A 218,204-nucleotide genomic window follows, 5' to 3' on the forward strand; every position below is an offset into this window, starting at 1 on the left:
CCTCTTTCGGGTCTTCGTTTCTTGGTTCGACAGTTCAGGTTCCCGATGCATGGCATGCCGCATTTCGATGACGGCTTCGCGCTCTTCTGGCGACAGTAGATCGTTGGTCAGCATTGTCGTGTTATACTCCTCGCTTCATCCTTCAAGGTCGGCGGGTTATCCAAACCTGATAATCAAAGTTTGACAGCTGCCCAGGGTGGCAGCATGCTCGTTCGAGATCCGCGCGTCAGACACTGCAGCCTGCTATCCATCACCGATGGATGCTTTCGCAGCTTCGTTGGAAACTCAAGAAGCCGACCGGAAAGCGAACGGGTTGCCCGCAGGCGGAAGAGACCTTGGACTAAGCCATACTCGATTGAGCCTTTCGCGAGGCTCTGCGTCGGAGCGCCTCGTCGAGTGAAGGAGCTGCATCGAGCAATTGCCGGGTGTATTCCTGAGTGGGGTTCTTCAAAACCTGGTTGGGCAAACCCGTTTCGATTATGCGGCCCTTTCGCATCACGGTGACCCTGTCGGCGATTGCGGCTGCCAAATGAAGATCATGCGTGATGAATATATATGCAAGACCGCGCGATGCCCTTAGCTCCAGCATGAGTTTGAGGATCTCGGCGCTGACGGAAACGTCCAGCATGCTTACGGGCTCATCAGCGATCACGAGTTCTGGCTCCATGACCAAGGCGCCAGCAATCACTGCCCTTTGCCTTTGTCCGCCAGAAAGTTCATCAGGATATCTGCGCGCGAAAATCTCGGCGGGCCGTAAACCGGCGGACGCGATTGTACTCAGGACTTTTTCAGAAATACTCCTTTTGCCGCCCCCTAGATCATTGACGATCAGAGGTTCGGCCACATGGTCGAAAATGGTCTGCGACGGATTCAAGGATGAGAACGGATCCTGGAATATCATCTGTACCCGCTTTCGATAGGCGCGCACGGCCGCTTGAGATCGGAGGGTCGTCACATCCTCCCCATTCATGAAGATCTGGCCTTCGGTGGGCGTTTGAAGGCGCGTAGCCACCCGCGCTAAGGTCGACTTTCCAGAACCGGACTCGCCTACGATGGCGTGGATTTCGCCCCGGTGGACGGTGAGATTGATGCCATCCATTGCGCAAATGTCTGGTGGCGGACGTGATCGGATCCAATCCGACAGGCCCCGATGTCGACGAAAGCGCACAGAGACGCTGCGGAATTCAATGAGCGGCACCATTAGTACAAGTCCTCCACCAAGTGGCAGGCCACGCTCGTCCCCTTTGCAAGTCGCAGCTGCGGCTGATCGGTGCGACAGGCATTGTTTGCAAACGAGCACCGGGGAGCGAAGGCGCACCCAACGCGCGGTTCATCGGGCCGTGGCGGGGTGCCCGGTATGGGCTCAATCGACCGAAAATCTTGGTCGGACCGCGGCGCTGCCGCCGTTAGCGCTTTGGTATAGGGATGGCTTGGGCGACCGAGCACTTCCTCGACTGGCCCCATCTCGACAATCCGTCCGGCATACATGATTGCAACCTTGTCACAGGTGTTGGCGATAGCTGCCAGATCGTGACTGATCATGATTGTCGTCAAACCTCGATCTTGCTGTAGACGATTGAGCAATTCGAGAATCTCGCCTTGCACCACGACATCAAGGGCAGTTGTAGGTTCGTCCGCTATTATGATTTCAGGATCACAAGAAAGCGCCATTGCGATCATTGCGCGTTGGCGCATTCCACCCGAGAACTGGTGCGGATAGGAATCTGCTCGTGTCCCGTCGATCCCAACGCTTTCCAACAGGTCACGGCATCGCTCTCGCGCACGAGCTTGACCGATTGACTTATCGCGGCGGATTGCCTCGACGATTTGTTCGCCGATGGTGATAACCGGATTGAAGGCGTTCATGGCTCCTTGAAAAACATAGGCGACGCGCAACCAGCGCACGTTGTCGAACTCTTGCTCGTCCAGGTCCAGAATTTCAGCGCCTCCTAAGCGTACCGAGCCCCCTGTAAGTTCAAGTCCCGGGCTTAGAAGCCGCATTAGACCGAGAGCCGCTGTGGTTTTTCCGCATCCGGATTCGCCAGCTAGGCCAAGCGATTCACCCCGAGAAAGGTTCAAGCTGAAGTCGTCGACGACAGGTGCTGCACCCTGCAAGCTGCGCAATTTTATGGTCAGACCGCTTACCTGCAACAGCGGTGTGCCAACGCTGATCGCCTGGGACATCAGAGAACCCTCTTTCTTCTGGAACCCAGCCACTCCGTTGCCAGATGGCTGAGCGAATAGAGGGATACAATTACAAGAACGATCGCGAGGCCTGGCGTGACCACATACCACCATGCCCCAGCGCCGGCGGCACCTGCTTGCTGGGCGCTGAACAACATCGTGCCCCATGACGGCTGAAATGGATCCCCAAGGCCGATGAAAGAAAGCGCCGTTTCAATCCAGATCGCCGCTACAATCGTGAGGATAGTGTTGGCAACTATGAGGGAGACGAGGTTTGGCAAAATGTGGCGCAAAATAATGCGCGAATGCGAAGCCCCGATAACCCTTGCGCGATCGACAAACGGGCGACTGCGCAGGGACAACGTCTGGCTCCGGACGATACGTGCAGTCCCGGCCCAACTTGTGATTCCAATAACAAAGATCGTCACCAACAATGTGGGGCGCAGTCCCAGAATTGCGCCCTGAGTTCCTCCGAACTCAATTGCCATGGGTGCGAGGACCATTGCGAGAATAAAGGCCGGCATGACCAAAAAAACGTCGGCGGTTCGCATCAACAAATTGTCCATGTATCCACGCGCATAGCCAGAAACTACGCCAACTGCCGTGCCCAGGATCATGCTTAAGAAGCTTGCAAGCAGCCCTACGAGCATCGTTATGCGCGCAGAATGCACGATGAGGTTCAACACATCGCGGCCTACCTCGTCTGTTCCAAACCAATGCTCCGCAGAGGGCGGCGCCATTGGGTATCCAGTTGCCGTCACAATCGTATCCATTGGGCCGACGAGCAAGTCTGGTACCAATGCCGTCAGGGTGATCAGCGTCAAGAACAGACCAGCGAGCGTCTGACCAACACTTATTGAACGCTTTTTATTAAATAGGGTCACTTGGATACCCTCGGATCCAGCCGTGCATAAAGAATATCTGCCACAAGGTTGGCCATCACCATTGAGACCGCAAATATCAGAAACAACGCTTGTAGAACCGGATAGTCACGCGCCTGCATGGCTTCAACGGTGAGCAGTCCAAGGCCAGGCCATGAGAACACGGTTTCCACGGTGATGGCACCTGCCAATATGAAACCGACGTTCAGAGAAACAAGCGTTACGACAGGCAGTCGTGCATTCGGGACGACATGTCTTCGAAGGATCGCCCTGCTTCCGATTCCTTTCGCACGTGCCGTGGTGACGAAGTCTTCCATCGCGACTTCGAGGACCACAGCACGCATGAGCAATACATATTGACCCGCCTGCGCGATCGCGAGCGTAGCCACAGGCAAGACACTGCGGCGCAAGATTTCCAACCATTGCGTTCCTGATCCTGCCGTGACGTTTGCAATGCCGGTAACCGGGAACCATCCCAGCCACGAGGAAAAGACGACAAGCAACACCATCCCTAACCAGAAAGTCGGCATGCCATATGCAGCGAGCGCCAATGAACTTCCAAGCCGATCAAGCAGTGAGCCCGGCCGCCACCCGGCGCGCGCACCGATCCACAAGCCGGCCATGATCGCGAGAACTTGAGCAACGCCGACAAGTAAGAGCGTGGGTAGAATGCGAGGACCGACCACCGACAGGACAGATTCCCCCCGAAACTTGAAACTATATCCGAAATCGCCTCTAAAGACGGAGGAAAGATATTTTAGAAACTGATCTGGAAATAGAGGATCGTCCAGGCCCCACCGAGCTCGCACTTGTGCCAACAATTCAGGAGTTACACCTTTGGCACCGCCAATCAGCATGCGCGCGGGATCACCGGGCATGGCTCGAAAAATAAAGAATCCGAGCGCCGATATCACCAAGATAGTGACACCGGCGCCGGCCAATTTCCGGACGAACAACATCACTCAAGATCCTTATTCGGTGACCTTGAGATCATTGATGGTCGGATTGGGATAGATGCTATTCATCAGCGGCGGCAGCTTGTCATCATGCCAGCCCGATACTCGATCGGTTCGATAAGCATGCAAATTCTTCGGGTAAAAGAGTACGTGATACGGGCCTTGGGTATACAGTTTTCGCGCCATTTTGCCGGCAATTTCGGCACTCCCTTCGATCGAGGCAGCACGTTTGTACTCTTCGTACATCCGATCGTATTCAGGATCAGACCAAAAACTCCAGTTTACGCCCCCAATCTGACCGGTTTCAAAAACACTTAATGGAAAGCTGGGCTTGCCGTCCTCCCAGAACCAGATCAGCATGTCATAGTCGCCGCCTCCCTGGCGCGGATCTGCCACGTTGGCAAGCAATGAGGCTTCACTAACGACGGAGGTGACGACTTCAACGCCGACTTGGCGGAACCACACTGTCAGGAACTGAGCAATGGCGGGGTACGTTGGCTCAACATCAGGAAGATACAGGCGCAGACGTATTGGCTTGCCCTGCTTATCTTCCAATAGACCATCGCCGTCGCTATCGGAGTAGCCGGCTTTTGCGAGCTTCTCTTTGGCCAGCGCCAGGTCAAAAGGCCTGACAACGTCCGAAAGATCCGGGTAAAGCGCACCATAGGCTGGTACCAAAACGCTTGTTGCGGGCGTGCCATAGCCGCGCAGCACCCGATCAACGATCGCCTTCTTGTCGATGGCGTAGCCCAACGCATCGCGAAAGGCCGGGTCAGCCAAAGCCGTTGTCGAACCGGCACCCTTGTCCTTCCAGGTGTTAAATCCGAGATAAACTGACCTGTAACCTTCAAACGGCTGAGCGACGATGTTCGGAGTATGGGCGAGCGTGTCAACCTGATTGATCGGCACATCGGTCATATAGTCGATTTCTCCACCGCTGAGCGCTTGGAGCGCCGCATCGGGATTGGCAAAGTGCAGGAAGCGCAGTTCCTGCAAATGAGGCCCTGGGCCGCGATAGTACGGATTGCGCTCAAGTGTGATTGACTGACCCTGTGCCCATTCCTTCAAAACGAAAGGTCCGCTGCCGATGATCGGCGTCGGGTTCTTGAATTCCGAAACCTTGTCGTAACCCACATCTCCCCATACCTTCTGAGGGACGACATAGATCTGGTTGAATATACTCTGTGTTGGGAATTCCGTCGTGATCTTTACCGTGTCTTCGCTGGTGGCCACGACATCTTTCACAACACCCTTCACTACAGATGTTGTATTGAGGGCGACGTGAGCTTGATCGGCGCCCATCACAAACTTCCAGGAGGAGACCACGTCGTCCACCGTCAACGGTGAGCCGTCGGCCCACTTTAGTCCGGGCTTCAGTTTAACGGTCCAGCTCAAGCCATCATCTGATTGCGTCCAGCTCTCGGCTAGAGCAGAGTTTGTCAACTTGCCATCTACCTTACGGCCAGCCTCCATTTCGTATACGAGAGACAGGACTTCGAACGACACCACAAACTGCATGGTATGCTGATTAAAAACATCTGGCTCCTGTCGAATGCCAACGCGGAGGACGCCTGACGCTGTCTGCGCAGCTTGAGCCCAGGCAAAGGAGGGCAACGTGAGTGCCGTTCCGCCTGCAAGAGCAGCCCTCATGAGAGCGCGACGCGAGAGATCACGACCAAAACGGCTAGATAGATGTTGTTGCTGTGACATGTTGCTGTTCCCTTTGTTGCTTGTTTTTTCAAATCCCGGCCTTTGGTGACCGGGAATGCAAAATACTTTCGCCTTGCTTGGCGCACTTAGTGACCTGTGCGACTTGCAAGGACGCGTGCCTCTCAATGATCGAGTTTATAAAGACTCCTATTATTCTTATAGAGGATCATTCGGGCCGCCTCGGTTGCCTCGTCGAAGGTAAGGCTGCCGCCAATCACGTAGTCAGTGAGAGCCTGCGACAGATACCGCTTTCCCCACCTCCCAGAGATCCAGAACAGTTCTGGAACGTGATAGTTGTCACTGGCGAAGAGGATCTTCGAAATCGGAACTGCCTCGAGGACCTGCTTATAGCGTTCGTACAAACTTTGATGCACGAAGGGCGTCATGATCGAGAGCTCGAAATAGCAGTTAGGGTAAAGGTGGCTCAGCCACGTGGCCTTTCCCACTGAAGGGTATCCGGCGTGAAGCGGGATGATCTTAGGCATCCGCAACATATTGTCTTTGTCGAAACGCACGACCTCTTCGAGGTAGAACGGGTCTTGATTGCGCAGGATGACGTACGGCGCTTCACCATCGCCGGTGTGTATCTGCATCGGCAAGTCGCGCTTCAGACACTCCTCTAACGTAAGCGTGAACGTGTACCTGCAAAGATCTTTCGTGATGTTTGCAGCAGCCTCGCGATCCATCCTTGGTCGCTCGGAATGGGACTTCCTCAAAGCATTCCAGGAACTCGCCGCGAGGGTTCGATCGTAAAGTGGCCTTATCAAACCGATGTCCGGCAAAAGGTATGACTTCATGCCGACGGATTTTTTTCCGAAATTTCCTTCGCCATCCATGATGTCCAGCAATCGGGCGGTATAGCGCGCCTCGAAGTCTTCGAAGGATATGTCCAAGCCGAACAACTCGTCCTGTATCGCCTCGATACGAGCAATGCGGTATGATCGGCATGGCTCAATCGCTTTTTCAAACGCATCTATTTCAGCTTTGCCGGCGCCTTCCATATAGCCGGTGTCATGGATTATATTCTCGAGGTTCACGTCCCGGAAAAGGCTGTTGACGTAGCCCCAATAGTCCTTTTGGCCGAGCGCGTTTCTCGCCTCTATGACCTCTTCAAGCCTGGGCTCACAACCGAAGAATTGCGCCAATTCCTTGGTAAGGAACTTGATGAAAATGCTTTGGGACAAGTTGTATGTCATATCGTCCACCTTGGACTGTATGTCATATTTCTTGTTGAGCGCGTTTTTGACAGCCTCATCGCCGTTCAGCCATTTTTCATAGACGCCGTTTGGGAAGTAAAACGGGAACGGATACCCGGCCAAAGAGATCCGCTCAAGGAACCTTTTCGGGGTGGTCATGGCATCGCGGTCTGTCACCAGATGGCAATGGGTGTCGTCCACTGGCATCGCGTCGACGGCTTCGAATATCTTCTCGAACTCAGGCTGTTGATGTTTCAGGAACAGGGGAAGGTGCTGCAGCTTGCGAGAGGTGTAGGACGATGCGGCATTCGCCTGACCAGAGTGCAATTGTTTGCCATTGCGTGGTTCGTTCATTCAGGCTCTCTTTTAAGCGGCGATTGGAGTTGCGGGATAGTTCTTTCCTGGCCTCATCCCCTCTAGGCGCTCTGGACAACCACAGGCTCCATCCAAATCTTCGGCGGCTTCAGGCTACGCGACACGAGACAGCCGTCGACGGCGAAATCGGTTCAAGCTAAGCGGAAATCCTGCAAAAATCAGGTCATGCTGCAGGATTGCGGCTCAGCAAGCCGGACTGCGCAGATTTGGCCCGTTTGAGTAGCTCACCATTTTGTTCTCGTAGTTGCCATCGCGGAACAGGCTGGTTGACGTAACCCCGACGTAGTCTCGGCCTCGCGTTTTGCTTGAGCAGTAACGGCAGCCATGAATAATCCTCTAATTTCTGAGGAGAATGGCCATTTCAATGTGGGATAAGAAGCGCAAAAGCGTAATGAATTAATCGAGGAACTTTATGAATGGCGCAACGATCTCGAGCTTAGGTTCTATGACAGCTGACTTGCCCGGCCGTCTATGATCGAATCTGGGCGCCTTCCTGACGGAAGTAGTGGCGGATGCTTCGCCTTCGGAAACGCCGCCGTTACCACCGCGGTCACGATCATGGTTTCGGATATCGCTGCCTCCCTATCGGCCGCCGAGCAGCCTGACAGCTACGGGGGAAGTCCATACCGGTGCGCAAGAGCAAGAACCGTGTCGCTCGTAGGTCTCCGGCACTGTCGGGCTTCTCCTCCGGCGCACACTCACGCCGCCGACAGCATCATCGATCGTTCGCATGATCGGCTATTGGGACAGACGGTCTACGACTGGCGGCACGGGCTGGCTCGTTCAGCGCAAACGCGCGCCTTTCGCAGCACCATTTGCCGAGCTTTCTGACGAATTCAGGATCTTGCCGTGCATTTGCAAGCGGCTTTCATGGGGAAGAGAAACCAGCAAGCGTCATGCACTAAATGACTTTTCGAAGAGTTCGCGACAGAAGCACCAGACGGTGCGGAAAATGATGGAGAGCGGTGGACGAGCGCGCGCGAGGGGCTTAGACGACGTTTGCGACCCCAAATCACCGAGAACACTATGAAGCAGCAGCGACCCTTTGTCGTCGAGATCAAACAGAAGCGTGGCCTGGTGAAGCGGCCAGAGTCGATCTGGGCCGGCATTGACTTGGCCGCCATCGCGAACGATGTGGGTAAAGCGGACGCCAAAAGTGCGGTCGCTGCGGCGACGCTGCAGCCGATTCGTGCGAGCGAAGATGTCTCTGTGCCCGTGTTCACCACCACTAATGTAGCGCCCGACGACCAGCATGGGATCGCGCCCAAGACATCGCTTCTTGAGCACTCAGTGACTAAGGACATGCCGGTTACAGATGCATCGCATGCACCGGCTGGAGAGCGGCGGCCGCGCCGCAGGAAGCGGTGGCAGAAAGACTTTCCTTTGCCGCGCGGCGAACGATGGAAGCGGCGCCTGCCAAGGGTGCTGCGCCGGAAAGATGCCCCACGGTGAAACCCAGCCTATGGCGAGCACATCACTGCTGACTCAGCCTCCAGAAACTCTCCGCGAACTTGCTCTAGCGGCGGCCGAAGTGACCTGAGCCACGGAGCTTCGCCAGCAGGATGCTGGCCGTTCCGCAGTAGTCGACCCTCGCTTGTTCACTCAGCGGAGAGGCATTCCACGCAGCCAATTCCGCCACCAAAAGAGCGGTGTCTCCGTTTATCGAAGCGCATCTAAGGTGTCCGTTCTTCTCCATCACGATTATCGCCGTGCCGGTTACGCCATATCCGATCGCAGCCATCCGCTGAACGCAGATGTCGCCGTCGACACGAACATCGAACAGAACCGACCCTGCGGTTTTTTCCGCGGCGTCTGCCACACGATCCCCGAATGGCAGATTGAGGCCCTCGATGTTGCCGAGTGTCTGCTCAAACAAGGCCAATTCAACATGCTCCGCCACCATGGCTGAGAGAGTGCGCGCCTGCTGGCGCTATCGGCAAGACGCCGGCGCTGATTATCCACACACCAGCCCTTCTGGTCCTTTCATAAGGGAGCATAGTGCGTGGCAATCGGATGTCGCCGGTGGGGTGGGAAACACCCGAATGCTGTCCGTTCCGTTATAGCCGGCTCGGCCACTTTGACCTGCTCCAGCCCACTCCATTCGCTGCGCTCCCGTGTCGGGGACAAAGCGTCCAAGTCGCCGTCTCTTTTGGGCAACGTCCTTCGGGACATCAATCAACCAACCAAAGGAGATGACTATGGACTTGAAGAAACAAGCCTAGGAGCACGAGCCAGTCGCCGCCCTACCAATCCGGCCACCGCGCCACCGACATCGAGCTCGACGCTCAGCACTTCAAGACCGCGCGCCAAAGGTTGAAGCTGCTACAGTGATGCGGCGCTATTATTATCCGCCTCGAAACGGGCTTCCGAACTCGCTTTCCCATTGCCTGAGTTTCGCACAGGCCTTCTGAACCGTCCGTTCGTCTTTGACGTATCGCAGGGGGCTCCGATATCGTCTTCTCGTACATTCAAGAACGCAATCGCGTCCGCGGGGGAAAGTCGCGATTCTGCCAGCTTGCGGATCTTGTCCTGATAGGCTGCTTTCCCGGCCGCGGCCTCGGCTTCCCTACGGCGCTGCCTAACGAAGACCGAGAGAGCCTCGCGCGCGCGGGTCAATCCGGACTCGCTGTCTTCCGCCAGCTCCGCGGGCGACATATCGCTCATGTCCGCGCGTTTGGTGTGCAGGAACGCGCTTCGATGCTCGCCGTTCAATTCCGTTTCCGCATCGACGCATAAACGATCACGCCGCGAGTGACGAAGGCGACTTGCTTCCAGCAGCTGCCGTTGGCGCCGTACTTCGGCCTGTTCTTCCATCTTGGCTTTGCGGCGGGAAATCGCATTGCCGATAGGCAGCCCTGCGCTCCCATAAAAAAGAGGACCGCTTCCTTCCAGCATCTGCGCAATGGTTGCGATCTCACCGATGATCTTGGGCGCCTCGACCTTCGAGCGCAGTGCCTTGTCATAGCTCAAACCGGATTCCTGGTGGATCGATTGCAGCCACCGCTCGACCGTTGTGCCGGCGCGTTCGTCTTCGGGAAGTTCGCCAAGTATCCACCCTACCCGCTGTACGGTCTCCTGAATCAAAGCGGTTCTTTGGTTTTCAGCCAGGGTCCTCGCGTTCCATGGTTTTGCGAAGGCCGGGGCAAGAATGACACCGAAGCCTTGCGGGATAAGAACCCCCTCACCCAGCAGATATTTCAAATAATTGTCGACCGCTTTCCACGCCGGGGCAAATCGGGCGTCGATCACGGTGACGTCGTCTGCCACCTCTCCGCACACGCGCAGAAAGGCTTTTTGGATCAGCTGGCGTTTTTCCAGATGGTTGACGATCGGCACGGCTTTGCACTGGGCGTTGCCGAGGCAGCGATCATGAAACACCTCGGCGAGGATGATGGCTTGCCATACCGCCGGCGGTTCGGAAAAACAGGCGAAGCCCGGGACGTCGCGGCCGACAAACTTTGTAACACCGATCGCTTGAAGCTCGACCTCGCGGGGGACGACGAAGTCTCGGTCGACCAATTTCGCTAAGGCCTGTCTGTATTCTGCCACTGTTTGCTCTACCCGGCTTCGCTGCTTTGCCGCCGCGGCAGCCCCGCGCCTGCCCCGTTCTTGCTGCCATTTGAGCTCATCTGCGTCTTGCTTGGCCCGCGCAGCTTCGATGCCAGGGTGATAAAGCCACTGACGCGTTGCGGTTTTCAGCACCGCCTCGTTGAGGGCATCCCTTGGCGAGTCACGCGCAAGTTTGGACAGATCGATTTCGACGGCGGGATTTTGTGTACCCTGAGGCGCTGGATTTTGGCGCTGTCCGCGAAATGGGTGACAGCAACCTCAACGAACAGATCGTAGCCTAGCGCGCGCACGTATAGGTCGGGAATGATCTTCTTGGGGTCTGTGTACTCCATGCGAAGGAATTCTGTTTGCACTTCGCGCGCAGGCTTCATCACCACGCGCTTGTTCTCAAGACCGGGCCGCCCCAGGTAGCACCATCATCGGACTGTTGCAAAACGCTTCCTTCGCCTGCAAATGCAGAACCGTCTCCGGACCGCCGCCACATGCCTCACCGTCATTGTGGGCGAAATGCGCCACCCGGTGATCCTCCTTCAGCCGGGCCACCAGTTGCCCATTGCAGGCCGGGCAGACGCAGCGGCAAGCCAGCCCACGCGCGACCTCACCTATATGGCGAATGTCCCGTCGGGGCGCTTTCCGTAGACGAGTTGCGATCGGTCGCTGCCATAGGATTTCTGCGCTTCGGTGTGATCATCCTCTTTGGCCATTTGTTTAGATCTGCCTCGATTTACCGGCAATCTTACCAGAGTCCCTCCCACCGGCGAACTTCGGCCAAAGGATCGGCCAAATGTTCCCGCCGATTGCAGTTTTGTGCATGGTTATCAGTGCAATAGGAAAGCCGAACATCGGCCATTATGATCATCATCGGCATCATCGATGGTGTCCAAGTTTGGCAGCGGTGATGGTGCCGAGGCCCGCGCAAGTCGGCAGCATGCCGATGATCGGCCAGAAGATCGGCCAAATTTTCTGGCAAATTCAAAATATATATTTATAATTATGTATTTAGCGGAAACCAAGATCGGCCAACTATGGAAGAAAGCGTACAGCGTATCGAACCGGCACGGCTAACCGATGTATCCGAGATTATCTCGGATGCGCTGGCGGAGCTGTCGGCGACGTCGGCCATTTTGGGTCAAAGCCTGCATCCGCGCACCGCAGCCAATCTGGCCGATCTCGTGCGCATCATGAACACCTACTACAGCAACCTGATCGAGGGTCATGATACGCGGCCGCGCGACATCGAGCGGGCGCTGGCTGGAAATTTCGACCAAGACGAGAACCGCCGCAACCTGCAGCTCGAGGCGGCCGCACATGTTCGCCTGCAAGCGGAGATCGATCGTATGGGCGCCGAGGGGCGGTTACCGGAGCCGGCATCGGTAGATTTTCTGCGATGGCTGCATGCGGAATTCTACCGCGATGCAGAAGCGCGCATGCTGACCATCAAGGGCGCCGGCCGTGAATTTGTCATGGCGCCAGGTGAGTGGCGATCGAAGCCCGAACATGACGTCGCCGTCGGTCGGCATGAACCGCCTTCGAGCGACCGCGTCGACGACTTCATGCGGTATTTTGCCATGCGCTATCGCTTCGACAAGCTGGGCAAAGCCGGACGTATTCTGGCCATTCCTGCCGCGCATCACCGTTTCAACTACATTCACCCCTTCCCTGACGGCAACGGCCGGGCCAGCCGCTTGATGAGCCACGCCATGGCGCATGAGGCCGGGATCGCTGCGCACGGGCTGTGGTCGATCTCGCGCGGTCTGGCACGCGGCTTGAAAAGCCGCACGGACTACAAGCGCATGATGGATCATGCGGATATGCCGCGCCAAGGTGACCTCGACGGGCGGGGCAACCTGTCCGAGCGTGCACTCGGCGACTTTACCTCATGGTTCCTGCAGGTGTGCATCGATCAGGTGAGCTTCATGACCGGCCTGTTCGATCTCGACACGCTTGCCAAGCGGCTGCATCGCTATGTCGAGCGCAGCGGCCTAAAGCCTGAAGGCGCCCGCCTGCTGCAAGAAGCGCTCATGCGCGGCGAATTTGACCGCGGCGAAGCATCTCGCATAAGCGGACTGCCCGAGCGCACCGCACGCCGTGTGTTCAACGACGTGATTGCGTTAGGTCTATTGGCGTCCGAAACACCCAAAGGTCCGGTGTCGCTACGGTTCCCGGCTGATTCCTTGGATGCATTGTTTCCAAAGCTGTTTCCAGAAACTTAGGCGACGCCTTGGGTAACATCAGGCCCATCGAATTCGCCATGAAAATGGCGCTGGAAAAACAGGCCGCATGAGGCCAGAAATGAAGCGCCGGACTCTCCATTGAAATGGTGGGAACGAGGGTCTCAGGTCAAGAAGCAGAACTCGCTCCCAGAACGCAGCGATCGAGGCGACAGCTTGACGTGTTGTAGCTGGCCTGGCGTGGCGCGGATCTTATCGTCTGGGTTCCTGGCAGTCTGAAATTGCCGCAGCGCGCAATCAGTTCGGCGAGACGCAGCTCAAACAGATGAGGCCAGTCGATCCCGCCAGCCGACGGAAGCGGCGGTCCAAGGCGCAAGCAGCTCTCCATCCAAGCGAATGGCATCTAATCCTTATCCCTTTCTACAATTTAAAGGAGCCGCCATGCCAGCACTTTACTTTACCGAGACCGAGTATCAGGCCCGCTTTGCCTCTACAAAACTGGAAAATGCAGGCTCGTGGACTTGATACCCTGATCCTCTCTGATCCTGCCAACATCTTCTATTTGACCGGCTTCGACGCGTGGGCCTTTTATGCGCCTTTGTTTCTCGTTGTCGCCACCAACGAGGATCAGCCGATTTGGATCGGACGATTTATGGATGCCGTTTCGGCGCGCGACACGACTTATTTGCGCGACGAAAACATTCGCGCGTATCCCGAATGGGAGAGCACGATGTCCCCTTCGGCAAATTCCGCACGGCGAGATCTGACGACGCGCGCCACGGTGCCGCCTTCCATGACCCATCGATCTTGACCGGCTTGGCGTAGGATTTGGCGTCGTTTAAGCGGCCGCGAACATAGGGATCAAGTAACAGATAGAGGATCTGCAGCACGCCTGCCAAAAATTCCTGTCAGCTGCGATCGCCCATCCGTGCGAGGGTTATCTTCTGTTCATTGATCGTGCGGACCGCATCCATGACTGTCCGCGAAGCGGATGATGAGACGTTTGATTGCCCCTTCAGGACGTGATGCACCGTACCGACGCCGACGCTCGCCGCCGCGGCAATTTCCTTGATGGTTCCCAGTCGTTCGATCCCGATCGCCGGTTCGTATGTCATGTCCAACTCTCCTCGCCACAATGAGAAACGGGCGGCGGCTGCGCAGCCGCGGCTGCGCAGCCTCCTGCATCAGGTCTTGCGGCTCTTCTGGCGATAGACGTCGGCAATCACGGCGGCGATAATGATCAGGCCCTTGATGATCTCCTGATAGAAAGCATCGACGCGCAGGAAGGTGAAGCCCGACATCATCGTGCCGAGGATGATCGTGCCGATCACCGTGCCCGTGATGCGGCCGACGCCGCCGGTCAGCGAGGTGCCGCCGATCACCGCCGCGGCAATCGCGTCAAGTTCGTACATCACACCCATTCCGGCCTGCGCAGTTTGCGCGCGCGATGCGGTGACGATGCCGGCGACGCCCGCGAGCAGACCGGCGACGGCATAGACTTTGATCAGGTGGCGCTCGACGTCGATGCCGGAGACACGTGCGGCCTGCACATTGGCGCCGATGGCGTAGGTGAACTTGCCATAGCGCGTATAGCGCAGCGCCACGTGGAAGATCACGGCGACCACCAGAAAAACCACCACCGGCCAGATGCCCGAGCCGATGAAGGTGAACTGGTCGGTCAGCCCCGACACCGGTTGACCCTTGGTGTACCACTTGCACAAGCCCCGCGCGGACACCATCGTGCCCAGCGTCGCGATGAAGGGCGGGATCTTGGTGTAGGCGATCAGCGCTCCGTTGAACACGCCAGCGAGCAGGCCGACTGCCAGTCCGACCAGGATCGGGATGACAACCGGCAAGTCGGTGAGCGAGGGATAGAGTGCTTTGGTCCAGGCCGACGATTGCGCCAGGCTGGCCGCGATCATAGCAGTCAGGCCAACCATGGAACCCGACGACAGGTCGATGCCGCCGGTGATGATGACTTGGGTGACGCCCACCGCAATGATGCCGATGACCGAGACCTGCAGGATCATGATCTTCAGGCGTTGCGCATTCATCAGGAAGCTCTGGCCGACGAAGATCCAGCCGAGCAGTTCGAACACCAGTGCAATTCCAAGCAAGATGAGAAGGATGTTCGCTTCGACCGGCAGTCGGCGCCTGTTGGCCCCGATCCCAGTGAAAACGGCGGGTCCCGGCAATGTGCTGTTCGTTGACATGTTGTATCCTCCCTAGTTGTGTTTGGGTCCTATTTCGAAGCCAGTTCCATGATCTTGACCTGTGTCGCCTCTGCCCGATCGAGAATCCCCGTGACGTGTCCTTCGTGCATGACCAGGATGCGGTCACTCATGCCGAGCACCTCGGGCATTTCCGACGAGATCATCATCACCGCCACGCCATCGCGCGCGAGTTCCGTGACCAAGCGATGTATTTCGGCCTTGGCCCCAACGTCGATGCCGCGCGTCGGCTCGTCGAGGATGAGAATCCTCGGCTTGGTCAGGAGCCAGCGCCCAATCAGCACCTTCTGCTGGTTGCCGCCGGACAGGTTTTCGATGCGTTGCGCGAGATTTGGCGTTTTGACGCGCAGCGTTTCGCTCATCAGCGTGCAGGCGCTGGTGATGCCCTTTTCGGCCACGAAGCCGCGTGACACGTAGTCTTGCTGCAGCACGGCGATCTGCATGTTCTCGAGGATATCGAGGATGAGCAGGCAACCGGTTTCCTTGCGGTCCTCGGTCAGCAGCGCCATGCGGTGACGAATAGCGACGTTCGGCGACGAGATGGTCACCGGCTTGCCGTGGATCTCTATGGAGCCCGAACTCGCCGGCGTCACACCGAAGATCGCTTCGGCGACGTTGGAGCGGCCCGAACCCACCAGCCCGGCGACGCCCAGGATTTCGCCGGCGCGGATATCGAAGGAGACGTCGGTAAAGACCCCGGAAAGCGTCAGGTTCTTCACCGACAGCACGACCTCGCCGATCGGGACTTCCTCCTTCGGAAACATCTGTGTGATCTCGCRCCCGACCATCATGCGGATGATGTCGTCACGGGTCACATCACTCGAAAGGTGCGTGCCGATGTAGCGGCCGTCGCGGAACACCGAGAACTCGTCGGYGATCTCGAACAGCTCGTTCATCTTGTGGGTGATGTAGATAATGCCTTTGCCTTGCGCTTTCAGGTCGCGGATGATGGTGAACAGGTGGGAGACCTCGCGCTCGGTCAGGGCCGATGTCGGTTCGTCCATAATCAGCACGTCAGATTCGTAGGAGACGGCCTTGGCGATCTCGACCATCTGCCGGTTGGCGACGGTGAGATCGCGCACCTGCACCTGCGGATGGATGTTGATATTGAGCCGCCGGAACAGATCCGCCGTCATCTTGTTCATTGTGGCATGATCGACGAGGCCGAAGCGATTCAGTGGCTCGCGCCTGATCCAGATGTTCTCCGCCACCGTCATGTAGGGCATCAGGTTCAGTTCCTGATGGATCATGGCGATGCCGTTCTCGAGTGCATCCAGCGGCGACTTCAACTGGATAGGCTTGCCGCGCAGATGCAGCTCACCGCGGTCGGGATGATAGATGCCGGCGATGATCTTCATCAGCGTTGACTTGCCCGCGCCGTTCTCGCCCATCAGCGCATGAACCGTTCCGGGCCGCAGCCTGAACGACACGTCGTCCAGTGCAACGACGCCGGGAAATTCCTTGCGGGCGTTCTCGATGGTCAACAGATATTCGGAACCTGCGGCCGAAGCCCTGTCGCGGGCGGCGGCCGGTGTCGATGCACTGCTCATGGCGTGCTTCTCCTCCTTGGGGGTGATTTTCGACTGGGCGCGCGGATGCGCGCCCAGCTAGCGTTGGCCAAGAAAGATCAGTTCTTGCTCTGGAAGGTCGCCAGATTGGCCGGCGTCACCAGCTCGAACGGCACGAAGACCTTCTGGTCGACCTTCTCGCCCTTGGCGAGCTTCAGCGCCGCATCGACCGAACCAACGCCCTGGCCGGCGGCGTTTTGGAACACGGTGACGTCGAGGTCGCCGGCAGCCATTGAGGCGAGCGCATCTCCGGTTGCGTCGACCCCGCCGACCAGCATCGACTTCATGTCGATGCCGGCCGCCTTCATCGCCTGGATGGCGCCGATCGCCATCTCGTCATTGTTGGCGACGACGGCGTCGAACTGGATGCCAGCCGACAGCCAGTTGCTGACAAGGTCGGTGCCCTGGGTGCGCGACCAGTTGGCGGTCTGCTCCTCGACGATCTTCATGAACGAGCATTCCGGCGTCGCGATCACGTCGTGGACGTCCTGCGTGCGCTGGCGGGCCGCCTGGTTCGACAGTTCGCCCATCATCACCACGATTTTGGCTTCGGTCTTGCCGGCTTCCTTGAGCAGGCGGCAGATTTCCTTCGTTTCCAAAGTGCCCGACTCGACCTCGTTCGACGCGACGAACGCTTGCTTCTCCGGCAGTTTGTCGACGTTGACCGGTTGGCGGTTGACATAGACCAGAGGAATACCAGCATCGGCCGCGATCTTCGACATCGCGGTTGTCGCGTCCGTGTCCACCGGATTGACAATGATCGCGCTTACCCCCGAAGCGATGAAGTTCTGGATTTGGCTCTGCTGCTTGGCGACGTCGTTTTGTGCGTCCTCGACCTGTAGCGTCACGCCATTAAGCGTCTTGGCATAATCGATCATGCCGTTGCGCAGAACGGTGAGGAAGTTGTCGTCGAACTGCGCCATCGACACGCCGATGTTCTCGGCCAGTGCCGAGGTTGTCATCAGCGCCGAGATTGCGGCGCCCAGAATCAGTTTCTTCATGTCAGTTCCTCCATTTTAAGGCGTCCGGTGCGCCCGATCCTCCCGGAACTCCCCCGGTTCGGGGGTCGTATCGAAACGGCAAGTGCCTCAGCGCCAAGGCCTCGGTGGCAGTTTTGCCGTTACGAATTCCATGTTCACCCGCGTCCGCGCCTCCAATGTTGGAAGACGATCGTCTTGTGGCCGTTGAGCATGACGCGGGTCTCCAGATGCAGCTTGACCGCACGCGCGAGCACCCTGCTTTCGATGTCGCGGCCGACCGCCACGAAATCTTGCTCGCTCATCGAATGCGTCACGCGTTGGGTCTCCTGGTCGATGCCACAACCTCGGCGTTCAGCCATCCGACCTTGATCTGGGAGAGGATGTGCAGGAGTGCCTGGTCGAACTTCGAAACCATGACGACGATCTACGAGCGTGGCCTTCATGGCGAAGCGCTCGATAGGCGATTTCGGCGCCGCTTCGATATCGTCCTTGACCGCATAGGTCGGTGCCGCGACGGCGATCCGCAAGAAGCGGCTTGTCTGGCGCTCCAGAACTGGTTGCGCTGGGCAATGTTGGTGCCCATCGCCGCAAGTTCGGTGGTGACGCCGGCCACGATGCCGGGGTGGTCGTCGCACGAAAGGCTCAGTACGTGGATCTTGTCCRCCACGGTGTGATCGCTGTGGTGCGCAACGAGCGTTCATGAGACAGGCAGGCCATCGAGGAAGCGGCGCAGTTCGCCCGCGTCGATACCGACGACGTGGCGCTGCTCGGGGTAGATGCCGCTGCGCACGTCGGCGGCGAACTCGGAGAACGCCGCGATGCGCTCGCGCTGCAGGCGGTCTAACTCGGCTGCGAAGTTGCGATAGGCCTTGGCGTGCCTTGGCACGTGGCCGCGATTTTGGCCCAACAGGTCGTCGCCGAAAAGATATTGGCAATCGCAGCCGGTTCCAGCACCCATGGAAACCATGAACAGGGACGTGCGTTCGCTGATGGCGGCCGCGACCTCGGCCGGCACGACCTCGATTTCGGCGCCGAACGCGCCGGCCGCTTCGTATGCCTTGACCGCGTCGAATATTTTGAGAGCGCTTTCGGCCGACTTGCCGACCGCCTTGAAGCCGCCTGTCCAGGTGGCCCGCGACGGGATCAGCCCGACATGGCCGATTACAGGTATGGCTTCGTCAGCGAGCCGCTTCACGGTGGCCAGGCTGGCGCTGCAATAGACGGCGTCGGCGCTCGCCTTGTAGAGCGCGAAAGCCCAGCGCACAAAATCGTCCGCCGTGCCGACTTCGAAGAAATTGACGCCCGGCACCGCAAACAGGCTTGGCGCAACCTCGCGGAAATGGGGAAGAACCATCATCTGCGGCGGCACCGAGACCATGTCGACGCCGGCTTTCTCCGCAGCCTCCAACTCTTCCAGCGTCTCCACGCGGATCATCGTGAACTGGTACTTGCCTTTCATGGCGCGGATATCCGCTACTGTCGGTCTCTTCCTGCTCATCGGCTGCCCCTCCCATTTTGCGTAATCATGCCGCCAGCAACGCCTTCGTTTTCACGAGAGCGAAGTCAGTTCCGAAGGCCCGGCCGCCTGCCTGATGCCAGGCGAATGTCGCGGGCCACGGCGTGGCCGGGGTCGATGCCGTTCGCCGAAGGCAGATGTCAGTCCGGCGCCTGCGCCGCAGGTCTCGATCCAATCGGTCACCTTCGTCAGCGCGGATCTTGTCTGGGTCGACGTTCGGAGGCGGCGGCGGACCGCCGCCTCCGTAGCCTTGGGAGGCTGGTGGTCCGAGGCAACGTTGGTTTCGGGGTGGAACTGTTCGCGATACTGCGGCGCCATCGGCGGCAGATCGCGTTTGATGAAGCAGTCTTCGTTGCGCCACTGGCGCAGGAAGGCCGGTATTATTTCGCGGCAGCCGGTCGGGACCGACGGCGACGGCTGGTCGCGTTTGATCAGACAGTTCAGCTTCGGCAGCGTATGGCACGACCCCATCGGGACCTTGTGATGCTCACCGGCGCGCTGCGCTTCGCGCCCTATCAGAATGCAGTCTCGTTTCGTCGGCCTATAGTCTTCGGCTGCGGCGGCTGCGCTGATCATGACCTTCCTTTTCAAGGCTGGAACCAAGACTGACAAGCTTTCCTGAAAGAGAACTACCAAATTCACTCATTTCCATCAACAGCACTTGCATTTTTTCTATCATCTACTATCATTCCTTGGAAATCCTCAAAAGGAGACTGCCTTGACCAAGCGCCCAACGGTTTCGGATTTGGCCCGGGCATCGGGGGTCAGCGTGGCGACGGTCGACAGGGTTTTGAACAACCGCTTGCCGGTGCGCGAGGAGACAGCGCAGCGGGTCTATGAGGCGGCGACCGCCATCGGCTACCACGCCGCGACCCTGATCAAGCAGCGGATCCGCCAAGATCTCCCGGAATACCGGCTGGGCTTTCTTCTGCAGAAGCCCGAGCAGCATTTCTACCAGGAGTTCGCGCGCGAATTGGAGGCCGCGGCGACCAATGCGCCGCGGTTCCGCGGAATTCCGGTTGTCGATTTCTGGTCGAGCCAGGCTCCCGAGGACATCGTCGTCCATCTGGAGAAACTGGCAGCAAGAACGAATGCCATTGCATTGGTTAGCCCCGATCATCCGACGATCACGGTCGCCGTGGAGAGCTTGAAAGCCCGCGGTATTCCGGTGTTTTCGCTTCTGTCGGATTTCGCTCCAGGCGTTCGCGAAGGCTATGTCGGCCTCAACAACCGCAAGGTAGGACGCACCGCCGCGTGGATGATCGCGCAGTGCGCCAGCCGGCCTGGCAAGGTCGCGGTGTTTGTCGGCAGTCACCGCTTTCACGGCCAAGAGCTACGCGAGATCGGCGTGCGCGCCTATTTCCGGGAGCACGCACCGGAATTCACTGTGCTTGAGACGCTGGTCAATCTCGAAACGGCCGATCTAACCCACCATGCGATGCTCGACCTGCTCGAGAGGCATCCCGATCTCGTCGGATGCTATGTAGCTGGCGGCGGCATGGAAGGCGCTATCACTGCGTTGAGAACGGCCATGCCTGCCCATCCCCCAGTCTTGATCTGCAACGAGATAACGCCGGAGTCACGCGCCGCACTCGCCAACAACATCATCACCATGGTGTTCGCAACGCCACTGGCGCGGCTGAGCAGCGATCTCGTCAATCTCATGGCGCATGCCATCAAGGACGGCGCCGCCAACGCCCCGGGACAGACCTTCCTGCCCTTCGACATCCACGTGCCAGAAAATATCTAGGCGCCTCTGCAATAGAATCTATCATGGATGATAGAAACTCATCACGACGAGTTGACTGTATCCTGCCGCCAGATGATGGGATCGGCAGCCGCGCCGGGGAAATGACCGGCATCAACGGGAGGGAATATCGGATGCCAGTTGCTCGATTGCCGTCGTTCGCACTCAACCATATGGTAGCGCCCTCGCTGCGCTCGGACGCGTTCTTCGCGCTCTGCCGCAAGGTGGGTGTGGCGCAGGCGGAAATCCGCAACGATCTTGCAGGCAACGCCATCATGGACGGCACGCCCGCGGTCGAAATCGGCAGTCAAGCCCGCAATGCGGGAGTGTCCCTGATCAGCATCAACGCGCTGCAGCGCTTCAACGAATGGACGCCGGCCCGCGAGGCCGAGGCGATCGCCCTCGCCGACTATGCGCAGGCCGCAGGCGCGGCAGCGCTGGTCCTCGTTCCGGTCAACGATGGCTCGGGACGGGCGGACGGGGAACGTCAGAAGAACGCAAGGACTGCCCTTCGCGGCCTGAAGCCGATCCTGAGTGACCGCGGCGTGGTTGGCCTGGTCGAGCCGCTGGGCTTCGCCATCTGCTCCCTGCGCTCCAAACGAGAGGCGGCAGACGCCATCGCGGACATCGATGGCGTGGGCGCCTTCGGGCTGGTGCACGACACATTTCATCATTTCCTCGCTGGAGAGCCGGCGCTGTTTGCGGAGATGACCGGCCTCGTCCACATATCGGGTGTCGCCGATAAGGAAGTGGGGATCGACGACATGCGCGACCCGCATCGCGTGCTGGTGGATGAGAAAGACCGACTCGACAATATCGGCCAGATTCGTGCATTGCAAAGCGCGGGCTACGCCGGCCCCCTCTCCTTCGAGCCATTCTCGCCGGCCGTCCATGAACTCGATGACCCCGCACGCGCGCTCGCCAACAGCATCGCTTTCATTCGAGCCCGGCTGTAAGCGATGTGTTGCAACGTTTTGACTACCAGCGCTATGGCGACATTTTCGAAGGATTGGACGTTCAAGGGCCGCCAATTCGACCGGTCGTTGATCCTGCCTTGCGTGCAGCCGCAATCATCCTAAACGGCATCGAAATGGTTCACATGATGCGCAAGCAACAGGTGAGTTTCGCCTTCAATCCGGATCCATCCCCGTCCGGTTCAAAATCGTTGCCGCGTGATGGCCTTGCGTCAGACCTCTCTGCGCTTCCTTGAGCGGTTGCAACAAAACCAGGCAGATTACCGTGTGCTGGTGACGCCCTGCTGCGCGCCTGTAATGTAGCGGGGACACGACATGCTCAAAATGAGCCCGTACCTAGCTTCACCAACTGGTCGGGCGGGAGGCCTGTGAAGATTGCACCCACCCCTATGTTATTTGCTGACCGGGGGATCCAGCCTTGTGTCGAGGGCAAAAGCTTCCTGAACTTAAGCGTGTAGGAAGATGCCGCTACGCTCGCCACGAAGATGATGTTCCAGCTATATGAAGAGACCGCGCTTGGCATAGCTATGATGGGATGTTTCATCAGGAGGTCATCCCCGAATGCCTGCTGACCCGCGCTTGGTATGCCGGGGCGCAGCCAGTTCGGATTGGGCACGCTTGCAGGATCGACGACATGGATAGCCGATGGATCGCTGAGGACAGCGGCTGTTAATGTGTGGGCAACTGTGTCGAGGGCGCGAAAACCCTTATGCACGGCGACCTCAAGGATGGCCGTGGCGGGATCGACCGAGCAGTACACAGCTCATACGCCCTTGCTGTTCCAGCGGTCGCCGACCCGATAGGCACCCTCGCCGCTATTCCATGTCGCGGCATGGACGGCCTGGTCGAGCCGCCACGCAATGAGTTCCGTCCCTCCGAGCGCCATCGGCAGGGGCGTCATGCATAGACGCCGTATGCAAGCCGCTCCAGATAGTCTTCGACCAGTTCCACGCCGGCGGGAGTGCCCAGCAGATCGATCGGACGGCGCTGGTCAAGACCGATCGCCGGGCGCTCCAACCATTGTTCAGCTTCGGCCTGCGTGCCGAGCACATCCGTCGCCTTCGCCAGGATCTCTGCGAATTTCCAAGTCCGTCCGCTCTGCTCCTGGCTAAGAGGCTTGGAGGGAGCGTCTTTGCGGCGCTGCCAGGTTCGTAGGCTCATACCAACGGCCTTTTCGAGCGACGCCGTCTTGTTGATGAAGACCAGTTGTCCGACGAGGTGATTTAGCGCCGAGGCCGGCAGGCCGAGTAGAAGCAGTTCATGCGCATCAAGGGCACTGGTCAATCGACGCGACAAGACCCGATATCCGCCGAGCAGTGCCTCCACCCTCTGGAGATCACTGCCTCCGCTTCCATAGGGGCCTTGTCTGCTGTGGCTGTCATGCGCACCTTCTGTGTCACGTGTCGCCTAAGATACGACGGCTGTCGCATGATTTCCAGCGCGTGTGAATTGATCTTGAAGACCGAGCACCTGCCCCGAAAACAACCGGGGCAGACGAGGCATTGTTCTGCGGAGAGAAAGACGGCGGCCGTCGCTGTCCGATCGAACCGGGTCTTAATGGGCAAAAGCAGGGCCTGACGCCGACGGACAGACGGTGCTCGAGAGGGTTCTGTCGCTGAGAAACGTTTGACCTAGGCTCCAAAAGCGCTGCCCCGCGCCAGGTGGCACACAAGTGATCTCTGGGTCGGCTCCTGCGTGACGCCACAGTGGTTGGACGAACGGGATGTCGCGGCAGTTGCGCGCGCAGTGCATCGCCGCGCTGCGTGTCAGTGGCATGGACCGAAGTATGGCTCGCGCCCGCTGCAACAAGCAGAAGCCATCCAACCACACTCGTGGCGCCCGAGCGTTTCCTCGCGCTAGCTGTCGCATTTGGCATAGATTTGTGAAGTTGCGGAGGGCAAAGACCATGAGGTTATCGATTGCACCGTCCTGGGGAGCGTTGACGAGCGGAGACCTGCAGCTCACTTTCGCCCGGGTTGCCCAGATCGGGTTCCTCATTCTCCGGAAATCAGTCAAAGCCTATGGAAGTCAAATCAACACAGGCCAGGAGATCAGCTGGTAGAAACGGCCAACGCCACGTTGTTGATGCCGACCTGATCGCCGTAGTGATAGCCGTGACCGACGGCGAGCCGCGCGTCTTGACCATCGGGGAGGCCCAAGCCTTGCCGTCCGGTCCCTTTGAACTTGGCCATCGATCCCTCCAGTCCGGTCTGAGGGCGTGGGTAGAGCGCCAGACCGGTCACCCGCTCGGTTATATCGAACAGCTCTATACGTTTGCCGACCGCGACCGAACCGCCGACGAGCGCGTGCAGATTTCGATCAGCTATCTCGGCCTTGCGCGCGAAGAGCAGTCCGACAGGTCGGCGCACGGTTGGCGGAGCTGGTACGACTATTTTCCGTGGGAAGATCACCGTGCCGGCGTACCGGCTATACTGCCTGATACCGTCGTGCCAGGACTTTTGGCTTGGGCTGAAGAGGCAGAAGACCCGAACATCCGCCGCGATCGCGGTCTGCGCGTGGAATTCGCCTTTGGCCTGGATGACCGTGGCTGGAACGAGGAACTCGCCCTGCAGCGATACGAACTGCTCTATGAAGCCGCGTTGGTGGCCGAGGCCACGCGCAGTTGGGACAAAGGCAATCCGCTGTCCATTGCTGGCCGGTCGATGATCGCCGACCATCGCCGCATTCTGGCGACCGGGATCGCCAGATTGCGGACCAAGATCAAGTACCGACCCGTCGTGTTCGAACTGATGCCGCCGGCATTCACGCTGCTGCAGTTGCAGCGCACCGTTGAGGCGCTCGCTGGCCGGCTCGTGCACAAGCAGAATTTCCGGCGTCTCATCGAACAGCAGGATCTGGTCGAGGAAACAGGCGAGACCGTGTCTGAAACACGAGGGCCTCCGGCCAAACGCTTCCGCTTCCGCCAAACGGTTCAGGCGGAACGAACTGTCGCAGGGACGAAATTGCCACTTTCACGCGCTTGACATTCAATATGCTCAAGTTAAGCATATACCTCTATTATACTCAATACGAGCATAATGAAGGTAAGACATGTTCAACGCCTCAACGCGCACGACCGAGCTCTACGACCGAGTGCGGCGAGTCATCCCGGCCATCGAGTGGCCAGCCTTCGCTGGCGATATCGAGGCCATCCTTGATCTGAAGCGGCAGCGAAACGCCGTCATCCTGGCGCACAACTACCAGACACCGGAGATCTTCCACTGTGTCGCCGACATCGTCGGTGACAGCCTGGCGCTGGCCCGCAAGGCAATGACGGCCGACGCGGACGTCATCGTGCTGGCCGGCGTCCACTTCATGGCCGAGACGGCGAAGCTGCTCAACCCGCAGAAGACGATACTCATCCCCGACTTGCGCGCGGGCTGTTCGCTGGCGGATTCGATCACCGCCGCGGACATCCGACTGCTGCGGCAAGGCTACCCAGGCGTGCCGGTCGTCACTTACGTCAACACATCGGCCGAAGTGAAAGCCGAGTCCGACATCTGCTGTACCTCCGGCAACGCCAAGGCCGTCGTCGAGTCCCTAGGTGTTCCCCGGGTGATCATGCTGCCCGACGAATATCTGGCCCAGAACATCGCCGCCCAGACCGAGGTGGAGATCATCGCCTGGAAGGGGCATTGCGAGGTGCATGAGCGTTTTACGCCCGCCGACATCCGCCAGTTGCGCGAGGATCATCCGGGGGTCACGGTGCTGGCGCATCCCGAATGCCCGCCGGAAGTCGTCGCGGAAGCTGATTTCTCCGGTTCGACGGCCGCCATGTCAGATTATGTCGGAAGGCAAAAGCCGCCTCGCGTCGTGCTGATGACCGAGTGCTCGATGAGCGACAACGTCGCGGTCGAGCATCCCGAGGTCGAGTTCATCCGACCCTGCAATCTATGCCCGCACATGAAGCGGATAACGCTCGCCAACATCCGTACGGCGCTCGAGCAGAACCGCCATGTCGTGACCATCGCACCCGAAATCGCCGGTCGCGCGCGGCTGGCCGTCGAGCGGATGCTGGCCGTATGAGCATGGACGTCCACCATCTCGCCGGCCGGCCGGTGATCATCGGCGGCGGCATAGCCGGGCTGATGACCGCGCTGCATCTGGCGCCCGAGCCGGTGCTTCTCCTGTCCAGGACGCCATTGGGTGCTGACGCCTCCAGCACCTGGGCACAGGGCGGCCTCGCCGCAAGCCTCGGCGACGACGACGATCCAGCACTCCACCTTGCCGACACGCTCGCCGCAGGCGATGGCCTTTGCGACAGGGAGATGGCGAGCCGGATCCTCAATGCGGCGCCGGGCGCGATCGAGACATTGGCGGGCTTCGGGGTCCGCTTCGACCGCATGCCGGATGGGACGGTGCGTCTCGGACTGGAGGCCGCGCACAGCCGGCGCCGCATCGTTCATGCCGGCGGCGACGGCAGCGGGCGCGAAATCATGCGTGCCTTGGTCGCGGCCATCCGTTCGACGCCGACAATAGAGGTCGTCGAGGGGTTCGAAGCGCGCCGGCTCGCCGTGGTGGACGGCAAGATCGCCGGTGTTCTGGCGAGCGGTCCGAAAGGCCCAGCGTTCTTCACCACGGGACGGGCCGTCCTCGCCACCGGCGGGATCGGCGGGTTGTTTGTCGACAGCACCAATCCTCTGGGCAGTTGCGGACAGGGCTTGGCGCTCGCGGCCCGCGCGGGGGCTGTCCTTGCCGATATGGAATTCATCCAGTTCCACCCGACCGCGTTCGATGGATCGAACCGCCCCATGACGCTCATCAGCGAGGCGGTTCGCGGCGAAGGCGCTGTGATCGTCGACGAGACGGGCCGACGTTTCCTCGACGGCTTGCAAGGCGCGGAACTCGCACCACGTGACATCGTCGCGCGCGCCGTCTGGAGGCACCTGGCAAACGGCCATGGCGTCTTTCTCGATGTGCGGGAAAAGCCCGGCTCGGCATTCGCGCGCCAGTTCCCGACGATTGCATCGGCCTGCGCCAGGGCCGGCATCGATCCGACGCGTGATCTCATTCCCATTCGCCCTGCCCAGCACTATCACATGGGTGGCGTCGCCGTGGATCGGGACGGGCACACTTCTGTTCCGGGACTTTGGGCTTGCGGCGAAGTCGCCTCGACCGGGTTGCACGGCGCCAACCGGCTCGCCAGCAACTCGCTGACCGAGGCCGTCGCCTGCGCGCGCTGGGCCGCCGAGAGTGTAGCCGGTTCGCCTGACGGCGGCGGAAAGCTAGCCATGGTACCTCACCTACCCGCGCCAGATCCAGGACCTGTGCGCCCTCTCCTGTCGCGTGCCCTCGGCGTCACAAGAGATGGCGAAGGGTTGAAAGAAGCTGCACAGGCCTTGCTGCCGCTGTCGCAGCGGCACGATGCGGCATCCGATCCCGCCGCCGTCGGGCTGATAATCGCGATTGCCGCCTTGCGGCGCCGGGAAAGCCGTGGGGCTCATTTCCGGACGGACTTTCCGCATCATGCGACTGTTGCCCAGCGCTCCGAAATCACGCTCGAAGCCGCCCTTGTGGCAGCGCGAGAACTCGAATCCCTGCTGGAAGATGTCCCATGATGAACCTCTCGCCGCTTCCGGCAATCATGCTCGAACCTCTGGTTCGGGCAGCTCTGCTCGAAGACCTTGGCAGGGCCGGTGACTTGACCACGGATGCCGTCATACCGAAAGACCATCGTGCGACAACCCTGCTGACAGCGCGCCAGGCCGGAACCGTCGCCGGTCTCGATCTGGCAATGCTTGGCTTCAAGTTGATCGATCCGAAAGTCGAAATGACCGTACATCGGCCGGACGGCAGCGACGTCGCGCAAGGCGAGATTATTGCCTCGGTGAGCGGTCCGGCCCGGGCCATTCTTACCGCGGAGCGGACGGCGCTCAATTTTCTCTGTCATCTGAGCGGCATCGCCACGGCGACGGCATCGGTCGTCGCGGCGGTCCGCGGCCACGGCGCAAGGATCGTCTGCACGCGCAAGACGACACCTGGTTTGCGGGCGATCGAAAAATACGCCGTGCGCGCCGGTGGTGGCTCCAACCACCGCTTCGGCCTCGACGATGCCATCCTGATCAAGGACAACCACATCGCCATCGCCGGTGGAATTCGCCCGGCCATCGAGCGGGCCAGAATGAGCGTCGGCCATCTCGTCAAGATCGAAGTCGAGGTCGATACGCTGGCCCAGTTGGAAGTGGTCCTGGCCCTCGCCCCAGACGCCGTGCTGCTCGACAATATGTCGCTCGACGAGCTACGTCAGGCGGTGGCTATGGTTGCCGGCCGGGCGGTCACCGAGGCGTCGGGTAGGATAACCCTGACGACGGCACCGGCCGTGGCTGCGACAGGCGTTGATCTGATTTCCATCGGTTGGTTGACCCATAGCGCACCAATCCTTGATATCGGGCTCGACTGTCGTGAGCCTTGAACGTCGAGCCTGACGCCGCCTGTCTGCGAGATTTTTCCACTCCGGGCGGGCGGAATGCGCAAGCTACGCTTTAAGGATCCGCTCTCGAAAGAATATCCACCACCTTTCTCGTCGGCTGCATGGCTCAAACAGCAGCTATCTATGGGTGATCAAAAATCGCCCATCCCAAATCTGCCCTTTTGGCGGCCGCCCTGGCCTTCAATCGCTGCGTAGAATCTTTGCTTCGAGCGCAGCTGCGACAAAAGCCCGCCGAGCGGCCGGTGGATGGGCCTCACCTCGCAACACCTGCAGACAGGCGTCCATTGCCACCTTGCGCTTCTCGGTCTGACGATGGAGATCCCGCAGCAGGATAGTGGCCGCATCATTGACGTCGACCACAATACGCTCCGCGCCATGACGGCTGACCTGGACAACGACTGGCCTCTCAAATCTGTTCAAGCCCATCATCACTCCCCCTCCAGCGCTGGCGACAGGCCTTTGCCCGCACTGATGTCTGCAGCCGAAATTTCGGCCGGGTCCCGCCCAAACGTGATCGCTGCCCAGGCGATCACGATCTGCGCTGTCTCGCTCATGTTTGCTAGTGTGGGATGTGGCCCGCTATAGAACTCAATGACGCCTCTGGTGGTATCGCATACTTCATGAAAGCCTACGCCTACATTTATCCACTGCCTGTTTTACATTGCAGCAATCCATTGCATAGCGGCGGTTGGATCCTCCAATACCGAGGCTCGCTTCGCAAAGCCGACAAGGGCATTGCAGGCAGCGCTTACCGATGCATGCCCACCATAGGCGTCATGGCATGCCCGAAGGGCGGTTTCATGGGCCTGGTCCCTGCGATCTTCCGGCCACCCATCGAGAAAGTCGATAGCGTCCGCAAGACTGGCAATCTCTTGCACCAGATAGGTCGCTCGCTTCACGAAAATGGGGCTGCTGAAAACCTCAACGTTCATTCGTGCCTCCCCATACACTCAGCCCTCGTTTCGGAAAGCCGTACCCCGTGGAGAGCCACCCGGCCAGCTGCCATGATTCAAGAGAACAAACTCTGTGACAAGCTCGCTGGCGCTGGCATTTGCCGCTTCAGCCCGTCTTGCAAAAAATCCCTTCTTCCCCGCGTCGTCAGAACGCCCGTGTGTAGGTCCACAGCTGTGCAGGCGGAATGTTGCGGACGACGAAATCATAATGAGAGACGATGTAGCGGTCGGGCATTTTGATCACTGGTGACAAGGGCCCATAGGTGATTTGCATCACGGGTCTTCCAGCAGGAATTCGGGCCAGCAAATCCTCGAGCAAGGCCACGCGTTGCTCCATTGGAAAACTCAACAGTGGCACGGCGCTTATAACACAGTCGAACTGTTCGCGGGACCGCTCCGCCAGGAGATCACCCAGCGCAAATGCATCGCCCAAACGAAAATCCACGTCCGGAAAGCGTCGCGTCAGTCGATCATAAAAATCCTTGGAATATTCGACCGAAATCAGCTGCTGCGGCTCGATGCCTCTTTCCAGGATGGCCTTGGTGATGACGCCGGTTCCTGCACCGAGTTCAAGAACTGGCATGCCGGACGCCGGATTAATCACACTTGCCATGCGGCGCGCGGCATGAGCGGACGTTGGCATGAGCGCGCCCACTCTTTTCTTATCCTTTTGCCAGCCCCTGAAGAATTGAATCTCTTCTTCGAATTTCCTGCCGATGCGCTGTTTCAACCGAAAGACCATATCCATTCCCTGCTCAGGCTATTCCTGGGTCGCGTTGACGACGGAACGTTTGTACAAGTTTTGCGACATTTACAAGCCTGAATACGACGGACCCTGCTCGTGGGAAGACTGATTTTTCGCGGCGTTTCATTATCTCATTGTGGGGGTCTGAAGGAGGGGCGGCGGACTGTCGATCCTCTGCGCACAGATTAAGGAGAGCAGCACGCGACCTCGGAAAATCGCCTGGCTTCCTCAACAAGCTCTCGAGGCGCCAAAGACAGCCATGACGGCAATGAACTTGCCGACAACGGAAACCCGTTTCGCAAGCCACTCCTCCAAGCCATTGCTCTCGGGACATGGGTGTTCAGGTTGAGATCGTTCGATGTCCTGCTTTTGAAAAAAGGCTGCCGCCGAACTCTTGTTCGACGACAGCCAAGGTGCCTGGGAGGGCAAGAGAAAGGGTTAGATCCCCTAGCTGGGATATGTGTTGCGTGCGCTATCAGTCACGGATTGCGGCTCCCGTTACCGGGTCGAACCAATGCAGCTTCTCCTTGTCGACAGTCAGAGCCAGGCGCTGATTAGGAGCTGGAGTCAGGGCCGGAGGGATCCGCGCCACAAGGCGGTTCTTGCCCTTGTGCGGGAAGTCTTCGGTGTCTTCCGCATCGTTGACGTTCACCGGTGGGGACGTGATGTCGAAAAAAATGAACGTATCGGCCCCAAGTGCTTCCGCAACCGGGATCTTCTCGTTGAACAACGCCTCATGTTCCGCACAAACCTGGAACATTTCGGGGCGAATTCCAGCAATAACCTGTCGGCCGATACAGCTGGAAAGTGCCGGCCCAGCGGACACAGGAAAGGATATGCTTGTCCCCACTATTGTGGCGATCGGGGAACCGGCTTCTCCCCCGAGCTCGATGCGCACGAAGTTCATGGCCGGGGAGCCGATAAATCCGGCGACAAACAGATTGACTGGTTTGTCGTACAGCATTTGCGGTGTGTCGAGCTGCTGAAGATTGCTTTCCAGGCCATTGCGCACCGGCTTGAGCACCGCAACGCGGTCTCCCATGGTCATGGCCTCGACCTGATCATGCGTTACATAGAGCGTCGTGACACCCAGACGCTGATTGAGTAGCTTGAGCTCACCTCGCATTTGCACGCGAAGCTTCGCATCAAGATTGGACAAAGGCTCATCCATAAGGAAGGCCATCGGATGGCGAACAATAGCACGGCCCATGGCGACACGTTGGCGCTGGCCGCCGGACAAGGCGCCTGGCTTGCGCCCCAGGTGGCGGGTTAGATCGAGCATTTCGGCGGCAACCCGCACAAGCTTGTCGATCTCTTGCTTTGGCATTTTGCGCTGTTGCAAGCCGAAAGCCATGTTTTCATAAACGGTCATATGCGGATACAGCGCATAGTTTTGGAACACCATGGCTATATCCCGATCCTGCGGGTCGTTTTCGGTGACATCGTTGTCACCCATCAGCAGTCGGCCGCTATTCAGCGTTTCGAGGCCCGCCGCCATTCTCAGCAAGGTTGACTTGCCGCAACCCGACGGGCCGACCAAGACCAGGAATTCTCCGTCGGCGATCGCAAAGCTCACATTGGCGACGGCAACGGTCCCGTCCGGGTACGTCTTGCCAACTCCGTCAAAGGTCATAGACGCCATAAAACTACTCCGCAGCATCAGTGGGCGAGGCCAGCCGCCCGCGTGGGACAGCAAGCCCCTGTGTGTTCAGGCTCCGGCGCTGGCGATGTCTACAGCCTTGCCGCTGGCGACAGACTCCTCGATCGCCGCCAAGATCCTGGTGTTTGCCAGACCGTCCTGCGCATCGGCCAGCAATGGAGCACCGCGCACCACGCTGTCGACGAAGCGGGCAATGGATTCGAGAACAAAGCCACCGATGCGGGTCTCGCCGGTCGGGGTTATGCCGATATAGTCGTTGTACTTCAAACCTCCCTCCCCAATGCGACGCAGGCCGCCATTGTGGGTGGGATCGGCCTGGATCTGGCCCTTTTCACCGACAAACTCGATCTTGAAGTCAACCAGGGAAGGATTGTCTCGCGACAGGATCCAGCTGTTTTCCATGGTCACGACCGTCCCCTTGGAGAACTCGAGGATCGATACATGGAAATCCTTCGTGTCTACGCCGCGGCCAGACAGCGTGCCTGAGCGAGCAACCGAATAGACGCGCACGACTTCGTCAGCGAGAATGAAGCGCAAGACATCGACGAGATGGCTGCCCAGGAACCACAGCGCGGAAGACTTCGCAGCCCAGCTCAGCATTTCAAAGGGCACAAACGTGGTGTTGGAAAGACGCGCGTTCCCATGCTTGGCAAGACCGATTTGGCCGTCCTGGATCATGTCGCGGACTTGGGTGAGAATGGGGTTTACACGGTTATGAAAGTCCACCATCAGCTTGCCCGAGGACCTGGCGGCAGCCTCGGCGATTTCCTCTGCTTCCTTCACGGTCGTGGCCAGCGGCTTTTCGCTGAGAACATGCTTGCCGGCCTTGAGTGCTGCGAGCACGATCGGCGCATGGGTAAAATCCGGTGTTGCGACCGATATCGCATCGATATCGTCACTGGAAATCAGCTTCATGTAATCAGTGAACGCCCGAGCCGCCCCGAAAGTGTCCTTCATTTTGAGAGCCCTGCCCTCGTCGAGGTCGCAGACGCCGATCAGTTCGGTTTCCGGCAACACCTTGAAAGTGTGGGCGTGATTGTTGCCCCAAAGGCCCGCGCCGATGACGCCCATGCGCAATTTGCTCATTTCCATTTACTCCATTCAAACAAGGGAAGGTCAGCCTTTCACCGAGCCGAAGGTGAGGCCTCGTACGACGTATCGATCGAAAACCAGGAAGATTATCATCGGCGGGATCATTGCCAGCACGGCAGCGGCGGCGATGTAATTCCATGTCACGCCGCTGGTGGCGAAGTAGCCAAGTGTTCCGATTGGAAGGGTGGCGGTCGAGCGCGAACTCAGGACCAGCGGAAAGGCGGCATTGTTCCATGCAAACACGAATGCAAACATGGACGTCACAATGATCCCGGGGCGAACGATGGGGAGCGTGATGCGCCACATGATCGTGTACCAGCGGGCGCCGTCGACGCGGGCGGCTTCTTCCAATTCCGCCGGTACCTCATCGATGAAGCTTTTCATCAGCCACACAGAAAATGGGATCGTCAGCGTCTGCAGAACCAAAACCATGGAGAAGTAGGAGCCCTGGAGACCGATACGCGTGATCAAGATGAAATACGGAATCAAGAACGCAATCGGCGGGGCCATCAGAAGGCCGAGGTACCACAACATGATGTTCTTCTTGCCGCGCAGCTTGAAACGGGACAGTGCATAGGCGGCCGGAACCGAGAAAGGCAGATTGAGCAACACCGCGCCAATGGCGACGATCAGGCTATTCGCCAGTTGAGGCGCGTTGGTGCCTGGATCGACGAGAATATGCCGGAACGCGTCGAGATTTGGCTCGAAGGATAGTGAAGGCGGCATTGTGAAGGCGGTCTCGGCAGGGCGGATCGCAAGAGCGATGAACCACAAAATCGGCCCGACAAAAATCGCCAGGAAGAGAAGGCCGGCAGCGTAGGTTGCCGCTGTGTAGAAACTGGTTCGGCGACGGGACATCTCACCACTCCTCATGGCGAAAGGCGACGAAGACATAGAGGGCGACAATGATGTTGACGATCAGCACCGTGATCCACGTCATTGCACTGACGAGACCGATGTTGAAATTCACGAGACCCTGCTCGTAGAGCGAATAACCCAGGGTGCGCGTGGACGTGCCCGGTCCGCCGCGTGTCAGCACGAGCACCGTGTCGAAGGTGTTGAATATCTGCATGAAGCGCAGCATGACGATGATAATCGCGGTGCGCTTGATGAGCGGCAGCTTGATCCGAAACAGGATCGTCCAGGGTGACGCGCGATCCAGCCGCGCGGCCTCGATGATCTCGTCGGGGACAGCCAGCAGGCTGGCGTAGAGCACGATGGCAAAGAAGGGTGTCCACTGCCAGATGTCGACGAAAAGAATGGCGGCGAGCGCTGTGGACGGTGACCCGAGTATTCCTTGCGCCGGGACGGGTAGCCACAAAGACTGCAGCACCCAGACCAGCAGGCCCCCACCGGGATCGTAGAGATAGCGGAACAGAAAGCCGACGACGATTGGGGCAATTGTCGTCGGCAGGATCAGCAAGGCACGCACGACGTTCATGCCAGGCAGGGCCTTGAGCAGGATCAACGCGATCGTCAGCCCAAGTCCAAACTCAATTGCCGTTCCCATTGTTGACAAGATCAGCGTGTTGCCAAGCGAAGCGCGGAAATCGAAGGCATTGAAGGCCTGAACATAGTTTTCGAAGCCGACGAAGGCGAGCGGCTGCGGCCCGATCTGCAGGTTCCAGAAGTAAAAGCTCGACCTCAGCGCGAACAGCAAGGGGTAAGCGATCAGCGCAAGCAGCATTACGACCGAAGGCGCAATGAGCAGGTACGGCAGATTTTTGCGGACAAAGCTCTTCCTGCCAAGTCCGAGGGCATGCGGCGAGCGAACGGTCGTAAAGGGCATTGCCAGATCCAGTTCTTTTTCACCCGTTTCGCCGGCGCGAGCACTGTCGCGCCGGCACGAGGAGAACTGTATTACTTCTTGCCAAGCTTGCCGATCAGGGCCTTGGCACCATCCAAGGAGTCGGCGAAGCTTTCCTTTTGATAAGGGATCATGAGATTGCCCTTCAGGATGCTCTCGAACAGGCTGTTGGTCCGCTCAAGGGCAGTCTTTGGATCCTCCGTCCCGGTGAGGAGTTGGTTCAACGTGAGCCCCAGTACGCTTTCAATGGCCGTGTAACCAGGGACGGGCGGGCGCGTGATCTTGCCGTTGCCCTGCTTCATCATTGCGTACTGGACATCGAGGTAGGGATAAACAGCCTTCACCTCATCATCCTGGTAGAGTGAAGCACGGGCGAAGTCGGAGAACTGGTAATTGAGATCAGGCCAAAGAGCCATCTTCTTCTGGGTCGCCTTCGACGTGGCCCACTTGATGAAAGCGAAGCCTGCGTCCTGCCGCTCGGAGCTGGAAGGAATACCGAGGCTGTAACCGCCTACGCTGACAGTCTGAGGCACACCCTCGGCCTTCGGCAGGGCCGCCGTCGCATACTTGTCCATGACATCGGACTTCTTGCCAGTCATGTAGCCGGAGTTCTTGATCAGGTAGAAATATGGGGTCCACCAGTAGAACATGCCGACATCGCCCTTGGCGAAGCGGGTTCCGGCGTCGAACCACACGTAATTGATCGCCTCAGGCGGCGAGAGCTTGTAGAGCTGACGGTAGATATCGACGGATTTGATCCAGGCCTGGTCTGTCAGTTGCGGAGCAAAGTCCCATGGAGCGGCCGGGAATGATTTGAACCAGTTCGCACCGTGGCTCACAGAGAGCTGGGTAAACATGTGGACAATCGGCGAAGGTTGCGAGCCGCAAACCACTGTCGGAAAAACCGGTTGCCCGCCGAAGGACTTGCCTTCCAGCGACTGCAAGGTCTCGACGTACTTCGTCCAGGTCCAGTCTTCCGACGTCTGTGTCGGCGGTGCGGCAAGACCAAACTCGTCGAACATGTCCTTGCGGTACATGACGCCCTGCGCATACGCCGCGATCGGCAAAGTCCCGATCTGGCCGCGCCACATGTTGCACGAATAGAGGACCTCGGGGATGAAGTCCGACAGATCGATGTCGCCATCCTTGGCGATAAAATCGCTTAGTGACACGATCCAACCGTTGTCCAGATACTGCCCAAGCCACATCTGATCGACAACAATGACGTCGGCATCGGAAGTTTTGGCAACAAAGGAGGACACGAGACGCGACTGAAGCGCGTCATAGGAAAGGCTTTCCAATTCGACCTTGATGCCGGTTTCCTTCTCGTATTCGGGAACCATCGCCTTCATTGCAAAGAAGAACGGGTCTTCAACCGACAGGACGCGCACCGAGTTGGCGTCTTGGGCGGCGGCACGCCGGGGCGCAGACAGGGTCCCGACGCCGGCCACGAGAGCCGCGGCGGATACGGTTTTCAGCATGTTGCGGCGCGAAATGTTTGCGATATTAATGGGCATTGGACACTCCTCCAGTTGCTTTTAATCCGATCCGGCCCTGCACATGCTTGTGCCAGGAGCTTGCGGTCGTCCCTCAATCTGCCTTTTCAGCAGTTAGTTTGTACTTCGCACAAACCTATGATACTGTCAAGAAGCCGTCATGATGAAAATTAGCAGGACGCAATTTGGCGTCGAAGTTGGAAAGCGCGCCCCCCAGAGCCCATAGGGTATACTGGTCGGGCACAACGCTACAGCGTACAAAATCCAACGGGCCAAACTGGAGATGTAAGTTGAAATTCGAGAACCAGCCCTCCTACTCGTTAGGCCGCCGCACGCTCTCCACCAAAGACGTTGCGCCTGGCGAGGCTGGCACCAACGTGACCCTTATTTCGCAATTGACTCTCGGTGCCATCAATCGCGGGCGCGTGTTGCAGGCTTTGTACGATAATGGGCCCAAAAGCCGCGTGGACCTGGCGCGTCTCGCGGGGGTGAACCGTACGACGATAACCGGCATCGTTCAGCCGATGATTGAGGAGAAACTCCTGGTAGAAGGGGACGCAGCCCCTTCGGACGTCAAAGGGGGCAAGCCTGCCCGCCCGCTTTTCTTCAATCCTGATGCTCCCATGCTCGGAGCGGTGCTCCTTCTTCCCGGTAAGATCCAGACGTGCCTTGTAACGCTGACCGGGGAAATCAAGGCGCATATGAAAACCGAATTCGATCCGCTTGGCGACAGGGATGCCTTCCTGTCGGTAATGAGGGAAACGCTTTCGTCGACGCTTTCTCAAGCCCCTCAGGCACCGTTTGGGATTGGTGTTGCCTCTGCGGGAATGATCGACAGTGACAATGGCGTTATCCTTGCCGTAAATCTCGCGCCTGTTTTGACGGGACTGCCCCTGGTAGACCTGTTGCAGGAACATTTCTCGCTACCAGTCGTCATTGATCACCACCCCCGGGCCTTGCTTGTCGGCGACCGATGGTTTGGACCTGGGCGCGGACTGCAGACCTTCGCGGCGATCTACACCGGGGAGGTTCTGGGAGGAGCGTTCTATATCGAGGGGAAGGTCTATCGCGGGCTTGCCGGCTCTGGCGGCGAACTTGGCCATTCCGTCGTTCAAATCGATGGCGAGGCCTGCAATTGCGGTAAACGCGGCTGCTGGGAAACGGTGGCTGCCTTGCCTTGGCTACGACGAGAGGCTGGCCGACTGGGGTTGCGGGATCCGGGCAACATTACATGCGCGCGTCTTGTGAAAGAGGCGGACGACGGGTCGAAGGCGGCAGATGCCCTCCTCGACCGCTACACTCGAAATGTGGCTTTCGGAATCGTCAACCTGCAGCAGACGCTATCTCTTAACTCCTATGTCCTTCATGGCGACGTCGCGGGCGGCGGCCAAATGGCTGCAGAGCGCGTCAGGCAACACGTCGAACAACTGGTGATGATGAGACCAAACCAGGAAATTTCCATCACAGTGAACGGTATTGGCGAGGGCCATACGGCACTGCGAGGGGCGGCAGGTTTGGTGCTATCGAGTCACCTGAAGGTGGTCATCTAGAGCAGGTGACAATGATTACCCATAGTCGCGTCAACAGTCATCAAGCTAGAGCAAGGGCGCCTTGGGAGGCTGCTCAAATTCAATTCGCCGCTTTTAAGCATCCTTCTTTCGCTTGATGGTGTCGCTCCGTCAGCCGCGCCAGCACGAACTGGCCATGGCCGACCACATCGGCGTGTCCGATGTCACACGCTCCGAGTCTGGACGATCCCGGCCAGCCGGCGCGGCTGCGGACCCGAACGGGAATAACCTGCTCGCTACGACGACAGCGCCCCTCGGATAGCCCTGACGGCCGCCAGCGCTGTCCGCATCCTCGTCGTGCTGACGAATTCCGGCCAGCTCGACAGGACAACCGCCGCGAAATCCGCCACCGGGTCGATGTAGATCAGTTGTCCGAAGACGCCGAGGGCCATATAGACGCCGCGTGCGGTATCTTCGATCCAGAACTGGTTGTGATATGCCCCGGCGGGTAGAACCTCTTGATAGACGCCGCCGAAGAGTGTCGGGTCAGCACCAAACCGTGTCCCGGCAATCCACTCGGTCGACACGATACGCCGGCCATCGATCTCGCCGCCGCGAAGATGCAGCAGGGCGAAACGAGCATAGTCGCGAAGAGTCGCATTGAACCCGCCGTCACCCAGAGCATAGCCGGCCTTTTGTCGCCATCTACCCGCAGATCGTCCCGGACCGGCGTGGCGTTGAACGAGAGCGCGGCAATGCTCGCTTAAATGGATTTCGCCTGAGCGCCAGTCTTTTAGGCAGGCTTATAGAAATGAGCGAACCTTCAAAAGCGAATGCTGCAATCTATGCATGTGGGCGGATCACTCGGTGGATTTTGAACGGCCTGCCGACTTTAGCCCAAGCGTTGGATAAAGCGCATCAACCGCTACAATGTCGGCATTCAGTTCGCCAATCATCCAGTCCCTTACCTGCGTAACGATTGGGCGTGCGGGTTTGTCGCGCAGGCGGACGAGATGGCACTGGCGGCCCGTAATCATGAGCTGCTCGCGCGCCGGCACCAGAGCCTGCGTCCGAAGCCAGTGGGCAATGACGTTCAGCCAACCGAGCGCCACGCCCTGCCCGAGCAATGCGGCCTGAACGACGATGGCATAGTCGGAAAAAATCATCGAATTGACAGCGTCACCCTCGTTCAGTGGTGAGAATAGACTGGACCAGTTCGGCTGTGCGTCACTCAGATTGATCGTGGTGTCGGGCATCCGCTTCACATCGGTTGCCTCCGAACCATGGCTTTCTCTGTAGGAGGGGCTACAGATGGGGATGAGGATTTCCGGCATGATGAAGACGGCCTCATGTCGCTCGTCCGATCCACTGACGAAGCGCATTCCGAGATCCACATCGTTCACCGGCCCCGCGAGCGCGCCCATGACCAGCTGAAAACGCAGATCGACAGCCGGAAACTCCTTTTTGAAATCTGCCATGCGCGGCATCATCCAGTGGGTGGTGAACCCGGTCGAAACCGACAGCGACACTGTTTGAATGCCGATGCGGCGATCCTCGATCTCGCGTAAGGCATTTTCGATGACTGAAAACCCTCTGGCAATCGCGTCAAACAGCAGCCGTCCAGATTCGGTCAGGCCGACTCCGCCAGGTTGACGCACAAACAACGTCGTCTCGAGATGCTCTTCCAGCCGTGCAACCATACGGCTGACGGCCGCGGGCGTCACGTTCAGCTCCTGCGCTGCCCTGGAAAAATTGCCGCAGCGCGCGGCGGCTTCGAAAGTAAAGAGGCCGTTCATGGACGGCAAGGAGCGTCTCAATTTTTCCATTACATGATGTAACACCATCCCGAACTTTTTTTCAATTGCGAAGGCACATTTTCTTTGGTCTCCTGGCTGTCATGGAAGGCGCAAGACCTTCAAGAAAAATTTGGGGAATGGAATGCGCACTCAGACGGCACGGGGCAGGTGCCTGCATGAAATATATATTCAGACTTCTACTCATCACAGAATGCAGCATGCGCCCCACCAAAGCGCCGCTGATGAATTTTGTAGTGGAATCATATGATTGATGCAACGAAAGCGGATCGCGTAGGTGCCTCCATTCGCGCGGCCAGCAAGAGCTATGGACATTTTCGCGCACTGGACAATGTCAGTCTCGAAGTCGCTCCAGGCGAGTTCGTCTCCATTCTCGGTCCGTCCGGATCGGGGAAGACGACATTTCTGGGTCTTCTTGGCGGCTTCGTCCAACCGACATCCGGGTCGATTTGGCTCGGCACCCGCGATATTACATTCGAGCCTCCGCACAAACGCGATATTGGAATCGTCTTCCAGAACTATGCTCTTTTCCCGCATATGAGCGTCGGGGAAAACATCACCTTTCCGCTGCGCGCACGTCGCCTGCCGAAATCAAACTGGGCCGACAAGCTGCAAGGCGCGCTCGATATGGTCGAACTGGGCGGCTTCGAGAGCAGGCGCGTCCACGAACTGTCCGGCGGGCAGCGCCAACGTGTTGCACTGGCCCGCGCCATCATCTTCGAGCCGCGGCTGATCTTGATGGACGAACCGCTGTCGGCGCTCGACAAGCAATTGCGCGAATCCATGCAGATCGAACTGAAACGGCTGCACCGCAAGCTCGGCGCGACGATCGTCTATGTCACGCACGACCAGCGGGAAGCTCTGACAATGAGCGATCGCGTCGCCATCATGAACAAGGGCCGCTTCGTCCAGATCGACACACCCGAACAACTGCACGACCATCCCGCCGATTCCTTCGTCGCGCGCTTCATCGGGGAGGCAACTCTTTTGCCGGTCACACGCGCCGGCAACGATACAGTAACGCTCGGCGATGCCGTTCTGCGCACATCGCGCAGCGTTCCCCAAGGCAAGGCGCTGTCTCTCGCGGTGCACTCTGAAAAACTTGTGGTCGCCGATGACACCGCGCCGCACGCGTCGAACAGGCTTTCGGGGACGGTGACCGAGACGCTCTATCAGGGCGAGAGTATCCGGGTCTTTCTGAAATTGTCTTCCGGCGGAGATCTGAGCCTCAGGCTTCCCAGCAATCATGCCGGACGGTTGCACCTAAAGAAACCCGGCGAACCGATCACGGTAGCCTTGCACCCCGAAGACACGATCGTCGTCCCGGACGCCCCCTGAACGCCCTGATTTGCCAAAAGGAAACCGCATAATGAAACTCAGCGAATTCAAGGTCATGACCTTCGATGTCGTCGGCACGTTGATCGATTTCGAAACGGGCGTGCTCAATGCCGTTCGCGCGCTCGGCGGCGACAAGGCGAAGGCTGCCTCCGACGATGCGATTTTCGAATCCTACAAGCGCGGCCGCGACAAGTTCTACGGCCGCTCGTCCTTCGCCATGAAAGATGTCTATCTGTCGTTGGCAACGGAAATGGACTTCACCCGAGCGGAGGCAACGGCGGAAGCCTTCCAGCTCGCGGTCCTGCGGTGGCCGGCCTTTTCCGATTCCGTCGAGGCTTTGGCGCGGTTGCGGCGCAATTTCCGCTTGGTGGCGATGACCAATGCCGATCGCACGGCATTTTCGGCCTATTCGGCCACGCTTGGCAGTCCCTTTCACGACAGCGTCACCTGTGACGAAGCCGGATGCGCCAAGCCCAATCCACAGTTTTTCGCCTTCAACAAGGGCCGTCAGTCCGCCTCCGGCTACAAGCAATCGGAAATCCTGCACGTGGCCCAGAGTCAGCATCACGATATCGGCGTCGCTACGGAGCTTGGCTACACGACCTGCTGGATCGAGCGACGTCAGGGCCAGACAGGATTTGGCGGCACACCGGAACCCAAGGTGCTCACCACACCCAATTTCCATTTCTCCTCGCTAAAGCAACTGGCGGACGCTGTGGACGCGGATCTGGCCGCAGGTCACAGGATCGCCAGCGCGGCCTGAGTGATGACCGCGCACCCGCCCTTCCCCGATATCCACTCGCTTTGGCAGGAGACGGCCTGTCCACGGCCTGTTTTCAGCAGACTTCCGGGAGATCGCCACTACGACGTGGCGATTATCGGCGGCGGCTACACGGGCCTTTCAACGGCCCGGTATCTCGCTCGCCGAGGCCTGTCATCGGTGGTTCTCGAGGCGAACCGCATCGGCTGGGGCGCCAGTGGTCGCAACGGTGGCGTGGTTTCTGGAAAATTCCGCATTGCATTTTCGCAGATCGCCGAACGGTTTGGCCTGGAGGCCGCCCGACGGATGCACGATCTCGGTATTGAGGCGATCGAGCATGTCGGCGAACTGGTGGAGGATTATAACATTGCGTCCGCCGATTACCGTTCGACCGGATCGCTGCGATGCGCGCACAATGCGGTTTCGCTCGAAGGATTGAAAAAAGAAGCTGCGTGGCTGCACGAGGTACTCGGTGACCCGGCCTGTTCCATTCTGACGGCCTTGGAGATGGGGACGGAAACCGGATCTCAGGATTTCGTCGGCGGAATGCTCAACACGCACGGCGGCATCATCCATCCGCTTAATTTCGTGTTCGGCATCGCGGCCGGGCTTAAAGCTGCCGGCATCGACATTTTCGAAAACACGCCGATCACACGGCTGAAGCGCGAGGGGATGGGCGTTCTGTTGGAAACGCCTTCCGGTACTGTGACCGCCGCACAGGCGGTGGTTGCGACCAATTCCTATTCCGACCTGACGACAGCTACCGCTGCCGTGCGCACCTCGATCATCCCGTTCCGTTCGGCCATGATCGCCACGGAACCGCTGACAGGAAAACCCGGGGCCAATCTTCTGACCAAGGACCGCAGCTACACCGAGACGCGGCGAATGATGCGTTGGTTCCGCAAGGCCGGAGACCGCTTGCTCTATGGCGGGCGCGGCGCCTTCGGAAAGAAGGATTCGCAAAGCGCTTTTACCGCCCTGCACAAGGCTATGGTTCGTCAGTTCCCAGAGCTTGCCGGTGCGACTGTTACCCATCGCTGGTCCGGTCTGGTCGCGATGACGATGGACAGCATCCCCCATGCCGGCCGGCTTGATGACCGGATCGTCTATGCGGTCGGGTACAACGGCACCGGCGTGGCGCTGGCCTCCAATATGGGAAAACACGTCGCCGCTATCGTGGCCGGCGAAAGCCCGGATCTCGGGCTTCTGACTTCGCAACGGCTGAAAGCCGTTCCTTTCTATCCCATCCGGGAACCCGCTGTCCGGCTTGTCGCCGGGTGGTACCAGTTCCTCGATGCAATCGGGCGCTAAGACCCAGCATTCAAACGTCAAAACAGGGTTTGAAACCCTGCCAACAAGAGGAGAACGGACATGCTACCGAAATTTTCCACGCTCGTGCTTTCCGCTTCAGTCATCGGCTTTTCCGTCGGTTTTGCGTCGGCGGAACAGATCACGTTCGTCTCGCAAGGCGGCGCCTATCAAGAGGCCCAGACCAAGGCCATCCTCGATCCGGTGGCCGCCCTGCTTGGCATCACCATCAACCAGGACAGCGCGCCGGATGCTTGGCCAGTCATCAAGACCCAGACGGCAACGGGCAAGCCGGTCTGGGACGTCGTCGACACACCGACGCAGGATTGCATTCGCGGCGGACAGCAAGACATGATCGAAAAGCTCGATTTTTCCAAGATCCCCAATGCACAGAAGATGCCTGCGCAGTACAAGAGCCCTTATTCCGTGGCCTACGAATTCTATTCAAGCGTGCTCGCCTACAACAAGGATAAGTTTGGCGACAATCCGCCGAAAAGCTGGGCTGATTTCTGGGACGTGAAGAAATTTCCCGGCACGCGGGCGCTGCGCAACCATCCGCTGGCAACGCTCGAGGCGGCCCTGCTCGCGGATGGCGTACCGGCCGACAAGCTCTATCCGCTCGATGTCGATCGAGCCTTCAAGAAGCTCCAGGAGATCAAGCCTTATATCACCGTCTGGTGGACATCGGGCGCGCAGTCGGCGCAGCTTCTGGCCGATCGTGAAGTTGATATGGAAATGGCGTGGAACGGCCGCGTCACCGCAGTCGCCAAGGAGGGCATCCCCGTCAGCTACACGTTCAATCAAGGCTTCCTTCAATATACCTCGCTGTGCATCCTGAAAGGTGCGCCTAATCTCGATACGGCGGTCAAATTCGTCAACGCGGCGATGACGCCGGATATTCAAGCGAACTTCCCGGCCTATATCGACTACGGTCCGGGCAACCCGGAAGCCTACAAGACCGGCAAGATCACACCGGAGCGCGCGGCCGAAATGCCAAGTTCCCCCGAGAATGCCGCCAAACAGGTTCTGGTGTCCGACGAATGGTGGAGCTCGAAGGCTGGCGAAGACGCGCAAAAACGCTGGGCGTCCTTTATCCAGCAGTAAAGCATGTCGCCCGCAAGTGCGCAGCGGCTTCGGGAAAACGACCTGCATCAGAAAGCGCAAAGACGTCTTGGGAGGGTCATTGATGACGATATCGATAGCAAGCCCGTCCGACAGTCACGAGCGCAGCGAGCAGAGGCTGATGCTTCTGCTCCTGGCGCCCGCGCTTCTGGTCGTCGGTGCGCTTCTGATCGTACCGCTCGGCTGGCTGGCCTGGCAGTCGATCTGGCAGGATGGCGGCTTCACCATCGTCAACTACCAGCGGTTTCTAACCGATTCCGTCTACTGGATGACGTTTTTGCAGACCTTCCGCATTGCCTTCGTCGTCACGTTGGCAACCGTTCTGCTCGGCTATCCCGTCGCCTATGTGGCGGCGGGACTGCCACAGCGCTGGAGCATGATCGTTCTGGCGCTCGTCCTTTTGCCCTTCTGGACCAGCGTTCTGGTGCGCGCCTATGCCTGGCTCATCCTTTTGCAGCGCACCGGCATCGTCAATTCCGCGCTGAAAAGCGCCGGATTGATCGACAGCCCGCTGTTGCTGGTCAACAACGAATTCGGCACCGTGCTTGCCACCATCCACATCCTTTTGCCCTTCATGGTGCTGCCTCTCTACGCCACGATGAAGAAGATCCCGCAGGAGCTGGTCATGGCCGGCTCGAGCCTCGGCGGATCTCCATTGCATGTTTTTCTGCGTGTCTTCCTGCCGCTGTCGCTGCCGGGCATGATCGCCGGCATGGTTCTGGTCTTCGTGCTGACGCTGGGCTTCTACATCACGCCAGAATTGCTCGGCGGCGGGCGCACCTACATGGTTTCCATGCTCGTATCGCGCAATATCCAAGTCTACAACGAATGGGGGGCTGCTTCCTCGATCAGCGTCGTGCTGATGATCTGCGTCTTCCTCGTCTTCAAGCTGGCCAGCCTTCTCATTCCCTTCGAACGCATCATCGGAACGAGGTGAGGCATGCGCGCTTCCAGTCTCCTGCTTTACGCCGTGGTCGCTCTTATTTTGGCCTGGCTGGTCATACCGATCGTCATCATTGTGCCGATGTCCTTTTCAAGCGCCCGGTTCCTGACCTTCCCGCCGCCCTCGTGGTCGCTACGCTGGTATGAGGCCTATCTCGACAGCGCCGCGTGGATGCAGGCGACCCGTGTCAGCCTGATCGTCGCGGTTTGTAGCGCCGTGCTGGCCACGATTTTCGGAACGGCTGCCGCCTACGCGCTCAACATGACTTCGTCGAAACTGGTGCGCAGCTTGCAGCTCGTCCTGCTTTTGCCGCTGGTGGTGCCAATCGTCATCATCGCCGTCGGCGTCTTTCTCGTCTATGCGCAAGTTGGGCTGCTGGCGAGCATGACGGGCCTCATTCTCGCCAATACGATGCTCGGACTTCCCTATGTGATCACCTCGGTGCTGGTCGGCCTGCGCAAATTCGACCATACGCAGGAGATGGTCTCGCGCAGCCTGGGTATGAATCGGCTGCGCACCTTCTTCATCGTCACCCTGCCGCAGATCCGGCCCAGCGTCATTTCGGGCCTGCTGTTCGCCTTCATCTCCGCGATGGACGAAACGGTGGTTTCGCTGTTCATCTCGGGCGGTGAATATCAGACCCTGACCAAGCGCATGTTCACGGCGCTGCGCGATGAGATTGACCCAACAATCGCCGCGATCAGCTCGCTCCTGACTGCCGTTTCCTTCATCATGCTGATGCTGGTGGCGATCAATGCGCGCGGCAGCAAACGACGCACGGAGAAAGCCGGATGATCGTCGATCATCTGATCCTGGGGGGCGGCTCGGCCGGCTGCGTCCTTGCCGCACGGCTGTCGGAGGATCCAAACCGCACCGTGACGCTGGTCGAAGCCGGACGCAACATATCCGCCGACGACATTCCGGAGGCGGTGCGCAGCCGCTATCCCGGCCGCGCCTATCTCGACACACGCAACATCTGGTCTTCCCTTACCGCGATGATGGGGTACGCTCGCTCCAACAGCGCGACGCGTCTGTCGCGCCGCTATGAGCAAGCCAGACTTCTCGGCGGCGGCTCGGCCATCAACGCGCTGATGGCCAATCGCGGCGCGCCCTCCGACTATGCCGAATGGGTGTCGCTGGGGGCCACGGGCTGGGGCTGGGAGGAGTGCCTGCCCTATTTCAGGAAGATCGAGGCAGACAGAGATTTTCAAGGGCCGCTGCATGGCATGGATGGCCCGCTGACCATCCGCCGCGTCAGCGATGCAAAGATCTCGCCCTTTGTCGCCCGCGTGATGAAAACGCTGGAGGCACGGGGACATCCAATCAAGCCAGACCAGAACGGCCCTTGGCAGGACGGCGCCTTTCGCGGCGCGATCGCTGTTAGCGATGCGGGCGACCGCCTGCCGACCTCCATCGCCTATCTGACGCCCGAAGTGCGCAAACGGCCGAACCTCAAAATCGTGACCGACAGTGTGGCAACGCGCATCCTCTTCGATGGCGCGCGCGCAATCGGCGCCGAGATATCCGGGCACCACGCTGGGAAGATTATGGCCCGCGAGGTGATTGTGGCGTCCGGAGCCATACATTCTCCGGCACTCCTGCAGCGGTCCGGCGTGGGGCCTGGCAATGAGCTTGCGGCTCTCGGCATTCCGGTTGTCGCATCGAGATCCGGGGTCGGACGAAACTTGATGGAGCACCCCTCGATTGCAGTTGCAGCCTTCCTTCCCTCGCACATGCGGGTGCGCGACAAATGCGAGCATCACGAACAGGCGGTCTGGCGTTTCTCCTCCAACCTTGAGGGAACGCCGTTCGGCGACATGCATGCGGCCATCCTGTCGCGCTCGGGCTGGCATTCCGTCGGGTTGCGCATGGGCAGCCTGTTCTTCTGGGTCAACAAATCCTATTCGCGCGGTGTTGTGCGTCTTTCCAGCGCCGATCCCGATGCGGAGCCGGATGTCGATTTCCGCATGCTCAGCGACGAGCGGGATCTTGAGCGGCTGAAGAGCGCCTTGCGGCTCGGTGCGCAGACTTTGCTTGATCCGACCATGAACGGCGCTCGCGGCACCGTTTTCCCCTCCAGCTACTCGCCGCGCGTCGCGAAAGTCGCCGTTCCAGGTCCCTGGAATGCGCTGCAGCGGGGTGCCCTGTCGGCAATGCTCGACATAGCCGGGCCACTACGCGGAGCTCTTGTGCATTCGGTGATTACGATGGGGACGACCGTGGATGGATTGTTGAAGGACGATGCCGCGCTGACCGAATTCGTCTCCCGGCATGTCGCCGGAACATGGCATCCCTCCGGCACCTGCCGCATGGGGACGCCCGATGATGCGATGGCCGTGACGTCGCCTTTCGGCAAGGTTTACCAAACGGAAGGGTTGCGTGTGTGCGATGCATCGTTGATGCCCTCGATTCCGTGCGCCAACACAAACATTCCAACGATCATGATGGCAGAGCGCATCGCCGACATGATCCGCGCTGCGAACTGAACGGAACCGCCATCGGGCAGAATGGCCGGACACCGGACTCGACAATGGAAAGTGTGCGGAAATCTCAGATCGACGGCGCATGGCTTTGACCCGGTCGGCCAAGCTTCAAATGGTCCGACGGTCAGCGCCATACTCGCGAGCCAGTGCGGGAATTGAAACATCCCAGAAGGAAACGACCATGCCCCTCATCAAGCGCATCGAAACCGACCCACAAGCCCCGCCCCGCGAATCCAAGGCCGCAGCAAACCGTCTGATATCCGGCGACCCGTCATTCAAAACATGGGCGCAGGACGTCTCGCGCGACGAGACCGTTCACACCGGCGTATGGGAGGCCACCCCCGGTGAAACCCATTCGATCAAGGGCACGACCTTCGAATTCTGCCACATCTCCGGCGTCGTCGAACTGACGGAGAAGGACGGCGAAACCGCAACCTATCGCGCCGGCGACAATTTCGTCATGAAGCCTGGCTTCGCCGGCGTCTGGCGCACGGTCGAGACCGTCCGCAAGATTTACGCCACCGTCAGCTGACATGATGCTGCGGGTAGGCCCCGGCATCGGCAAGAATTCGGCCCCCAAGGCGGTAGGCCAAACCGCGAGTCAAAGCGTGCTGATCGCTCCGTAAGGGGAACACATGACAACCTACACTATCGCGCTTGTCCCAGGTGACGGCATCGGCGGCCCGGTCATTGAAGCCGCTTGGCAAATCCTGGAAGCCGCCGCCAAACGTGGGAATTTCGCGCTCGAAGCCAAGAGCTTTCCATGGTCCTGCGCCTTCTACAAAGAAACCGGATTAATGATGCCGTCAGACGGTATCGAGACCCTGCGAGGTCACGATGCTATTCTGCTTGGTGCCGTCGGCTGGCCCGCCGAAGTGCCGGATTCCGTTTCGCTGCACGGTCTGCTTCTGCCGATCCGCAAGGCCTTCGTGCAATATGCCAATATCCGTCCGCACAGGCTGTTGCCGGGCGTCGAAGGACCTTTGAGGGCCGGCGCCTTCGACATCCTGTGCATCCGCGAAAATACCGAGGGGGAATATTCCGGGGCCGGCGGCCGCGTTCATGTTGGCACGATGGACGAGGTTGCGGTGGAGACATCGATCTTCACCCGCGCCGGCGTCGAGCGCATCCTGCGCTTCGGCTTCGAGCAGGCGCGGGCGCGGCGGGGCAAGCTGGCCTCCGTCACCAAGTCCAATGCGCAGAAGTACTCGATGGTGTTCTGGGACGAGATCACGCGAAAGCTGGAGGCGGATTATCCTGATGTCGAAGTGACCAGCTATCACGTCGACGCGCTCGCCGCACGCATGATCACGGCGCCGGAGAGCCTCGATGTGGTTGTGGCCTCCAACCTGTTCGGTGACATCCTGACCGATATCGGCGCCGCGATCCAGGGCGGGCTCGGTTTCGCCGCATCCGCTAACATCAATCCAGAACGTAGCGCACCGTCGATGTTCGAACCGGTACATGGGTCCGCCCCTGACATCGCCCATCTCGGCATCGCCAATCCGATTGCGGCGATCTGGTCCGCCGCCATGATGCTCGATCATCTCGGCGAAGCGGCGGCGGCCGCAGACATCATCAAAGCCGTTGAGACCGCCACCGCGCAAGGCATCGGCACAGTGCCCGGCAGGGACAGGACGGATGCGATTACCGCCGCTGTCCTGGCTGCGCTCGTATAAATTGAAGAGGATCTCGCCATGAAAACCCTGAACGACAAAAGCCTGTTCCGCGAGCAATGCCTCATCGCTGGCGCTTGGCGCAACGCGGCCTCGGGCGCTTCGGTGCCGGTGACGGACCCCGCGACGCAAGGGACGCTAGGCCATGTTCCCGACGTCTGCGGTGCTGAGACCCGTGAGGCGATCGCGGCCGCCGATGCCGCCTTTGCGCCATGGAAAGCCAAGACCCACGCCGAGCGCGGCGCTCTGCTGGAAGCGTGGCACCGCCTGATGCTCGAGCATGAGCAGGATTTGGCCCTGATCCTCTCGCTTGAGCAGGGCAAACCGCTGTCGGAAGCGCTTAGCGAAATCCGCTACGGGGCGTCGTTCGTCAAATGGTTCGCCGAGGAAGCCCGGCGTGTCGGTGGCACGACCATCCCCTCGCCGACAGCGGACCGCAGGATCGTCATACTGAAAGAACCGGTCGGCGTCTGCGCCATCATCACCCCTTGGAACTTCCCGAACGCGATGATCACCCGTAAGGTGGCGCCCGCCCTTGCCGCAGGCTGTACCGTGGTCGTCAAGCCGTCGGAATTCACCCCCTTCTCCGCCCTTGCGCTCGGAGTGCTGGCCGAACGTGCCGGTATTTCACCCGGCGTGATCAACATCGTGACCGGTATGCCGGCCGAGATCGGCACCGAGCTGATGGCGAATGAAACGGTGCGCAAGATCTCCTTTACCGGATCGACCCGCGTCGGGTCGGTTCTGATGCGCGGCGCCGCCGACAGCATCAAGCGGCTGAGCCTTGAGCTTGGCGGCAATGCGCCGTTCATCGTGTTTGACGACGCCGACATCGACCTGGCTATCGAAGGTGCCATCGTCTCCAAGTTCCGCAATGGCGGCCAGACCTGCGTCTGCTCAAACCGGATTCTTGTCCAGTCGGGTGTCTATGACATTTTCGCCGCCAGACTGTCGGCCCGCGTGTCCGCGATGAAGGTCGGCCCCGGCACGGGCGCGCCGGTCGATATCGGCCCGATGATCAACGAGGCCGCTATCGACAAGATCGACCGCCATGTAGCGGACGCGCTTGCCAAGGGCGCGCAGATTCTTTCGAAGCGCCCCGACATGCCCAAGGGCAAGCAATATGCCGTGCCCCTGGTGCTCGGCGGCGCGACGACCGACATGCTGCTTGCCCGCGAGGAAACCTTCGGCCCGGTCGCCCCGTTGTTCCGGTTCGAAACGGAAGCCGAGGCCATCGCCATCGCCAATGCAACGCCCTTCGGGCTTGCTGCCTATTTCTATACCGAAAGCCTGAAGCGCTCCTGGCGCGTTGTCGAAGCGCTGGAGTTCGGTATGGTCGGTCTCAACACCGGCTCTGTTTCTACCGAAGTCGCCCCCTTCGGCGGCGTCAAGCAGTCCGGCCTCGGCCGGGAGGGTGCTCAGTGCGGAATCGAGGAGTATCTGGAAATGAAAACCTTCCACATTGGTGGGCTGAGCTGAACCGCGAAGGATGCATGTCTTCTTGCGTGCGGCCCATCATTGTAACCCTCCGGCCTCCGGTTCCGTCGGCTAGGAAAGCTGGCGACTTCACCGAGCCTGGCGTGAGACGAGCTTGTTGCGGGAGCCGTCATGCGTTTGGTCACATAGCCGCAAAAAGAGCCGCATCGTCTTGAAGCCATTCAGAAGATCCGTGACCGGCGGCTGAGCGTCCCGACTGAAATGACCATCCTGACTGTGCTCCGCACCGCCCGCCACATCCGCTGTCGAGGCAAAGTTGTATTAGACCTATCTACTCGGTCGGGCTCAGCTTCAGGAACGTTATCGAGACGAGCGCCTCAATGAGCGTTGCCAGTCAGCTCGCGACGGCTCACCACCTCGGTGAGCAGCGGTCCGACGAGCGTGCCGGAGCGGGTGGCGCAGGCTTCCATAGTCGCGCCCCGGCAATTGATGCGCTTCATGATCATGACCTCGTCCTGCGCCTGGATCTCCTTGGCGTGACGGCCGTATTCCTGCTCATTGGAGATGAAGAAGGTGGTGTGGCCGCTGTCGCCGAACGCCGTCTGGACAACGAGGTCGGTGCCGATTCCTGCCTTCTTCGCCCAAGCCATCAGCTCTTAATAGGTCTTGGCCGGTCCGAGCGTATTGGGCACGGAGGCGAGCGAGGCGAACTCGTTGTGCGGCTGGCGCGAGGGCACCATCACCTTGGGGTGGCGGCCGTCGAAGCAGTCTATGTAGCTGATGAACTTGAAGTTTCGCACCCACTGGTCAATGCCGAGCAGGTTGAAGTTGGTGGCCGAGATAAAATAGATCGGCCGTTCGTTGCGGTGCATGACCACGCGCAGGTCGGACACGTTGCGAATTGTTTTCATTGTCTCTTCCCCCTCGATTCTATGCCCTCAAGCGGGCCGGGACGTCCAACCGCACCTGGCCACGCGACCAGGGCGAGCGCCAGCGCGGCTGCGGACCAGAACGGGGATAACCTGCTCGCTACGACGACAGCGCCCCTCGGATAGCCCTGACGGCCGCCAGCGCTGTCCGCATCCTCGTCGTGCTGACGAATTCCGGCCAGCTCGACAGGACAACCGTCGCGAAATCCGCCACCGGGTCGATGTAGATCAGTTGTCCGAAGACGCCGCGAGCCATATAGACGCCGCGTGCGGTATCCTCGATCCAGAACTGGTTGTGATATGCCCCGGCGGGTAGAACCTCTTGATAGATGCCGCCGAAGAGTGTCGGATCAGCACCAAACCGTGTCCCGGCAATCCACTCGGTCGACACGATACGCCGGCCGTCGATCTCGCCGCCGCGAAGATGCAGCAGGGCGAAACGAGCATAGTCGCGAAGAGTCGCATTGAACCCGCCGTCACCCAGAGCGTAGCCGGCAGCGTCCACGGTGAAATAGGCGTCCTCCTCCGCCCCCATCGGCGCCCACAATTCACGGCTGACGAGTTCTCCAAGTGGGGCAGCGGCGGCGCGCTGTAGAACGAAGGACAGGACATCCGTCTCGATCGAGCGGTAGCGGAAGGAGGTACCGTGCGGGCACTCCAGATCCTTCAAAGACAGGATCAGGTCCCAGACATTCGTGGGCCAGTTCGGGTTCCAACGATTTTTCCAGCCGCTGGCGACATCGAGTTGCGCCATGTGGGAATCGAGCGCGGTATAGGTCTCGTCGAAGGCCACGCCGCTGGTCATGTCGAGCACGTGCTGGACGGTCGCGCCGCGATAGGCCGTCGCCTCCAGCTCCGGCAGATAGTGCGTCAGGGACGCGGCCGGATCGACCACTCCGCGGCCGATCAGGATGCCCGCCACGGTGCCGACGACCGACTTGGCGACCGATTGCGACAGGTGCTGGGTATGCGGTGTCATGCCGTTCAGGTAGCGCTCGGCGACGATCTTGCCGCCATGGAGCACCAGGAGGCCATCGGCATAGCTCGTCTCGAGGAAGCTGCCAATGGTATAGGCCTGCCCCTCCGCCGCGAAGGGAATGGCGTCGATATCCCGCAGATCGGCCGGCAGCAGGCTTGCCGGCCCTGCTCCGCGCCAGACCTGCGTGGTCGGCAGCAGGTCCCGGACATGCTGGAAAGTCCAGCGGTTCCAGGGCGCGCGGTCCCAGTCTTGCCTTGGAACGACAGAATTGCTGGGTGCAGTCGGGTCACGGAATGGCGGGATACTGCTCATGCATGCTCTCGTGTGGTTTGGAATGGATCAATCGCTACGGCGCAGATAGCTGCCGCCGACGAATTCTCCAAAAAGGGTGCCCATGTCGCTCATCATGGCGAAGTTGCGCTTAGCCTTCGGCCCGAGTTTGGTGGCAACGGCGTCGATGAGCAGATTGAGCACGACACTGAGGCTTGCCGTAGAATCCCAGAAGGTCTTCACATGCGTATGCGCCTCGAAGACGAAGCGCGTATAGGCAAAGGCCCAGTGACTGAACTTGTCGGTGACGATGACCAGCGGCATGTCCATCGACTTCAGCTTCTCCACCAGCTTGATGCCGCGCGTCGCATAGGAGGCCGTGTCAACAAGGACGACGGCGCTGTGCTTGGGATCTGCGTTGATGATCTCGCCGAACGTGCCCGAGGTGTTGTCGACGAAAATGACGTTGGAACGCGCCCACAGCAGGCGGCTGGCGAAATCGAGCGCCAGGCCCTTCGAGGCCTGGAAACCGACGACATAGATGGTGCGCGCCTTCACCAGCAGGCTCGCCGCCTCGTCCCACACTTCGGACGTGGTCAACGCATAGGCCTTCACGATGGCATCCAGCTCCAGCCGCAGGCTTTCCTGCAGCATCTGCTGCCGGCCTTCGCGCATCTGAAAGCGGGCCATGTAGTCATCGATTTCGCTGTCCTTCTCCGTGACCGCCACGCGCAATCGTTTCTTGAGGTCGCGCAGGTTCTCGAAGCCAAGGCCGCGAACGAACCGCGTTACGGTCATCTCGCTGACGCCGACCGCCTGCGCTATGCTGCTGCCGGTCTCGAAGGGCAATATCTGGATGTTGTCCAAGATATAAGCCGCAAGGCTTTGCTCCGAGGGCGAAAACCCGGACATGCGGTCGCGCAGGATCGCTTCGATGTCGATCTTCTCCTCAACGCCATTCGATCCCGCGGCATCCTTGCCGCTTCGTGCTTTCGCCACAGTGACTGCCTCCTAGAAGTTGCCGGCGTGAATGGCCGGACGCCCCTGTCCCCAGATGCCGGGAGCGCTTTCTAGCTCTTCCTCCATTTGCCGCGCAGCCGCAAGCAGCAGGTCTTCCCGTCCAAAGCGGGCCACGAGCTGGATGCCGATGGGCAGGCCGTCCCAACTGCGCCCGAGCGGCAGGGATATCGCGGGCTGTCCTGTCGCGTTGAACAGCGCGGTGAACGTCTCCTTCGGCGCCAGATCGTCGAACACGCCATCCGCGTCGATGCCGGCGCGATTGGGATCGAAGGTGCCGATCAGTTCCGGCAAAATGGCGCTGGTCGGCGTCAGCAAGAGATCATATCCGGCAAGGAAGCGCCCGACCTGCCGGGTCACGCGATCATAGACGGCAAGCGCGTCGACAAGCTGTGCGCCGCTGATGCAGAGCCCCCAGCGATAAAGAGCATATACGCTTGTGCCAAGCGCTTCCTCCAGCGAGCGGTTCATATACCGCGCCATGGCCGGCATATGCGCGGCGGCATCCGCCGCCCAGATGACCTTCTGCGCATGGAGGAAGGCGGGATAATCGAAGTCCGGTGACGCTTCATCGACATGGTGACCGAGAGCTGCGAACCGTTCCGCGGCAGACCTTGTTGCTGCCGCAACCTCGGGGTCGAGCTGAACGCCCGACCACGACTTTGTACACAGAGCGATCCGCAGCCCCCGCGGCGGGCGCTGCATGGCATCGCGATAGGTGCCCGCTGGCGCCGTGATTTCATAGCCGTCCCCGGCATCGGGACCGTGGCACAAGTCGAGCAGCACGGCCGTATCGCGCACAGAGCGGGTCAGCATGAAGGCCGTCGCCAGTCCCAGAAGCGGGGCATTCGCATTCGGCGCGCCGGTAACCCGCCCGCGTGAAGGTTTCAGACCGATCAAGCCGCAGAACGCGGCCGGGTTGCGGATCGATCCGCCGCCGTCGCTGCCCTGCGCGAAAGGCACGATGCCCGCAGCAACGGCGGCCGCCGCGCCGCCGCTTGAGCCGGCAACGCCACGTTCCGGGTTCCACGGATTGCGGGTGGCACCATAGAGTGGCGATTCCGTCGTCGCCGGCACGCCGAATTCGGAACTGGCCGTTCGTCCGGCATTGACCAGTCCGCCCTTTCGCAAACGCGTCCAGTAGACGGCATCGTGGCCGGCGCTGAAACCCTGTGCAAGGCGGCTACCGAACTCGGCGGGCCGGCCCGCCTCGACCGGAAAGTCCTTGGTGAGGGTGGGAATGCCGCCGAAGGGGGTGGCGGACGCGCGCTCCGGCAGGCTTTCCAGCGCGTCCGGATAGAGTTCGATGACGGCGTTCAGCGCAGGGTTCACCGCCGCGACGGCCTGTTCGACGCATCGGCCGAGTTCCCTCGGCGTGACCTTCCCTTTCGCCAGCAGGCTGGCGAGGCTGGTTCCGTCGTGGGCTGCATATTCATCAAGTCGCATGGGTCGCTACCCCTTGTGAAAGGGGGATTGTCTGGGTCGTCGGCAGCCGGGCCAGCGAACCGACCAACGCCTGCGTATAGGGATCCCGTGGTGTGGACAGAACCTGCTGCGCCACGCCTTGCTCGACGATACGCCCGGCCTTGAAGACATAGACGCGCTGGCAAAGGCTGCTCACCACGGCAAGATCGTGCGAAATGTAGAGCAGCGTCAGCGAGCGCTGGCGCTGGAGCCGCACGAGCAGCTCCAGGATCTGCGCCTGTGTCGTGACATCGAGGGCCGAGGTGATTTCGTCCGCGATGAGAAGCTGCGGCTTCAGCGCCAGCGCCCGTGCAAGGCCAACGCGCTGGCATTGGCCGCCGGAAAGCTGCTGCGGCTTGCGATCGCGCAGGCTGCTCGGCAATTCCACCATCTCCAGCAATGCGTCGGCTTCTTCCCGCGCCGTCTTTCGGTCCGCAATGCCGTGCCGCCAGATCGGCTCCGCGACGGCCTCGGCAATCGTCAGGCGCGGATTGAGCGAATCGTACGGGTTCTGGAACACCATCTGCACGCGACGGCGGAACGCCGTCAGCGCCTCGCCGCCGAGCGCCCCGACATCCTGTCCGTCCAGACGGATCGCGCCGCCACTCGGCGTGTTCAGGCGAATGATCGACCGGGCGAGCGTGCTCTTGCCCGATCCGCTTTCGCCGACGATGCCGACCGTTTCGCCCGTGTTGATCTCCAGATCGACGCCGTCGAGGGCGCGGAAGGAATTGCCGCCGAGCAAGCCCTGCCCGGCGGGGAATGTCACCGACAGGTTTTCGACGCGAAGCAGCGATTTTCCCCGATCCGGGCTGCCGACCGTGCCATAGCTCTTGCGGCCGGGCTGGGATTCGATCAGCAGCCTTGTATAGGCATGGCGCGGCCGGTTGATGACGTCGTCGATTGGCCCCTGCTCCACCACCTCGCCATTGCGCATGACCACGACGCGCGAGCAGATATCCGCGACGACGCCGAGATCGTGCGAAATGAGGATCATCGCCAGCCCGGTCTTGCGGTTTAGCTCCTTGAGTAACTCAAGAATGCGGGCCTGCACGGTGACGTCGAGGGCGGTCGTCGGCTCGTCGGCGATCAGCAACTTGGGTTGGCAGCCGATGGCGGCGGCGATCATCGCCCGCTGTTTCATACCGCCGGAAAATTCATGCGGATAGGAACGCGCACGCTTTTCCGGTTCGTGGATACCGACGTCCTCCAGCAGCTTGACCGCCCGCAGAAGACCTTCGCGTTTGCCGATGCCGAGATGCCGGATCATCGGTGCCGCGACCTGCTGGCCAATGCGGCGCAGCGGGTTGAGATGCGATGCCGGGTTCTGGAAAATCATGCCGATGTCGCGGCCGCGAATGGCGCACAGTTCTTCCTCCCCAAGCGCCAAAAGATCCTGCCCGTCGAGCGCCACCGTACCCTGGGCGCGCGCCGCGCCGGTCAGCAGCCGCATCACGGCACGGCAGGTCACGGACTTGCCCGAGCCGCTTTCGCCGACGATGCCGAGGATCTCTCCCGGCTGGAGCGTGAACGAAACGTTTTTGACCGCCGCAAAGCCGCCGAAGCTGACGGTGAGGTCCTTGACGTCGAGCAGCGGCGGCTTGCCAGTCTCCGGCCGGCTCATGCCGTAGCTCCCCTGCGATGTATCTGTCCCAGCCCATCACCGAGCAAAGCAAAGCCGAGGCCAAGCGAAATCGCGGCCAGACCGGGGAACAGGCATATCCACCAGGCTTGCTGCACGAATGCCTGTCCGTCGGCGATCATGACGCCCCACTCGGCAGCTGGCGGCTGCGCACCCAAGCCGAGGAAGCCGAAGCTCGCGCCGGCCAGCATGACGAGCACCGCATCACTGACCGCGTAGGCGATGACGGGCCCTATGGCGTTGGGCAGCACATGATGGCCGAGGATGGCGGCCGGCGAATAGCCGAGGCACTTGGCCGCCTGGATATACTCGCTTTCGCGGATCGTCAGCACCTGCGCCCGCATCAGGCGCGCGTAGCTGACCCATCCGACAAGCGTCAGCGCCAAGATGAAATTGAGGAGCCCTGGCCCGAGCACGCCGACGATGGCCAGCACCAGGACGAAGAAGGGGAACGCAACAGTGAGGTCGTAGATGCGCATGAACACATTATCGACCACACCACGGAAATAGCCGCTCAGCAGCCCGATGGTCGTGCCGATCAGCAGCGGTGGAAGCACACCGGCAACACACAGCAGCAGATCGATGCGGCTTGCGAACAGAACTCGGGAGAAGACATCGCGGCCGACCTGGTCCGTGCCGAACAAATGGGCGGCACTCGGCGGCGAGAGCATGTTCATGATGTCGATGGCATCTGGGTCATAGGGCGCTATCACCGGGGCCGCCAGCGCCAGCGCCAGCCATCCGAACAGGACGACGAGCGCAATTAGCATGGTGGGCGTGATGCGACGGATCGAGGGCGCGGTCTGCGCCAGAACGGGGCTTTCAGCCATGTGCGATCTCCTCAGAGCCGGACGCGCGGATCGATGAAGGCGCTAAGCAAATCCACGAGCAGCGTGATCAGGACGGTCGAGACCGCGAAGACCAGGGTCAGCCCCTGCACGACGTAGTAGTCGCGGCCAAGCAGCGCGTTGACCATCAGCGTGCCGAGGCCCGGCACCGCATAGACGGTTTCGACAATGATCGCGCCACCGATCATGAAGGCCACCATCACGCCGAGCAGGTTAAGTGTCGGCAGCACGGCGTTCGGCAGCATGGTCTGCCAGAAGATCTGCCGTTCCGTGGCGCCCTGCGCCCGCGCGGCCGTGACAAAATCGGCCGTTGTCTTCTCGATGAGGGCAGCGCGCAGGCTCTGCGTCAGAACCGGCACCAGCCAGATGGCCGTCGACACTGCAGGCAGGAAGAGGTGGTGGAGATGCCCGATGAAGCCCGCGCCGTAGCCCGACACAGGGAACCAGCCGAGACTAACGCCGAAGAGGCGCGACATCATGATGCCCAGCCAGAACACCGGAATGGTGAGGCCCGCAATGCCCACCAGACGAATGATCTGGTCGGCGACGCCGCCGGGCCGGCGCGCACCGAGGATGGCGAGCGCGACCGTCGGCGGGACGGCGAGGCAAATGACATAGACGGTCAGGAAGAGTGTCGGCCACATGAATTGTTCGATAAGCTGGCTGACCGGTCGCTGAAAGCGCAGCGACAAACCGATATCACCCGAAAACAAGTTTGCGAGATAGGTCAGGAACTGCCTCCAGAGAGGCAGGTCAAGCCCATATTGCGAGCGGATCGCCGCGATGGTTTCAGCACTCGCCCTCTCCCCGGCAAGAAGCCGAGCGGGATCGCCGGGGGCCATGTGCAAGAGCAGGAACGTCACGAGGCTGATGCCGGCAAGCACACCAGTCAATTGCAGCAGGCGCCGCGCGATGAGTTGCAGAAGGGGCAATCCGGTTCTCCGGTTCGAGCGTCAAGGGCGCGCCCCTGTCGCGGCGCGCGCTTGAGGCGGCTCAATGGCCGAGGGAGGTTTCTTCCAGCGTCCATTGCAGCGCGGGCGTCAGCTTGAGACCCTGGAGACGCTTGGAATAGGCAACCGCATTCGGCGCATAATAGAGGGGGATCTGCGCGACCTCTTCGGTGGTGATCTTCTGGATCTCCTTGTATATTTCCGCGCGCTTGGCCTGATCGGCCTCCTTGGTTCCCTGCTCAACGAGCGCGTCCACCTTCGGGTTCTCATAGAAGGTGCTGTAGGAGTTCGAGCCGCAGGATCCGCATACGGCCCATCGCACGGCGAGGTCAGGATCGGTGGTCTCGTTGTACCACCAATTGGCGGCAGCGTCGTAATCGCCCTTGCCGGTGGCATCCCACCAGGCGCCACTATCGACATTGACGATCACCGGCTTCAACCCGATCGCCTGCCATTGGGCCTGGATCAGCAGTGCCGTCTGCTGCGACGGCGCATCGGCTGTCGCCAGGATCTTTACCTCGCGCCCCACCATGCCGGATTCGGCCAGCAATTCCTTTGCCTTGGCGGGGTCGTAGGGAATGCCCGGATAATCCTTGTCATGGAAGTCGATGCTGCCCGGCAGCGTGGTATTCGCGGGTTCGGCATAGCCACGCGTGATGGCCGCAGTCATGGCCTTGTTGTCGATCGCCATGCCTGCCGCCTGCCGAGCCTTCAGATTGGAGAAGGGTTCGCGCTTGTGGTTGAGCAGGGTCATGTAGATGGTGGTCGAAGGCTCGAGTCGCATATCCACCGTCTCGGTCGCCTTCAGCTCGTCGATTTGCGTCCACGGCACCGCGCGCACCACGTCGATCTCGCCGGCCTTCAGCATGGCGATGCGGGTTTCGGGCGATGCGATCTCGATCAGTTCGACCGTGGCGTCCGACTTCGGATAGCCCTTGCGCCAGTAGTGCGGATTGGGTTCGAGAACGAGCTTCTCGTTCGGCTTCCACTGCTTGACTTCATACGGGCCCGACGCAACCGGGACCGTGGCGAAAGCCGCCTCCTCGCCGCGCTTCTCCACATCGGCCTTCGAGACGATGCCCATGTTCCAGATTTCCGCATTGCCGAGGAACGGCGCGAAGGCTGACTTGAGGGTGATCACCACGGTTTTCGCATCCGCCGCGGTCACCGATTCCACGGAGCCTAGCGGCGCAGGATAAGCCGATTTCTTGTCGCTCCGGATACGGTCGAGGCTGAAGGCGACGTCGGCAGCCGTGATCGGCGAACCGTCCGAGAACTGGGCCTCGCGCAGATGGAAGGTGTATGTCTTGCCGTCCGGCGAGATCTCCCATTTCTCGGCAAGCCCCGGCTCCAGCGCGCCGGTTTCGTAGTTGCGGCGCAGCAGGCGCGAATAAAGCTGGCCGTAGGTTTCGATGTTGCCGGCCGCCGCGGAGCGCATCGGATCTAGCGTCGTAGTCTGGTAGGGCGAAACGACGCGGATGACATCGTCGGCGAAGGCCGGAACGGCCCAACACAAACCCATCGCGACGAGGACAGCCCCGTGCAACACCGAGCCGGCAGCCCGCGTGCGGAATCCGCTCAAGGAATTCATCTAGTTCTCCTCCCGAAATTTTGTCTTGTGCCTTTCGGCATGAGGCAGAGGTTTATGTGATATAGATAACTTATGTCAACAAGATAGTTGAAAATCTAACATACGCGCTCTTAGATGGGAAGCCGCAGCGCCCAGGCCAGCGATGGGACCTCCATGGCAAACTTTGTGCTGATCACGAGTTCTAACGAACTCCAAACGCGTGGATTGCGATAAGTGGGCATGGCGCGTAGCGCGTGCTCGTAGGCTGGCCCAACGTCTATTGGCTGACCAAGAGGCACAATGCCATGGCGCGCAGGTCTATGACCGGATCGGCCGCAATACGCTGGCGTATGCTAAGTTCGTCGGCCTTTGCATAGACCGTTTCGATGAGGGCCCTCCCGACGCCCGTGCTTTAGCCCTCGGGATCGGCATGGAGCTCCTGCGGATAACAATTGTTCTTGGTCGACCAGGGCGTTCTATGCTGGATACTGCACAAGCCGACCGGCTTTTCATCCACCATGGCGATGAAGCCGTTGGGCTCAAATTCGCCCTCCAAACCAAGCGGCTGAAGGTGGTCTGATAAACTCCGTCACGCTGGTTTCGTTGGAGTCGAGAAGGCGGTCCACAGCCGCCGCCATTCCTGTTCCATCGCTGGCTGCGATCGGCCGGACGACGGTTTCCATGCCACCATTTCGGTGTCGGCCGTTGCCGTGTTCAGGAGGTAAGCAATGAGCGGGTCAGCCCTCATCCTTCGATCGAGAGGCAAAGATATTTGATCTCCAGATAGTCCTCGAGACCATATTTCGAGCCTTCGCGGCCCTGGCCGGATTGCTTGATGCCGCCGAAMGGCGCCRYYTCGTTGGAGATCAGGCCGGTRTTGAYSCCGACCATKCCGTATTCSAGSGCCTCGGCGACGCGGAACACCTTCGACAGGTCCTTGGCATAAAAATAGGAGGCAAGCCCGAATTCGGTGTTGTTCGCCATTTCGATCACCTCTTCCTCGCTCTCGAACTTGAACAGCGGCGCAACCGGTCCGAAGGTTTCCTCGCGGGCGACCTTCATGTCAGACGTCACGCCGGTCAGGATGGTCGGCTGGAAGAACAACCCCGCTCGGTCGGCGGGCTTGYCGCCCAGCATGATGCTGGCGCCCTTGGAAAGGGCATCGGCGATATGCTCTTCCACCTTCTCCACGGCCTTCTGGGTGATGAGCGGGCCGGCATTGACGCCGTCCTCGAAACCGTCTCCGACCTTGAGCGCCGCAACCTTTGCCGCCAGCTTTTCGGCAAACACGTCGTAGACGCCAGCCTGCACGTAGAACCGGTTGGCGCAAACGCAGGTCTGGCCGTTGTTGCGGTATTTCGACACCATCGCACCTTCGACCGCCGCATCGAGATCGGCATCGTCGAAAACGATGAACGGCGCATTGCCGCCGAGCTCGAGACCAAGTTTCATGATCTGCTCTGCACCCTGACGCATCAGGATCTTGCCGACGCCGGTCGAGCCGGTGAAGGTCAGTTTGCGCACCTTGGCGTTCTCGGTGAATTCCTTGCCGATGGACGAGGAATCGGTCGAGGTGACGACGCTGAAGACGCCGGACGGCAGTCCGGCGCGTTCCGCCAGTAGCGCCAGCGACAGCGCCGAAAGCGGCGTCTCGGCCGCAGGCTTCGACACCATGGCGCAGCCGGCAGCGACAGCCGGCGCGAACTTGCGCGCCAGCATCGCATTTGGGAAATTCCACGGCGTGATCGCCGCGACGACGCCAACCGGCTGCTTGAGGACGATGATCCGCTTGTCCTGCTGGTGGCCTGGGATCGTATCGCCATAGACGCGCTTGGCTTCTTCGCCGAACCATTCGACATAAGAGGCGCCATAGAGGATTTCTCCCCGGGCTTCGGCCAGCGGCTTGCCCATTTCCATGGTCAGGATGGCGGCAAGATCGTCGGCATTGGCGAGCATCAGATCGTAGAGCCTGCGAAGGATCGCGGCTCTATCCTTGGCCGTCTTTTTTGCCCAGTGCTTTTGCGCTTTGTAGGCGGCATCGACAGCGCGGGCCGCCTCCCCGCGACCCATGTCCGGCAGGGTTGCGATAACTTCACCGGTCGACGGGTTGGTGATGTCAAAGGTCTTGCCGCCATCGGCCGCCGACAGCCATTCACCGGCGATCAAGGCCTTGTCAGTAACAAGCGACGGATCCTTCAAACGTGCAAGCAAAGCGTTGGAAATGCTCACTGTCATGCCTCCTTGGCGCATTCGCGCAAGGTTTCCTCCAGGATGTCGAGCGCTTCGGAAAACACCTCGTCCTGGATTGTCAGCGGCGCGAGAAAACGGATGACATTGCCGTAAACGCCGCAGGTTAACAGGATCAGGCCCTTGGTCAGCGCCTTTTCGCGCACCTTGTTGGTGAACTCGGCATTTGGCATTTTGCTGCCTGGCACGTTAAATTCGACGGCGTTCATGAAACCTGGCCCGCGAATGTCGGCGATCTGCGGCACGGCGTCGGCAAGCGACTGCAGGTTCTGCTTCAGCCGGTTGCCAAGCAACGTCGCCCGGTCGTTGAGACCCTCTTCCTCGATCACATCGAGTACGGCATTGGCGGCGGCGACGCCGATCGGATTGCCGGCATAGGTGCCGCCGAGCCCGCCCGGCCCCGGAGCGTCCATCAGCTCGGCGCGGCCCGTCACGGCAGCGATGGGAAAGCCGCCACCAAGGCCCTTGGCCATGGTGGTGATGTCTGCCACCACGCCATGATGTTCCATGGCAAACAGCTTGCCGGTGCGCGAGAAGCCGGTTTGCACCTCATCGGCGATCAGCAGGATGCCGTGTTTGTCGGCGATCTCGCGCAGCTTCTGCATGAACGCCTTTGGCACCTCGTAAAAGCCGCCCTCACCCTGAACGGGTTCGACAATAAAGGCCGCCACACGATTGGGATCGACATCCGCCTTGAACAGCTTGTCGAGCACAGTGAGCGAATCGTCGACCGTGTAGCCATGCAGGTCGACCGGGAAAGGCACATGATAGACATCCGGCAACATAGCTCCGAAACCGACCTTGTAGGGGACGACTTTGCCGGTCAGCGCCATGCCCATGAACGTGCGGCCGTGGAAGGCGCCAGTGAAGGCGATGATCGCAGAGCGGTTGGTCGCGGCCCGGGCGATCTTGATCGCATTTTCCACAGCTTCCGCACCTGTCGTGACGAAGACGGTCTTCTTTTTGAAGTTGCCCGGAACGGCTTTGTTCAGCCGCTCTGCGAGGCGCACATAATTCTCGTAGGGAACTACTTGATGGCAGGTATGGGTGAAATGGTCGAGCTGGTCTTTGACCGCAGCGATGACCTTGGGGTGCCGATGTCCCGTGTTGACCACCGCGATGCCAGCAGCGAAATCGATATAGCGGCGGCCTTCGACATCCCAGATCTCCGCATTTTCGGCGCGCTCCGCATAGACCTGCGTGATAACGCCAACGCCGCGCGAAATGGCGTCGGAGCGACGGTCTGCGAGTTCGATATTCTGCATGGAAGCAATCCCTGAAAAACGGAAGACTGGTGGTGAGGACGAAACGTCTCAGTCAAAAAAATATCTACATTTTTTCTGTAGACTTGCAAGATGCGTCTTGTGACCGCTAGAAAATTTCACCCTGCGAGAACCTGCCCAAGGGATATGCAAAAGAATCCTCTGAAAATTGCCGAAGCGGCGCGCAGCGCCGGCGTTTCCCCCTCGACACTCAGGCTGTGGGAACAGCAGGGGCTGGTCGAACCGATCCGCACGCCCTCGGGGCAGCGACTCTATGATCCCGAGCTCGTCGAACGGCTGCAGACGATTGCCTGGATGCGAAGCGAAAAAGGTCTCAATCCGGCAGCCATCAAGGAAGGGCTGAAGGACGAGCAGGAATCACGCCTCGCCGTGCAAGGCCATGTCGCTGGCGACGACATGCCCATCGGGATGAAGGTCAGGAGCTTGCGACGGCAGGCACGGCAGACGCTGGAAACAGTAGCGCGTGCAACAGGGACCTCCTTGTCGCAGCTATCGACATTCGAGCGGACGTCGCAGGGAATCTCGATCACCGCGCTGCACGATGTGGCAAAACACCTCGGGACGACGGTCGCCGATCTCAGCGGGCAGCAGGGGCAGGAAGAAAGCGCATCGCTCGTACGCAGCGGTGAATGGGCGACGTGGCCGACCACTTCGTCGGGCGTCACCATCCATGCGCTCGTCCCGGGTCGGCGGCAGATGGAATGTCATCGTTTCGATCTTGCGCCCGGCGCCTCCAGCGAAGGCTCCTACCGTCACGAGGGAGAAGAATTCATCTTCGTCCTGGCGGGAAAGCTGCAGGTCGTGCTCGACGGCGACCAGTTCTTCGAACTGCGCACCGGAGACAGCTTCTATTTTGAGAGCAAGAGGCCGCATTCCTGGCGCAATCTCTCCGACAGTCAGACAACGCTGATCTGGATCAATACGCCGGCGACGTTCTGACGCCGGCGCCCGCAGATCCCTGCCGGGATCAGGACCTGTTCGAAATCATCCGCGCGGCCGAAATAGCCAACGGCGCATGTTTGCGGCAGAAAGAGTCGGCATCCCAGTCCGACAGCGAGCCGGCGATATGCACCGCGCCGATCGGCGTGTTGCGTTCGTCGAAAATCGCCGATGCAAGTACGATTTCGCCGATCAGCATCTGCTCTATGCATAATGCATAACCAAGTTCACGGGCTCTATCGATCTCCGCAAGGATCTCGGTTCGCGACGTGACCGTCTTCGGCGATTGCGGGACGAGAGCCGATCTGTCGATAATGTCTTCTACGACGTCGCGCGGCAGATGGGACATCACCACCCGCCCGCCGGACGCGGCAAACGACGGAACGCGTCGACCGGTCAGGGTGGCGAAGAAGGTCTCACGCTTCGATTGCCGGCGAAGCGCATAAACGATTTCGACATCCTCGAAGAGACTGAGGTCGACACGCTCCCCCGTCTCGTTCTGGAGATCCATGAGGATCGGGCTGGCTCGCTGGATCGTCTGCGAATGGCGCAGGTACTCGAAGGTGAAATGGAGGAACTTCTTGCCGAGGACGTAGGTGCGGTTCTGCCCGCGCTCAAGATAACCGAGTTTGACCAGCGTATGGGACATGCGCTGAACCGTGCTGGCATCCAGACCGGTCAGCTGTTTCATATCCTTGTGTGTCAGGCGTCCGCCATCGCCACTCTTCTCGAACGCCTCGAGCAGCTGAAATGCTTTAGCCAGCGATTTCACGAACAAGGAATCGTCATCGCTCACGAGTGCATCCCTCCATAAGCTCAGCGCTTGACCGCTCGCCTAAACCATAATAAGTTAAGTTATATCGCATTACAATATAAAAAATTGCGGCAGCCCAACTTAAAGAGGTGAACATGGCTATTTGGGTAAAAGCGGCTGCTGCCGCTGGACTTTCCGTGATGATCTCGTCCGTCGCGATATCCGCAGCGTTTGCAGAACAGCTGAAGCTGGGCGTCTCACTGCCGCTGTCCGGCCCGGCTTCGCTTGCCGGCACATCGATCCGCGAAGGCATCGAGTTTGCCGTCAAGCAGGCAAACCAGAAGGGCGGCGTCTTCGATCAGGACGTCAAGGTGTTCATCGAGGACGACGAAGGCAATCCGACGAAGGGTGTAACCGCGGTCCGCAAGCTCATCGAGCAGGACCACGTCGTCGGCATCAGCGGCACCTATGTTAGCGCCGTCGCTGCGGCTGAAAGCAAGGTCGCCAAGGAATACAAGGTACCGATGATCTCGGCCGGTTCGACGTCTTCCGCCGTCACCGATGCCAATACGGCCGGAGACCCATGGTTCTTCCGCGCCTTTCCCGGCAGCAGGGCCCAGGCCAAGCAGACCGCCTCCGACACGCTCAAAAAGCTGAACGCGAAGACGGTGGCGGTGCTCTACGAAAACTCGATTTACGGCAAATCGCTGGCCGACGAGTTCAAGTCGAACTATGAGGGTATCGGCGGCAAGGTCGTTGCCATGGAAGCATACAATCCTGGCGACAAAGACTTCTATTCATCGTTGACCAACGTTCGCGCCCAGTCGCCTTCGGCCGTTTATATCGCCGGCCTGATGGATTCAGGCGCCCAGATCATCAAGCAGGCCGGCGAACTCGGCGTTCAGACCCAGATCGTCGGATCGGGTTCGATGATGAGCGACAAATTGATCGAACTTGCCGGTCCGGCGTCGGAAGGCTTCGCCGTATCTTCGATGTTCGAACCCAGCACGCCGAACAAGCATGGCGCAGAATTCGCCAAGGAATTCCGGGCCGCCTACAAGAAAGAGCCTGACGTCTACAGCGCCATCGGCTTCGATTCCATGGGCCTTCTTATCGAGGCAGCGCGCCGCGCGGGCAAGCCGGACGGTGCCGCGATGCAGAAGCAATTGCTCAACATGCCGGACTTCCCGCTGACCCAAGGACCGGACCGCACGACGGCAAAGTTCGACGACAAGGGAAGCGTCGAGTTCAAGGTGGGCCTTGCGATTGTCAAGAATGGTAAGCGCGAATGGCTTCCCTTCGACTAAGCAGCAGCGACGGCTTCGCGAGGCGAGAGATTCCGCCCCCGGGAGCCGCTTCTTTCTTCACGCCCGGACAGGGATTCCACCATTGATACTTTTCCAGCAATTCCTGGCTAACGGAGTTGTCGTCGGGTCGAGCTATGTACTTGTCGCGCTCGGCCTGACGCTCATCTTTGGCATCCTTAAAATCGTCAACTTCGCCCATGGCGAATTCTACATGCTCGGCGGCTACGTGGCCGTGGTCGGAACCCAGGTACTGGGCATCGGCCCCCTTCCCTCGATCGTGCTTGTTATCGTTGTGATGGTGATGTTGGGTTGGTTCGTCGAGCGCGCCATCTTCGTGCCGATCGCCAAGAAGGATCCGACAAACGTCATCATCGCGTCTTTCGGACTGTCGATCCTGCTGCAGAACATCGTGCTCAAGATTGCCGGACCGGAACCGATGCTTGCCAGGAGCGGCCTGCCACGTGGCGCCATTCAGATCGGCAACATCTTCCTGACCAGCGAGCGCCTTGCGATCGTAGCCCTCGCAGCCGTCACGGTGACCGCCCTGCTTGTGGTGCTGAAATACACTTGGGTCGGCCTGTCGCTTCGGGCCATGTCGGAAAATGCGACCGTGGCACGGATTTGCGGCATTGATGTCCGTCGTGTCGGCGTGGTGACCTTTGCCATCGGCGCGGCTCTTGCCGGACTGGCCGGCGCGCTTATGGCGACTGTCTTCACCGTTCAGCCAAATGCCGGCAGCCTGATCGTCATGAAAGCCTTCGTGATCGTGGTTCTGGCCGGCATGGGAAGCATCGAGGGTGCGATCATCGCGGGCCTCGCTCTGGGTATCGTCGAATCCCTCGTCACCGGCTATCTCGGCAATGGACTGCGCGACATCGTCGGCTTCATCTTCGTGATGGGGGTCCTGACCATACGTCCGCAAGGCCTGTTCGGCGTCAAGATGGATCGGTCCTGACGTGCGTGCGATTTTTCTCATCCTCGTCGCTGCGGCGACGCTTGCCATCGTATCGACGGTGTTCGGCGGCGGATACGCGATCAATATCGCCATCGTCGTCTGCATCTACGTCATCCTGGCCAGCAGCCTCGATATTGTGATGGGCTGGACGGGCCTCTTTTCCTTCGCCCATGCCGCCTTCCTCGGAATAGGCGCCTATACCGCCGCTATCCTAGGCCGGGACTTCGGAACCACGTTCTGGCTCAATCTGCCGCTCGGAATGATCGTCGCAGGCCTGTTCGGTTTCTTGCTCGGCCTGCCGCTCCTGCGGGCACAAGGACATTTCCTGGCGATCATGACAATCGCATTCCAGACCATCGTCTATCTCGTTCTATCGCAGTGGACCGATTTCACCGGCGGACAATATGGGATCGAAGTCGAACCAGTCGCAGGCTTCACCACGCTATCGTCATACTTCTACCTGGTGCTGGTGATTGCGGTGATCTGCCTGATTGCGATCCGCTTTCTCACGCAATCGCGCTTAGGAGACGCCTTGCAGGCGATCCGCGACGACGAGACCCTGGCGCGTACGATCGGCATCAATACAAAGGCCGTCAAACTTGTCGCATTGGCAATATCGTCGGCTTTGGCGGGCGGCGCGGGCGTCCTTCTGGCTTATCACATACGCGGTGTGACGCCTGACGATTATACTGTCCTCGCTTCGGCATCGATTGTGGCAATGGTCGTTCTTGGCGGTCGCGGACGTTTCTGGGGTCCAGTTCTCGGTGCAGTGCTGCTGACCGCACTGCCCGAAATGCTTTCGATGCTTACCGACTACAAGCACATCTTTTATGGCGGCGTGTTGATCCTGGTCACGATGTTTGCTCCGCAGGGGCTCGCGGGCAAGTTCTCTCGTTGGAGAGCAAGATGACGGGTGAACAGAAAAACATGGCTCCGATAATCAGGGCGGAAGCACTCACTAAGAACTTCCAGGGGATGGTGGCGCTGAATGCGTTCGACTTCTCGGTCAACGAAGGCGAGATCGTCGGGCTGATCGGTCCAAACGGCTCGGGCAAATCGACCGTGGTCAATCTTTTAACCGGCGTTCTTGCGCCCACCAGCGGCCGTGTGCTGATCGACGGCAAGGATTTTACCGGTGCCGCACCGCATGTCGTTGCAAGACACGGGGTGGTCCGCACCTTCCAGATGATCAGGCTGTTCCCGAGCCTGACGGTTGAACGGAACATCGTATTGGCGCTGCAGGAGCAATCTGGCCCCGGGTACATGTCATCCTTCCTGAACCGTCGCAATGCTATGGCGTGGCACGAAAAGGCGGCTTGCAAGGCGCGCGACATGCTGGCCTTGTTCGAAATGGAGAAGCACGCCCACAAGCTCGCCACCGATCTTTCGATCGGACAGCAGCGTATGGTCGAACTGGCGCGTGGCCTCGCCACGAACCCGCGTATCTTCATTCTGGACGAACCGGCAGCCGGCCTTTCGCCAATCAACGTCGATCGGCTCATCGAAATGATCCGCCGCATGCGCGACGAATTCGGCGTCACGATCCTGCTTGTCGAGCACGTCATGCGCGTCGTTCAAGCAGTTTGCGACAGGGTTGTCGTCCTCGATTACGGACAAAAAGTTGCAGACGGCAAGCCGGATGTCGTCGTTCAGGACCCCAAGGTCATCGAAGCTTATATCGGATTGGGGCGGTCTTCCCATGCTTGAGTGCAAAAGTATCGATGCCGGATACGGCAAAGTTCAAATCCTTTACGGTCTCGACTTCACCGTACCCAAGGGCGGGCTGAGCGCGATTCTCGGCGGCAACGGAACAGGCAAGTCGACGGCGCTCAAGACGCTCGCTGGCCTAGTGAAGCCGACCCGCGGAGAAATCCTGCTCGACGGCAAGCGGATCGACGGCAAGGGGGCCCATGCCATGGCGGCGGCGGGCTTATGCCTCGTGCCCCAAGGTAAGGAAGTCCTCGGCGGCCTGAGCGTGCATGAGAATATCACCGTCGGCGCCTATCACCGGCGCAAGGATAAGCCCGGCATCGCCGAAGACGTCGAGATGGTCTATGCCGAATTTCCCCGCCTCAAGGCCCGTTACAAGGCACCGGCCGGACTTCTGTCCGGCGGCGAGCGGCAGATGCTGTCGCTGGGTCGCGCTTTGATGGCGCGGCCGAGCATGCTTCTGCTGGACGAACCTTCGGCAGCGCTCGCACCGAAGGTGGTAGGCGAAATTTCCGACATTATCCGCAAGCTGAGAGCGCGCGGCCTGACCATGCTTCTCGTCGAACAGAATGTCTCGATGGCGCTCGAACTCGCTGACGAGGTGCATATCCTGCGTGAGGGCCGTTTCGCCTATTCGCGCAAGAATGGCCCCGATCTCAAGGTCGAGGAACTGCGCGAATTTTATCTCGGGAAAGGACAATCGTGACGCGGTTTGCCGGGAAAACGGTCCTGATCACCGGCGCGGCCGGCACTCTCGGCACCGATCTGTCGCAGGCATTTGCCCGCGAAGGCGCCGAGCGCCTCTACCTTGTCGATCGAGACGAGGCTCGGCTCGGCGAACTCCGCGCCGCGATCGGCAGACCGGCCACTGCGGTCCGCTGCGACCTCACGTCCGTTGCCGACATGCGGCAGGCCTGGGACGGCATGGATTTAGCGTTGGGTATCGACGTCCTGGTGACCGCCGGCGGGACCCTTGGCAGCGGCAAACCGCTTCTGGAAGTCGATCCGGAAGAGTTCGACCAGATGCTGTCGCTCAATGTGCGCGGCACACTGTTTGCTGTCCAGCTCACCTTGGGCGCGCTGCGGCATCGCAAGGGATGTATTGTGACCTATGGCTCGACGGCCGGCCTGACCGGTTCGCATGCGCTCGGTGCCTATTCGACGACCAAGGGAGCCGTGGCGCTGCTTACCCGCAGCCTTGCGTTATCGCTCGCCGAGGAAGGCATCCGCGTCAATTCCGTCTGCCCCGGATCGATCTCGTCGCCGATGCTGGAGCGGAACTTCGCGGCCGCCGGCGCAGAAGCGGAAATGCGTCGGCAGATCTATAGGGATCTTCATCCGATGAAACGTTTCGGTGAGGCGAACGAGGTGACGCAGGCCGTGCTCTATCTAGCCAGCGACGCCGCATCCTATACGACCGGCGTTTCGCTGCCGGTCGATGGAGGTCGCCTTGCATAGCTTTGAGGGCAAGACTGCTGTCGTCACCGGTGCCAACAGCGGCATCGGCCGCGCGACACTCGATCTGCTCATCGCGCGCGGCACCTCCATCGTGGCGGTCGACCAAGACGTGTCGGAGCTCGGCGGCGTTGCGGCAACCGTTGTCGCCGCCGATCTCTCCCAAGAGGCGGCCCCGAAGCGGATCGCCGATGCGGCCGGCGCGCTCGGCGGGTTGGATCTCCTGGTCAATTGCGCCGGCGTCGGCGGCTCGAAACGCATCGCCGAAACCGATGACGCCCTGCTCGACCGGATCCTCAGCATCAACCTACGCTCCGTCATCCGGCTGACGCGGGAACTGCTGCCGTTGCTGCGCCAGCCCGGCGGCGCGATTGTCAACCTCGCATCCGTTTATGGCGAGGTCGGGCGCGTCGGCACCACCGCCTACGCCGCCAGCAAGGGCGGCATCTCACAACTGACACGGCAATTGAGCGCGGAACTCGGTCCGGAAGGGATACGGGTAAATGCCGTCGCACCCGGCTGCATCCTCACCGCGATGACCCGCGACAAGATTGACAAGGATGCCGAATACCGGAGCGCGATGATCGCCGGAACGCCGTTGCGACGGATCGGCGATCCCATGGAAGTGGCTGAAGTGATCGCTTTCCTGGGCTCCGATCAGGCATCCTTCGTCAATGGTCAGATCATTGCCGTCGACGGCGGCTGGCTCTCGTCCCGAGGCACATTCTAAGGAATAGAGAGATGGAACATTTCGGTCCTGTCAAATGGCCTGGCGGCCATCGCGTTGCAGTCATGCTCTCCTTCGATTTCGATGCCGAAACCCTCTGGCTGTCGCGGGATCCCGATAATGCGCGCCGTCCGGGGACGCTGTCGCAAGGCGTCTATGGCGCCAAAGTCGGCGTTCCGATGATCCTCGAAACCCTGGAAGATGCCGGTGTGCGAGGAACCTTCTTTGTGCCCGGATGGACGGCCGAAAGACACACCGCCCGCCTGGAGATGATCGTCGCCAGAGGCCACGAAGTCGGCCATCACGGTTACCTGCATGAATGGGTCGACCCCGACCAGCCGGAACGGGAGGAGGAAATCCTCGTCAAGGGCCAGGAAGCCCTGAAAAAGACGGTGGGGATCGTTCCAACCGGTTATCGATCGCCGGCCTGGGAGACCTCGCCGAATATGATCGGCCTCCTGAAGCGATACGGCTTTTTCTACGACAGCTCCTTCATGGACACCATCAACCCCTATCGGCATACGCTCGATGACGGGACAGATGGTCCGATCGAGCTTCCGGTTCACTGGAGCCTGGACGACGCGCCATTCGCGCTGTTTTCGGTGCGCGCGCCACGCACCATCGTCACCAACGACCATATCCTGAAGGTATGGCAGGACGAGTTCCGCGAAATCTACCGCTGGGGCGGGCTCTTTAATCTGACGATGCACCCGCAGGTCATCGGCCGGCCGTCCCGCATCGCGCTGCTCAGAGAATTCATCCAGTGGGTAAAAACCTTCCCCGGTGTCTGGTTCGCCCAGGGACATCAGGTCGCGGAGGCCTGGAGCAAGTCCGAAAAGTAATCTTTTTTCATACCTTTAGAAGGCTGCACCGAAGGAAGACGGCTTCCTCTCGAACGGAGATGTCATGAATTTTGAAGAGTACCGGTCCAGGGACGGCATAGCTCTTGCCGCACTTCTGGCCAATGGCGAGGTGAGCGCGCTGGACCTGATGCGGATCGCGATAGAGGCGGCCGAACGCGTCGATGCCCTCACCAATATGCTGTCCTACAAGGATTACGAAGGCGCCTTGGCGAAGGCTTTCCGCCATGAGGTGGTTGCCGGAAAATTCAGCGGCCTGCCGTTTCTCCTGAAGGATTCAGGCCTTGCCTCAACGGACCTGCCGACGAGTATCGGGTCTTCGCTCTTCGAGGCGACGAAGGCCCAAAGCGACGCGACCCTCGTCAAGCGGTTCCGCGAGGCGGGCCTCATCTCGTTTGCGCGCTCTACGGTGCCTGAACTTTGCATGGCGCCAACGACGGAGGCGCGCCGAAATGGCGGCCCTACCCGCAATCCTTTCGACCCGACGCGTTCGTCCGGCGGATCGTCCGGCGGCGCTGCCGTCGCCGTGGCGGCCGGCGTTGTCCCGGTGGCGCATGGCAGCGATGGCGGTGGGTCCATTCGCATTCCCGCTTCATCGTGCGGCGTTTTCGGCCTCAAGCCGTCCCGCGGCCGCGTTCCGCTGGGCCCTTTTCGTGGCGAAGGCTGGGGCGGACTTGCCTGCGATGGCGTTTTGACTCGCACAGTACGCGACACGGCACGCGCTCTTGACCTCACCGCGGGAATGGAGACCGGCGCACCCTACGCAGCTCCACCCGGCTGCAGCTTCGAAGCGAGCCTAGACGTAACTTTGGAGCGCCCCCTACGGATCGCCGTCTGGCAGGATCCATGGGGTCTGGCGATGGATGGACCTTGCCGGGAGGCCGTACGGAAATCGGCCGAGCTTTGTGCGTCGTTTGGCCATGAGATCATCGCCATCGACCCACCGGACTTCGACTATAGTGCCTTCATCGATGCCATTATCACCGTCATGGCTTCTAACGTCGCACTTTCCGTCCGTGTAAAGCTTTCGGCGTTAGGCCGCGATCCAAGACCGGACGAGCTTGAGCCAGCTATTCTGGACGGCTACTTCATCGGTGCACGCACTACGGCACCTGACTATGTCGCGGCCGTCGATAGGCTGCACGCTACCGGCCGGATGATGGCCGCGATGATCGACGGATACGATCTCGTTCTTTCCCCCACCCTTACGACCCTTCCACCGACGCTAGGGACCATTTCAACCAAAGAGGCTGATTTTCGCGGTTTCCGGCGCAAGGCTAGCGAGCTTACTCCGTTTTTGGCAGTAGCGAACGCGTCAGGCCAGCCAGCCGCAAGTCTACCACTTTGGCGGCATGAAGGTCTTCCCGTCGGCGTACAACTCATCGGTCATTTCGGCCGAGAGGACATGGTGCTGGCCCTGTCACATCAACTGGAAGGAAGCTCGCTCTGGAGCGTAGCCCAGAGATGGCCTGACTTCTCAAATTTCCGTATGCAGCCAGACCTTGCATAGCCTTGTGCAAGGCCACTGTGGCGGCTGCTAGAATAGGTGATCTTCCGGCTTGCCGTTGTCGTTGGCGAGGTCTGGCGCGAGAGCCTTCATGTTCATGATGTCTGCGGTCCCGGCGGAGCTCGATAGAGTATGATCCGTCCGGTCGGCAGAATCTGGGTGAGGAAATCAAAATCGCGGACGTTGCCGGTCAGCACGCCCGCCCCCAACTGACGCGCCTGCAGGAATACGAGGGCGTCATTTACGAAGCGGCGCTCGTGCCCCTCGCCCTTGGGCAGATTGCTCAGCCGGAAGAGCAAGCCTGCCAACACACCGGCCTGTCCCCACATTGCTGCATCCGGGGCATGAAGACGGTGGTCCGGAATGTCCTCCACCGTGGCTTTGATTGTCTCGAGGACAGCTTTTGTGGAGGCATGCTTTGGGTCGAGCCGGCCAAAGGCGTGGGTCAGCTCAGAAAGGCAGACTGCGGAATGGTGGCAACGGCGATAGGTAAGCAGCGTATCGACTTCAACCGGTGATCGTCCTTGCAGGACATCCAGGTAGACACTCGTATCCAGAAACACCGGTCCCCCGATCGCGGGTTCGTTTGCAACCCATGGGAGATCATCGTCGGCCCTACGCTCCAGCGTTCCGGTGTACTTTTGCGGCTTGAGCGATCGGAGAGTCTCGGAAAGATCAAACCCCAAAATCTATGTCCGCCGGGATGCTGCCCTTGCGTCCGACCAAGCGGGCGCCAAAGTCATCTTCGAGAGCTAGGCGCGACAGCGCCAGTTCCAACAGCTCCGTGTCCGAGGTGACATGAGCGCGCTTCTTGGCCGCCTCGATCAACTCGGAGGACACGCGCCCCGAAAGACGGGTATTCTTCGCTGCGCCGAGCAGTCCGGCGGCTTTCGCTTGCTCGAGTACGAGCTTATTGCGGGTCGATGCGACCTTTGCTTCGCTTTCTGAAGCGGTCCGTGTTTGCGCGGCCATCAGAACCTCCTGTGTTCAACAGAATATAGATTGCGTTGAACACATATGCAAGGCTTAGTAGCCGCTGGCCTTCGGGACGCAGGCACGTGAAGCACACTTACCATAGTGATCGATTGGGGGGATCGATGGATTCTATGCAAACCGAAATTGCACGCTTCCTTGCGGAAAAAGCGGTACGGCAAGCGCGCGCGACATATCATCAGGTAGGGAACGTCCTCGGCTGGAACCATCCGACAGGTCGCGGTCTGGGCAAGAATCTGGAGGTCGTCCTGCACGCTTTGCATGATCGCGGACTGCCGCCGCTCACGACGATTCTAGTCAAGCGCGGCGAGAGGCATCCGGTGCCTGACGCGATGGCGTATATCCGCGGAACCTTGGGCGATATCGACATCGATGCCGCACAACGTGAGGTGTTCGCCTTCGACTGGCGATCGATTCCAGACCTGGCTCCTGACGTCGACAGACTTGCGAGCGGTCGTGATATTGGCTGATCTCTTTTCGGGGGTTTGACCCCGCGAGTTGGGGCTGCATCGGCCTTGCTGACGAGGCCAAGCGCGACCGCTATCTTATCCAGTCCAATGCATTGGTGGCGATCTACGTCACCAAGGGCAAGGGGCCTGAGGAGATGCGGGGCAAGGTCGTGGGCCTCCTCGAGGTTTCCCACAACGCCGGCCATGCCAGTCAGTTCATCGCCGACGACCGCTAGGCCGAGAAGGAAATGGACCCTCCTAGCTGATGCCGCAATGTGTGCGTTGCTCAATCCACCCGAACGAGGCAGTCTGTGGATTCGAGGCGTCGTCTCGGCTATGCATACCCGATGGACGACAGATCCTTGTTTATGAAATCCAGCATCGACAACCTCCCGCCACCAAAACAGCGCGAGCTGAGAAAGACGGTTGAGCTGCTCCTCGAGGAGTTTGAGGATGCCCTCAAGGGAGGGACGGCCGACTTCAAAAAGCGTGGGCGCATCCTCAAGATCATACTTTTCGGATCCTATGCGCGTGGTGGCTGGGTCGACGAGCCGCATACCAGAAAGGGCTATCGTTCGGATTTCGATCTGCTGGTGGTGGTGAACAATCGCAAACTGACCGATTTCGCCGGCTATTGGCAGACGGCCGCAGACCGCCTGATGCGCGAAATCAATACGCCAGTCAGTTTCATTGTGCATTCCCGCCGGGAGGTGAACACCGCACTCAGGGACGGTCAGTATTTCTTTGTCGACATCCGTCGTGAGGGCATCGTCCTCTACGAGCTCGACGAGGAACCACTGACCCATCCGGCACCTACCAAGCCGGCTGATGCATTCCGATTAGCAGCCGAACACCTCGAAGACAGGCTGCCGCACGCCCGAGTATTTGCAAAGACAGCTGGATTTCTTCTCAGCGAATCCAACTTCAAGGAAGCGGCCTTTCTCCTTCACCAATCAATCGAGCAGGCCTATGCGGTGTTGTTGCTGGTTCTAACGAATTACAGCCCTGCATCTCACAACATCAAATTCCTTCGCAGCCTCGCTGAAGATCAAGCACAGGAACTTGCCGAAGTTTGGCCCCGTGACCAGCAGCGTTTCATAGCTTGGTTCAACATCATCAACGAGGCTTATGTGAAAGCGCGCTATTCGAGGCACTTCGAGATCACTCGCGAAGCGCTTCAGTGGCTTGCAGAGCGGGTCTGCGACCTGATCGGTCGCATCGAAATGATCTGTCGATCACGGCTTGAAAAGTTGAGGGCGAATATCGCTGATCAGCGAGCGCATTAACTCTGCGGTTGAGCCAATTCCAGTCTGCCATTTATGCGACTGGAAACTGTAGCAGCTAAGTTAAAATGTCCGGATCTGGCAAAGTAGGAATGTCGCTCCTGCCTTGCCAATCTGCCCGCGTTCGAGAGCGCGGGAGATTGCAGATTGGGACTGGTTCTGATGAGCGAACGCGAGCTGCGGCGTATCGAGGTTCTGTCGAAGGTTATTGAGCGGCGAATGACAGGCGTTGCAGCGGCAAACCTGCTCGACGTTTCAGTTCGTCAGGTCCAGCGGCTGTTGAAGACGTTCCAAGCGGATGGCGCTGCGGCTCTCCGGCACAAGGCGCGTGGCCGGCGTTCCAACAATCGCATTGTCGACGGTGTTCGCGACTTCGTGCTGGAGCTGATCTGCGAGCGCTACATCGACTTCGGTCCAACGCTTGCCCGCGAGAAGCTGATCGAACGGCATCAGCTCGCGGTCAGCAAGGAGACGCTGCGCAAGTGGATGACGGAGGCTGGAATCTGGACGTCGCGCCGTGAACGCAAGCAGCGGCTGCATCAGCCGCGCGGGCGACGAGACTGCTTGGGCGAGATGGTGCAGATCGACGGCTCGCATCACTGGTGGTTCGAGAACCGTGGGCCCAAATGCGCCCTGCTCGTCTTCATCGACGATGCGACCGGCAAGCTGCTTCATCTGCGCTTTGCCGGCTCCGAGAACACGTTCGACTACTTTCACGCGGCAAAGGCGTATCTGCGGGAATGGGGCAAGCCGCTTGCGTTTTACAGCGACAAGCATGGCATTTTCCGAGCGACCCATGGTTCCGAGAAGGATAGAAGCAGCGGCCTGACACAGTTCGGCCGGGCTCTTTATGAACTCAACATCGATATCATCTGTGCCAACACCCCACAGGCCAAGGGTCGCGTCGAGCGCGCCAACCAAACGCTCCAGGACCGGCTTGTGAAGGAACTGCGCCTGCGCGACATCAGCACGATCGAATCGGCCAATGCCTATGCGCCCGAGTTCATGGCGGACTTCAACGCACGCTTCGGCAAGGAACCCCGCAATCCGAAGGATATGCACCGCCCCCTCGCCGATCATGAGAATCTGGACGGCGCCATGTGCCGCAAGGAGGTTCGCACACTGTCTCAGGCTTTGACGCTGCGCTACGACAAGGTGCTGTTCATTCTCGATCCGACCGATACCGCGAAGCGGCTTGCCCGCAAAAAGGTCGTCGTCTGCGACTATCCCGACGGTCGCCTCGAGGTCATGCACGACGGCATCGCCCTACCCTACAGAACCTTCGACAAGCTGCGTTCGGTTCATAGGTCAGAGATTGTCGAGAACAAGCGACTTGATGCTGCCCTGGACCTGGTCGCCCAGATGCAGGCTGGCCGGGAGCTTCATCGCAGCCAGCGCGGGCCGCGGCGCACCGGACAGACGAACCACATGTTCGGCATTCCCGACGGCAGCCAGAGCAATGGCTATGTGAAGCGTGGCCGCAAGCCCGGCCGGAAGGCGGATTTCACAAAGGACCCCGCGGTCGTCGTGCGGCGTGAGCAGGCGTTTGCCAGAATGCCCGCAGCCAAGGTCGAGAGCCAGGCCATCAAAGTCGATCTGACACTCACAGAGAGCGATAGGCATCGTATTGCGGATGTCCTCGCAGTGCTGGACGAGTTTCCAATCAACCGGAAGACTCAACCGACAACGGAAGCCGGCTGTTAGCTCGAAGAGGGGCACGCGGCTCTCAAAGCTAAAGCCGACGGAGATCTACTGGATCGCCCCCGATCGGGCTGCGCAACCCCGACCAGCTGTCGCCCGATCGGGCGCTGACGTCGCAGCCGGCGGCCCCGTGTTGCGACATTTCTATTTTGCTGGCACCGCGACATTCGAACTTGGTTGCAACAGAAACGCACAAACCGCGAACAAACGCCCGGAAATCGGTCATCGGCATTTGCGTAGTAAGGGGCTGTAACAAGGAAAAATAATTTTAGAATCTTGCGCTGAAGCCTAACGGAAAGTGGACCGCCGGAGCAGGTGTTCACATTCGGCCGACGCGTCGCCACGATCCGCTTGTTGTTGCGGCAGATGTATTGAAAGCTAATAGCCAACGTTAGCAAACCTGAATGCTGCTCTGTGACGCAAAATGGCACCGTTTCCGCTCGTCACCATTCGCGGCGGCGCACCGCCGGGACGAACTTGTCGTAAGTATCGAGTTCCGGTTCCGATTCCTCGTAGGATACGGGGCGTCCGTCTTCGAGGAGAAGCAGGGACAGCGAGAAGTCGTAATACTCGGCGAACACCGTCATCTCGCGCACGGGCTCGCGCAGCCAGACGCCGTGGGGATGTTCGATACTGCCCCGACCGTCGACCAGCAATTTAGGGCGGGATGGAAGCGCCGCCGTCGGAATCTCTATAGGACCGGCCGATGTCTTGAAATACGCGCCGCTGCGCCACGCCGCATCGCTCGACCGCGCCCACAGGATATAGCCATCGCGCGAAACAACAAGAAGGGCGCGCTTGCGGGTATAGCCGAGCCACCGCAGCACCGCCGCGATAAGCGAGACGTTGTATCGTTCCGCGCAGGCCCGGAGCAGCTCGATATCGACCTTCGCGCCTTCGGGAATTTGGCGTCGGAAATCGTCGAGGGGCATGAGGAAATTGGCGGCGAAGACGTTGGCCTGATGCTCGACCTGTCCGTATTCCGAATCCCACCGCACGATCTGCTGCTGGCCGCACTGGAAGCCTTGCGGATACGCGAGACGGTGCAGCAGGTAGTGACCAAATTCATGCGCGAGGGTGAAATTGATCCGGCCTTTGGACGCGATACCGTTGTTGTAGATGATGCCCCAGCCCTTGCGGCCGTCCTTGGCCTTATACAGCGCGCCGTCGAAAGTGGGCAGCCGGTCGCCTTGAACGCTGACGATCGGGTCCTCGGGAAATCGCTGCTTCGAATACTCCCGGGCGATCATCGGAATATCGATCGGGAACCGGTCGGCCCCAAATGCGGCATTCAGAACATGAGTGATTTCGAAGGCCCAACGTTCGGGCGAGAACGGTGCTGTCATTCATCGTCGCCGATCAGGTCGAGCATCCGCCGAATCTTGTCCTTGGTGCCCGGGTCCATTCTGCGATATTTCCGGAAGAACGCGGTGTCCGTCGCGTCCTCGACCAGAACCGAATCAGTGATGAGATAATCGGGGGTGACGTCGAGGGCGATAGCGATCTTGGCGATCTTGTCGGCCGAAGGACGAGGGGGGTCCTTGTTCTCCAATTCCCAGATGTAGCTCTTGCTGGACTCGGCCATCTCGGCCAGCTTGTCGAGGGTGTAGCCTTTTCGTTTGCGCAGGCTGCGGATTTTGTCGCCAAGCGGCGTAGCCAATATCGAACTCCTTTTGTTCCGAGTTCAGAGTAGCACTACACCAGGTGCTTGACAACGCTCATTTCCTGAGTCCATCATGTTCGGAGTAGGCGTACTCGTTCTGACCTTAGTCCAGAAGGAAGCCAAATTATGGTAGGAAAGCGCGGACCTGACACACATCATGTAGTACCCCATCACGGCGGCGGCTGGGATGTCAAGCGGGGCGGCGCTGACCGCGCCTCGGGGCATTTCGACTACTAAACAGGCGGCGATTGACCACTGGCGACAGGTCAGCCGCAACCAGGAAACGGAGCTGCGCATCCACAACGCGACGGGCGTATCGCCCAGAGCGACAGCCATGGCCGGGACCCGAACCCGCCCAAGGGCTGACCACCTGGCCGTGCCCGCGTGCGCGGCCCCGTCTCAACAGGCGCCCGAGGCGGCGCCGGAAAGCGAACTGCGATGAAGCATACGCCGACGATGGACCTTGCCGACCTCCCAAAAGGCATTCAGCGCAGTCGCCCCCTGCCGGACCCGGCGCTCGGCGCGCTGTGGGAATCCATCATCCTCGACGAGGATATCAAACGCCGCCTGTTGTCCCAGGCCGTGCTGAACTTCACGATGCGCGGAAAGGTGGACCGCAGCGTGATCCCGCTGCACGGCGTCATCCTGCTTGTTGGCCCGCCGGGCACCGGGAAGACATCGCTCGCCCGCGGTCTTGCGCACCGCACTGCGGAGTCTTTCGCGGGTGGCAAATTCCGCCTGCTGGAGGTGGAGCCGCACACCCTGACCAGCTCGGCGATGGGAAAGACCCAGCGCGCGGTGTCGGACCTCTTCTCTCAGGCTATCGCGGAAGCGGCGGCGACGGGCCCCACCATAGTCCTGCTCGACGAAGTCGAGACGCTCGCCGCGGACCGCTCCAAGATGAGTTTGGAAGCCAATCCGATCGATATCCACCGCGCCACCGACGCGGTCCTGGTGCAGCTCGACATCCTCGCCGAAACGCATCCCAATCTGCTGTTCGTCGCGACCAGCAACTTCCCGCAAGCGGTCGACAGTGCCTTTACCTCGCGCTGCGACCTGGTCGTCCACGTACCGCTGCCCGACCGCGAGGCTTGCGGCCGTATCCTCAAGGATTGCCTGACCGGCCTTTCGCGGACCTACCCGGCGATGGGCAAACTCGCTGCCGCGCCGCAGTTCGCGCAGTGCGCCGCCGCGTGCGTCGGTCTGGACGGGCGCTCGATCCGCAAGATGGTCGCCAACGCCATCGCGACGAGCCCGCAGACGGCGATGAACCCCGGCGAGGTCACGATCGACGACATCCTCGCGGCGGCCAAGGCCGCCAAGGCGAGCCGCGCGGCGGGWGGCAAGGACTGATGAGCACCGTCGCCAGCCGTACCTTCCAGAGCACCCCGGGCCGTGACGCCCTCGCGACCTGGAACGCCATCGTAGATCTCCTGACCAAGGGTACCGCGGGCGCCGCGCGCACCGAACTCCTCGCGGTCGGCGGCGTCGCCGCCAGCATCATCGCCGACCAGGCGCCGCGGGACGCCGCAATCACCGTCACCTGCGATGGCCCCCGGACGCGCATTTATTGCCTCTATGACGACGACGCCATCGACGGCGGTGGCGCCAACGAAAACGCCCTTGGCTACGATCCCCTGAAGGGCGACTGGCGCGTATCACTGCCGTGCGAAATCGATGACCTCGCATGGGTCCAGGCCGCGCTGAAGAAGCACAGCACCCGCATCACCGCCCGCGACCGCGAGAAAGCCGTCAAAGACACGGGCGGCGCGGAGGCCGCGGCAGCGCAGACCCTCACCCTCGATCCGAAAGGGTTCCTCGGCTCATGACCAGCGTCGCCGTCAACACCTATACGCATTCCGCGACCTACGTGGCGGACAACATCCTGAAGAGCTTCAAGGACATCGTCCGGCTCAGCGGGCTCGACCCCGGCAAGTTCGCCGCCGACTGGGAAACAAACATGCGCGCGCTGAAAACGTGGCTCGGCACCGGCGACCTGCAGTCCGTCGTCCTCGAGGTGTTCAATCCCCGGACCGGGGCGCTCATCGTCCGCTGGGATATCGACGTCGTCTACAACTGGTCCTCGGGGGACGGCAGCTTCTGGACCGACACCGACCAGCTCAAATACCACATCCGCAAAGCCGGCCTCGCGCCGTCGGACGCCAGCTACGACATCTTGCTGCACACCAAGCCGGGCCGTCCCGATGTTAGCGGGTGGGGCAAGGGTGCCTACCGGTCGACGGACGGATTCGTAAGGCACAGCCTGGGCACGACGATTGAGCACAGCGGCCTTGGCGGCAACGCGGCTTACTGGCGGAGGGCGAGCTGATGCTGACGGTCGACGAGGCTTTCCGGAAATTCAAGAGCCGCCTTGAGCTGAACGACAGGGAGCAGGCGAACGCCTCCGCGCGGCAGAACGAGGTGCGCGACTATCTCGACACCAAATTCAAGATCGAGACCAGTTTCCTCACCGGCTCCTACAAGCGCCACACCAAGACGAAGCCGCTCAAGGACATCGACATATTCTTTGTGCTGAAAGACGCCGAGCGCCATTACCGCGACAATGCGCCTTCCGTCGTCATCCAGGATTTCTGCGACGCGCTCGTCGCTAAGTACGGCAAGGACGCCGTGCGCAAGCAGAGCCGCTCGGTCAACCTCGATTTCGGCGTGTTCGTCGACGCCGAAGACAATACCGATTACCGCATCCTCAGCGTCGACGTGGTGCCCGCCTTTGCCAAGGGCCAGGACTACGAGATTCCCAACACCGACAGCGGCACGTGGATCAAGACCAACCCGAAGATTCACGCCGAGAAGGCGACGGCCGCCCACCAGGCATTCTCGAATGAGTGGAAGGGCCTCGTCCGCATGGTGAAGTACTGGAACAACAACCCCAAGCACGGCGCCGACAAGCCGGTAAAGCCCTCCTTCCTGATCGAGGTGATGGCGCTCGAATGCCTGCATGGCGGCTGGCAGGGCCGGTTCGACAGAGAGGTGCAGGCGCTGTTCGCCACGCTCGCCGACCGCATCTTCGACACCTGGCAGGACTCGGCGGGATTGGGACCGGCTATTAGCAACGGCATGGACAACGCGCGTAAACAGCGCGCCCGGGAGCTACTGACGGCGGCGAGCCGGGACGCCTCCCTCGCCATCAATCACGAGCGCCAGGGCCGCCACGGCGGCGCCCTTGCCGCGTGGCGCGCCCTCTTCGGCAAAAAGTTTCCGCTGTCATGACGGAGAGGACCGATGGCTGAAGGCATAACGGCGCGCTGGCACGGGGACAATTACCAGTCGCGCGTCTTCTGGGAGAACGCCTTCAATCTTCTCGACGACCATTCGTGCGTCGTCGAAGTCACGTTCGAGGCAAACGGCCCTAAATCGTTCGACGATGTCGTGGTGCGCTACGATCCGCCGGTGGCGCGCTCGGGGCCCGACCGGGTGAATGCCGAGTACCACCAAATCAAGTGGCACGTAGAAACCGGCGGACGGTTCGGCTACGAGGACTTTGTCAGGCCCGACTTCATAGGGGCGAAATCCTTCTCGTTGCTCCAGCGCCTCAAGGAAGCGCGCGCCAAAGTGCCGCCGGGCCAGACAGCGCATTTCTCCTTCCTGACCACCTACCGCGTCAAAGACGGCGACCCGCTTGCGGACCTTATTTCCGGCAACGACCGCACGCTGATGGTGGAAAAGTTGTTTGACGGCACAGGCTATCGCAGCCGAATGGGGAAGGTGCGCCGGCTGTGGCGCGATCATCTTGACCTGGCGGACGATAATGAACTGAAGGCCGTAATGCGGGGCTTCCGGATTATCGAGGGTCACCGCACGCTCGACGAGCTGCGTTCGGAGATCAATCTGAAGGCGCAGGTCGTGGGAGTGATGGCTTTCAGCGCCAGCGACTCCGACTTCCGTTATGACGAGCTCGCACGGCAGATGAAGGTCAGGCAGCTCAATGCCCTGACCCGCGAGACGCTCTTGCAGCTCTGCCGCGACGAAGGGCTGCTGGTCCCACGACCTGCGAAATCAGATGCGTTCCTGCCGGTGGCCATCCGCAGCTTTCTCGGGCCTGCGGCGGATATCGCCGGCGCCGCGTCTGAGAACACATTGGTTCTCACCGACGATTTCCGGCAGCGCTATCTCCAGGACAGGCGCGACTGGCAGCACGACATCAGGCCCCGCGTTGAAGAGTTCCTGCGCGCGGCGGTGAAGAAGTCCGGGCAATTGCGCCTGATCCTCGACGCCCACGCGTCGATCGCCTTCCTCGCGGGCGCTGTTCTGGACGTCAAATCAGGCGTGGAAACCGAACTGGTGCAGAAGGGGCGGGTCGGGACGCGCGTCTGGCGCGCCGATGACGGGACCGCCTCGAAGGGCGCCCGGTTCGACGTGGCGCGGCATCGTCTTGGCGAGGGCAAAGAGATCGCCGTGGCCGTCAGCATCGCGCAGCCGGCCGAGGCACAGGCCCGGCAGTATGTGTCGGCGCAGTTGCCGGGCGCAGGGCAGCTCATCACGTTCTCGATGCCGGCGGGGACGGGGCACCAGACCGTCACCGGCGGAGAGCACGCCGCCGCACTGGCGGAACAAATCTCCAATGTGTTGCGGCAAGACAAGCAAGACGACCCCGATGCGCTGGTCCATATATTCGCCGCGGTGCCGAACAGCCTGCTGTTCTATCTCGGGCAGCATCACCAGAGCGTCGCGCCCTGCGTAGTCTATGAGTTCGACTTCGATCGCCGCGGGTCCAAGACCTATCAGCCATCATTCACCGTCGATTAGCGCCTGACAGGCGTGGGCAGCACTCGTGGTCGAGAGCTTGTATCGCCGTCACGTGCCGAATGGCTCCCACACATCGAGATGGTGGTGGACGATTGTCTCTTAAACAATGCCCTAAGCTTGACCGTCCGGAACTCCGATCAACGTGTGACCCCATCATCGACTGAGACTACTAATCACCGGCCTCACCAACCTGCCAGGCATCAGCCTGGCCAGGTTGTTCCAATAGACGGTTCCCGCGGAACCGTCTGCTTCCCCGCGTGGAGGCCAAGCTCATGGATCCTACGTTTGTTTCAGCCCGACTGGAAGTGCTGCACGGCGACACAATCAGGCTCTGGCCGAGCTTCGGCAGAACGATCACAGTGAGTGGTCCAACCATGCTACGGCGAACAATAGATCCTCATGCCGATGTTCGCCCGATTGGCCGACGTTTGGAGCGATGCCAAGTAGTAGGTCATCTGCCGAGACCGAGGACTTGGCTCAGGTTTATTGAGCTCATCGACCAGCGCCTGGCGTTCAAGGATGTTGCCTGCCCAGATCCAGATCTCCTTCTTGTAGCGAGCTGACCTGGCAGCGTCGCGTGCCCTCATCCAGAGCTTCGATCCCGGTTTATTGTCCCGCACGATGCGTCTGGTGATTTTTCCGCCCGCGATCGTGACGGGCTTTTTCCATTCGGCGGTCCGGTCCGGCAAAGACTCTATCCGCGTAAGGAAGGCGATGCTCGCCTGCGCTTGTCGGCCGACCGCCTGGAGCGAGTTCAGACTCATTGTGGTGTCGTCTACTTTCGCATGAACGAGCACCACTCGCGGATCGATATCGTCGATGCAAATGAAATCGCAAGTTTCTGTGCCACCGTCATCACAAACGACGACGGAAAACTGATCGAGCAAGGCCGCCATCGTCGGGTCCAACGCGCGTATCGCGTCTTGATGTTGGGTATCTGGTTTACCGTGAGCGGCAAAACCGAGCTGAGCGTAGACGCCTCCAAAAATGCTCTCTGACACCCATTCCTTGACGCTCGATTTCGCTCCACCCTTTTCAGTTTTGACACCCGCCAGCCACGGAGATCCGACCACGAACTCGAGCGGTCCTCCGGGCAAGTCCTTCGCTATTTCGTCAATCGACCGTCGAGGGTGATAAAAATGTTTCTGCGCGTAGATGAGAGATGGATCGGTAGGAATGACCCTGAAGGCCTGATCGCGTGTCAGCATGCCGGACAGCAGCTGCGGCTTCTCCTTTTGAGTAGAATCCTTCCCTATCAGGTAGGAGTCTAGACCGGGGCACTCGACGACGTAACGGCCGCGCCGCCGCAACGTCCCGGTGATCTCATATTTGAGCTTGCCCCCAAAGTGATCGTCATCGAGTTGTATGGAGAACGACCCATCCGCTTCGACATCGAGACATCGGTCGGCGGAGATCAAACCCGCAACGCGTTCCGGTTTCCAATTCGGTGGGGCGTCGGCGCCGCTTTCACCGATCAACTCGGCAAAGTCGAAAAGGACGTTCAAAGGGACCGCTTTGCCAGGGGACGGAGCCGGAACCGCTTGTGCAAATCGCTCAAACGCTTTGCTGGGTTTGTCTGCCGAATCCAATTGCGCGGATACGGACGCTATCCAACTGGCATATTCCGAGACCGGCACATATTTGCCGCCGCCATCGGACACTGCGGAGCGTTGAAGGGAGAGGTAGCGCAGAGCCGCGTTTGGGGCGCCGTCGCGACGAATAGAGGCGCGCACGGATGTGGTCGCCTGCATGCCCTGTGCGAGATCGTAGAAGCCCTCGCTGAAGTCTCGCATTCGCACGGTTGCAGCCCGGACACCCATGTCCGAAATGTCGAGACTAAGGGCCGAGGCAACGGTCACTCGAGACGTCTCGCCGGGCTTGGCCATCGGCACCAAGAGCTGCATTTTTTCCGGGGGCTCCGGTTCGAGGCCAAGCTGCTCCGGGTCTATGACGAGCCCTTCGGTGTCCATAAGGTATAATCGGTCACCGGTCGTGGACAGTGCCATTACGCCGAGGTTCCAGGTGGGCATTGCGCGCTGGGTGAGCAGCGGTGAGTTGCCCCAAAGCACGTAAGCGATCAGGCGGACGTTCGAGGGATCATCGGTGCCGTTGGGTCCAAGTATGGTGGCGTCATGACGATCTTCGAGCCCCATCGCTAGCCTTGAAGCTTCTGCGATTTCGTCGAGGGATTTTCTCCCAACGTTTCGCATCACATATGCGCGGCACGGCAGTTGGATATCGGCGAAACCGACCTGTTCGTCATCGATATCAAACCGGTCGCGGAAATCGCCCGAGATGTACTGGACAGCGGGCGAGGCAGATCGCAGCGTTTCAAAGAACTGCGTTTCCCTCCGGAGCGCATCGCTGGGATTGGCATCGAACCTTTTCTCATATGACAGGTAGCGCTCGAACCGCTCGGCAAGATCGGCACTGAATGTATCTCTTCCCATGATGAGAGCAGTCTCATCGCGCCTGCGGTCGCCATAGCGGAGAACGCGCCCAATCTGCTGTACGACGGCGCGACTGGTTGAGAACGGTTCGCTTATCGCTACCCCTCCGAATCGACTGTCATCGACCCCCTCAAGCAGCTTCCATTGATGCAGCCAAAATCGAACATCGGCAGTTTCGTCAGCTGCGAGGGCCTCTGTCACATTATGGAAACGCAGTGCTGAGGCGTTCCGCTTCTCCTTGTGATGGATGAGTACGCTTTTCTCGCCGAGTGCTAGGAGTTCGGTCCGCAGTGTGACTAGACTCTCGTGTGTGTCGCCACGCACAATGATACGGGCTCGGTCAGGTTTTTTTGGATTCGTCTCCTTGCCAACCGCCTCGGCGAAACGGATGAGCTGCTGCGAAAAGCTCTCGCCAGACGCTGCTCCAGGACTATCCGACAGGAACCTAACGCCGCGAATGAGCCGCCGCTGTTTCGCTTCATCGAACGAAAGGTTGAATGCGAAACGACCATCGATGTCGAAATAGCGGAAATCGTTCCGGTAGGGCGTGGCACTAAATAGGATCGTTGGAAGGCCAAGGCTCCGAATGCATTGGGACCAAATGAACGCCGGCTCATAATGGCTTTCGTCAACGATCACGAGATCGAAGCTGTTCAGCAGCGCGACGAGTTTCTTTCGGTCCGGTTCCTTGAGATCGTCGCTCTCCTCCGTGTCGGGCGGAACTGCGTCGGGGCCGACAGGCCTGCGACCGCTCAGGCGATGCGCGGGTCGGTCAGGCCGTAGAATCTGCTCCAGAGCGGCAAAAGTCCCGACTACAACGATTCGATCATCGGCGAGCGCTGCCAGGGTGGCAGCATCACTCGGTAGCAAGCGCCTGACGGGACCGTTTGACGCTCGCGATCCGATTGCGGGATCCCCGGCTGCGCGCTGCCGCACCTCGTTACCAGAATAGATCAGTCCAAACCGGCTCCAAAGACGCGTGTGGAGATCAATCAGCATCTGATCGACCAATGCCCTACGTGGCGTGATGACCAGCGTCCGCTTGATGTCGTCAAGAGCGCAAGCCAGCGTTGCGATTACGCCGGTCTTGCCTGTTCCAGTCGGCATCTTCACGAGAGCAGCGCCCTTGCTGTCTTTTATCGTGCGGCGAGCGGCTAAGTAGGCGAGCGAAAGGCCGACCGCACGACGCTGTGGCGCCCATAAGCCTTGGTCCGGCAAGTATGAGCCCTGGCTTACCGCGGCCGTCCAAAATGAGTGCGCGTCGAGTTGCGCGGAAAAGTGCTGGAAATGCTTTTCGCCCGCTTCCGTTATTGCATTCTTGTCGAGGGAAATGCGACCGCCTTGCCGATTGATGGATGAATGGTGTCTTCCATCGTCAGTTTCGAGTAAGTCTTGCAGCTGCAATTCGCCCCCCAAAAACCAGCTATTCGAGAAACCGTATCACCACCAAAGGCCCAGGTGGAAGAGTTGTTAGCGCTGCTGATTTGAAGTGATCTCAGATTCAACTAACGATGGGATTCCGACCGGATAGAGCGGGGCAAAGAATGGGAATAAGTTTCGTCGGCACAATTATTGGACAGTGAACGGAAATCCTCATGCCACAGCCGCCGCGCAAGCGAATAGCAATGTTTCTCGATGGGACTTGGAACACAGTCGCGGACAATACGAATGTGTGGCGACTCAATGCGCTCTGTGCAAGGACGAGCGCCGATGGGTTGGAACAGGTTCTTTACTACGATCAAGGGGTTGGCACGCGGCTGGGTGAGCGGTTCCGGGGTGGAATCCTCGGCTACGGTCTCGACCGTAACATCATGTCGGCGTATCGATGGTTGGTCGAAACCTATTCCCCCGGAGACGAGATTTTTGTCTTTGGCTTCAGCCGCGGCGCCTTCACAGCACGGTCGTTGGTGGGCTTGGTTGCCCGATGTGGTTTGCTTCAGCCTGGCGCTCCACTTTCCCTTGAAGAGGTCTTTGAACGCTATCGACGGGCGTTGACCCTGCGTCCGCTGTATAGACTCGAATTTGAACAGCGCGAGCTGCGGCGGCGCGAAAAGCGTCGCGGCACCGCAATGGACGATCCGCCGATCTACCCGCTGTCGCGCGAGGAAGCCTCCCTCTTGGCCTATTGCAAGCGCGTGCCGATCAAGATGGTTGGGGTGTTTGATACGGTCGGAGCGCTGGGCGTGCCCTTCGGGACCTCGCACTGGTTTCACAACACCCATCTCTCGACGATCTACAAAAACAGCTATCAGGCGCTCGGCATCGACGAGCATCGCGCTGCGTTCGCGCCGACGCTGTGGACCCACTTCACGCCTGATCCGCCCGATGCATCTGCTCGACGGTCGAAACGCAGTGCTAATATCACCGAGCAGCGCTGGTTCGTTGGTGCTCATGCCAATGTTGGAGGCGGCTATCCCGCCAACAAACTATCGCAGTTGCCGCTCGCCTGGATGGTCGAGAAAGCGGAAAGTCACGGTCTCACTTTCCGCTATCCTGTGATCGTCGACGGGGATTCTCACCGGGATCAGATCGTCGATTCGTATAGCCAGTTCATGTACGGTCTTTATTCGAAAGTGACCGACCGCCATCAGCGGATTATCGGCGCACCCCGCCGCACTGTGACGAAGGGGTACTCTGACAACGTCAACGAAAGCATAGACCCTTCCGTATTTGCCCGCTGGCGAGAAGACCGCCACTACCGGCCGCCGGGGCTCGTTGACTGGGCCGAACTTCGTAAGCTTGATCCAGCTCAGCTGACCGCAGTTACCCCCGCATGAGTTGCGGTTGGTTAGGCCGGAGTGGCTTCGGAGACCCCCGCTTTATCCAATAGAAAATTGACAAGCTGTTCGTCGAACCTTGCGCCGCGGCGCAGCTGCTGAATGGCGGTCGCACGCTCCAACAATGCTTGCCGGTTGCCGACGCTTTGGTTCGCCTTCCATGCTTCGAGCGCGGTGAAGTATGGTTCCAGAAGCGATCGGACCTCGACGAAGGCCGCCATCATCGCAGCAGTCATCGCGTGGTAAGGCGCTTCGCCATCGACAAACGTGTGGAGATTGGTTTCCGCATCCGTCAGCTGCGCTGCCATGACCGGATCGTGTGGATAGACTCGCCTATTCCGATCCGCACGAAGCACCGCCTCCATCGCTCCTTTCGTCCGCAGCGCCCATTCGCGGCGCACCCCCACCAGAGCGTCCCGCGCCAAGCCGCAAACATCGATTGTGGACCGTCCTCGACCGGCAGCCCTTTCTTCTGCCGTGAGTGCAGGCTGGAGAAATCCGTCGGCGAAGAACTGCAGGTGCAGATGGGGCTGATCCTCACAGGGGTTGAGCAGCATCGGACGCTCCAGGGCAACCGCGGCCGGCGTGGTGGCGTATGAGGTTCCAGGCAGGATCGGGAAGCGATTGGCCTTGCCCGACTTGCTCTTTACAATCTTTCCGTCCCTCGACCGATGATGCTGCTTTCGCTCGCGATTGCAGTCGATGCACGACGGTAGAAGGTTGCCCCAGTTGGCTGCAAGCCAATAGTAGCCGGGCTTTTTAAGAACGCCGTGCTCGTCGATGTACCCGCCCTTCGGACGATAGTGTTCCACTTCCATCTGCGCGAGATGGGGGTAGTTGCTCTCGCAGTATGCGCATCGTGTCCCGAACAGAGCCCGCAACGCATCTCTGACAGGCTCCTCCTTGTAAACGGAGAACGCCGGCGGCTTGGTCGGCTTTGGTGGCAGGGGATTTTTCTGTGGTGCTATCCCGCCGAAGAACCAGAGCGCATGTTCGAGTTCGGTCAACCCGTTTGAACCGATCTTGTTCAGTGCCGCGCACGCCGCCACGGCTTGGTCTCGAACGACCGTGATCACGCTGCGCCCTCCACCCTAACCAGTGCCTCGCTCCATATCGACGAAAGCTCGGCATCGAGCGACTGTTCGCGTTCGGCGAGCTCAATCTGGGCGGGCACCTCAATGCGGCGCGCGAGAAATCGGTCGATGGCCTCCAGCATGCGGCGCTCACGTTCGTTCACGCCAAGCTTCTGCTTTTGATTGATATCGTTGCGCAGTGTTTCCATTCGTTGGCGGTCATCGGGGCTCGGGTTGTCCTCCCGGAGAAGCGCGTAATACTCGTCGAAAAGTGATTGGAGCGAGGGATCGAGGGTGCTTTGCAGACCAAAGTGCTCGGACATCAGGATCTGGTCCACCCGCATTCCGTCGATCGCCGGCAAGTCGGCGCGCATATGGATTCCACCGCGTGGCCCGCGTTGCAGAACGGCAACTTCACCATGGTGCAGCCCCCGCAGACATAGGGGCTCGTGCGTGGTCGCTATGACCTGCATCCCAGGCAGGATGCTCCGTACGCTCTCGACAAATCGGAGCTTCCAGGAGGGATGGAGATGATTCCCCACCTCATCGATCAGGACCAGGCCTTGCGCCAGGTCCGGAGTCTTCCAAGCCGGCAAGACGACTGAGAGGATGTCGGCGATGAGCGCGATCACCGTCTGATAGCCGTCGCAGAGCCTGGGGAGCGGGATAAGGGCCCCCCTTTCGATTATCCCGACTTCTCCATCCTGGCGGACAAGCTCGCGTTCGACGTCGACTGTCAGCGCCTTCTTGATCGCACCAGCGGCGTAGTCGAAAGCTTCAGCCGGTGCCGTGAGAAGCCATTGCTGGGCATCAACCAGCGGGATGAAGGGATCGAATAGGTTCTCTACGCGAGCATAGTTCGTGCCTTGAACCTCGGAATTCGGTTTGCGCGGCAGCAAGCGCGTCGATCCGTAGGCGAGCAGCATGAGCTGCGCCTCTCTCCCCGTCGCGGTGATCGTTCCGTCGGCTTGAATGCGTAGGGTTCGCGGCTCGGTGGCACCTGTCAGTCTGATACTGACTTCCCCAAAGTCTGCCCCGTTCCTCACCATCCTGGGAACATCTAGGTGCAAGGCATCGACGAGTTTCCCTCGATAGCGCTCTCCGACGAGTGCAAGAGCGATAGAGTGCAGGACCGTGCTTTTGCCGGTCGCGTTTTCGCCCAAGAGCATTAGCCAAGGCGCGCGTTCACTCCCGTCGATCACGTTGAGGTCGAGGTTAGCGATAGCGCGCAAATTCTTGATCCGGACAGACTCGATCAGACGGTCTCGCGTGCTGACATAGGCCGCGACGGTTTGCTCGGTCTCGGCTTCAAGCGAATAGCTCTCTTGATCAGCCTGGAATTTGTTGAGCGCGGTTTGCGCGGCGCGTTCCTCACCTGAGGTGAACGCCTTGACCGAGGCCGCGAGGGGATCGTTTGCGAAGGCCAGAGCAACCATCCCGTTCGGCTTCGCCGCTATCGCCTGACTGACGAGTTGCCGGCACATGCTCGCATAAGGGGCCTCGGGCGACATCATTTCCTTCAGGCGATTGACGATCTCGGTGTTGATCTGAGGCCCATCAGGACTCCCCTCTGAAAGCGACAGCACTTCGAGCTGACTGAGGACAGCGCGAGCGGTCTGCTGCCGGGCTTTGACCAACTCGGCACGGTTCAGTGAGAGAATTTCAATCGTCGTTAGCCCACGCGGGTCGTTGCACGAAACTGTGCCGTTCGACGAGAAGAGGAGGATATTCTCAACATCGTCGACGCATGGGTCCAGCAGGAGTGGGCATTCTTTGAGAAGCTCAGATGCCGAGGCGAGTACGGGGGCCCGGTCCTTTTCGTCCTCGAGCGGGAATCTCCCGCCCTTGGCTCGACTGCACATCGAGCAGGAAAGGTAGAGGTTGGTCCACTCGTTCGTCAGCCACCAATAGTGCAGCGGGAGGTACGTGCTGCCTGCGTCGAGCACCCCGCCCTTTGGCCGGAAATTGTCGACATCGCCATAGCCGATCGCCGCAATCTGCGACTCGCAATACGCGCACTTCCCGTTGAACAGTTTTGCGAGAGCATCCCTTACGGTCTTGTGGCGGTACAGTTTGAATTCGAAGCGCGAGTGTTGCCGCTTCTTGTCGAACTCGCTGTAAAACGCGCTTGCCTTTTGAAATTCTTCGTCCGCCGCGCCGCCTCTTCCGCGCCGCAGTACTTCAGGGAAAGGAACGCTGTCTCGATCAACTTTGATCACGGTCTTCATCCCCTAAGGCTCGCCTGCAAGGCAGTGAACACTGCCGAAAGCGCGATGTCCAATACTACAGGCGATTCTGAAGCCAGGATCGATACCGGAACCCACCTTTCGTCTTGCTTGCCCTCGCGGTGCAACGGAACCGGTCCAAGTGAGTTGGCGGATCCTGCCAATCTAAGCGGCACTCAAAAAAAGAGAGAGAGAGAGAGRGGAAACCAAAGATATCCTCTTGAAGTTTTCTCCGCCCCCGCAAATCCCGCCTTAGCGCGCAATTGGCAATTAATCCAAGATAACCGCTGTCGCCGTTCTTCGTCGACTACCACACGCTTGACCTCATCAAGGTCCATCGCCGCGGCAGGCGACAGGCGTGCCACCTTGGCCCAATGATAGAATTCGCGTCTATTGCCGTGTAAGCGCGCCCTCGTCGCGCGGCGTCGCGCTTCGTAGTGGGCGTTTTTTCTTCAGCCACGAGCAGCCGCCGCGCGTCGTCTTGCCAGCGTCGACGTAAATTCTTGCGGTATGCCAGCCACCGTCGAATGACCTCAAACATCGTGCTGATGAGACCTCATACACAACGTCAGGGATGGAAGCCCGAAGGGTGAAGACCTCAGGGCTTCAGCTTTGCCAACAGCCCGGCCCGACGGGCGACGCAACATCCCATCCTCTCGCTTCATCCGACACATCTCACTCGGAATGCGCCTGGTCCGATCGCGCCCGCTCCACAGCTCGCCTGTTTCGCTCACTTTCCTTGATCCACTCCGGCGACTTGGTCAGGTTGTCGAGATCCGCGATCGCAGGTTCAATGAGAGTCTGCGGCACACCATCGTCGTTGAATGTGCGTTGCATATAACTCCCCACACGCGGAGAGCCGTAGAGCAAGCGGGACGATCTTCGCAGATAGTCGATTGCGCCTGTGTGCTTGGTCACAAAGCTAACCAGCATGGAGTGCAGCTTTTTCTGATTGGAATTCAGACGACGGCGATCAAGAAATGTTCTGGGCATCACTAGAAGGTGGTCATCCCCATTTGCGAACGGCGTCGCAAGCGCAAAGTCCCTGACAATCTCCTTATCCAGGACCTTGATCACAGGTTTGAACCTGTGGGATTCCTGCAGTTTCTGAAATTCGGCGCAGATCAGGCCGCCTGAGTAAGGCACGGCAAAGAACGTTATGTTCGTGCGCTCATCGAACCCGCGACGCCGCTGCCCCAGCTCCACGAGGGCGGGCCAGAGAGTGGATGCCGCGTTGTGCAACGCGGTGAATGAAAAGTGCGGTGACCTGTCTCGCGTCATCACCCGCCGATGAAAGTGTCCCGTGGCGCCGACCACATCGTTCGTCTGCAGGAGCCATACACCCCAACGCCAAAACACAAAGGTGTTGGTCGCACCGTTCAAGAAGGCCTCACCGCCGACTTCCATTTTCGCTGCGCTCATGTGGTACGCGCTGACACCGATCGCGGCTTCGCCAACCTCCTCACTTTGGTGCACGACCATCTCGAAAATAGCTTCAGGCATGCGCCGCTGAAGTTCGTCGTGGACCTCATGCGCGCGTTGGACGACGTGCTGCCAAGAGACGATATCCTGTCCGTACCCCTCATACGCCAGCAATAGGATGTTCTGCGGCAGCCCGGCGATACTCGCCCGCGAAGCGAGGAACTCGTTCAGCCGCATGCTGAATTCAGGATGGTTCCCTTCAAACATAGTCAACGCACGGGCTCCGAACGATTTTAAGCTGCACGCTAATACACATGTCAGCCGCTTTGTCATCTCAGCGAAAATCCCGGGCCTTCACTTTGATCTCGTCGATGTGTCCGAAAGGATCGACGAGATCCGGGGACGCCCCTCTCAAGTCGGCGGTAAAATCAGTTGGAAACAGCGGGAAAAGGTTGGAGACAAGTTGGCCAGGCGTTGACGGAAGGTCATCAGGCCAGCGTGTCCGTGCCCTGAGAGCGTCGGTCAAACGTAAAATTTGAACTGCTGTTTCCCCTCTCCCTTGGCCGAGCCCATTGTGAGAACATCGCCCACCATGCGCGCGAAGCGAACGGTGACCGGCAGTCCGTCGTTGAAGTTGCAAGAATTGTAGTTGATCTTTGTGAGGCCCATTATGTCGGCCAAGACTGTCCGAATGTTGGGCTTTGCTCGCTTGCTGCGCATGAGGGTTATGTGCAACGGATTCGGAGTTTCAGGCCCAATATAAGTGTCGAGCTGAGGGACATACCCAGTCGTCCAAAGATAGGCCGTCTGCTCGTCGAGCAGCAGCGCCGTTCCACGCAACACCGGATAGTCACCGTCCCTGAAAAGTTTCGTCTCGCCGGAGGTGGTTCTAATCCTTACCCCGACGACGTCCGTCTCCTTCGGGGCGGCGTCGACGAATGCATTCCATTCCTCGTCGTTGAAGAACGTCTGGCCATGGATGAAGAGCTCTTTCGGAGGCTCGCCGTGCATTGAGCGGTATGTGTTGAGCACGACCTCCAGGAGATTCGTCGCTGCCTCCGCCTTGAGATGATACTCGTACTCCCCGGTCTTCCACGGACCGTTCGCTCCTCGGAAGACGATACCGTCTCCTTCGTTCAGAAACATCTGCGCCGCGCAGCAAGCGTGTCCGTTGGGATCGTTCGGCAAATTCTTGTAGACCATGCCGATGTAACAGACGCCCGGCCGAACGCCGGCCAGCCGCCACGGAGGCCGCGGTTGCGTCTTGTAATAGAGGCCGGTCGCCAGGTTCCATGCGACCGTCGCCGCATCCTGTGTCCGCCGAATTGGGTAGTTGGCGCTGTTCAGGAAGGCTCCGGGCGCGAGTGTCGTCTCCCTGACCAGCTGCGTCGGGGCGATGTTCAGAAACTCCGCCTTGATCCTGCGATGGAAGTCGGGGACATCATCGAAAATCTCCTCAACGGTTTGGTCGATGACGCCAGCCGAAGCCAATAGTGGCAGATTCGATCTCGCCTTTTGCCTCTTCGCGAAATCGCCTTTCTCCATTGGGAGGCCAGTTCGCTTGGAGCCGGGTCGGCAGCGCTCGTAGACAATTTCGGGCAGAACCAGCACCCACACGTCTATGGACTGCTCTTCGTTCCGCAGATGCTTCTTCACTCGATCTATGTAAAGCCGCGCAACCTTCTCAACCGCCTCGTTGAGGTTCCATACTCGGCTTACCCGATCTATGTCATGCAACGGAATTGAGAGAAATGAGCATTTGTCCGGATCGTACGAGATCCCGAATGCTGCCTCGAGCCCAGGAAAGTTGGCGAGGTGCAGCCTGTCCTTCTTTTCGCCTTTCCCCGGAGGGGGGACCTGAACAACATCATTCAGCTTGTGGCTCCAGGTCCGAAAATGGACGATGCCTTCATTGGTCCCGACGACGCCGACACTGATTTCACGCGTCTTTTTTGCTCGGGCGTGGGGGCCATAGAGGAACAGGCCATCCTTTGGATGCGGGCTGCGTTGCGAGAACGCGAACTCGAGGTCGGGCTCATCGAAATGCTCTATCAGAAGTGATTTTTCCGGGAACTTCATCCTTCGAGTTCCTCCTCGCTCTCAGGTCGCCCCAACGTGCTTAGGTCTGTCTCTTCATCATCTGGATCCAGCACGTCTGGCAGAGCCGTGCTGACCGGCGACGAGAACAGAATCGGCGACGCTTCGAGCAAGATCGACTGCGCCGCGGAAAGCTCAAGGCGTATGTAGGCCGAATCGGGTGAAAGCAGCTCGAGGAACGCCAGCATCCGCCCATACCACTGCTTGTTGCGCCATCCGCTGCAGATGGATCGGCGCAAGCGGTGCAGCTTCTTCTTGTCATCGATCGCGACCCCTGCCGGCGTTCCGTTGTCGACCGAAAACAGCACGCGGGATTTCAACTTGAAGTGCCAGAAGGGCCAGAAGGATGGCAGAGCCGTAACGCCATACTCCCATATATGCTTCTTGGCCGAATTCCGGAGCGCCGAAGATCGTCGCTCGCCCTGCCTGCCCCACGGTATCCGTTGCCCTGTCGCGGCCAGCGCGGCGGAGGCGTGAAAGCCCGTTCCGTTGGAATACTCATACTCGACAAGCCCGCGAGCTCTGCAGAACGAATACCAGGCGCGCTTGAACATCGTGACTATGAGATTTGAAGCAACCTGCCGCTCCACCTCGAGTTTGGAAGAACCCTTTTCGATGAACTCTAGAAGCGGAATCTCGTGTTTCAGCCGAAACCTCCCGACGGATTGGAAAGCCGCGTCAATTTCCGCCTGATCGGCAAATGAGAGTATTCCTGAGCCGAGGGGTGCCGACGGGTAGGCGAAGCCGGCGATCGCTTTTTCCAGAAATCTTTGATCGGTCGCCCCGGAACTCTCGAAAAAGCGGATGACATCGGGAGCCTCAACGATGCGAAGCCAGTTCGACCTCAGACGTTCCGGCTCCCTGACCAAAGGGACCGCGCCGCGCCTGCGAAATGTCTCCCAATTCGGATCGATGATGGCGTCGTCGAGCTTGCGAGGGACCTTCTGCCTTTGCAGTGCCGCGAGGAGCGACGTCAGTCCGTCGCCCCAGCCGCGGACGAAGTCGACCGCAACGGCGTCTCCGATGCCCTTGACCTTCCGCGCGGGTCCGAGTCGAAGCGGGATTATGAAACGGCCATCCTTGAGCTCGCGCGCCATCTCTAACGCGATATCGATATCCTCCTGAACATGTGGGTCGGCGAGTGTGATCTCGCGGCTGATGAGAAGCACTTTCGCAGCTCGATACTGCAGGGCGAGGTTGATTTCTCGGCGCCACCGATCTCCGGGTTGAAGCGTCAGGATATCCGCGAACACCCGGTATCCCTCCGCCTCGAGCTTCGGGGCAAGCCAGAGCGTGAATTCGTCGTCTACAGGTGAGGATTTTATCAAGAAGATGACATCCCGTTCCGCCTTCGGCGAAGCTGGCTGCGTTTCCTCGCCGACGGAGGCAGCGGGTGGAAGCAGCCTAGCGAGCGCGGGAGGAACTGATCCGACTTGCGTGATCGCCTTGGCAACGGCGCCAGTAATGACGCTCTCCAAAACGCCGGTGCTGTGCGCCCAGAGCCCTTGATGCGCGACTTCGATGTCCTGGTATTTGCGCAGCAACGCGTTCAAGTCGTCAGCGCCGAGGATGTCGCCCGGCATCTTTAGCGCGGGACCAATCGCCAGCGCGAGCGCACTCTTGTTTCCTGGTGTGAGCGCCACCGACGTGACGAGAATGTAGCGCTTCGGATCGAGCAATTCGATGCTGGCGCGCTCAGCCGACATCTTGGACTTCAGCTTCGAGAAACCCGATCGGGCATAGTGCTTTGCCTGCAGCACAACTGTCCCATCCGCCGAAACATGCCGTCCGTCCATCGCATCGTCGGGACCCGCGGGAAAGGTTTCCAAGCGCAGCCCTATTTCCCGACCGACGAGATCACTTGCCAGTCTTTCAAAATCGGTGGGTGACAAGCTTGAGAAGTCATAGTTCATACACGCAGCTTGGGAGCTTTGCGCATCGGCAGTCAAGCAAGCCGGCACACGTAACGGCGGCATTTGGGCCTTAACAACAACAAGTTTGTTGCTAGGCTGATATTGGAGGCCGTAACTCTGCGGCAATTGGTTTTTCACACCGATTGAGCAAGGGTGCTTCTAAGCGCGCAACGGTCGGGGTAGAGGGCTACTTCGGTCGCGCCGTGATCAAGGATCAGGAATGAGCAATATCTCTAACGAACAATCGCTCGAGATCGTACGAGCCCGCGAGGCGGTCGTTCCAACGCGGCGACCGGTGGCGGCGGGGCTGGAGGAAATTCTCTTTGAAGTCCTCCCCGTGCTTGATCACGGGTTTGTCAGGGTGGTCGATTATATGGGAGACGACAGCGCCATCGTGCAGGCTGCCCGCGTTTCGTACGGTCGAGGCACGAAGCAGGTGTCCGAGGACAGCAATCTCATCAACTATCTTCTGCGTCATTGGCACACGACGCCGTTCGAAATGGCCGAGATCAAGCTGCACGTGAAGATGCCGATCTTCGTTGCCCGGCAGTGGATCAGGCATCGCATGGCAAACGTGAATGAGTATTCGGCGCGGTACTCCATCCTCGACCGCGAGTTTTATGTTCCGGCTACCGAGCAGCTTGCCGCGCAATCGGTTCAAAACCGGCAAGGACGGGGTGAAGTGGTCGGTGCCGAAGAAGCCAAGCATGTGCTTCGTATTCTGACCGAGGATGCGGAACGGAACTACGATCATTACCTCGACTTGCTCAACCACGACGAAGACGGCAAACGCCTGGATGAGGGTCGTCAAGGGTTGGCGCGGGAGCTAGCGCGCATGAACCTTACCTTGAATTTTTACACGCAGTGGTATTGGAAGACCGATCTCCATAACCTCATGAATTTTCTGCGGCTGCGCGCCGATCCCCATGCGCAATATGAAATCCGCGCCTATGCGGAGGTGATATTGGACGTGATGCGAAAGTGGGTTCCGCTGACTTATGAAGCGTTCCGGGAACACCGGTTGGAGGCCGCCACGTTTTCGGGTCAGGCGATGCGCGCTTTGCTCAGGATGCTCGCCGGGGAGACGGTCACGCATTCGGACACGTCGATGACGAAACGCGAATGGGATGAGTTTCGGGCTAAACTCGGTCTGACTTAATGGGCGGAAACCTGGACCAGGATGTTCTTAGCCGCCGCGCGGCCTATGGCGAGTGTGAGCGGGCACTCGAGGGCTTTGCGCGCCGGGCAAGCGTTCTCACGGTTCCGAACAAGTGGCCCTTTGAAGCTCGGCCAGGTGGCGCGGCAGCTGGCGCTCAACTCGCAGTCAGCTGGGCTCGATCCAACAATCCAGCGACCCTTCAGCTAGCCTCCGACGAAGCGCCTGAGGACGCCGCGAGGTCGTTGCTTCACCGGACATACGGTCTTGTAGCGACCGTCTTCGCGGATCGCATCATCGGCCGCGATGGGCGTCGGGACGTAACGGCTGGCATGCTGAAACTCGCTGTCGCGCGCCTGCGCGAACTCTACAGCGGCGACCTCGACCGGATGATTCATGGCGGGGTGATCGCATTGCTGTCGGTGGATCATATCGAGCTGGATGGTCCGAACCCCCTCCTCTACCAGCCAGTGTCAGGTGCAGTGCGCGGCGACCTTCAAGGCGTAGTGAATCGCGCGTTGGGAAGACTGGTCAATCGCCAGCGCCTGCGCCTCGAGGAGGTCGAGACCGATGTTATCGCCGGTCTGCTCAAGGAGCTGTTTTCGAACACGCATGTTCATGCCCGGACAGATCTCAACGGCGCCTTCTATCGGCGCTCTGCAAGAGGCATTCTCTTCGCCTTAAGGCCAGTCGACACTCCCCATGATAGTCACGCTGGGGGGCTCAAGGTTTTGCGCGAATACTACGCCAGTATAGCCGATGCGTCGGCACGGCCACGCGTCGAGTTTCTGGAGATATCTGTTTTCGACAGCGGTCCAGGCTTGGCGGCCAGAGCGCTGGGCAAGCCGGTAGAACAGGCGATGCCCATCAACCAAGAGTATGATCTCGTTCGTGGATGCTTCCTGAAAAACTTCACGACGCAGAGCGACCCAAGTCATGGCCTCGGGTTGCCACGTGTAGTGCAGGCTCTGAAGGCGTGCGGGGGCTTCATGAGGTTGCGGACGGGCCGACTGTCGCTTTGCAAGTGGTTCCCGCCTCGAACGCAGAACGTGCAGTTCTCGCCTGATGATACTCGGTTCATCGATGCCGGCGGAGACGACGAAATCAAGAGCTACGCGCCCGTCACGGGAGCTTCGTTTTCGATCCTGATACCAATGGGATTGGGAAGCTGATGAGCTCGTTTTTCCACTACCGTTGGCAGAAAAACGGCGTCGGCAACGCCTTGGTTCTCGTCACAACACTCCCGTTTTTCAGCATCCAGGATCTGATACGGATCGTCGATGAAGACAGGCTCGGTGGACGTCCCTATCCCGACAGCCTGATTATTGTCGTGCCAAGCGATGCCGCCGCCACGGCACGAACGAGCGTGAAGAGATCAATCGAAGCCGGTACTGCGCTGCGCTTGGCCAATGCACTCGTACCAGTCGTCATTGTGTCATTCGACGCCCAAGGTAGAATGAAAACAGGTGCAAGCTCGACGCTGCAAGGTTCAATAATACTTGCAAAGGAGGCCTTTCGCTCGCTTCGAGCTGCCGGAATTCGCCACTTGGCAGAGACGCGTGAAGCTGTGCTCGTTGCGCCTTCTGGACATCATTTCATCCACCCGCGCAGAAGGCACTCGGCCGCTTTCTTTCGGGCTGCAAACATGCTCATCCAGGGTGAGGAGATCGGCTTTTTATCGTTGGTACTCCTTCCCCATCTCCACGATAGCATCAAGAAGGTCTGGGTCGACTCCTCATCGATTTCGGTTCTGGTGTTTGCAGCGTATTCTCTCAAGAGCCGACTTCGCCGCGACTTTATCACCCCGCGTGTGACGAGTTTCTCGTCATACGAAGGACTTGAAAAACTGAGCATCCAAGATCCGGACAGCGAGCTGGTCGTGATATCGGCCACCGCAACGGGCTCGTTGCCAAAGCAGGTGTTCGAGCAGACGAAGCTTCCGCCCCAGCGCGTGGTGACGCTATTTTCTACCGCTCATCAAGTGCCGGGCACCGTTGTTTTCGACGCGCGCGGTGAGATCCAAGGCCTTGATCCTTTGTCGATGGAGGTTTTCGAGCAGGAGCGGTGCCCTTGGTGCAGGAATGGCTCGCGAACGATCACCTTCGTCGGCGACCAGTTTCTTGCCGACGCTGCGACGGTCACGCCATACATGCTGGTTCATACCGATGCGCCAGCTCGGTTGCGCGATGTGATGAGGAAGTATCGGGGCAAGCGTGCCTTTGCCCTGCGGCGCAACCCCGATGGCGACCTTCATCGGCTGTTCGTCGACCTTGATCACACGCTCCTTAGTGACGGCGGGAAAAGCGCGATTGAGACTGTCGTCCGACGACACGCTCCAGCCTCGACGAGCCATGTTTTGGCGCTTCGCGGGAGGGAAAGTATCGCGCTCGCAGAGCGCGTTGCAGACGAGATCGAAGGTCTTGGCCTGCGCCGCCCGCATGTCATGCACGGTACTGACCTCGACAAAGGAAAAGAGGATCGTAGAGGCGTGGTCGTCGTTGCAGCAAGCGTTGGATCCGGTCAGTCCTTTCAGGACGCAAGCCGCGACCTCCGCGATAGGTTCAAGAGCCTCCCAAGGACGTTCTTGGCGGGACTGCGAAAGTACAGCGCGGCCGAGCACCAAGTGACCTTGTTGCGCGACCTCGAGCACAACAATCAGTCGCCCAAACACACAATGTGTTTTGTCGACGACATGATGTTGCCTCACCCAAACCAGTTCACCGCTTGGAGCCGAGAACTGCGATTCTGGAACAACGCGCTCCTGCCGCTAAGGATGATAGATCCCGAGGATGCCGCCATTGCGGCCATCGAGAGTCGCATAGCCACTATATCGGGAGATATCGGTGGAGATGACCTTTTCCTAAGAACAAGTTCCGACGATGCGCTCAAGCTCCGGCAGGGTTTCGCATTCTGGGCCGGGGACTACGAGAAAGAGGATACCACGCAGGGCGATGTCTTTTCGACGATCGCGGCGGTTCTTGAGAACTGCCGGAAGGTACCGAAGCCGAAGCAGACGTCGGCGCCGCTGTCTCAATCGCCGTTCCATCTCAACGTGCTGTCGAGCGAAAATTTCACTCGCTATAACGACGGGATCATCCAGGCGGCGCTGTTGCGTGCTTCGTTCCCTCACGAGCTCAATTTTGCTGATGTGCAAACCGAAAAGCACAGCACGAAGATGGCCAACCTGATCGTCAAGATGCTCGCCCAGCACGGCGAAAGCCAGGGTGAGGCGTGTCTCGAATTCCTTCTGGCACTGGCGACAAAGCGGCTGGCGCTCGCCGAGCGGGATATCGGACGAATTGCCGCTGCTCCACGCGAGGGACTCCCCAGTCTCTTTTCTATTGTACTTGCCTACGCGGTTGGCGAGGCAACAGAGGTTCCCGACGATCCTTTGGGGCCGCCGGCTTAGGGGCACTGTGAAGCACGTCGACGTCAGGTGAAAATCACATCCACGAAACCTTTGGAATCTCGAATGCGTTCGAAATCGGTTCTGAGAGGTTGGGCCAGGCCGAGCCATTCGCGCTCATATGCGTCGAAGTCCGCCGGATCCTTGGGTTTAAACCCCTTCAGGTCGGACGCATAAATCCTCGCACCTTCGACGCGGCGTGCGATTTCGGTCATGAGAAGGCCGCGCGGGATCGTCCGGTACTTGCCGCGCTCCGTGGAAACGACGGCTTTCGCGGTCGCTTGCTCACCCGGTTGGGGTAGTGGGAGGATCGTATCAAGGATGGACACCGCCTCCGATGCCTTTCCTGTTCCCATATCCCACGGTGTGCTGTTTTCACTTCCGTGATGACCGATCTTCAGGAAATCGACGGGCTTGTTCAGGAGCTTATCCGGACGCCGCCACATAACGTTCCACGAGCCGTTCATCTTGCCTTCCTTGAAGGCGCCGTGCCATTCGGCATCGCCGACGAACAGCAAGCGCTTCTTCTTCCATTCAATCAGGAGGACGACGCTGGAGTTGTTCTTGAGCGTTCCGTCCAATTCCGCGAATGCGAGGGCCTGCGACTGCATCCGCGCCCGAAGCGCCCGGAATGATGCCGGGCCGACGTTCCTGGGCATGGGCAGCTTGTCGGCCTTTTCCGATTTTGCAGTGGAGATGGGCTCCCCTTCCGCGTCGAAGGCAGCCGGGCCAAGCATTCCCTTCAATGCACGCTGCGCTGGCGCACCGAGGTAAAAGCGATCGAAGTCCGCCTCCGGGGCCATAACGTGTATCTTGGCCTTATGGAGTGCGAGGCTGTATGTCTCGTTCGTGTCTCCCGCGCTGACGTAGGTTGGGTCTCGCCCCTTCAGCAGCGTCTTTCGCAGGGTGTTAATCGCACCCTTATTGTCGATCTGAAAAACCGACAGCAGCTCGTCCATGCGCGGACTGAGCTTCAGTCCTGAGGCCGCGACACGGCGCATGGCTTTCTCAGCCACACTCCGTATTTTGCGGGTCTTTCCAGCCTGCGGGTGCTTCGGATTCATCGCGCAGTTCATCCAGACTGCGCCCACCTGGATGTTCTCGAACAGTGCCGGATCGAAGCCCGCAATATGATCTTTGTGTTCGTGCGTCACAACGACGAGGTCGAGCCGCTTCTTGCCACCGTCGATCGTCGGCAACTCACTTTCCAGCTGCTTGATGGCGGCCGCAAGTAACTTTCCTTCACTCCAAGTTCCGCAATCGATCAGCAGATGGAAGGCGTCTTCAACTTTTGCACTCTTGCCCGGTATCCGAACATAGATGCAATCGCCCAAGCCAACATCGTAGACCCGGATCAGGAGCTCGTTTGCCATCTCAGCGCTCCAAACTCGGTTTCATGGTCATCGTGAATATGAAAGTGGGGTGATAGCTCGAATCGGACCGATCCATCGACTTCTCGCGCGATCAGAGGCGGTGTCAGCCCGCCGACCAAGCCTTCCGGACCGGCCAGTTCCTCGCCGACCATGCCTTCGCCGACACGGCGCGTCAGAACATTTAGGTATTCCAACCGCCGCCGCTCGCCGGCCTCCATTTCGTCGAGTGCGGCGACTTCCGTCCCGAAAAGGTCCTTGCGTCTTTTCCGCTTTCGTATCGCTGCCGCCGCCGTTGCCGACGGTTCGCTTCCCGGCTTCCGCGTCCAATACAGGAGACTTCCATTTACATCGAAAACAAGAGTCCCGCCACACAGGAGACTCGTCGTCTTCCCGTTGAATCGGCCGAACTCCCGCCCTTTGAGAACGAGTTCCTCGCGCCAGAGATACTGAAGAATGATCTGCTTGGGTTGGAATACGCCCATGCCCACCATCTTCTGGGCCGTGAAGACCTCGTCCACAATGATGTCGACATGGTCTGGGATGAAGAGCTTGTCGCGATTGTCGTCGAGATATCGATATGCCTCGGCGCGCGAACTGCCGATGCGTTCGGCGTCGTGCGCGATCGTTCCTGGCATCCGCTCATAGAGAGGCCCACGTGCGAGGAGCGCGGCGGCTTCCGTCTCAGTCAGGATTTCTCGGCGGACGAAGATGCTGGCGATCATGTCCCGATACTCGTTTTGATCAATCGGGTCAGCAATTGCGAGATTGCGCAGAACTGCGCGTGCGTAGTCGTTGAACGTCACCTCGACGGGAGGCAGGAAGTCCAAAGCCTGGATAGCGATGACCTGCATGCGAGCGACGGCGAAACTTAGCGATTGAGCTGGGCTGTGCGTCTTGCCGTCGGTGCGTTCTCGTTTGAGATATTGCTCGGTCAACGCGACGAAGATGTCGAACATCGCCGCGGTCATGACTTCCGACAGAGCATGCGGTTCGACCACGTCCTTGTATTCGCCGAGCGTGTGTTCGTTGGCGGCGCTGCGAAGATACGGCTGTCCAGACACCGCCTCACCGAACTCTGCCGCTACGGCGGCAAGCAGATCGCTGCCCGACTTGGACCTGAGATCGCCCTGCGTCTTGGTAGCCAGCTCCCTTCGGAATGAATTGTTGCGAAGGGTCATCAAGATCGCGGTGAGGTCGCCCAGAAACTCGTGGAAGGCACCGGTCTGGGGCGAAACAGCCTCTAGGTAGTATGGCCGTATGCCATCCAGCAGAGCGTGACCAAATTCGTGGTTGACGATGTCGCTCGACAGGCAGGTATGAATGCGCTGACCGGCCTCGTCGTCGAAGTAATAGAACTGGAGGGACTTGCTCTCACGGTCATAATAAGCGTTCGCACCGTAACCAGCGTTCGGTGTGACGAGCAGGCGATTGCCCTCGAATGCCCAGGAGATCCGTCGCCCAAGCCCACTCGGACTCTCGAAGAAGTCGAGCGTGTTCTGAAGGATGGCCCAGGTGCTCACCTGACGAAAGTGCGTCGTTTCCCTGACGGACTTGTCTACCCTACGGCCGTCCGGCGTGAAGAAGGCCTTTTGGCGCGGGTTCCAGACCGCCGGGTCCTCAAGCTTGTTGGCGGTGCTATCGTAGTCGACGATCGCAAACCGGGCACTGGTCGGTCCGTCGCCGATGCGCGGCTCCCAGGGCACATAGAACTCGCTGTCGATTTCCAAACCCGGGTTTTGCTTTGCTACCAGCGGATCCTTGAAGTACGTGTCAAAGCGCGCCTTCAGTCCGAGCGTCCTTTGCGTGCCGCCATCCAGAAATCGACGCGCTGAGTAGACGTCGCGCGCCTCAGCCGGTGACAGAACGCCCTTCTCGGAACCGCGACCGCTTGGCATAGCCCTTCTAGCCACTCCTACACCCGTTTCATCACTAGACCAGTACGCGAGCTTGCCCGCGCCTCTCGCTAATTGGGCTGATCCGCCGTGCACTGGCCCGTCGCGAAAGCCAGGTTGAGCAAGTTGCCCAGCCGCAGGCCAGCGCGGCCAAGCTGCCCGTCGAGTACAGGCAGGTTCGATCGCCTGTAAGCGTCGTCGAGCACGATGTTCGAAGGAACGGCTTTGAGTGCCGCCACTGAAAGCAGATGGCTTTCGTTGGCCCAGTCGATTGTCGTGCCGGCGGTGACTGCCGATACGACTGCGGTCTTCAGCCAACCCGACTCAAGCCGCTCCACAGAGCTCCCCCAAGACCGGGTGGTCTTGTCGATGAGGCGTTCGTCCCACGCGGAGTGCAGGTTGGAATTGTAGGGCAGATTGCCGTTGACGGCCTCCTGAGTAACGAGCGTCGCGACAATCCCGTTGCCTCCTCCCTGGTCATCGACGGTGTGGAGAGGCTGATGCAGGTCGCCAACGAAATGCACGAGAAATTTGAGAGCACGCTGGCGCGACTCCAGCGGTTGCGTCGAGCACGCAACGGCCGCGAGCTGCCGCTCTATCGCGGCGATGAGACAATCGCCGAGGGCTGGATCAAGAACACAATCCCGGGAAGCCTCGTACGCGATGGCTGTGCCGGGAATGCTGACGAAGTGCCATCGGGTGGTGGTTTTGTCCCGGACGCGCTCATCATCCGCCCAGCTGGCGATCGACGCGAGCGACGCTCCAGGCCCGAGCAATTCCGCCACACCTTTCGAGGTTTCTGCATTCAGGCGTCTTTGGGCGATCTCGGTAACGACGGAGTGCCCCGTTGCACCCCAGGCATTGGCAGCGCCCGCAGCGGAAAAGACGACGGAAACCGCCACTCCGATACGACGCAGCAAAGCGGCCTCCCCTCAACAATCGACCATGCGGCCAATACTTCATTGGAAAGTCCCAACAATCAAGATGAGATAAGATAAGTCGCTTGGTATTTCTTGATCTGCTGGTTTGACACTCGCTCCCGACGTTCAACCCAGGTAAGGGGTAAACGCCTGCCCGGGTAACAGGTGTGAAGCCGCGCCTAGAGGTCTTTGCACTCCTTCGCCTGGGCTTCAATAGCGGCCCTATCGAAGTTGTTGACCTTCTCCCAGAACTCGACGGTTCCAACACCGATCTGTTTGGTGTCGACTTTCGCCTTGATCACGCCCGCCTCCAGTAGCAAGTCCTAGTAAGCCGCAAGCGCAAGCACCGATCATTTGATCCGATCGATCCGAGCCGACTAGCGGCCCATCGTCATGAGCATTTCGTCCATTCGCTCGAAGAGCAAATTCTCAGGGGGGATCACCGGCATCGGCCCCTGTGAGCATTCGACAAAGATCCTCGAGATCGATGACGAGAATGAGTTTCCCATATTCACGCAGGAGCGCCTCCGCAGACTTACGTGCGCTTGCGTTGGCACCCGATCGTGCCACGACGATGGCGACGGTCCTGAGACCCTTGTCGAAAAGGTACTTTTCGGTGATCTCGACTTCGCGCTGACCGATCGGATCGCGATAGTTTTTTGCATCGAAGACAACGTACCGGGAAGAAAAATCTGTAGCGATCATCGACCAGAATGAACCGCGATCCGATTTGATCCGGCCGATCAGATCCATGCGGTTCAATTGATCGTCGGTACGCTGTTGGGCTTTGAGATTGGAGAGCTCAGCTGCAAACAGGAACCGGATTGCCTGCTCACAATATTTCTCGAATTCGGTCCAACCTTCCTTGCCAGGCGGCACTTGCCAAAGGCGCGCGGCAATGTTCGTGCCCGTCAGCGATTCTGTTTCGGGCGTTGTGCGGGTACCGGAATCGCCATCGAGCACTGTCTCAGACACGAGCTCTTCAAGTTCGTTTGCAAGCTCGTCATCGTACGCGGCCAACGATCTCAATTTTGCCAGTCCCCAGACTTCAACGTCAGGCGCCGCCGGCGACTTGAGTTCAGCGAGGATTCCCTCCGGGAGGTCTAGCGAAACGATGACTATTCCACCGTCGAGGCCATTGATCTTGATGACTTCGTGGGTATGCGCGATCGCATCCCTAACGCGGCGCCGCCAATCCGTTTGCCAGCGGAACATTTTGAATTCTACCGCCAATGTTGTGGTGGCGGCGTTCGGCGTAAACGTCAGGTCTGGAAGTGAGCGATACATCGCCCATTCGTCTTCGTCTGCAGGCTCTTCGTCCGGCCTCGTTCCAGCGGCCCGCCCGACCTTCTCTTGCGCGAGGATTCTAATTAACAACGCTTCCCAATCTCGTGCGAGGTTGTGGGTCTCGATCTGCAGCTCTTTCATCTTCCCCATTCGTTTGCCCTCACCTATTCGCTGCCGGCATCGTCATCCGTGAAAACTGGTGAAATGTCACCGGCCAGCAGCTTCGCCTTGGATAACAGCCCCGCGTCCTCGAGCGCTTCGAAATCCGGCAGGTCGCGCAGCGTGTCGAGCCCGAACTCCAGCAGGAATTCTTTCGTCGTCACATAGGTGTAGGGCGCGCCCGGCGTTGGGCTGCGCGGACCGGAAGCGATCAGGCCGGCACCGCGCAGATGACCAATAAAATCGCGACTGATCTCCTTGCCGAAGAAAGACGACAGTTCGGCGCGGGTGATCGGCTGGAAGTAGCCGATGCACATCAGCACCAAAACCTCCGACTGCGTAAGGTCGGCCGTCTTCCCACTTCCACCTACAGCAGCGCGGATGGCGTCTGCATAGGCAGGCCGGGTCAAATGTTTCCAGCCGCCGGCGACCGAAACCAGATCGTAAGGGCGGTCGCGCAGCTCCTCGCGGATGTCGTCGATGAGAAGATCAATGCTGCAGCTTTTCCCGACGATGCGGGCGAGCATTTCGCGGTCCACCGGCTCGCTAGCGGCGAAGATCGTTGCTTCGACTCGGTGCATCCATTCACGCCAACGCGCTTCCGGCGGCAGATGATCCAGTTCCCGGTCAAACAGCTGGTCAGCTGATCGACGGTCATCTGGCTGGCTCCCTCCTCGCCTACGTGCACTCTCCGCCATTGTCTTCACAGCCCGTAGATGCGGAAGGTGGCGCGGCCGGACAATTCACGCACTGCACCGAGCTCGACCAGCCGGTCGAACAGGCGGCGCAGGCCGCGATCGCTCATGCCGGCGATTTGTTCCGAAGCGACGATCGCGTCGTCAGAGAGCAGCCTTTCCACGACGACGTCCGCCGCCTTGGCCCTGAGTTTCGGCGCAACCGCAAGCAGCCGATCCGCGCGGCGCTCAAGTTCGGCGAAAAGATCAATGGCGCGCAGCGCAGCGCGCGCCTGTGCGGCCAGCAGACTTTTAGCCCAATCGGCTTCCGTTTCGGCGCCGGCAGCCAGAGCGGCAGTCCCTGGTCGACGCGCCCGGCCCGTACCCACAACTAAGGTCGCTTCGGCGCCCAACAAAGGGATTGCATGTGTCCAGCCTAGCCGCTGCGCGAGCAAGACATCGGCAAGCCAGGCTCCGAGAACGCGCCGGAAGCCGTAACGCTCCGCGGCCGCGAAGGCCGCGACCAGCGTTTCGACCGTGCCGGTGTTGGCGGCAAGCTGTCGCAGATCGTCCGTCAGATCGCTGACCGCCTCATCGTTGAGTGTGAGACCTAGATCTTCCAGCACCGCCGCGACATTTCTCTCCGTCAGCAGATCGTCCGCTGGCCGAGATGCCAGCCGCCGCCAAGCAAGAAGGAAAAGGCCGGCGGGACCGACATTGTCGCCCGGTCTTGTAAGCAATACGGCATCGCGCAAGGCCGCTTCGTCCTCGACGCGACCCGCCTGCTTTGCCGTTGCCGCGGCCGCCGAAAGTGCCAGCCGCTGCCGCCAGGCGCCGGCCCACCGCTCCTGCCGCCGAACCACCGCATCGAGTGCGCCGATGGTGGCGCCTGCGATGAGCGCTACTTCCTCAACATTTTTTCCAGCAAGGCTTTGCGCATCGGGAACCGCCCGACGCAACCAAGCAGGCACGGCGGCTTTCGATGCAGCGACGCCGACTTCACCAGTCAGCGTACCGTGGTAGCGCAGGGACAGTTTGGGTCGAAGAATCATCCCCGACAGGATGAATCTTGGCGGCGCTTTTAGCAACCCATTTTGCACATAACCGCCGCGCCTGTCGCGCACATTAAATGAATGATAATCTTGCATTATCGCTCGTTTTGCGCTCTACATGAGAAATGGCCGTTTTCGTCGCGCAGAAGCCGGAAAAACACGTCGAGCCGACCTCCGCACCGTCCCACAGCACAGCCGGGATCATCGATCATTCGCCAGCAGAGGCGGTCGCCGACGATCTCCCCGATATCATCGATGTCGTGCTCGCCATGGGACAGCCGTCAGACGAGCTTCCGGGAGAGAACACGGCACCGGCCGTGCAGCCAATTTCTGGCCTTCCGGCTCATCTGGAAGGGCTCGCCGAGCGCGCTCGCGATTACGTTGAGGCAGCAAGCTCAGCCAACACCCGGCGCGCCTACGCCACCGATTGGAAGCATTTTTGCGCCTGGGCTCGCCGCCAGCATCTCGATGTGTCGCCGCCCGACCCGCAGGTCGTCGGCCTCTACATCACGGCCTGCGCATCCGGCAAGGTAACGGGCGACAAGAGACCGAACGCCGTCTCGACAATCGAGCGACGTCTCTCTTCGCTGACCTGGAATTACTCTCAGCGTGGCCAGCAGCTGGACAGAAAGGACCGGCATATCGCCACTGTGCTGGCTGGCATTCGTAACAGCCACGCCTCCCCTCCCCGGCAGAAAGAAGCCATTCTCCCCGAGGATTTGATTGCCATGCTCGAGACCCTTGACCGCGGCACGCTGCGCGGTCTGCGCGACCGCGCCATGCTGCTCCTGGGTTTCGCCGGCGGCCTGCGTCGCTCCGAAATCGTCGGTCTCGACGTCGGCCGCGATCAGACCGAGGATTCTTCGGGCTGGATCGAGATCCTGGAAAAGGGGGGGCTGGTGACGCTGCGGGGCAAAACCGGCTGGCGCGAGGTCGAAATCGGCCGTGGCTCATCCGATACCACCTGCCCGGTTGTCGCCGTGCAGACCTGGCTGAAACTGGCCAGGATCGGCCATGGACCCCTCTTTCGCAGGGTGGCAGGGCAAGGCAAACAAGTGGGCGCCGAGCGGCTCAACGACCAGGAAGTGGCGCGGCTGGTCAAGCGCACCGCTCTCGCCGCTGGTGTCCGCGGCGACCTGTCCGAAGGGGATCGCTCGACAAAATTCTCGGGCCATTCCTTGCGCGCGGGCCTTGCCTCCTCGGCCGAGGTCGACGAGCGTTACGTTCAAAAGCAGCTCGGCCATGCCTCGGCGGAAATGACTCGCCGCTATCAGCGGCGGCGGGATCGTTTCCGTGTCAATCTCACCAAAGCATCAGGCCTGTAGGACGAAAAGACCCCTCCCCTGCCGTACGGATACCCCGAGTGCGCTATCGCCAGGATAGCTGGTCCTTCGGCAGCCGGCCGCTCGGGTCGAATACAGTGACCTTGTGCGGCAGATCCGGACCCCAGTCCCAAAGGACCAGGTTGCGATCCTCTATCTCAGCCCCCGGCGCGAAACTTGGGACCACAATGCCGGCAACATTTCGTGGTCGCAACTGATCGTAGATGGACCAGGACGCTGGGCGCTCTCCGTCGCTGAGAGCAGTCGCCCAGGCACAGGCCATCTCTTTGAGCGTCACAGAAAACTCTCCCCTCCCCTCTTCCGTTGTCAGATCCGCAATGTCGTCGCAGTCGATCTCATAGGAACACAGCACGCAGGGATCGATCCGCTGCGCGAAGCCCTGGTTGGCTTCCTTGATCGCTGTCATCAGGGTCAACGCCAGATAGAGTGCCGGCACACCCTTGGGATTAAATCGCGCACCTCTTATAGCCGCTCCTTCACCTGAAGTCGGCTTGAACGCCCAACGTGGATCATGTGCGCGGTAGCAGGTTCTGACAACCCTCACGCAAACCCACCAACGGCCATGTGATCGAGATAATCACGGACCGCTGCTGCCTTGCCGTCCTTCACCAGCGCCTCAGCAGTGCGTCCGCCAAAAGCAGGAAGCGGCTGAGCTCGATACCAGGCCATCGCCTGTTCCTTGCCGCCCGCCCAATCCGTCACGCGGCTGATGATCTCGAGCATTTCCCGCAGACGCCCCTGGGTCTTAACCGCAGCGCTGCGCTCTGAGCGATAAAGGGTCTCGCGAGCAAGACCGGCGGTCTGGGCCAACTGGCCCTTGGACATGCCAAAACCGTCCGCGACCTGCTCGATCGCAATCTTCCCGTTCCGGTCCATATAGGACAAGATGAGAGGTCCATTCTGCTCGGGGATCTTGAGTGCATGGGCCACAGAATTCATCCTACCATATTGAGAGTCATATTTCTTGTGCAAGAGATATGGCAATTCTCGGCAGGTTTCAAGCCTAGGACCGAAGCAATTTACGCTGCGGCATCCCCCTTTAGCGCCCGCGGCACACCACCCTGGGACGCACCCGGATCAAACCGCCCTGCCCCGCAAATCCCCGCACCCCCACACTTCATCCGGTCATTCTCGTTGTCGCGCCATTGGCCTTCAGCGCCGCCATGAGCATCGGTCCAACCGAAAACTCTCCCGCCCTCGCCTTCTCGGTTAGCACGCGCAGATAGCCGCCGGCCGAGTTGATATGCTGCGCCCTTTGCAGAATGCAGGCGATCACGATGGCGGCAACTTCCTGGCCCATCACATGGCAGGCCTCCTCATAGGCTGATGGGGAGACACCAAGGTACCCCCGCACCTGGGCGGCGGTAATCATCAAGTCGCGCCAGTTTCCTATGCCGTCGACGGCATAGTCCGCAATTTCGGGACAAGCCCGCAACACCAGTCCAATCGGATAGCCTTTCGGCTGCGCGGCCGGGGTAGATGCTGGCTCGGCCTCGGCCCTGCTTTTCTCGAAAGCCGGTTCAAATACAAAAGTGGAGTCTGTGTTTGAATCAGATTGCTGCCGCTCATTGTGGGACTCATTGCCGCTAGGATTATTGGTATTCGTGAAGCTTTCCAGCATCTTGTCGACCGCTTCGTGCAGTTCTACCAGCTCGGCGACGATCCCCTCCAGCTCCGATAGGCTGGCCCGGCGTGGAATTGCGTCCACAATGGCGCGGAAGCGCTTCCAGAGCGTTCCCCAGTCCCCGGGCACATCCTCCTCGACAGCGGCCTCGATCAGCTTGTGAATGTCTCGGCGGTGCAGCGTGATGCGCTCCCGCATCAGTCTGAGCGCCCGGCCGTCGGCTCGAACCTGGTCGGCCGCCTGCTGAAACTCCGCGGCCCTGGTGAGCAACGGGGCCAGGGAGAAGCCGAAGGCCTCCACCAAGGCTCCGCCCTGCCCTTTGCGGGCAAATCTTTTGCCGTTGGCGCTGTCCCTGCGGATGATGAGGCCGCAACTCACCAGTTCCGCCAGGTTTCTGCGCAGTGTGGAATCGGCCATGCCGTGCGCCCGCAGCGATAGCTGTGCGTTCGACGGGAAGACCATCAACCCGTTTTCCTCGCTGATCTGGTCGTCCGGATAAAACGTCAAAAGCCCGCTGAGCACCGCCAGGGCGCGATCGCCCACGCCGACAATCGACTTGCCCTCGCACAGCCACCGATAGACCTGCCACTTCTCGACGACAGAACCCTCAGGTATCTGCCTTGACGCGGCATTGGCTTTCACCAAGGCAAGCGTCATCGGCCGCCGCCCAAAGGGCGTCGTCGCAAACCCACTCTCCATTTCCCTCACCTTTCAATCAGGCAAAAGAAATCTGCTCGCCGAAAGGGCGCCACGACTCTTGACAGTGATTCGGGGAAGTGCGATTCTCAGCTTGCTACAGACGAGAAGGGCTTCCGCGACGGCGACGTTCGGGGGCCTTTTTCTTTTGCGGTTTCAGTCTCCTGGTTTCTTGGCTGTTTCCGATTGCCGAAAAGCCTCGAAAAGCTCGTCCAGCCGATCGGTTATGAACGCACCGAACTGCGAGGCTTCCTTGGCCTTCAGGGCAAGCGTGAACACTTTTCCTGTGTCGGTGATCTTGGCTCGCACGGATCTGTCCTGCGGTGCCCAGGCCTTTTCCTTTGTCTTCGATGCTGACGGCGTGCGTTTCGCCGGCGCGCTCATGAAGTCGAAAAGACGCGCAAATCGTGCGTCACTGCCTGGCTGGGCGAACTCTGCACTTGTCACATAGTCGGTCGCCCTGCCCGCGCTACCCGGATGCTCCATGAGCTTGGCGAGCTGCCACCACCTGTCCCGACCAACGGCCTTGGCAGCGCCAACGGCCACAATGACTGGCTCCGGGATGCTGCTGGTAACGGACCGCATCTTCGAGAAGGTCGTGTCATCAAGCGCCAAAGCCGACTTCACCGTGTCGGGCGTGTGGCCGCGCTTGAGAATGCGGTCGGCAAACAGCGTCCTTTCGATGAAGGACAAATTGGCCCTTGCGGCATTCTCTTGGCCCTGGGCAATGACATGATCCTCATCGCCCATCTTCTTGACAACGGCGCGAACCGGCCGTCCCAGCTGGCGGGCAACCTTGACGCGCCGATGCCCGAAGACAGTTTGAAAGCGCCCTGAGACCTCGGGATGAGGCCTGACCAGGATCGGAGAATCCTGTCCTCTTTCCCGAATGGCCGCGAGCAGCTCTTGATACGCCTCGTCGTCTTCGTCCAGGCGGTCCGAGACGAAGGAGATGTCCACCGTCGCAGGATCGAGATCCACGACCGAACTCTTGGAGAGCTCCTCGAACGATTGCATGATCGAGCGCGAGGCGCCGCGAACGGCATACCCGGAAACGTCTTTCGCATCAGCCACTGTCGCCGCGGGGCCCAACACACTGCCGAAAATGTCCCTGCGTGCCATTCAACCGCCTCCAATCGTGGCTAGCGATCTGATTTCACAGACAAAATTGTCAGTTTTTACTGCCGTAAACTTCGCCGTCATGACCGCCCCCATGCACGATGAATCAGCGTCACGATTTCAGCGTTGACCGCATCGAGCGATTCCAGTGCACGGTCGTAGGTGGAACGCGTAAAGGCCGACTTCTCCACCTCGTAGAGCGTCTGCTTGGTGAGACCCGCATCCGAAATCGCCGTCGACTTCAACATCGGGTTTTCCAGGATCTGGCCGGCAAGCATGGACTGCATGAAGCCGACCATCTGCGCCTGCGGGATATCCGTCGGCTCGTAGCGTGTGATCAGGTAGCGAAACCAATCTAGCTCGATTGCCGCACCAGCGGCCTTGATGGTTTTCAATATCCCGCCGAGCATGAGCAGGAACTGGCTCATCGACATCAGGTCGAGCATCTGCGGATGAACTGTAATGAGAACCGACGTCGCCGCCGACATGGCCGTCAACGTCAGATAGCCAAGCTGGGGCGGGCAATCGACCACCACAACGTCATAGCGATCGTCGACCTCCGTCAACGCCTTCGCCATGCGCGTGAAGAACTGGCGCCCGGCATTGGACGTCCTATCCTGCATGGCGAGGGGGGTGTCGTATTCGTATTCCTGCAGCTCGAGATTGGCGGGGATGATATCTAGACCTGGAAAATTCGTCGGTATGATTACATCCGCAATCGAACGGCGTTCGTCGTCGTAACGGATCGCTTCATAAAGCGAGAGGTTGCGGTCGAGCTCGGGCTGGAAGCCGTGCAGCGCCGACAGCGAAGCTTGCGGATCAAGATCGATTGCCAGCACGCGATGACCTGTCAGCGCAAGATGCTGGGCGAGGTGGGCCGCGGTAGTCGTTTTGCCACTGCCGCCCTTGAAGTTGACGACTGCAACGACCTGGAGCTTGTCCCCTGGCTTGCGATGGGGGACGTACTTCTTGACTTCGGTCCGGCCATGCCGGTCCAGAAAGTGTCGCAGCTCAAGCATCTGAAGGGCAGTGTAGGAGCGGCGTCCCGATGGAATCTGTTCGGGCAGGGGGCCCTTGCCCTCCAGATGAAGACGCTTCAGATTGTTCTGAGAGACACCGAGGTAATGAGCGACTTCCGCCATCGAGAATGTGCGCAACGTCTTGGTGGCATTCGGCGGAAATTTCTCCATCCGAAGCTGGTTCAGCCGCCGCGAAATCTCGGCACCCTGTTCGAGGATTTTGTCATCGAACTCAAAACGTGGAAGGCGCATGGAGATATTCATTCTCGTCGAAACCTGAATTGGCGCTTTTTGTGGGCAATACACTCAACAAGCGCCATTAAGCTCCGATTCGGAAAGCCCGGCAAGGAGTTTTAGGTTAACAGAAGGTTAATGGCAGCTACCTGGCATTCTTACTGCCGACTGAGGTGTCATCGCAAAGTCTGTGCTCATTTGCTCAGCTACCGAATTGCCCCACTCTGCTACCAACTGTATGTTTTCTCTCTCATAAAGATGATTCTTTACGGCAGTAAATTGCACTCATTAGGCGTGCGGATTGCAAGCGCTGGCGCGCAGGGCAGGGCAGGGGACTTAAACCCGGCCGTCGAGGGTGGGGCATTGGCTCGGAGAGCGTGGTGCGAGCCGCCGGCGTGCCTCTTGCTCCACAAGCACAAGGCCAGCATTTGTTCAAGCCACGGCTTAACACGAAGCTCGTCGACAAACTCACCAAACAACCGGCCCTATCTGCTTAGCGCGGCCCGCTTTGCCGAGTGCGAGGTGATCATAAGTCTGCTTTCTCGTCTCACACTCAAGAAAGTGCAATTCCGTTTTCGGCAAATCGCTGACATTCAGTCAGATCAATCTTCAGCGAATGGCTGCTTTGCGCCTAATCTCCGTCGTTAAAGTCAGCTTTGCCGGTGACTTGAAGCAGACGTTATCGGCGACCGTACCGAAGGGCGCGGTGGTGCCCAACCCGAGTTCCTCAAAGCCTAGTAACAATAACAGCTGGACAGCCGGCGCATTCGATGCCGAACATCTCCGGGCTGCGACTCCTTTAGGGATCTGCGGATAAATGTCCTGATGGCGAGGGAACCAAGATCTCGAAACCCACCTTCCTTGAGATAGCCCGACGCGCCGGGGTTGGCACGGCGACGGTCGAGCGCGTGCTCAACGGCAGAGGCGGCGTCACGCCTGCCACCGTCGAGAAGGTCGTCGCCGCCGCTCGATCGCTCGACTATCCTCGCCGCTTGCCGGAAGCGCATCGCGGCGTGATCAGAATCGAGGTCATCCTGGTGCGCCCAGACGCTACCTTCTTTGCCCGTCTCTCCCGCGCTTTCGAGCGCATCGCCGCGACGCTCGACCGCGTCATCACCGTCCACCGCACCTTTCTCGATGAGGCGGACCCTGCGGCCATCGCTAGGCGCATCCTTGATCCCGACATGCGCCGCGCCGGCTTGATCCTCGCCGTTCCCGACCATCCGCTGGTCGGCGCCGCCTTAAGGAAACTCGAGGCTGAAAACATCCCGACCGTGCAGATCGTCACCGAGATTTCCGGGACCAGCGGCGCCTATGTCGGCATCGACAACTACGCCGCCGGGCGCATGGCCGGACTCATGCTGTCGCGCATGCTAAGGCGGCCAGGCAAGGTGGTGGCAGTCTGCCACAGCCAGATCTACCGCGTGCATCGCGATCGGGTGCGCGGCTTCTTCGACTATTTGATGGAGACGGCGACTGACTACTTCGAACTGGTCGGCGCACTGTTCGGCCATGACGACGGCGACCGCAATGCCGAGCAGCTTCTGGAAGCCTTCCGGCGCTGGCCGGACCTTGCTGGCCTCTATAATGCCGGTGGCGCCAACGCTGCGCTGAACGATGTACTGAAGCGCCACCCGATCGGCCGCCAGGTCTTCTTCGTCGGCCATGAGCTGACCGAGCGAAGTGCCGTCGCACTTCGCGAGGGCACGATGGACGTCGTGCTCGATCAGGCACCCGAAGCGCAGGCGAGACGCGCCATGGATCTCGTGCTGGCGGCATTGAACTTGCACGACCTGCCGGTCGAGAACCCGCCGATCCGCTTCGTCACCTTCACTGCCGAGAACCTTTGATCTGATTTGATCAAGATAGAGCGAGCTTCGCCTCCGTTACGATGCTAACTCCCTGCGAACGGACGGCCGATCGCATATGAAGTTCGCCCCTCATCCAGCCGCTGCCAAGCGCAGACGATCGCCCTTTCCCCACGGGGAAAGGTCGGATTGCCACAAAGCGAATGGCTGTCCGGGTGAGGGGGCATTCTTCCATGCAATGGCGCTCCGCGAGGGGGAGGACGACCAGTGACGAGACGGCTGACGGCCTACGATCTCAGGAGCGCCAAGGGTAGCCGCAAATGGCTGCAGCTTCACGTCGACACGCCGGCCGAGGCGGCCGCTGCGGTCGCCTGCGATATCGTGATCCTGTCCTGCGAGCCCGACCACAATCTGGAATTGATCCGTCAGGCGGCGCCTTTCGCCTTCCTTTCCGTCGGCATGCCGCATGGCGCGGTCGCCTCGCCGGAAGAGGCGGTGCGGCTCGGCTTCGCCATGATGCATCGCGGCGCCGACTCGGTCTATTGCTCGCATTCACCGCGCTTCATTGAGGCGATGGCGGCAGAGGGCATTCCAGTCACCGGTCATATCGGCCTGGTGCCGAACCGCGCCACCTGGACCAATTTCCGCGCCATCGGCCGCACGGCGGAGGAAGCCCTCAAGGTGCTGCGCGCGGCCAAGGACCTGGAGAATGCGGGTGCGGCCTGTATCGAGGTCGAGGTGGTGCCGGTGCGGCTTGCCGAGCACATCACCCGTGCGACCCCGCTGATCACCATGGGCATGGGCTGCGGTTCTGTGTGCGACACGCAATATCTGTTTTCCAGCGACGTGCTGGGCACCCATTCCGGTCACTATCCACGCCATGCCAAGCGCTATGCCGACTTCGTCACGCTGGAGGCGGAGCTGCAGGAAACGCGCATCGCCGCCTTCCGCGCCTTCGGGCGCGACGTGGCCGCGGGCAGCTACCCCGAAGCCAAGCACCAGGTGGACATGGACGATGCCGCCTATGACCGCTTCCTGACCCTTTCCCAATCCCTGTGAGACCAGCATGGATGACCTGAAATACGGCAAACGCAACAAGCGCGGTGACTGGGCACCGGACGAACCGGCCGGCACCGCGCCGTTGTTCACCTTTCCGCCGCGCCCGCTGGCGCTGCTGAAATGGCTACCGAGCTATTTCCTGCCCTACAATCTGCTGTTCGCTCTGTCGGCGGTGGCGTGGTGGCGCTTCGTGCTGCCCGACGTTGAGGTGATGAAGACGCTGAGCGTCGGCTGGATCCTGCGCCTCTTCCTCGTCAACTGTGCGGCGCTGCTCATTTTCTTCGGCGTCTTTGAGCTTCGACTCTACGTCTTGAGAGCCCAGGGCAACCGCTTCAAATACAACGGCAAATGGCCGTCCGAGCAAAAGAGCAAAGCCTTCTTCTTCGAGAGCCAGAACCTCGACAACATGCTGCGCACCTTCGGCACCGGCATGCCGATCTGGACGGCGATCGAGGTGGCGATCCTCTATGCCTACGCCAATGGCTACGTGCCTTGGCTGACGGTCGCCGAGCACCCCGTCTACCTGTTCTGCCTGGCGCTGGTGGTGCCGATCATCCACGAGACGCATTTCTTCCTGCTGCACAGGGCGATCCACTGGCCGCCCCTCTACAGATGGGTGCATTCGGTGCACCACAATTCGGTGAACCCGTCGCCGTGGTCGTCGCTGTCGATGCACCCGGTCGAGCAGTTCGGCTATCTCGGCGTCGCCTTCTGGCACCTGATTATTCCGTCCAACCCGCTGCTGGCGCTCTATCAGCTCCACTATGCCGGCTTCGGCGCCATTCCCGGCCATGTCGGCTTCGACAAGGTCGAACTCGGCGAGGATACCAGCATCGATAGCCACGCCTACATCCATTACCTCCATCACAAATATTTCGAGGTGAACTACGGCGACGGCCTCATCCCGTTCGACAGATGGTTGGGCACTTTCCACGACGGCAGCAAGGAGGGCGAGGCCCGCATGCAGGCCCGCTACGAGAAGAAGAAGGAGCGCGCCAACGCCGCGCAATAGGGACCGGCCAGACAGCCCGACCAGACAGCCACGCGAGGCGGTTCCGGCCGTCATCGCAAGCCATCCCGCAAGGGCCGGAAGTCAAAGGAGGAGTGAACCGGCACTCCATCCGTAAGGGAGGAAAACCGTGAAGAAACTTCTCATTTCGACAGCTTTGGCGGCCTTGATGTCGACGGCATTCGCCGCGACTATGTCGACCAATGCGCTGGCTGCAAAAATCGGCGTCAGCATCGTCAACTTCGACAACAATTTCCAAACGTTACTGAGGGACGGCATGCAGGCCCGCGCCAAGGAGAAGGGCGCCGGCATCCAGGTCGAGGACGCGCAGAACGACGTCGCCAAGCAGCTCGACCAGGTGAAGAACTTCATCGCCACCGGCGTCGACGCCATCATCGTCACGCTGGTCGACACCAATGCATCAAGGACGCTCAGCGAGGAAGCTGCCAAGGCTGGTATTCCCCTAGTCTTCGTCAACCTCGAACCGTCAGACATGGCGAACCTGCCGGAGAAACAGGTCTATGTCGGCTCCAACGAGGTGGAGTCCGGCACGCTGGAAGCGTTCGAGGTGTGCAAGATGCTGCGCGCCAAAGGCAAGTCGGCAGGTGCCAACGCCTACATCGTCATGGGCAGCCTCGTCCACCAGGCGGCCCTGCAGCGGACCAAGGATGTCGAGCAGATCTTCGGCACCGACATGTGCAACTTCATCAAGATCGTCGACAAGCAGTCGTCCGAATGGTCGCGCGACAACGCGCAGAATCTGATGACCAACTGGCTGACCGCCGGCGGCGCGCCGGATGCCGTCATCGCCAACAATGACGAATCCGCTATCGGTGCCATCCTGGCGCTGAAGGCCAACGGCATCGACATGAAGAACGTCGTCGTCGGCGGCATCGACGCCACGCAGGACGGGTTGCAGTCGATGAAGGCGGGCGATCTCTCTGTGACGGTGTTCCAGAACGCCAAGGGGCAGGGCGGCGGCGGTGTCGACGCCGCACTCGCGCTGGCCAAGGGCGAGAAGGTCGACCGCGTCGTCTACGTACCGTTCGAGCTGGTGACGCCGGCCAACGCCGCCGACTACCTCAACAAGAACTGATCCCAGGACGGGGCCTCTGGGCGGCTGTCATTGCCGTTCCGGAGGCCCGACCGCAACTTCATAGAGAAAAAATGTCCAGCTGGATCACGGTCTGCGACCTCGACGATATCGAACGGGAAGGTGTCCGCCGTTTCGACCACGAAGGCCGGACCTACGCGGTCTTCCGCTCCCCCGACGACGAGGTCTTCTGCACGGACGGCCTGTGCACACATGAGGCCGTCCATCTCGCCGACGGGCTTGTCATGGACTACGAGGTTGAATGCCCCAAGCATGCGGGCGCCTTTGACTATCGCACCGGCGCGGCAAAGCGGCTGCCGCCTTGCATCAACCTCAGGATCTATGCTGCGAGAGTCCAAGAGGGCTCCGTCCTGGTTGCGATACAAGACGGACTGGCTGTATGTCGAAATCCCGCATTACCAGGCGCAAAACCAGACATAACAACAAGCCCGCAATCGTAGCTCAAGTGCCGAGCACACTGGCTCAAGGGGGACCATTCCAGCCAGGCATGACGACGGCATCGTGGTGCACAACGCGTGTCCAATCGATCGAGGCGCGACACTAGCGGGCGAGATACGGCTGGCTTCGTTCGCCGTCGCGAAGTGCAGACTTCAAACGACAGAGGGCGCGCCAGCGTCGAAAACCTTCTGCCCGCCTATCCAGGTCGAATTGAGTTCAAGTTCAGGTGTCAAAAGCACAAAGTCCGCATCGGCTCCGGGTATAAGTCGACCCTTGTGCGAGGCGATGCCCATGGTGTCGGCAGGATACGCGGAGGCCATCCGAAATGCTTCTTCAATCGGCAAGCCAAGCTTTTCATGCACGAAGCGGACGGAGGAAAGCATGTCAATGTCGGCCCCGGCGAGCGTGCCGTCGGCCAGTGTCAACCGTCCGTCCTTGCGCTGGATTTCGCGGCCATTCAGGAAGAAGCGCTCCATATCGGTGCCGATCGTCGACATCGCATCGGTCACGAGGAAGATGTGTGCCGGCCCCTGCTTGGCGCGCAACGCAATGCCCATCGCCGCAGGGTCGATATGGAAGCCATCCGCGATCATTCCCGCATGAAGCGAACCGGTCGCCAGCGCCGCCCCAACGACGCCAGGCTCTCGGTGACCAAGGCCGCTCATGGCATTAAACAGATGCGTGACCGCGCGGGCTCCCGCCCCGGCAAAGGTGCGGCTTGTCTCGAAGCCGGCATCGGTGTGACCAAGGCTGACGACCACGCCGGCATCGGCAAGTGCTTTCACCTGCCCCATGGTGGCATTTTCCGGAGCAAGCGTCACCATCAAGCAGCCCAGTTGCGTCACACAAGCGAGCATCTCGTCGAGGTCCAGCTTTTCCATGGGACGGATCAGCGCTGGATCGTGCGCCCCCTTGCGAGCCAGGGAGAGGTGCGGGCCCTCGAGATGCAATCCAAGGAATCCCGGGACCCCAGCGGCCTTCGCCTCCAGGCCGGCCTTTATCGCTGCGGTTTTCGTTTCGCGTGTGTCGGTGATCAGCGTCGGCAGCAACGCCGTCGTGCCAAAGCGCGCATGAGCGGCGCAGATTTGCCGGATGCTCTCAAGCGTCGGCTGCTCGTTGAAGAGGGCGCCGCCGCCACCGTTGACCTGCAAGTCGATGAAGCCCGTAACCAGCAGCAGCCCGCGTGCGTCGACCGTCTCCACGCCATCGATGCCAACATCTTCGCCAATGATAGAACTTACATGGCCTGACTCGATCACGAGCGCAGCATCGTCATGCCATCTCATGCCGTCAAAGATGCGCGCGCCCGTGATCCTTGATTTGACAGTCATATCGTCTCTGTCACCTTCTTGAGGTTGGCCGGGGCATCGGGATTGTTGCCGCGCACGCGCGACCAGGCCTCGACGAAGCCATAAAACGGCAGGACCAATGCCAGCGCATCGGTGATCGGGTGACCGGTCTCGACAAAGGGGAGGCGCTTTGCATGCGTTGCCCGCGCCGAAGTCGTATGTACGATGGCCCCCATTCCACGCAGGGCATCGGCAGTCTCGGCGACCGAGGCTTCGGCGGCGTCGCGGGCCGCAAGCGCCAGCACCGGAAAGCGCGTGCCGACCAGTGCGACAGGTCCGTGCAGCACTTCGGCCGCAGAATAAGCTTCGGCATGAATGCCCGTGGTTTCCTTGAATTTCAGCGCCGCTTCGCCCGCGATCGCCAGCGCCGGCCCACGACCCAGCACGTAGATTGAGCCGGCATCACCCAGGTCGGCGGCAAAGTCTTGCCATTCAAGCTTGATCGCTTCCGCGAAGTGCTTGGGCAGATCCGCCACCGCGCGTTTCAAAGCAGCATCCCCTGTCCATTCACTTAGCACCGCAAGTCCCGCGACGATGGAGTTGACGTAGGACTTGGTGGCGGCCACCGCGTTTTCAGGCCCGGCCAGAATGTCCAAAGCATGGCTGCAGGCATCGGCAATCGGCGACGGCAGTGTATTCGTCAGCGCGATCGAAGTAGCGCCAGCGCGCGTTGCTGCGTCAGCCATCGCGACGATGTCAGGACTTTTGCCAGATTGCGAGATCGCGATGGCAGCACCGCGGCGTAACGTCAGCTCGGTCCCGTAGATGGACGCAAGTGACGGTCCGATTGAGGCGACAGGTATTCTGGCTGTGAGTTCGATGGCATATTTCAGGAACAGCGCGGCATGGTCCGAAGAGCCGCGCGCGATCGTCACGACGAATGCCGGATCCTTGACGCGTAAGGCCGCACCCGCGCTGGCGAAGTCTTTCGCCGAGCGATCGAGTAACCTGGAAGCGGCGTCGGGAATCTCATCGATTTCTCGCCGCATGTTCGTCTGCGCGTTGGGATGCATTAGGGGGCGCTTTCCTCGGATCGTTTGGTCAAGTTTCTGAAATCTTGAATTCGCTGACGAAGCCACCGGCGTCGCCGCGGAAAACTGAACAGGTAAATTCGATCGGTCGGCCTGAAGGAAGAAAGGCGACCCGTTTGGCCAACAGACCGGGCGCTCCACATTCCACTTCAAGGACGGAGGCATCCGGGTTGTGAATGCCGCACGCGAGAATGCGTTGGATCGCACGCACTGGCCGCGCATGCGCATCTTCGAACACAGCATAAATAGATGAGGTGACGCGCAGCGGGTCGGGCAGGAATTCTGCAGATATGCAAGTGCGCTCGATGGCAAGTGGCAGATCATCGCATATGCGCAACCGGTGAAGTCGCGCGACCTGAACCTTGGCCGAGAGGCCGAGCGTCATCATCTCCTCAGGAGATGGATAGCTGATGCTCCGCTCCATCCACTCCGTCCTGACGTTGGAGCCGCGCCAGAACATCTCCTCAGTCAAAGAGGTCATATGCGACAGGCGCTGATCTGCTTGAGAGGCCAATTGAGCAACGAAGGTCCCCGAACCAGGACGGCGCACAAGCAAACCTTCGCGTACCAGGTGGTCGATTGCTTTCCGGACAGTCACACGGCTGACCTTGGCGTAATCGGCGAGAACGCGCTCGGGATAAAGAACGTCGCCATGGTGGAGTTTGCCCGACAGGATCGCCTCTTCGAGCGATACCCGAAGTCTGTGGTAAAGCGGCCCGGCTCCTTTGGTGTCCAAGCCTGCAAGCGGAAGCATCGCAGCGAGCCTGGCCCTCATCCGATCGCCCCCGGTGCACGCGCAAACCGCGCAACCGCGAGTGCTAGAGCCCCGCAGAGTGCATCGCCCTCGGGTTCTGCCAGCAACGCTCGATGCCGGGACGCAAGCCAGGGCGAATAGAACGGCGCCAACCCGCCGAGCAGGCAAATCCTTTCGGTTCCCCGTGCCACCAAGAGGTCAAGCGCTTCGTCAACGCTACCGGCGGCATCTTTCAGCAGACGTGCCGCAATGCGATCTCCTCGCTCGGCGAACTCGAATACTCGCGGCGCATAGCGACCGAACTCACCTGGTTTTGCCTGTCGGGCAAATTCGACAATGTCTCGCGGGTCGTTGTTGAAGTCCGAAAGGACGGAATCGATTGCTGGAGAGGAGCGATGAACCCCGTCATAGGCTAGCAGGCTTTCTTGCAGGAGCGCATGGCCAAGGCGAGCGCCGCTGCCAAGGTCGCCGACAGTAAAGCCCCACCCGCCAGTGTAAGTCAGCTTTTCGCCCCGGCGCGCGATATAGATCGTGCCAGTCCCCAAAATGGCTACGGCGCCGTCCTTGTCACCAAGTGCGCCCTGAAGCGCGATCAGTCCGTCGGACTCGATCTCGGCGGCGATAAAGGGCAGCCGCTGCTTCACGTAATGGACAGCGTCGCCGACATTGTGACCCGCGGCCCCGATAACAGCACGCGCAGCCGCAATACCGTCGGGATCAAGTCCGGCTTCCTTGAAGGCCCCGCGCGCTGCGTCGGTGATATTCAACAGAGCCGTCTGAGGATCCGAGAGAATGTTGGCAGGACCAGATTTTCCTCGCCCAAGGATACGGCCGTCTGAACCTGCTACTGCCGCCCGACAGCTCGTTCCCCCACCGTCAATCCCGATTAGATAAGAGGTCATGGACGCCTGCATCTTGTGAACACAACACCCGCTCAGCGGTCCTGCCTCAGGGACCGCCAAGCATTGCTCTCGCCGTGATGACGAGCGAACGCTCGACCGACGGTGCTCTGCTCATTGGCAAAGGTCAGGCCCGCCCGGCTTCTGGCGGAAAGTTATGGTTTGTACGTCGCACAAACATACAGAAATGTCAAAAGGGAATAAAGCGGATAGACCTTCGATTTGGGAAATCGCTTTTTGCGCAAATGACGGAGGCGGCTTCGTCGCAYCCACTGCGGTCAATTCTTGGCTCGCCCTGCGGGCTTGACGGTCTGCGGTGTCATGGCGCTCGCTGGATCTCTAAGGGGAAGTCCGATTTCCAACGGTTGAAGCATATCGTGGCGCCTGGCTGGACGACGGCCTCGACACAATGCCGAGGACCGACGAGCTATGTGCGTGTACGAATAGCGTTCCGGGAGTCTCTCGCGGGGCCACCTGATAGTCATCGATCAGAACGCGTGACATTCCAGCGCGTATCCAGCCAGTCTCACGGTACGGATGATGTCCCCATGTGAGGAATGCTTGAGCGACTTTCGCAGGCGGCTGATATGAACGTCCACCGTGCGCGGACCGACGTAGACATTGTCCGGCCAGGCCACGGCGATCAATTCGTCGCGGCTGAGCACCTTTTCCGGGTTCTCGAGCATGTGACGCAGCAGCCTGAATTCGATCGGCCCCAGCAGAATTTCTCTGCCGTTGCAACGCACGTGATGGCTGTCGATCTTCATTTCGACGTCGCCATAATTCAGCGACATAGCGGCGGGGGTTCGTATTCCAGATTGTCGGCCAGTTGCGAGTCTGGAGTGCAGGTAGTCAAGCAGCTTGGGCGGCGCCAATGGCCTCATGAAGCTTTCGTTGATTCCGGACTTCAACAACGCCAGATGCTGGCCCTCCGCACCGGCTGCGATCAGTGCCACGACGGGGAGGGCGCTTGTGCGGACGTCCTGTCTTAGCCGGATACAGATGTCGGCCATCCGATTGTCCGGCCGGCAGTCCAGCACGCATGCCTGGACCGGTGTATCGGCGGCCAGCTCGAACATTTCATCGACGTTGCTGGCCAGCGCACTGGTGAAGCCGTCCACCGCAAGGATGTGGCTAAGCACCAGATAGAACTCCGCGTCATGCGAGCATATCACGATGAGTGGCTTCATAGGTGCGGTTCAGTTCTCCCAGGCGGCGTGACGCAATGCCCGTCTCTTGGCACGCCCCATCTGTCTGGCAACCGCCGGATTTCCGAAACTTCCCCGGCTTTCAGTCAGTTGGCTTTGTGCCGCCGCACGACCTGCGAGCCCACTAACTCCTCAATTGATGACCGGCATCCGTTCGGGCGAAAGTTCACTCAAGAACTCGATGTCTGTCTCGCGAACATAGATGACTTCCTCGAACTGAAAGACGGCGCCATTGATCTCCAGCTTGGGCTCGAGGTGAAGGATCATGCCCGGCCTTATGATTTCGGGGTTGTTTTTGGAAATGGATGGCGGCTCGGTGACATCGAGCCCTCCGCCATGGCCAATCCGGGAAACAAGCCCGTAGGCCGGGGGCAAGTCTGCATCGCGCCAAAGCTGCTCGAAGGTCCCAAAAACATCACCGCACGTCATCCCGGCCCTCACGCCATTCGCCAGCGCTACCGTGAGCCCACGCGTTCGGTCGTATGCATCAATCTCCCAAGGTTCGGGCAGGCCGCCGCGGGCAATGCGGTTTCTATCAGCCGGATAGCCACCATAGGTCGATCGAAAATCCGTCCAGGCGTACTGGCCGACTGCCAAGGGCTGCATCTGGGGTGGGCGGCTGTAATTGAACTCACCCCTGCAGAAGGTCATTGCAATCGGATCGGCGCATTCTGCTCCATTCAGGATAATGCGCGACTGGATCTGCCGACAAAGCTCGACCTCGGTGATGCCTAGGCGTGCCTGCGAAACGGCATCGTCGAAGGCAGCGTTGACGATCTCGAACGAGATGCGCTTGAGATTTGCCTCGAAGGGCGATTTGATGACGCGGGTTCGCCACAGCAGGTCCGTCGCGCTCTCCAGTCGGCCGCCACGTGCTCTCAAGCCATCGACGATTTCCAGAGAGCCGCGGCCGAGCATATCCTGTCCATAATCGATCGCGGCCTTCGCCGTGGCCGCCGGATCGCGAACGGAAATTTCCTGGACGATGGCGCAAGCGCCTTCCGCGAGATAGCCCGTATAGTAGACGATCGAAAAAGCCCTTGGCCTCGATTCAAGGTTTCTTGATTCGATCCGATTGGCGACGACAAGAATGTCTCGTTGGTCGATCACCACGAATAGCGGCCGTGAATGATAGCCCCAGGTCAATGTGCGGTAGTCAGTGAAATACTCAATGTTCTTCTGATTGGTGAGAACCAGGAAATCGACTGCATCCTGGGCCATTTCGCGACGGACAGTGGCGAGCCGTATTGCCTGCTCGTCGAGCGGCACGTCTGGTGACGGTGGTGCTGGAAGCATAATCTTCATCTGCTCCTGGAGTGCCAGTAATTGTTGTTGCTTCGCGTAGCCCGGTTCGCCGAACTGTCGCGTCGCCCTTACTTTTTCGGCTTCGCGCTTTTGCCCCCAGCATCCAGTTCCACCACGCAGGCCAAGCGGTCGAAGGGCGATTCCGTTACGCCGAAGACTGAGAAGGACTTGTCGGTTGTGCTCAACCGATAGAGGCGACGCAGCGTTGGATATCCGTTCTTGATCGTGAAGGTCTGTTGGGCTTGCTCGGAGGCCGGCGCGGCATCGATCAGCAACTTGGTCTTAGTGAATTGAATTCCGTGACCGCGCAACGCGTCGCCGATGAACTTCTCCCCGAACTCATCAATGACCGCGTCGCTCAACGAGCGGGGGAGGTAAGAAGTGTCATACATGATCGGCGTGCCGTCCGCGGAGATCACTTTGCGCACGCACAGCATCAACCCATCCGGCGGTTCGAGTACATCAAAGGCCGCATCGTCAATCTTTTCCGTCGTCAAGGAGATGAGCTCGATCGAGGGCTTCAGGCCAAGCCGCAGGGCGTCATCGAAGGACGTCAAAGAGAAATCGAGATCACGAATGAACCTTCGCTGATCTCGCACAAAGGTCCCTAGCCCCGGCACGGCCCGCAAGATGCCGGCCGGCTGAAGATCGCGCAACGCGCGCTTGATGGTCACCGAGCTTACGCCGAACTCGTCTGCCAGGGCGGCGGCGGAAGGCAGCGCCTTGCCTGCAACATACTCTCCGGTGCGCACGCGGCGCATGATTTCCTGCCGCACGTTTTCATGCAGAGCGGTCCAGGTCTGTCCGGTCATGTGAACCCCACAATTAGGTATACCAGGGTTACCTATCGTATCGACGAGGCGATGTCTATGCCCTGCGATGGCTCAGCACACAGGCGAGGCGCTGTTTTACAAAATTCAAATATTGGCTTTACAAAAAATTGATATAGCTGTTATACCTGGATTACCTTACTTAATCAGCATGGGAGAATAGCATGGCAGCCACGTTGCGGTTCTTGAAGGCAATGACCTCCCTGGCGACCGGCTGTGCGCTGCTGCTTGCAGCCATCGGCACATCAAGGGCTGAGACGACACGCGAGCGGATCTTGCGCGAGGGCAAGATCGTTATCGGGATTTCCAATGGCGCGCCTTGGGGATTTCGCGACAAGAACGGCGAAGCTGCGGGCTTCGATCCCGAACTAATCAAGGCTGCCTTCGAGAGCCTTGGGGTCAGCAAAGTGGAAATCGTCATCACCGAATTCGGCGCGTTGATACCCGCACTTTCAGCAGAGCGTTTCGATGCGATCGCCGCCGGGCTCTACATAACGCCCGAGCGCTGCGCGCTCGTCGCGTTTAGCGACCCCGACCTCAAGCTCGCGGATGCGGCTCTGGTCGCCGAGGGCAACCCGAAGCGCATTCACAGCTACGCCCAGATCGCAGCGGACCCCGAGATACGATTTGGTGTGGGACGCGGCAGCACGACGGCGAAGAATGCGGCCGCCGCCGGCGTGCTCGACGAGCACACGCTGCTCTTCCCCGACATTCAGTCAAATGTTTCGGCGCTGCTCACGGGCAGGATCGATGTCGCGGCATTCTCGGCGCCGACGGTGGCTCGCATCCTGTCGGACGAAAACATTCACGGGATTGAACGCGCATTGCCGTTCCAAGGGGTGCAGCAGAACGGGACGGAGCTCTACGGCTATTCGGCTATCGCGTTTCGCAAGGAGGACGTTGACCTTCGCGACTTGTACAATTCTCGGCTCAAGGCGCTCAAACTTGACGGCACGGTAGCACGCATCATGACCAAGAACGGCTTCAGCGATCAGGAGAAGGCGCCCGATCTGACCAGCGATCAGGTTTGCGACGGGCAGAGCTGAACGGCTGCAGCTGAACGGCTGCTTGACCGCCTGGTTCCCCGCCAAACGCACAGCAATGCCCGTCTGCTGAGCGTCCTGGTTGGCGCCAAGAGTCCACGATCAGGAATGTTCGAACGTGACCACTGTTGAAATATTCGTCGGCATTTTTGATGGGTTCCGCATCACGGCAACCGTGACCGCCTTGGGGCTGCTGTTTGCCGTTCCGTTCGCCTTGATCTTCGGTGTAGCGCAATATCTGACCAAGGGCATTGCACGCCTGGCCGTGACAACGGTCATAGAGTTCTGGCGCAGCTCGGCCGTGATCATCCTGCTCTTTGTCTTTTACTATGTGCTTCCGGTCGTCGGCATCCAACTGCCGGCGATCACCGTGGGTGCGATGGTGCTGGGGTTGAATGCGGGAGGATATGGCAGCCAGGCCGTCAGAGCCGGCCTTCAGTCGCTCGATCGCGGGCAGTTCGAAGCCGCCGCGGCCCTGGGTTTGCCGCGCCCCCATATCCTCGTCCTGGTCGAGCTGCCGCAAGCCCTGACAAGGATGGCGCCGACCTTCATCAACCAGTTCATCCAGTTGATCAAAGGCACCGCGCTGGTGTCGCTCGTGACCCTGACCGACATGACGTTCCGGGCCAAGGAAATCGCCGAACTCGAATACAATCCCGTCGGCGTCTACACCTCGCTTCTGCTCGCCTACTTCGTCGTCTGTTATCCCGTCACGGTATTTGGCCGATGGGTTGAGCAGCGCGCGGGTGGGCGCAAGGGCCTTACGAATGAATTTTGATTTTGCCTTTGCCGCCTCCACGGTTCCGACGATCCTGGGTGTTATCGGAACCACGATCGGCGTTGCGCTGCTGAGTTGCGCGGGCGCTTCAATCCTCGGGTTCTGCCTTGAGATCGTCAGACGAGCGGGGTCCGCACCCGGCTATCTGATGCGTTTCACGATCGACTTCATCCGTTCAACGCCGGTGCTGGCCTGGCTCTATTTTCTCTACTTCGTTCTTCCTCATTGGGGGTTCACATTGCCGGCGCTGGTGGTGGGCATATTGGGCCTGAGCATCTATTTCAGCGGATATCTCGCCGAGGTGTTCAAGGCGGGGATCGACGCCATTCCGAAAGGTCAAGCCGAAGCAGCGGAGGCGCTGGGCTTGAACCGGATCGATGTCGTGTCTTTCATCCTGGCTCCCCAGATGCTCCGCAATGTCGCAGCCCCTGTGGGAAATCATTTCGTCTCGATTCTGAAAGCGACGCCTTATCTGGCTGTCATTGCGGTGCCCGAGATGCTGGGCAGCGCGCTCGACATTGCCTCCAACACCTACCGCTATGCCGAACCACTGACTGTCGTCGGCATCGTGTTTCTCGTTCTAGCTCTGGCGATCGCACAGGGGGTCAAATTGCTTGAACGCAAGTTGCTTGGGCCGACAAACCGATGAGCAATGGTCAGTCTGTGCGACAGGCAGCCCCTTGGCCTCTGGAGATCGGCCAACAACATGGCGCTGATCAAGCGACGGCGGTGGAAGTGGTTGCGCTCAACAAGTGGTTTGGAAGCTTCCATGCCCTGAAGGACATCCACCTCGCCGTGCCGCAGGGCGGTCGGATCGTGATTTGCGGGCCGTCTGGATCGGGAAAGTCGACGCTGATCAGGTGCGCAAACGGACTGGAAACCTTCCAGAGCGGAACCGTTCGCATTGGCGGCTCCGATCTCAGCCGAGACCAGAAACAGCTGCAGGAAATCCGCCGGACCGTCGGGATGGTGTTTCAGCAATTCAATCTGTTTCCGCATCTGACCGTCATGGCCAACTGTACCTTGGCTTTGCGACGTGTCCTTGGCAAATCCAGGAGCGAGGCTGCCAGTATTGCCATCCATTATCTTGAGCGTGTTCGAATACCGGAGCAGGCGCACAAATATCCAGCACAGCTTTCCGGCGGCCAGCAGCAGCGCGTAGCCATAGCGCGCGCGCTCTGCATGAACCCCAAGATCATGCTCTTCGACGAGCCGACATCTTCTCTCGATCCCGAAATGGTCAAGGAAGTGCTCGACGTCATGATCGACCTCGCCGCAGACGGCATGACGATGCTGTGCGTCACCCACGAGATGGGCTTCGCTCGAGAAGCCGCCGACCAGGTGGTTTTCATGGATCAGGGAAGCATCGTCGAGACTGCTTCGCCGGCCACTTTTTTTGCCGCGCCGAGCCAGGAGCGGACGCGGCTTTTCCTGGACAAGATGCTTCGTTGAATAAGGGATGGATCATGACTGGTGAAACGCGAATTTGGACGCCGATAGACTTCGGCGCCGACGGAAAGCAGTCGGACTGTCTGAGGCTACCTCATTCGTCCGACCTGTCCGCATATGGCTGGATCCCGATCCCCCTGGTGTGCATCAAGAATGGCTCCGGCCCAACGGCGTTGCTGATCGCTGGCAACCATGGCGACGAATACGAAGGCCAGATCGCCCTTTCCAATCTGGCTCGCGAGATCGAAGCGCACCAGGTCTCGGGGCGGCTGCTGATCCTGCCGGCGCTCAACGCCCCGGCGGTCGCTGCCGGCCGCCGCGTCTCCCCGCTCGACCAAGGCAATCTCAACCGGTTGTTTCCTGGCAAGGCGACCGGATCCCCAACCGAAATGATCGCTCACTACGTCTGCGAGGTGTTGATCCCGATGGCGGATGTGGTGGTCGATCTTCATTCCGGTGGGCGCTCGCTTGACTATGTGGTGAGCTCGCTGGTGCGGCCGGGACGGACCGCCGACGAGCATGAAGCCCTGCTCAGGCTCATGCGCTTGTTTGGAGCGCCGATCGGCTTCGTCAGTGACGGAACAGGCGGTGGCGGTCTTACGACGTTGGCTGCGGCGGCGCAGGAGCGGGGCGCACTGGCTTTGACAACGGAACTTGGCGGTGGCGCAACCTTGTCGCAAGATGGCTTGTCGCTCGCCGAGGCCGGACTGAAGCGGTTGTTGAAAGACCAGGGGATTTTGCGCGACGTCCCTGTCGAACCGGCTTCATCCACACGCCTGATGACGGTCAAGGGTCACAGCGCGTTCGTCTACGCCCACGACCGCGGCATTTTCGAACCGGCTGCGAACGTTGGTGATGAGGTCACAAAGGGTCAGATTGCGGGCCGCATTCACTTTCCGGATTTGCCGACACGCGAACCCGAGACATTGCTGTTCGAATCGTCCGGCCTGGTTGCGTGCCGAAGGGTTCCCTCGCTCACCGATCGCGGCGACTGTCTCTTCAAACTCATGACCGATATTGACGTCAGCAGCCCGGGCCGCGCACCACATGCCTAGATCGTTTCCGGGGCTTAATCCCCGTGTGACTGGACTGCGCTGTGTTCGTTGCCGGACTGTCTTTCCGATCGCTGACTATTTCGAGGGCTGTCCGACCTGTCTCGGCCACCACATGCCGGCGAGCCTTGCGATCGAATATCGGGAATTCCCCACGTCCTTGACGTGCCTTGCCGACTGGCAGGTCTATCCTGACCATCCGACGCTGGGCGAGGGCAACACGCCCCTTGTCGCGTTGGAAGGGTTGGCCAAGGAGATCGGCGTTCGCACACTCTGTCTCAAGAATGAGGGCGCCAATCCGAGTGGATCACACAAGGATCGCATGAGCACGTTCGTGGTTCAGCGTGCCTTGCAGATCGGCGCCTCGACGGTCGCCGCCGCCTCAAGCGGCAATGCCGGCGTATCGCTGGCTGCCTATGCTGCTCACGTTGGGTTAAATTGCGTTGTCGTGACCACGCCCGACATGAACCCGAACTGGCGCCGCGCGATCGAGATGCATGGTGCGACCTTGTTGGCCACCGAAACCCCCGAACACCGTTGGCAGGTGCTCGCCGACCGGGTGCGGGCAGGGGACTGGTACCCAGCCACCAATTTTTCCTTTCCGCCAGTGGGCAGCAACCCCTTTGGCGTGGATGGCTACAGATCGCTCGCCTTCGAGATCTTTCGCGAACTGGGCACCCGCACATGCACCGACATCCTCGTCCCGACAGCGCGAGCAGACCTGTTGTGGGGGATTGCGCGTGGATATTGCGATCTGCAGACAGCCGGACTTGTCAAAGAACGCCCCCGCATCCATGCCGTCGAGCCTTTTGGGCGAATCTCGAGAGTGCTTGCCGGCGAGGACTATCGGGCCAACTTCCCAGGCCACTCGGCCTTGACCTCGATCGGCGGCGCGACCGTGACCTATCAGGCGCTCGATGCAATCGCATCGTGCAAGGGATCGGTGGTCGTCATCGAAGATAAGGCAGCACTCGACGATCAAAGGCGGTTGGCGCGTTGCGGGCTTTATCTCGAGCTGTCGAGCGCGGCAGCCCTGAGCGGTCTGCGAAAACTTGTCGCCCAAGGTGTAATCGCGTCGGATGCAGCAGTCGTGCTTGTCGGCACGTCCAGCGGGTTTTCCGAGTTCCAAACCTTCACGCGTCCCGTTACGGTGATTGCCTAGCAAGGATCTCTATCTTGGTGCGATCTGCGTTGGCACTAGGATGGGGCTGGCGCGGATAAACGTTGTAGGGTCGGCGGAGGCGACCATGTTGGACCTTCTACTTCCAGGTTTTCCAAGATCGATTCACCTGCCGAGCGGCATTAATATGAGCAGAAAGGTGGAAATGAGGTTGTGGCTCATTCGCCGAATGAGTGGAGACGTAGCGTCTCGGCGCCGGCGGTGCGCGCGAACCTATATAACACTGCGTCACGCCGGCGAGCGGATTGGTAATTGGCTACGCCCCATCGTCGCGCTGCTCCGTGTCGTGGCTCGGATGTGGCCGGTCTCTTTCGTATGGTTCGCATTGACGTTGTGTTTTCTCCTGCCGGGCCTTGCTAACAGCCAAACCTTCGAGGCGATGCTTGAGTACGCTGGCGGGGGAGGGCAGGCAGGAGTGCGTTGGACGCGCCTTTTGGTGACGGCGCTCGTTGCGATGAGCTTCGGGTCGGTCATGGCCGCCAGCGCAGGGGACCTTTTGAGGAGCGGCATCGCGGACGCGAAAGTGTCACGGCTCGGCCTGCATATCATCTCATTCGCGTGCCGATGGTTTCCAACGGCGGTCCTCGCCATCGCATTCTACACAATGCAGTCCGTGGCGTCGGGTTCTCTCTATCCCTATCGTGTGATGGCACTCGTCCTGATCATCCTGCAGATCGGCTGCAAGCTGCTCGCGCGAGCTGCCCGGAAGCGCGGCCTGATCCTATCTTCCAATACGATGTCACGCACCCGAAGAGACGTACTTGCGTTCGCTTCAGTCTTGCTCGCCATTCTCTTCTTCGGCGCGGCCGACAAAGATTCGTGGATTGGGATCCCCATAAGCTCGATCGCTGTGGCACAGGCGCTCGGACCTATCAATGTGCTCATGATGTTCCTGTCTGCATTCCTCGTTCTCACAACTGTTTTGGTACGACTGGGCCGGCTGTTGCACCTGAGCCTCGTAGGGATCCTGATCGGCTTGACGTTCGGTTTCAGTTGGTACGATCTCAACGACAACCACATCATCCGCCAAGCGCAGGAAGGCACCACAAAGGCCCAAAGCGTCGAGGATGCCTTCGATGAATGGATGGGCAGCCGCCCGGACAAGGACGGCTTCGACGAGTATCCGGTGATCCTGGTCTCTGCCGAAGGCGGAGGCATCCGTGCAGCATTTTTCACTGCGGTTACACTAGCCCGCATTGCGGATCGATGTCCTCGCATGGTGAACCACATCTTCGCAGTCAGTGGCGTTTCAGGCGGTGCGGTCGGAGCGGCTCTGTTCGCGGCAGCGCTCAAGGCCTGGCCGGTCGACACAAAGGATCGACGCTGCGATCTCAAGTCGCCGGCTTCGCCGATATACGAGGACGCGCTAGCGCAGGTTCTGCAAGACGATCATTTGTCGCCCCTGTTCGCCCGCATGTTGTTTCCAGATGCTGCACAGCAAGCTCTTCCATTTCCCATTGCATCTTTCGACCGCCAGCTTGGCTTGGAATTCAGCCTGGAGCGTTCATTTCGGCGCGTTTTCGGCCAGGATTTGATGAGCCAGTCGATCTACAATCTCCGACCCAACGCCACCAGTCCGGCCATACCCTACCTTTTCCTGAACACCACGGAAGTGCAGAGCGGTCGCCGGTTCGTGATCACTCCACTTTTCCTGCAATCCCAGCCCTTCGGAGGCGCGCAGGATTGGCATTGGCTTGATTGGGACCACGGACCTCCGCTCAGCGCCGCCGCCGGGGTCAGCGCGCGTTTCCCGGTCTTCTCGCCGGCGGGGTATTTCTTCAACAACGGACGTAAGGCCCGATATGTCGACGGTGGCTATATCGACAATTCGGGTACAGTCACGTTGGGCGAGCTCTTCAATGCTCTCTATCTCCTTCGTGAAGAAAAATATTTGGAAGACTACAAGGGCGCAAAGACCACAAAGTTTGCAATGACAGCGCTGCATATCGGCAACGCTCCTGCTTGTGACGTCATCAAGGATGAATCGGTGAAGAGGGCTGGAGCGCAAGAGCCGCCGCGCTGCGACCCTAACGAGCAGGCCCCGCCCGCCGGTGGTCTTGGTGAGCTTTTGAGCCCGCTGGATGCCGTGCTAGGCGTCCGTGAAGCGCAGGTCGAATACAATCTCTATCAGTTCCACAACCACATCGATCTTGGCACGGACTTGAACCGCTTCGACTTCCATGCGCGCGTTCAAATGTACGACCGCGGCATTCCTGTCCCATTGGGATGGCTTCTATCAACCCGGGTCGCGGCCGAATTGCGCTCACAACTCGACGCTAGGCCGGGAGAGCCCGATTGTCGAAAGCAAGTGCATGATTCTAATCTCTGCGAACTCGTGGGTGTCGTCGCGGGAGCCAGCTGGGAGAAATGATGAGAAATCGTCGCCCGTTTTCCTGAGAGGCTGCGGTGTCACAAGTAGCACCTGAAACACAATGGGAATATGCGCTGAGTCGCTGGCACGCGTCCGCGCCTCCCGTTCAGGATTCGTGGCCGACGGCAATTGGCTTAGAAGCGAGACAGGCCAGCAGCGGATCGATTTCCCCGTGCCTGAGCAGTGAGACCGATTGGATCAGTTTTTCGAGCTCGGCATGCGAAAGGAGGTCGCGCCCCAGATCGTGGAGTTTGTCTTCAACTGCGGACTGGTTCATCGGATTGTTGGCGTCGCCAAGAGGACGAGGCACTTCAACGGTACGTTCACGGCCGCCAACGACCATTGTCACCCGCGCCGGCGTGCGCTGCGGGAAGATGCCGGCATATTCGTCCAGGTAGCGAATTTCCACTTTACCAGCGAGTGCCACCACAGCTGCGTCTGAAAGAGAATGAGGACGCAAGGGCCGGAACGCCTCCGCGCCTCGCATCGCCGCCAGCGCGGCGGCAAAGGGGACAGAGAACTGTCCCCCCTCGAGCGTCTTCGGCGCGATCTCGTTGGGAAGCTTTCGCGCTTCAGGAAAAATATCCACCACGATGCGGCCAACCGGTTCGCCCTGGTCACGGCCCTCAACCAAAGCGAGCACGGCGTCGATCACGGGATGCGTATAGCGACACGAGGCATAGGGCTTTAGATAAGTCTCGCTGACCAGCCAGCGGCTTCCAAGTTCGGAGGTGATTGCCGGGACGTTGTAGGCATGGTCACGATCCAGCATGTCGATGGAGCCGCCCATGCCACAGCCGGCCCGTTCGGTCGCAAACAGCGCCGTTACGGTCGACCACGGGCTGCTGCCCTTGACGGAACTAGCCTGGCAAGCTCCCTGCGGCAGGTTTTGCGGTGCCTCCGCACCGGCGATCGCGATTGCATGCGCGAGTTGATCGGCGCGCATCCCGCGCAGCCATCCAATGGCCGCCGCGACGCCGAATCCAGTCCATTGGCCACTGGCAAAGCTCATCGTGTCGGAGAAGCGGCGGGCGGCGGCGATGCGCAACGCAACGTCATAACCGAGAGCCGTAGCGGCCAGTACATCGTGACCATCGCTGCCAAGGGTTGCCGCTTCCATCAGCACGGCAGGAACGATGGCAGCACCGGGATGGCCTGCTGCTTGACAGTGACCGTCATCAACGTCGAGGGAACTTGCCGCCGCGCAATTGGCAAACAGGGCGCCAAGCGGATGCAGCCGGACCTCGGTAAACCAGGCGTGAGCCGGGCCGGCTCCGAAACAAGCCCTCGCGGCCATGCGTGAGAGCCTGGCATTGTCGGTTGGCACGCCACCGATGAGCGCTGCAAGCGTGTCGAGAATGGCGCGTTCGGCCTTTTCGACGACCAAATCCGACAACTGCTCGTAGCGAATGTCGGTGACAAAGGCGGCCAGCTGCTCCGTCGCAAATTTCATGGGGTTCCTCCGTATCAGATAAACCTAGTATACCTGGTTTAACAGATTGGAAAAGCCTTGTCGGGGGAATTTGTCGTAACCGCACTTACCGCTGAATCTCGAAACTCAGGATGTGCTGGTCGCCAATCGGACCGCGAAAGATCGCTCCTGTGTCGATGAACCCAGATTTGAGATAGACGGTTTTCGCGAGCGCATTTCGGGTGTTGACCGCAAGCATCAGTTGCCTGACGTCGGGCCTGTTGTGCCGCACCCAGGCAATGGCGAGATCCGATGCCGCACGCCCATAGCCTTTCCCTTGACGGGTGCGGCAGATCCGAAAGCTGTGCATGGTGATCACGCCGCGCGGTGCCCAGTCGGGCACCGCCTCTTTCTCGCGCAGGATGAAGAAACCTATCTTCATCCCGAGGGCGACAATTGCGAAAGGGTGCTCCACGTCTGGATGCCGGCTGTTTTGCAGTTCATCGAAGATGGCGTCCACGGACCCGGCGAACTGCTCCTGTTCGGGGTCGAGCACCAACCGTCTGATAGCGGCCCGATCGGAGATCGAGACTGGGCGCAGGTCGATGTCATCCAGGTTGGGCCTGATGGCGGGTGTCTGCAAGATCCTCTTATCCTTGGATCGCGCCTTCATGAATTGAGCCTCCTTCAAACCGACCGGTTGCTGATTGGGCAAATCGGGTCGACCTATTCATGGCGGCGCGGTGGGGGGAGCGCCCTGTTCAATTGCATCCAAAGGATTGCGCAGCTGCCGCCGGCAAACAGGCAAGCGAGACCGACAAAGATGTGCCGGGTAGGAACACCAGGCAGGAGACTTGGGAGGACGTAGATTGCAACCGCGATAACCCCGATCCCGGCATCGACATTGGTCCGGACACGGCCAACCATCCGGCCCGATACGGTCTTCAGGATCGTCACATCACTTCCGGTTCGAACCATCATGAAGGACAAACCGATGAGACCTTGCCACAGCAAAGCCTGGACCATGCTGTGAGCAGAGGAAAAGCCGGCCGTCGCGCATGCGAGCAATACCGTTCCGCCAGCGATGAGGCGCCTTTCAATTGCCATACCGGAAAGCCCCGCGAAGGCCACGCTTCCGATCAAGCCACCGCCCGAATACATCGCCGCGAGCCAGCCATATTGGTTGGGTGGCAGCTTCAGCTCGTATCGCGCGAAGCCGGCCAGAAGAGCGTTCGACGCGTGCGCCGAGGCATAGGCAATAAGCAAAGCGCAGCCCGCCACTTTGAGACGCCGGTCTTTTACAGTCCGCGCCAGGCCTGCAAGCAGATCCTGCATATGAGGGGCGGACTGCGTTTGGAGAATGCGATCGTCGTTGCCGATAAGCTTCGCGAACACAGCAGCCAGGAAGGATGACGCAGCGCACAGTGTCAGGCTGCCGGTAACGCCGATCGACGCCAGACTAAATCCACCGACGGCCGCACCGACAATGTTGCCGACCTGGCCGGAAAGAATGCCGAAGGACACGGTCCGCATCAGTGATCGAGCGCCCGCCAGCTGCAGCAAGGCCTGACTGCTGGGGTAGGACAGCAGGGAGCCAACGGAGACGAAGCACGCCGTGGCGTAGAGCACTGCGATCGGGGGCTGGTCTGGAGAACACATCCAGGCGGTGAGGGCCAAAAATCCCACACCTGAGCCGTGAATTGTCTCGCCGATTGCAAACATCGTGCGACGACGGGACCGATCTATCAGCGGTCCTATGAACGGCCCGACGGCGAAAGTCAGCAATTGCCAGCAGATCAGGACCTTGCCAACGAAAGCGATATCACCGGTAATCTGCAGCACAAACCAGGAGACCAGGACGATGTACATGCTGCGCGCGCACTGCATGGAAAACAGCATCGCGTAGACCGGCGGGACTGACTGGCTCTGGCAGCGCTTTCCCAGGTAACGACACATTGGCCACTCACCCCTTCGCAGAATGCCGATCGCGCAGCGCAATAGGGGGCCTAAAGGCACCGGGCCTAAGCACCTGTCCTCGCCGAACCGACCCTTGAGTTAGCGGCTGTCTCGCGCTGATCGCTGGGATGCGCCAACACGTCATCGAGAGATCTTCGATCCCACGCAAAGCGTGACCATCCCGACATCGGCGCCTTTGGCGTGCTGACTGTGAACGGGCTTGCCCTTAGCGGATCAGACCACCCGGCAATTTTCTCAAGCCATTTCGCGTCGTAGACCGTTTCTGCATATCGGTGCCCCTCATCGGGAAACAGCGCGATCACCGTCTTTCCAGGATTGTTGCGCGACCACCATTTGGCGACCCGGTAGGCGGCACCGCTGGTCGGACCCATGAAGAGCCCGTGTTGGCGATGAAGATCATGCGTGGCGTGGAATGCCTCTGCCGGAACAAGCCAGTGAACCTCGTCGAACTGGCTATGGTCGACATTGCTTGGGAGAATGTTTCCACCAAGGCCGCTAAGGTTGAGCTTGCCGCTTGGCTGGCCGAACAGGACGCTGTTGGGCGTATCGACGCCGATTGCATAGAGGTCGGGAAACAGCGTGCGCAGATAGCGGGATGTCCCGCTCATGGACCCGCCCGATCCGACCGGACCGATCAGGCAGTCCACTTTGCCTAGTCTGTCGACAAATTGTTCGGCCACCTTGCCGTAAGACAGCGGATTGTCGGGGTTGTAATATTGCGACGGCCAGTAGCTGCCGGAAACGTCTTGCAGATACCCCTGTAGACGGTCGAGACGCGCCTGTTGGAGACCTCCTGAGGGAGCCGGGCGGTCGACGATGGTCACTTCGGCGCCAAGCTCGATCAGACGTCGATGAAGATTGCGGTCAAGCGCCCAGTCGCTGACGAGGATCAGCCTGTATCCGTGCTGAACAGCCAGCATCGCCAGGGCAAGGCCGAAGGTTCCCGACGAGGACTCACAGATGGTCGCCCCCGGCCTCAACAGGCCCTGATCAGCAGCGCGCTCAAGCATGAACCGGGCCGGCAGCAGCTTCATCAAGAAGAAGCTGGCGCCGTAGAGATTTCCGCCCAGCGGAACGAGGCGAGGACCTTCGAAATCTTCCAGCTTGCGCATTAAGGAACGCGTCGACATGGGGCTTTCTCCTGAGGACCAAGCTGTCAGTGACGAAAGATTGCCGGCTCGAAGCCAGACTGTCGCAAAGCAGCTGTTGCACGCTCGATGTTCTCGGATGCATGCTCGTCCGACGCATCGAACATCAGCCCGACCACCGTGCCGCTGTGAGCAACCTGGAAGCCGATGGCATCGAAACGGGCACCGATCGTTTCGATTTCAGCCAGCCGTGGTTTTGGCAGAAATCGGTCGTTGATCCGGGCGCTGGCCGTGGCAACCCTGCCTAGCATCCGCGCGTCCGCATTCTTGATGGCTGTTCGCAGCAGGCCGCGCAGGGGGCGAAAGGTCTCTATCTCAAGCTGGTCATAACGCGCCGGCTCAAAGTCAAGCGTATCGACCGTTGCGCCAGGCGTTGTATCGATGCTGATAAAATCGATTGGCGGCAGAGGCCTGCGAAAGGACTCCATGACGACACCGTCACGGTGTGCAAACAGAACCGCCTGCTGTCTGAACAAGGTCGAGTCACAAGCAGTTTCGGCGCTGACCGCAATCTGCATTACATCGTCCGACGCGGCCTCTATTCCCAACCAATCCAGGACGGCCAAAATGCTCGCGAGGACGTCCGCGGTCGACGACCCCATGCCGCGGCTTAAGGGGATGTTGCTGTCTATCTCGAGATCGGCACCGATGCCCGTGCGGCCGAATGCGTTGACGGTCAACTCGGCGGCGCGTCGGGCCTTCTCCCGCGAGGCCGGTATGACCCTCACCTGGTCGCCATTGTTCATGGCGAACCTGGCTTTGGATCTCAGCTGACGGCAAGGCAGCGAAACCAGAGCACGCCGCATCTGGGCACCGTCGTCTTCAAAGAGGCCTTGAACCAGTTCGCCGTGGTGGCCGATGGCCTCGGCGTACCCCGCATCAATAGGCATACCCAAATCCTCCCGCTATATACTTTAGTATCTTCTTGTTTAATCAAGACAATACTTTCGCAGGAGGCGATTTCTTAAGCAACAATCAAAGTAATAATCTTTTGTTTCACGATAGTTGCACAGACAACACGCACAGCGCATACGCACTACGCAATCGTCACAAATGTAACGGCTCAAAGGAACGGGCCGAAACGCAGCCCAACGGCTGATATCGTCAAGGCGCCAGGAGTTGCTCGATCCACCTGCTGAAACATCAGTCCGATCTGTGCTCCAACGCATACCCTGCGAGCCTGACGGTGCGAATGCCGGCGCTGTGCGAGGATTGCTTGAGCAACTTGCGCAGCTGGCTAATGTGAACATCGACCATGCGCGCGACGACACCGGCGCTGTTTGGCCATGCGACCTCTATCAGCTCATCGCGGCTGATGACCTTCTCGGGGTTTTCAAGCAGGTGACGCAGCAATTTGAACTCGATTGGACCAAGCACGATTTCCCTGCCGGAGCAGCGCACACGATGCGTGTCGATCTGCATTTCGACATCGCTGTATGCGAGCGACTTGCCTCGCAGGGCTCGCCGTCCCGCGCCGAGCCGGTCGTGCAGATACGCGAGCAACTTGGCCGGCGCAAATGGCCTGACAAAGAGCTCATCTATACCGGACCGCAACAGCTGGATGTGCTGAAGTTCCGCGCCGGGCGACACCAGGGCGACACAGGGCAGGGCGGCCGTGCGGGCATCCTGCTTAAGTCTGGCGCTTCCCGCCGCCAACTGATTGTCCGGCCGACAGTCCAGCACAACGACCTCGACTGCCTTCTTCGCGGCGAGCATCAGCGCCTCTTCGATGGAGCTGGCCAGCATGCTGGCGAAACCGTCAACCTCCAGAATGTGGCTGAGGAGCAGATAGAACTCCGCATCCTGCGAGCAGATGACGATCAATGGCTTCATATGCGCAGCTTAGGTCTTTCGGCTGCCATCAAGACGATCTGGCTGTATGTCGAATCCTGCATTACCAGGCGTCAGCATGCCAGAACAAACCAGCCATAACAACAAAGCCCTAGCTCACGTTCTGAGCGCGCCCGGCTCAAACGGCGTGCCGATCAACGTGACAGCGAACAAGCCCGCATCCGGCGACACCGGCGTTCAAAGCATAGAGGGCGTATGAACCGGAATCCCGCGCGCGTCCGCACCATGGGACAAGCCCAGCGTGCGGCATGGAGGAAATTCACCCACGTCGGGCGGTGAGGCGACACCGCAGGAGCGCCAGCATAGTGACGTCCGACGGCTGGGACGCGGGACCGGCTGTTCCCGCCAAGGCGGTCCGTTGGCGAAACCGCCGGCCCGACCGGCAGGTGCTTGTTGCGAAGTTAAGCCTTTTGGCTGCCGTCAGACGACCTGATCGTATGTCTCCCGCATTATGAAAGGCGAGAATGCCGGAACAACCCAACCATAACATCAACTGCAGGCAGGCTTCGTTGCTACTCGAGGCATGTTCGTCGGCGAAGGAGTTCGCCACCAGCGCGATCATGTGGGGGGCGGTCAGTTCAGCACCGGCACGTGGCCGTGATAGGCGTTTTCGAGCAGCGAGCGGATCACGGCGCGGTCGAGCGGCCGCGGATTGGCATAGGGGTTCGCAACAGCAATGTCGGCGGCGCGGTCCAACCCGTCTTTGGGCATACCGATGTCCTTCAGCGCCGTCGGAGCACCAATCGATTTCGCCAGTTCGTGGAGACCGATCGCCGCATCCTTCGTCCCGAGGGCGCGGGCAATGCGGTTCATCGCTTCCCCGGCCGCGGGCGCATTGTAGGCGACCGCCTGCGGCAGCACAATCGCATGGGTTTCGGCATGCGGCAGGTCGCAGGTGCCGCCGAGCACATGGCAAAGCTTGTGATGCAGGCCCATGGAGGTACCGCCGAGCACAGCGCCGCAGAGCCAGGCCCCGTAGAGCGCTTCGTCATGCCCTGCACTGGCCTTCGGCAAGGCGGCAGCGAGAGCGCGAATGCCGTCTTCCGCCATCAGGGAAAGGATCGGATTGCCATCCGGCGCATAGAGGCCTTCAACAGCATGCGCGATCGCGTTCAGCCCGCTCGTCGCAGCGAACCTGTCCGGCAGCGTCGCCAGCAGGCCCGGATCATAGATCACCGTTTCCGGGCGGATGCGCGGATCGCGCCTGGTCGCCTTCTGCCCAGCATTGGTTTCGCCGAGAATGTCCGTCATTTCTGAGCCGGCGTAGCTGGTCGGGATCGCCAGCTGGTTGAAATCGGTCCTGAGCGCGATCGCCTTGCCGAGACCCGTCGAAGACCCGCCACCAAGCGAGACGATGCCGTCTATGCCGTTTTCGGCCGCGAAAGCGACCGCACGCTCCGTGACATCAAGCGGCGTATGCATGACGGCAATCGGATAGGCCAAGCCATCGATTGCCTGGGCAAGCTCCTCGCAACTCCCGGCCTGCTGCGGCGTCGCGACTACCAGCGGGCGCGTCATGCCCAGCCGCCTGGGCTCCATCGCGGCCTCGGAAATCCGGCCTCGGCCAAAGATGACGCGGGTGGTGAGGGGCAGAAAGTCGAAAGGGTTCACCGGCGCTCTCCTTCTGTTTCGACGCGATAGCCAACGGGCAGCAGCGAGATGCCGAGACGTCCTGTGATGATCCCCCAGATCCCCTTCGGCGAAATGACCATGATGGCGATGGCAAGCGCGCCCAGAATGATCAGATACAACGAGCCGAGATCGGCCAGGAATTCGCGCAGGATGAAGAAGACGATGGCACCGATGATCGGCCCTTCGATCGTGCCGATCCCGCCGATCACCACCATGAAGATCGTGAGCACCGTCCAGTCGTTCACCGAGAAAGCGGCGTCCGGCACGATGCGGAGTTTTTGCAGAAAGATCAATGATCCGACCATGGCGGTGATCGCCGAGACGCAGACATAGACGCCGAGCTTGATGCGCGGGATGGCGATGCCGAGGCTCGATGATGCCGTCTCGCTGTCGCGGATGGCGGTCAACGCCAGGCCGATCCGCGAGCGGAGCAGCAGATAGACGAAGGCGACAGACCCGACGCCGAGCGTGAGCGCTGCCCAATAGATGAGGGATTCGCGCATCGCCTTCGAACTCGCGAGATCCTTCATGATCGTGATCGGCAGGCTCGATCCGGACCCGCCGCCGAGCGAGGCCATCTGGGCAAAGCCGAGCCGGAAGACTTCCGCGACGACCCATGTGCCTATCGCGAAATAGGCGCCGTTCAGCCGGAAGACCAGCTTGGCCACGGGGACCGAGACGATCGCGGCGATGACGCCGGCCGCTGGTATGGCGAGCAGTGGGTGTATGCCGGCATGGATCGCCAGCGTGAACAACATATAGCCACCCAGGCCGACATACGCCTGCTGGCCCACCGAGACCAGGCCGGTATACCCGGCAAGCAGGTTCCAAAGGCTGCCGAGCGCAAGATAGATCATGAATTCGCCGAGCAGGCGCAGCGTTGCGGTCGATCCCCAGGCAGGTGCGGCCGCAAGAGCGACGACGAGCCCGACGGCAACGGCGAGCGATAAGCGGCTGAGGGTCGTGGAACGGGCAATCCTGTAGCTGTTCATGCTTGCTCTCTGGGAAACAGGCCGCGAGGCTTGACCGCAAGGACGGTGAGAAAAACCAAATGGCCGGCAAGCACCTGCCAGCCCGGATTGACCTGCGCGCCGATCGCCTGGGCAACGCCGAGGATGATGCCGCCGGCAAGCGTGCCCCAGAGGTTGCCGAGACCGCCGATGATCACCGCCTCGAAGCCGAAGATCAGACGGCTCGGGCCCATGAAAGGATCAAAATTCGCGCGGATCGCCAGGAAGACGCCGGCAATCGCCACGACCGCCATCGAAAGCGCCATGGCCCAGGCATAGATCTTGCGGTTGTCGCAGCCCATGAGTTGCGAGATTTCCGGATCGTCAGAAACGGCGCGAAAGGCGCGGCCGAGCGGCGTGCGGTAGAACAGGAATTGCAGCACCGCCACAACTGCGAGCGCGCTGACGAATGTGAGCAGCGGGAAGTAGCCGATATCGACGCCTGGCATGAGGCCGAAGCTTCCGGTCTCGATCAGGCCGGCATTCAGCTTGCGGCTGTCGGCATTGTAAGTTTCGAGAAGCACGTTTTGAATGATGACGGACAGGCCGAAGGTAACCAGAAGCGGAGGCAGGATGTCCTTGTCGAGCACGCGGTTGAGAATTCCAGCCTGGAGCGCGTAGCCGAAGGCGGCGGCCACAGGCACGACGAGGACCAGGCTCGCCAGGGGATGCAGACCGGTCAGCTGGATGATCGTGTAGGCGAGATAGGCAGTCGCGACGATGAGATCGCCATGCGCGATATTGACCAGGCGCATCACCCCGAAGATGAGCGAAAGGCCCGTGGCGAACAGCGCATAAAGGCCGCCAACCAGCACCCCCTGTACGACGATATTGATCCAATCCATAGGCTTCAGGTCCCGAAATAGGCGTTCGTGATCTGGTCGTGGGTGAAGTCGCCCGGCTTGCCCTTCAGCGAAACTCTCCCCTCCAGCATGCACATGAAACGGTCCGCGACGCCGAGCGCACGCTTCACGTCCTGTTCGACGACAACGAGGGAAAGACCGTTGGCGACGATCTTCGGCAGCTGCGCGTAGATATCCTTGATGACGGCAGGCGAGAGACCGAGGCTCACCTCGTCGAGCAGCAGGACGTCTGGATTGGACATGAGGCCCCGTCCGATCGCCACCTGCTGTTGCTGGCCGCCTGAGAGAGATGTGGATGGCGCGAACCGCTTTTCCCTCAGGATCGGGAAGAGATCGTAGACGGTGTCGAGACCCCAAGGGCCCTTTCGGCCCACCCTACCGCCCATCAGAAGGTTTTCCTCGACGGAGAGCGAAGGGAAGAGCCGCCGCCCTTCCGGCACCAGAGCGATGCCCTTCGACACGATGGCGAAGGCCGGAACCTTCAACAGGTCCCACCCGTCGTAGCGGATCGCGCCGCGCCGGTTCTTGACGAGGCCGACGATCGATTTCAGCAGCGTGCTCTTGCCGGCGCCGTTGGCGCCGATCAGAGCCAGCAGCTCGCCGCGGGCCAGCGTCAGGTCGATTCCCATCAGCGCCTGTGAATCGCCGTAGAAGGCTTCGAGTTGCTCGATGGACAGGAGAGGATCAGACAAGCATGTCCTCCCCGAGATAGATGGATCTCACATCGCGGCTTGCCATCACCTCGTCTGGAGCGCCATCGGCGATCTTGCGGCCGAAATTCATCACCACCAGGCGCTGGGCAACCGAGAGAAGCGCGTGCACGACATGCTCGATCCAGACGATGGTGACGCCCGAGGCATGCACCTTGCGCAGTATTTCGAGCAGTTCCCGGCATTCGCTTTCGGTGAGCCCGCCAGCGATCTCATCGAGCAGCAACAGCCGTGGCTGGGTGGCCAATGACCGCGCCAACTCGAGCCGCTTGCGGTCGAGCAGGGGCAGGGTGCCGGCCAGATGATTGGCCTTCTTGGCGAGGCCCGATAGCTCGAGAGCCTGCATGGCGTAGTCGGCAGCGCCCGTCGCCTCACGCCCGAAGGTCGCACCAACCAGGACGTTTTCGAACACCGTCATGCCGACGAAGGGATGCGGCACCTGGAACGATCGCGAAATACCGGCATGGCAGCGCCTTGCCGCATTCTGCCGAGTGATGTCGCGACCGTCGAAGGTGATGGTGCCGGCATCGGGCGTTACTGTGCCGGCGATCAGGTTGAAGAGCGTCGTCTTCCCGGCCCCGTTGGGGCCGAGAATGCCGACGATTTCTCCATCCGCGACATTGAGCGAGACCTCGTCGGCGACGACCAGCGCGCCGTAGCGTTTGCTGAGGGACTGAAGTTGCAGCATGGGCAGCTGATGCGGATGGCTGTTCGCTATCCGCATCTTTCCTTACGCCAGCAGCTTCAGTTCACCGCCGACCGGGATCGACGGGTACTGGCTGTTGTTGGTGATGACGAGTTCGAAATGGTCGCCCTTCTTCTGCCACTGGCCGCCGACCAGCGGTGTGCGTACGACGTTCTTGACCGGATTCAGCTTTCCGCCCTTCCAGGAGATGGGGCCGACAATGGTCTGCATGTCGGTTGCCGCAACCGCCTCGATTACCGAATGGGGCTCGCTCAGATCGGCAGCGCGCTTGATGACATCGGCCGCGACCTCGAACAGCGCGTGGTTGAAGCCGATTGGCTGCGTCCACTGTTTGCCCGTGGCCTTTATGTAGTTATCGGAGATCGCCTTCGCGCTCTCGCCGGTGAGGCTTGAGGTGAAGGGATGGCTCGGCGACCACCAGATTTCTGTCGTCAGCCCGTCGCCGCGGTCGCCGAGGGATTCGATGACCGACGGGAACAAGAGCGCCTTGCCGATCGTCACGACCTTGGGCTTGAAGCCCTGCTGGCTGGCCTGCGACCAGAACGTGGCGAAGTCCGGCGGGATCATGTTGCCGGTGACGATCTGGCAGCCGGCCTGCTTGAAGGCGGTGATCTGCGAGGAGAAGTCATTGTTCATGACCTGATAGCGACCAGGATCGACGAGCGAATAGCCGGCACTGGCAAGCGGCGTCGGCAGGCCGAGCTTGGGATCGCCCCAGGCATTGCCGTCGGCGTCATTGGGGAACAGGCCGCCGACCTTCTTGGCGACACCCGACTGAGCCCAAAGCCCCATGAAGTTGGCAATGACGTCCTCGAGGCCCCAGAAGAAATGGTAGGTCCAGTTGAAGCCGGTGGCCGGATCGCCGTTGCGGCCGAAGAAGTAGGGCTGCCACGGCGCAATCGAGGTGATGCAGGGGATTTCGTTGAGTTCCGCCTGGTCGGCGACCGGGTTGGCGGTATCCGGCGCGGCGGAGGCAAGCAGCATCTGCACGCCGTCGCGCTCGATCAGTTCAGTTGCGACTTCCGCGGCGCGGTTCGAGCTCGACTGCGAATCCTTGGCGATGATTTCCACCTTCACCGGCTTGCCGTTGTTGGTAAGGCCAGCGAACGCTTTCCGGACGCCGTCGAGAATAAAGGCGTCGGCCTCGCCGAAGCCGGCGATTGGGCCGGTGTTCGGCGAGACATAGCCGATCTTGAATACCGCCTCCTGCGCCATTGCCTGCGTCACGCGCAGGATGGCGGGGGCCGCAAGAGCAGCACCAACGCCCTTGAGCAGTTGGCGGCGCTTAAGCATCATCAATTTGGTCATAGAGTACTCCTCCCATTTTGCCTTGTGGTTCCCTGTCTGCACGGCCTTCGTCACGGCGCCATTCAGGACGCCTTCCTTCCCTCCTGCCGCCCTTCCAGGCCGCCATCATTCTCGTCACTTCAGCGCGAGATAGGTCGCCGGATCGAGCTGCGTCGATCGGATCACGACATAGCTACCCGCAGCCTCGGACAGCACCTCGCGCAGCCGCTCGCACGCGCCCCGCACGACATCACGTGTCCGCTCCGGTCGCGGCAGGATCTGGATTTCCGCGGCTACGGGCGCCTGATCGTCGACACCCCAGATCGGGATGAGCGAGAGCTGGCAAAGTGACGGCTCGACCTTGAACGTATCGCAGAGCATCGCGCGGATCGGCTTGAGAGCGATCGTCAGCTGCTCTTGTCTTTCTTGCCAGAGCGTGTGTTCGACATGGATCTTCACCAGGGGCATGACAGGTTCCTCTTACTGCTCAGCCGACATGCGGCGTCATCACGAAATCGAAAGGCGAGCGCCATTGCGTCGGGGCATCGGTGAGCCGTTCGAAGGGTGCCAGAAGCGTCTTCTTCACGCCGAAGACGGCATCGGATTCCAGATACTTGTCGTCGCCGACGAAGGTATGGGTCACGAGCTTCTGGCGGCCGGGCGCGGTTACCAGATAATGCATGTGTGCAGGCCGGTAGGGATGGCGGCCGAGTTCGACGAGCAGCTCGCCGACTGGGCCGTCGTTGGGGATCGGATAGGACACCGGCTTGATACCGACGAAACTGTAGTGGCCGTCCGCACCGGTGATGAAGATGCCGCGATTGTTCCATTTCGGCTGGATACCGGGCTGCTGCACGTCATAGAAGCCGTCGGCATTGTCCGACCAGACGTCGAGCTTCGCACCCTTGATCGGACGGCCGTCAAGGTCGACCACGCTGCCCTCGAACAGGCAGCTCTCGCCCTTGCCGTCGAGGCAGATAGTGGTGCCCATCTCGAGCACCGGCGCATCGGCAACATGGAACGGCCCGAGCACGGTGTTCTCGGTCGCGCCGGGCGGCCGGCGGTTGTTGATGGCGTCGACGAGCATGGAGAGGCCGAGCACGTCGGAGAGCAGGATGAATTCCTGCCGTTCGGCGCTGCAGATCTGGCCGGTGCGGGTCAGGAATGCGATTGCGAGCTCCCATTCCTCCTGGGTGAGCCTGATCTCCTTGGTGAAGGCGTGCAGATGCTTGACCAGGCACTCGATCACGACCTTGAGCCGCGCATCGGTGGTCGGCGCCACGCGAGCATTCACGGATTCGACCGATGTCTCTTCGGAAAAGTATTTCGCCATCTTGTCCTCCACGTGGGCGCCCTATACGCCAAGCCCGCCCTGCACTGACCCGCAGTCCCGGCCGGGCCGGGCCACGGTTCACAGATATTCGTGCTCCCCGGTCCCAAACCCGGCGAAGACCTTGCGCAACTGCCGGAAACGGCGGGCCCCATAGAGCAGAGTGTCGGTTCCCTTGCGGTCGGTGATCGCGATCACATCACCGAAGAACACCGTGTGAGTGGACTGGTCGATGGTTTCGCCGACCACGCAGTCGAAGACCGCGGCAGCCCCGCCAAGCGCCGGTGCCCCTGTCTTCAGCGTGGTCCACTCACCGGTGGCAAAGCGGCCCTCCTTGCTGCCGCCGATGCCTGCAAAGACCATCGCGACCTTGTCTTGTTCCTCCGACAGGACATTGACGCAGAAGACCCCCGCCTTGGCGATCTTGTCGTGGGTGGTGCCGTTCTTGTTGACGCAGACCAGGAGACGAGGCGGTTCCGCCGAAACGGAAGACACCGCCGTCGCCGTCAGCCCGAACCGTTCGCCACCGCATTCGGTGGTGATGACGCAGACCGAGGACACGTGCTGTGCGACGGCAGCGACATATTCTGCGGCCGAAACGGATGAGAAGTTCGTGCGCATGACCACGGTCTCAGATCACGCCAGTGCCCGGATCGACCCCCAGCAGAACGCGCCCATAGATCTCGGCACCTGCATCATGCAGCAGGAAACCGTGCATCGTCGTCGCCTGCAGATTGCGGAAGCAGAGCTGCATCGAACTTTTCAGCGACAGACCGGAGGCGCCGCCGATGGTGAGCAGCTTCTGGACGGCATCGCGACACAGGCTCGGCACCACCGTGATGTCCATCCGGATGCGGCCGCGCATCTCCATCGGCATCTTCTCGCCGCGGCGTGCATAATCGTCGACATCGTCGGCGCAACGATAGAAGACCAGTTCAGCCTGGTTGATCATCGCCGCCGCCTCGCCGAGCGCGATCTGCAATGCGTTCCATTCGTGCGAGATATGCGAGGTGTACATCACCTTCTTGCCAGGTACGACCCGGCAGAATTCCTCGAGCGCCAGTTTCGCTGCGCCGAGGGCGGAGGTCGCCACGAACATCCCGAGTGCCGGCCCGCCCTGGCACTTGAAGATCGCGGGCGCATCCTGGTTCGTGAAGATCGGCGTCTGGTTTTCGAGGACCGCAGGCAGCGACAGGAACCGGTGGACGGGTACGACAACGTCGACAGCCTTGACCGAATTGGAGCCGGTTCCCTGCAGGCCCGCCACATGCCAGTCGTCGAGGCGTTCGAGATCCCCGACCGGCACGGCAAGGTCACCCTCGTCCACCTTGTTTCCTGCGTCGTCGAATATTTCGGCTCCAAGCAGCACCCAGTGCGCCGCCGAATTGCCGGATGCAAACGGCCAGAAGCCGTTCAGGAGATAGGTGCCGTCGGCGCGCCTGATTGCCTTGCCGCGCGGACCGATGACCGCCGCCACCGCCTGGATGTCACCGGTCGAATAGATCTCTTCCTGGGCTTTTTCGCTCATGTGGCCGATCAGGTAGTCATGGGCATGGTATATGCCGAGGACCCAGGCGGTCGCGCCGCAACCTTTGGCAACGGTCGAAACCGCGTCGACATGTGCACGCATCGACAGTTGCGAGCCGCCCCATTTCTTCGATCTGAAGATCTTGAGCAGGCCGCTGCGCTCGAGAAGATCGATGTTTTCCTGGGGAACCCTGCGATCTTTCTCAGTCTGGAAAGCTCGTGCCGCGAGTTGGGGGATCATGCTCTCGGCAATGGCCTTCACATTCGATTGATCGATGCGCGGAAACGCTTGGACGTTCATTTTCTCTCCTCCCGAACACGCTTCTCACTCCAAAAATGAATGTCATTCATTTTCGTACGTTAGTCAATATCGATTATCGCTTTGATCGTTTTGTGTTCATTTTTGAATTCCATTCGAACTTGACTTTTCGCTTTCAGCTGCATCATGGTCCGCGCGCATGGAGGTGGACATTGCAGACGTCAAAGACGGCGACCAAGGGAAGAGTTGCTCTGAGGCAGGAGCGCAATCGGGAAGCGCTCGTCCAGGCGGGATACCGGGTGATATCCAAGAAAGGCATCGACGCGGCCACAATGCAGGAAATCGCGGAGCTTGCGGATGTCGGGGCCGGAACCGTCTACAGCTATTTCAAATCGAAGGACGATCTGGCCGTCGCCGTAATGGAGCGGGTCATGCACAACCTGGCGCTTCGAATCGAGGAAGTGACCGACACCTTTTCCGATCCGGCCCAGGTCTACGCTTTCGGCGTCCGGACCGTGATCGAGCACACGACCAGCGACATTCGCTGGCGGCAGCTGCTGAACCGCCCTGAAGTCATTGCGGACGCGATGTATCGGTGTATGGGCCCCTTCGCGATCCGTGATCTGGAAAATGCTACGAAGGCAGGTCGCTTCAAGGTGGCAGACGGAAAACTCACGTGGAAAATGGCGACCTTTGCCATTGTGGGCGTGAGCCTTGCTTTCGCGAAGGAGGAACTAACCACTTCCGTCACCCACGAAACGGTAATTCGGCTCCTGTGTATGACCGGAATTGGCGAAGCTGAAGCTATTGACCTGGCTTCCAGGCCGCGGCCTGCGCTCTCTCCAGAAAAAACATCGTTGTAGAGCGGACCGGCCCCGTATGGGTCGAGACACCGTCGAACCAGACGATACGTGTTGTCGACATTTCGGCCATCTGCAAAATCGCGCACCAGGCGGGAGCCTCAGCAGTGATCGACAACACTTGGGCTACATCTGTGCTTCAGCCGCCGCTCGAACTTGGGGCCGATGTGGGCATGCAATCGGCGACAAGGTTACATCGGCGGACACTCGGACCTGACCGGCCGGCGTCGTAGCCATCCCATCGTCGCCCCTCAGACGCCCTCGGGAAGATGGTCCTGAGCGATGGGTCCTCTTTCGACGATAGGAGAGCCAATCCTGCAAATGTCCGCTACGTGCTGGCATAGCCTTGTAGGCGCATAAAGTGACGTCGCACGGAAGCCCTCATGCGGGAACACGTCGACAATTGGAAGCGAAGCTGGCTGATTGCGGATAGCGGTCTAGTTCCATCGCAACGAACGAATCCCGAGCAGCCAGCGCCCAAAGCATAGCGGGCGTATAAACCGCAATCTCGCGCGCGTCCGCAACGCCGGACGAGCTTCGCGCGCGTGATGGAGGAAATTCGCCCCCGTCGTAGCGGCAAACGGGACAGCCGTAGGAGCGTCAGCATAGCGACGGCTGAAAGCCGGGACGCGGGACCGACTGTCCCCGCCACGGCGGCCCACAGACTGCATGATGATCGAGGTGGACCCAAAACCCACGACCCCATCGCCGGGGGGTGCGCAATCAGGTTTTTGACTGCCTTCAACACGCAGGGGTTATCTGTCGGCATACCGTTGCGATGGCAAGTCGTCGACGAAACGGTATCTATCGCCCAACCGCAAATCATCACGCCCGGTGAGGTGAAGGTCTCACCCCAGACGATCATCAACGGCAGCATTCATGCGGGACTGGACGTTTCACTTGGAGATCTGCGCGAATGGCACACGTTGCCGGCCGGGAGCACAAAATCCTCACACCTTGTCGAGGTGAAACCGGCGGGCTGATCCGGCGATATCGCAAAGGTGCGCTGTTCTGCTCCCTCGAGAAGGCGCTTTTCTGCACGAGCAGTGACAAAGGCGGGTCGGAAGATTGGAGATCCACAAACTGCCGCGGAACTGAACGGGCTCCTGGCGAGATCGGAGGAAAAAACGCAGTTGGTGTTAGTGTTCCCTGCGCCAATTCCACGGCTTGTCGAACGAGCCGGCCCACATGCCGCGCTTTGCGGTCCTGGCTTCCTTCTCGGCCCGAACGTAGAAGCCAGCGCTATAATTCGGCCAATCAAGCGCATAGCCCTGTCGAACCATCCATTCGCCGATATCGACGCTTCCGGCGGTGCAGACAGCGACCATGCGCCTGTACCGATCGCGCTCGACTTCAACGCACGATGTTGGGCGATGCGCCTGGAGGAAATCCGCCAAGGCTAAGGATGCCTGCTGCCCGCAGCGGTATTTCTTGCCAGAGGCACCGACGCAAATCTGAGCACTCTCCGGCGCGTCTATGCCATTGAAGCGAATTCGCTGGCCATGAATTTCGATCGTGTCGCCGTCGACGACAGATGGAATACCCACCAGCGGTTCGGCCACGGCAGCCAAGGTGACGCAGAGCAAGGCGACCGACAAGAGGCAGGCGCCAAAGAGAGGAAAGCGCGTCATGATCTGTAACTCCTGTCAGCCATCACACGTGCGGCCAGCGCATTGTCGCATCGTTTTTCTCGTGAAATGCAGCTATCGCCACACGCCTGACCGGCCGAACAAGTCTTGCAACATCCCTCAACAGACACCGTCGACCAGGGCACCGGCTCTCTGGGCGCCGCACGATTGATGCAGGATCCACCGGCATGAAAAATGCCGACGATCGCCAACGGCGAGAATCTGAACCATGGCTGCTCCTCCCAACGAAACCTCGGCCATCTAGGCCTCCTGCAGGCTGAGATCTTGAACGATAAAACGCGCCATCAGATCGTTCCTTGCGACACGATATCTTCGCTTCGAGAGGAATGGTCGAAGGCGTAATGAAGGCGAACGCAACCTTGGTCAAGGCTGCGGGCTTGAAGCAAGCGAAGGCTCGTCCGAAAGCCTGCAGGGGGGAAAAGTGGTCTTCCGCCGCCCAACAGTTCCGGCATCACATAGATCTCAATTTCGTCCAGCGCGCATCGCTCGATGAAGGCCATCTGCAATTTCCCTCCGCCGAGCAGCCAGACATCTCCGTCGGAGAGGCCTCGCAACTCCGAAATGAGATCGTCGACGTCGCCGCGCGTCTCCAGACGTCCCTTCGGTGTCGGAATTGACTTGGAGGTGACGACTAAAACGCGCTGTTCGTCGTAGGCCCAGGGAGAGTCCTCTCTTGCGAGAAAGTCATAGGTGCCCCGCCCCATGACAACCGTCCTGATGCGCTTGATGAACTTCCGGTAGTCGTGCTCGCCGAGGTCGAGATCGTTGTACTCGAACAACCACTCAAGGCTGTCCTCTTCGGTGGCGATAAAGCCGTCGAGGCTGGTTGCGATGTACCCGAGAATCTTGGCCACTAGCCGCGCCTCCGCTTGCTTATAAACGAATGGTTGTTTATAAATATCGCTATGGGCAGAATCAAGACCATTTCGGATAACGTTGTGCTCGACAGGCTTTTGGCCGCTCTGGAGACCGCGGGACCGGGTGGGCTGAGTTTTTCCAAGGCTTCGAAGGCGGTGGGGTTGTCCGCAGCAACGCTCGTGCAACGTTTTGCCACGCGCGAGGCGATGATCGAGGCCGTCTTACTGCACGCTTGGGAGCGTCTCGACGCCGCCACCGCCGCAGCCGACGCGGAGGCTCCTGTCAGCCCAGCAGGCGCCATCTCGATGCTGATGCGGCTCATGCCGGGTCATATGGCCGAATACAACCTCACGGACGGACTGCTTCTGTTGCGAGAGGACCTGCGAAATCCAACGCTTCGAGCGCGTGGTTGCGCCTGGGGCAAATATCTCGCCAAGTCCTTGGGCAGGCGGTTGACGAACCACACTGAGCTTGCCGAGCGGCTTGGATGGCAGATGGCTGGCGTTTGGCAGGGAGCCTTCATCTGGTGGGCGTTCAAGCGTGACGGTGATCCTGATGCCTCGGTTGCGACTGTACTTGAAGACTGGTGCCGGAGCGTCGGCGTCAAGTGACCAGGCAGCGTGAACCACGCGCTTCGTCGCTCCAGAACGCGTCGCCAAGAATCTCCTGACGACCGCGCACCTATGCCTTTCTCGCCAGGACGACTCTCCTTGGGCCTACGGCGAGTTGCACCTCTTGGCCTTTCGCACGCTATTCCACATGTCGGCGCAAATCCCTGATTTCGCGTTCGAGTTTTGCAGCCGCGCGCCGATTGATGATGGCGACGAAGAGCAGAAAGGCGAATGTCAGTCCGCCCCCGGTGAACGCGAAGGACACGTTGCCAGCGAGGAACATACCGCCGTAGATCATGACGAATCCAGGCATCGATGGCCCGACATACCAGAGCCAGGCCGACTGGAGCAGGACACGCTCATGCTCCAAGCGTTGCCTCAAATGGTCGACGCCGGTGGCGGCAACGTCGCTGTCGCCCTTGATGCGACGACTTTGGGTGAAAAGGTGGAGACCTGCCAGCACCATGCCGATCACCAAAGCTGCAAAGCCCGAGGCAATCAGCATGTCGATGGCTGAATCGCCCTTGATGAAGGTAAACACGGCCATGAACAGGAGAAACAGCGCCGCCGTGCCTCCGGCCAGATATTCGAGCGTGTTTCGGCGGGTCGTCGTCCGGGTGAACTGCCGCTCGCGTTTCCTCATCTCGTCGAGAGTGATGGTTGCCGTTGTCATGGGCTGTTCCTTCCAGTGATATCGAGCGTCGATGCCGGGAGCGGATTTGTCGTTCATCGGGCTGCTCCCAGCTTGAAGCGATCAGCTATGAGGCGCTTGACGCGATGAATGCGGGTGGCGACAGCACCGGCCGAAAGCCCCGAGACTTCGGCGATGGTCGCCGCGCTTTCGTCTTCGAGGTAGAGGATCATCACCTGCCGATCGATCGGCCCTAGACGCTGGAGGATCGCATGTACCTGTGAAAGCGCCTGCCGTTCGACCAGGTCCGTCTCGGGTGACGGCGTGGGATCAACGGGATCGTGATCTCCAAAATCATCGAGACCGACCGTATGATTCCAGCGTCTGGCCCTCGCAACGTGATCTGCGGCGACATTGTGGGCGACGCGGTAGGCCCATGTTCGGAGCGAGCACCGGCCATCGAACGATGCCAGGCTGCGCCAGAGTTGAAGGTGGATGTTCTGGAGCAAATCTTGTCGTTCGGCAGAATCTGCTTCGTAGCCAGCCGCCAGCCGCGCAAGCGCTCCACCGAGAAGTTCGACAGCCAGCATGTATCGCTCATCGGCATCTTCGGGCAGTTCCGGCCCAAGTGTCTTCGTTGTACAAGCCATGGTCATGTAGAGTTAGTCGCGCTTCCGTCGGATTTCTTACATCCGGCCCAACGCACGCCTTCTGAACGCCCGAGATTCGATGTGCCCACGGCCAGGCCTGCTCGGACACAAGTAGGCCTGGCTGTGAGCTTTCACGAGGTTGTCCATTCGGAGACCGAACCAAGGAGACTGGAGTTACCAAGCTTCAGCGCTCATCGGAGGGTCCGAATGCACTCCCACAGGAATGCCCGTCTCACGCCGCCGCATCGAGAGGCGCTGGCAGTGATCGAAGGCGGTTTTTAGCCTTTGCGGCGCGGGTGTATGGCCTGTAGGTCAAGATCCTGACGCGTTGGGTCGAGCGCAACAAGGCCGAGGGCACTACAACCAAACCCCGCCGCGCGGCGGGGCTTGGCCAAGTTCAGATCAGCACTGCCTGGGGGTAGCCGGTCAGGCTTTAGCAGGTGCTTTGCGCGCCTTCTTCAGCGGCGACTTGATCGACGCTGCAGGTGTGCTTGCCGCTGCCGCGCGCGCGGGTTTTTTTGTTTTTTCCTTCGCGGCAGGTGTGGGCACCRCCGCCTTGCGCCCGAGCCCTATTGATTTGGCCAGGGCCGAGCGAGTGGCCGCGTAGTTCGGCGCGACCATTGGGTAATCGGCGGGCAGGTTCCACTTCTGCCGATACTGGTCGGGGGTCAGGTCAAAATGCTGAAGATGCCGCTTCAGGGATTTAAACTTCTTCCCGTCCTCTAGGCAGATGATGAAGTCCGGCGTCACCGACTTCCTGATCGACACTGCCGGCTCCTGCTTGACGACAGGTTCCGTTGCCGGCGTGCCGATGCCTTTCAGAGCGGCGTGGATATCCCCTATCAGCTTTGGCAACTCGCCGACCGGCAGTGGATTGTTCGACACATAGGCGGCGACGATGTCGGCCGCTATCGACATGGTATCAAATTGGCTGTCTTGTTCGGGACCAGTGGTCATATAGTTTTCCTCTAATAGTATCGGACGAATTGACCGAATTTGATTTCCCCACACCGCCAGCGAKACAAATAGTGGGTTTCTTTGTAAAATCCACCTCTTTCCCAACATTATAAGAGTAAGCCTCGCTTTCATCGCTCTGATCGGGTGCAGCTAACCTCTAGAGGTTCCGTCAATCCCGTTTCAACGACGGCAGCCCGATCCCGATGTGACCCTCCCTTTAGACTGAGACGAAACCATCCCAGCCTGGACCATGCCAGTCGGCGTCATTATGGCTTTGGCGCTGGACCAATCGTCCGCAACGGTCAGATCCACCGCCATCGACACTCAAGGGTCATTCAACGATCTGGAAAAGTCGACGGCCAAAATGTTCTGTTGAACTGCCGCTTCTGTTCGAAATGGAAATATAGCTGCGCGAGTTCTCAAAACAACTCATCCCCGCTATGCTCTGAACCGGAGGGCGGGGCAAACGGGATGAGGGTGCCATTTCATTGTCGTTCAGTTATCAATGGTTCATGCGAGGCATCGAAACGGTGCTGGGTTGGTACTCTCTTACACTGTTTGCAGAAATGTGAGCCTTTCGGTTATTAAATATCAGAAGGCCTCCCCGGAGGGACAAAATGAAAACGCGCGGCAGCTGGCGGAGCCGCAACCCGAGGTCCGCGAGCGTGGTGGCGGTAACCATCGCCGCATTGCTGTTGGGCTGGCCAGCGTATGGTGTGCTGCATGACGATTTCGCGGTCCCCGTTGGGCGCCTCGACGGCGCGATTTCCATTTTCACGGCGCGGCGCTTTGGCTGATGTTCACCGGGTTCGCTTGCCAAGCCGCAAGTATACTGATCGTGGTCTCGCTTCGCCTAAAAGCCAATCCTAGTGGGAAGGCCGGCGAGAACGTGGCGGTAACAGTGGCCATGGTGGGGGCATTCATCATCATGGCTATGATGGTCCTGAAAATGATGAGCCTGGTGTGAAGGTCAATGCCGAGCATGGCGCCGCCCAAGCCGAACGTCAGCTTTCAGGAGCGGCGCGTTTGATCTCGATGGGCGCGTTGAGCGTGATATGGCGGGCTAAAATAGCGTTGGAGCTGGCTGGGCCGGACCAATTCACATTGCCAAGAAGAAATTTTCGCTATCCGGGAATAAAACGCCGCGCGCACTGGTCTTCCATGCGTACGCTGCTGATTGACCTTGAAGGAACACCCCCTGCAAACCCGCACACTGACGGCCACGACGGCAATGGTCGACGCATTCCCAGGACCTCTTGAAGGCGACGGGTTGGCCGCCTGCGGCCGGCTGGCTCCCAACCTGTCTACCGTAAGGTCCTGCGCCGGTCGGGATCGAGAAAGATCAGGCGCCGCGGATGCGATATCGGCCGTGAATTTGGCAATGCTTGTGCTCGAGAACGCATCCGGGTGGATGCAACATTGCGGTCCAGTGTGTGATTGACATCGATGAGACACTTGCCTTCACATTCACCGCAGTTGGCGACCCTAAATATTTCCGCTGGGTTCGCTCGCAAGACAGAACCATCCTCGCCTCCTGAGCACTCAAGGCGAGGCGCATATGACGGTGTACCGATGCTGAGCAGCAATGCGCAGGCCGACCGCTTCGGAGAAGTGGTAATGCCTCATCTCGCCGATGCGCTTTCGCTGGCCCGCTGGCTGACCGGCAATGCCACCGATGCCGAGGATGTCGTGCAGGACGCCTGCATGAAGGCACATGCCAGCATCGCCAGTTATGCCGGCGGCAATGCGCGCGCCTGGCTGCTCACAATCGTTCGCAATTCGTCCTACACATGGTTGGCGCGCAATCGCCCGCGCAGCATCGTCTCGGTCGGCGATCTCGCCGATCTCGACGAGGTGAGCTCCGCTCACGCAGCCGATCCACCCGACAGCGAGAGCCCGGAGGCGAGCCTGATCGCCAAGGCAGATACCGCAGCACTAGAAGCCGCGATCGCCGCCCTGCCGCAGCCGTTTCGCGAGACCCTCGTGCTGCGCGACATCAATGGCCTCGCCTACCGCGATATCGCGGCCATGCTGGGCGTGCCGATGGGTACGGTGATGTCACGGCTCGCGCGGGCGCGTGGCCTGCTGATCTCTGACCTTGGGAGGGCGCAATGAGCGCGCACAACGACGGATTGCCCGAGGACGCCGCAGGCATGAACCTGATGCTGCACGCCCTGGTCGATGGCGAGCTTGACGCCGCCGCGGCTATGTCTGTCGAGCGCCGCATCGCCGCCGATCCCAGCCTGGCGGCCGAACATGCCCGCATCGTTGCCCTGCAAGTGGTTGTGAGTTCACTTCCCAAGCCGCAAGTCAGCGACGCGTTCAGCGCGCGCATCGCTGCCATGGCCGCGGCCGGCAACGTCGAGGTGCTGCGCCCCAAAGCGCCGCCAGCGCAAGCCAGGGACACTAGAACGGGGTGGTCGGCGCGCAACTTAGGCTCCTTCGATTGGCGAGCCATGGCGGCGTCGATCATGATCAGCGCGGTGCTGGCCAGCGGTGCGACGCAATGGGCGATGCAGCCTGGCGCTACTGATAGCTTTGCCGCGGGTGTAGCCAGCGGCCACCAGCGCAGCCTGCTGGCGACCAGCCCGGTCGATGTTGTCTCGTCGGACCGGCACACGGTAAAGCCATGGCTCGACGCAAGGCTCGGCCTTTCGCCGCCGGCGCCTGACATGGCGAAAGACGGATTTGCGCTCATCGGTGGCAGGGTCGAGGTTATCGGCGGCCGGGCAGTGCCGGCGCTGGTCTATCGCCACCGCGAGCATCTGATCACTCTTGTCGCCGAGCCGCAAAATGCCGGGGCGGTGACCGACCCTGTCGACCTCTCGAAGGGCGGCTTCTCGCTGGTGCATTGGAGCGACGGCGCCTTCTCCTATTGGGCGATCTCCGACATGGAGCGCCCGGAGCTCGACGATTTCGTGGCGCGCTTCCGCGCCGCCGTCGTCACCGGCTGATCGCCTTCCGTCCAGACCGATATCAAGTGTGACGTCCCGCTGGCGCGGATTCTGCGCGGGCTGACGGACCACTGCAGCAGCAAGGTGCCGGACGCGACGCGCGTGCTCGTGCACGGCTGGCCCAGCTCCGGGCGGACGCCGCCTCTGATTTCGGGATTTTGAAAAGAATTTTGCGCCACCCGGGAATAAAGGGATGCCTTCGCGGGTCTTGTTGTTAGCGGGGCCAATTTCCCGGCACGCAACCAAGAAACGAAACAAGGATCTACCGAAATGACCAAGCTCGCTCTCAGCGTGGCTGCCATTCTGCTTGCCTCAAGCACTGCCTTTGCCGGCAGCGACCATGGCGCCAACAACTCCAACCAACCGGCCACCAGCGTCGATACCAATGCCACTGCTTCCATTCCCTCCACCCCGCGCCAGGACGCCGTCGACACCAAGGTGACGACCGGGCCGAGCCAGGGGTCGGTTCAGGACATCATCACCCGGCACAACAACGACGGTCTCTGGGGCCGCTGAACGCCCCTCGACCTCCAAACAACAACTTCTCTCAATCCTCAAAATCAGGAACTGTTTAGATGAAAAAGATCGTCTTTACCGCCGCCGCCATCCTTGTTGCCACTGGCACGGCCTTCGCCGGCAGCGACCACTACGGCTCGAACACTTCAAGCCAGCCTGTCGCCAGCCATTCGGTTTCAAAAATCGACACTGCGCACACTGGTTCGATCCGAAAGGCCAAAAAAGCAAAGGATGACGCCAATGCCAGCGTGCCGGATCAATACGGCCAAGGCATCTGGGGCAACTAAGTTTCCTCAGGACCAACAAGTCCGCACCAGGACGGAGCGCCACGACTGGTCCTCCGCCGCCCCACCCTTACCGCCTCACATCAGGAGATCATCATGTTCAACATGACACGTCGCACGTTGCTTGGGTCTGCGGCTGCCGCTGCCGCTTTCGGCCTCGCCGGCAAGTTGGAATTCACCCGTCCCGCCTTCGCCGAAATGTCGGTCGAGCCGGCCGTCGGCTTCTACAAATACAAGGTCGGCGATATCGAAATCACCGCCATCTATGACGGCATCTGGCGCAAGCCGCACGACCCGGCCTTTATCAAGGATGTCTCGGTCGAGGACACCAAGGCAGCCCTTGCCAAGGCCGGCCTGACGACAGACTTCATGCCCATCCCGCTCACCGTCGTCGTTCTCAAGATGAACGGCCGGCTGATCATGATGGATGCCGGTTCCGGTGTCGGCCAATGGCAGACCAATGCTACTCATCTGCCGGCCAACATGGCCGCCGCCGGCATCGACTACAAGACGATCGACACCATCATGATCTCGCATTTCCACCCCGACCACATCTGGGGTCTGATGGAAAAGGGCACTAGCGCGCCGGTCTTCCCGAACGCCGAGCTCATCGTCAACGCCACGGAATACAACTGGTGGACCGATCCCGCCCGGCTGGCAAAGCTGCCCGAGGGGCGCAAGCCGGCGGGCAAACGTATCGCCGAAAACTTCCCGAAATGGAAAAACTGGAAGCTGGTCGAGGACGGCGCCGAAGTGGCGCCCGGTATCCAGATCATCGCCGCGCCCGGTCATACGCCCGGCCACTCGGTTTACCTCGCAAACTCCGGCAAGGAGCAGATCATGATTTCGGCAGACACGATGTATGTGCCGGCACTGCTGGCGCCGCATCCGGACTGGCAAGGCACCTACGACCAGGACGGGCCGACGGCGATCACCACGCGGCACAGGCTGATCGATCGTGTGATTGCCGACAATATCCGGATCTCGGGCTCGCACTTCCCGTTCCCGGGCACTGGCACCTTCGTCAAGGACGGCAACGCCTATGGCTTCACCCCCGTGCAAGTTTAAGCGCGGCAATCCCAACAAAGCGAGAAAGACAATGAAAGCTCCCCTCTTCAACAAGCACGCCGTGTTCGGACTGCTAGGCGCCGTTGCCGTGCTGACCGCCGTTCCGGTCGCCGTCACCGTGCCGGCCTATGCCGTCGATAACATCGAAGGCGACGACGCACCCGACCTCACCGCCGTCAAGGCCAAGATCGATGCCAAGGACTATAAGGGCGCGCTGGCGGATCTTCGCGACCTGGCGCAGGACACGCAACAGGCCGACGTCTACAATCTGCTCGGCTTCACGCTGCGCAAGACCGGCGACTACACGACGGCGTTGACCTACTACACCAAGGCGCTCGAACTGAAGCCGGACCACAAGGCGGCGCGTGAATATCTCGGCGAGCTCTATGTCGAGACCGGCGACATGGCCAAGGCCAGGGAGCAGTTGGCATCGTTGACACAGCTCTGCCCTGCAGGCTGCGAGGAACGCGCGGACCTGCAAAAGGCCATCGACACCAAAGTGACCAAGTAGAGCCAAGCAGGCGCCGCAGGGCGCCTGCCCCTTCCCTATTGCCTGGAGCCAATCGTGACAAAGACCCAAACCGCCTCGAAGTTACACCTCACCGACTTGATCCTGCTGACCGGTCGCCTGCTGCTTTCATTGCTCTTCGTGCATGAAGGGCTGGGGCTGGCGACGCATTTCGACGGTGCAGCCAAGGCGATGGCGGCGCTGGGCGTCAGCCTGCCGCTTCTGATGGCCACCATAGCGCTGCAACTGGGAGCCGGTCTTTCGGTCGGCCTTGGCCTGCTGACGCGCCTGGCCGCGGTCGCGCTCGGACTGTTCTGCCTGGCAACGGCAGCGCTGTTCCACACCAATTTCGCCAGTCAAAATGAGCTGCTGCATTTCGAGAAGGATCTTGCCATTGCCGGCGGCATGCTGGTCCTGGCCATAGCCGGCGCCGGCGCGATATCTCTCGACAGTGTGCTGGACGGCCTCGTGAAGCGCCGGCAACAGGACAGAGAGACGGTTGCGGCGCTCATAGCGGCCGGTAGTCCTCTCTCGGTGGGCGATATCAAGCTTCCATTCTAGATTGGCCAACACTCCGGGTCTCATATCAACCCGCCCGATCGGGCACCCCACAAACGCCTCGGTTGCCCCCTGATGGCGCAAGCCCTTCGTGGCGTTTAGCTCATTGACGTCCGCTTATCGGCACGGATAGGATCGCCCTACCGGCCGATATGAGGCGCAAAGCTGCCGTCCGCATCGTCGGCGGTTCGACACAGTGCGATAATCCACCCGTTGCCCATCCAATTGAGATCTCTAATTCTTAGGCTTATCCGATTTCGCCTTGGTGATGATTGCCTTGGCCCGCTCGACGAGTTGCCCCAATCTTTCGATGGTCGGAGGCGCTTCTGTCCCTGCCTCGGTGTGGCTATGACCTTCCATGATGGCAGAACACATCTCGAACACATCGATGATTTCTTCAATCAGGTCCTTATCCCACATCACGCGTCGAAGCGCCGTCACCATGATACGGTCGTCCCAACGTTTCACAACTTGCTTGAGCAACAGGTGCGGCACCACCTCCTCGATTGTGCGCCGTAGCTGCCCGGCGCCCTTGCGCACCAGATCTACCCGAGCCGAGCCGAGGAGCTGTTGCGCTTGGGCCAACGTTTCTTCCGCCAGCTTGGTTTTGAGATACTGGGGGGTGGAAATTGGCGCGTCGTTAAGGCTGACGAATCCAGGTTTATCGTTGGCGCCTCTTTGAATCCAGTGCATAGTTGGTTCGATCTGCGCTTTCTCCGCTGCGCCGCAGATCTTGGTGAAGAACAAGAGATCATGTGTGAATATGATGATCTGCCGGCTCTTCGCCTCCTCGACCAGCCGGCCAGCGATGCGTTCCTTGCGCTGATGGTCCTGGGAATTAACCGGATCATCAAAAATTAGCCCGGCATTGAGCTCATTGAGAGCGGCCTCGGTCAGAAAGTCCGCCAAGGCAACGGCCCTTTGCTCACCCTCACTCAGGATTTGATCCAAAGCGAATTCCTTGATGGCAAGCGAGCGGATCGTCTGCCCCTTTTGACCTTTGGTGCGAAACTCAACCGGGATGGCACATTCGAGTCCGGAGCATTCCTGTGCGAGCCGTGATCTGTAGGTTTCGGCAATGACCCTTGAAAACAGTTCACTCTCCTTCTCGGTGAGGCGGCGGGGGCTCAAAGCCGGCTTGGCCTTAGAGTCAGCGACCTCACACCACTGGAGATCCGCCACGAATTTCTCGATGTCATGAAGGTTCTTGCTTAGAACTTCGCGATGACGAAGCTCCACCCTCTCTGTGTCGAGCTTGGCGATGGCATCCGCCACGCTGAGAAGCTTCAAGTCTGCTATATCCGCGCCGATCTTTGCAATCACAGCCTCAAAAGGCGGCGTCAAATCCATGGTGCCGTCACTTGGAAACGTCTCTCCTGCCTTTTGCAAGGCTACAACTATGGCATCCCGGTCAAGCTTGAGGGTGGCGAGTAGCTGAACAACCTGATCATTGAGCGAGGGATGGGCGGTCTTGAGATATGTTCGTGCCACCGTGTCTTCGCCGAAAATATCGAGCGTCAGGCTATCGAAGCCTTTGATCTTGGCCTTGATCTGGTTGTCCAAGGCCACCAGCGCAGTCCGGTCCGTACTGGTGAGGAATTCCCAATATCGCTCGAAAAGTTCAACGGCCTGGTCGCCTAGCGGCTGCTGGCAAAGCAAACAACTGTCGCCGTCGTTTGGATAATGATCGTGTTCAAGGGCAGCCGACTTATAGGCGGCTGCAATGAGTTTTTCCCATTCCGGCCCACCGGCACCCTTCAACTTGTCCGACTTGAACGATGCCGTACCGGTTGCCGCCACTTTCTTGGCGGTATCGTTGAATTCCGCAAGTAAGCTCTTTGCTCCATCCCGTTCAGTCTGCGAAAGAGCCGCGCGTAGCTGCTTCAAGGTGTCGCGCAGAACCTCGACTGGCGTGCGCGCTTCCGTCAGCCGCCGAATGCTCTCCTCCGGCGAGCTGGATTGCAATTCCAACGTTAAACGCTGGATCTCCTCAACTCGGGCATCTTCATCCTTGCCGTACTCTGCCAGCTTCCGCAGGGCCACCGAGTCTGTTTTTGGTCCCAGTGCAGCAACAGCAGCCGAAGCGGCCGTTACGTTCCCGATGAACGCGTTCACAAAGCGGTTTTGCTGTGGTCGCCCATCGATGGCGGCGGCCAGTTTCTGAGCCAACAGACCATACACCCTCGCCATCTCGGGAAACACGTCAAAACCAGCCGGCTTGAAGGCGAGAGGCCCCGAATCCTTCAAATGCTTTCCCGCGACGGAACTATCGAAAACTGCAAAAGACCTCTTCAGCTCGGCATGCTCCGTCGTTCCATCGAAGACGAGAGGGACTTCGTTGCCAGCGTGATCGACCACCACAATGGTGGCCGAGGCATTTCTTGGAGCGGCATCGTCATAAATGTCGGGGATGATCGCGTGCCGAGTTCGGCTGAAACATACATTCGTCAGGATGCGCGCAAAGCCGCTTTTTCCGGCGCCATTTCCACCATAGATGAGCGTCAGTTGGGGCGAGAAAACCAGCTCGGCAGTTGGGGTCAAGGCATTTACGCCGCTGACATCATGAATTCGCAATAGCCGGGGTTTTTGGGAGGCGAGCCCGCTGCCTTTGCCGGTTATTGTTGTAGGAATCTCAGGCTTTGGATTTGGTTCGTCCGCCAGTCCGAATCCATGCAGGAAGACACCATAGACCTGCCCGATCTGCTCAGCAGTGAGAACGCCATAGCGCACCGCCCAAGCGAGTGTCAGCTTTTGCCAGGGCGAGAAATCCTTCGCCCAAGTCTCCAGCTCATCCCAAAGCGTCACCTGAGAGGACGGTGCCGCCTCCACGTCCTGAACTGTCAATTTGTCTCCCCCGACCAGCCCTCATTCCGATAAGTAATCGAGCATAAAGTCAATCTCCAACTGGATCAGGCAATACTATTTTCTTGTATTTAACACTTGAAGGTCCAGTACATTCCAATTGTGGTTTTTGCGACGCCCTGAACCTAAGCTCCTGTTTCTCCCCTGGCAGATCGTGCTGGAACCGGCGTCAGTCGCAGGCATGCAAGAACCGCTTCCGTCGAGCGGTCGAAAGTACGACTGACGATCCACGTACGGCGAACGACGTGAACCTATGGTCGGCAATAATGTGGTGGATCAGGCAACGATACGTCACCCGTTTGCGGCCGGTCGCCAGGCTCGGCTGAGCTTCAACCCCATCCCAGGCCGTGAAAGCCAATACGGCGTCGCGCGAAATTCATCTACCAAACCGCGATCGAACATCGGTATGTTTGCGGGCGGAGCCCCTGAATGGCATTTCGATTCGTACACACCGCTGATATCCATCTCGACTCGCCGCTGCGTTCGCTGGCGCTGCGAAACCCCGACCTTGCCGAACTGGTCGGAGACGCTAGCCGTCAGGCGCTCATCTCGATCGTGGATCTCTGCCTTGCGGAACGTGTCGATGCGCTGGTCATTGCCGGCGATCTCTATGATGGCGACCAGACGTCGATGAAAACGGCGCGGTTCCTGGCGTCACAGATGACACGACTTCACCAGGCCGGCATCAAGGTTTTCAAGATCCGGGGCAATCATGACGCGCTATCGCGGATATCGAAACAGCTCGTGTTCCCGGACACGGTCACGATCTTCGGCGGCCGTCCCCAGTCAGTGCTGCAGACAGCCGGCGGGCTCGACGTCATGTTCCATGGCTTGAGCTTTGCCAGCCCCAAGGCGCCGGACAGTCTGCTCCCCAAGTATTCAGCTCCGCGTGAAGGCGCGATCAATGTCGGCATCATGCATACGAGCCTGGCTGGATCGCCGGGCCACGACGTCTATGCCCCGTGCAGCGTCGCTGACCTTCACGGCCATGGCTTCGATTATTGGGCGCTTGGGCACATCCATGTCCGCCAAGTCCATCCTGGGTCGAGCACTGTGGTGATGCCGGGAATTCCGCAGGGCAGGGACATCAACGAGGCCGGCGAGAAATCCGTCACCCTGGTGACGGTACGCGACGACCGCACCGTCGAGATCGAGGAGAGGCTGACCAGTGTCGCGCAATTCGAGCGGGTGAACGTCGACCTGACCGAAACGGTGGAATGGTCGGAAGTTGTCGGACGAGTCCGCTCCGCGCTCGAAGATGTGCGCGCCTCCGTCAGGTCTCGCCATGCAGTGGTACGCCTCGGCCTGACCGGGGCGTCACCCTTATCCTGGGCGCTGATCCGTGACCGCGACCTGCTGCTCGCAGAAGCCGAGCAGGTCGCGGAACACACTGGGGACACTTGGGTGGAGAAGCTCGAGCTCAATGTCTCTCCATCCGCGAGCGAAACATCGGAGGGCGTCGCCGATCCGATTTTCGAACTCGCTCAATCCATGCGCGCCGATGCCAGCTCGGAAAGTTTCCGTGCGGAGGCGAGGGCGTTGGTCCAGAAGATGATCGCAGATCTTCCGCCTGACGGGCGCGATTTCGCCGGCAAGGACGAGGCCGAGCTGGAGTTGTTCCTCGACAGGGTGCTTGCCAACGGCGCCGACCTGGTCACCGCCCGCCTCAAGGCCGGTGGATCGCAATGAGGCTCCGGCGACTTGATCTCGTCCGCTATGGCAAGTTCACCGACAGGACGATCGACTTCGGGCCAAAACCGGAATCCGGTCCGGACCTGCATATCGTCTTCGGCCTGAACGAAGCCGGCAAGTCGACCGCGCTTTCGGGCTATCTCGACCTTCTGTTCGGCATCGAGGAACGCAGCCGCTACAATTTCCTGCACGAGTACAGCGCAATGCGCATCGGCGGGGTGCTCGAACTCGGCGGCGCGGAGCACACGTTCACACGCACGAAACAGCGCACCAACTCATTGCTGAACCCGACTGGCCAACCGGTCAGCGAAATGGCGATATCAGCGCATCTCGCCGGGCTGTCGCGCGACGCATACGAGACCATGTTCTCGCTCGATGACGAAACGCTGGAAGCAGGTGGAAAATCAATCCTGGAATCGCGCGGCGACCTGGGCAAGCTGCTGTTCACGGCCAGCGCCGGCCTCGGGCACGCAAGCGATACATTGAGCGTACTCGAGGCCGAAGCGGACAGGCTCTATCGCAAGCAGGCACACGGAACCGAGCTTGCGCTGCTCAAGAAGCGGCTTGCGGAACTGAAATCCGGGAGGGAGGCGATCGACACCTTGGCGTCGACGTTCGAAACTCTCGAGACAGAGCGCCTGGACGCGACAGAAAAATACAATCGCAGCATCGCCGAACGGTCGGTGCTGTCGGCTCGGCTCGATACGATCGCGAAGTATCTTCGCGCGATCCCGATCCTTGCCGATATCCGACGTAAGGAAGCCCAACTGGCCGAGTTGCCTGAGATCGCTTCACCGTCACGGACCTGGACCGGCAGCGTCGCCGACATGATCGAGACCGACGCCAGTCTGAGAACGCGGCTATCCGCGAGTGTGGACGAGCTAGAGCGGGTCACGACGAAAATCGCCTCGGTCGATGTGGACGCGCTGATCCTTGCGATCTCCGAACGGGTTCGCGGCCTGGCCGACCGCAAGGTGCGCCACGTCTCGGCCGGGCTCGACCTGCCAAGTCGCAGGACGGAGCTGCAAATCCTCGACAATGCCGTGGCGACCTGCCTTGCCGCACTTGGTAGGTCCTCCGAGCCACACCCTGCCAACCTGCTCTTGCCTGCTGCAACCATCGGCGCGGTGCGCGCCATGGTCGAGCAGCGATCCGGGATCGTTACCAGCGTGCGCGTCGCGCGCGAGGAGGCCGCGGCCGCTGCTGACGCGCTCCAGGCGGCACGCGAACGGATCGGCGAAGAACGGGCCGTGCCCGAGCCTGCCAGGGCAAGGCTAGTTTCGGCTTTGTCTACGGCAAAGGCCGGCGGGTACATGAGGGAGACCAAGGCGGCACGCGAGGCTGCGGATGCGGGTGCAATTCGATGGGAGGCCGCGATCGCACGCTTGCATCCCTGGTCGGGAGATGCGCAGGCATTGGCCAGGATCGCCATTCCGAATGCTGGAAAGCTTGGCGCATGGAAGGCGCTTGCCGCAGAGCAGGGAAAGAGCAGGGGCATTCTTTCCGAACGTCTTGCCGAGCACCAGGGCCATCACCACTTACTTGCGGCGCAGCTGGAAGCCCTTCGTGCCTCGGTCGATGTCGCCGACGATGATGCGGCGGGCTCCATTCGGCGCGCCCGGGACGAAGCCTGGGCAAGGCATCGCGATGACCTAACTGGCGAGACGGCGGATGATTTCGCGGCAGCACTGGCTCGAGACGACAGCGTCGGAGCGGGCCGTCTGGTCAACGTTCGGGAGCTCGTTGAGATTCGTAGCACAAACCGCAACCTCGCAGAGACCGCGGCCACAATCGCGCATGCGCGCGGCCAACTTGAACGCAACAGCTCAGATCGGGAGGCTGTCCTCTCGGAAATTCTTGCAGTCGCAAGAGACCTGCTTGGAGAAATCCCGGAAACATCCCCCGAACGGCTGATCGAACTGATCGAGGATCGCATTGCTGCCCGGAGCGATGCGCTCGCGGCCTGGGAGGAGATAGAGCTTTCCCGCAAGAAGATCGAGCGGGCGGGTGATGAGGAACGCCGAATACGCCTGGAGCTGAGCGGCGCACTGGGGAGCGTCGGCGTCGGTTCGGATCCTGGTGACAGCCTGGAGACGATCATGGCCGTGGCAGAGTTGTTCCTTGAGAGACAATTCAAGGTGGACGCTGAGCGCACCGAGGCACTGAAGACCGTTGGCACAAGACAAGAGGATTTGGCTGCCAGGCGCCGAGCCATCGAAGTCGCTGAGCGGCGTGACGATGAATGGCTAGCTGGCGTTGCCGAGGCGCTCAAGGGCACCTGGCTAGAGAGCGGCGTCTCGGCTCCCGGCGTCGGCGGCGTCCTCGATCAATTGGCTGAACTGTCCAAATGTCTTCAAGACCGGGACGCCATGCAACTTCGTATCGAGAAGATGGAGGCCGACAGGGACAATTTCCTGGTCGAGGTTTCTGCAGTTGCAGCAGAAGCGGGCGAGGCCGCCAGCGACGACGAACCGGAACAGCTGGCGATTCGGCTTGCCGAGCGCCTGGAGCGCGCCGAGCGCACGCGCGAGGCCAAGGCAAGCCTCGTCAATGACCTGCAGCGCCTGCAGGATGGGCGTGAGATCCTTGATGCTGAGATTTCGGCACACGAGCGCCGCAAAAACGAGGTCCTGAGCATCTTCGGCGCGGCCACGCTATCTGAAGTCGTGCAGCGCGACGAACTGCTGCGCGACAGGGATCGCCTGCGCTCAGCCGTGGCCGAACTCGAGGAGCAGGTGGCGTCCGGGCTCGCGGTGGAAGGGTTCGAGAGGGCGCGTTCGATATTGGATGCTGTCGATCTCGACAGTCTCGCAATCGAGAAGGCCGAAGCTGAGCAACGGCTTCGCGACCTAGACGAGGCGTTACAGCAACAGCTCATTCGCCAAACGCGCGCGACCGACAAGCTGGACGCGATTGGCGGCGACGCCGCTGTTGCCCGCATAGATGCCGAAAGGCGCACCGTCCTTCTGGAAATCGAGGAAAAGGCGGTCCGCTATATCGAGCTTAAACTTGGAATAATGTCGGCTGGGAATGCTCTGCGCGTCTACCGCGAGCGCCACCGCTCCGGGATGATGGCGCGGGCATCTGACGCGTTCGCCCTGATGACCCGCGGCCAGTACTCCGGCCTGACAACCCAGCCGGTGAAGGGTGGGGAAGTGCTCATAGCAATGCAGCGGGACGGGCAATCCAAGATCGCCGACGCGCTGTCAAAAGGCGCGCGTTTTCAACTCTACCTGGCGCTCAGGCTTGCTGGCTACTACGAGTTCGCGCAGTTTCGACCCTCAGTGCCATTCATCGCCGACGACATCATGGAGACCTTCGACCATTTCCGCTCCGAGGAGGTATTCCGATTGTTTGGGGAGATGGCGAGTGCCGGCCAGGTGATTTACCTCACGCATCACCAGCACCTGTGCGAGATCGCCAAGACGGTTGTACCGGGCGTGACGATCCACGAGCTCGCATAGTTGCACATGAAGATCGAAGCGCGAAACTCGGACAACAGGTGGCTGGCTAGTTGCGCAGGTAGCTCTTTGCCCCGCTATCAGTGAGACAATAATGCCCGCCGCGCGGACCGGTGCAGTATTGGCCTGATCGACAAGAGCATTCGCCTGGATTGCCTGACGGTTCCATATCTGCATTTTCGCTATCCATCAGCCCGAGCGCTCGGCTTGCGCTGCCTCCAAGGTAGGCCGTGCAATTCTTCTTGCTGGCGCTCACCGACCCGTCATTGCAAACGAACGTACTGCCTTGGCAATGTGAGATTCCGCCCTTCCGGCCGCTGCAGGGGGAATTCGCCAAGGATGGTTGCATTGCCAATATCGCAACGCACACAATACTGAGCAACCCTGCTAGAAGCTGCCTCATTGTCTCCCCTTCTCCCGGTCGGCAGATTGCCCTAATGGTTGGAGGCAAACAAGCAGGCTTTCGCCTCGATGTGTCCCCTAATCGCCAGGGTCTGCCAGCGCCACGTCGACCATGATTGAAGATATGACGCGGACGCTTGTCGCAGCGGATTTCTCCGCCCAAGTATTCTCATAAGCCATTTCTTGATGGCTTTATTGCTTTTGGAACGGCATATGTTCCGGACACGAAAAATGCCTGACGGCGATTTGCCATCCTGATCACTGGAACGTAGGCTTTCTGAAAACAACACGGGCGCAAACCGCCCTGCGACGCATCAAGGGGGAGCAAGTGCGCTTCGACGCATTAAATCGACTGTGGGAGAGTGTGCGGGCGTCCAGTCACGATTTTGACATCTCAACGCAAGTATTTCCCAATCTTGACGTTGATCGCGTGGCAAACGACTTAGGCTTGGCAACGAAGGGGGCTGATCGCGGATCTGCCGACGAGCCGCCGAGTGATGCGGCCGGTCTTGATGAGATCGAACTCGCGGTGGTGGAACGCGTAGAGGAGGAGAAAAAAGCTGCCCACCAATTGCTGGAAGATGAGATGCGCACCTTTAGCGAGCGGCTGACCAATCTTGATTTCGATGGTCAGTTTGTCATGACCAAACAGACCAACGCCACGACGGTCACCGATTATATAGCGGAATGGCAGAGCGGGATTGACCAGCTTCACGGCTTGCGCCGTGCGCTCGATGATGCCGAACGCGAGCGGACCAGTTTCCGACGAGATCACAAGCTCGATCGCGCCGCCAGAACGCAATCCACAACGATCAAGGTTCTCAAGATCCTGTTTCTGGTCGTATGCGTAATCTTTGAGACCGGCTTCAACGGTACCTTTCTGGCAGCCGGCAGCGACCAGGGATTGATTGGCGGCACTACCCTCGCGGCGGGCTTCTCTTTTCTTAACATTGGCGGCGCCACCCTTGCAGCCTTTTGGGTCAAGTATTCCCGCCATCGGTCGGTAGCAGGCAAGTTGTTCGGAAGCGCAATCGTCATCCTCTATCTCGCCTTCGCAGGTTCGATCAATCTGGCCCTCGCTCATTACCGGGAGACCTCGGAGACATTGTTTGGCAAGGCGGGCCAAGAGGTGATCCGAAGACTCCATGACGCGCCATTCCAATTGAACGACATCGAGTCCTGGATTCTCTTCGGCGTCGGCGTTTCGTTCTCCATTGCCGCATTCATCGATGCCTGGTTCCTGGCGGACCCATATCCTGGCTATTCCGGCGTCGAAGCAAGATTGGGAAAAAGACGCGCAACTTACGTTGAAACGCGTCAGCATCTGATCGAGCGTCTCCAGGACGTGCGAGACGAATATACAAACAAAATAACCGAAATCGTTCGCGGGCTTGGCGCGCGCAAACGAGAGTATGATGCGATCATCTCTCACCGCGGACGCATCGTCCAACTCTTCGACGAACATCAAAATCACCTGGAGAGGGTGGCCAACCTTCTGCTGGCGACTTACCGGGAAGCAAACCGAAAAGCCCGTTCGACCCCGCCGCCCGAGCATTTCACGGAGTCCTACAGGCTAGAGCGTATCAAGCCACCCTATAGGTTGATAGGGGAACTCAACGACGACGAACTATCCGAGTCCATCAAGAGGGCGCGAGACGAGCTCACCGATCAGTCTCAGCGCATGGCCGACGAGTTCGCGAAGGCCGTCGACCGGTATCATAACCTTGATAAGCTCCATCCGGATCAAGTCGATGCCCAGACACAGGCGTAGGCCTCAGGGGGGCGGCGTTGCCCCCATCCTGGGGATCGTGGCGCTTGCCATGATTATCGTTCTCAGCGTCGGAGCATTCTCATATTTCAAATGGGTCGCCTCTCACAAGGTGGCGCTCGATCCGACTACGAGTTGCCCGGTAACAGGTCCGGTTTCGGCAACCGCCGTTCTGCTGGACCTTACTGACACCATTTCGGCGGCGACCCTGCAGGATTTACGCAACAGATTTGATGCTCTGGCCGCTGGAACACCAGAAGGCGGGCTCATCAGCATCTATGGCCTCACTGAGCGCCCTGGTGAGCTGACACCGCTGTTCAGTGCTTGCAATCCCGGCGATGGCTCAAACGTGGATCCACTCGTATCGAACCCGCGCTTGGCCAAGCAGCGCTGGGAGCACGGCTACCGTAAACCTTTCGACGAATTCATGAAGGAAATAGGTGATGATGAGTCCGCATCTCAATCACCGATCATGGCCGGAGTACAAAAGCTCAAGCTCAGCCTCTTTGATACTCTTCAGCCTGACCTCAAGAAAACGCTGATTATCGCATCTGACATGATCGAGCACACGGCTGCGTATTCTCAATACCGTTCGGGAATCGACTATGCCGCCTATGAACACAGCTCGGCCAAGGATATGTACAGGACGTCATTGGACCGTGTCGCCGTTACCGTGCTCTATATCCAGCGCCAGAAAGCACCAGCAAAGAGCAGGGCGCATTGCGATTTCTGGGCCAAATGGTTTGTCGACAACAAAGCAGTCGATGCCGATTTCATCAGACTTGAAGGACTTAACTGATGGCGACGCGGCAGCTCACCGTTTGGCTTCAGGCAAATCTGCCAAAAGCCATTTACATCGCCCTGACGCTCATTGGCGTCGTTTTTATCTGGGTGGCCAAAACTCACGCTTGGACCGCGTCATTTACGATTGTCGTCCCCGTCGTCTTCATGTTCACCTATTTCCTGGTAACTGCGCTTTTGGCGGGTTTGCGCCTTCATGACGAACAGGCCGGCGACAACCTCTATTACATGGGGTTCTTGTTCACGCTGACGAGCCTCGGCGTTGCGCTCTACCGGTTCAATGTCTCTGAGCCGATCGACAATATCGTGCGCAACTTTGGGCTTGCCGTGGTGACAACCATTTGCGGCATTGGCTTGCGCATTCTCTACAATCAGGTAAGGCGCGACCCCATCGATATCGAGCGCGCTGCCCGCCATGAACTTGCGGAAATGACCAGGCGTGTGCGCGGTGAATTGGAAGCCGCCTCTCGCGAGTTTGCCAATTTTCGACGCGTCAGCAACCAAATGCTGGAGGAGGGTTTCGAGGAGATCGGCAAGCAAGCCGAGCGATCGGGCGCCCAGATCCTGAAGGTCATGGAGTCCTTAACTCAGGAAGCAATCAAGCCCATTCAAAGCGCAGGCGACCAGATCAAGTCTGTACTCGATGATGTCGGCACCAAGACAGAGAGCCGCTTGAGCACAGCATCAGAGCGGATGGTGTCCTCAACGAAAACCTTTGAAGACGCCAATGCCCGCGTTGCAGAGACGCTCGCTGCATTCGGCACCCAAGTCGAGGCGGCAGGGACGAAACTTGCCGAGGTCAAAACACCTGACGAGCTGATCAGTATCCGCCTTAAGCCGACTCTGACCACCTTGGAGAAGGTTGTCGCTGCCCATGCAAAGACGCTTATCGCCTCCGATCAAGCGCGCACGCTTCAGACCGAATCTTTGGAGCGAACTCAGCAATCAATCGAGCGCGTCGTCGCGGCCGTAGATCGCAGCGTGAATGCCATGGAAAAGGCGGTCGACGCAGCGGGTCATTCTCAAAAAGTGACCGAGAATCTAGAGCGGCTAATCCAGCAGCAACACGCAGACCTGCGTCAGTACATTGAGAAAATCGCCGACCACCGCAATGATGTTTTAGGGCGCAAGATCATAGACGCCGTGTCTGGAAGGCCGAACGCGGAGCCGGTTTCGCCCATCGCGGCTTCATCGACAGCTGAGCAATACGGGAGTCCCTTGGGGGTCGAGACGAAACCTCAAACCGATGATACTTCGCGAGAGGTTCCTGAAGACAAGCGGTTTGGGTGGTTCTCCAGGCGATGAGCGACACCCGGTCATCAATCACAATCGAGCGTAAGGGATATGGACGGGGCCTTATTCTAGGCCTGACCATGGCGGAGACTCTGCTGCTATTGGTTTTTTGCCTGCTGCTGATTGCTGCCGCAGCGATTTCAGCCGAGCGGAAACACGCCGAGCAGGCCATCGCCAACCGGGATATTTCCGTCGTTGAGCTTGAGCGTGTTCGCCGCCAAGCTGAGGATCTTCGCAAAGAGAACCAGTTGCTCGCTGAAAGAAATGACAAGCTCGAGCAAACCATAGCGGCTTTGCCAAAGGAGGTGATCGAAAACACGGCAGTCGATGATGACTGGCGGGAGCTGAAGCTCGCCCGTGACATGGTCCGTACGCTTTCGAAAGACGGTCTCTCAGCAAACGAAGCGCTCACCCTAGCACCGGCGATGGAAGTCCTGAAGAAACAAGGGTTTTTGAAAACCGATACGTCGCAAATTGCAGAGCGTCTCAACGAGGTATTCCGCAAGGCTGCCGAGGGAGAAAACGCCAAACCGCATGCCTGGCCACCGATCATCAACCTGAGCGAGGCGGGCGGCTATTATTTTGCCGTTGGCAGCGCGGAGCTTTCGCCAGGCTTTAAGCACCAGCTTCAAAGTGACATCGCAGGACGGATCGCAGGCTATCTGAAAGATTACGACGTCGACATCATCGAGGTCATTGGTCATACGGATGAGCAACCGCTGGCCGGACTTCCTTCTAACCTTGATAAGGTCGTTAGCGCTGTGCTGGCGAACGAAATGCCAATCTCAGCAGTGCGGCCATCCGACAATGCCGGTCTTGGCCTTGCCAGAGCGATCGCCGTCACCGAAATCTTGCGATCCGACCCGCAACTGGCCGGCACGACAGTCCTTCCGCTTTCTGCCGCACAGCTCATCATGCCCGGTGATGTTCTGAGCGACGGCAAGCAAACTGGTAGCGTTGAAACCCGCAGGCGAATTGAAATTCGAGTGCGCCGGCGCCAGGATCCGGTACCCGCCGACAGGCCATCCGCACGCCCTTGAAGTGACGGCCGGTCCTCTGGAAATCGCCTTTACGAACTTGACGAGTTTATCGATCTTTGCCATATCTACCTCAACGGAGGCAGGGAAAATGGCCTCTCCAAAATCAAAATCTGGTGTACGAATTGGCCCGGGCCGGCAGGCGCGCCCTGCGGCGAAGTCCACTCTGACAGCGGCTTTTTTGCTCGGTGCAGGTAAGAGGCTACCAAAGGGAGCCGCCGGATTCACGATCAAGGTGTCGGATAAGGCTTCTAAAACGATAACAGTGAACCCCAAACGGATAAAGGTCCTGTTGCAGCAATATGGGGAAGCTGTCGACAGAAGTCGCACTGCCGGTCGAGCGGTCAGCTTCCGTGTCGATGTCGGCCCTGCAGGTGCGACGACGGTGACCCCTGTTGAGGAAATCACCTCCGCCCAGGCAGGCGTGATCCAAGGGGCTGAAACCCCTGATCCCGAACTGCAGGACGCGTTGGCCGCAGCGCGCGCTCGCGGCCGTTTGCGGGCTGCTGAGATCCTCCTTGCCGACGATATGCTGAGTGCCGACGCATTCGCAAAGCTGCTCGGCACGACCCGCGTGACGGTAAACACGAAACGGCAGAGCGGCCAGCTTCTGGGACTTGACGGGGCGAAGCGTGGTTTTCGTTTTCCGGTTTGGCAGCTCGACGCCGATGGCAGACCCTATGCCGAACTCGCACATCTTCATGAGCGATTGGGAGGAGCGTGGGCCGTCTATCGCTTTCTGGTCCAGCCACATGGCGAGCTCGACGGGCTAACGGGACGCGATGCCCTGGAGCGCGGTAGGACGAAGGCTGCTCTTGAAGTTGCCGAAAGCGTCGGGCGAGACTTCCGCTAAATGGCGAAGGTACTCCCGCCCGACGGCAGACGCCTTGAGGCTCTCATCGTACGAAACCTGGAGCGAATGGCCACAATCGCCAACGGCCTGGATTTGGCGGGCCCTGCGTTGGTTTCGATTTCTCTCGATGGGGTCGAAGACGTTGAGCTGTCTAATGCGCGGCCTGGTGGGAGACGACTGCGGCAGCCGGAGTTCATTTTGCCCGTTGCCAAGCTGGCCGAGATGAACGGTGAACTTGCCGCAGAGCTTCAGGAGCAGTTGGATATCCTGTGGCAGACAGCCGGGTGGATCGACGGTTCACCGTCTTACGCATCGGGAGCCTGGGCCGGCTACAGCGACAAGCAGAACTACGACGTCGACTAGAACCGCAACTTGGCGAGTTACATCGAGAGACCACGTCAGAACCCCTCTATCAATGGCCGAACACTGGCGTCCCGCGAGCGCTGACGACGTTGATCAACGCCTCTAAGGAATGTTCGGTTGAGGGAATGTTCGGTTGAGCCTGCCTAAAAAACCGGCGACCGGTCATCCTCGGGCCAGTTGTCTACCGAACGGCGCTCTGCGATAATCGGCGGTGCGCAACCTTCTGCGGGTATCCACCACTACGCTCGCGAAGATGCCGAAGGCCAGGGACGACACGACGAATATCCTGGGCGCAAGCGCCCTTGGATAGTGGCTCACTCCACGTGGGTTCCCAACGTCCGGCCTGGCAGCGCGCTCCGCTGCCCTCGCCGGACCAACCCGCGGGAGGTGTTGGCGTGCCAAAAATTCACTCAGATTATTTCAGCTCCGACGACGCAACCGAAAACGGCAATTTGACCCTCTGGGAACTGACCAATCCATCGGCGACGGTACAGGCAGCTATCGAGCTTTACGGTTCAAGTGCGACGACTGCCGCAGCATGGTGCGCGTTGACTGCACATTTCGACGGGCGCAAAGCCGACTATCGCTTCTGGTGTGCAGTTTTCTCAAAACTTGGTAGCAACACAGAGGCCTGAGCCTGTCGGCACGTGGCGACGACGACCTCCACGGAACGAGTCGGGGAACCAGCGACCCCATGGCGTTTATACAAGCTGAGTTGGCTTCATCTGCCATTTCTCGGCGAGTGCTCTGCCTCCGTCCTTGTCCAGCGTGGTAAAGACAGAGCGGGTGAGATGGGCACGGAAGCGGTTCAGTCCGTCGACGAGCGGCAGTTCAGCATCCTCGGGCGCGGCAAGAAAATCCCAGCCTTGTCGAAGCCAAGGGCAACGACCCGCAATGCGCACGTCCACGGCCTGCGTCCCCGCCATAAGCCAGATAGGCCCGTCACCCTCTCTGCGCCTTCTGTCCACGGGTACGCTCGACACATGCGCCATTGCTCCGTCATTTTTGACCATGCCCATGAACACGATGTCGTATGGAGTTGCTTGGTTTTTCTTCCCGTAATACGCGGCCATGCGGCGGATGGAATTCAAATCTCCGATCACGTCATAACAATAGGCCGCGATCGCGCCGAATATGGGATTGACGTGCTTCTCATGTCTTAGTTCGGTCGCGAGGTTGTCGACATCCTCGGCTGACAGATCACCCGTCACCAACCGGCTGATCGCCCTTGCCGCGACGTGGGTGCCAGTGTTGTCACTGTTGACTTCACGGTAGCTGATGGCGGCGACGCCGTCGCCGTCGCGCAGTAGGGTGCAGACCAGATCGCGATAGAGCCAGACCGGGGCGAAAAGGCCGTCCGCGAATTCAATCATCAGCAAGCCTTCATCCGTGGGCTTGGAAGGCGAAAACTCGGTCGGTCTCAGTCCGCGACCAAGCAGACGCAGCGGCATCGCAGACCATATCTGTTTTACCGTGCCATTGATGACGAGCCGCACATGTGCGTCGCGCGAAGGCATAGCGGCTCGCTCCAAGGACGCGCGCAGGGTATTGGCCTTCTTCTTGCGAGCCTCGCCGGCCGCGAGTCCTTCCAGCCTCTTCAGCTGATCCGCGACCTGATCTGACAGCACTTTCCTGCTCGGTTTCGATACGTTGCGCGAGGCTAGCCGCTGGCGCGCCAGACTCACGCTTTCGACAAGCGGCTTGGCAATCTTCGGCAGGCCAGGAAAGGCCCTCGTGGTGTCAATGTCGGGATGGCTTACGCCGAAGGACGGTCCAAGTATGGTGGTGCGGATTGCTACGTTTTCGAGCACGGATTTGAAGACATTCGGAGCCACCGGTAGCTTGGCTCCTGCTGCGACAGCACCGGCTGAGGCAGCCTGCGCACCTTCGGTGGGGGGCCATGGGGAGAGATCAGGATCGGGCGGCAATGGCGGCGTGGCTTGATCGAAGTAGACAACCTTGTCGAAGAAGGCGCTACCGCCTGGGACCAGCGTCAAGTTGTATTGCGTTGCCCGTTCCTTGGCTGCGGCCCGAAGTCCGCGGCCGAGCGAGGAACTGTCGACCACCGAACCGTCAAACGCCGCCGGTACGCGACCCCACAGGGCCTCGGCCAAAACGCCCGAGAAGATACATTTACCTGGCGCAGCGGCACCAGGCACCCGGACCATGAAAGCACTTGTCGCGTCCTGGCAGGCATTGAAACGCGCGACTTCGATATCGGCGACAGGCGGTTGGTGGCGTTTGCGCACCCCGGGCCGAGGCAATAGGCCACGGAGATCTCGGCTATTGGCGATGGCACGGCACGCATCGCTGAAGATCGTGAGGTGCTGGATGCCGTATGCGTAAAGCTGCCGTCGCAGTTCCTCGACGAAAATATTATAGCCCTGGTCGAGCGAATCGTTGAGCAGCCAGTAGGTCGTGTCATCATTGATGCCGGTCAGACCATGACCGGTGAACGCCAACACAAAATGATCGACCGGCGTGCCTGCGGGCACCAGCTGATCGAAGGCATCCTGGAGCGACCTGTCCGTGATGCGGTTGGCGCCTTTGTCGGTCAGGACCACGACGTCTGAGGCTGCAAAGCCCGAATGGAGCGCCCATTGGCCGATCGTCTCGGCGGCGACGACGGCCCCATCGAGATAGGGGAATTCGTCAGCGGCGGCGTCCACGGGCTCGACACTGCTGACGCCGATGGCAAGACACTTTCTAGACATGATGCATGGTCCCTTCGCGTCGGCCGCGGATCACCGCGCGTCCTGTCCAGGCGACCGGCGCCGCCAGGACAACGGGGACGCGCCACCGCAAGGGTCCGGGGCCCTTCAGTCGCTCTGCCATCACGATGGCGGCGACTGCGAGCATTGCAGGGATGTGTCCGTGCGAGACAAACAGCGGAACCAGCATCCAGGCCCAGCAACTAGCGAGACACCACCCGCCCAGAGCCGCCCCGAACGCTATACAGTCGCGATCGGCCGCAAACCCAAACAGTCCTATACGCCGCAGCCGGTGCGCCCGGTTCTGCGCGGCCATTTGCAGCGGGCTGGCGCTCCACAGCAGCGCCAGCAGGCACGCCACCACGAAGGCGGCCAACGCGCTGCCCGCCTGAATGCGAAGCGTGAGCGCAAGCGCGAGAAGCGGAACGCCCGCCATAGACCAAACGCCGAAATACCCTAGCAGAAAACCCGCCGGGGCACGCCACCGTCTGCTGACGAGGCTTGATGCACGGACATGCAACAACGGCAAGGCTATGAGCGGCGTCATCATCCCGACCAGCATGGCAAGCCATGTCAGTGCCAGCATCGCCGGCGGATTGATTGCAATCAAGAACTGCGCGCTGGCGACGATCGCGTTGACTGGCAGGAGGTCGGCATTGCTTCCGCACAGAAGCGTCATATCAGCTTGGATGTCGATCGCTGATGACGCTACCAGAGCAGCGCCCGCCACCAAAACCGGAGTCCTAAAGGGCGGCGCGAGCAGGCCTTTCAACAACAGAGATCGCACGAGGTCCCCTTCACGCCACCAAAAGAGCACGGTGACCGCATCAGCCTCGAAGGACGCTGACGCGTTCGATCGTAATTGGGTCCGCGTCACCGCCGCCGTGTGCCGAGACGATTTTCACCCGCAGGTGCGCGGGATCGAAATCGCCCTTGTCAACAAGGCGTCGGGCAAGATCAGAGATGTCGAAAATGAGGGTGAGCCCGTTGCCGCCGTGCTGGCCGTCCACCTTGGAGGCGCTGGCAAGGCCAAACAGCGCAGCGCTACCTGCGACATGATCCTGCGGCGGAGCATCTTCAGCGCCGGCCGGGACATTGACATAGGCCTTGAGGCCGCCTGCGATGCTCACGCCGCGGATATTCTCGAACTTGAGGAACGTCCGCTTGCCCGCAGCCGCTGCGGGCGCATTCGGTCCCATGGCTGTGACCATCGCCTTGCCCTCTACCGGGGCGATCTTCACGGCAGTTTCGACTGGTTTGTCGCCGAGCGTAACCTTCTCGCTGTTTGCTCCGATGACCTTTGGTTCAGCCATTGCCGCTGGTCCTTGTGCGACGCTGACGGCTACGCCGCCGATGGGCGGGATCGGAACACCGGTACCCGCGTGCAGGTCGTCATACTCAGGATAGAACTTGCCGCCGGCCAGAGTATCGCGCGCCGTGTAGTTTTCCAATCCCGAGCCATCGGCTTTCGGAACGGCGAAGGCGCGGTCGGACGGACCGTCGAGCCATTGCTTGCCCGCCTCCATCCGAACCCCAGGCTTGGTCATCCAAGCGGCCCAAAGCCTATCTATGTTGCAGTGATGGAGCCAGAACAAGGGATCCAGTCCGGCCGTCTCGAAGGCGGAAAGGAAGCCTTCGCCCGCGTTGGCCGGACGGGCCCCACCGACAAGGACATGGACCGAACCATGCGGCGCATTCTCCAGTTGGCCCCGTACGCCGCTATCGGGATTGGAGAACAGCGTCTTGCTGCCCCCAAAACTAACTGAGCCGGTGAAATCGGGTTCGCCCATGGCAGACAGGTCGATGTCATCGATCTGCAGCTTCGGCTCTGGGCCGAGGACTTTTTGGCCATAGCGCGGAACATCCTCAAGCGGGTTCCGCGTCGTGCCATCTGGAAGAAACTTCAGGAGAAACGCTTCAGGTATCTTGCGGGCGTCCGGGTTGGTCGCATCGAGATAGTTCCAATAAGGCAGTTTCCAGCCGGCTTTTCCGCCAAGCGAGACGACGGTTGCCGCGATGATTTCCTCAAAGCGCGCGAGATAGCCGCGATGCCAGGGGAGGAAGTAGAAGGAGGAATGCTGGCACTGGTTCCAGGCGACATCGGTGTCACTGGCAGGTGGAAGCGGCGTCTTCTTGTCGATGATTTTGAGGTGGACCCAAAGATCGCGGTCAAACTGATGCATCGCGGCGAGATAGCGCCAGCTCGTCCTATCCGTGACGGGGCGTGTCTTCAGCTCGTTCACGGCCTTTGCGTACCAAAGGAACGTTTCGTTCCAACCTGCGCCCAGCTTCCAGGCGTCCTCGCGTTTGCCGACCATCATGCCCCCCTTTTTCAACTACCGCCGAGCCCGTTCCACCTTGCCGGGGTGCTTTGACGCACGCTTGCGTAGCCTTGCTTGGGCAACGTACCATATTACTTCCTGATAGTATGGAAGAATTGTAGCCATCCTCGCTTAACTCTGAGGATAGAAACAACCCGTCCCCGATTGCAGCAAATCACGCTTCGACCGGAAGACGATTCGACCGCTTGATCTGCGCAAGCGCAAAGCTGGACTCGATCGAGGCGACGCCGTCGAGCCGCGTGAGCTTTTCCTTCAGGAAGCGGTCATAAGCGTGCAGGTCACGCACCACGATGCGCAGCAGATAATCGCGCTGGCCCGTCATCAGATAGCAGTCCACGACCTCCGGCCAACGCGCGATCGCCGTATTGAACCGCTCCAGCTCGTGCTCGCGCTGGCGCTCCAGTCTGATCGACGCGAATACCGAAATCGGCAGGTCGACGAGGTCCTGGTCGATGACCGCGGCATAGCCGGTGATGACGCCCCTGTCCTCGAGGAGACGGACCCGGCGCGCGCAGGGTGAGGCCGAAAGACCGACCTGGTCGGCAAGCTGTTGCGCCGTCATCCTGCCATTTACCTGGAGCGCGGCGATGATCTTGCGATCGATGTCGTCAAGTTGGGATTTTGGCATGGAACGTCTCTCCAATGATCGATTTTGAGGAAAACCGCTAAAGCTGTTGTCGAAATTAGGCAAGTTTAGCGACAACAGGCTTTTCCCCTGCGCTATGGTTTCCATCGATTTCACCTGGAGGCATGCGCTTGGACAAGAAGGAATTGGAGGCGCTTTCGGCACTTGAGAAAAAGGTGCTCTGGCTGTCGGCGTGGATGATCCACAACGCCAATCATCTGCGCGAAAGCACCGACGGACTGAAGGTCGGCGGACACCAGGCGTCGTCGGCTTCGCTGGCGACGATCATGACCGCGCTTTATTTTTCCGTGCTGCGGCCGGAGGACCGCGTCGCGGTGAAGCCGCATGCCTCGCCGGTGTTCCACGCCATCCAATATCTCCTCGGCGACCAGACCAGAGAGAAGCTCGAAGGGTTCCGAGCCTTCGGTGGTGCGCAAAGCTACCCGTCGCGGACCAAGGATATCGATGATGTCGATTTTTCCACAGGTTCGGTGGGACTGGGTGTCGCCCAGACGCTGTTTGCCGCGCTGGTGCAGGATTATCTGCGCGCCCGCGACAACAACCCCACGGAAGGCCGCATGGTGGCGCTGATCGGCGAYGCCGAGATGGATGAGGGCAACATCTTTGAGGCGCTGYTGGAAGGCTGGAAACACGGCCTGCGCAATTGCTGGTGGATCGTCGACTACAATCGGCAGAGCCTCGATGCCGTCGTGCGGGAGGGCCTTTGGGAGCGCTTCGAAAGCATCTTCCGCAATTTCGGCTGGGACGTCGTCATCCTCAAGTATGGGTCCCTCCAGCAGGCCGCCTTCATTGAGCCGGGCGGCGAGGCGCTGCGCGCCTGGATCGATGCCTGTCCGAACCAGCTCTATTCGGCGCTGACATTCCAGGGCGGTGCGGCTTGGCGCAAGCGCTTGCTYGCCGATATCGGCGACAATCAGCATCTCGCCTCACTTGTCGATCGCCGTTCCGATGCCGACCTGGCGGCTCTGATGACCAATCTTGGCGGCCACGATCTGCCATCCTTGCTCGACGCGTTCGAGACGGCGCGTGGCAACGACCGGCCGACCTGCTTCATCGCCTATACGATCAAGGGGTTCGGACTGCCGCTCGCCGGCCACAAGGACAATCATGCCGGGCTGATGACCAAGGACCAGATGGCGACGTTTCGTGCGTCGATGTCGGTCCGCGAGGGGCGCGAGTGGGATCATTTCGAAGGGTTGGAGATCGACAAAATCAAACTGCGGCGTTTTCTCGACGCAGTTCCGTTCGCGGCCAACGGTCAGCGGCGCCATAACGCGCAACGCATTATCGTGCCGGATCATCTTGTCGCGGAAGCTAAGGGCAGCGTCTCCACACAGGTCGGCTTTGGACGGATCCTGGACGAGATCGCGCGGGCCGGCGGGCCGCTCGCCGATGCCATTGTCACCACCTCGCCGGATGTGACCGTGTCGACCAATCTCGGCCCGTGGGTGAACCGGCGTGGGCTCTTTGCCAGGGAAGCGCTGGCCGACACGTTCCGAAACGAACGCATAGCATCGACGCAGAAATGGGAGTTCGGCACGTCCGGCCAGCACATAGAGCTCGGCATCGCCGAGAACAACCTCTTCATCCTGCTGTCGGCGTTGGGTTTGTCGCATTCGATCTTCGGCAAGCGGCTGCTACCAATCGGCACGCTATACGACCCGTTCATCCAGCGTGGCCTCGATGCGCTCAACTATGCCTGCTACCAGGATGCGCGTTTCCTGCTCGTCGCCACGCCTTCGGGCGTCACGCTGGCGCCCGAAGGCGGGGCGCACCAGTCGATCGCCACCCAGCTGATCGGCATGGCGCAGGATGGGCTCGCGGCCTACGAGCCGGCCTTCGTCGATGAACTGGCCGTCATCATGCGCTTTGCGCTGGACTATATGCAGCGAGACGGCGACAACGTGCAGTCGGAGCGCACATGGCTGCGCGACGAGACCGGCGGATCGGTCTATCTGCGCCTGTCGACACGGCCTGTCGAGCAGATCAGCCGCACCATGACAGTTGAACTCGAGCAGGACATTGTCGATGGCGGCTACTGGTTGCGCCGCCCTGGCCCGAATGCCGATCTGATCGTCGCCTATACCGGCGCCGTCGCGCCGGAAGCGATCGAGGCGGTCGGCATGATGGCGGAGGACCGTCGCGATATCGGTCTGCTGGCGGTGACTTCAGCAGATAGATTGAATGCGGGATGGACGGCGGCGAGCCGGGCGCGCGAACGTGGTCTCGCCCATGCCAGAAGCCATGTCGAAAGGCTGCTCGCAGACCTTCCGGGCCATTGTGCGATCGTCACCGTTACTGATGGCCATCCAGCCTCATTGGGCTGGCTGGGTTCGGTCCACGGGCACCGCACACGTAGCCTTGGCGTCGAACACTTTGGTCAGTCTGGGACGATTGACGATCTCTACAGGCATTTCGGTATTGACGCGAACTCCATCGCGACGGCTGCCGACAGGGTTACCGGTGGCCGGCCGCTCCGCTATTTGAAAGCACTGGATTGATGTCGCCTGTGGTTAGGGTCCAAAGCCCGGCGGTGCGGTTTTTCGGGCATCCGTTCCAGATTGTGCAGCTTCCCACGAACGGCGGGAAATCCGTGCCCCTTCGATGCCAAGCGGGTCCCATTTTGGGCGGCGCGTCTTGAAGCAGAGTAGGAATTTTCGCTGATCGTCGGTGAATTTACAATCATCCAAAAATGCGGCGACCATCGCCGCATTTTTATAGAAAAGCGAACTTCAACCTCTACAATGCTAGGTCGGCCACGCATATCATCCCGCAGCAGAGCCTCCTGATAGGAACCATCTGTGCGAAACCTCAAATCCACTTGCGCTTTATCGCGATGCCGAGGGCCTGGTAGGTGGTCACGACGTTGAGCTTCCGACGAATGTTTTGCAGCTGAAACTCGACAGCTCGCCGACTGACGTTGCGAAGTGCTGCGATATCGTCGTTGGTCTTGCCCTGTAGGAGCCACGCCAGGCATTCCAGCTGATAGCTCGTTAAAGGGGAGGGCGCTGTGCTCATCAGGTCATGGTCATTGCGGCTCTGCAGATAGCCATCAACGAAGGCACCAAGTGTCAGAACGGAGTAACCGTCCGCCAGCATCGTTGTATCGGGTTTCCTGTCACGGGACGAGAAGGTGAAGAGGGCACGCCTTCCGAACCCGTCGAAGATCGGGATAGAGATCCCCGAACGGATACCGAAATTTCGGGCTTCGCCAAAGAAAGTTCGGTGAGACTTTCTTGCGGGAACGGGCAACCCGTTCTCCGACCAGGCATAGGCTCCGCGTCTCGGGGATACCGCTTCGACGACAGGGTCCACCTTGGCGAGACCGCTGTCGAGATAGTGCTTCTGCCACTCCACCGGATAGTTCGACATGCCATACACGTCAGCTTCGTGAACTGAGAGATAGGTGAACCATTCAAAGCCCTGGGCATTTGCGAACCTGCGCAAAGCCTGATCAATGGCGGGCTTGTCTTGCGCTAATTTCAACCAGTCCCGCAGCGTTTCAAACTGTGGCTTTAGAGACTTCATCAACTCTCCTTCGTGCTGCCCCAGCCTCATAAGGTGGTTCTCTTATTCAAGTTCAAGGGAGTGAGATCAACCTCCAAAATACAACCCCCGCTAGAGGACCGTTCATCCCCTGTGGGCTTTCGCAACCTGAACGACCTTCGGAAACCCGAAATGGCCCGCCTACTCGAACCCTGTTTTTTTCGCGTCGTCGAAGCAACGCGGAGAAAAAGGCATGCGGCTTATTGAGGTCCGGAACGGCGAAAACAGGGTAGGCAACAGGCTCATTGATCAAATGCACGCGCTACGAGCGCGCGTGTTCAGGGAACGCCTCGACTGGACTGTAACAGTCGAGGCTGGGCGCGAAGTCGACGAGTACGATGCACTCGATCCGACCTACCTCCTCGCTGTGACGGATGATCTGCACGCTGTCGTCGGCTGCGCCAGGCTTCTCCCAGGCACCGGGCCGACAATGCTGGGCAGAACGTTTCCGATCCTTCTCGATGGCCATCCCATGCCGTGCCATCCTGGAATGATCGAAAGTTCCCGGTTCTGCGTGGACACGGAGCTTGGCATGAAAAATGCGGCCCGAGGACTCCACAAGGCGACGATGGCGCTGTTCACAGGCATTCTCGAATGGTCATTGGTCAATGGCTACACGGAAGTCGCGACCGTCACCGACCTTCGTTTCGAAAGAATTCTCGGCAGGGCGGGTCTACCGTTCAAGCGGCTTGGCGCGCCGCATCCCATTGGAAACACCACCGCGATCGCCGGCATCATTCCCGCAACTCTCGAGAACGCCCTTCGCGTCCAGCCGGAGGGCTACCAACCACTATTCACCAATCACCTCGCGCTCGCGGCGTGAGGATCGGCCATCACACATCGCATCCAGAAAAGATCGCTTCACGATGCCCACGTCGCAATCACACGATCGTCTCGTCCGCAAACTCCGCGAGGCCTTGGGCAGCACGATCTGCAACTCGCTCGATGATGCGCTCGTCGTCGAGATCATGCTCAATCCCGATGGCCAACTATTCGTCGAACGGATCGGCGAACCGATCACGCAGGCAGGCAGCCTGGGGCCGCAGGCAGCCGAGACGATTATTGGCACGGTTGCGCACGCGCTGGGAACTGAAGTGACCCTGAACCGGCCGATCGTCTCCGGCGAGTTGCCGATCGGCGGCCATCGGTTCGAGGGACTGTTGTCGCCAGTGGTCGCAGCGCCGGTCTTCACGATCCGCAAGCGCGCCACGCGGGTTTTCCCGCTCGACAGTTACGTGCGCGACAAAATTATGACCGGGTACCAGGCGTCGGTCATCCGCAACGCCGTCGAGAACCGCATGAACATCATCGTATCCGGCGGCACAGGAACAGGTAAAACCATGCTCACCAACGCGGTGATTGGCGAGATGGTCAGCCTGACGCCGGAACACCGGCTGGTCATTCTCGAGGATACGGCAGAGATCCAATGCGCGGCTGAAAACGCGGTCGCCCTCCATACGACGGACGCCGTGGATATGAGCCGGCTGCTCAAATCCACGATGCGTCTGAGACCGGATCGGATCATCGTCGGCGAGGTCCGCGACGGGGCAGCTCTCACGTTGCTCAAGGCCTGGAATACAGGCCATCCCGGCGGCATCGCCACCGTTCACGCGAACAGCGCGCTTTCAGCGTTGAGGCGTCTCGAGCAACTGACAGCCGAGATCAGCTCGAACCCGATGCCAGAAATCATCGGCGAGGCGGTTGACCTGGTCATCTCGATCGAACGAACGCCAAAGGGCCGTCGTGTTCGAGAATTGCTGGTCATCGAAGGATACCGCAACCGCCAGTACCGCATCGAATCCCACGGCAGCGAAGAGGGGCACCGCCATGTCGCGTAAAGCGATCAAAGTAGCATTTGGATTGATCGGATTTTCTACCTTACTCGGCCGACCAGCATTCGCTGCTGGGGGAGGGGGCGGACTACCCTGGGAGGGTCCGCTCCAACAGATTCAGCAGTCGATCAACGGACCGGTCGCCGGGACAATTGCACTGGCAGCCGTGGCGATCGCCGGGGCGATGCTGATCTTTGGCGGCGAATTGAACGATTTCGCACGACGGCTGGTCTATGTCGTACTCGTTGCGGGCATCCTTCTCGGCGCCACGCAGATTGTCGGGCTGTTCGGCGCCGGCGGCGCATCGATCGGCGCGTCCATGGAAACAGACGTTGATGGACGGGCGTCCGCGTTCTCGACGGCCGGTACCGATGGCTGAGCGTGTCAGCCACCTCCACCGCGTGAGGATCCATCGCGCGCTTTCCCGTCCGAACCTCTTGTTCGGCGCAGACCGGGAGCTGGTGCTCGTGACGGGCTTGGCAAGCGTCATCCTGATCTTCGTCGTTCTGACTTGGTTCTCCGTGCTGTTTGGCATGGCGATCTGGATCTTCATCGTCGGCATGCTCCGGATGATGGCAAAGGCCGATCCCATGATGCGGTCCGTCTATATGCGCCACATCCGTTACAGGCCGCACTACCGGCCGACCTCGACGCCCTGGCGGGCATACTGACCACGGACGTCGATCATGGTTGCGCTCAGAAAATTCCGCAGTTCCAGTCCATCGTTTTCGGACCTGCTCCCCTACGCGGGTCTCGTGGACAACGGCATCCTTCTCCTCAAGGACGGCTCGCTGCTTGCCGCCTGGTACTTTGCCGGGCCTGATTCCGAAAGCTCGACCTATTTCGAGCGCAACGAGATTTCGCGCCAGATCAACGCGATCCTCGCTCGCCTCGGCACAGGCTGGATGATCCAGGTTGAAGCCGTGCGCGTGCCCACCACCAGCTACCCGCAGCGCGAGGACACAAATTTTCCCGACCCTGTAAGCACGGCGATCGACGACGAGCGGAGAAGACATTTCGAGGCCGAGAGCGGCCATTTCGAGAGCCGCCACGCGATCCTACTCACCTACCGCGCGGCAGAGAAGCGCAGGTCATCGCTGGCAAAGTATGTTTATTCCGACGACGCCTCGCGCAACGAGGGCTTTGCCGACACCGTTCTGGGGCATTTCCGGTCTGCAATTCGCGAGTTCGAACAGTACATGGCTAACGTGCTGTCGATCCGGCGCATGGTCACGCAGGAAACACTCGAGCACGGCGGGACCCGGATCGCAAAGTATGACGAACTCCTGCAGTTCGTCCGCTTCTGCATCGTCGGCGAGAACCATCCGATCAGGCTGCCGGCGATCCCGATGTATCTCGATTTCCTGGTGACGGCCGATTTCCATCACGGCCTGTCGCCACTGGTCGACGACCGCTATCTCGCCGTGGTGGCGATCGACGGATTCCCGGCCGAAAGCTGGCCCGGCATCCTTAACTCGCTCGACCTAATGCCGCTGACCTATCGCTGGTCGTCGCGCTTCGTATTCCTCGACGCGATAGAGGCTCGCCAAAAACTCGAACGAACCCGCAGGAAGTGGCAGCAGAAGGTGCGCCCTTTCTTCGACCAGCTTTTTCAGACGAACTCCCGATCGATCGACCAGGATGCCGCCATGATGGTCACCGAGGCTGAGGATGCGATCGCTGAATCGTCATCGCAGCTCGTCGCCTACGGCTACTACACGCCGGTCATCGTCATGTTCGATCAGGACGAGCGGCGGCTTCGCGACAAAGCGGAAGCCGTGCGTCGGCTTGTTCAAGCCGAAGGCTTCGGCGCGCGCATCGAGACGCTCAATGCAACAGAGGCCTGCCAGGCAACTGGTATGCCAATATCCGCGAGCCGCTGATCAACACGCGCAATCTCGCCGACCTTATCCCGCTGAACGCAGTATGGTCGGGAAGTGCTGTTGCTCCGTGTCCGTTCTACCCGGAGAATTCCCCGCCGCTCTGCCAGGTCGCATCGGGCTCGACGCCATTCCGGCTCAACCTTCACTCCGGCGATGTCGGTCACACCCTGATCTTCGGCCCCACCGGTTCTGGCAAGTCGACGCTGCTCGGCCTGATCGCGGCGCAGTTCCGGCGATACAAGGGCGCACAGATCTTCGCGTTCGACAAAGGAAGGTCGATGCTGCCGCTGACGCTCGCTGTCGGCGGTGATCATCACGATGTCGGGGCAGGAGAGGGACTCTCCTTCTGCCCGCTGTCCGAACTCGGCTCCGATGCCGACCGCGCCTGGGCCGCGGAGTGGATCGAGTCCTTGATCGCGCTGCAGGGCGTGAAAATCACGCCAGAGCATCGCAATGCCATATCCCGGCAGTTGGGCCTCATGGCGAAGTCCGAAGGCAAATCCCTCTCCGACTTCCTGTCAGGTGTGCAATTGCGGGAGATCAAGGACGCACTTCACCACTACACCGTCGACGGTCCGATGGGGCACCTGCTCGACGCCGAAGCCGACGGTCTGACGCTGTCGTCATTCCAGACATTCGAGATCGAGCAGCTCATGAATATGGGCGACCGGACCCTCATTCCGGTTCTGCTCTACCTGTTCCGTCGTATCGAGAAGCGCCTCACTGGATCGCCCAGTCTCATCATCCTCGACGAGGCCTGGCTGATGCTCGGACACCCCGTGTTCCGCGACAAGATCAGGGAGTGGCTCAAAGTCCTGCGCAAAGCGAATTGCGCGGTCATCCTCGCAACGCAGTCGATCTCGGATGCCGAGCAGTCCGGCATCATCGACGTGCTGAAAGAATCCTGTCCAACGAAAATTTGCTTGCCCAACGGGGCTGCCAGGGAGAGCGGCACCCGGGAGTTCTATGAACGGATAGGCTTCAACGAGCGACAGATCGAGATCGTCGCGACAGCCCTTCCCAAGCGTGAATATTACGTCGTCTCGCCCGACGGGCGCCGGCTGTTCGACATGGCGCTCGGTCCCGCAACACTGTCCTTCGTCGGCGCTGCCGGCAAGGACGACCTCAAGCGCATCCAGGAATTACGCGACGTTCACGGCCAGCATTGGCCCGCCTTTTGGCTAAAGCAAAGAGGAATCGAGAATGCCGACACTATGCTCCAATCGTAACGGCGGCGCACGGCGAAGCTCACATGGTCCATTGGTCTTGATCCTTGCGGCAAGCCTAGCATCAACCTCGGTAGCTTCTATCCCTGCCAATGCCGGCGCAATGACTGGCAACGCGACGGAATGGACCCAGCTGCTCAACAATTCAGAACTCGTCGGCCTCGTCGGCCAATCGGCCGAGCAAATCCAGAACCAGGTCACGCAGATCACGCAGCTTGCCGAGCAGATCCAGAACCAGATCCGCATCTATGAAAACATGCTGCAAAATACGGCGAAACTCCCTTCCCAGGTTTGGGGTCAAGTCGAGAACGATCTCGGCAAACTCCAAGGCGTCGTGAACCAGGGGGAGGGGATCGCCTTTTCAATGGGCAACATCGACGATGTCCTGAAGCAGCGGTTCAAGAGTTATTCCGACTTCAAGACCAACCTGCCGGAAGGACAGGACTTTTCCAGCGCGTGGCAAAGCTGGTCCGATACCAACCGCGACACGATCGCCGGCACACTGAAGGCGGCCAACCTGACGGCCGAACAGTTTTCCACCGAAGAGGCCACGATGAGCCAACTCCGCTCGATGTCGGAGACGGCTGATGGGCAGATGAAGGCTCTCCAGGTCGGGCATCAGATCGCGACCCAGCAGGTAGCCCAGACCCAGAAGCTGCGCGGATTGCTGGCTCAGCAAACGACCATGATGGGAACCTGGTTGCAGTCCAAACAAGTGGAGAAGGATCTCGCACAAGCGCGACGGGAGAAATTCTTCAATGCCCCAACGCGTGACATTCGCAGCGGCCAGACCATGGAGCCGCGCTGGTGAGCAACCGTCCATACCTCGGTTTGGCCCTCGCGTTCCTATTCAGTTTCTTCGCGGGAGGTATTGTTGTGTGGGCATGGGCGACGACAACCAAGATGCCAGCAACAAGTTCGTCGTCGTCTCCTATAACACCATCAGCATCGGATGCCGAACACCCCAACCGAGTGGAGAAATTCTTTGGCGGTGACCCGGGTCGCAATGTCCGAAATGGACAGGAAATGAAGCCGCGATGGTAACGAAATCAAGACGTGAGTTCGGGTTCGTCGCCGTAACCGCCGCTGCCCTTGTACTGTTGGCGTGCGCTCCCGCCCTTGCCCAGGAAGGCTCGGTGCTGACAACGCTGGAGAACTCCGTCGTCACCGCCGCCAAGGATTGGGAAACGACCGTGATGGATGCCGCCCGTTCCCTGTTCTGGATCCTTGCTGGGATAGAGATCAGCATCGCCGCGGTGTGGCTTGCCATAAATGCTGCCTCCCTCGATGCATGGTTCGCCGAGCTGGTTCGACGGATCATGTTCGTTGGGCTTTTCGCGTTCATGCTCGAACGAGGGCCAAGCTTCGCCAAAGCAATCGTCGACAGTCTCTTCCAGATAGGTGCTAACGGTGGATCAGCGTCGCCCGCCAACGTCTTCGACGCCGGCATACGTGTCGCTTCAAAGATGTCCGAGCAGGCGAAGTTCGGCTTGTTCGAAGACAACGCACTGGCGATCGCCGCGGTCTTCGCCATGATCGTGGTGGTCGTCTCTTTCTCCCTTGTTGCCGCGATCTTCGTTGCGGTCATGGTCGAGATGTATGTCGGCTTGCTTGCTGGCATGATAATGCTTGGCCTTGGGGGCTCATCTTTCACCAAGGACTTCGCTGTTCGCTATCTAGTCTACGCCTTATCGGTTGGTATGAAGCTGATGGCGCTGGTCATGATAGCCCGTATCGGGTCCGAGGTGCTGCTCGGTTTAGCGGAAGCACCAACCGCGACATCGGACCAGTTCATCACAACGCTTGCGATCGCCGGCATATCAGTCGTGGTCTTCATCATCGCGATGTACGTGCCAAACATAATTCAAGGCGTGGTCCAGGGCGTCTCTGTCACCGGCGGCATGGAAACGATACGTCACGGCGGGCAGGCAACTTCGGCTGGTCTTGGCGCCGCTGCTCTTGCGTATGGCGGAGCGAGGGCCGGCGCTTCCGCCTACTCCGAAGCCCGACAGTCGGGAACATCATTCGGTCCTGCCGCAGTTAAGGGCGTGTTCTCAGGTGTCGGATCGGCAGGCGGTGCATTGGCATCCGCTGCAAAGGCACAGGCGATCGGCGCACCTGGGTCTTATGGGACGTCAACACTCGGCTTGGCCAACGCCAAGCTCGATGCCGGTCGCTCGGCGCCCAAACAACGTCCGGGTTCTAGCAACTCCGGTCCGGCTCCCAAGAAGTGACCCCTCACACAGGATCGAGACCAGCACAGATGGCCAGAAGCGACCATCCCGACAATCCCTATCTTGCCGCCCGGCAGGAATGGAACGAGCGCTACGGAAGCTATGTGAAGGCTGCGCGCGCCTGGCGCATCGTCGGCATCACCGGCATGACCATGGCGGTGATCGGCTTCTCCTACGCGCTCTATCAGGCCTCACAGGTAAAGCTGGTGCCCTATATCGTCGAGGTCGACAAGCTCGGCGCGGCAGCCGTCGCCGGCTATCCGCAGCAGATCGAGTACGCCGACCCCCGCGTCGTTCGCGCGACCCTTGGCGGCTTCATCACATCCTTCCGGTCGATCACGCCGGATGCGGTCGTCCAGAAACAATACATCGACCGCACCTACGCACTGCTGCGGACTTCGGATCCCGCTACGGAAAAGATCAACAGCTGGTTTCGAGGAAATTCGCCGTTCGAGAAAGCCAAGACCGCGACGGTGGCGATCGAGGTGAACAACGTCGTCGCCCTGTCGAACCAGAGCTATCAGGTCGACTGGACCGAATTCGAACGCGACCGCAAAGGCAAGGAGACAGCTACCCGCCGTTTTCGAGGCATTGCCACCGTTACGCTCACCCCACCGCAGGATGAGGAAATCATCCGCCTGAACCCAATCGGGTTGTATCTTCGCGATTTCGATTGGACCGCGCAACTATGACTTCCTTGAGGTTCTCATCATGACCCCATCATCCGTGCGTGCTGGAGCGCGCATCGCTATGCTCGCACTGTCATCGGCGTCGATCTGGGCCTCGATGGCAGCGGCTCAAGATATGAGCGCCAACGAGACGAAAGGCACCAGCATATCCGGGAAGTGGCGGGGCTCGCGCGGTCTGGTGACCAAGGGCGCCGATGGAAAAGTCATCTTCCTTTTTGGCGAGGTGCAGCCGTCCGTTGTCTGCTCACCGCTGCAGGTTTGTGACGTCGAGTTGCAGGCTGGCGAGGTCGTTCGCGATGTCCTGGTAGGCGACACCGTGCGTTGGAAAGTTGAACCAGCAACATCCGGCGCGGTCGGCGGCCAGTCGGTCCATTTGATCGTCAAGCCCTCCGAACCCGACCTTGTCTCGTCGATGGTCGTGACAACGTCGCGGCGGACCTATCATATCCAGCTAAAATCACACCAGACCCAGTACATGGCCCGCGTTGGGTTCGAATATCCTGAGGACGTCAATCAGAAGTTCGCCGAAATCAACGCACGGATGGAGGCGAGTACGATTCCGGGTGCAGGCGTCCCGGCGGAGAACCTCAACTTTGGCTATCGGACGAGCGGTCGGGCTCGGTGGAAACCGAGCCGCGTCTATTCGGACGGGACCAAGACCTACATCCAGTTCCCGTCGTCCTTTGGCAGTCAGGATGCGCCTGTCCTCTTCGTCGTCTCGGGGGGCGAGAACCGGATCGTCAACTACCGGATGAAAGGCACGATGATGGTCGTCGACTACATGGTCGACCGCGCTGTTCTGATTTCCGGCGTCGGCTGGAAGCAGGAGAAGATCACCATCAAGCGGGAAGGATGATTGTGACCAGTGTTCGCGTGATCGGATCATTCAAATCGCTCGCCCGGATTGCGGGGGTCGCCGTGATATGCATCGGTATCAGCGCTTGCCAGACGGCAGGCGAGACCGATCCTACTGCAAGCATAGACAAGACGGATCTTTCTCCCGCCGCTGCCAATGCGATTGCCGGCGACATGGTGAGCAAACTCGCTGAGGTCGTCGGTCCGGCAAACGGAACAGTGGTCCTCAAATCCGATAGTTCACCCTTCGGCAAAGCCCTGGCACCCGCCCTGAAGGGTTGGGGCTATGCCGTGGCAACACCTGACCAGAAAACAGACGACAACAAACTCATTCAACTTGCCTATGTCATGGACAGTTTCGAGGGCAACGTGCTCGCCCGCCTGTCGACGCCGAGCATTGATCTTGGCCGTGCCTATGCGGTGACGGGCACGGGTGCCATGCCTTCGAGCCCGCTGTCCATCATGCGGCGCAACTAGGAAAGGGAGATCGAATGTCCTCACTCGATATCTCACCAAAGGCTACGGACGATGGTGACGGTGCGCCCCGCATTCAGCGCCTTAACCGGTTGCCGGTGATCGCGGCAATCGTTCTCGCGATCCTGTTCTTCGGCGTCATCATCTATGGGCTTTCGACCCGGGGCCTTCCGTTTCGCGGAGATGATGGCATCGGCTCGGCATCGAACTCCCCACCCGCGCGCGATTTTGCCGACCAACTCAAGCGGGGTGTAACGAATGGCGTCATCGATGCGCCAGTCGAACCTTCTGTCTTCCAGCCGGCGCCAGCACCACAGCCCACCACCGCCCAGCTGGCCAATCCGTTCAAGCCGGCGCCGGCGACAAATGAATCTGTTGCCCCGCCGCAGCCGGCGCTTGAACCGGAGCGCATCTGGCGGGCTCGGCTCGATCGTGAACTCGATGAACAATATCTGCGCGAGCGGCATCGCCAGCGCATGGCTCGTGTTCAAGCAAATGATGCAGCCTATGATTCACCGATCGCCGTCAACATCGGCCGGCAAGGTCAACAGAATGAAGGCAAGGATATCCCTGCTGATGCAGGCGGAACGAACTCGCCCGGAGCCAGCGCGGCCAATCTCTATGCCGAGGCAATGCGTGCCGGTCTTGCCGACCAAGCCGGGGGCAACGCGAACGGCCAGGGCGCAAAGGCCGACTTCTTCAACCAGGATATCAAGGATCTCGGCTACCTGCCCAACCAGGTCGTCCCTCAGCTCTCACCCTATGAGCTCAAGCGGGGTTCGGTTATCCCCGCCACGCTGGTCACCGGCGTCAACTCGGACTTACCGGGACGCATAGCCGCGCAAGTCTCGCAAAACGTTTATGACAGTGCCACCGGTCATCGCCTGCTCATTCCGCAGGGCGCAAAGCTGTTCGGCAGATACGATTCGAGCGTCACCTTCGGCCAAAAGCGGGTGCTGGTCGTATGGACCGATATCATTTTCCCGAATGGCGCGACGCTGCAGATCGGCGGCATGGCCGGAACGGATGCTCAAGGGTACGGCGGCTTCAAGGACAGGGTGAACAATCACTACCTGCAAATATTCGGGTCGGCGGTCCTGATTGCAGCTATCGGCGCCGGCGTCGACATGGCGATCCCCGAAGATCGCAACGCCCTCGGTTCTGAAAACAGTGCCGAGAATTCAGCGAGAAGGTCCTTCGCGGAAACCTTCGGCCGTGTGACCGAGCGGACGATCTCGAAGAACAGCGACGTTCAGCCGACACTCGAAATCCGGCCGGGCTACAAGTTCAACATCCTGGTCGATCAGGACGTCGTGTTCCCGGGTGCTTACAGATCCTGAATCGCAGTCATGTCATCGGCAATTTCTGAATCTTCGAACACGGCCTGACCAAGAAGCACAATCGTGCCTTCGAGAGGTCACCGTATTGTCATGCGTGCCAGACCCTCGCCGCGTCGTGAAGATAGATGCCTCTGAACGGTCCGTTTAGGGATGTTGGCTCGCGCCACCAGGCGCATCCTTCCGCCAGATATGGGCTGTACGCCTTAAGAATGTCAGATTTGGCGCGCTACGTGAACGCGTATTAAGTGCTTGCATAGACTGCCACAAGCAGTTCTGCGCAGCATGCGAAGTAGGCACCCTAACCGCGCCCTTATGTTACATTAAAGATAATTAATTGGCGCCGATCTTTAAAATCTTTCTGAGTTCTCCTACTTGATTCATAAGAGTTAGTAATTGCGTTGCAGTGCATAAGGTTTCCTTTCAAACTTATGAGGACCAGAATGCCTAGCTTAGCGCTTTCCCGCAGTCTCCCTGATATGTCAGCACAGATCGCCCTAGGGCCAAATCTGAAGATCGATCATCACCACCACCATTCGCAGAAAGCGCCCGTCTCGGATGCGCTTCAGCCGAAAGAACCTTATTTTGAAAGGCTTCGGCGGAAGCTTTCATGGAGCAGTGTTGTCACCGCTTTTAAAGGGGTGGCCTGGGCGACGGGCGGAACGATCGCAACCTTTTCAATTGCGCTGAACTTCGTACCAGTCTGGGTGCTGCCTAGCATCAACGCCGCTGCCGCCGCGGTCCATCTCCAGGGCATCTATGAAGGGGTGACAAATGAGCCGAGGGAGAACGCGCCTGACCAAGGGACACTAAGAAATCGCATGAAATTTGCCTATGAATTTCAGTTGATGGGCCTTGACCACAAGGGCGGGGTCATGGGGCGTTTCAGGACTGACGCGAGCTCGCAGGCGAACGTTTCGGAACCCGATGCCGAATGGTGGCAGCTGCGCGGTATCTCGGACGGAAAAGCTGCTGACTTGACCATTTCCGATACCGATGGATTTGTCCTCGGCAACATCCACATCGTCAAGGATTCGGCTGCCGAAGGATCGATTTGGGCCGGCCACATCACCGCCTACGATACGAGCGTCTCGAAGGAAGGCTTGGTACAATCTCCTATTCTGATCAATCCAAACATTTACGATGCGAAGTCAAAGACGCTCCTCGATCCTTACCTCAATGAGCCAAGTGTGCTGGTAAAACCTCACTTGGGGTCATAAACCGCAGACTGTAAGCCTCAATCGCCCGCTACCATTTCGCATCCGGAGCTTGCGTTTCAGGCGGCAACCCTCCGCCGGGGTCGATCAGTCCCGACCCCGGGCGCTATGCTGACGCTGCTAAGACCGCCGCGTCATACCGGTTCGAACCGGCCTGAGTACGGAACGGCGTGTCCCCGTCAAGGGGCAGCTCCGTGCTTGCCCTCTGTACCCCTTTTCCATGAAGTCCCGAGTGCGGCGGTTGCCTCAGCTTGGCCTTGGCGAGCTCAGCCAGCTAGCAAGCGGAGCCGGCTCATTCCGCCATGAAGAACTGACGCCGCAATTGCTTCGGACCCGCCTTGAAGTTGGCGGGCACCCACTCCTTGGATTGTTCCTTGAGGTAGCCGGCGTTGGGATCGTGCTTCCCCTCATCTGTCAACTTGCGCACGATGTAGCGGGAATAGAGGTGGTCAAAAATGCGCATGAATTCGCCGAAATAGATATCCGCAACCCGGGTATTGCCGCGAATGACAAGCATGTTCTCGTCATTGGCGTTTTGCGAAGGCTTGCTGAAATTGGCCGTGCCGGTCACCACGATGGGATCCTTGCTGAGCGGATCGGCCAGGATGAATTTGTCGTGGATATAGAGATTCTTGTTGAAACCCGTGAGTTGCTCTCCAAGAAAGTTCTCCATATCGCCTGCCTGAAGCTTGGCACCAGGGGCAATCACCGTGTTGCGAATGCGGTAGACGTCGTCCTCGAAGAGCTTTCCCGGGTTCTTGTCGAACACCGCGTAGCGGAGGGTTCCGTCGTCTTCCAGCAAGGCCTTTCGGAGCAGTTCGTCGAGATTGAAGGCAATGGTCGCACAGGCGATCCTATTTGCCCCACCGATGAGGTCCGCAAACCACTGCAAGGTCTTGTCGTCGCCCTTGCTATCCCGAGGGCAAAACAGTGTAAGAATACGATCCTCTGGCGGGGCCTCGCCTGGCGCGGGTGTGGGCTCCACCTTCACGTTGGCGGCCTTCAAGTCCTTCGTTGCGACATCCGGCTCAGCCAATTGTGTCCAGAAATCGAGATAGCGCTGCGCGATCTCGGCGTCCCAGATGACGTGGCCGACATTTGAGTGACCGAAGATGCCGCCGGCCGAGATGTTTGTCGAACCTGTCCACACCGCAATCGGCTTTTCCTTCTCCAACAGCACGATGAATTTGTTGTGGCGAATGCCAGCCCTCACTTTTTGCGGCTTGCACAGGTCGGCAATGCCGACGTGGTTGATCATCGTCTCGTTGTCATCCTTGTAGGATTGGGCCTCGTAGCGGATGCTGACGTCGGCCCCCGCTGCGGCCGCCTCCTTGAACGCGAGCCCGACCGGAGCGTAGTGGAACTCGTAGAGCATCGCCCGGAGTGCAAAGTTCTTGGCCGTCTTCTTTTTCGCAGCAAGGCCGATAAAGCCGGTGAGCGCTTCAAAGAGACCTCGCGACAGCCACACCATCGGATCCGACTTGGGTGCATTCTCATCGAGTTTCTGGTCGCCGAATTTCCGAGCGAAGGCTTGTGACCCGGCCACACCGCGATTGAAATAGATATCGTGGCTCGGGCTTCCATCTGCAGCTTCAGCATCCACCTCGGCTTCGGTGGTGACGGTGACTGTGGTCGACGACGCATCGTCGAGCGTCAGCATCTTGGGTTGGCCGTAGACCGGCACGACCTTGAACCGATAGGTGGTGGCTGGTTGCGGGGTATAGTCCCCCCATTGAAACGTTTGCGCGGGATGTTCTGAAGTTGGAACCGGGGTTCCAGGAGCAAGCCCTTCATCCTTGTGACGAAAACGCTTGGTGCCACGGAGGTAGTACCGCGCCACGTCCTTTCCGTTCGTCCCAACCTCGGTGCGTTCAATGGCGAACCCCATGAGCCCGTCGCGTTTGGCCTCCTGTCCAGCAACAAAATCCCAGGCGAGCGTCACCACATGCAGCCCGCCAATCGCACGAACGGCCAACACTTGACCGACCTCTGTCTTACGCATTTTGCCCCCTTGCCGCAGCGATAGACGGGATGTCCAGCTGCTGAACCTTTTCGTATCCTTGATTGGCTATCGTCCCCTTAGAGATGGCGGCCTCAAGCGGCGCCATCCAACACATGCGGACACGTTGCCCCGGTGTCATCGCCCCCATTATATTTCTGCGGGCCGCCCGCTGTACATGGCACATCAGCACATCCTAAAGAATGACTCAAGACATAGAGACGCAAGAAACGCCAAATCGTAGTTCCATCAATCCCACTATGAACGGGGTCGTACGTCAGTTGTCAGTTCGGTAATCGTTAGAAGCTTAGTCTGCTAATGTTTTTATTCCACTCCTGGCACACGCTCGCACCGCGAAAGGCCAGTCGACTTTCAAGACGTGCAAGGTGCTTTTGGCGATGGAATAATTTTTCACCAGGAGATGTGCTTATTTGCCTATTTCTGCAGTAAGGTGAGGACATTCGATGAAAGCGGGGAGGGGATTTTGAATCGTGTTATCGCACTGGCAGTAGTGGTATGTCTTGCGGCCTTTCCGGCGAGGGCTTGGGGACCAGAAGGTCATTCGGTCGTTGCAATGCTTGCCGAGGCAAGGCTCACGCCGGCGGCAAAGACCAAGATCCGCAGAATCCTGTTTGGAGCGCCCCTTGTGACCGGCGCCATCATGGCCGATGACATTCGGATTTCGCGCCCGGAGACCGCCCGCTGGCACTTCGTGGACATTCCCTTTGATGAGGACCACTTTGATGCAGCGCGAGATTGTGCGCTTGAAGTGACCGGCGACTGTGTCGTGGCAGCGATCGCGCGCGAAGAAGCACTCATCATAAATCCAGAGGCGTCGCCCTTCGACCGCGCAGACGCGCTCAAGCGACTGGTCCATTTCGTGGGAGATATTCACCAGCCGTTTCATGCGATCGAACGCTTTACGGACGGCGAATCCGATCAAGGCGGCAACCTGGTGAAGGTCACGTTCTTTGACGACAAGAAGGCCAATCTGCATTCAGTCTGGGACAGCGGCCTTATCCTCCACGCAAACCTCACCGCAGAGCAATATGTCGACCACCTAGCCGCAGATGTCCTTCCGAAGCTGACACCGGCCGACGTCGCCGAAGCTGATCCCGTCAAGTGGGCGGAGGCAAGCCACCTGATCGCCAAATCGGCGTACGTCGCAAACAACGCGGTATTGGGCGACGACTATTTCAAAGCACACATAACTGACGTCGACCGGCAGTTGGGGTTGGCAGCCGTGCGGCTAGCGGCCGTGCTTGAAGCGTTACCGGATCTCAGCGCCCCCGCCTATTTTTCGTTTGATCAGCCGGGGCCGGGCAACAGCCCCAGCAACTCCTTTGTTTTCAAGCTGGTCGACCAGAAGATTATTGCCGCTGCCAGGGCCATCCTGAAGACCAGCATGGACCGCCATGTGCAGGGAACCATCGTCGTGGCGAAGGCGCCCTACAATCCAAAATGGTCCTATTCCCTTGTCCCCGCCAGCATCAGTTTCTTCGAGCAGGCGATCGAGATTTGTGACGCGAACATGGCCCAGGTCGAGCAGCATCTCGATGAGATTGGTGGCAGTTACCTGCCTAAGGCGCACTGGTGCCCATGGAGCTCGGTGCTAACCGCGGAAGTTACCGGCAAAATCGATCCGGTGACTGAAGAGCCAAAGCCCTGACGAAACGCATGGCCCGGGAGGGCGAGCTGAAGCGTCGCCCGCGGCACTATGCTGACGCTCAGACCACCCTGTCGGATCGGTCTCAGAGCCAAAACCGGCTTCTCCGATGGAATGCCTCTGACCGGTTGACGGACATTCCACCGGCTACACCCTGTATACCCTTTGACCGCTTCCATGGCTGTGCCGATAGGGTTGGGTTCCCGCCAAGCCTGAACCATCGCTGAGTCTGTCCTGAATGCCGGCACCCAGGGCTGGGTATGGGCGAGGCGCTGGAGAAAGCGGTTGAAGTGCTTCGAACAAAATATCGAAAGACAAGCTAGTCGACGAAGCCGAACCAGCGCTCGGCGAAAGCTGGCGCTTTACTTAAATCATTCCCATTCCTCATAGTCCTCAGCGTCGCGTGCAGCAGGTCGCTGCACGACTACCCAGAAGGAGGAGGCGGGACCAGCCAAAAAACCGACCGTGTCTCATAAATACTACAGCTTCCTAAGAGACAATTGGCTTACTACTCGCACAATACCTAGCATCACGATTGAGCCAAGGGGGGCCGCATAAGATGATGAGGTTTGCGCGAGTTGCTGTATTTGCGATGAGCTGTACAGGTCTCGCAAGCTGCGGGACACAGGTTCCTCGTATAGAGGAAATGCCATTCGGTCAGGGCGAAGAGCAGCTGCTGATCCAAGCCATTATCCAGAGCGTGCATTGTGATCTGAGCAATGCGGTCAAAGAGTTCATAAAGGCGGATATTGACCATCCGCCAAGGGCCGCAGCGTGGTTCGACAGCTGGGGCATCCAGATGGCCCTAACTCTGACGATCGAGGAAAAAACCACGCTTAATCCTGGTCTAAAATGGAAGGTTCCGACGCCCGTCGTGTCCGCGTTAACACTCGGGGCCTCCGCTACGGGGACCGCAACCGCAACGCGGATGGATAAGTCGAACTACTTTTACACCGTGAAAGAGCTCCGGACGATGGACTACTGCAAGTCCGGGCTTCAGCCGGCACGTGGTTCGCACTCACCGCTGATAAAAAACGATCTGCGACTGGGTGACTTCCTGTTCGAACAATTATCGCCCTCAGCGACGCGGGTAGCTGCTTTTCCAGATTCAGCGAAGGGGGTCTTCAAGCAGAATGTCCTGCAGCATGAAGTGAAGTTCCAAGTGTTGACCGCAATCGGCGTCACGCCGACCGTAACGCTGGTGCGGGCATCGTTCAACGACACCGGCACAACCTTCGATACACGGCGGGACAGAACCAGTGACCTGCTCATCACCATGGGCCCGCTCGATCCATCCCAGCAGAATCCTTCACTCGCGCCGGAGGCTGAGAACGCTCATCTAGCTCAACAAATCAAGGCAGCAGTGTCCACAAATTAGTGCGGCCGATCAAAGCAACAATCATGTTGCACACTGCGCTAAAAAATAGGGAGCAGGTATGGACAAGAAACAGAAAAACCTGAGGCGGATGCGGACCGGGCGCCGGAAAGCCCGCCTGGCAAAGTTGGGACAATTGACACTGAGCTTGCAGCCACTTGCCAACGACCCTCATCGACTGGCGCTTCTGGAGTGGCATGGTCCGAGCAAGCAGTTGGTCGCCAATATCGTCCGAGCCGAGGAGGCGAACCTCATCCTCGCAACGGCCAAACGACCGACGATCACGCCCATCAGAGGTGACCCTTCGCACGTTATACGTTGCGATTGGGTGGATGGCTCGGGTTGGCATTGCGACATCATCAGCGTGAACGACCCGCGAGCTCATCCCTGAATAATACGGGAGATTCTCAGCGTCGGCTTTGAACAGAGCGGCATCCTCAAGGCGCAACGCATATGAGACATTCGATTATAGTTGCATAACATACATTATGGAACCGAAATTAATCTATATTATTCAGACACTTATACACCAAACCTGAATTGAATTATTGGAAGAGCCAGGCATCAACGCTTTCGGTGGCCGCTCATAGAACCTTGGCCTCGCCATCTTTCAGATGGACTAGTCTTGCAGCTTTCAGAACGTCCGGACCTTTAGCGATCAGACGGAGGCCTTGCTCCGGCAAAATATCGCCGGCTAAGGCTTCGGCTTCGTCGAGGCTTCGCGCCACTGCAATAATGTGGACTTTGAGCACGCCGTTGGGCATGCCCATATCGGTACGGCTGTGTTCGAAGCGAAAGCCATCATAGGGAGAGTCAGTCATTGACCCTATATGACATTGCGAATGCGTCACTTCAAAGGCCAGATTTCAAACTAACCTACTACCCACGATCGCCCTAGTGCGACTGGTGATAGTGTTCTTCCACATCCGGAACGTTGAGCTAGACTGGAAGCCCCACGAACGGATTCTGATACCGAACTCCGAGCGGTCTGAAATCCTTTTCATTGTCCGTGAGCACGATCAGATCGTGTTGCTTAGCTGTGGCAGCAATCGCGATATCCTCGAAACCGGGCGAGATGCCAGCTCCGCGGGCGACTGCCATGAGTTGCCCGGCTATCGTTGCCGTCTCGAGATCAAGAGGCAGAATACGGCTACCGTAGTAGTGACGAATTTCTCCCCACCATTCAGCGAGCGCTGCCGCTTTTTTGGTGCCACCGGTTCGCTTGGCGTTCGCAATACCGTCCTCGATCTCAGCCGAGGTGATGACGGACAGCCAAAGGTCGGACGATCGCTCGACTATCCAGGCAACCAGTCTTTTGTCGGAGGGTGTCCTGCATCTCGACGGGGCAAGCAAACTGACGACATTCGTATCCAGAAGGTACAACGTCAGAACGCCGGATCACGCAGAGCCCGCGCAGGCTTTCGGCTTCGCGGTGGCAGGTCACCATCCTCCAAGGGCGAGTTTGTGAGCAGCCAACCCAGCGATGGCACACGGGAAAGGCGCTCGTAGTCCGCATAGCTGATTACGACAGCCTCTCTTTTGCCGTGACGGGTGACAACCGTCGGTGCGCCTGCAACCGCTTCGTCGACAACATGCGAGAACGTCGCCTTCACGTCTTTGAGCTGAACTTCTTTCATCTTGATAACCATGTGACCAAAGTAGTCATATAGCTTATGAAGCGCGCCTTGACAAGAAGGCCGTAGCCTAACGCGATCGACCAGTCCCTCGATATGACCGGGCCTTCCTCCATCAGCGATTGATCGCCAAGAGAAGCGCCAAGCCGAACAGAGACGCCCAGGCTTGTGCGCTCGCCTCTTGGGTCGCGAGGATGCTGGTGCTTGACGTCCACCAGCCATTTGCGGTCGCGACGATGATGTCCGGGCGATGGAGAAGGGATTGTAGCACCGGCCAGACGATGAGCTGCTCGTAGCAGATCAGCGGCGCAACCTTCACGCCCTCTACATCGACGACAGGATTGGCAAAGACATACGCCCTCGCCCCGCTGCGCTGCCCGACCCAGGCGAGCCATGGCTGCCACATGGAGATCGGAACCGGCATGCGCTCACGATAGAGGATTTCACTTCTCTCGGCCGAGATTCGCATCATGACGTTGTCATAGCCATCCTGGTCGATCACGGCAGCCCCGGCGATGACAGTTGCGCCGCTCCCAGTCAGCTCTCTTGCCCAGAGCCGTTCGACGGTCGGCGTCCAGCGGCCGGCGGCGCTTTCGGGCAGGACCACGACGTTTGCCCCGCCCACGGCCGCCGTCTTGGCGAGAGCGATGGTCTCAAGTTGCTGTGTATAGTCGGCATACCGATCGGCAGAACCTCGGAACTGCGTGTCTATGCCGACCCAACCTTCCGGCGGATTTGGCGGCGTCCAACTCGCGGCGGACACGGCCCAAAAACATGCCAGGAGCGCGACCGCGATCGACCATCGCTTCGTCGTCATGGCGATCATGAGGATTGCAGCCGCAGCTAGCCCGAACCAACCCCATGCTGGAAACAGAATTCCGGCGGCCGTGATCGGATGCGCCCAGCCGACAACACCGAAGGGCGGGATACTCATCGCCACCGCAGCGATCGCGTAGCGCAAAGCCCGTCGCCAGCCCTGGCTCGACGTCCAGAGGACCGCATGGACGGCTACGAAGGCGAGCGACGCAGCAAACCAAAGCGCGATGCCGAGCACAAACTGCGATGCAAAGAAGTTCGCTACGCCCTGCGGCAGGCCGCGAGAGGCGGCAAGGAAATATCCTGCCGACACGCAGGCGGCGATCATTCGCGAGGGCGAAAACGCCCACAGCCCAGGAAACGCCATGGCTGCTGGAAGGGCGAGCGGATTTCCGCTCCAGCCGATAGCGCCAGCGACCACACCGCCGGTGATGAACCCAAGCGAACGCAGCGCTTCAAGGTGTGAAGGTGAGGATCGGCCTTGCAAGGCCGAGAATGCCGTCGACCGGAACCGGCCCAAAATAGCGCGAGTCATATGAACCTGGATATCTGGAGTGAAGGAAGACATCCCCCGTCGGCACCACGCCGCCGACGAAGGCTGTGAGTACCCTGCCCTCGGTATCGACTGTGCGGAGTTCGGAATTCTCGAGGCGGCTGCCGTCGATATGCACGCGACCGTCGATGACGATCTCCTGTCCGGCGATGGCTGCGACCGTCTTGATCAGCGGACCGGTTCCGCCGGCGCATAGACCTCGCGGGAGATAGCCACGCACAACCGCAAGGTCGAAGGCCTGCGTTTGGGGCGGACAGATAAAGACGATGTCACCTACTCTCGGCTCGTGCTGAATTGCTTCGATCCGCCAGAGGCCAAGCGGATAGCTCGGTGTCATGTTCAGCCGATACCCACCCCACGCGCCAGCCGCAGCGAGAGACAAAACCAGCGCGGCGCCGGCGCCAAGAATGATGAAAGCGTTTCGACGTTGGCGGCGCATCGTCACGAACCGGGCTTAAGGGTCGGGCGTTGGACGAGCTTGGCGGTTTCCGCCTGGTTCATTGCCTGGACGGACCGCTCATGTGCGGCGATCCGCTGTACCGCTCGCAACGTCGGCCAGGCTTCCGCGAGTTTCATCTTGTCGGCAGCGGGCATATTCGCTGCCAGCGCCTTGTAGGCTGGACCATCGATTTTTTGTGCATCCAGTCCGAGCAGGGCGCGCTCGCCGAAACGATGGCCGAGGGCGGCATTCATGCGATCGATCTCGGCCTTGATCATCCTGTCGGCGAGGGCGAAGCCGAGCGCACCCGGTAGATCGTTGCGGTCTATCGCATCGCGCACCCGCTCCATGACGACGATCGCGGACTGGGACAGCGCCGGTATGTCGATCGATGCACGCTGACGCGCTTCGGTTTCATTGACCTCAAGCCGATTGGAAGCCTCGGACCTAAGGCGGATGTAGCGCTCAATCGCCGCCTTGATCGCGGCACCTCCTTCGATCGCCATTTGCCGTTCCTGCTTCTGCGCCTTCGAGGCGAAGAGCCCGACGTTACCGCGCAGCTCGCCGAAGGTTTCGGGGTTAACTGCAAGTCGATCGAGCACGGCGCGATGACGATCCGGCGCCTCGACCACCGCATCGATTTTCATGACGTTCGCGGCCGCATGCGGATCCTGATAGATTTGAGCAAAGCGGTCCGACACCTCGCGCCATTGCAGCTTCACTGACGTTTCGGACAAGGCATTCTCCTTCACAATCTCAGTGATCGATCGCACCCATAGCGTCACGCCGCGCAGCAGTGGTTCGACGACGTAGGTGGGCGCGTTGACGGTGGAAGCGGGTCTCAGGATTGACGAGCGGGAAGCATTCAGAGCCAACGCTTGTTCGACCGGTCGCAAGCTGACGCTTGAGGCGAACGCCGCGAGCTTGACACCCAGTCTCGCCACCTTCTCCCTGGCGCGTGCGATGAGACGCAGTTGGTCGTCGAGCAAGGCTCTGGCGACACGGAACGCGTGGAGGCCACGGTTGATCGCATAGCGAAGAGCATCGAGATATTCGCTTGAGCCGGCATAGTCGAGCGTCGTTTCCTTGGCGTTGCGGCGTGACAGGAGCGGGATCAGGCCGCCCGCCTTCTCGAAGGATCGACGCCCGTAATAGAGCGCGACATCCTCGCGATGGCGGGTCATGGCAACATAGGAAAGATGTTTGTCGAGCGAGAGCGAGGCGAGCACCTTTACCCGGTCAACAGTGGCGCCTTGCGACTTGTGGATCGTCGTCGCGTAGCCGTGATCGACAGCGCGATAAAATGCCTGGGCAATCTCGACCCGGCGTTTGTCGTCGCCGATCTCGACGACGATGCGACCCAGCTTCGCCTCGGCGACTCGGCCGATCATGCCGTTCTTCACACCGAGCGAAATCTCGTTTCGCAGGAACACGACCTGGTCGCCGCCTGCGAAGTAGCGTGTCCCTTGTTCGGTCTGGAATCGAAACCCTTCGCCGATCACGTCACGTTCGATGAGTGCCGCGCGTGCTTGCTCGTTCAGCGTCCTCACGTCGCGGCGAAGGTGTGCGAGGATGATCGACGATTTTGCCGGATCGAAATCGCGGTTCCAGTCGGCGATCAGCATCTTGATCGCTTCAGCCTTGGTCTGGCTGCCGAGCACTTTGCCACGGACGCGATAGGCGTTGATCGCATCCGCCGTCCTGCCGCGCGCGAAATCCACGCTCGCCTTGCGCATCCAGCCCTGCTTCTGGCGGCGTACATTTTCGAGCACGACATAACCGACACGGTCATGGATCGCTCGGAAGGCGGCACCCGCTTCGATCGGCTGAAGCTGCTCGCCATCACCGACCAGGACGAGTTTGGCGCCGCTGCGGGCGACTGAATTGACGAACAGCGCCATCTGCCTCGATGCAACCATGCCGGCCTCGTCCATGACGAAAACGGTCTTCGCGTCGAGAAGGTCAGTACCCCTCCCCCAGCGAAGCTCCCAAGACGCCAATGTGCGCGCCGGGATTGCCGCTTCCTTCTCCAGGCCTTCGGCGGCCTTGCCGGCGAGCGCCCCGCCAACGACGCGAAAACCTTCGCGTTCCCAGGCCTCGCGCGCCGCTTTCAACGCGGTGGTTTTTCCCGCACCCGCGAGGCCGACGATCGCCGCGATGCGGGATGCACCCGTGGCGTATTCAACCGCGGCGCGTTGCTCGTCGTGCAGATAGGCATGCTCGTGGAACGTGACCGCGAGCGCGTCCTTCGAGATGGCAAAACTCTCCTCCCCGGACAGATGCAATGCCTGCCGTGCCATGTCGGCTTCGGTGCGGATCATCGTTCTTGTGGCAAGCCTTTCCGGCATGCGCTCGCCGGTCTCGAAGTCCAGCGTCTCGCGCAGCAACCGTACCAATTCGGGGCTCGTCATCAGCCGCGCCATGACGTTCGCAAACGTGCCCGGATCGTCGACATAGCGATGCACGAGCTTTGCCAGATCGCGCTCGTCAAACACGCTGCGTTCGCGCGCGATCATGTCGAGGATGATTTCCGGGCGACGTTCAATCCGTTTCGCCGATTCCTGTCTCTGTTCCTGGAAGAGGCGCAACCGGTCGAGCTCGACCTCACGCTCCCTGGCTTCTGCCTCACGCGCGATATGTGTTGCGCCGACGCCGATCTTGGAGGTTGGTAAGAGATCCAGTCCCCGTTCCTCGAAGGAACGGTGGTCGACGCGGATGTCGAGTCCCTGTTTGGCGAGATGCAGGTTTTGCAGGACGGCCCAAGCTTCGCGCCATTCATTCAGTGTCTGCTCGTCGCCAGCCCACAACCGATAGACGATCTTTCCCAGAGGATGCAGCTTCGATTTGATCCGAAGCGGGTTGCCGTTTTCATCCAGTACCGCGATCCGCTTTGGCCCGAACGCCTCTTCGGTGAGCGGCCTCAACGTCGTCATCAGATGGATGTGCGGATTGCCGGGACTGTCGTGATAGGCCCAGTCCGCCACCATGCCGCGTGGAAGGATCTGTTCCGATACGAACGCGCGCACGAGTTCGATGTTCTGTTCCCGCGTCAGTTCGACGGGGAGCGCCAAATCCAACTCACGCATGAATTGCGCATCGGCTCGTTTCTCGAAAGTCTCGACAGCATTCCAGAGGGCGGCGGAAGCGCCTGCCGCGTCGCGCCCGTCGATCAGGGTACGCAGCCAGGCAGGCGTTGCTTCCGGCAACGCAAATTCGGAATGGGCAAGCCCCTTCTTGTTGGAATAGTCGGCGACCCGTGCCTCAGCCTCGACCTCCATCCGCGCGCAATGGCGGTAGGCGGCGGATGCGACTGCGCTCCGACCTTCTCCCCGGCCGATGATCTGGGCATGCAAGTGGTAGATTGCCATCCGGCTCCAAAAACTCCCGCCGGGAGCACAACGTCGCGCAAGCGACGTATAAGTGCGCCCTTCAATCCTCTCTTTGTTCGGCGGGATCCTGCGGCAGCGCTTGCCGCAAGACAGCTTCGGAAATCCGCAAGTGTCGACGCCAGGCTTCACCGTCATGATTGGCTCTGAAAATGATCGTCATGAGGGAGCGCAAACATCGTGAGAAAATCGTCGTCAAAGATCCGCGAGGAGATCGATCGCCTGCACGATCAACTGAAGGCAGCCGAGACCAAGGAGGCCGAGCGGATCGGCCGCATCGCGGTCAAGGCCGGTCTCGGCGATCTCAACATCGACGAGGAGAAGCTCGCTGACCTTTTCGCGGAGATCGCCGGACGATTTCAGGCGGGGAGCGAGAAGCGCCGGCAAGCCGCGCCGAAGCCGGCTCGGCCTGCTGAAGGCGATGCTTGAGCGAATGACGAACATGCACCGACGGCAGGCGGCAGAGGAGCGCAAGCGCGACACCCGCGAGAAAATCCAACTTGGCGGTCTGGTCGTGAAGGCGGGCCTTCGCTCGGCCGATCGCGCCGTCATCCTTGGCGCTCTTGTCGAACTGGCGCGCCGCGCTGACAACCAGGCGGAATGGGGGCGCCTGCGCGCGATCGGAAAGGCTGCCTTTGGCAATGACATGGAAGAAACTCGGGCTCACAATCGCGCCGGCGGCACTTATGATCGCAACGCTGTGGGGCCTGACCGGGATTGAGACCTGGCTCGCTTCGCTTGGAACATCACGTGCCGCCCATCTGTTTATGGGCAAGCTCGGGCTGGCTCTGCCCTACGCTACGGCGGGCGGCGTCGGACTGATCTTTCTGTTTGCTGCCGCCGGCTCGGCATCGATCAGGTCGGCGGGCCTCAGCGCGCTTCTCGGCGCGATGCTCGTGGTCGTGATCGCCATGATCAACGAAGGCGGCAGGCTCCTTTCATTCGCTGATCGCGTCGCCGAGGGAACGCTGTTGTCCTTTGCCGATCCCTTCACGATCGGCGGCGCGACGATCACGCTGTTCGTCGGCGTCTTTGCGCTCCGTGTTGCCCTGCACGGCAACACGGCCTTCGCGTCACCATCACCAAAACGCACCATGGGCAAGCGCGCCATCCACGGCGACGCTGACTGGATGAGATTGACCGAGGCCGCAAAACTCTTTCCCACAGAAGCCAGCATCGTCGTAGGAGAGCGCTATCGCGTCGACCGCGACACAGTTGCCGCCAAATCGTTCAAGGCGAGCGATCACGAAAGCTGGGGAAGTGGTGGGCGAAAACCGCTGCTCGGCTTCGCAGGCGACTTCGGATCGGGTCATGCGATCGTGTTTGCCGGGTCCGGCGGCTTCAAGACAACGTCCGTGACCATTCCGACCGCGCTTCAATGGAGGAGTGGACTGGTCGTTCTGGATCCCTCCAACGAGGTCGCCCCAATGGTCACCGCGCATCGCAAATCGCTCAATCGACAGGTCTATGTCATCGATCCGGGACGCGACGGTACCGGTTTTAACGCGCTCGACTGGATCGGCAAATTTGGCGGCACGAAAGAGGAGGACATCGCCGCGGTCGCATCCTGGATCATGACCGACAATCCGCGGGTCGACGCCAGCCGAAACGATTTCTTTCGTGGATCGGCACAGCAGTTGGTGACGGCCCTGATAGCGGACGTCTGCCTCTCCGGCCACACGCCGTCTGGGAACCAGACGCTACGCCAGGTCCGGACCAATCTTGCCGAGCCGGAACCAAAACTGCGAACCCGGTTGCAGGAAATCTACGACTCGTCGCAAAGCGCATTTGTCCGCGAAAACGTCGCCCCCTTCATCAACATGACACCGGAGACATTCTCGGGCATCTATGGCGCCGCATCCAAGGAAACGCACTGGCTGTCCTACGAGAACTACGCCGCGCTCGTCTCGGGCAGAAGTTTTGCGACCGACGAGGTTGCAGCGGGCAAAACCGACATCTTCATCAGCCTCGACCTTAAGACACTCGAGAACCATCCGGGCCTCGCCCGTGTCATCATTGGCTCGCTGATGAATGCCATCTACAATCGCAATGGCGATGTCGAAGACCGCACCCTTTTCCTGCTCGACGAGGTGGCGCGCCTCGGCTTCATGCGGATTCTTGAAACCGCCCGTGACGCGGGCCGCAAATACGGCATCAGTCTGCTGATGCTGTTCCAGTCGATCGGCCAGATGCGTGAGGCCTATGGCGGACGCGACGCCTCCTCGAAATGGTTCGAGTCCGCCTCGTGGACATCGTTCGCCGCGATTAATGACCCTGAAACAGCGGACTACATTTCGAAGCGTTGTGGCGACACGACGGTCGAGGTCGGACAAACCAGCACATCCTCGCGGATGAACGGAACGTCTAGAACCCGCTCGAAGCAACTCGCCCGACGCCCTCTGATCCTTCCACATGAGGTCATGCAAATGCGCACCGACGAACAGATCGTCTTCACCGCCGGCAATCCTCCACTGCGCTGCGGCCGCGCGATCTATTTCCGGCGCAAGGAGATGGTCGCAATCGCTGGCGCGAACAGGTTCGGGCCGAAGAAGAAATGACTTGGCCGATCGGCCAAGGTTTTGTTTCCCCGTGGAAGCTCCGGGGCTTCTCTTCGGCGCAGCTTGAATAGCGCGTTCAGCCCCTCCGCTTCGCCGCCGGCAACGCCGGCGGCGGCCCTTCGGACAGCCACTTCGACAGCAATCCATCAGCGTCATGAATCATTTGGCTGAGATCGATTCATCGAACTCGTTGGACGCTGGTTCCTTCGGGGGCGAGACTCGATCCCATGCTTAACCCCGAGACAAGACCCGCTTATCTTCACCGTATCGACGCCGCCCGCAACATGGCACGGTTTTATTCGCTCTCGATCCAGCCGACGCTGTTCGGCGGTGCATCGCTCATCCGCAACTGGGGACGGATCGGAACGAATGGCCAAGTCAAAGTCGAGACCTTTGATGAGCCGCAAGAGGTCGAGGGCGCATTCATCCGACTTGAGCGCGCAAAGCGACGGCGAGGCTACGTTGACCCGAGCGCGACCGGCGTCGATTTACCTCGGTGAGTATCTTGCGGTGTGCGATGAACTCGCGCAGCAGCGGCAGAAAGAGTGCCTTGCTGAACCGGCCGATCGGCGGCTCAGGCTCAAGATAGGACGATCGACCGATAACGTCGGTATTAAACTCGTCGAGGACGATCCAAAGACGCGGGTCAGTATCGAGCCCTGCCTTCCTTTCTCGATGGACGGAACCTCAACGGCGAACTCGCGGGTTCCGACTGCTTGGTACTGATCGGAAAGAACAGCACCAAATCGCGTCAAGGCGTGCGAGACGAACGCCAGCGGTGACCGCCCTGTTCTTGCGACCCTCGGTTTCGCCATGGCTGGCTTCGCGCGCCCATAGATATGGATAGCGGATGACGCACGCCGTCTCGATCTGGTCGTAGCTCATTGCCGCCCCGTTTCTTCCACCTCCGCATAGGCTTCAACCGCAGCTTCGAACTCAGCGAGCAGGCTGTCGGACATCGTTTCGATCGTCGCTCCTGCCCGCACGTCGGCCTGGCTCATCAGCCGTTGATAGTCCTGGATATTGAGAAGCACCAGCCGGGGCTTGTTGCGCTGAGTTATCGTAACCGGGCGGCGTAGCGCCTCGGCGATGATATGGCCGGATTTCCGCGACAGGTCACTGGTCGAGTAGGAACCGCCAGGCCGGAGCATTTTGCTCTCCTGATCGTTGCTGTATTTGCTGTTACAGACGTCATTCACGTAACTGCTGCAATCTGCGCTTCAGCTGCGATGGCCGTTATCCCGACGGAAAGTTGGGGATTCTCGTAGGGGGCGGCCGTCGTCAGCTACCATTCTCTGGTTTCCGCGTGTCAAACGGGAGGACGAACAACAAAAAAGGAGCCAGCTTCCATGACGACAGCAAACGAAATCGCCGACAAGATCGCCACCGACAACAGCCTGAACAAGGCGCAAGCAAAATCGATTGTTGATGGCGTCTTCAAGGCGATTGCCGATGCCGCTTCGAGTGGCGCCGAAACGTCGATTCCGGGGTTTGGAAAATTCAAGGTGAAGGCGACGCCGGAGCGCGAGGGGCGCAACCCGTCAACGGGCGCCACCATCAAAATCGCCGCGTCGAAGAAGCTGACCTTCACGCCGGCCAAGGCGATCAAGGACACGCTCAACGGCTGATCTGTCAGAACCGGCGGACAGGCGCGGGATACTGTGCAACGAGATCGTCGACCGTCAGGAGCGTGATGCCTTCGACGATCGACTGCGCAATCAGGATGCGATCGAATGGATCGTTGTGGATGGGCGGAAGCCCGTCCACGGCAACCGCATGCTCACTCGTGATCGCCAGTTCATGATATCCATTGTCGAGCAATCCACGTCGCAGCAATCGCGGATCGACAGTGAAGTCGCTGCGGCCGAGACCTCGCTTAATGGCGACTTCCCACAGGCTCGCCGCACTGAACACGAGATCATTGTCGGGATTCTCGATTTCAGCCATGGCTGCACGTGGAAGCTGATCGGGTTCACCGGCCGCCCAGAGCAGGAGATGTGTGTCCAACAGCAGCTTCATGCATCGCCGCCAAACAGCTGCTCGATTTCATCACTTCCCATCCGATCAAAATCCTTCGGGACAGAAACCTTGCCAGTCATAAAGCCGACGCGGCGCGCTTCACTGGCAGCGGGCACGTCTAGGGCGACAACCTTGACCATCGGCTTGCCGGATTTGGCAATGATGAATGGCTCCCCCTTTGCTGCCTTGTCGATCAGACGCGACAGGTGCGTCTTCGCCTCATGAATATTGACCGTATGCATTGGCCTCTCCTTAACTTAGTCCATATGACTTAGTCTATTTGACACGCTCTTTCAAGCGCGACTCCGCAAGCATGCACTGAAGGCCCCGCCTCGCGGCGGAGCCCTCAGGTGGGGGCGTCAGTCCCGGTTCGGCCGGGACCAGATCAACTGGAGCCCTTCCTCGCCTTCCACCTCGATCAGGGTGGCGTAGATCGGAGCGGGGAAGCTCGGGTCGTCCAGTTTGACCGAGAGGTAGCCGCGTTCCGTCTCCTTCGAGGTCTTCTGCCAGGCGGCACCGAACTCGACATTGCCAGCGAGGACGCGGAAGTCTGGAGCCTTGTCACTGGTGCGTTCTGCGCGAACGATCTTGGCTTTGACGTTGAGGTTCAGGGTCTTGATCGTCCCGTTGAAGCCGTTGCCGTTGGAGGTGAAGGTACCGATGGTAGCCATTGTCTCATTCCTTTGGTTTCTCGGGCCGCGCCCATCGCGACCTCGATGGGGGTCGAAGGACAGGAGGCGATCGACCTGCACCCCGCAGGGGCCGAAACATCGTGAAGGGCGGCTGGACGAGACTTTCTTGTCCCGCGAGGAATGGGCGCGCAGCGTCCAGGGGAAGAAAGTCGCGAACGGCCGTTGCGGGTATGAGAGCGAGACGGAGCGCAGCGAAGGCGGCCTCCGGTCAGACAAGCCACATCAAGGACGCAGGTGGGT

General features: G+C 59.9%; 203 protein-coding genes and 9 pseudogenes. 103 read left to right on the forward strand and 109 right to left on the reverse strand.

Annotated elements, in window-relative coordinates; genetic code table 11:
• Positions 1-340: 340 nt before the first annotated feature.
• From AC1DXN_RS23365 to AC1DXN_RS23390, 6 genes are all read right to left on the reverse strand, one after another.
• Positions 341-1,099: an ABC transporter ATP-binding protein gene (locus AC1DXN_RS23365; protein ID WP_477276278.1), complete on the reverse strand. Its 759-nt coding sequence runs from the start codon at positions 1,097-1,099 to the stop codon at positions 341-343.
• A gap of 101 nt (positions 1,100-1,200) precedes the next feature.
• On the reverse strand, positions 1,201-2,184 hold the full coding sequence (locus AC1DXN_RS23370) for an ABC transporter ATP-binding protein (RefSeq protein ID WP_477276280.1): 984 nt from the start codon (positions 2,182-2,184) through the stop codon (positions 1,201-1,203).
• Positions 2,184-3,068, reverse strand: coding sequence for an ABC transporter permease (locus tag AC1DXN_RS23375; protein WP_477276282.1), 885 nt, complete (start codon positions 3,066-3,068; stop codon positions 2,184-2,186). Before AC1DXN_RS23375 ends, AC1DXN_RS23370 begins: the two co-directional genes overlap by 1 nt.
• Positions 3,065-4,024 (reverse strand): ABC transporter permease, encoded by a 960-nt coding sequence (locus tag AC1DXN_RS23380; RefSeq protein ID WP_477276679.1) that lies wholly within the window; start codon positions 4,022-4,024, stop codon positions 3,065-3,067. The genes AC1DXN_RS23375 and AC1DXN_RS23380 overlap by 4 nt, the downstream gene beginning before the upstream one ends.
• Before the next feature lie 12 nt (positions 4,025-4,036).
• Positions 4,037-5,731 (reverse strand): ABC transporter substrate-binding protein, encoded by a 1,695-nt coding sequence (locus AC1DXN_RS23385; protein WP_477276284.1) that lies wholly within the window; start codon positions 5,729-5,731, stop codon positions 4,037-4,039.
• A 122-nt stretch (positions 5,732-5,853) separates the two neighbouring features.
• On the reverse strand, positions 5,854-7,281 hold the full coding sequence (locus tag AC1DXN_RS23390) for an amidohydrolase family protein (protein ID WP_477276286.1): 1,428 nt from the start codon (positions 7,279-7,281) through the stop codon (positions 5,854-5,856).
• A gap of 1,047 nt (positions 7,282-8,328) precedes the next feature.
• Here AC1DXN_RS23390 and AC1DXN_RS23395 point away from each other — a divergent pair.
• Complete coding sequence (locus AC1DXN_RS23395; protein ID WP_477276288.1) at positions 8,329-8,754, forward strand: hypothetical protein; 426 nt, start codon at positions 8,329-8,331, stop codon at positions 8,752-8,754.
• Positions 8,755-8,818: 64 nt separating this feature from the next.
• Here AC1DXN_RS23395 and AC1DXN_RS23400 read toward each other — a convergent pair whose 3' ends face one another.
• Positions 8,819-9,205 carry a hypothetical protein gene (locus tag AC1DXN_RS23400; RefSeq protein WP_477276290.1) on the reverse strand — a complete coding sequence of 129 codons (387 nt, stop codon included), beginning with the start codon at positions 9,203-9,205 and terminating at the stop codon, positions 8,819-8,821.
• 419 nt (positions 9,206-9,624) lie between these two features.
• Positions 9,625-11,004 (reverse strand): hypothetical protein, encoded by a 1,380-nt coding sequence (locus tag AC1DXN_RS23405; protein ID WP_477276292.1) that lies wholly within the window; start codon positions 11,002-11,004, stop codon positions 9,625-9,627.
• Positions 11,005-11,656: 652 nt separating this feature from the next.
• Here AC1DXN_RS23405 and AC1DXN_RS23410 point away from each other — a divergent pair.
• The 3 genes and pseudogenes from AC1DXN_RS23410 to AC1DXN_RS23420 form a co-directional block, all read left to right on the forward strand.
• Positions 11,657-11,863, forward strand: a complete 207-nt coding sequence (locus AC1DXN_RS23410) for a hypothetical protein (protein ID WP_477276294.1) — start codon at positions 11,657-11,659, stop codon at positions 11,861-11,863.
• 34 nt (positions 11,864-11,897) lie between these two features.
• Complete coding sequence (locus AC1DXN_RS23415; protein WP_477276296.1) at positions 11,898-13,085, forward strand: Fic family protein; 1,188 nt, start codon at positions 11,898-11,900, stop codon at positions 13,083-13,085.
• Positions 13,086-13,548: 463 nt separating this feature from the next.
• A pseudogene (locus AC1DXN_RS23420) lies at positions 13,549-13,713 on the forward strand (aminopeptidase P family N-terminal domain-containing protein); the annotation flags it as partial.
• Between the two features lie 38 nt (positions 13,714-13,751).
• On the opposite strand, the pseudogene AC1DXN_RS23425 reads toward AC1DXN_RS23420, so the two are convergent.
• The 9 genes and pseudogenes from AC1DXN_RS23425 to AC1DXN_RS23465 form a co-directional block, all read right to left on the reverse strand.
• Positions 13,752-13,933 (reverse strand): annotated as a pseudogene (locus tag AC1DXN_RS23425) (NADP-dependent oxidoreductase); the annotation flags it as partial.
• Positions 13,934-13,951: 18 nt separating this feature from the next.
• Positions 13,952-14,158, reverse strand: a complete 207-nt coding sequence (locus tag AC1DXN_RS23430; RefSeq protein ID WP_477276298.1) for a LacI family DNA-binding transcriptional regulator — start codon at positions 14,156-14,158, stop codon at positions 13,952-13,954.
• Positions 14,159-14,227: 69 nt separating this feature from the next.
• Complete coding sequence (locus AC1DXN_RS23435; protein WP_477276300.1) at positions 14,228-15,256, reverse strand: ABC transporter permease; 1,029 nt, start codon at positions 15,254-15,256, stop codon at positions 14,228-14,230.
• 29 nt (positions 15,257-15,285) lie between these two features.
• Positions 15,286-16,824 carry a sugar ABC transporter ATP-binding protein gene (locus AC1DXN_RS23440; protein WP_477421677.1) on the reverse strand — a complete coding sequence of 513 codons (1,539 nt, stop codon included), beginning with the start codon at positions 16,822-16,824 and terminating at the stop codon, positions 15,286-15,288.
• 77 nt (positions 16,825-16,901) lie between these two features.
• Entirely contained in the window at positions 16,902-17,843 is a 942-nt protein-coding gene (locus tag AC1DXN_RS23445) for a sugar ABC transporter substrate-binding protein (protein ID WP_477276304.1), read from the reverse strand.
• A 134-nt stretch (positions 17,844-17,977) separates the two neighbouring features.
• Positions 17,978-18,489 (reverse strand): annotated as a pseudogene (locus tag AC1DXN_RS23450) (formyltetrahydrofolate deformylase).
• A gap of 30 nt (positions 18,490-18,519) precedes the next feature.
• Entirely contained in the window at positions 18,520-19,320 is an 801-nt protein-coding gene (locus tag AC1DXN_RS23455; protein ID WP_477276306.1) for a 3-methyl-2-oxobutanoate hydroxymethyltransferase, read from the reverse strand.
• 51 nt (positions 19,321-19,371) lie between these two features.
• Positions 19,372-19,914 (reverse strand): hypothetical protein, encoded by a 543-nt coding sequence (locus AC1DXN_RS23460; RefSeq protein ID WP_477276308.1) that lies wholly within the window; start codon positions 19,912-19,914, stop codon positions 19,372-19,374.
• Positions 19,880-20,017, reverse strand: a complete 138-nt coding sequence (locus AC1DXN_RS23465; RefSeq protein WP_477276310.1) for a hypothetical protein — start codon at positions 20,015-20,017, stop codon at positions 19,880-19,882. Before AC1DXN_RS23465 ends, AC1DXN_RS23460 begins: the two co-directional genes overlap by 35 nt.
• A gap of 39 nt (positions 20,018-20,056) precedes the next feature.
• Between AC1DXN_RS23465 and AC1DXN_RS23470 the strand changes: the two genes are divergently transcribed.
• The 3 genes from AC1DXN_RS23470 to AC1DXN_RS23480 all read left to right on the forward strand — a co-directional run bounded on the left by AC1DXN_RS23470 (position 20,057) and on the right by AC1DXN_RS23480 (position 22,295).
• Positions 20,057-21,088 carry a LacI family DNA-binding transcriptional regulator gene (locus AC1DXN_RS23470; RefSeq protein WP_477276312.1) on the forward strand — a complete coding sequence of 344 codons (1,032 nt, stop codon included), beginning with the start codon at positions 20,057-20,059 and terminating at the stop codon, positions 21,086-21,088.
• A gap of 101 nt (positions 21,089-21,189) precedes the next feature.
• Positions 21,190-22,041, forward strand: coding sequence for a TIM barrel protein (locus AC1DXN_RS23475; protein ID WP_245951608.1), 852 nt, complete (start codon positions 21,190-21,192; stop codon positions 22,039-22,041).
• Between the two features lie 8 nt (positions 22,042-22,049).
• Positions 22,050-22,295: a hypothetical protein gene (locus tag AC1DXN_RS23480; protein ID WP_477276709.1), complete on the forward strand. Its 246-nt coding sequence runs from the start codon at positions 22,050-22,052 to the stop codon at positions 22,293-22,295.
• 156 nt (positions 22,296-22,451) lie between these two features.
• Here AC1DXN_RS23480 and AC1DXN_RS23485 read toward each other — a convergent pair.
• Both AC1DXN_RS23485 and parS read right to left on the reverse strand, forming a co-directional pair.
• Positions 22,452-22,960: pseudogene (locus tag AC1DXN_RS23485) on the reverse strand (RES family NAD+ phosphorylase).
• On the reverse strand, positions 22,957-23,385 hold the full coding sequence (gene parS, locus AC1DXN_RS23490; protein WP_477276315.1) for a type II RES/Xre toxin-antitoxin system antitoxin: 429 nt from the start codon (positions 23,383-23,385) through the stop codon (positions 22,957-22,959). Before parS ends, AC1DXN_RS23485 begins: the two are co-directional and overlap by 4 nt.
• A 695-nt stretch (positions 23,386-24,080) precedes the next feature.
• Here parS and AC1DXN_RS23495 point away from each other — a divergent pair.
• From AC1DXN_RS23495 to nadC, 4 genes are all read left to right on the forward strand, one after another.
• The gene (locus tag AC1DXN_RS23495) at positions 24,081-25,043 is read left to right on the forward strand and encodes an NUDIX hydrolase (RefSeq protein WP_109658932.1); all 963 of its coding nucleotides are present in this window, start codon (positions 24,081-24,083) and stop codon (positions 25,041-25,043) included.
• A 67-nt stretch (positions 25,044-25,110) separates the two neighbouring features.
• The gene (gene nadA / locus AC1DXN_RS23500; RefSeq protein WP_477276317.1) at positions 25,111-26,085 is read left to right on the forward strand and encodes a quinolinate synthase NadA; all 975 of its coding nucleotides are present in this window, start codon (positions 25,111-25,113) and stop codon (positions 26,083-26,085) included.
• A complete protein-coding gene (locus AC1DXN_RS23505) occupies positions 26,082-27,617 on the forward strand; it encodes an L-aspartate oxidase (RefSeq protein ID WP_477276319.1) in 1,536 nt (511 codons plus the stop codon). The genes nadA and AC1DXN_RS23505 overlap by 4 nt, the downstream gene beginning before the upstream one ends.
• Positions 27,617-28,471 (forward strand): carboxylating nicotinate-nucleotide diphosphorylase, encoded by an 855-nt coding sequence (gene nadC, locus AC1DXN_RS23510; RefSeq protein WP_477276681.1) that lies wholly within the window; start codon positions 27,617-27,619, stop codon positions 28,469-28,471. The genes AC1DXN_RS23505 and nadC overlap by 1 nt, the downstream gene beginning before the upstream one ends.
• Positions 28,472-28,669: 198 nt before the next feature.
• Here the strand turns inward: nadC and AC1DXN_RS23515 are convergent, their stop codons facing one another.
• The 8 genes from AC1DXN_RS23515 to AC1DXN_RS23550 all read right to left on the reverse strand — a co-directional run bounded on the left by AC1DXN_RS23515 (position 28,670) and on the right by AC1DXN_RS23550 (position 36,263).
• Positions 28,670-28,918 carry a DUF982 domain-containing protein gene (locus AC1DXN_RS23515; RefSeq protein ID WP_109658928.1) on the reverse strand — a complete coding sequence of 83 codons (249 nt, stop codon included), beginning with the start codon at positions 28,916-28,918 and terminating at the stop codon, positions 28,670-28,672.
• Between the two features lie 227 nt (positions 28,919-29,145).
• Positions 29,146-29,421 carry a DUF982 domain-containing protein gene (locus AC1DXN_RS23520; protein WP_477276321.1) on the reverse strand — a complete coding sequence of 92 codons (276 nt, stop codon included), beginning with the start codon at positions 29,419-29,421 and terminating at the stop codon, positions 29,146-29,148.
• Positions 29,422-29,587: 166 nt separating this feature from the next.
• Positions 29,588-30,190: a phospholipid N-methyltransferase PmtA gene (gene pmtA / locus AC1DXN_RS23525; RefSeq protein ID WP_477276323.1), complete on the reverse strand. Its 603-nt coding sequence runs from the start codon at positions 30,188-30,190 to the stop codon at positions 29,588-29,590.
• A 472-nt stretch (positions 30,191-30,662) separates the two neighbouring features.
• Positions 30,663-31,829 (reverse strand): ABC transporter ATP-binding protein, encoded by a 1,167-nt coding sequence (locus tag AC1DXN_RS23530; protein ID WP_477276325.1) that lies wholly within the window; start codon positions 31,827-31,829, stop codon positions 30,663-30,665.
• A 66-nt stretch (positions 31,830-31,895) separates the two neighbouring features.
• Positions 31,896-32,933, reverse strand: a complete 1,038-nt coding sequence (locus AC1DXN_RS23535; RefSeq protein WP_109661160.1) for a Gfo/Idh/MocA family protein — start codon at positions 32,931-32,933, stop codon at positions 31,896-31,898.
• 30 nt (positions 32,934-32,963) lie between these two features.
• Positions 32,964-33,797, reverse strand: a complete 834-nt coding sequence (locus tag AC1DXN_RS23540) for a carbohydrate ABC transporter permease (RefSeq protein ID WP_109658925.1) — start codon at positions 33,795-33,797, stop codon at positions 32,964-32,966.
• 1 nt (position 33,798) lies between these two features.
• A complete protein-coding gene (locus tag AC1DXN_RS23545; protein WP_477276327.1) occupies positions 33,799-34,728 on the reverse strand; it encodes a carbohydrate ABC transporter permease in 930 nt (309 codons plus the stop codon).
• 71 nt (positions 34,729-34,799) lie between these two features.
• On the reverse strand, positions 34,800-36,263 hold the full coding sequence (locus tag AC1DXN_RS23550; RefSeq protein ID WP_477276329.1) for an ABC transporter substrate-binding protein: 1,464 nt from the start codon (positions 36,261-36,263) through the stop codon (positions 34,800-34,802).
• Positions 36,264-36,532: 269 nt separating this feature from the next.
• On the opposite strand from AC1DXN_RS23550, the gene AC1DXN_RS23555 reads away from it, so the two are divergent.
• On the forward strand, positions 36,533-37,792 hold the full coding sequence (locus AC1DXN_RS23555) for an ROK family transcriptional regulator (protein ID WP_109658922.1): 1,260 nt from the start codon (positions 36,533-36,535) through the stop codon (positions 37,790-37,792).
• 254 nt (positions 37,793-38,046) lie between these two features.
• Here AC1DXN_RS23555 and AC1DXN_RS23560 read toward each other — a convergent pair whose 3' ends face one another.
• Positions 38,047-38,523 carry a serine hydrolase gene (locus tag AC1DXN_RS23560; RefSeq protein ID WP_477276683.1) on the reverse strand — a complete coding sequence of 159 codons (477 nt, stop codon included), beginning with the start codon at positions 38,521-38,523 and terminating at the stop codon, positions 38,047-38,049.
• 87 nt (positions 38,524-38,610) lie between these two features.
• Positions 38,611-39,576 (reverse strand): LysR family transcriptional regulator, encoded by a 966-nt coding sequence (locus AC1DXN_RS23565; RefSeq protein ID WP_477276330.1) that lies wholly within the window; start codon positions 39,574-39,576, stop codon positions 38,611-38,613.
• A 234-nt stretch (positions 39,577-39,810) separates the two neighbouring features.
• On the opposite strand from AC1DXN_RS23565, the gene AC1DXN_RS23570 reads away from it, so the two are divergent.
• The 10 genes from AC1DXN_RS23570 to AC1DXN_RS23615 all read left to right on the forward strand — a co-directional run bounded on the left by AC1DXN_RS23570 (position 39,811) and on the right by AC1DXN_RS23615 (position 50,673).
• Positions 39,811-40,902: an ABC transporter ATP-binding protein gene (locus AC1DXN_RS23570; protein WP_477276332.1), complete on the forward strand. Its 1,092-nt coding sequence runs from the start codon at positions 39,811-39,813 to the stop codon at positions 40,900-40,902.
• Between the two features lie 31 nt (positions 40,903-40,933).
• On the forward strand, positions 40,934-41,665 hold the full coding sequence (locus tag AC1DXN_RS23575) for an HAD-IA family hydrolase (RefSeq protein WP_477276334.1): 732 nt from the start codon (positions 40,934-40,936) through the stop codon (positions 41,663-41,665).
• A gap of 3 nt (positions 41,666-41,668) precedes the next feature.
• Positions 41,669-42,973 carry an NAD(P)/FAD-dependent oxidoreductase gene (locus AC1DXN_RS23580; protein WP_477276336.1) on the forward strand — a complete coding sequence of 435 codons (1,305 nt, stop codon included), beginning with the start codon at positions 41,669-41,671 and terminating at the stop codon, positions 42,971-42,973.
• Positions 42,974-43,033: 60 nt separating this feature from the next.
• Positions 43,034-44,074: a polyamine ABC transporter substrate-binding protein gene (locus AC1DXN_RS23585; RefSeq protein ID WP_109658917.1), complete on the forward strand. Its 1,041-nt coding sequence runs from the start codon at positions 43,034-43,036 to the stop codon at positions 44,072-44,074.
• An 82-nt stretch (positions 44,075-44,156) separates the two neighbouring features.
• Positions 44,157-45,029: an ABC transporter permease gene (locus tag AC1DXN_RS23590; protein WP_109658916.1), complete on the forward strand. Its 873-nt coding sequence runs from the start codon at positions 44,157-44,159 to the stop codon at positions 45,027-45,029.
• A gap of 3 nt (positions 45,030-45,032) precedes the next feature.
• Positions 45,033-45,830 (forward strand): ABC transporter permease, encoded by a 798-nt coding sequence (locus AC1DXN_RS23595; RefSeq protein WP_477276338.1) that lies wholly within the window; start codon positions 45,033-45,035, stop codon positions 45,828-45,830.
• A complete protein-coding gene (locus AC1DXN_RS23600) occupies positions 45,827-47,521 on the forward strand; it encodes a GMC family oxidoreductase (RefSeq protein WP_477276340.1) in 1,695 nt (564 codons plus the stop codon). The genes AC1DXN_RS23595 and AC1DXN_RS23600 overlap by 4 nt, the downstream gene beginning before the upstream one ends.
• A gap of 178 nt (positions 47,522-47,699) precedes the next feature.
• Positions 47,700-48,050, forward strand: coding sequence for a cupin domain-containing protein (locus tag AC1DXN_RS23605; RefSeq protein ID WP_477276342.1), 351 nt, complete (start codon positions 47,700-47,702; stop codon positions 48,048-48,050).
• Between the two features lie 103 nt (positions 48,051-48,153).
• On the forward strand, positions 48,154-49,197 hold the full coding sequence (locus AC1DXN_RS23610) for a tartrate dehydrogenase (RefSeq protein ID WP_477276343.1): 1,044 nt from the start codon (positions 48,154-48,156) through the stop codon (positions 49,195-49,197).
• Positions 49,198-49,215: 18 nt separating this feature from the next.
• A complete protein-coding gene (locus AC1DXN_RS23615) occupies positions 49,216-50,673 on the forward strand; it encodes an NAD-dependent succinate-semialdehyde dehydrogenase (protein ID WP_109658911.1) in 1,458 nt (485 codons plus the stop codon).
• A gap of 335 nt (positions 50,674-51,008) precedes the next feature.
• Here AC1DXN_RS23615 and AC1DXN_RS23620 read toward each other — a convergent pair whose 3' ends face one another.
• The 9 genes from AC1DXN_RS23620 to AC1DXN_RS23660 form a co-directional block, all read right to left on the reverse strand.
• Positions 51,009-51,281: a hypothetical protein gene (locus AC1DXN_RS23620; RefSeq protein WP_477276346.1), complete on the reverse strand. Its 273-nt coding sequence runs from the start codon at positions 51,279-51,281 to the stop codon at positions 51,009-51,011.
• Positions 51,282-51,287: 6 nt separating this feature from the next.
• Complete coding sequence (locus tag AC1DXN_RS23625) at positions 51,288-51,542, reverse strand: hypothetical protein (protein WP_477276348.1); 255 nt, start codon at positions 51,540-51,542, stop codon at positions 51,288-51,290.
• A gap of 118 nt (positions 51,543-51,660) precedes the next feature.
• Positions 51,661-52,851 (reverse strand): serine hydrolase domain-containing protein, encoded by a 1,191-nt coding sequence (locus AC1DXN_RS23630; RefSeq protein ID WP_477276350.1) that lies wholly within the window; start codon positions 52,849-52,851, stop codon positions 51,661-51,663.
• 27 nt (positions 52,852-52,878) lie between these two features.
• A complete protein-coding gene (locus AC1DXN_RS23635) occupies positions 52,879-53,808 on the reverse strand; it encodes a MurR/RpiR family transcriptional regulator (protein WP_477276351.1) in 930 nt (309 codons plus the stop codon).
• A 12-nt stretch (positions 53,809-53,820) separates the two neighbouring features.
• Complete coding sequence (locus AC1DXN_RS23640) at positions 53,821-55,272, reverse strand: amidase (RefSeq protein WP_477276353.1); 1,452 nt, start codon at positions 55,270-55,272, stop codon at positions 53,821-53,823.
• Positions 55,262-56,914, reverse strand: coding sequence for an ABC transporter ATP-binding protein (locus tag AC1DXN_RS23645; RefSeq protein WP_477276355.1), 1,653 nt, complete (start codon positions 56,912-56,914; stop codon positions 55,262-55,264). Before AC1DXN_RS23645 ends, AC1DXN_RS23640 begins: the two co-directional genes overlap by 11 nt.
• Complete coding sequence (locus AC1DXN_RS23650) at positions 56,911-57,762, reverse strand: ABC transporter permease (protein ID WP_477276357.1); 852 nt, start codon at positions 57,760-57,762, stop codon at positions 56,911-56,913. The genes AC1DXN_RS23645 and AC1DXN_RS23650 overlap by 4 nt, the downstream gene beginning before the upstream one ends.
• A gap of 11 nt (positions 57,763-57,773) precedes the next feature.
• Positions 57,774-58,712, reverse strand: a complete 939-nt coding sequence (locus tag AC1DXN_RS23655) for an ABC transporter permease (RefSeq protein ID WP_109658904.1) — start codon at positions 58,710-58,712, stop codon at positions 57,774-57,776.
• A 61-nt stretch (positions 58,713-58,773) separates the two neighbouring features.
• Complete coding sequence (locus tag AC1DXN_RS23660; RefSeq protein ID WP_477276359.1) at positions 58,774-60,321, reverse strand: ABC transporter substrate-binding protein; 1,548 nt, start codon at positions 60,319-60,321, stop codon at positions 58,774-58,776.
• 259 nt (positions 60,322-60,580) lie between these two features.
• Here AC1DXN_RS23660 and AC1DXN_RS23665 point away from each other — a divergent pair, with 259 nt between their 5' ends.
• Positions 60,581-60,880 (forward strand): hypothetical protein, encoded by a 300-nt coding sequence (locus AC1DXN_RS23665; protein ID WP_477276361.1) that lies wholly within the window; start codon positions 60,581-60,583, stop codon positions 60,878-60,880.
• Positions 60,881-61,044: 164 nt separating this feature from the next.
• Here AC1DXN_RS23665 and AC1DXN_RS23670 read toward each other — a convergent pair whose 3' ends face one another.
• Together AC1DXN_RS23670 and AC1DXN_RS23675 are read right to left on the reverse strand one after the other, a co-directional pair.
• Entirely contained in the window at positions 61,045-62,529 is a 1,485-nt protein-coding gene (locus tag AC1DXN_RS23670; protein ID WP_477421679.1) for an NAD-dependent succinate-semialdehyde dehydrogenase, read from the reverse strand.
• Between the two features lie 2 nt (positions 62,530-62,531).
• Positions 62,532-63,812 carry a 4-aminobutyrate--2-oxoglutarate transaminase gene (locus AC1DXN_RS23675; RefSeq protein WP_477276365.1) on the reverse strand — a complete coding sequence of 427 codons (1,281 nt, stop codon included), beginning with the start codon at positions 63,810-63,812 and terminating at the stop codon, positions 62,532-62,534.
• Positions 63,813-63,956: 144 nt separating this feature from the next.
• Here AC1DXN_RS23675 and AC1DXN_RS23680 point away from each other — a divergent pair, with 144 nt between their 5' ends.
• Complete coding sequence (locus AC1DXN_RS23680) at positions 63,957-64,769, forward strand: MerR family transcriptional regulator (RefSeq protein ID WP_477276367.1); 813 nt, start codon at positions 63,957-63,959, stop codon at positions 64,767-64,769.
• 28 nt (positions 64,770-64,797) lie between these two features.
• Here AC1DXN_RS23680 and AC1DXN_RS23685 read toward each other — a convergent pair whose 3' ends face one another.
• Entirely contained in the window at positions 64,798-65,565 is a 768-nt protein-coding gene (locus AC1DXN_RS23685; RefSeq protein WP_109658900.1) for an IclR family transcriptional regulator, read from the reverse strand.
• Positions 65,566-65,678: 113 nt separating this feature from the next.
• Here AC1DXN_RS23685 and AC1DXN_RS23690 point away from each other — a divergent pair, with 113 nt between their 5' ends.
• The 9 genes from AC1DXN_RS23690 to AC1DXN_RS23730 all read left to right on the forward strand — a co-directional run bounded on the left by AC1DXN_RS23690 (position 65,679) and on the right by AC1DXN_RS23730 (position 74,047).
• Entirely contained in the window at positions 65,679-66,830 is a 1,152-nt protein-coding gene (locus AC1DXN_RS23690; protein ID WP_477276369.1) for an ABC transporter substrate-binding protein, read from the forward strand.
• An 82-nt stretch (positions 66,831-66,912) separates the two neighbouring features.
• Positions 66,913-67,785 carry a branched-chain amino acid ABC transporter permease gene (locus tag AC1DXN_RS23695; protein ID WP_477276371.1) on the forward strand — a complete coding sequence of 291 codons (873 nt, stop codon included), beginning with the start codon at positions 66,913-66,915 and terminating at the stop codon, positions 67,783-67,785.
• A gap of 1 nt (position 67,786) precedes the next feature.
• Positions 67,787-68,695 (forward strand): branched-chain amino acid ABC transporter permease, encoded by a 909-nt coding sequence (locus AC1DXN_RS23700; RefSeq protein ID WP_477276373.1) that lies wholly within the window; start codon positions 67,787-67,789, stop codon positions 68,693-68,695.
• On the forward strand, positions 68,692-69,492 hold the full coding sequence (locus tag AC1DXN_RS23705; RefSeq protein ID WP_477276375.1) for an ABC transporter ATP-binding protein: 801 nt from the start codon (positions 68,692-68,694) through the stop codon (positions 69,490-69,492). Before AC1DXN_RS23700 ends, AC1DXN_RS23705 begins: the two co-directional genes overlap by 4 nt.
• Entirely contained in the window at positions 69,485-70,201 is a 717-nt protein-coding gene (locus tag AC1DXN_RS23710) for an ABC transporter ATP-binding protein (RefSeq protein ID WP_109658896.1), read from the forward strand. Before AC1DXN_RS23705 ends, AC1DXN_RS23710 begins: the two co-directional genes overlap by 8 nt.
• Positions 70,198-70,953: an SDR family NAD(P)-dependent oxidoreductase gene (locus AC1DXN_RS23715; RefSeq protein WP_477276377.1), complete on the forward strand. Its 756-nt coding sequence runs from the start codon at positions 70,198-70,200 to the stop codon at positions 70,951-70,953. The genes AC1DXN_RS23710 and AC1DXN_RS23715 overlap by 4 nt, the downstream gene beginning before the upstream one ends.
• Positions 70,934-71,680 carry an SDR family NAD(P)-dependent oxidoreductase gene (locus tag AC1DXN_RS23720; protein ID WP_477276379.1) on the forward strand — a complete coding sequence of 249 codons (747 nt, stop codon included), beginning with the start codon at positions 70,934-70,936 and terminating at the stop codon, positions 71,678-71,680. Before AC1DXN_RS23715 ends, AC1DXN_RS23720 begins: the two co-directional genes overlap by 20 nt.
• An 11-nt stretch (positions 71,681-71,691) precedes the next feature.
• A complete protein-coding gene (locus tag AC1DXN_RS23725) occupies positions 71,692-72,519 on the forward strand; it encodes a polysaccharide deacetylase family protein (protein ID WP_210266351.1) in 828 nt (275 codons plus the stop codon).
• 64 nt (positions 72,520-72,583) lie between these two features.
• Positions 72,584-74,047 (forward strand): amidase, encoded by a 1,464-nt coding sequence (locus AC1DXN_RS23730; RefSeq protein WP_477276381.1) that lies wholly within the window; start codon positions 72,584-72,586, stop codon positions 74,045-74,047.
• A gap of 92 nt (positions 74,048-74,139) precedes the next feature.
• Here the strand turns inward: AC1DXN_RS23730 and AC1DXN_RS23735 are convergent, their stop codons facing one another.
• Positions 74,140-74,730, reverse strand: a complete 591-nt coding sequence (locus AC1DXN_RS23735; protein WP_477276383.1) for a type II toxin-antitoxin system VapC family toxin — start codon at positions 74,728-74,730, stop codon at positions 74,140-74,142.
• A complete protein-coding gene (locus AC1DXN_RS23740) occupies positions 74,720-75,016 on the reverse strand; it encodes a hypothetical protein (protein ID WP_477276385.1) in 297 nt (98 codons plus the stop codon). The genes AC1DXN_RS23735 and AC1DXN_RS23740 overlap by 11 nt, the downstream gene beginning before the upstream one ends.
• A gap of 134 nt (positions 75,017-75,150) precedes the next feature.
• Here AC1DXN_RS23740 and AC1DXN_RS23745 point away from each other — a divergent pair, with 134 nt between their 5' ends.
• The 3 genes and pseudogenes from AC1DXN_RS23745 to AC1DXN_RS23755 all read left to right on the forward strand — a co-directional run.
• A complete protein-coding gene (locus AC1DXN_RS23745) occupies positions 75,151-75,507 on the forward strand; it encodes a hypothetical protein (RefSeq protein WP_477276387.1) in 357 nt (118 codons plus the stop codon).
• A gap of 347 nt (positions 75,508-75,854) precedes the next feature.
• Positions 75,855-76,772, forward strand: a complete 918-nt coding sequence (locus AC1DXN_RS23750; protein ID WP_477276389.1) for a nucleotidyltransferase and HEPN domain-containing protein — start codon at positions 75,855-75,857, stop codon at positions 76,770-76,772.
• 159 nt (positions 76,773-76,931) lie between these two features.
• Positions 76,932-78,338 (forward strand): annotated as a pseudogene (locus AC1DXN_RS23755) (ISNCY family transposase); the annotation flags it as partial.
• Positions 78,339-78,913: 575 nt separating this feature from the next.
• Here the strand turns inward: AC1DXN_RS23755 and AC1DXN_RS23760 are convergent.
• Both AC1DXN_RS23760 and AC1DXN_RS23765 read right to left on the reverse strand, forming a co-directional pair.
• Positions 78,914-79,816: an ImmA/IrrE family metallo-endopeptidase gene (locus AC1DXN_RS23760; protein WP_477276391.1), complete on the reverse strand. Its 903-nt coding sequence runs from the start codon at positions 79,814-79,816 to the stop codon at positions 78,914-78,916.
• A complete protein-coding gene (locus tag AC1DXN_RS23765; protein ID WP_202330407.1) occupies positions 79,813-80,130 on the reverse strand; it encodes a helix-turn-helix domain-containing protein in 318 nt (105 codons plus the stop codon). The genes AC1DXN_RS23760 and AC1DXN_RS23765 overlap by 4 nt, the downstream gene beginning before the upstream one ends.
• A gap of 129 nt (positions 80,131-80,259) precedes the next feature.
• Between AC1DXN_RS23765 and AC1DXN_RS23770 the strand changes: the two genes are divergently transcribed.
• The 6 genes from AC1DXN_RS23770 to AC1DXN_RS23795 all read left to right on the forward strand — a co-directional run bounded on the left by AC1DXN_RS23770 (position 80,260) and on the right by AC1DXN_RS23795 (position 84,900).
• Positions 80,260-80,370, forward strand: coding sequence for a DUF2188 domain-containing protein (locus AC1DXN_RS23770; RefSeq protein ID WP_477276393.1), 111 nt, complete (start codon positions 80,260-80,262; stop codon positions 80,368-80,370).
• Between the two features lie 201 nt (positions 80,371-80,571).
• Entirely contained in the window at positions 80,572-81,486 is a 915-nt protein-coding gene (locus AC1DXN_RS23775) for an AAA family ATPase (protein ID WP_477276395.1), read from the forward strand.
• Entirely contained in the window at positions 81,486-81,962 is a 477-nt protein-coding gene (locus tag AC1DXN_RS23780; RefSeq protein ID WP_202330409.1) for a hypothetical protein, read from the forward strand. Before AC1DXN_RS23775 ends, AC1DXN_RS23780 begins: the two co-directional genes overlap by 1 nt.
• Entirely contained in the window at positions 81,959-82,462 is a 504-nt protein-coding gene (locus AC1DXN_RS23785; protein ID WP_023699054.1) for a hypothetical protein, read from the forward strand. The genes AC1DXN_RS23780 and AC1DXN_RS23785 overlap by 4 nt, the downstream gene beginning before the upstream one ends.
• Complete coding sequence (locus tag AC1DXN_RS23790; protein WP_477276397.1) at positions 82,462-83,364, forward strand: CBASS oligonucleotide cyclase; 903 nt, start codon at positions 82,462-82,464, stop codon at positions 83,362-83,364. Before AC1DXN_RS23785 ends, AC1DXN_RS23790 begins: the two co-directional genes overlap by 1 nt.
• Positions 83,365-83,376: 12 nt before the next feature.
• Complete coding sequence (locus tag AC1DXN_RS23795) at positions 83,377-84,900, forward strand: SAVED domain-containing protein (protein WP_477276399.1); 1,524 nt, start codon at positions 83,377-83,379, stop codon at positions 84,898-84,900.
• A 377-nt stretch (positions 84,901-85,277) separates the two neighbouring features.
• Here AC1DXN_RS23795 and AC1DXN_RS23800 read toward each other — a convergent pair whose 3' ends face one another.
• Positions 85,278-88,754, reverse strand: a complete 3,477-nt coding sequence (locus AC1DXN_RS23800) for a DEAD/DEAH box helicase (RefSeq protein WP_477276401.1) — start codon at positions 88,752-88,754, stop codon at positions 85,278-85,280.
• A 191-nt stretch (positions 88,755-88,945) separates the two neighbouring features.
• Here AC1DXN_RS23800 and AC1DXN_RS23805 point away from each other — a divergent pair, with 191 nt between their 5' ends.
• Positions 88,946-90,127, forward strand: a complete 1,182-nt coding sequence (locus AC1DXN_RS23805; protein WP_477276403.1) for a DUF2235 domain-containing protein — start codon at positions 88,946-88,948, stop codon at positions 90,125-90,127.
• A gap of 11 nt (positions 90,128-90,138) precedes the next feature.
• Here the strand turns inward: AC1DXN_RS23805 and AC1DXN_RS23810 are convergent, their stop codons facing one another.
• The 5 genes from AC1DXN_RS23810 to AC1DXN_RS23830 all read right to left on the reverse strand — a co-directional run bounded on the left by AC1DXN_RS23810 (position 90,139) and on the right by AC1DXN_RS23830 (position 98,857).
• Complete coding sequence (locus AC1DXN_RS23810; protein ID WP_477276405.1) at positions 90,139-91,203, reverse strand: HNH endonuclease family protein; 1,065 nt, start codon at positions 91,201-91,203, stop codon at positions 90,139-90,141.
• Entirely contained in the window at positions 91,200-93,428 is a 2,229-nt protein-coding gene (locus tag AC1DXN_RS23815) for an AAA family ATPase (protein ID WP_477276407.1), read from the reverse strand. The genes AC1DXN_RS23810 and AC1DXN_RS23815 overlap by 4 nt, the downstream gene beginning before the upstream one ends.
• Positions 93,429-94,100: 672 nt before the next feature.
• On the reverse strand, positions 94,101-95,120 hold the full coding sequence (locus AC1DXN_RS23820; protein ID WP_477276409.1) for a glycosyltransferase family 47 protein: 1,020 nt from the start codon (positions 95,118-95,120) through the stop codon (positions 94,101-94,103).
• Between the two features lie 249 nt (positions 95,121-95,369).
• Entirely contained in the window at positions 95,370-96,926 is a 1,557-nt protein-coding gene (locus tag AC1DXN_RS23825) for an argonaute/piwi family protein (RefSeq protein WP_477276411.1), read from the reverse strand.
• The gene (locus tag AC1DXN_RS23830; RefSeq protein ID WP_477276413.1) at positions 96,923-98,857 is read right to left on the reverse strand and encodes a toll/interleukin-1 receptor domain-containing protein; all 1,935 of its coding nucleotides are present in this window, start codon (positions 98,855-98,857) and stop codon (positions 96,923-96,925) included. Before AC1DXN_RS23830 ends, AC1DXN_RS23825 begins: the two co-directional genes overlap by 4 nt.
• Positions 98,858-99,077: 220 nt before the next feature.
• Here AC1DXN_RS23830 and thyX point away from each other — a divergent pair, with 220 nt between their 5' ends.
• The 3 genes from thyX (at position 99,078) to AC1DXN_RS23845 (ending at position 103,422) form a co-directional block, all read left to right on the forward strand.
• Entirely contained in the window at positions 99,078-100,016 is a 939-nt protein-coding gene (gene thyX / locus AC1DXN_RS23835) for an FAD-dependent thymidylate synthase (RefSeq protein WP_023699069.1), read from the forward strand.
• A 329-nt stretch (positions 100,017-100,345) separates the two neighbouring features.
• The gene (locus AC1DXN_RS23840) at positions 100,346-101,185 is read left to right on the forward strand and encodes a hypothetical protein (RefSeq protein WP_244846076.1); all 840 of its coding nucleotides are present in this window, start codon (positions 100,346-100,348) and stop codon (positions 101,183-101,185) included.
• Positions 101,185-103,422, forward strand: a complete 2,238-nt coding sequence (locus AC1DXN_RS23845) for a hypothetical protein (protein WP_477276416.1) — start codon at positions 101,185-101,187, stop codon at positions 103,420-103,422. The genes AC1DXN_RS23840 and AC1DXN_RS23845 overlap by 1 nt, the downstream gene beginning before the upstream one ends.
• 23 nt (positions 103,423-103,445) lie before the next feature.
• On the opposite strand, the gene AC1DXN_RS23850 is transcribed toward AC1DXN_RS23845, so the two are convergent.
• From AC1DXN_RS23850 to AC1DXN_RS23880, 7 genes are all read right to left on the reverse strand, one after another.
• The gene (locus AC1DXN_RS23850; RefSeq protein ID WP_477276418.1) at positions 103,446-104,792 is read right to left on the reverse strand and encodes a ComEC/Rec2 family competence protein; all 1,347 of its coding nucleotides are present in this window, start codon (positions 104,790-104,792) and stop codon (positions 103,446-103,448) included.
• Entirely contained in the window at positions 104,774-106,687 is a 1,914-nt protein-coding gene (locus AC1DXN_RS23855) for a gluzincin family metallopeptidase (RefSeq protein WP_477276420.1), read from the reverse strand. Before AC1DXN_RS23855 ends, AC1DXN_RS23850 begins: the two co-directional genes overlap by 19 nt.
• 68 nt (positions 106,688-106,755) lie before the next feature.
• The gene (locus AC1DXN_RS23860) at positions 106,756-107,604 is read right to left on the reverse strand and encodes a S1/P1 nuclease (protein ID WP_477276422.1); all 849 of its coding nucleotides are present in this window, start codon (positions 107,602-107,604) and stop codon (positions 106,756-106,758) included.
• Between the two features lie 179 nt (positions 107,605-107,783).
• Positions 107,784-107,906 carry a hypothetical protein gene (locus tag AC1DXN_RS23865; protein WP_280110235.1) on the reverse strand — a complete coding sequence of 41 codons (123 nt, stop codon included), beginning with the start codon at positions 107,904-107,906 and terminating at the stop codon, positions 107,784-107,786.
• Positions 107,907-108,033: 127 nt separating this feature from the next.
• A complete protein-coding gene (locus AC1DXN_RS23870) occupies positions 108,034-109,032 on the reverse strand; it encodes a hypothetical protein (RefSeq protein WP_477276425.1) in 999 nt (332 codons plus the stop codon).
• A 23-nt stretch (positions 109,033-109,055) separates the two neighbouring features.
• On the reverse strand, positions 109,056-109,748 hold the full coding sequence (scpB, locus tag AC1DXN_RS23875; RefSeq protein WP_477276427.1) for an SMC-Scp complex subunit ScpB: 693 nt from the start codon (positions 109,746-109,748) through the stop codon (positions 109,056-109,058).
• Between the two features lie 5 nt (positions 109,749-109,753).
• Positions 109,754-110,776 (reverse strand): DUF1403 family protein, encoded by a 1,023-nt coding sequence (locus tag AC1DXN_RS23880; RefSeq protein WP_477276429.1) that lies wholly within the window; start codon positions 110,774-110,776, stop codon positions 109,754-109,756.
• A 125-nt stretch (positions 110,777-110,901) separates the two neighbouring features.
• On the opposite strand from AC1DXN_RS23880, the gene AC1DXN_RS23885 reads away from it, so the two are divergent.
• Positions 110,902-112,101 (forward strand): site-specific integrase, encoded by a 1,200-nt coding sequence (locus AC1DXN_RS23885; RefSeq protein ID WP_477276431.1) that lies wholly within the window; start codon positions 110,902-110,904, stop codon positions 112,099-112,101.
• Positions 112,102-112,144: 43 nt separating this feature from the next.
• Here the strand turns inward: AC1DXN_RS23885 and AC1DXN_RS23890 are convergent, their stop codons facing one another.
• From AC1DXN_RS23890 to repA, 5 genes are all read right to left on the reverse strand, one after another.
• Positions 112,145-112,663 (reverse strand): RES family NAD+ phosphorylase, encoded by a 519-nt coding sequence (locus AC1DXN_RS23890; RefSeq protein WP_477276433.1) that lies wholly within the window; start codon positions 112,661-112,663, stop codon positions 112,145-112,147.
• Positions 112,660-113,049, reverse strand: coding sequence for an MbcA/ParS/Xre antitoxin family protein (locus AC1DXN_RS23895; protein WP_056567385.1), 390 nt, complete (start codon positions 113,047-113,049; stop codon positions 112,660-112,662). Before AC1DXN_RS23895 ends, AC1DXN_RS23890 begins: the two co-directional genes overlap by 4 nt.
• A gap of 187 nt (positions 113,050-113,236) precedes the next feature.
• Positions 113,237-114,442: a plasmid replication protein RepC gene (gene repC, locus AC1DXN_RS23900; protein WP_477276435.1), complete on the reverse strand. Its 1,206-nt coding sequence runs from the start codon at positions 114,440-114,442 to the stop codon at positions 113,237-113,239.
• Between the two features lie 153 nt (positions 114,443-114,595).
• Positions 114,596-115,561: a plasmid partitioning protein RepB gene (gene repB / locus AC1DXN_RS23905; RefSeq protein WP_477276437.1), complete on the reverse strand. Its 966-nt coding sequence runs from the start codon at positions 115,559-115,561 to the stop codon at positions 114,596-114,598.
• 77 nt (positions 115,562-115,638) lie between these two features.
• Entirely contained in the window at positions 115,639-116,841 is a 1,203-nt protein-coding gene (gene repA / locus AC1DXN_RS23910; RefSeq protein WP_477276439.1) for a plasmid partitioning protein RepA, read from the reverse strand.
• An 812-nt stretch (positions 116,842-117,653) separates the two neighbouring features.
• Between repA and AC1DXN_RS23915 the strand changes: the two genes are divergently transcribed.
• From AC1DXN_RS23915 to AC1DXN_RS23935, 5 genes and pseudogenes are all read left to right on the forward strand, one after another.
• On the forward strand, positions 117,654-118,661 hold the full coding sequence (locus AC1DXN_RS23915; protein WP_477276685.1) for a LacI family DNA-binding transcriptional regulator: 1,008 nt from the start codon (positions 117,654-117,656) through the stop codon (positions 118,659-118,661).
• A 225-nt stretch (positions 118,662-118,886) separates the two neighbouring features.
• Positions 118,887-119,678 (forward strand): 3-methyl-2-oxobutanoate hydroxymethyltransferase, encoded by a 792-nt coding sequence (locus tag AC1DXN_RS23920; RefSeq protein ID WP_477276441.1) that lies wholly within the window; start codon positions 118,887-118,889, stop codon positions 119,676-119,678.
• A gap of 7 nt (positions 119,679-119,685) precedes the next feature.
• Entirely contained in the window at positions 119,686-120,690 is a 1,005-nt protein-coding gene (locus AC1DXN_RS23925) for a sterol desaturase family protein (protein WP_477276443.1), read from the forward strand.
• A 127-nt stretch (positions 120,691-120,817) separates the two neighbouring features.
• Entirely contained in the window at positions 120,818-121,783 is a 966-nt protein-coding gene (locus tag AC1DXN_RS23930; RefSeq protein ID WP_477276445.1) for a substrate-binding domain-containing protein, read from the forward strand.
• A gap of 71 nt (positions 121,784-121,854) precedes the next feature.
• Positions 121,855-122,163 (forward strand): annotated as a pseudogene (locus tag AC1DXN_RS23935) (MocE family 2Fe-2S type ferredoxin); the annotation flags it as partial.
• Between the two features lie 228 nt (positions 122,164-122,391).
• On the opposite strand, the gene nagA reads toward AC1DXN_RS23935, so the two are convergent.
• The 7 genes from nagA to AC1DXN_RS23970 all read right to left on the reverse strand — a co-directional run bounded on the left by nagA (position 122,392) and on the right by AC1DXN_RS23970 (position 129,597).
• Entirely contained in the window at positions 122,392-123,570 is a 1,179-nt protein-coding gene (nagA, locus tag AC1DXN_RS23940) for an N-acetylglucosamine-6-phosphate deacetylase (RefSeq protein ID WP_477276447.1), read from the reverse strand.
• Positions 123,567-124,601 (reverse strand): SIS domain-containing protein, encoded by a 1,035-nt coding sequence (locus AC1DXN_RS23945; protein WP_477276449.1) that lies wholly within the window; start codon positions 124,599-124,601, stop codon positions 123,567-123,569. The genes nagA and AC1DXN_RS23945 overlap by 4 nt, the downstream gene beginning before the upstream one ends.
• Positions 124,602-124,629: 28 nt before the next feature.
• The gene (locus AC1DXN_RS23950) at positions 124,630-125,394 is read right to left on the reverse strand and encodes a GntR family transcriptional regulator (protein ID WP_477276451.1); all 765 of its coding nucleotides are present in this window, start codon (positions 125,392-125,394) and stop codon (positions 124,630-124,632) included.
• Positions 125,391-126,275, reverse strand: coding sequence for a glucosamine kinase nucleotide-binding domain-containing protein (locus tag AC1DXN_RS23955; protein ID WP_477276453.1), 885 nt, complete (start codon positions 126,273-126,275; stop codon positions 125,391-125,393). Before AC1DXN_RS23955 ends, AC1DXN_RS23950 begins: the two co-directional genes overlap by 4 nt.
• A 485-nt stretch (positions 126,276-126,760) precedes the next feature.
• Entirely contained in the window at positions 126,761-127,462 is a 702-nt protein-coding gene (locus AC1DXN_RS23960) for a winged helix-turn-helix transcriptional regulator (protein WP_477276455.1), read from the reverse strand.
• Between the two features lie 150 nt (positions 127,463-127,612).
• A complete protein-coding gene (locus AC1DXN_RS23965) occupies positions 127,613-128,785 on the reverse strand; it encodes a M24 family metallopeptidase (RefSeq protein WP_477421682.1) in 1,173 nt (390 codons plus the stop codon).
• Between the two features lie 68 nt (positions 128,786-128,853).
• Positions 128,854-129,597 carry a GntR family transcriptional regulator gene (locus AC1DXN_RS23970; protein WP_477276459.1) on the reverse strand — a complete coding sequence of 248 codons (744 nt, stop codon included), beginning with the start codon at positions 129,595-129,597 and terminating at the stop codon, positions 128,854-128,856.
• A gap of 182 nt (positions 129,598-129,779) precedes the next feature.
• Here AC1DXN_RS23970 and ehuB point away from each other — a divergent pair, with 182 nt between their 5' ends.
• The 7 genes from ehuB (at position 129,780) to AC1DXN_RS24005 (ending at position 137,488) form a co-directional block, all read left to right on the forward strand.
• A complete protein-coding gene (gene ehuB / locus AC1DXN_RS23975; protein ID WP_477276461.1) occupies positions 129,780-130,661 on the forward strand; it encodes an ectoine/hydroxyectoine ABC transporter substrate-binding protein EhuB in 882 nt (293 codons plus the stop codon).
• A 115-nt stretch (positions 130,662-130,776) separates the two neighbouring features.
• A complete protein-coding gene (locus AC1DXN_RS23980) occupies positions 130,777-131,436 on the forward strand; it encodes an amino acid ABC transporter permease (RefSeq protein ID WP_477276463.1) in 660 nt (219 codons plus the stop codon).
• Positions 131,426-132,085 carry an amino acid ABC transporter permease gene (locus AC1DXN_RS23985; protein ID WP_477276465.1) on the forward strand — a complete coding sequence of 220 codons (660 nt, stop codon included), beginning with the start codon at positions 131,426-131,428 and terminating at the stop codon, positions 132,083-132,085. Before AC1DXN_RS23980 ends, AC1DXN_RS23985 begins: the two co-directional genes overlap by 11 nt.
• Complete coding sequence (locus tag AC1DXN_RS23990; RefSeq protein WP_477276467.1) at positions 132,082-132,888, forward strand: amino acid ABC transporter ATP-binding protein; 807 nt, start codon at positions 132,082-132,084, stop codon at positions 132,886-132,888. Before AC1DXN_RS23985 ends, AC1DXN_RS23990 begins: the two co-directional genes overlap by 4 nt.
• 14 nt (positions 132,889-132,902) lie before the next feature.
• On the forward strand, positions 132,903-133,940 hold the full coding sequence (locus tag AC1DXN_RS23995) for a succinylglutamate desuccinylase/aspartoacylase family protein (RefSeq protein ID WP_477276469.1): 1,038 nt from the start codon (positions 132,903-132,905) through the stop codon (positions 133,938-133,940).
• Positions 133,903-135,099 (forward strand): pyridoxal-phosphate dependent enzyme, encoded by a 1,197-nt coding sequence (locus tag AC1DXN_RS24000; protein WP_477276471.1) that lies wholly within the window; start codon positions 133,903-133,905, stop codon positions 135,097-135,099. Before AC1DXN_RS23995 ends, AC1DXN_RS24000 begins: the two co-directional genes overlap by 38 nt.
• 454 nt (positions 135,100-135,553) lie before the next feature.
• A complete protein-coding gene (locus AC1DXN_RS24005; RefSeq protein WP_477276473.1) occupies positions 135,554-137,488 on the forward strand; it encodes a hypothetical protein in 1,935 nt (644 codons plus the stop codon).
• Positions 137,489-137,594: 106 nt separating this feature from the next.
• On the opposite strand, the gene AC1DXN_RS24010 is transcribed toward AC1DXN_RS24005, so the two are convergent.
• The 16 genes from AC1DXN_RS24010 to AC1DXN_RS24085 form a co-directional block, all read right to left on the reverse strand.
• The gene (locus AC1DXN_RS24010) at positions 137,595-138,941 is read right to left on the reverse strand and encodes an MmgE/PrpD family protein (RefSeq protein WP_477276475.1); all 1,347 of its coding nucleotides are present in this window, start codon (positions 138,939-138,941) and stop codon (positions 137,595-137,597) included.
• 85 nt (positions 138,942-139,026) lie between these two features.
• Entirely contained in the window at positions 139,027-139,572 is a 546-nt protein-coding gene (locus AC1DXN_RS24015; protein WP_477276477.1) for a GNAT family N-acetyltransferase, read from the reverse strand.
• Positions 139,573-139,625: 53 nt separating this feature from the next.
• Positions 139,626-140,855 (reverse strand): MFS transporter, encoded by a 1,230-nt coding sequence (locus AC1DXN_RS24020; protein WP_477276478.1) that lies wholly within the window; start codon positions 140,853-140,855, stop codon positions 139,626-139,628.
• 65 nt (positions 140,856-140,920) lie between these two features.
• Positions 140,921-141,910: a pyridoxal-phosphate dependent enzyme gene (locus AC1DXN_RS24025; RefSeq protein WP_477276687.1), complete on the reverse strand. Its 990-nt coding sequence runs from the start codon at positions 141,908-141,910 to the stop codon at positions 140,921-140,923.
• A gap of 122 nt (positions 141,911-142,032) precedes the next feature.
• Positions 142,033-142,914 (reverse strand): GHMP family kinase ATP-binding protein, encoded by an 882-nt coding sequence (locus AC1DXN_RS24030; RefSeq protein ID WP_477276480.1) that lies wholly within the window; start codon positions 142,912-142,914, stop codon positions 142,033-142,035.
• 253 nt (positions 142,915-143,167) lie between these two features.
• Positions 143,168-143,857, reverse strand: a complete 690-nt coding sequence (locus AC1DXN_RS24035) for a winged helix-turn-helix domain-containing protein (protein WP_477276482.1) — start codon at positions 143,855-143,857, stop codon at positions 143,168-143,170.
• 591 nt (positions 143,858-144,448) lie between these two features.
• The gene (locus AC1DXN_RS24040; protein WP_477276483.1) at positions 144,449-145,486 is read right to left on the reverse strand and encodes a maleylacetate reductase; all 1,038 of its coding nucleotides are present in this window, start codon (positions 145,484-145,486) and stop codon (positions 144,449-144,451) included.
• Entirely contained in the window at positions 145,483-146,499 is a 1,017-nt protein-coding gene (locus tag AC1DXN_RS24045) for a branched-chain amino acid ABC transporter permease (protein ID WP_477276484.1), read from the reverse strand. Before AC1DXN_RS24045 ends, AC1DXN_RS24040 begins: the two co-directional genes overlap by 4 nt.
• Positions 146,496-147,362, reverse strand: coding sequence for a branched-chain amino acid ABC transporter permease (locus AC1DXN_RS24050; RefSeq protein WP_477276485.1), 867 nt, complete (start codon positions 147,360-147,362; stop codon positions 146,496-146,498). Before AC1DXN_RS24050 ends, AC1DXN_RS24045 begins: the two co-directional genes overlap by 4 nt.
• A 5-nt stretch (positions 147,363-147,367) precedes the next feature.
• Positions 147,368-148,009 (reverse strand): ABC transporter ATP-binding protein, encoded by a 642-nt coding sequence (locus AC1DXN_RS24055; RefSeq protein WP_477276689.1) that lies wholly within the window; start codon positions 148,007-148,009, stop codon positions 147,368-147,370.
• A 55-nt stretch (positions 148,010-148,064) separates the two neighbouring features.
• On the reverse strand, positions 148,065-148,814 hold the full coding sequence (locus tag AC1DXN_RS24060; protein ID WP_477276486.1) for an ABC transporter ATP-binding protein: 750 nt from the start codon (positions 148,812-148,814) through the stop codon (positions 148,065-148,067).
• Between the two features lie 6 nt (positions 148,815-148,820).
• Complete coding sequence (locus AC1DXN_RS24065) at positions 148,821-150,089, reverse strand: ABC transporter substrate-binding protein (protein WP_477276691.1); 1,269 nt, start codon at positions 150,087-150,089, stop codon at positions 148,821-148,823.
• A gap of 129 nt (positions 150,090-150,218) precedes the next feature.
• The gene (locus tag AC1DXN_RS24070) at positions 150,219-150,551 is read right to left on the reverse strand and encodes a hypothetical protein (protein WP_477276487.1); all 333 of its coding nucleotides are present in this window, start codon (positions 150,549-150,551) and stop codon (positions 150,219-150,221) included.
• A gap of 19 nt (positions 150,552-150,570) precedes the next feature.
• The gene (locus tag AC1DXN_RS24075; RefSeq protein ID WP_477276488.1) at positions 150,571-151,416 is read right to left on the reverse strand and encodes a dioxygenase family protein; all 846 of its coding nucleotides are present in this window, start codon (positions 151,414-151,416) and stop codon (positions 150,571-150,573) included.
• A 78-nt stretch (positions 151,417-151,494) separates the two neighbouring features.
• Positions 151,495-152,034 (reverse strand): flavin reductase family protein, encoded by a 540-nt coding sequence (locus tag AC1DXN_RS24080; protein ID WP_477276490.1) that lies wholly within the window; start codon positions 152,032-152,034, stop codon positions 151,495-151,497.
• A 10-nt stretch (positions 152,035-152,044) separates the two neighbouring features.
• The gene (locus tag AC1DXN_RS24085) at positions 152,045-153,241 is read right to left on the reverse strand and encodes an acyl-CoA dehydrogenase family protein (protein WP_477276492.1); all 1,197 of its coding nucleotides are present in this window, start codon (positions 153,239-153,241) and stop codon (positions 152,045-152,047) included.
• Between the two features lie 35 nt (positions 153,242-153,276).
• On the opposite strand from AC1DXN_RS24085, the gene AC1DXN_RS24090 reads away from it, so the two are divergent.
• From AC1DXN_RS24090 to AC1DXN_RS24100, 3 genes are all read left to right on the forward strand, one after another.
• Positions 153,277-154,062, forward strand: coding sequence for a TetR/AcrR family transcriptional regulator (locus tag AC1DXN_RS24090; protein WP_477276494.1), 786 nt, complete (start codon positions 153,277-153,279; stop codon positions 154,060-154,062).
• Positions 154,063-154,106: 44 nt separating this feature from the next.
• Positions 154,107-154,292, forward strand: coding sequence for a PLP-dependent transferase (locus AC1DXN_RS24095; RefSeq protein WP_477276693.1), 186 nt, complete (start codon positions 154,107-154,109; stop codon positions 154,290-154,292).
• 498 nt (positions 154,293-154,790) lie between these two features.
• Positions 154,791-155,042: a hypothetical protein gene (locus AC1DXN_RS24100; RefSeq protein WP_477276496.1), complete on the forward strand. Its 252-nt coding sequence runs from the start codon at positions 154,791-154,793 to the stop codon at positions 155,040-155,042.
• A gap of 156 nt (positions 155,043-155,198) precedes the next feature.
• On the opposite strand, the gene AC1DXN_RS24105 is transcribed toward AC1DXN_RS24100, so the two are convergent.
• Together AC1DXN_RS24105 and AC1DXN_RS24110 are read right to left on the reverse strand one after the other, a co-directional pair.
• Entirely contained in the window at positions 155,199-155,690 is a 492-nt protein-coding gene (locus AC1DXN_RS24105) for a thermonuclease family protein (protein WP_477276498.1), read from the reverse strand.
• Positions 155,691-155,992: 302 nt separating this feature from the next.
• Entirely contained in the window at positions 155,993-156,562 is a 570-nt protein-coding gene (locus AC1DXN_RS24110) for a dihydrofolate reductase family protein (RefSeq protein WP_477276500.1), read from the reverse strand.
• A 51-nt stretch (positions 156,563-156,613) separates the two neighbouring features.
• Here AC1DXN_RS24110 and AC1DXN_RS24115 point away from each other — a divergent pair, with 51 nt between their 5' ends.
• On the forward strand, positions 156,614-157,177 hold the full coding sequence (locus AC1DXN_RS24115; protein ID WP_477276502.1) for a TetR/AcrR family transcriptional regulator: 564 nt from the start codon (positions 156,614-156,616) through the stop codon (positions 157,175-157,177).
• Positions 157,178-157,316: 139 nt separating this feature from the next.
• Here the strand turns inward: AC1DXN_RS24115 and AC1DXN_RS24120 are convergent, their stop codons facing one another.
• The 3 genes from AC1DXN_RS24120 to AC1DXN_RS24130 form a co-directional block, all read right to left on the reverse strand.
• Positions 157,317-157,907, reverse strand: coding sequence for a hypothetical protein (locus AC1DXN_RS24120; protein WP_477276504.1), 591 nt, complete (start codon positions 157,905-157,907; stop codon positions 157,317-157,319).
• Positions 157,904-158,398, reverse strand: a complete 495-nt coding sequence (locus AC1DXN_RS24125) for an RNA polymerase sigma factor (RefSeq protein WP_477276506.1) — start codon at positions 158,396-158,398, stop codon at positions 157,904-157,906. Before AC1DXN_RS24125 ends, AC1DXN_RS24120 begins: the two co-directional genes overlap by 4 nt.
• A 486-nt stretch (positions 158,399-158,884) precedes the next feature.
• Positions 158,885-159,415, reverse strand: a complete 531-nt coding sequence (locus AC1DXN_RS24130; RefSeq protein ID WP_477421684.1) for a Ros/MucR family transcriptional regulator — start codon at positions 159,413-159,415, stop codon at positions 158,885-158,887.
• A 617-nt stretch (positions 159,416-160,032) separates the two neighbouring features.
• Here AC1DXN_RS24130 and AC1DXN_RS24135 point away from each other — a divergent pair.
• The 9 genes from AC1DXN_RS24135 (at position 160,033) to AC1DXN_RS24175 (ending at position 165,306) form a co-directional block, all read left to right on the forward strand.
• Positions 160,033-160,212 carry a hypothetical protein gene (locus AC1DXN_RS24135; protein ID WP_477276510.1) on the forward strand — a complete coding sequence of 60 codons (180 nt, stop codon included), beginning with the start codon at positions 160,033-160,035 and terminating at the stop codon, positions 160,210-160,212.
• A gap of 166 nt (positions 160,213-160,378) precedes the next feature.
• A complete protein-coding gene (locus AC1DXN_RS24140) occupies positions 160,379-160,675 on the forward strand; it encodes a hypothetical protein (protein WP_477276512.1) in 297 nt (98 codons plus the stop codon).
• A 357-nt stretch (positions 160,676-161,032) separates the two neighbouring features.
• On the forward strand, positions 161,033-161,530 hold the full coding sequence (locus tag AC1DXN_RS24145) for a sigma-70 family RNA polymerase sigma factor (RefSeq protein WP_477276514.1): 498 nt from the start codon (positions 161,033-161,035) through the stop codon (positions 161,528-161,530).
• Complete coding sequence (locus tag AC1DXN_RS24150; protein WP_477276516.1) at positions 161,527-162,369, forward strand: anti-sigma factor family protein; 843 nt, start codon at positions 161,527-161,529, stop codon at positions 162,367-162,369. Before AC1DXN_RS24145 ends, AC1DXN_RS24150 begins: the two co-directional genes overlap by 4 nt.
• Positions 162,370-162,639: 270 nt before the next feature.
• Positions 162,640-162,885, forward strand: a complete 246-nt coding sequence (locus AC1DXN_RS24155) for a DUF680 domain-containing protein (RefSeq protein WP_477276518.1) — start codon at positions 162,640-162,642, stop codon at positions 162,883-162,885.
• Between the two features lie 59 nt (positions 162,886-162,944).
• A complete protein-coding gene (locus AC1DXN_RS24160) occupies positions 162,945-163,172 on the forward strand; it encodes a DUF680 domain-containing protein (protein ID WP_477276520.1) in 228 nt (75 codons plus the stop codon).
• A gap of 93 nt (positions 163,173-163,265) precedes the next feature.
• Positions 163,266-164,237 carry an MBL fold metallo-hydrolase gene (locus AC1DXN_RS24165; protein WP_477276522.1) on the forward strand — a complete coding sequence of 324 codons (972 nt, stop codon included), beginning with the start codon at positions 163,266-163,268 and terminating at the stop codon, positions 164,235-164,237.
• 31 nt (positions 164,238-164,268) lie between these two features.
• Positions 164,269-164,748 (forward strand): tetratricopeptide repeat protein, encoded by a 480-nt coding sequence (locus AC1DXN_RS24170; protein ID WP_477276524.1) that lies wholly within the window; start codon positions 164,269-164,271, stop codon positions 164,746-164,748.
• Between the two features lie 54 nt (positions 164,749-164,802).
• Positions 164,803-165,306, forward strand: coding sequence for a DoxX family protein (locus AC1DXN_RS24175; protein WP_477276526.1), 504 nt, complete (start codon positions 164,803-164,805; stop codon positions 165,304-165,306).
• 231 nt (positions 165,307-165,537) lie between these two features.
• Here the strand turns inward: AC1DXN_RS24175 and AC1DXN_RS24180 are convergent, their stop codons facing one another.
• A complete protein-coding gene (locus AC1DXN_RS24180; RefSeq protein WP_477276528.1) occupies positions 165,538-168,147 on the reverse strand; it encodes an AAA family ATPase in 2,610 nt (869 codons plus the stop codon).
• A gap of 447 nt (positions 168,148-168,594) precedes the next feature.
• Here AC1DXN_RS24180 and AC1DXN_RS24185 point away from each other — a divergent pair, with 447 nt between their 5' ends.
• The 9 genes from AC1DXN_RS24185 to AC1DXN_RS24225 all read left to right on the forward strand — a co-directional run bounded on the left by AC1DXN_RS24185 (position 168,595) and on the right by AC1DXN_RS24225 (position 180,470).
• Complete coding sequence (locus tag AC1DXN_RS24185; protein WP_477276530.1) at positions 168,595-169,854, forward strand: metallophosphoesterase family protein; 1,260 nt, start codon at positions 168,595-168,597, stop codon at positions 169,852-169,854.
• Positions 169,851-173,321 carry an ATP-binding protein gene (locus tag AC1DXN_RS24190; protein WP_477276532.1) on the forward strand — a complete coding sequence of 1,157 codons (3,471 nt, stop codon included), beginning with the start codon at positions 169,851-169,853 and terminating at the stop codon, positions 173,319-173,321. Before AC1DXN_RS24185 ends, AC1DXN_RS24190 begins: the two co-directional genes overlap by 4 nt.
• A gap of 727 nt (positions 173,322-174,048) precedes the next feature.
• Entirely contained in the window at positions 174,049-175,491 is a 1,443-nt protein-coding gene (locus AC1DXN_RS24195) for a hypothetical protein (protein WP_477276534.1), read from the forward strand.
• A 49-nt stretch (positions 175,492-175,540) separates the two neighbouring features.
• The gene (locus AC1DXN_RS24200; protein ID WP_477276536.1) at positions 175,541-176,287 is read left to right on the forward strand and encodes a hypothetical protein; all 747 of its coding nucleotides are present in this window, start codon (positions 175,541-175,543) and stop codon (positions 176,285-176,287) included.
• Positions 176,287-177,594, forward strand: coding sequence for a hypothetical protein (locus AC1DXN_RS24205; RefSeq protein WP_477276538.1), 1,308 nt, complete (start codon positions 176,287-176,289; stop codon positions 177,592-177,594). Before AC1DXN_RS24200 ends, AC1DXN_RS24205 begins: the two co-directional genes overlap by 1 nt.
• 68 nt (positions 177,595-177,662) lie before the next feature.
• A complete protein-coding gene (locus AC1DXN_RS24210; RefSeq protein WP_477276540.1) occupies positions 177,663-178,622 on the forward strand; it encodes an OmpA family protein in 960 nt (319 codons plus the stop codon).
• Between the two features lie 88 nt (positions 178,623-178,710).
• Complete coding sequence (locus tag AC1DXN_RS24215) at positions 178,711-179,472, forward strand: XRE family transcriptional regulator (RefSeq protein WP_477276542.1); 762 nt, start codon at positions 178,711-178,713, stop codon at positions 179,470-179,472.
• A gap of 66 nt (positions 179,473-179,538) precedes the next feature.
• On the forward strand, positions 179,539-179,835 hold the full coding sequence (locus tag AC1DXN_RS24220) for a hypothetical protein (protein ID WP_477276544.1): 297 nt from the start codon (positions 179,539-179,541) through the stop codon (positions 179,833-179,835).
• Between the two features lie 395 nt (positions 179,836-180,230).
• Complete coding sequence (locus tag AC1DXN_RS24225) at positions 180,231-180,470, forward strand: hypothetical protein (RefSeq protein WP_477276546.1); 240 nt, start codon at positions 180,231-180,233, stop codon at positions 180,468-180,470.
• Positions 180,471-180,536: 66 nt separating this feature from the next.
• Here the strand turns inward: AC1DXN_RS24225 and AC1DXN_RS24230 are convergent, their stop codons facing one another.
• The 4 genes from AC1DXN_RS24230 to AC1DXN_RS24245 all read right to left on the reverse strand — a co-directional run bounded on the left by AC1DXN_RS24230 (position 180,537) and on the right by AC1DXN_RS24245 (position 185,516).
• Positions 180,537-182,549 (reverse strand): hypothetical protein, encoded by a 2,013-nt coding sequence (locus AC1DXN_RS24230; RefSeq protein ID WP_477276548.1) that lies wholly within the window; start codon positions 182,547-182,549, stop codon positions 180,537-180,539.
• Complete coding sequence (locus AC1DXN_RS24235; protein ID WP_477276550.1) at positions 182,542-183,321, reverse strand: copper chaperone; 780 nt, start codon at positions 183,319-183,321, stop codon at positions 182,542-182,544. Before AC1DXN_RS24235 ends, AC1DXN_RS24230 begins: the two co-directional genes overlap by 8 nt.
• A 52-nt stretch (positions 183,322-183,373) precedes the next feature.
• Positions 183,374-184,867 (reverse strand): tyrosinase family protein, encoded by a 1,494-nt coding sequence (locus AC1DXN_RS24240; protein WP_477421686.1) that lies wholly within the window; start codon positions 184,865-184,867, stop codon positions 183,374-183,376.
• Between the two features lie 175 nt (positions 184,868-185,042).
• Positions 185,043-185,516 (reverse strand): Lrp/AsnC family transcriptional regulator, encoded by a 474-nt coding sequence (locus AC1DXN_RS24245; protein ID WP_477276695.1) that lies wholly within the window; start codon positions 185,514-185,516, stop codon positions 185,043-185,045.
• A 122-nt stretch (positions 185,517-185,638) separates the two neighbouring features.
• On the opposite strand from AC1DXN_RS24245, the gene AC1DXN_RS24250 reads away from it, so the two are divergent.
• Complete coding sequence (locus AC1DXN_RS24250) at positions 185,639-188,035, forward strand: transketolase-like TK C-terminal-containing protein (RefSeq protein WP_477276554.1); 2,397 nt, start codon at positions 185,639-185,641, stop codon at positions 188,033-188,035.
• A 310-nt stretch (positions 188,036-188,345) separates the two neighbouring features.
• Here AC1DXN_RS24250 and AC1DXN_RS24255 read toward each other — a convergent pair whose 3' ends face one another.
• The gene (locus AC1DXN_RS24255) at positions 188,346-189,062 is read right to left on the reverse strand and encodes an autoinducer binding domain-containing protein (protein ID WP_477276556.1); all 717 of its coding nucleotides are present in this window, start codon (positions 189,060-189,062) and stop codon (positions 188,346-188,348) included.
• 211 nt (positions 189,063-189,273) lie between these two features.
• Here AC1DXN_RS24255 and traI point away from each other — a divergent pair, with 211 nt between their 5' ends.
• From traI to AC1DXN_RS24320, 13 genes and pseudogenes are all read left to right on the forward strand, one after another.
• The gene (gene traI / locus AC1DXN_RS24260; protein ID WP_477276558.1) at positions 189,274-189,903 is read left to right on the forward strand and encodes an acyl-homoserine-lactone synthase; all 630 of its coding nucleotides are present in this window, start codon (positions 189,274-189,276) and stop codon (positions 189,901-189,903) included.
• 43 nt (positions 189,904-189,946) lie between these two features.
• On the forward strand, positions 189,947-190,918 hold the full coding sequence (gene trbB, locus AC1DXN_RS24265; protein ID WP_477276560.1) for a P-type conjugative transfer ATPase TrbB: 972 nt from the start codon (positions 189,947-189,949) through the stop codon (positions 190,916-190,918).
• The gene (locus AC1DXN_RS24270) at positions 190,908-191,291 is read left to right on the forward strand and encodes a TrbC/VirB2 family protein (RefSeq protein ID WP_477276562.1); all 384 of its coding nucleotides are present in this window, start codon (positions 190,908-190,910) and stop codon (positions 191,289-191,291) included. Before trbB ends, AC1DXN_RS24270 begins: the two co-directional genes overlap by 11 nt.
• Positions 191,284-191,583, forward strand: coding sequence for a conjugal transfer protein TrbD (locus AC1DXN_RS24275; protein ID WP_477276564.1), 300 nt, complete (start codon positions 191,284-191,286; stop codon positions 191,581-191,583). The genes AC1DXN_RS24270 and AC1DXN_RS24275 overlap by 8 nt, the downstream gene beginning before the upstream one ends.
• A gap of 15 nt (positions 191,584-191,598) precedes the next feature.
• Positions 191,599-194,024 (forward strand): annotated as a pseudogene (locus AC1DXN_RS24280) (conjugal transfer protein TrbE).
• A gap of 31 nt (positions 194,025-194,055) precedes the next feature.
• Entirely contained in the window at positions 194,056-194,832 is a 777-nt protein-coding gene (gene trbJ, locus AC1DXN_RS24285; RefSeq protein WP_477276697.1) for a P-type conjugative transfer protein TrbJ, read from the forward strand.
• A 65-nt stretch (positions 194,833-194,897) separates the two neighbouring features.
• Positions 194,898-195,065: a DUF2749 domain-containing protein gene (locus AC1DXN_RS24290; protein ID WP_477276699.1), complete on the forward strand. Its 168-nt coding sequence runs from the start codon at positions 194,898-194,900 to the stop codon at positions 195,063-195,065.
• Positions 195,059-196,255, forward strand: a complete 1,197-nt coding sequence (trbL, locus tag AC1DXN_RS24295) for a P-type conjugative transfer protein TrbL (RefSeq protein ID WP_477276565.1) — start codon at positions 195,059-195,061, stop codon at positions 196,253-196,255. The genes AC1DXN_RS24290 and trbL overlap by 7 nt, the downstream gene beginning before the upstream one ends.
• Positions 196,256-196,284: 29 nt before the next feature.
• The gene (locus AC1DXN_RS24300) at positions 196,285-196,947 is read left to right on the forward strand and encodes a conjugal transfer protein TrbF (protein WP_477276567.1); all 663 of its coding nucleotides are present in this window, start codon (positions 196,285-196,287) and stop codon (positions 196,945-196,947) included.
• Positions 196,948-196,966: 19 nt separating this feature from the next.
• Complete coding sequence (gene trbG / locus AC1DXN_RS24305) at positions 196,967-197,800, forward strand: P-type conjugative transfer protein TrbG (RefSeq protein ID WP_477276569.1); 834 nt, start codon at positions 196,967-196,969, stop codon at positions 197,798-197,800.
• A 2-nt stretch (positions 197,801-197,802) separates the two neighbouring features.
• On the forward strand, positions 197,803-198,276 hold the full coding sequence (trbH, locus tag AC1DXN_RS24310; protein ID WP_477276571.1) for a conjugal transfer protein TrbH: 474 nt from the start codon (positions 197,803-197,805) through the stop codon (positions 198,274-198,276).
• 14 nt (positions 198,277-198,290) lie between these two features.
• Entirely contained in the window at positions 198,291-199,613 is a 1,323-nt protein-coding gene (gene trbI / locus AC1DXN_RS24315; protein WP_477276573.1) for an IncP-type conjugal transfer protein TrbI, read from the forward strand.
• 476 nt (positions 199,614-200,089) lie between these two features.
• Positions 200,090-200,830 carry a hypothetical protein gene (locus AC1DXN_RS24320; RefSeq protein WP_477276575.1) on the forward strand — a complete coding sequence of 247 codons (741 nt, stop codon included), beginning with the start codon at positions 200,090-200,092 and terminating at the stop codon, positions 200,828-200,830.
• Positions 200,831-201,119: 289 nt separating this feature from the next.
• On the opposite strand, the gene AC1DXN_RS24325 is transcribed toward AC1DXN_RS24320, so the two are convergent.
• Positions 201,120-202,829 carry a phospholipase D-like domain-containing protein gene (locus tag AC1DXN_RS24325; RefSeq protein WP_477276576.1) on the reverse strand — a complete coding sequence of 570 codons (1,710 nt, stop codon included), beginning with the start codon at positions 202,827-202,829 and terminating at the stop codon, positions 201,120-201,122.
• 481 nt (positions 202,830-203,310) lie between these two features.
• Between AC1DXN_RS24325 and AC1DXN_RS24330 the strand changes: the two genes are divergently transcribed.
• The 3 genes from AC1DXN_RS24330 (at position 203,311) to AC1DXN_RS24340 (ending at position 206,258) form a co-directional block, all read left to right on the forward strand.
• A complete protein-coding gene (locus tag AC1DXN_RS24330; protein ID WP_477276578.1) occupies positions 203,311-204,495 on the forward strand; it encodes a S1/P1 nuclease in 1,185 nt (394 codons plus the stop codon).
• 643 nt (positions 204,496-205,138) lie between these two features.
• Positions 205,139-205,870, forward strand: coding sequence for a hypothetical protein (locus tag AC1DXN_RS24335; protein WP_477421688.1), 732 nt, complete (start codon positions 205,139-205,141; stop codon positions 205,868-205,870).
• Between the two features lie 58 nt (positions 205,871-205,928).
• Positions 205,929-206,258, forward strand: a complete 330-nt coding sequence (locus AC1DXN_RS24340) for a hypothetical protein (RefSeq protein ID WP_477276582.1) — start codon at positions 205,929-205,931, stop codon at positions 206,256-206,258.
• A gap of 193 nt (positions 206,259-206,451) precedes the next feature.
• Here AC1DXN_RS24340 and AC1DXN_RS24345 read toward each other — a convergent pair whose 3' ends face one another.
• The 6 genes from AC1DXN_RS24345 to traA form a co-directional block, all read right to left on the reverse strand.
• A complete protein-coding gene (locus AC1DXN_RS24345; RefSeq protein WP_477276584.1) occupies positions 206,452-206,688 on the reverse strand; it encodes a hypothetical protein in 237 nt (78 codons plus the stop codon).
• Between the two features lie 118 nt (positions 206,689-206,806).
• Entirely contained in the window at positions 206,807-207,250 is a 444-nt protein-coding gene (locus AC1DXN_RS24350; protein WP_477276586.1) for a PIN domain-containing protein, read from the reverse strand.
• Positions 207,251-207,252: 2 nt separating this feature from the next.
• Positions 207,253-207,504 (reverse strand): type II toxin-antitoxin system Phd/YefM family antitoxin, encoded by a 252-nt coding sequence (locus tag AC1DXN_RS24355; protein ID WP_477276701.1) that lies wholly within the window; start codon positions 207,502-207,504, stop codon positions 207,253-207,255.
• A gap of 112 nt (positions 207,505-207,616) precedes the next feature.
• Positions 207,617-208,804: a conjugal transfer protein TraB gene (locus AC1DXN_RS24360; protein WP_477276588.1), complete on the reverse strand. Its 1,188-nt coding sequence runs from the start codon at positions 208,802-208,804 to the stop codon at positions 207,617-207,619.
• Positions 208,773-209,309 carry a conjugative transfer signal peptidase TraF gene (gene traF / locus AC1DXN_RS24365; RefSeq protein WP_477276590.1) on the reverse strand — a complete coding sequence of 179 codons (537 nt, stop codon included), beginning with the start codon at positions 209,307-209,309 and terminating at the stop codon, positions 208,773-208,775. Before traF ends, AC1DXN_RS24360 begins: the two co-directional genes overlap by 32 nt.
• Positions 209,310-209,311: 2 nt before the next feature.
• A complete protein-coding gene (gene traA, locus AC1DXN_RS24370) occupies positions 209,312-212,677 on the reverse strand; it encodes a Ti-type conjugative transfer relaxase TraA (protein WP_477276592.1) in 3,366 nt (1,121 codons plus the stop codon).
• A gap of 198 nt (positions 212,678-212,875) precedes the next feature.
• Here traA and AC1DXN_RS24375 point away from each other — a divergent pair, with 198 nt between their 5' ends.
• From AC1DXN_RS24375 to AC1DXN_RS24390, 4 genes and pseudogenes are all read left to right on the forward strand, one after another.
• Positions 212,876-213,124 (forward strand): TraC family protein, encoded by a 249-nt coding sequence (locus AC1DXN_RS24375; RefSeq protein ID WP_477276594.1) that lies wholly within the window; start codon positions 212,876-212,878, stop codon positions 213,122-213,124.
• A gap of 13 nt (positions 213,125-213,137) precedes the next feature.
• Positions 213,138-213,347, forward strand: a pseudogene (gene traD, locus AC1DXN_RS24380) (conjugal transfer protein TraD); the annotation flags it as partial.
• Positions 213,337-215,253 (forward strand): Ti-type conjugative transfer system protein TraG, encoded by a 1,917-nt coding sequence (traG, locus tag AC1DXN_RS24385; RefSeq protein ID WP_477276596.1) that lies wholly within the window; start codon positions 213,337-213,339, stop codon positions 215,251-215,253. The pseudogene traD and the gene traG, both read left to right, overlap by 11 nt.
• Positions 215,254-215,480: 227 nt before the next feature.
• Positions 215,481-215,753, forward strand: coding sequence for a WGR domain-containing protein (locus tag AC1DXN_RS24390; RefSeq protein WP_477276597.1), 273 nt, complete (start codon positions 215,481-215,483; stop codon positions 215,751-215,753).
• Here AC1DXN_RS24390 and AC1DXN_RS24395 read toward each other — a convergent pair.
• Positions 215,677-216,138: pseudogene (locus tag AC1DXN_RS24395) on the reverse strand (hypothetical protein). The gene AC1DXN_RS24390 and the pseudogene AC1DXN_RS24395 sit on opposite strands and share 77 nt — an antisense overlap.
• Positions 216,135-216,404 (reverse strand): type II toxin-antitoxin system prevent-host-death family antitoxin, encoded by a 270-nt coding sequence (locus AC1DXN_RS24400; protein ID WP_477276599.1) that lies wholly within the window; start codon positions 216,402-216,404, stop codon positions 216,135-216,137. Before AC1DXN_RS24400 ends, AC1DXN_RS24395 begins: the two are co-directional and overlap by 4 nt.
• Before the next feature lie 198 nt (positions 216,405-216,602).
• Between AC1DXN_RS24400 and AC1DXN_RS24405 the strand changes: the two genes are divergently transcribed.
• The gene (locus AC1DXN_RS24405) at positions 216,603-216,881 is read left to right on the forward strand and encodes an HU family DNA-binding protein (protein ID WP_477276601.1); all 279 of its coding nucleotides are present in this window, start codon (positions 216,603-216,605) and stop codon (positions 216,879-216,881) included.
• Positions 216,882-216,885: 4 nt separating this feature from the next.
• Here AC1DXN_RS24405 and AC1DXN_RS24410 read toward each other — a convergent pair whose 3' ends face one another.
• From AC1DXN_RS24410 to AC1DXN_RS24420, 3 genes are all read right to left on the reverse strand, one after another.
• Positions 216,886-217,272 carry a type II toxin-antitoxin system VapC family toxin gene (locus tag AC1DXN_RS24410; RefSeq protein WP_477276603.1) on the reverse strand — a complete coding sequence of 129 codons (387 nt, stop codon included), beginning with the start codon at positions 217,270-217,272 and terminating at the stop codon, positions 216,886-216,888.
• Positions 217,269-217,514 (reverse strand): type II toxin-antitoxin system Phd/YefM family antitoxin, encoded by a 246-nt coding sequence (locus tag AC1DXN_RS24415; RefSeq protein ID WP_477276605.1) that lies wholly within the window; start codon positions 217,512-217,514, stop codon positions 217,269-217,271. The genes AC1DXN_RS24410 and AC1DXN_RS24415 overlap by 4 nt, the downstream gene beginning before the upstream one ends.
• 117 nt (positions 217,515-217,631) lie before the next feature.
• On the reverse strand, positions 217,632-217,943 hold the full coding sequence (locus AC1DXN_RS24420) for a DUF736 domain-containing protein (protein WP_477276607.1): 312 nt from the start codon (positions 217,941-217,943) through the stop codon (positions 217,632-217,634).
• Positions 217,944-218,204 lie beyond the last annotated feature (261 nt).

Source organism: Mesorhizobium sp. P2_H9, assembly GCF_056403215.1.

Bases quoted from the DNA above. Each gene is read 5' to 3' on its own strand.
- AC1DXN_RS23365 (WP_477276278.1), bottom strand. From the start codon at position 1,099: ATGGATGGCATCAATCTCACCGTCCACCGGGGCGAAATCCACGCCATC.
- AC1DXN_RS23370 (WP_477276280.1), bottom strand. From the start codon at position 2,184: ATGTCCCAGGCGATCAGCGTTGGCACACCGCTGTTGCAGGTAAGCGGT.
- AC1DXN_RS23380 (WP_477276679.1), bottom strand. From the start codon at position 4,024: ATGTTGTTCGTCCGGAAATTGGCCGGCGCCGGTGTCACTATCTTGGTG.
- AC1DXN_RS23385 (WP_477276284.1), bottom strand. From the start codon at position 5,731: ATGTCACAGCAACAACATCTATCTAGCCGTTTTGGTCGTGATCTCTCG.
- AC1DXN_RS23390 (WP_477276286.1), bottom strand. From the start codon at position 7,281: ATGAACGAACCACGCAATGGCAAACAATTGCACTCTGGTCAGGCGAAT.
- AC1DXN_RS23395 (WP_477276288.1), top strand. From the start codon at position 8,329: ATGAAGCAGCAGCGACCCTTTGTCGTCGAGATCAAACAGAAGCGTGGC.
- AC1DXN_RS23400 (WP_477276290.1), bottom strand. From the start codon at position 9,205: ATGGTGGCGGAGCATGTTGAATTGGCCTTGTTTGAGCAGACACTCGGC.
- AC1DXN_RS23410 (WP_477276294.1), top strand. From the start codon at position 11,657: ATGTTCCCGCCGATTGCAGTTTTGTGCATGGTTATCAGTGCAATAGGA.
- AC1DXN_RS23415 (WP_477276296.1), top strand. From the start codon at position 11,898: ATGGAAGAAAGCGTACAGCGTATCGAACCGGCACGGCTAACCGATGTA.
- AC1DXN_RS23430 (WP_477276298.1), bottom strand. From the start codon at position 14,158: ATGACATACGAACCGGCGATCGGGATCGAACGACTGGGAACCATCAAG.
- AC1DXN_RS23435 (WP_477276300.1), bottom strand. From the start codon at position 15,256: ATGTCAACGAACAGCACATTGCCGGGACCCGCCGTTTTCACTGGGATC.
- AC1DXN_RS23445 (WP_477276304.1), bottom strand. From the start codon at position 17,843: ATGAAGAAACTGATTCTGGGCGCCGCAATCTCGGCGCTGATGACAACC.
- AC1DXN_RS23455 (WP_477276306.1), bottom strand. From the start codon at position 19,320: ATGAGCAGGAAGAGACCGACAGTAGCGGATATCCGCGCCATGAAAGGC.
- AC1DXN_RS23460 (WP_477276308.1), bottom strand. From the start codon at position 19,914: ATGATCAGCGCAGCCGCCGCAGCCGAAGACTATAGGCCGACGAAACGA.
- AC1DXN_RS23465 (WP_477276310.1), bottom strand. From the start codon at position 20,017: ATGATAGAAAAAATGCAAGTGCTGTTGATGGAAATGAGTGAATTTGGT.
- AC1DXN_RS23475 (WP_245951608.1), top strand. From the start codon at position 21,190: ATGACCGGCATCAACGGGAGGGAATATCGGATGCCAGTTGCTCGATTG.
- AC1DXN_RS23495 (WP_109658932.1), top strand. From the start codon at position 24,081: ATGGAAGTCAAATCAACACAGGCCAGGAGATCAGCTGGTAGAAACGGC.
- nadA (WP_477276317.1), top strand. From the start codon at position 25,111: ATGTTCAACGCCTCAACGCGCACGACCGAGCTCTACGACCGAGTGCGG.
- AC1DXN_RS23505 (WP_477276319.1), top strand. From the start codon at position 26,082: ATGAGCATGGACGTCCACCATCTCGCCGGCCGGCCGGTGATCATCGGC.
- nadC (WP_477276681.1), top strand. From the start codon at position 27,617: ATGAACCTCTCGCCGCTTCCGGCAATCATGCTCGAACCTCTGGTTCGG.
- AC1DXN_RS23515 (WP_109658928.1), bottom strand. From the start codon at position 28,918: ATGATGGGCTTGAACAGATTTGAGAGGCCAGTCGTTGTCCAGGTCAGC.
- AC1DXN_RS23520 (WP_477276321.1), bottom strand. From the start codon at position 29,421: ATGAACGTTGAGGTTTTCAGCAGCCCCATTTTCGTGAAGCGAGCGACC.
- pmtA (WP_477276323.1), bottom strand. From the start codon at position 30,190: ATGGATATGGTCTTTCGGTTGAAACAGCGCATCGGCAGGAAATTCGAA.
- AC1DXN_RS23530 (WP_477276325.1), bottom strand. From the start codon at position 31,829: ATGGCGTCTATGACCTTTGACGGAGTTGGCAAGACGTACCCGGACGGG.
- AC1DXN_RS23535 (WP_109661160.1), bottom strand. From the start codon at position 32,933: ATGAGCAAATTGCGCATGGGCGTCATCGGCGCGGGCCTTTGGGGCAAC.
- AC1DXN_RS23540 (WP_109658925.1), bottom strand. From the start codon at position 33,797: ATGTCCCGTCGCCGAACCAGTTTCTACACAGCGGCAACCTACGCTGCC.
- AC1DXN_RS23545 (WP_477276327.1), bottom strand. From the start codon at position 34,728: ATGCCCTTTACGACCGTTCGCTCGCCGCATGCCCTCGGACTTGGCAGG.
- AC1DXN_RS23550 (WP_477276329.1), bottom strand. From the start codon at position 36,263: ATGCCCATTAATATCGCAAACATTTCGCGCCGCAACATGCTGAAAACC.
- AC1DXN_RS23565 (WP_477276330.1), bottom strand. From the start codon at position 39,576: ATGGAAAAATTGAGACGCTCCTTGCCGTCCATGAACGGCCTCTTTACT.
- AC1DXN_RS23570 (WP_477276332.1), top strand. From the start codon at position 39,811: ATGATTGATGCAACGAAAGCGGATCGCGTAGGTGCCTCCATTCGCGCG.
- AC1DXN_RS23575 (WP_477276334.1), top strand. From the start codon at position 40,934: ATGAAACTCAGCGAATTCAAGGTCATGACCTTCGATGTCGTCGGCACG.
- AC1DXN_RS23580 (WP_477276336.1), top strand. From the start codon at position 41,669: ATGACCGCGCACCCGCCCTTCCCCGATATCCACTCGCTTTGGCAGGAG.
- AC1DXN_RS23585 (WP_109658917.1), top strand. From the start codon at position 43,034: ATGCTACCGAAATTTTCCACGCTCGTGCTTTCCGCTTCAGTCATCGGC.
- AC1DXN_RS23590 (WP_109658916.1), top strand. From the start codon at position 44,157: ATGACGATATCGATAGCAAGCCCGTCCGACAGTCACGAGCGCAGCGAG.
- AC1DXN_RS23595 (WP_477276338.1), top strand. From the start codon at position 45,033: ATGCGCGCTTCCAGTCTCCTGCTTTACGCCGTGGTCGCTCTTATTTTG.
- AC1DXN_RS23600 (WP_477276340.1), top strand. From the start codon at position 45,827: ATGATCGTCGATCATCTGATCCTGGGGGGCGGCTCGGCCGGCTGCGTC.
- AC1DXN_RS23605 (WP_477276342.1), top strand. From the start codon at position 47,700: ATGCCCCTCATCAAGCGCATCGAAACCGACCCACAAGCCCCGCCCCGC.
- AC1DXN_RS23610 (WP_477276343.1), top strand. From the start codon at position 48,154: ATGACAACCTACACTATCGCGCTTGTCCCAGGTGACGGCATCGGCGGC.
- AC1DXN_RS23615 (WP_109658911.1), top strand. From the start codon at position 49,216: ATGAAAACCCTGAACGACAAAAGCCTGTTCCGCGAGCAATGCCTCATC.
- AC1DXN_RS23620 (WP_477276346.1), bottom strand. From the start codon at position 51,281: ATGGCTTGGGCGAAGAAGGCAGGAATCGGCACCGACCTCGTTGTCCAG.
- AC1DXN_RS23625 (WP_477276348.1), bottom strand. From the start codon at position 51,542: ATGAAAACAATTCGCAACGTGTCCGACCTGCGCGTGGTCATGCACCGC.
- AC1DXN_RS23630 (WP_477276350.1), bottom strand. From the start codon at position 52,851: ATGAGCAGTATCCCGCCATTCCGTGACCCGACTGCACCCAGCAATTCT.
- AC1DXN_RS23640 (WP_477276353.1), bottom strand. From the start codon at position 55,272: ATGCGACTTGATGAATATGCAGCCCACGACGGAACCAGCCTCGCCAGC.
- AC1DXN_RS23645 (WP_477276355.1), bottom strand. From the start codon at position 56,914: ATGAGCCGGCCGGAGACTGGCAAGCCGCCGCTGCTCGACGTCAAGGAC.
- AC1DXN_RS23650 (WP_477276357.1), bottom strand. From the start codon at position 57,762: ATGGCTGAAAGCCCCGTTCTGGCGCAGACCGCGCCCTCGATCCGTCGC.
- AC1DXN_RS23660 (WP_477276359.1), bottom strand. From the start codon at position 60,321: ATGAATTCCTTGAGCGGATTCCGCACGCGGGCTGCCGGCTCGGTGTTG.
- AC1DXN_RS23675 (WP_477276365.1), bottom strand. From the start codon at position 63,812: ATGCAGAATATCGAACTCGCAGACCGTCGCTCCGACGCCATTTCGCGC.
- AC1DXN_RS23680 (WP_477276367.1), top strand. From the start codon at position 63,957: ATGCAAAAGAATCCTCTGAAAATTGCCGAAGCGGCGCGCAGCGCCGGC.
- AC1DXN_RS23690 (WP_477276369.1), top strand. From the start codon at position 65,679: ATGGCTATTTGGGTAAAAGCGGCTGCTGCCGCTGGACTTTCCGTGATG.
- AC1DXN_RS23705 (WP_477276375.1), top strand. From the start codon at position 68,692: ATGACGGGTGAACAGAAAAACATGGCTCCGATAATCAGGGCGGAAGCA.
- AC1DXN_RS23710 (WP_109658896.1), top strand. From the start codon at position 69,485: ATGCTTGAGTGCAAAAGTATCGATGCCGGATACGGCAAAGTTCAAATC.
- AC1DXN_RS23720 (WP_477276379.1), top strand. From the start codon at position 70,934: ATGGAGGTCGCCTTGCATAGCTTTGAGGGCAAGACTGCTGTCGTCACC.
- AC1DXN_RS23725 (WP_210266351.1), top strand. From the start codon at position 71,692: ATGGAACATTTCGGTCCTGTCAAATGGCCTGGCGGCCATCGCGTTGCA.
- AC1DXN_RS23730 (WP_477276381.1), top strand. From the start codon at position 72,584: ATGAATTTTGAAGAGTACCGGTCCAGGGACGGCATAGCTCTTGCCGCA.
- AC1DXN_RS23740 (WP_477276385.1), bottom strand. From the start codon at position 75,016: ATGGCCGCGCAAACACGGACCGCTTCAGAAAGCGAAGCAAAGGTCGCA.
- AC1DXN_RS23745 (WP_477276387.1), top strand. From the start codon at position 75,151: ATGCAAACCGAAATTGCACGCTTCCTTGCGGAAAAAGCGGTACGGCAA.
- AC1DXN_RS23750 (WP_477276389.1), top strand. From the start codon at position 75,855: ATGAAATCCAGCATCGACAACCTCCCGCCACCAAAACAGCGCGAGCTG.
- AC1DXN_RS23760 (WP_477276391.1), bottom strand. From the start codon at position 79,816: ATGACAGCACCGTTCTCGCCCGAACGTTGGGCCTTCGAAATCACTCAT.
- AC1DXN_RS23770 (WP_477276393.1), top strand. From the start codon at position 80,260: ATGGTAGGAAAGCGCGGACCTGACACACATCATGTAGTACCCCATCAC.
- AC1DXN_RS23780 (WP_202330409.1), top strand. From the start codon at position 81,486: ATGAGCACCGTCGCCAGCCGTACCTTCCAGAGCACCCCGGGCCGTGAC.
- AC1DXN_RS23785 (WP_023699054.1), top strand. From the start codon at position 81,959: ATGACCAGCGTCGCCGTCAACACCTATACGCATTCCGCGACCTACGTG.
- AC1DXN_RS23790 (WP_477276397.1), top strand. From the start codon at position 82,462: ATGCTGACGGTCGACGAGGCTTTCCGGAAATTCAAGAGCCGCCTTGAG.
- AC1DXN_RS23795 (WP_477276399.1), top strand. From the start codon at position 83,377: ATGGCTGAAGGCATAACGGCGCGCTGGCACGGGGACAATTACCAGTCG.
- AC1DXN_RS23805 (WP_477276403.1), top strand. From the start codon at position 88,946: ATGCCACAGCCGCCGCGCAAGCGAATAGCAATGTTTCTCGATGGGACT.
- AC1DXN_RS23815 (WP_477276407.1), bottom strand. From the start codon at position 93,428: ATGAAGACCGTGATCAAAGTTGATCGAGACAGCGTTCCTTTCCCTGAA.
- AC1DXN_RS23825 (WP_477276411.1), bottom strand. From the start codon at position 96,926: ATGAAGTTCCCGGAAAAATCACTTCTGATAGAGCATTTCGATGAGCCC.
- AC1DXN_RS23830 (WP_477276413.1), bottom strand. From the start codon at position 98,857: ATGAACTATGACTTCTCAAGCTTGTCACCCACCGATTTTGAAAGACTG.
- thyX (WP_023699069.1), top strand. From the start codon at position 99,078: ATGAGCAATATCTCTAACGAACAATCGCTCGAGATCGTACGAGCCCGC.
- AC1DXN_RS23840 (WP_244846076.1), top strand. From the start codon at position 100,346: ATGCTGAAACTCGCTGTCGCGCGCCTGCGCGAACTCTACAGCGGCGAC.
- AC1DXN_RS23845 (WP_477276416.1), top strand. From the start codon at position 101,185: ATGAGCTCGTTTTTCCACTACCGTTGGCAGAAAAACGGCGTCGGCAAC.
- AC1DXN_RS23850 (WP_477276418.1), bottom strand. From the start codon at position 104,792: ATGGCAAACGAGCTCCTGATCCGGGTCTACGATGTTGGCTTGGGCGAT.
- AC1DXN_RS23855 (WP_477276420.1), bottom strand. From the start codon at position 106,687: ATGCCAAGCGGTCGCGGTTCCGAGAAGGGCGTTCTGTCACCGGCTGAG.
- AC1DXN_RS23870 (WP_477276425.1), bottom strand. From the start codon at position 109,032: ATGAAAGAGCTGCAGATCGAGACCCACAACCTCGCACGAGATTGGGAA.
- scpB (WP_477276427.1), bottom strand. From the start codon at position 109,748: ATGGCGGAGAGTGCACGTAGGCGAGGAGGGAGCCAGCCAGATGACCGT.
- AC1DXN_RS23880 (WP_477276429.1), bottom strand. From the start codon at position 110,776: ATGATTCTTCGACCCAAACTGTCCCTGCGCTACCACGGTACGCTGACT.
- AC1DXN_RS23885 (WP_477276431.1), top strand. From the start codon at position 110,902: ATGGCCGTTTTCGTCGCGCAGAAGCCGGAAAAACACGTCGAGCCGACC.
- repC (WP_477276435.1), bottom strand. From the start codon at position 114,442: ATGGAGAGTGGGTTTGCGACGACGCCCTTTGGGCGGCGGCCGATGACG.
- repB (WP_477276437.1), bottom strand. From the start codon at position 115,561: ATGGCACGCAGGGACATTTTCGGCAGTGTGTTGGGCCCCGCGGCGACA.
- repA (WP_477276439.1), bottom strand. From the start codon at position 116,841: ATGAATATCTCCATGCGCCTTCCACGTTTTGAGTTCGATGACAAAATC.
- AC1DXN_RS23925 (WP_477276443.1), top strand. From the start codon at position 119,686: ATGGATGACCTGAAATACGGCAAACGCAACAAGCGCGGTGACTGGGCA.
- nagA (WP_477276447.1), bottom strand. From the start codon at position 123,570: ATGACTGTCAAATCAAGGATCACGGGCGCGCGCATCTTTGACGGCATG.
- AC1DXN_RS23945 (WP_477276449.1), bottom strand. From the start codon at position 124,601: ATGCATCCCAACGCGCAGACGAACATGCGGCGAGAAATCGATGAGATT.
- AC1DXN_RS23950 (WP_477276451.1), bottom strand. From the start codon at position 125,394: ATGAGGGCCAGGCTCGCTGCGATGCTTCCGCTTGCAGGCTTGGACACC.
- AC1DXN_RS23955 (WP_477276453.1), bottom strand. From the start codon at position 126,275: ATGACCTCTTATCTAATCGGGATTGACGGTGGGGGAACGAGCTGTCGG.
- AC1DXN_RS23960 (WP_477276455.1), bottom strand. From the start codon at position 127,462: ATGAAGCCACTCATCGTGATATGCTCGCATGACGCGGAGTTCTATCTG.
- AC1DXN_RS23965 (WP_477421682.1), bottom strand. From the start codon at position 128,785: ATGAAGATTATGCTTCCAGCACCACCGTCACCAGACGTGCCGCTCGAC.
- AC1DXN_RS23970 (WP_477276459.1), bottom strand. From the start codon at position 129,597: ATGACCGGACAGACCTGGACCGCTCTGCATGAAAACGTGCGGCAGGAA.
- ehuB (WP_477276461.1), top strand. From the start codon at position 129,780: ATGGCAGCCACGTTGCGGTTCTTGAAGGCAATGACCTCCCTGGCGACC.
- AC1DXN_RS23985 (WP_477276465.1), top strand. From the start codon at position 131,426: ATGAATTTTGATTTTGCCTTTGCCGCCTCCACGGTTCCGACGATCCTG.
- AC1DXN_RS23990 (WP_477276467.1), top strand. From the start codon at position 132,082: ATGAGCAATGGTCAGTCTGTGCGACAGGCAGCCCCTTGGCCTCTGGAG.
- AC1DXN_RS23995 (WP_477276469.1), top strand. From the start codon at position 132,903: ATGACTGGTGAAACGCGAATTTGGACGCCGATAGACTTCGGCGCCGAC.
- AC1DXN_RS24010 (WP_477276475.1), bottom strand. From the start codon at position 138,941: ATGAAATTTGCGACGGAGCAGCTGGCCGCCTTTGTCACCGACATTCGC.
- AC1DXN_RS24015 (WP_477276477.1), bottom strand. From the start codon at position 139,572: ATGAAGGCGCGATCCAAGGATAAGAGGATCTTGCAGACACCCGCCATC.
- AC1DXN_RS24020 (WP_477276478.1), bottom strand. From the start codon at position 140,855: ATGTGTCGTTACCTGGGAAAGCGCTGCCAGAGCCAGTCAGTCCCGCCG.
- AC1DXN_RS24025 (WP_477276687.1), bottom strand. From the start codon at position 141,910: ATGAAGCTGCTGCCGGCCCGGTTCATGCTTGAGCGCGCTGCTGATCAG.
- AC1DXN_RS24030 (WP_477276480.1), bottom strand. From the start codon at position 142,914: ATGCCTATTGATGCGGGGTACGCCGAGGCCATCGGCCACCACGGCGAA.
- AC1DXN_RS24035 (WP_477276482.1), bottom strand. From the start codon at position 143,857: ATGAAGCCATTGATCGTCATCTGCTCGCAGGATGCGGAGTTCTATCTG.
- AC1DXN_RS24045 (WP_477276484.1), bottom strand. From the start codon at position 146,499: ATGAACAGCTACAGGATTGCCCGTTCCACGACCCTCAGCCGCTTATCG.
- AC1DXN_RS24050 (WP_477276485.1), bottom strand. From the start codon at position 147,362: ATGGATTGGATCAATATCGTCGTACAGGGGGTGCTGGTTGGCGGCCTT.
- AC1DXN_RS24055 (WP_477276689.1), bottom strand. From the start codon at position 148,009: ATGGGAATCGACCTGACGCTGGCCCGCGGCGAGCTGCTGGCTCTGATC.
- AC1DXN_RS24060 (WP_477276486.1), bottom strand. From the start codon at position 148,814: ATGCGGATAGCGAACAGCCATCCGCATCAGCTGCCCATGCTGCAACTT.
- AC1DXN_RS24065 (WP_477276691.1), bottom strand. From the start codon at position 150,089: ATGCTTAAGCGCCGCCAACTGCTCAAGGGCGTTGGTGCTGCTCTTGCG.
- AC1DXN_RS24070 (WP_477276487.1), bottom strand. From the start codon at position 150,551: ATGCCCCTGGTGAAGATCCATGTCGAACACACGCTCTGGCAAGAAAGA.
- AC1DXN_RS24075 (WP_477276488.1), bottom strand. From the start codon at position 151,416: ATGGCGAAATACTTTTCCGAAGAGACATCGGTCGAATCCGTGAATGCT.
- AC1DXN_RS24080 (WP_477276490.1), bottom strand. From the start codon at position 152,034: ATGCGCACGAACTTCTCATCCGTTTCGGCCGCAGAATATGTCGCTGCC.
- AC1DXN_RS24085 (WP_477276492.1), bottom strand. From the start codon at position 153,241: ATGAACGTCCAAGCGTTTCCGCGCATCGATCAATCGAATGTGAAGGCC.
- AC1DXN_RS24090 (WP_477276494.1), top strand. From the start codon at position 153,277: ATGAATGTCATTCATTTTCGTACGTTAGTCAATATCGATTATCGCTTT.
- AC1DXN_RS24105 (WP_477276498.1), bottom strand. From the start codon at position 155,690: ATGACGCGCTTTCCTCTCTTTGGCGCCTGCCTCTTGTCGGTCGCCTTG.
- AC1DXN_RS24115 (WP_477276502.1), top strand. From the start codon at position 156,614: ATGGGCAGAATCAAGACCATTTCGGATAACGTTGTGCTCGACAGGCTT.
- AC1DXN_RS24120 (WP_477276504.1), bottom strand. From the start codon at position 157,907: ATGAACGACAAATCCGCTCCCGGCATCGACGCTCGATATCACTGGAAG.
- AC1DXN_RS24125 (WP_477276506.1), bottom strand. From the start codon at position 158,398: ATGCTGGCTGTCGAACTTCTCGGTGGAGCGCTTGCGCGGCTGGCGGCT.
- AC1DXN_RS24135 (WP_477276510.1), top strand. From the start codon at position 160,033: ATGAAAACGCGCGGCAGCTGGCGGAGCCGCAACCCGAGGTCCGCGAGC.
- AC1DXN_RS24145 (WP_477276514.1), top strand. From the start codon at position 161,033: ATGCCTCATCTCGCCGATGCGCTTTCGCTGGCCCGCTGGCTGACCGGC.
- AC1DXN_RS24150 (WP_477276516.1), top strand. From the start codon at position 161,527: ATGAGCGCGCACAACGACGGATTGCCCGAGGACGCCGCAGGCATGAAC.
- AC1DXN_RS24155 (WP_477276518.1), top strand. From the start codon at position 162,640: ATGACCAAGCTCGCTCTCAGCGTGGCTGCCATTCTGCTTGCCTCAAGC.
- AC1DXN_RS24160 (WP_477276520.1), top strand. From the start codon at position 162,945: ATGAAAAAGATCGTCTTTACCGCCGCCGCCATCCTTGTTGCCACTGGC.
- AC1DXN_RS24165 (WP_477276522.1), top strand. From the start codon at position 163,266: ATGTTCAACATGACACGTCGCACGTTGCTTGGGTCTGCGGCTGCCGCT.
- AC1DXN_RS24170 (WP_477276524.1), top strand. From the start codon at position 164,269: ATGAAAGCTCCCCTCTTCAACAAGCACGCCGTGTTCGGACTGCTAGGC.
- AC1DXN_RS24185 (WP_477276530.1), top strand. From the start codon at position 168,595: ATGGCATTTCGATTCGTACACACCGCTGATATCCATCTCGACTCGCCG.
- AC1DXN_RS24190 (WP_477276532.1), top strand. From the start codon at position 169,851: ATGAGGCTCCGGCGACTTGATCTCGTCCGCTATGGCAAGTTCACCGAC.
- AC1DXN_RS24200 (WP_477276536.1), top strand. From the start codon at position 175,541: ATGATTATCGTTCTCAGCGTCGGAGCATTCTCATATTTCAAATGGGTC.
- AC1DXN_RS24205 (WP_477276538.1), top strand. From the start codon at position 176,287: ATGGCGACGCGGCAGCTCACCGTTTGGCTTCAGGCAAATCTGCCAAAA.
- AC1DXN_RS24210 (WP_477276540.1), top strand. From the start codon at position 177,663: ATGGCGGAGACTCTGCTGCTATTGGTTTTTTGCCTGCTGCTGATTGCT.
- AC1DXN_RS24215 (WP_477276542.1), top strand. From the start codon at position 178,711: ATGGCCTCTCCAAAATCAAAATCTGGTGTACGAATTGGCCCGGGCCGG.
- AC1DXN_RS24220 (WP_477276544.1), top strand. From the start codon at position 179,539: ATGGCCACAATCGCCAACGGCCTGGATTTGGCGGGCCCTGCGTTGGTT.
- AC1DXN_RS24230 (WP_477276548.1), bottom strand. From the start codon at position 182,549: ATGTCTAGAAAGTGTCTTGCCATCGGCGTCAGCAGTGTCGAGCCCGTG.
- AC1DXN_RS24240 (WP_477421686.1), bottom strand. From the start codon at position 184,867: ATGATGGTCGGCAAACGCGAGGACGCCTGGAAGCTGGGCGCAGGTTGG.
- AC1DXN_RS24245 (WP_477276695.1), bottom strand. From the start codon at position 185,516: ATGCCAAAATCCCAACTTGACGACATCGATCGCAAGATCATCGCCGCG.
- AC1DXN_RS24255 (WP_477276556.1), bottom strand. From the start codon at position 189,062: ATGAAGTCTCTAAAGCCACAGTTTGAAACGCTGCGGGACTGGTTGAAA.
- traI (WP_477276558.1), top strand. From the start codon at position 189,274: ATGCGGCTTATTGAGGTCCGGAACGGCGAAAACAGGGTAGGCAACAGG.
- trbB (WP_477276560.1), top strand. From the start codon at position 189,947: ATGCCCACGTCGCAATCACACGATCGTCTCGTCCGCAAACTCCGCGAG.
- AC1DXN_RS24270 (WP_477276562.1), top strand. From the start codon at position 190,908: ATGTCGCGTAAAGCGATCAAAGTAGCATTTGGATTGATCGGATTTTCT.
- AC1DXN_RS24275 (WP_477276564.1), top strand. From the start codon at position 191,284: ATGGCTGAGCGTGTCAGCCACCTCCACCGCGTGAGGATCCATCGCGCG.
- trbL (WP_477276565.1), top strand. From the start codon at position 195,059: ATGGTAACGAAATCAAGACGTGAGTTCGGGTTCGTCGCCGTAACCGCC.
- AC1DXN_RS24300 (WP_477276567.1), top strand. From the start codon at position 196,285: ATGGCCAGAAGCGACCATCCCGACAATCCCTATCTTGCCGCCCGGCAG.
- trbG (WP_477276569.1), top strand. From the start codon at position 196,967: ATGACCCCATCATCCGTGCGTGCTGGAGCGCGCATCGCTATGCTCGCA.
- trbI (WP_477276573.1), top strand. From the start codon at position 198,291: ATGTCCTCACTCGATATCTCACCAAAGGCTACGGACGATGGTGACGGT.
- AC1DXN_RS24320 (WP_477276575.1), top strand. From the start codon at position 200,090: ATGTCAGCACAGATCGCCCTAGGGCCAAATCTGAAGATCGATCATCAC.
- AC1DXN_RS24325 (WP_477276576.1), bottom strand. From the start codon at position 202,829: ATGCGTAAGACAGAGGTCGGTCAAGTGTTGGCCGTTCGTGCGATTGGC.
- AC1DXN_RS24335 (WP_477421688.1), top strand. From the start codon at position 205,139: ATGCCATTCGGTCAGGGCGAAGAGCAGCTGCTGATCCAAGCCATTATC.
- AC1DXN_RS24340 (WP_477276582.1), top strand. From the start codon at position 205,929: ATGGACAAGAAACAGAAAAACCTGAGGCGGATGCGGACCGGGCGCCGG.
- AC1DXN_RS24345 (WP_477276584.1), bottom strand. From the start codon at position 206,688: ATGACTGACTCTCCCTATGATGGCTTTCGCTTCGAACACAGCCGTACC.
- AC1DXN_RS24355 (WP_477276701.1), bottom strand. From the start codon at position 207,504: ATGAAAGAAGTTCAGCTCAAAGACGTGAAGGCGACGTTCTCGCATGTT.
- traF (WP_477276590.1), bottom strand. From the start codon at position 209,309: ATGCGCCGCCAACGTCGAAACGCTTTCATCATTCTTGGCGCCGGCGCC.
- traA (WP_477276592.1), bottom strand. From the start codon at position 212,677: ATGGCAATCTACCACTTGCATGCCCAGATCATCGGCCGGGGAGAAGGT.
- traG (WP_477276596.1), top strand. From the start codon at position 213,337: ATGACATGGAAGAAACTCGGGCTCACAATCGCGCCGGCGGCACTTATG.
- AC1DXN_RS24390 (WP_477276597.1), top strand. From the start codon at position 215,481: ATGCTTAACCCCGAGACAAGACCCGCTTATCTTCACCGTATCGACGCC.
- AC1DXN_RS24400 (WP_477276599.1), bottom strand. From the start codon at position 216,404: ATGCTCCGGCCTGGCGGTTCCTACTCGACCAGTGACCTGTCGCGGAAA.
- AC1DXN_RS24405 (WP_477276601.1), top strand. From the start codon at position 216,603: ATGACGACAGCAAACGAAATCGCCGACAAGATCGCCACCGACAACAGC.
- AC1DXN_RS24410 (WP_477276603.1), bottom strand. From the start codon at position 217,272: ATGAAGCTGCTGTTGGACACACATCTCCTGCTCTGGGCGGCCGGTGAA.
- AC1DXN_RS24415 (WP_477276605.1), bottom strand. From the start codon at position 217,514: ATGCATACGGTCAATATTCATGAGGCGAAGACGCACCTGTCGCGTCTG.
- AC1DXN_RS24420 (WP_477276607.1), bottom strand. From the start codon at position 217,943: ATGGCTACCATCGGTACCTTCACCTCCAACGGCAACGGCTTCAACGGG.